Origin of the sequence: Campylobacter sp. JMF_04 NA10 (assembly GCF_027737655.1) — a bacterium.
GTDB lineage: Bacteria > Campylobacterota > Campylobacteria > Campylobacterales > Campylobacteraceae > Campylobacter_B.
Genome location: NZ_JAOVTZ010000001.1, coordinates 57,672 through 288,357, shown reverse-complemented (window position 1 = coordinate 288,357; position 230,686 = coordinate 57,672). Strand labels below are relative to the sequence as shown.

Here is a 230,686-nt window from a genome sequence, read left to right as displayed (position 1 = left end):
TCAAAATTCAATCCCAAGGCGGTATGAGCGCGCGTCAGGCTTATGGATTTTTCGAGAAATATTCCGCTCAGCCCGTGCTTGATAGCGCGATGAAAAAAATCGCTAGCGCGCCAAATCCTAGCGAGGACGAGGCTGCAAATATCGTAAAACGCTCATGCGAGGGCTTCATCGGCGATGAAATGGCGCGAAATATGAGCGCGATGATAAGGGGCTGTCTAGATAGGGTCTCGCCTATGCACTCGCGCGCTGTGTGGGGCGTGCTAGGTGCGATAGTATGGGTGTTAGGCGCGCTTGGGGCGTGTGGATTTATGGCGGGGGCGTTTGGTAAAAGCGCGCTAGTGGGGATTTTGGGCGCGTTGTGTGTTTTCGCTCTGGCTGCGGGCGTGTGTGGTGCGGTGCTGTGGGGGCTAAGTAGCGTTTGGACGCTGATAAAACAGCGCGAAATCCCAAGCGGGTATCGCAGAAGTCTGCGAAATCGCCCTGCGTTTGTGAAATTTGCGAAAATTTTGGCTGTTTTTGTGCTAGCAGGGGGCGTGTATGGGGCGCTGGTGGCTAAAAACAGCGTCCCAAAAATCGCACTTGCGGGCAAATTTGAAAATTTAGCTAGCCAGCTGTGCGCGAAATTTGGCTCTGAAAATACTGCGAGCGCGCCCGTGGCGATAAAGGACGAGGGGAATTACAGCGTCGTGATAATCCGCGACGCAAACGATAGCGCAAATATCAGTCAAAAAGAGAAAATCCTTTTTATCCAAAAGGCTGTCGGAGCCAAGCAAGACGGGATTTTCGGGCGCAAAACTCGCCAAAGCGCGCAAAAATTTATCGAGCAGAATTTAACCAGTGTAGATGAAATTTACGAGGCCGTGAAAAAGAAGCAGGATTTAGAATAGTGTGAAATTTGGTTAAATTTGTGAAATTTTAAAATTTGCCTTGAATTTTAACATGTTTTTTAAAAATTCAAGGCTTTAATTTTTTTTGTCTTTTCGTTATTTTATTTTATTATTATTCTTCTTCCTCGATTTCATCAAATTCTCTAATGAATTCTCTGTGTTTTTCTTCTAACAACTCTATATCATATTTTACTTGCCACAATGCTTCGATTGAGGTTCTAGCTTTTGTTATACCTAAATTGTCCGACATTCCTTGCAAATTTTCATCGTTAGTGTTTGTGTCGATTTTGTAAAGGTTTTCTTTGTCATCATACCAAATTACTATATTGCCACCATTACAATCGTAAGTGTAATATACAAAATTATGTTTCTCGGCTGTTCTGCGATAATCTTCAAACAATTCCATAGGGGTTTCAGGCAATTTTTCAACTACACTTGGGTTATTTTCTGTCAGCAATTTTTCCCACAAATCAATAAATTCTTTCAATTTTTCGTGCATTATTGCTCCTTTAGAATAATTTTACTGCGTATTCTATCCCCTCCCCCGTTAAAAAGTGCTGAATTTAGGGAGTAAATTTGAAAAATAAAAAATTTTAAAATTTTGAAATTTAAAAAGATAAAAAAGGCGAAATTTGGCCAAATTTCGCCCTGAATTTAGAATTATTCGATGATATTTGAGTTTTTTAGCACGACAAGGTGTTTTTTGCCGTTAAATTTCAACACCACAGCGGTGCTACTTTCGTCGATTTCTTTGACAAACTCGACGCCGATATCGCTAGGACTTGTGCTCACGCTCTCTTTGATTTCATTTCGCAAAACGCTTTCAAAGGCCGAAATTTTATCGCTTTTAGCCTCCAAACGCTCTTTAAGCTCCGAGCTAAACGAGCTTTGTGGCGCACTGTTTTTCGGCGCAGTATTTTGAGAAGCGCTGTTTTGTGGGACTTCTTCAAAATCTTCTTCTATTTCATCTTGCATTTCATCGTCAAATTTATCGCCACGCGGTTCGTATTCCTCCGCTACTGCTTCCTCTATTTCGTCGCTTTGGGCTAGTTCTTGCCACGATTTTTCGCTCTCTTGGGTGAAGGAGATGTTTTGCGCTACTTCGTCGCTGATTTCATCGTCGAAATTCGCCCGCGCTTCATAGCTATGCTCACCACCTTGCGCGCCTGTATCCTCGCTCTCGCCGCTGTTTTGGCGTTCTAGCACAGATGAGTTGAACTGCTCCCAAGTATCATCTATGCTTTTGCGCCCTTTAAATCCCTTAAATTTGCGCACGAGCACCATTACTGCGCCGATTAGTAGCAAAATGACAATGCTAGGCAGTATCCAGCCAAGGCCAGAATTTGAGCTTGGCTTTTCTTGCTCGACTTCGCTTTGGCTAGGCGAAACGCTCATTTGGCTTTGGTCGAAATTCGGGTTTTTGATATTGATCGAGAGCTTTAATTTCGCGTCTTGCGAAATCGCATTTGCGATTAAATTCGCCCCTGTGGGGAAGTTGATTTCGACATTGTTGCCCTTAGGCGCGATAGTAAATCCGCGCAAAACCTTTTGGTTGGTGCGCATTTCGTTGTATTTCTCTTCGCTACCTAGGTTTTTTAGCACTAGGCTCATCGACTGCCCGTCGATCGTGCGCGTGATATCTGGCTCATACGACGAGTCGAAAGAGAGCACGATATCGACGCTATCGTCGTTGTTGAAAATTTCGTATTGTAATAAATTTGCCCCGAGGGCGAAATTTGCAAGTAAGATTAAAAGTAGTTTTCTCATTTTTTTCTTTCTTTATTCAAATAAATTTGCGATTTGTTTTTGTAGCTCGGCGCCACTAAATTTCGCGCACAAATTCACAATCGCAGTGCCGATTATCGCGCCGTCGGCAAAGGATTTGATTTCTGAAACATTTTCTTTGGTGCGAATTCCAAAGCCAATAGCCACTGGCAAATCGCTCATTTTATGCAGGTCGGCGACCATGTTTTTTAGCCTATCTAGCGGGGTTTGCTTCGTGCCTGTTACGCCGATTGCGCCCACGCCATATATAAATCCGCTCGCCCTGCTTAAAAGGCGCGTGGCTCTATGCTCGCTAGTAACGCTAATTAGCGGGATTAGGGCAAGGTTAAATTTTTGGCACAGAGCAAATACTTCCTCGTTTTCCTCAAATGGCAAATCAGGGATTATAAATCCGCTAATCCCGCACTGCGCGGATTTTTCGATGAATTTTTCCACGCCATAAGCGAAAATCAGGTTGTAATACACCAAAAAAACTAGCGGTTTTTGCGTCTTTACTTCGCCTAAAATTTCAAACACCGTGTCGGTGGTAACGCCATTTTGCACGGCGCTAAAACTAGCGTTAAAAATATCTTTGCCATCGGCGATTGGGTCTGAGTATGGTATGCCGATTTCTAGCAAATCAAGCGCGCCAGCGTCTAAATTTGATAAAAATTCCTTCGTGTGTGCTACGCTTGGGTATCCTGCGACGATGTAGCCGATATTTGGCTTTTTGCCCTTAAATGCGCTTGCTATCTTATCCATAGATTGTTCCTTTTTGATAATTCATTACGGTGTTCATATCCTTATCACCGCGTCCGCTGACATTTACGATTATGGTTTTTTTCTCTTTCAAATTTGGGCAGAGTTTTTCGAGATAGGCTAGGGCGTGCGAGCTCTCAATCGCAGGGATAATGCCCTCTAAACGCGAGCAAAGTTTAAGTGCGTTTATGCACTCATCGTCTGTGACGGCGGCGTATTTGGCGCGAGCGATATCGTGCAAATGCGCGTGCTGTGGGCCCACACCCGGATAATCAAGCCCTGCTGAAATGCTATGGACCGGGTCGATCATGCCGTATTTGTTTTGTAAAACGATAGTTTTCATGCCATGGATTATGCCGGGTTTGCCCTTTGTGATAGTCGCAGCATGATAAGGTGTATCTACGCCAAGACCTGCGGCTTCGACACCGATTAAATTTACGCTCTCATCGTCTAAAAACGCAGTGAAAATTCCAATCGCGTTGCTTCCGCCACCCACGCAGGCGATGACGAAATCAGGCTTTATGCCAAGTTCTGTGGCTTGTGCTTTGGCTTCATCGCCGATAATGCGCTGAAAATCGCGCACCATAGCAGGGTATGGGTGCGGTCCCACAGCCGAGCCGATGACATAAAACACGCTTTCAATCTCATTTACCCATGCTTGAATTGCCGCTGTGGTGGCCTCTTTGAGCGTTTTTAATCCGTCAGAAATGGTGACTAAATTTGCGCCGAGTAGCTTCATACGAAATGCGTTTAACTGCTGTCTAGCGGCATCTGTTTCGCCCATATACACATCGCACTCCAAGCCCAAAAGCGCCGCAGCTGTCGCAGTCGCCACGCCGTGCTGACCTGCGCCGGTTTCTGCTATGACCTTTTTTTTGCCCATTTTTTTGGCGAGCAATGCTTGGGCTAGGGCGTTGTTGATTTTGTGCGCGCCAGTGTGGTTTAGATCCTCGCGTTTGAGATAAATCTCATGCCCGTAATGCTCGCTAAGGCGCGTAGCGTGGTAAAGCGGGCTAGGGCGACCGGCGTAGTTTTTCAGCAAATCTGCTAGCTCGTCTTGGAATTCTTTGGTTTTTGAAATTTTATTGTAAGCTTCCTCTAACTCTTCTAGCGCAAACATCGCAGTTTCTGGGACAAACTGCCCTCCAAATGCGCCAAAATATGCCTTTGCGTTCATAAGCGTCCTTCAAAAATAAAATTTGGCGATTATACAAAATTTAGCGTTAAATAGTGCTTTTATGAATGTTAAATTTTGGAATTTTGGTGTAAAAAAAATGCCCCGATTGCTCGGGGCAGCTGAATTTCAATCAATCAAAGATTATTTGAAATTCATATTTTTGATATCCTCGTCAAGTTTTTTGAGTTTATCAGAAGGATCAATCGCTGTTGGGTAGTTGTGAGATGTGATAACCTCTGGCTCAGGAATCTCGTCTGCGTTTTGGCGTAGAGCGATTGTGATACCGTATGGAGCTAGGGCATTAACAAGTGCTGCTTGACCCTCTCTTGCGATAGTTTGGCATTGGCCTACGATTCTGCTTGCTTCTTGTGGAGCGTGGAATCCGTAGCTGTTCTCGCTAAATCCGAAGTCCCAGCGGATGTGAGCTTTTCTGTGGTAAGCTAGAACATCTTTTAGCGCCTCGCTGATAGCTGCTTTTTGAGCGTCAGCATCTAGACCTGAGAATTGCTCGTGTTTAGCTAGCTCTTCGCGTGCTGTAACGACATCTTGGATAAATGCCATTAGGTTGTTTTCGCATTTTCTAAGCTCGAACGCATAGCGATTTTGGATAAATGAAATTCTATCTTTTAGCTCTTGCTCGCTTTGCATGTGGCAAGTTTTGCAAGCACCAGTGATGTCGGCATAAGGTGTTTGGATAGTGTGATTTGTGATTTTCTTAGCACCTTCGCGTTTGTATGGCATGTGGCAATCGACGCATGTTACACCACTTCTAGCGTGGATACTTGTAGAGTATAGCTCTGCTTCTGGGTGTTGCATTTTTACGATTGGAGCGTCAGTTAGTTTGTGTTTGTAGTCGAATTTGAACTGACCATTTGCAGCTTTCTCATCGTAGTATTCATCGAAATTCTCGATTTTGAAAGGCTCATCTTTTTTCCATTTAGCCCATGGGAAAACTAGTGTAGAGTTCATGCCTGGATAGTATTCGACATGGCATTGCATACAAACATAGTTTCTCATCTCGACTCTTGTGCCTTTGATACCTGATTTAGGATCTGCTTCATAACCGCGCTCAACCATTGCATTTACAAATCCTGGGCGAGTTACGCGCAAACTCATATCATCTGGGTGGTGGCAGTCTGCACAGGCTGAACCTAGTTGAGCGCCGCCGTGAGGATCTTCACCGTGTTTTTTAGTGATCATTTTAACAACATCGAAGTATGGGATAGAGTTCATTTTTGTCCATGCTTCTTTTTTGAATACGCCATTTTCTTTGTCATTGTCGAAATAACCCATTGGTTGGTTAAATGACTCTGGGCGAGTAGCTGGATCGTGTAATTCTTTGTAATCAGGATCGCTCATTATAGCCATGATATGACCGCTGTGACAGTTCATACAATATCCTGGTTGGCCGTTAAATTTAGGCAATCCGTGAGAATTTAGATACTCTTTGTTGTTGCGTTTTGTCTCCATTTGATCTATTTGTGAATAGTAGTGAAGTCTTGGGCGATTGTAATCTACCGCAAATGCATAGCCCTTCCAAAACACGCTAGCAGCTGGGAAGCGGCGAAGTTTTGAGTATGGTAATGAACCAGCCCAATCAGTCTCGAAATTTATGTCTTTCATTTTCAAAGTCATATCAAGATGGCTTGGGAAATTTTTACCCCACTCTTGGATATTTGGAACAGTGTCGTCGTTCTTGGTAAGCATTAGTGGATATTCTCTATCCTCATTTTTTTTACTGTTAATGTCAGCGAAAAGCGCTAGAACGCCAGCACCTGCAAGTGCCGCGATGACAAAAACGGTAGCAAAAAGTTTTTTCATTATGGTACTCCTATTTAAATTTTAATAATTATGGGCGTGTCCGGCTTGTCTATGACAAGATACGCAACTAAGGGCTTCGTTTTGGACATCTGAGCCACCTGCTTGTTTAGCGTGAATCGCTGGTTCAGCATACTCTTTATGGCACTCAATGCAGTTTTGTTGCACGATTGCTTTGCTCTTAGGGCTAGCTGAAAAAGCTACCGGGTTGTCCTTGAAAGTAAAAGCATAGCCATGGTGAAGACCGCTTTCTGCTTTCATTAGCCATTTGCCGACAAAGTCGTGTGGCAAGTGGCAATCACCACAAGTAGCGACATGCTGGTGACCACCTTTTTCCCAGCTCTCATAGACTTGGTTCATGACATGGCATTTTTTACAGGCGATTGGATCTTTGCTAAGATGCACTAGGCCGTCTGCATAGACAAATGTAAAAACACCGAAGCCAAACACTAAGCCTATCAAGGCTGAAAGAATGAGGCCGGCTACAGAAAAAGGCTTTTTCTGTGATGATTTGTTAGTAATCAAAGCACTCCTTTCATTTAAAATTTGTTAAGTTGGTATTTTAGCACGATTTAGTAAAAATTTATTGATTTAAATCAATAAATTTGCTTAAAATGTTACATAATTATAATTTATTACAAATTTTGTTTTATTTGGAATTTTAGTAGGAATTTAAAGATAAATTTTTGCAAATTTATCTTTAAATTTTGAGTTTATTCTTCGTCGCTTTCTAACTGCTCGAAGTCCATTTCTTCGATTTTATCGACCTTTGGTAGAACTAAATTTAAAACCACGCCCACGATTGCTCCAAGGCCAATTCCGCTAAATTTAGCAAAACCAAAATCCAGCACCAACCCGCCGATTGAAACGACCAAGATTAGCGAGATTATGACCATGTTTCGCGGATTTGACAGATCGACTTTGGCTTTGATGAGAGATTCCATGCCCACAGAAGCGATGATTCCAAAGAGCAAAATCATAATTCCGCCGATGACAGGCACCGGGATTGTGGCGATAAATGCGCCTAGTTTGCCCACAAATGCAAGTAAAATCGCAGTTATGGCTGTCCATGTCATAATGGCTGGGTTGAAGGCTTTGGTTAAGCGCACAGCGCCCGTAACTTCGCTATAAGTGGTGTTTGGCGGACCACCAAAACACGCAGCTGCCGTGGTCGCTAAACCATCGCCCAAAAGTGTGCTTTTAAGTCCTGGGTTTTTTAAGAAATTTTCCTTTGTTACATTGCTAATGGTTAAAATATCGCCGATATGCTCGATTGTAGGGGCTATGGCGATTGGAAGCATGTATAAAATCGCGTTTAGATTAAAGCTTGGTGCGCTGAAATTTGGCACGGAAAACCACTTTGCGTTGCTAATGGGCGAGAAATCCACGATCCCAAAGCATAGCGAGGCGATGTATCCTACAAAAATACCAGATAAAATCGGTATTAGCCTGATGATACCCTTGCCAAACATTATTGCGATTATCGTGGCGATTAGCGAGATAAAAGCGATGATAAGCGCAGTGGTTTGCGGGATTGCGTCGATATCCTTTGCCATAGCCATATTCACAGCTGTCGGGCTTAGGATTAGGCCGATTGCGATGATGACAGGACCCACGACGACTGGGGGCAAGAGCTTGTGTATGAAGCCATCGCCCTTGTATCTAACCACAAAGCTAAGTGCGACATAGAGCAAACCTGCCGCCATTAATCCGCCCATTGTCGCACTCACACCCCATTGAGATACACTGAAAGTTATCGGCGTGATAAATGCAAACGAACTAGCCAAAAATATCGGCACGACCTGCTTTCTCGTGCAAAGCTGAAACACAAGCGTTCCGATACCAGCTGTAAATAGCGCGACATTAGTATCAAGTCCTGTCAAAATCGGCACAAGAACTAGCGCGCCAAATGCTACGAATAAAAATTGCACGCCTAAAAGCGAATCTTTTAGCCTAAAATTGTAGCCTTCATACCTCTCTGCCATTTTCCCTCCTTAAATCATCTAAAAATCATCAAAATTCCGATTACGCACATTAAAATCGCGCAAAAAATCTCTAAATATCGCAAATGTGTTTTAAGCAAATTTTTTAAAATCGTTCCGCCAAGCGAATACACGCTAAGTGCGATAATCTCGCTTAGACACATTACGCCGATTAAGCCGAAGTTGTAATAACCCAAAATTTGGTTAGCATTGATAAATTTAGGATAAATCGCGGCGAAAAATATCCATGCTTTGGGATTTGTCGTAGCGATAACAAAGCCTTGCGCGAATAAATTTTTCTCTATTTTTTGCTCTTTTTCTTCGAATTTTCCGTTGCTTCTAAAAAGCGAAATTCCAAGATATAAAATGTAAATTCCGCCCAAAACCTTGATTACAAAAAGTGCGCTTGGGTGCGTTATCAAAAGCCCAGCAATGCCTAAAATGCAAGCAAGTGAAACGAGCGCAATGCCGATAGTTTGGGCTATGAGCGCAGGAAGCGAGCGTGCGTATCCATGCGACATGCCTAAATTTAGCGCATAAATCATATTAATGCCCGGCATTAGCGAAATCGGAAACATTGTAAGAAAAAATAAAATCATAAATTTCTATCCAAAAATTCCATACACAAAGACGACCGCTATGATTAGTGGTAGCACGAAGCGCACATACACTAGCCAAATTTTGGCTAAACCTGCGCCTTGTTTTCCGCCGTTCGTGAGCTCATACGCGGCGTCATCGCCTAGCACCCAGCCCACATAAAGGCTACACATCAAGGCTGTTAGGACAAAGAAAATATTTGCGCTCACGAAGTCAAACGCATCAAATATCGAGCGAGATAGAATTTGCACATCGCCCAAGATATTGCTTGAAAGTATGCAAGGGATATTTCCTAGCACAAAAATGGCTAAAAGCACGATATTTGTGGATTTTATGGTGGTGAGGTTGAATTTTTCCTCGACATAATTTATCAAAACCTGATAAATCGTAAGCGATGTGGTAAGTGCTGCGATGAGCAGTATCGACAAAAACACGACGCCGATTAGATTGCCAAATGGTATATACGAAAACGCGATAGGTAGGGATTCGAACACTAGCCTCGTGCCCTTTGTAGGCTCTAAACCCACAGAAAAGAGCGCAGGGAAAATCATAAATCCCGCAAGTACCGCAATTATCGTGTTTATCACGGCTGTGAGTGTGGCGGTTTGGATTAAATTTTCTTCCTTGTCCAAAAAGCTAGAAAGGGTAATCATAACGCCAAATCCCAAAGATAGGGCGAAAAATACCTGTCCTAGCACATCGATTAGAAGCTTTGGCGTGATTTTGGCAAAATCAATGCTAAGGTAAAATCCCACACCAGCTGTCGCGCTAGGCAGGGTCAAATTCGTAACAATAACCGCGATAAAGCACAAAAAAAGTGCCGGCATGAGAAATTTGACAAATTTTTCGATTCCATCTATTATGCCCTTTTTTAGGATATACCAGTTAATCGCTACGAAAATAAATGTGTAAATTCCAACCCAAAGCGGGTTGTTTTCGATATTTGCGTTGTAGAAATTTTCCGTAAATTTTGGGTCTGTTATCGGGGCAGAGAGATTGAAATTTCCATTGATTATGTTGATAATGTATGTTAGAACCCAGCCGCCAAGCACCATATAATAAGCTAAAATTCCAAACGCGCCAATTAGCCCCATAATGCCTACGATTTTCCATTTTTGCGAGATTTTCTCGCCATTAAGTTTTGGCACACCAAAGGCATCGACTGAATTTCTTAGTGCCCTGCGTCCGATGACATTTTCGACCAAAATCATTGGAATTCCAAGCGCAATCATCGCTACGCAAAATACAAAAACATACGCCCCACCGCCGTTTTCGCCGACTAAATACGGGAAACGCCAGGTGCAGCCAAAGCCGATTGTTGCGCCTGCGACGGTTAGGATATAGGTGAGTTTGTTACTCCAAGTTTGACGCTCCATTAGAACTCTTCTTTTTTAAGTTTTGCTAAAAAGTCCTCGATATCGTATTTGGCGCGGTATGTATCACTCATAAGATGCACGATTATATCGCCTAAATCGACCACGCTCCAATCATCGCCTTCTTCAATCGCCAAAAACTCCTCGCCAGCTGGTTTGAGAGTGGTTTTCATCTCTTCAATCAGCGAGTATGCGTGACGACCAGTAAAGGTCGTGGCGATGACTACAAATTTGGCTATGTATTCTTTCTCGCTCATGTCGATGATTTGGGGATTTTCTGCCTTTTTTTCGCTTAGGATATGAGCGATTTTTTCGGCTCTTTGTCTTACTTCTTGCATTTTTTTCCTTTGTAAAAATTTATCACTTCATCTTTGATTTGCGCTGGAATTTCGCCCTTTAAGCTGGCGCGAAAAGATGAAGATGAGATTTTAACATTAATATCAATTTTTGGCAAATTCGCCCATTTTGTGGGGATACTAGCGCCCTCTCTGGTGGCGATCACGAAGCAAACCAAATCTCGCAACTGCTCGAAATTTTGCCATTTTTCAAGTTCGGCGAGATTGTCTGCGCCGATGATGAGGTAAATTTGGCTGGGGTTAAATTTTTGCTTTAAAAATTTCACGCTTTCAATAGTCGCAACCTTGCGGTTTTGCGAGATTTCGTAATCGCTAATAAGGATATTTTCGCGCTCACCCCAAAGGCTTTGACACCATTTTAGGCGTAGGCTCGGAGGGGCTGTGAATTCGGACTTAAACGGATTTATAAAAGTCGGCATAATCACTAGCAAATCGGCTAAATTTGCGCTTAGGGCCTCTTTAACTATCGCGTCGTGTCCGGCATGAGGCGGATCGAAACTCCCGCCAAAAAGTGCGATTTTCACTATTATCCTTAAAATTTTGCCTTAAAATTTTGGCGCGATTATAGCGTTTTGTGCTTTATAAAGGGGTTAAATTTTAATAAATTTGATTTGAAATTCAATAGGTGGTGTCCCTGGCGAGATTCGAACTCACGGCCTCAAAATTAGGAATTTTGCGCTCTATCCAGCTGAGCTACAAGGACAAAATCGGTGAAATTAATCACCGATTATGTTCATAACATCATCTAGCTTGCGTTGTAAATCTGAATAATCGATTGGCTTAGTCATAAAGTCATACGCGCCTTTATTTAAAGCCTCTCTTTTTGCAGTTTCATCTGTGGTCAAAACTATTACAGGAATATGTGCGATATGCTCCCTAGAATGCAAGTTATCTAAAAATTCTAAGCCGTTCATTACAGGCATAACAATGTCAAGTAGGACTAAATCCACTGGCTCTGCCTCTAATACAGCCAATCCGTCCAAGCCGTTTTTGGCTTGGAGGATTGTGGTAAATTTACCATATTTTTTTATCATAACTTCTAATAGTTTCAAATTTATAAGGTCATCATCAATCATCAAAACTTTTAATTCTTTCATCAACTATCCCTTATATATATTTTTGCGCAAGTTTTTCTAGGCCAGATTTAGTGATATTGTAAGTAACAACTTCGCTAAATGCAGGGTTCTCATCGTTGTCGTTAGAGAACAATACTAGATTTGTATTTGGCGCTTTTTGGTGTAGATTTTCTAGGGCAGCGAAATCGATACCAGCTAGTTTTTTATCTATCAATACCAATTTGTAGCTATCGTTAGTTGCCATAGTAATTAGTTGCTCAAAATTTGCAGCCATATCAACATCTTTGTATTGGTGTTTCAAAATGCTTGCGAAAATTTTGCTTTCCATGACATTTGCTTTACAAATCAAGACATCTTTTGCTTTCACAGCTTGTGCTACTGGCTCATTAACGATAGTTTTCTTAGGAACTTGTTTCATTATCGTTTTAGGCACTTTCACGGTTTTTAGAATAGTTTTTGGAACTTGGCGTTTTACAAGTTTTTTGACTATTTGTTTGACTGTGCCACCAGCAGGAGCCGCGTCAGAGCGTTTGTCGCCGATAAAGTCATTAAGCATATTGGCCAAAATGTCTTTTTTGATCGGTTTTGTACAATACTCATCTAAACCAGCTGCCATAAATTTCTCTCTATCGCCTTTTAGCGCGTTAGCTGTAACGGCTACGATTGGGATATGGCGTAGGTTGTTATCTGCTTCGTATTGTTTGATTTGTTTTGTTGCTTCGATACCGTCCATTACAGGCATTGAAATATCCATAAAAATCAAATCATACTCTTCGCCTGATTTTCTAGCTTCTAGTGCTAACAAGCCGTTTTCTACGATTGTTAAATCCATTTCGAAGCTGTTTAATGTGTGCTTCATAAGTTTTTGGTTAATTTCATTATCCTCTGCGATTAGAATTTTAGCAGCGTATTTGCGATTAACCATAGGAACATTGTCGTCGTTTGGATTGTGCTCAGCAGGAACTTCGACTTCTTCTTCGACTTCAACTTCCTCTTCAACCATAATTGTCTCTTCTTGTTGAACTTCCTCGTAGATTGTAACAGGAACTTCGATGATTTCTTCGATTACTCTTTGTGTAGTAGCTACTGCGGCAGGAGCGACTGTTTCTACCACTGGCTCAACTACTTTTTCTACGACTGGCTCAACTACTTGCTCTACTACTGGTTCTATAACCGCAGCAACTGGCTCGACTACTGGCTCAGGCTCTACGACCGGTTCTACCACAGGAGCGCTAACTTCTACGCTTGGAGCTTCTACTTTGATCTCAGGAGTTTGAATTGCTACTTCTGGCTCGCTGATTTGAGCTTCAATATCTGAAATTTCAATCTCTTGGCTTTCTGGTTCTACAACTGGTGCCACAACTGGTTCTTCGATTGTAATCTCAGGGATTTCTACCTCGACATTTGGTGTTTCAGGGATATCAAGAGTGATATCAGAAACATCGGTTGTAATCTCTGGGATTTCAGGCTCGATGCTTACGCTAGGTTCTACAACTGGCTCTGAGATTGCAGGCTCTGGTGTAGATACGAAGCTTGCTTCGCTAGCTGTGCCTCTGTGTCTGTTTTGTAAAATAGCACGCAATTCATCTGCTGATGAGCTAGATGGTTTTGGCTCTTCTATTTTCGGTTCTTCTATTTTTGGCTCTTCTACGGCTAGTGGAGCTTCTTCCATAATCATCTCTTCTGCAACTATCGGAGTTTCTACGACAGGGCTTTCCTCGACGATTGGCGATTCATCAAGAGTGATATCTGGGATAATTGGTGATTCATCAGCGATAGCAGATAGGCTAGGCTCTTCTACTACTGGCGCTGCCGCTGCTGCCGCTGCTGCTGGTCTAGCTTTTAATGAACCAGATTTTAGAATTTTATCTATTGTTTTGCCTAGTTTTGATAAGTTCACTGGCTCAGATAGAGTGAAAATTCTAGGGTTTGTAATGCTAATACTTTGTAACTCTTTTGGTTTTAGAGTTAGGATTGTAGGTAAAATCGTAGTATTGCTTACATCGCCATAGTTTTTAAATCTAGTAATCAACGCGTCAAAAGAGTTGTTGTTTTGTGCAGAGCGAAGTTGTGCGCTTGAATTAAAGACTGAAATTTTTGCACCTAGATTATTTACATATCTCTTAACGACATCGCTATACATTACATCGTTAGGATCTGCTAGAAGTGCGAAATTTAAGCCGCTGATGTGAGCAAACATTTCTTCTGCGTCTGATTTTTGAGTCTCTTTAAGTGGTAGAGTGAAGAAGAATTTCGTTCCTTTACCAACTGTTGATTTAACTTGTAACTTACCACCCATCATCGCAACATATTTAGATGAAATGGTTAGACCAAGACCGGTTCCGCCGTATTTTCTAGTGATTGTAGAATCAGCTTGCGAGAAGGCGTTAAATACATTTGCTAGTTTATCCTCAGAGATACCGATACCTGTATCTTCGACGCTAAATGTTACGATAGCTTCGCCAGGGTTTTTCTCTTCTTCTCTGACGATATTAACAGCAATGCTACCTTGCTCTGGTGTAAATTTAACGGCATTTGACATAAGGTTGATAAGAACTTCTTTAATCTTAGTAATATCGCCGTATAGGTGATGAACCAATGTAGGGTCAATGTAAAGCAAGATATCGATGTTTTTCTCAGCAGCTTTTGCAGCGTAGATCTCAACAGCACTTTCGAAATCTTGAATTGGGTTGAATAAAATATCCTCAATCTCAACTTTATTGCTTTCGATTTTAGAAACATCAAGAATGTTATTAATAATGGTTAGAAGGTTTTCAGATGATTTTTCGATTGTATCGACATAATCGCGTTTTTCTTCGTCCAAATCTGTGTTTTTGAGCAACTCTGTAAATCCGATAATACCATTAAGCGGAGTTCTAATCTCGTGTGACATATTCGCAAGGAAGATAGATTTCGCTTTGTTGGCATCCTCGGCTTCTGCTTTTTGCAAGGCAATGAAGTCGATCGCGTCCTCGATAAGCGAGTAGGCTTTGTCGATACCGTCAGCTGTGTTGATATCGAATTGCTCGTTGTTGTTAGAAAGCTCACCAACTCTACCAAGAACCCTTCCAAGGTCGTTGATGTTTCTGTTAATGCGTCTAACGACGGCGATTGAGAAACCAACTAGAATAAGTGATAGCAAGAACGCAGCAGCAGCGAAAATCAATGTTTGAAGTTGTTGCGCTGAGTGAGTATCAACACGCTCTTGTAGTGCGTTAGAAGCCATTTTAACAGCTTCATCTAGCATTGCGTATTTTTTAGATTGGATACTAAACCACTCGTTAAATGGAATATCATACTCGCCAGTTGCTAATTGAGTTTCAATCGTTCTCATTGCATTTTGTGCATTTTCGGCGATTTGCTCATTTTCAGGTTTAGCGAAATACTCTTCTAGCTCGTTTTTAATACCGATATCTTCACCAGTAGCAGCATAGTGAGTAGCGATGACTAGGTCAGGCATTTCTGATTGCCATGCGTGCTCTTTCCAGTGATCAATCTCTTCCCTAGGAAGTGGGCTACCTGAGATGATGTATTCGATACTAACATCGCGAACCGCAGCTGTTCCAGAGATCGTGTCATACATGTTTGCAAGAGTAAGCGATAGAGTACCAACATCGGCTGAATACAAGTTTTCGTTGATAGTATCACGGAAGGCAGTCAATTGCTCGTCAAACTTATCATAATACTCCTCGAATAACTCAACGAACACTTTGTCACGATTATCAATGCTCTTTCTAATCTCAGGAAGTCTGCCAATCAAATTTGTAATTTGATCAATCGCAGCAGATTGTGCCTCTGAGTGCTCGATGAAAAGTTGGTGAAGAGCATTGTCTTGTTCGTGTGTTTGAGCGTGATAGTCAAGGAAATCTTGCCATGCTTTATCAGTTTTGGCGCGTTGTGTTTTAAGAACAGAGCCAAGACCGACATTGTTACCGCTACCTAGATACGCCGCTGTGATACCACGCTCTTTGGCAAACTCCTCGTAGAAGTCATACAAAGCAGCTGAGATATCGACTTTATGCTTGAGGTTTTCGTTGATTTTATACAACCTCGCAGCATCATACAAATACCAAGACGCAACGACAAAAATGATTAAAAGTGGAACCCACGCAACCATTTTAAGAGCGCTAGAAGTATTTAGTCTCATAAAACATCCTTCGTATTTTGCAAAATGCAAAAAAGTGAAATTTCAACCTCAAAATAAGCTTTACAAAGAAAAATGAAAACTGTATTTCAAAGATTTAATCTGGGATTTTACTCTAAAAATCTTTAAAGGTAGCTTTGTTTGCCTATTTTATGGGCGGAATTTGAACAATTTTTCAGCAAAATTTTGTCCGATTAAGCTTTTTATTTCATCAAAATTTGCCAAATATATATTTTCGAAACTTCCGTAAAAATCCAAAAGTTTTTTGATTTTGCCTTGCGTAAGCCCCAAATTTAGGAGTTTTGAGCTATTTAAGTCATTTTTGCGTTTTGTTTTTTGATGAAATGAGATCGCAAATCTGTGCGCCTCGTCCCTTAATTTTTGGAAAAATTGTAATTTTTTATCGTTTGGTTGGAGTGCAAAAATTCCACTATTTGTGCAAATTTTATCCTTTGCAGATCCCTTGGCGCGGTGAGCTTTGGCGCCTAATTTTTCCTTTGAAATCGCGATTACATCGACATTTGCTCCCACGCTAGAAATAATCTCGCAAGCTAAATTTAACAAAACTTCGCCGCCATCAATCACCCACAAATCAGGCGCGCCAAGCTCGTCAAATTTAAGCGCACGCGAGGTGAGATATTCCTTCATTTGGTCGTAGTCGTTGTTTGAGCTTAGGTGTTTGTGGCGATAATTTTCTTTGAAAAACTCACCCTCTTTATAGCAGACCATTGCCCCTACTGGCGCACTTCCAAACATGTGTGAGTTATCAAAAATTTCGATATTTACAGGCAAATTTTGCAAGCCAAAATAATCTTTCAATTCCGCTAAAAATCCATAATCATGCGTTTTGAGATATTTTTTTATGTTTATTTGGCAGTTTTGGTAGGCGATTTCGCAAATTTTGCGTTTTTCGCCGATTTTTGGGACGATAATGCTAAAATTTCTGCCATGCCTGCTGGCTAAAATTTCGCTCACAAGCGCCTTATCGTCAAATTCAGCGTAGCAATAAATTTTAGAGCATGCCACGGGCGAACCCCCTGGAAATGCGCTTAAAATGAGCTGTTTGTAGCCGTTTTTTGCGTCGTCATCGTTTGCGTTTTTTAGGTGAGAAATGTGATAGTTCGAGGCTGAAATTTTGCCCTCTCTCACGCTAAAATGCACGGCACAAATCAAATTTGCCTCCCCAGCAATCGCAAATACTTCAAAATCATCTAGCCTTGCTAAATCCACCTCGACTTTGATATTCATTTGCTTTAAAATTTCGATTTTATCGCGCATGCTGGCAGCTTCTTCAAAATTTTCATTTTCGGCAAATTTAAGCATTAGCGAGCTTAGATACGGCACCATTTTTTGCGGATTTTTGAGCGAATTTAACGCCTCTTCAACTATTTTTTTATATTCGCCACTTGAAATTTTGCCCTCGCACGGGGCTTTGCAGCGACCAATCTGCGCAAATAGGCAGGCTTTTTTATCTTTGATACAGTTTTTTTTCTGCACGAGCGGAAATTTCATATAAAGCGTCTCTAAAATTTCCTTTGCGCCGTGAAAATACGGACCAAAATAGCGAATATTCGCCCCTTTTATCACCTTGCGCGTGATTTCAAAGCGCGGAAATTCGTCGTTTAAATTTATATAGATATAAGGGTATGTTTTATCGTCGCGCAAAAGGATATTATACTTGGGTTTAAGCTGTTTGATAAAGGAATTTTCCAAAATCAACGCGTCGCTCTCGCTTGGGGTGATGATGTATTCTAAATGCACAGCTTCGCTTATCATTTTTGCGATTCGAGCGCCAAGGCGCGGGCTTGGAGCGAGAGTGGGAGTGAAGCTAAAATAGCTTTTGACGCGGTTTTTTAGCACCTTTGCCTTGCCCACATAGAGCAATTTCCCGTCTGCGCCGAAATACTGATAAATGCCGGGATTAGCGGGTAGGGATTTGATTTCGTCGATTAGCAATGATAATCTCTCTTATTTCTTCAAAAATTTTATGAATTTTTTCATCTTTGATATTGTTTTTGAATTTGCCATGTGATTTCTCTACCGCGCGCACATCGCTACTACTTGCCTTTTTTTGGGCGAGTTCTTGCTTGCGTTTTTTACTCATTGTTTTGGTAGCAACGAAAATTTTCACATCCATATCAGGGTGAAATTCGCCAAATTTATGCACGCTGGCAAAGATTTTTAATATATCTTTTATCAGTTTTATACTACTATCTCGTTTTAGCTCTTGAAGTCCTGCTGGGTGCTTCACAGCTATCATCAAAATGTCATTTTTGGTGTAGATAAAGGCTATGATTTTTTGCCAGTTTTTGGGCAAAATTTTAATAAAACTCTCTCTGGCACGGAATTTGGCATATAAAGGACTATTTTTCACATGTGCAATGATTTGTTTAATACTTTTAGTTTCCATAAGTTGATTTTAGCATTTTTTATTTTAGGTTTGCTTAGTGGGTGCGGATACAAAGCCGATCCGTTTTATAGCACAGACTCAAATTCGAGCAAGGTAACCAAATAATGGCTAAATTTAGTTATAATCAGTGAAATTTTAATGAAGGGAAAATATGCAAACAGCTGACATTTTAGTTTTGGATTTTGGTTCGCAATACACGCAACTTATCGCGCGTAGGCTTCGCGAACAAGGTGTTTATACAGAGCTCATACCATTTGACGCCTCAATCGAGCAAATTTTGGCGAAAAACCCAAAAGGCTTGATTTTAAGCGGTGGGCCAGCGAGCGTGTATGCGAAGGACGCTTATTTTTGTGATGAGAAAATTTTTGATTTGGGCTTGCCGATACTTGGGATTTGCTATGGTATGCAGCTAATCGCGCAACATTTCGGCGCCTCTGTCGTGCCAGCAGCGAAAAAAGAATTTGGCAAAGCAAGCCTAAAACTACTTCGTTCAAATAAGCTTTTTAACGGCGTCAATGATAATTCGACCGTGTGGATGAGCCACTCGGACAAGGTCGCTAGCCTGCCAGAGGATTTCGAGGTTTTGGCGTGTTCGGACGAGAGCGAGTGGTGTGTGTTTGGCAATGACGCGAAGAAAATTTACGCATTGCAATTCCACCCAGAGGTGCAACACAGCGAGTTTGGAGATCAAATTTTAAAGAATTTTGCAAAAGAGATTTGCGGGTTAAGTAGTACTTGGAATATGGGAAGCTTCGCAAAAGAGCAAATCGCTAAAATAAAAGCAAAAGTAGGCAATGATAAAGTCCTTTGTGCTGTAAGTGGCGGCGTGGATAGCTCTGTTGTGGCTGCGCTTTTAGCTCATGCAGTGCCTGAAAATTTGATCGTAGTTTTTGTAGATAACGGGCTACTTCGCACAAACGAAGCAAGGCAAGTCGAAGAGATGTTTAAACTCAAACTTGGCGTAAATTTAATCAGCGTCGATGCGAGCGAGCTTTTCCTAAGCCGCTTAAAAGGCGTAACTGAGCCAGAGAAAAAACGCAAAATCATCGGCGAGACTTTTATCGAAGTTTTTGATAAGGAAGCCAAAAATTTTGAAAATGTAAAATATCTAGCACAAGGCACACTTTATACCGATGTGATCGAAAGTTCGCCAAGCGGGGCAAGTAAGACGATAAAAAGCCATCACAATGTAGGCGGACTGCCTGAGTGGATGAAATTTGAGCTAATCGAGCCATTGCGTGAAATTTTCAAAGACGAAGTGCGCCAACTTGGGCTTGAACTTGGGCTTTCGCGAGATGTCGTATTCCGCCACCCTTTCCCGGGACCAGGCCTAGCGATTCGCATAATGGGCGAAGTAAATACGCCAAATTTAGAGCTACTTCGCAAAGCTGATGTGATTTTGCGTGAAGAGCTAAAATCGAGCGGTTGGTATGATAAAACTTGGCAGGCATTTTGCGTGTTATTAAATGTCCGAAGTGTCGGTGTCATGGGCGATAACCGCACTTATGAAAATGCAGTTTGTATCCGCGTAGTCGATGCGAGCGACGGCATGACGGCTAGTTTTTCGCGCCTTCCTTACGACCTGCTAGAAAACTGCTCACGCCGCATTATAAACGAAGTAGAAGGCATAAATAGAGTAGTTTATGATATTTCAAGCAAACCACCTGCAACCATCGAGTGGGAATAATTTTTAATTTGACGGGCGTTTTGCCCGTCTTTTTATTTTTTTCGCAAATTTAATCTCAAAATAAACGCCAAATTAAATTTATCCACAAACGCCATTGTAAGGCGAGTGGAGAGTTTTGTTTTATTTTTTAGCATTTTTCGTGCAGTGGCGAAAAACGGCGTTTTGCTTAAAATTTCACACTCGCACTTACTGGCAAATTCGCCTCCATTTTGCACGCAAAACTCCATTTTAGCCATATTTTCGCCAAATCTACTTACATAAAAATTCGCGCATCTTATGCCAAATTTTGTCGTAGCGTCAAAAATGAGTTCGGAATTTTTAAAATTTGCCTTTAAATTTGCGATTAAATTTAATATTTTTGTTTCGGTAAAATACATAAAAACGCCGTTTGCGACAAAAATCGTAGGCAAGCTTTTATCTAAAATTTCTGTCCATTTCATATCAAACAAATCGCCACTAATCAGAGTTTCATTATCATTTTGTGGTAGCAAATTTTGCCTAAATTCGATAACTTCCGCCAAATCAACGCTGTAAAATTTCGCCCCATTTTTGCCGAAACGAAACGCCAAAGTTTCCAAGCCACAGCCCAAATTTACGACATTGCAAACGCCGTGCGTAGCAATGAAATCCTTTATCATAATGTCGGTTTCATAGTATCTTGCAGCAGAAGCCAAAGACTCGTATTCGGACGAAATTTTTAGGAATTTTTGCGGGATTTTATCTTCAAATTTCATCGCAGTTTCATCGTAAAAATACTGCTTGAAATTTTTACTTGCATGAATTCTTGCAATCAACGGAATAAATAGCGTATTTGCGATTTTATTTTGCATAAATATCCTTTTTACGGGATTTTTTAATTTTCAATAACGATATATTTTATCAAAAAATGCTTAAATTTCTCAGTCCAATGTGTTTTTGTAGGCTTTTAGCGTCAGGGCGGTGATTACAAGCACGATTAGGCAAAGCGGGGCAAGGTTTGGCAAAACATCGGCAAATTGCGCGTTTTTTAGCATTATCGCGCGACAAATTCGCAAAAAATATGTCAGTGGGAAACACTGTCCCAAAAACTGTGCCCAGCTTGGCATGCCTAAAAATGGGAACATAAACCCACTCAATAGCATTGATGGAAGCATTACGAAAACCGACATTTGCAGGGCTTGGGTCTGGTTTTTGGCGATTGTCGATATCAAAAATCCTAATGCTAAATTGCAAACAATGAAAATAAACGAACAGAAAAAAAGCAGTGCCAAAGAGCCTAAAATAGGCACTTCAAAGAGAAATTTCGCCATTATGATTATGAGAGAGGTTTGCACAATGCCAATGAAAACAAACGGCGTGATTTTGCCAATCATCACTTCGAGCGGGGTTACTGGCATGGAGAGCAGATTTTCCATCGTGCCTAGCTCGCGCTCCCTCGTCAGCGATAGTGCCGTCATCATAACGCCGGTAAAAATCAAAACCATGCCGATTAGCCCAGGGATTATGTTGTATCTCGTAAATCCCTCTGGGTTGAAATTTCGGTGAAGCAGAATTTCAAATGGCGGATTTTTGGTGCGCAGATGAGCCATATTTCCTTTAAATTCTTTATTTATCACGCTTTGGCTGACCCCAGAAATCGCGCTTATAGCCGACGATACAGCCACTGGATCGCTAGCGTCTGCTTGAAGCAAAATTTTAGGATTTTCAGCGCGGATTATACCCTTGGTAAAATTTTCGCCTATATTTAGCACGAACAAAACTTTTCCCTGTTTTAGGAGCTTTTCGCCGGTTTTATCATCTGAGATTTCGGCGACTATCCTAAAATAGCCCGAATTTTCAAGCCCACTTACAATGCTTCTGCTAAGCGGCGAATTGTCCCTGCAATTAAGCGCCATGGGCAGGTTTTTGGGGTCCATATTTATGGCGTAACCAAACATCAAAAGCCAAATTATCGGGATCGCCACGACCATGCCAAATGTAGTTTTATCGCGTCTTAGCTGGATTAGCTCTTTTTTGACGAGGGCTTTTATGCGCGCTAGCCTCATTTAAGCGCCTTTTTTAGGTAATACACAAAGGCATCTTCTAGCAAAACCTCGCTTTTTTGCCACGAAAGTTCGTGCTTAAATTTATAGGTTTGCAGGATTTTTTCTAGGCTTTGCTCATCTTCGCCACAAATTCGCAAACTCTCTCCAAACATCGCTGTGGTGGTGATTTCGTCCATGTTTTGCAAAATTTGCGCCAAATTTGCCAAATTTATTCCGCCAAGTATAAACGAAAAAAGCCCAGTTTGCCTAGCGACGCTTTTTGGCGTGCCTTTGACGACGATTTTGCCATTTGCGATATAGACCAACTCATCGCAACGCTCAGCCTCGTCCATATAGTGCGTGCTCAAGCGTGGTAATTCCCTCGTCCCTGAGCCTGCCAAGCTCGTCCCAAAACTCGCGCCTAGCCTTTGGATCGACGCCTGCTGTGGGCTCATCAAGCAACAAAATTTCAGGCTTGTGCAGTATGCAAGCACTAAGCGCAAGTCTTTGTTTCCAACCGCCAGAAAGTCCCCTGCTTAGCTGATTTTGTCTATCTATAAGGCCTAAGTTTGCAAGTGTTTCGTCGATGATTGTTTTCGAATTTGGGATTTGATAAATTTGGGCTACAAATTCTAAATTTTCCCTTATCGTCAAATCTTCCCAAAAGCTGAATTTTTGGGTCATGTAGCCGACTTTTTTGCGGATTTTATCGCTTTGGGTCAAAACATTGTATCCTAAAACCTGACCTTTTGCGCTATCTGGGGTCAAAAGTCCGCAAATTAGCCTGATTGTCGTGGTTTTGCCACTGCCGTTGGGGCCTAAAAATCCGTAAATTTTGCCACGCGGGACTTGAAGCGAGATATTTTTTATGACCTCTTTGCCTCCGAAACTTTTTCTTAGCTCGCTAACATCGATTGCAAATTCGCTCATTTTATTCTCACGCTAACGCCCAAACCCGGCTTAAATTCGGTGTTTGGTGCAAAGGTCGCTTCGAGCATAAAGACCATTTTTTCTCTGCTTGCGACGCTGTAAATCACGGGCGGAGTAAATTCGGCGCTTGGCGAGATATACGAGATCACAGCTGGTTTTTCGCCCTCGCAGCCGTCGCACGAAACTCCGATTTCATCGCCGATTTTGAGCTTTGCAAGGATTTTTTGTGGCACAAAAAATCTGACTTTGATATTTTGCGGTTCTAAAATCGATAAAACCGGGCTATTTGCGCCGACAAATTCGCCTTTTTTGAAATAAATATCGTAAATTTGACCGCTGTGTTGCGAGACGGCTGTGTTTTTGGCAAAGATTAATTTTGTTTTTTCTAAATTTTGCTCGGCAATGGCGATATTTGTTTTTGCGATTTCGATTTCATCGTCCCTTGCGCCAAGGTTAGCTGTTTGTAACACTGCCTCGAATTCCGCGACTTTGGCTTTTGCGGTGTCGAAATTCGCAGATTTTTGGTCGAATTCGGATTTGCTTATGGTGTTTGATTTGAAAAGTTTTTGCGCTCTAAAAAACTCTTTTTGTGCGTTTTCGAGTGCGATTTTAGCGGAATTTAACTGCGCATTTAGGGCAAAGATTTCGCTTTGTCTTTTGCCTTTGATTAAATTTTCGTAGTTTGATTTTGCCTTATTTACTTCGTTTTGGGCGATTTTTAGATCCGCTTCGCCAAGAGCCTTATCTACGCAAAAAAGTTTATCTTCTGGCGAAATTTCTTGCCCTTTTTGCACATAAATTTCATCTAAAATCCCAGAATTATACGGCGAAATATAGGTAAATTCAGCCTCTATGTAGCCATTTAGTAGCTCTTGCGAGTTTGCAAACGAAAAAAGGAAAATTAGCAAAAAGAAATTTTTCATAAAATACCCAAAAATTGAAATCTGGCGATTATATCAAAAGAAAAATAAAATTTATATAGGTTTTAAGCCAAACACTTTAAGGATTAAAAATTATGTGGATAAAAAAGTGGTGTCCTGCGTTGGATTCGAACCAACGGCCCCCTCATTAAAAGTGAGATGCTCTACCGACTGAGCTAGCAAGACACGGATTGTAAAGTAAGTGGCGCGATGGATGGGGCTCGAACCCACGACCTCCGCCGTGACAGGGCGGCATTCTAACCAGCTGAACTACCATCGCACAAGTGGTGGTCGCTATAAGACTCGAACTTATGACATCCACCTTGTAAGGGTGGCGCTCTACCAACTGAGCTAAGCGACCATTTATTAAAAATGAAGTGTGATTATATATCGATTGATATTAAATTTCGCTTAAATTGGAGAAAAAAATCGAATTTTTTGCTATACTCACGCAAAGCTAAATTTAATAAGAAAGAGTTATGAGAAATTTTATACTGATTTTATTTTTTTCATTGCGATTGTTTGGGTATTCGCACGCAGATATTACAAATTCTGTCGCGTATGTCGCCACAAACGAGGGCGTCAAACCCGAAATTTTATACACAATCGTAAAAATCGAAAGCGATTTTAACCCCTTTGCGATTTCATTTCTCACAAATAAAGCAAACGCCGATTATTTCGCCACCCTAAGCAGTCCAAATGCGCGAATTCGCACGAGCAATTACAGCTTAAATCGCTCCAAATGGGTCGTGGCAATCCACCCTATAAACGAAGCCTACGCAATCCAAATCGCAAAAGAACTCTACGAAGACGGCTTTCCTATCGATGTGGGACTTGGTCAGCTAAATGCCGTAAATTTCGACAAAAGCGAGATTGATTATATCTTCAACCCCGTTTATAATCTCACAAAATGCGCCAAAATCCTGCGCAAATGCTGGAACGCCAAAAACAAAAACATAAAAGACACAATCGAGTGCTATAATTACGGCATGCGCAAACGCTACTCCAACCCCTACTACAAGCGATTTTACGAGCATTACGAGAAGATGTTTGGCAAGCCGTATTAAGATTAATTATTAATTAAATTTGGTTAAAATAGCCGAAATTTAAACAAAGGATAGAAAATGATTTTAATCGCAGGACCTTGCGTCATCGAAAGCAAAGAGCTAATTTTCGCGGTGGCTGAGAAGCTTCGCAAATTTCACGAAATGGACGGGATCGATTTTTATTTTAAAAGCAGTTTTGATAAGGCAAACCGCACGAGTATTGCAAGCTTCCGCGGTCCGGGCTTAAAAAAAGGTTGCGAGATACTAGCCGAAGTAAAAGAAAAATTTGGCTTTAAAATTTTAACAGATATTCACGAGAGCACCCAAGCTGCGCCTGTGGCGGAGGTCGCTGATGCGTTGCAAATCCCGGCGTTTTTGTGCCGCCAGACTGATTTGCTCGTAGCCGCTGCTAAAACAAAAGCGGTAGTAAATATCAAAAAGGGGCAGTTTCTCGCACCGCAGGCGATGAATCACAGCGTGAAAAAAGTCCTTGAAACGCGTGGCGTAAAAAGCTCAGGTTACGCAGCCGCCAAAGAAAACGGCGTGTGGCTGTGCGAGAGAGGAAGCACCTTTGGATACGGAAATCTCGTCGTAGATATGCGAAGTTTCCCGATAATGCGCGAGTTCGCGCCCGTGATTTTCGACGCGACACACAGCGTGCAAATGCCAAGCGCAAATGGTGCGACAAGTGGCGGAGACGCGAGATTTGTGCCATATCTAGCGCGCGCAGCTGCTAGCGTGGGAGTCGATGGGTTTTTCTACGAAACACACCTAAATCCGTGCGAAGCACTTTGTGATGGTCCGAATATGCTAAATTTGGACGAATTAGAAAAAAATATAAATGAAATTTTGGCGATTAAAAGGGCTTTGAATTTTGAAATTTAAAGGGGTTGTAATGCCTAAAACAATTTATATATTTTATATACTTTTTGCGATTTTTTTGAGTGGTTGTGGTGCAAAAGGCGCGAAATTTGAGCATTTTGTCGAACCGCAAAATAATAATGCCATAGTTTATGTTTATAGACAAACAAGTGCCATGGGGGCGTTGGTGCGCACTACGGCTTACTATGATAATGGAGATGGTGCGAAAGAAATCGGCACGATAAGCAATGGGGCGTATGCAAAAGTCGAAATTCCTGCAAATATACAAACGAAAATTTATGTTGGTATCCCCGAGTGGGGCGAAACAATCGTGGCAAAAGTAGGAGAGACTTTATGTTTCAAATATGGTTTAAAAGAAAATGGCACTGTTTTCAATGGATATACCTATGCGCCGATTTACACGGCGTTTCTTTATAGGGTAGATTTACAAACTTGCAAAAAAGAGATTGTAGAGACGCAACTACACAGCAAATAGCTAAATTTCGGCAAATTTCGCCTTTAAATTTGCCGAAATTTTTAATTTTATTTAGAGTAAAAGCAAAATTTAGCAAAAAAATAGTATAATTCACACTTTTGAGCTTTTCGTCTAGCGGCCCAGGACGCTACATTCTCAGTGTAGAAACGCGCGGTTCAAATCCCGCAAGGCTCGCCATTTGCGCTAAATAATCCCTCTTCGCCCAATGTGTAAATTTTATCCGCCACGGCACCTATAAATTTCTCATCATGGCTCACGATAATCTCGCTAATATCGAGGTTTTTTAGTATTTTTGCGACGCGCGATTGCATAGCAAAATCAAGCCCGGTCGTGGGCTCATCGAGCAAAACTATCTCAGGCTCGCACACGATCACCCCGGCAAGTGCTACGAGTTTTTTCTCGCCGCCACTTAGATGATACGGCACGGCGTCCCTTAAATGCGAGATTCCAAAGCGTTGCAAAATCTCATCAACTTGGATTTTTATCTCATTTTCGCTTAAAATTTTTCGCGGTTTTATGTGGTGATTGTGTGGCGTGGTGAAAATTTCGCTAGAATTTTCGCTGGAATTTTGCTCTAAATTTTTGCCCGAATTTTTACGGAAAAATTTTAAAATTTTAGCCTTTTTTGCGCCCCCGTTTTGCCCCTTTTTTATCGCTTCGTTTCGCGCCCTAAGCCCAAATGCGACATCGTCAAAGACATTGGCGCAGATAAATTGCTCGTCGGAATTTTGAAACAAAAATCCGATATTTTGGCGAAATTTCGCAAATTCTTTGACGCTAGAAATTTTTTCGTGAAAAATCTCGATTTCCCCGCCACTAGGCGCTCTTAACCCGCACAAAATCTCCAAAAGCGTGGTTTTTCCGCGACCATTTTCGCCCAAGATTACGATTTTTTCCTTGTGCGCGACATCTAAATTCAGCCCCACAAAAAGGCTTCTCTCGCCCATTTTCGCGCTTAAATTTCTAAGTTTTACCGAACAGCTCAAATCATCTCTCCAAGCCTTGCAAAAAGGCAAATTAATACAAAAAATAAAAATCCAATGTCAAACGCGCCAAATTTCTCTTTGGCGAAGAAAAATTTCCCGCTAAATCCGCGCGTAATCAGGGCGTTTTGCAGATTTTCTGCCCGCCCTAACGCCCCCAAAATCAGTAGCGCGACGCAGTTTGCGTAGGTTTTGTAGCTGAAAATCGAGCTTTTCGCCCTAAATCCACGCACCAAAAGCACGGTTTTTTGGCGATCTAACTCCGCGCGCAAAAATGCGATAAATTTCACACAAAAATAAAAAATCGATGAAATTTTATCCCCAAGCCCTAAATTTCGCACCCCGCGTGCCAAAAAATACTCGTCCCTCTTCCAAAAAATCAAAATTGCAAAAAGCATAATCAAATTTGCTCTAAAAAACACAAGCAGTGCAAAGTGCGAATTTTGCGCTATTAGCGCGCTTAGTATCATAAAAAATACAAAAATATTTAAAATCGCAAGTTTTCTAAAAATCTCTTTAAAATCGGCAAAATTTAGCACCAAAAGAGCCAAAACTGGCAAAAAATAGCTAAGATAAATTTTGCCCCCAAGTGCGACAAAAAAGCTATAAATCACAAAGCAAAGTAGGCTAATTGCGGCGTTTTGGCAGGGGTTAAAAGTTTTGATTTTTGATCCTTATTTGCGTTTTTTTATGGCGTAGAGTGCGCCAAAAATCGCGAAAATTATAGCCAAACTAAGCGCAAAATTTAATAAATTTTGGTTTGATGAATTTTTTGGTTCAAGCGAATTTTGCAAAATTTCGCTCGAATTTTGATCTAAATTTTGGCTTTGCAAATTTTGCGAATTTCCACCTAAATTTTCTACTTTAAAATTTATTTTTTTCGCATGACCTGCGCCGCCGTAAATTTCGATTTCGTATTCCCCAGCGCCCAAATTTAGGCTTAAAACGCCAGTTTTATCGGTTTTTGCTTCCAGTAATACTGCGCCGTTTTGGCTGATTTTTACATCGCAGTTTTGGCAGGGCGAATTGCCGTAAAAAAAGCTTTTTATACGCACATTTTCCCCGTCTTGGCTAGCAAAAGCTTTGAGCGAGTGAGCCGGGGCAGTATTTGCCAAAACAAGCGCAAACAGCGCAAAAATGAGCCTTTTCATAGCAAAATTTCCTTTTTTACCCGCACGATAAATTTCAGCGCAAACAGCGCGATAATCCCCTCCAAAACCGCCAAAACTGCCGATTCTAGCGAGATTAGCGTGATGATTGTGTAAAATTCCTTGCCACTAGCAAAAAGGATTAAATCCAAAAGTAGCGTCGAGATGAGTATCGGCACCGCTCCTGCTAGGAAAAACGCCGTCGTGGCGGGCATTTTAGCATTTTTCCACGCACGCACAAACACTGCGCCCAAAACGGCTGGAAAGCCGATGATTGCGGTATTTACGCCCAAAATCGTAATCCCGCCAAATCCAAAGAAAACCCCTTGAAGCATGAGCCCCACAAATATCGCTAAAATCGCGTCAGCACCCAATACTGCGCCGATTAATCCGCCCAAAATCAAATGCACGGAGCTTGCGCCCACTGGCAAATGGATAAATGAAGCGATGAAAAAAATCGCGCTCATACACGCTACTTGCGGGATTTTCTCCACTTTTAAGCGGTATGCGAGATACGCCACCACGGGCGCACTTATCGCCCAGCCTGAGATTAAAATTTCGCTTGATAAAACGCCTTCGCTAATGTGCATTTAATGTCCTAAATTTCGTAATTTTAAATGAAATTTCGCTCAAATTTGAGCTAAATTTATAGGTAAAATTTGCGCCAAATTTCTCGCTTAAATTCATACTAAATTTCGCTCCGATTTTCCTGTCAAATTTCACGCGCAAAGCCCTATTTTTCGTAATCTTTGGTCTGCACCCAAAGCACCGCGCCAAGCTCGACGCCGTATTCCTTGCCCTCGTGCGTGATTTTTTCGTCATCATCTATTAACGCCGCAAAGCCCCAATGCCCAGATAGGGGCATCGTAAAGCAAAATTCTCCGTTTGCATTAGTCTTTACAACCTGCGTGATATGGTCCTCGCTTGGGGCTTTCAGGGCGGATTTGTTGTAGTGCTCGACCTCGACTTCTACGCCCTTAGCTGGGGCATTTTTGTATAATACTGTCCCGCAAAATGAGTTGCCCGCATATAGTCCAAATGGGCGCGTAAGTGGCACGATTTCGGCTTTTAGCCCCACTGGCTCGTCCCAGCCCTCGCCGTATCCGTAAGCGTCGATTATGGTTTTTGTCTGGTGGCGGATAAATTTTTCTTCGGCTGGTTCGAAATATGGCTTAGGATCGAAGTAAAACTGATAAATTCCTGGTTCTTTGACCTCAAATTCGGCTGTGAAATAAGCGTTTTCGCCATCTTTTTGCGCTTTTAAATTTTGTAAAAACGGCTTTTTCTCGCCATTTATCCAAATTTCAGCCACATTTGGAATTTCTAAATTCATGCGATTTTGCTCGAAAGGGTGAGTGAATTCATAAACTAAATTTAGCTTGTTTTTGGCTTCGTCTTCGATAGTATCACTATCTGCCAAAATCACGCCAAAGTGCGCAAATGACGCTGTTGCGGCGCAGGTTAGAAGGGATAAAATTTTAAATTTCATATTCGCTCCTTGTGAAAAATTTCGGTTTCGTAATATTACAGAATTTAGCTTAAAATAACACTAAAAATTTTTAGATATTATAAAATTCCGCTTAAATTTGAGCTCTTTATATTTTTAAAGTAAAATTTCGCTAAAATCCAAAAATTTTTATTTCACGGAGAAAGATATGATAAATTTACGACTAATCGAAACAAATTTTGACGAATTTAATAAAAAACTAATCGCCAAAAAAGTCCCCTCAGACACTCTAAAAAGCCTACTTGACGCTTATAATGAGTTAAAAGAAAAAAAGACAAATTTGGAAAATTTGCAAGCCGTGCAAAACGCCAAAAGTAAAGAAATGGGCGTAATCGCGCGAAATGGTGGCGACGCCAAAGCCCTAAAAGCCGAGCTTGACGCAAACAAAGCAAAAATCGCAGAACTCGGCGCAGTGGTTGTCGAGTGCGAAGAAAAGCTAAATAGTGTGGCAGCCGTCGTGCCAAATATCATCGATGATGATGTCCCATTTGGTGCAGATGAAAACGAAAATGTCTGCGTAAAAACCGTGCTAGAACCAAGGCAATTTGACTTTACGCCAAAAGAGCATTTTGAACTTGGCGAGAGCCTTGGTTGGCTAGATTTCGCTCGTGGCGTGAAGCTTAGCGGTAGCCGTTTTACCGCACTTCGTGGGCTTGGTGCGAAGCTAAATATGGCGCTGATAAATTATATGATTGATTTTAACAATAGCCGTGGTTTTGAGCTTGTAAATATGCCATTTTTGGTGCGTGATGAGATACTTTACGGCACGGGACAGCTACCCAAATTTAAAGACGATCTTTACAAGGTCGATGATGACGAGCTAAATCTCTATCTCATACCAACTAGCGAAGTTACGGCGACGAATTTATTCAACGATGAGATTATCGAAAGCGCGAATTTACCGATAAAGCTTACGAGTTATAGCCATTGCTTCCGCAAAGAAGCGGGTTCGGCAGGTCGAGATACTAGGGGCATGATTCGTCAGCACCAGTTCGAAAAGGTCGAGCTTGTGGCGATTACACGCCCAGAAGATAGCGCAAAAATGCTAGATGAAATGGTCTCTTGCGCTAGTGATTTACTAGCTTCTTTGGGCTTACCGCACCGCCATATGGTGCTTTGTAGCGGAGATTTAGGATTTAGTGCAGCCAAGACAATCGATCTTGAAGTCTGGCTTCCTGGACAAAATAAATATAGAGAGATTAGCTCGATTTCAAATTGTCGTGATTTTCAAGCTAGACGCGCGAAAATCCGCTATAAAGATGAAAATAAGAAAAATGCGTTAGTGCATACGCTAAATGGCTCATCTTTGGCAGTAGGACGCACACTAATAGCCGTTATGGAAAACTACCAACGCGCCGACGGAAGTATCGAAATCCCAAAAGTTTTAGAAAAATATATGTAGGTTTTGGCTTTTTCGCAATGACACATAATCTGTCACCCTGAAATACTGCGCCGAAATCTTATCGTCATTGTAAGCGAAGCAAAATTTACTTTATTTTGTCATTGCGAGCGAGTATAACGAGCGAAGCAATCCAGGGAAATTCAAAAAAAATTTTAATTTACAGAAAAATTTATCGTAATTTTAAATTCATAAAATTTTTGAAATTCTCCCTAAATTTTACTGGATTGCCACGCGAGCAAAGCTCGTTCGCAATGACACGGAATTTGCGTTTTGGTAATTCTTACTCGTAGATTGCTTCGATTTTCTTACGAAAATCTCGCAATGACAGATTAAACAAATTTCACGCTCGTAAATTCTCGCAATGACAAATCAGACAAATTTTCAGAAAAATAAATCAAACAAATTTAACCACCCAAATAACAAAAATAAAAAATCCGCTAAACCCCTTGATTATTCACATTTTTAAAGGTTAAATTTATATTTATTTTAAGCGATTTAGTAATAAAATAGAGAAAATTTTTACACATAAAATGATGGAGGTCATATTATGAAAAAAGAAAAGGTATTTAGCAGGGCGTTATCTGCTATGTTGATTTTGTTTGGAGTTAGCGTTGGCGCGTTTGCAGACGATGATGCGTATGCGGATTATGACGATACTCATCATATCAAGATAGTACCAGCTTTCGAAAGAGCAAATGAGATTCCAAATAGTGGCGAAATTCCTTCTGATTCTCGCGGGGCTCATTTAGGAGATATTACATACGGTGGAACGGCGACGGGGACTAATCTATGGGGAGGTCTTGCTCCTACAAATCCAAATGGTTCGCAAAATAAGTGGTATGATGAAAACGGAAAGAAACAATTAGTAAATTTTAGCGATGTGGATTTTATAAATATTTATGATCAAAGTAGTGCGCTTAAAGAGAGATTTGGTGGAAGTGGCACCTATGTATATGGCGATATGGTAACAGCTGGTAAGCCTATCATTAACCCTATGCCACTTATTGGAGATGGTACCCTCGGTAAGGCGCCTAATAGCTGGCAAGCCGGTTTTATCAACAACGGTGGCATAAGTGGAACTAAAAATAGTGCTGCTGATATGGTTAAGCTTCCAAAGGGTGTGACGAAAGATGATATTGTCTTTGCGAGACTTTATTGGTATGGTCACTTGTTTAATGATAACAAAAAACTAAATGACTCTTATGGTTCTGAGAACTGCACGCAAGCTGAGTTAGATGAGGTCGCGAAGCTAAAAAGAGAGGGCAAATTAGACCAAAGGGCTAGTTGTAAAAGATTGCCTAAGGTTCTCAAAATAGATGAGATTAAAGGCTATCAAGATGTAAAGGTAAAGATTGCTGGTTCTACTTATGATGTTAGTAGAGAAATTTGCAATGGATACTTTGCCTATAATTCATCTAGGGGTGGTTTAGATGGTAATAATCAAAGATATGCTATGATGTATAACTGCTCTGCTGATATCACTGATAAAATTAAGGCAAATTTTACAGATTATGATGAGACTATAAATGTAGCAGTTGGTAACATCAATGCTAGCTCCGTAGATCCAAGAAAAGGCGATGGCGTAAGCAATCAAGTATATAGACCAGCCAATGCTGCTATGGCAGGGAATTTAGATGGTGGTTGGTTGAATATAGATGCTAAGCTTCTTCCATTTGGTGGCTGGCAATTGGTAGTGGTGTATGATAAGAGTATGAGATCGCAACAAAAACTTCTTGCTGATCCTAGTAAGGTAGGTGCTAGCAATAGAGATGATGCAAAAAAATATTTGGATACATATTTTAAACCAAAAAATATTACTTTATATGATGGTCTAACATCGCTAGAACCAGATACTTCTGGAAATAAAAATATTACAGCTAATTATGCTTTGACTGGATTTTTTACTCCAAAAAGTGGTGAGATCCAAGGCAAACTGATAATGGGAGCTTTGGGTGCAAATGGTGGTTTGAGTCCAAACCAAGGTGAGGGTATTTTTATCGCAGAAAATATGGAAAATGTCACTAGGCTAGATACCAACACCTATAATAGCCCAAATTTCTTTAATGGTTCAAAGACTTGGCTGACAGTAAATAGCGATGGAAAATATGTGCTTAATGGCGCAAGTGGTTATCATCAAGGTTTTGACTTAGATGAATTTGATATTTCAGATAGGCTTCGAAAGGAACAAAATAAAATGGCGGTAAGAATAGTAGCCGCTCCAAACCCTGGCGGAACTACAAACCGTTCTATGGTTTCGTTTATGGGTGTTTCAATCGATATGTATGTCCCTAAACTATGCTATGTTCAGAGATTTTATGATACGAGCGGTTGGATGGGATTTTATGATTTGGCGACTGGTGAGAAAAAAACTACCCCAGATAGCAATATCCCTACCGTGCAACGCGTAGTAGCTGGTGAGACGCTGTATTATCGAACAGAGATCCGCAACTATGACGCCAACGGCGAAGATGCATATGATCTAGAAGTCCAGCTAAACAAAGGTGCTTATAATACCTACCAACCAAATTCATCTGGTGTAGATAATACTACGCTAGAATCTGAGAAAATAAGTGAAGCAAACTATGTATATATCGCCGATAATCTACCTGGTGCATATTCTACTCAAAAAGATAGAGCCAACAATACAAACTCGCTAGCTAGCTATAATGGCAAGACTTTGATGAAGCTTGTAAATAATACTCCAAGATTTTATCTAGGAAGCAATGCTGGATCTAGCGGAAGTGATAACCCTAATGGAGGCGGTAGGCTAAATATCGGACAATCTGCATATATGGAATTTAACGCTACCGTCGGCAATACCTTTGCGTATAATCCTATGAGTTATAGAGCTACTTATAAGATGAGACTTGCTAATTCGACAGAGCTTATTACTCTGCCAGAGGCTGAGCTTTCGATGTGCGAGGGTGAAACTACCCAAGATGTAGAAATTGCGTTTTTAAATGGTCTTAAAATCGTAAATCAAAATTTTGAAGATTTAAAAGATACAGATAAGACAAATAAACAAGATGACAGACTATATACCCAAGTGGCTGAGTTGCCGTTTAAGGTAAATATGGTATTTAGACCTGATATTAATGATTTGTTCCCATGCCCTACTGAGAATTTGGATGATAAAACAGGCGATTGCTCTGATTGGAATAAAAAGAATTCTCGCGTAGATTTGTGCGATGCGTTTAGTAATATTTTTCATCGTGTAGGCGAACATTGCGTACCTATAAATACAAAAGAGTTGCCAAATGGTAGAATGGGAATCGACTATCCTAATGCTGATGGTAGCTTGAAAAAATTTGACCTAGAAGGTCCGATTTTCTTATCTGCAATTAGAGCTAGCGACAAGGGTGGTTGCTACTATATCGACAACAAAACAAAGCTTCCGTTTAAATTCAACGGTGTGCGAGGAGTCGATCACAATACGAAATTCCAAGAGAAACAAACAGATGAGAAACTAATCGTTCCTATCGATGAGGTGGAGATAGAAGACGCCTTTAAGGGCGTAACATTTATGTTTAGTTACTATCCAAGAGGACTAGAAAATTTCGTTGCGACTAGACCGATAAATTTGGAAAATTTAGCTCTTGACATAATGGTACTGTTTTGTATGATTATAATGCTACTAGTGGCGAGTTTGTCGCTATCGAAAATGTAACACAGTATTATATCAGATTGCAAACAGAGCGTTTATATGAAAAATATATAAACAAAAAAATGGATTTGCCACAATCTGTAACTAATCTACTTGAACGATATGGGGTAAGTAGATATAAAATCGAGCTAGAAGTGTCTAAAAAACACGAATTAGAGGTTGCATGGTTAAATGATACATCGGGCAATGATGAATTTAAAGATGAAAGAGAAGCCTTTAATGCGGATTTGGCTAAGATTTTAGAAGAGATCAAAACCGCTCAGTCGTATTTCGGAACAGAGATGTCAGCTGACGGGTCTTTCCATATTTGTGATAGTGATAACTTCGTAGTCAGACCTGCGTATTTTGAAGCAGATATGAGTGCTACCGATAAATATGCAAAATTGGTAAATCCTGCCGCTACCGGTGATATTACTGAGAAATTAGATGAAAGAAATAGCAATGATTTGCGTGTAGGTGGCGACTATAAATCAAATATAGATGTGCTAAGTAAGGTATTTTATGCAAAGAGCTATAAAGGCAATTCAGTGCCGAACTATTATGGTATTTTAGGTGGAGATCTAAGCAAACTTAGATTTAGCCAAAGAGATAGTTATACAAATGCTTCTTTGGATGTAGATAAAGATACTGCGTATTTGGCATATAGAGAAACTGCGACTTATCTAAAACCATTTATTTCTGGTGCTTGCCGTGAAAATATATCTGGACAATCTTATTATATAGAAAAGGACTTAGCAGATCAAGACGGACTTAAATCGACAGTTGGAACTTGTGCAAATGTGCCTGTGCCTTATGCTGGATTAGTATATAAATATGGCGAAGGTAAATATGAGTTGGATAGCAATGCTATATCTAAACTCTCAAAAGGCGATCCTAAAAAAGCTGAATTTGGTAAAGTGCTCAAAATCGAAAACTGCTTAATAAATGGCAAGGATTTTGATGCAAAATATGATAGGGTTTGGGATAAAGACGCTATAAGTATGATAGCTGATTTTAGTGTGAAAAATATCAATGTTACAGATGGTGCAGCCAAACTCAAAAGATATAATGCAAATGAACTTAGAGCACAAGGTCTTTTGGAGGCGAATAAAAAAGATAAACGCCCAGCTGCTTTATATACTTCGACATTGTATGCCGATAAAAATAAAGATAATCCAAAGGGCGAAATTTTTAACTACTATAATGTCGGCGATGTAATGGTAAATATCTATGACAACTCATGGACAGATGATTATGCAGATCAAACCTTTGATTCTAGGGAACAACCTGCACCTAAGAGCCAGGATATGCAAGATAAGTATTGGGGAACAAAATGTGTAATCAACTCTACCAGCAATGTCCATGATGATAGGGGTAGAATCGGTTGTGATGTCGGTATAAAACAAGCTAGTGACAAAGATGCGGAAAGAGCATTGGGACTAGTGCTTAGATATCAACCAAAAAAAATTGGAATTTCTATGACCAGTTTGGATAACGGAACATACGGATTGTCTTGGCTTGGTGAAGATACTGATGGCGACGGTATTCCTGATGCTACTACTGCTTATGATGCAAATGCTTCGCGTTTTAGTAGTTATGACAACAATATAACCGGTGCTACAACCGCTGCTTTTACATATTTTAACTCTGTTGATATAGAGAATAATTTGTTTATTGATGTGCTTGGAGATGGTACAAATTATGTTAATCCAGCTAATAATAAAGCGGTAACAAATCAGCTAGATCAATTAGCTATGTTGAAATTCAATGCTGTTGCTTATTTAGATGATAGCGTTTATAAGGATATAGTGGCTACATTGTATGATGGAAGAATGGCGACAAATTCTAATGGTACTTCACAACAAGTTTGTGGATTTGCAAGTGATATGGATGTGGATGTGACATTTGGTTACGATTGTGCTAGTGCTACTGGTGCTAACGACGGTCGTTGTGCAACTGGGGTTACTGCTAGTACGATTACAAACGAATCAAATTATATTCCGTATCCTGATTTAGCAACAATGTCATTTAGAATTCCTCGTGGAACCTCCTTCCTTACTACCGGTGAGTGTGTTGCTAGTGCGAATTATGATAGTAGATGTTATAAGTATAATGTCAAACAAATAACTGCTACTGGTGTTAGAGAAGAGATGACTAGTGGTGTTGATCAATGGCAGCTTCCTATACCTTTAAATCAAGCTATTAGTTATTATACCGATGCGAGTTTGAATAGTGGATTTGTCCATAGGTTAGATACAGATAGTCAAATGAATCCTAAAATAGCAAATTTTGCCTTGATGGCTCGTGGATTTAAAGAGGGTAAAACTCCAAATGCAACCGTTTATTTTAACTTTGACAGAATGCAAAAAAATCCTAGTTTGCCGGTTTTAATTTACGCTAGTGATTTTGGTTTTTCTCGTGTGGCTCTTGATGGAGGAAATGGAAAAATTCAACCGGCGAAATTCGATAAAGATTTAAAAATTATCCCTTATACAGTGTCTGAAATTGCAGGCTCAAAAGTGGAAATGGGTTCAGGAGTTGAATTATTTAATGAAAACTTTGATGAATATATAACAAGGATTGCAAAAGGCGTAGATAAAGCGACTGTTATAAATAGTGTAAATAGCACTAACGATGCGACATATAGCGATGGAACATCATATACAAATTTCGCTGACAATATCGGAACATACGCATATTTTGTCTATGGTAAATCTTACGATGTAAGCGATGGTGAAAATGTATATGAAGGTGTAACTGGCGCACCTATATCAATTCCTATCAACGAATATCTATATTGTGGTAAAACCAATTTAAATGATTGTTTTGTTATGCCTGCACCAAGAACTGGTTTAGAATATCTTGTCCCTGCGGCAAATGTTTTTGGAATCCTTAATCCTAGTGAGCTCATTAATACTAATAAAAGTAATGGTTGGGTTATAAATACTCTCGCAACAGGTACAAATATTGCCAATAGATTTGTTTCTAGATACACATCTACAAATGCTGGTGTAAGAGTGGCTACGGCGGCTGATCCAAATGATGGAGCTGGTTTTGCAAATGGAGTTCAGACTATTACTATAAATTCTGGAAATCGCGCAGCTTCTACTATCAGGATACTTACAAATCCTTGGCTTATCCATACCCCTGCACATGATAGAACTAGGGTGTATGAGGAAGATAGAGTAGGAAGAAATGATTACGCTTCTTCTTATGCAGCTTCTGGTGTGCCTCAATATTATAATCCTATTGAGGTGAGATTTAACCCTGCTGGTTCTTGGATGGGTGAAGGTACTATCAAAGGTAAGGCAGATGATGTCGGTAACTTTGTAGGAGAAAGCGATGCAAGTGCTTCAACTGGTGGCACAAATGAAAGTGCGGGAAGAACCTACCGCAATAGGCGTATCAGTTGGTAACTTTCACGCCAGTTAAAATTTAAAGCCTAGCCTTGGTGCTAGGCTTTTTTAAATTTAATCAAATTTAAAAAAATAGTAAAATTTAAATTAGGAAGACATTTGAAAAATATACGAAATTTCAGCATTATTGCCCATATAGACCACGGCAAAAGTACCCTTGCAGACAGACTAATCAGCGAGTGTAAGGCGGTCGAAGATCGTCAAATGAGCTCGCAAATCATGGATACTATGGATATCGAAAAAGAGCGCGGTATCACTATCAAGGCCCAATCCGTGCGCCTAGAATACGAGCTTGGTGGCGAAAAATATGTCCTAAATCTCATCGACACCCCAGGCCATGTGGATTTTAGCTATGAAGTGAGCAGAAGTCTGGCTAGCTGCGAGGGCGCGATACTCGTCGTCGATGCCAGCCAGGGCGTGCAGGCTCAAACTATCGCAAATGTCTATATCGCCCTAGAAAACAATCTCGAAATCATACCTGTGCTAAACAAAATCGACCTTCCATCAGCAGATCCTGCGCGCGTCAAGGACGAGATTGAGCATATAATCGGACTTGATTGCTCGGAAGCAATCGAAGTAAGCGCGAAGACTGGGCAGGGCATAAAAGAGCTATTAGAGGCGATTATTACGAAAATCCCAGCCCCTAAAACCGATGAAAACAAGCCATTAAAAGCACTTATTTATGATAGCTGGTTTGATAACTATCTTGGCGCACTCGCCCTTGTGCGCATTTATGACGGAGTGGTCAAAAAAGGTGATGAGGTCTATGTCATGGGCACTGGCGGTCGCCATGAGGTGCTAGGGCTTATGTATCCAAACCCTCTTGCGCCGATTAAAACAAACGCCGTGCGAAGTGGCGAGGTCGGTATCGTAGTAATGGGGCTAAAAAATGTCAGCGATGTGCAAGTCGGCGATACGATTACGCTCTATCGCAACCAAGCCTCCCAGCCAATTGGTGGCTTTGAAAAGGCAAAGCCTTTTGTGTTTGCTGGAATTTACCCCGTAGAGACCGATAAATTCGAAGAGCTCCGCGACGCGCTAGATAAGCTCAGCCTAAATGATAGCTCACTTAGCTACGAGCCTGAGACCTCGCTTGCGCTTGGATTTGGCTTTCGTGTGGGGTTTTTGGGCTTGCTTCACATGGAGGTTGTCAAAGAGCGTTTGGAGCGCGAGTTTAACCTCGATCTAATCGCTACTGCGCCGACTGTTACTTATGAGGTCTATCTCACAGACGGCTCTATCAAGCGAATCCACAGCCCTAGCGAACTGCCTGAGCCAAACTATATAGATCATATCGAAGAGCCTTATGTGCGCGCTACAATCATTACGCCGAGTGAATTTTTGGGGAATTTAATCACGCTTTTAAATTCTCGCCGTGGCGTGCAGACCAAAATGGACTATATCACGCCAGAGCGTGTTTTGCTCGAATACGATGTGCCGACAAATGAGATTATTATGGATTTTTACGACAAGCTCAAATCCTGCACCAAAGGCTATGCGAGTTTCGATTACGAGCCTAGCGATTATAGGCGTGGAAATTTGGTCAAACTCGATATTCGTGTGGCTGGTGAGGCTGTCGATGCGCTCTCAATCATCGTGCCGGTAGAAAAGGCGCAGTCTAAGGGCAGGGATCTGGTAAAGGCGATGAAGGAAATCGTCCCGCGCCAGCTTTTTGAGGTGGCGATTCAGGCTAGTATCGGCAACAAAATCATCGCCCGCGAAAATGTCCGCGCCATGGGCAAAAATGTAACCGCTAAGTGCTACGGCGGCGATATCACGCGCAAGCGCAAGTTGCTCGAAAAGCAAAAAGAGGGCAAAAAGCGCATGAAGGCTATCGGCAAGGTGAATTTGCCTAGCGAGGCGTTTTTAAGCGTTTTGAAGATTGATTAAAATTTGGCTGTTTGAGGAATACTGCCCCGGATTTCTCGTGTGATTTTTGTCGCAGGAATTTTGGGAAATTTGTCTGTTTTGTCACTGCAAGAATTTGCAAACGGAAATTTGTTTAATCTGTCATTGCGAGCTTTCGCAGAAAGCGAAGCAATCCAGAAAAATTTCCAAAGAATTTCTAAATTTATAAATTTAAAATTTCGATAAATTTTTCTGAGAATTAAAATTTATTTGAATTTCCCTGGATTGCTTCGCTTCGCTCGCAATGACAGTAAATTTAGCGTTTGGTAATTTTGTTTCGTAGATTGCTTCGGCGCTACCACGCCTCGCAATGACAATAGCGAGCAAAATTTGTCTAATTTGTCATTGCGAGAATTTTGCGTCAGCAAAATTCGTGGCAATCTACGAATAAGAATTATAAAAAATGCGAATTTCGTGTCATTGCGAGATTTTCGCAAGAAAATCGAAGCAATCCAGTAAAATTTAGAGTGAGTTTTTTAAAATTCCATAAAATATAAATTCCGATAAATTTTTCTGCGAATTAAAATTTATTTGAATTTCCCTGGATTGCAATGCTGGGCTCGCAATGACAGCAAATTCGGCGTTCGGTAATTTTAAAGTCGTAGATTGCCACGCCGTGCAAGCACGGCTCGCAATGACAAATTAAAAGTCAATGAAAATCCCATGGATTAGCATGTTAGCTGCGTTTGCTTGCAAATGACAAATCAGGGAAATTTATAAGCCCAAATTTGGGCTTATAAAGTAGAATTTAGCTTAAAAATTGCTAAGGAAATCGTCTAGCAGAAGATATTTTTTATCAATACTGCCTTTGTAAAATTTCTCGAAAGTATCGGTGTATGCGTGTTGGAAAAACTCCGCCTTTGTTAGCTCAATAATCGCGTTATTTACGAAATTTATAAGCTCTGCGTTGCCTTTTTGCGCGCCCACACAGATATAATCTATCTCGCCTACGCTTTTGACGCCAGTTTCTAAGCTAGGATTATTCATCACAACTGCGGCGGCTGTGATATTTGTGTGCATGTAGCCATCGACTTCGTTTGATAGCATTTTTTCCGCGCACTCTACGCCATGTTCGCAGTAAGAAACATCAAAACTGTATTTTTGTGCATTTGTTTTGAGCCAATCATCGCTTGTGGTACCCTTTTGGACTATGATTTTTTTGCCTTTTAAATCAGATAGTTTTGTAACCCCGTCAGCTTTTCTGGTGACTACGACTTGCACATCTGCTAGGTATGGCACTGAAAAATCCACTTCCTTAGCGCGCGCTGGTGTGGCAGAAAAGTTGCCGACCACTAGGTCTAAATCGCCGTTTTTAAGCATAGGAAGTCTGTCTTTTGCCTCGATGACTACTAAGTCGATTGAGCCGTCGCTTCCTACTAGCTTTGTGCCGATTTCTTTGGCCAAAGATACCTCGAACCCCTCACTCTCGCCGTTTGCTTGCGAGCTAAATGGAGGCAGGTTTTCTCGCACACCGATTTTAACCTTTTTGCTTGATTGAATTTCTTGCAAAGAGGCACCAAATGCACATGCACAGCCAAGTGATAAAAGTAAAAACTTTTTCATTATATACTCCTATAAATGAAATTTTAGTTTTTTTTTAAAAAGATATTAGGAGTAATTTTACCGTGAAATTTTAAAATAAAATTTAAATTTCACGGCAAATGTAGTAAATTTCAATAATATTAGTATGAATTTTAACCAAAAAGGCTATTTACGCTCTCGTCGTGATATACGCGACGGATAACCTCGCCAAATAGCGATGTTACCGAGATGACTTTGATTTTATCGCACTCTTGGCGCAACGGAATCGTATCTGTGACGATTAGCTCATCTAGCGCGCCCTCATTTAGCCTCTCATAAGCTGGTCCGCTTAAAACCGCGTGTGTGCAAAACGCCATAACACTAGTCGCGCCCCTTTCCTTAAACGCAGCGGCGGCTTTGACGATAGTGCCGGCTGTATCGATCATATCGTCGATTAAAATCACATCTTTGCCATTTACATCGCCGATGATATTCATAACTTCGCTTTTGTTGGCTTCTTCGCGTCTTTTATCTACAATAACCATATCCAAATTTAACTTTTTAGCAAAGGATCTTGCGCGCGCCACACCGCCGACATCTGGGCTAGCGATGATAGGGTTTTTTAAATTTTTGTTTTTGAAATAGTCCAAAAACGCCAAAGAGCCATATAGATTATCTACCGGAATATCGAAAAATCCCTGAATTTGCCCAGCGTGTAGATCCATTGTCACCACTCTATCAATGCCCGCTGTTTGCATCATATTTGCGACGAGTTTGGCGCTGATTGGCACTCTTGGGGCTGCCTTGCGGTCCTGTCTAGCGTATCCGAAATACGGCACCACGGCTGTGATTGATCTAGCGCTTGATCTTTTTAGCGCGTCGCTTAGGATTAAAAGCTCCATTAAATTTGAGTTAGCCGGAGCGCAGGTCGGTTGTATGACAAAAACATCCTTACCGCGCACACTTTCGCCGATTTGCACACTAATCTCGCCGTCGCTAAATGTTTTGATAGAACACTCGCTAAGTGGCAGGGATAGGTATTTTGAGATTTTTTTTGCGAAGTCAGGATTGGCGCTTCCTGATACGATTTTATAGCCACGCATATTTTGCCTTTGTGATAAGATGAGCTCTAATTTTACACCAAAGCTGATAAATTTAAGCTAATTTTCTACGATTTTACTCGGTTCGCCGAAAAGATTTGCAAGCTCGGTTTTTAAAATTTCTTCCTTGCTCACAGCCTCGCTTGCAAGCTTGGCAAGCTCGTTTTTAGTTTTTTGCATATCAGGTTTAGTTACTTCGGCGCTGATTTCGTAATTGCTCAAATTTGTCTGATTTAGCAAATTTGGCTTGGGTAAATCCTTTGGCGGGGTTGTTAAATTCGGCTTTGGCTCCGCCTCGCGAAGTGGGGCGTTTTGGGTGATTGAAATTTTAGCATTTTCGCCAAAAGTCATTTTCAAAACGCTATTTATCGCCCTTGACGCGGCGCGCAAATACTCTTTGTCCTCGTTTTTGGCGCGCGAAATCAGATACAAAGTGGAGTTTTCAAATTTGACAAATTCAATGCAATTATCAAATTTCTCGCCCAGCTCGTAGCTTCTATCGTATAAATTTGAGAGAAATTTATCATACGCCGAATTCGCATTTAGCGTATCTGTGCCTGTTTTTTGCGCTACTTTTTGCTCTAAATCATTTAGTTTTTGGCTAGTGCTGTTTTGCGCAGGGGCTGGATTTTGCGCTGAATTTTGCGTTAAATTTGGCGCATTTCGCGGTGCGCTGAAATTTGCATTTGCCTGCGCGCTTTTTGGCGTAGCAAAATTTGGCGCAGTGCCCAAATTCGCCCCGCTTGCACCGCTATCACCAATGGATTTTGAAATTTCGATTAACTCGTCGATTTCTTGCAAATTCACAGCTTCCATCATCAAAAATATCATCATCAAAAGCGAGTAAGTATTATCCGAACTCACGCCTAGCATGCTTTTTGCGCCGGCTAAAATTCGGAAAAATCGCTCATAAATTAGCATACTAAATTTGGTATCATTTCGCAAAAATTTCTCTTTTAAATTTGCAATCATCTCGTCGATTATGGTCTCGGCGTTGTAGTTTTCGATCTCTTTGACGATTTCGATAGCGCCCACGCGGTCTTGGCGCAAAACGATTTCTAAAATTTCATTGATTTTGGCGGGATCTAGGAGCCCTAGCATATCGGCTACTGCGGTTTGCGTGACATTTTCTTCGCTATAAATTATGGCTTGATCTAAAAGCGTGAGAGTATCCCTGAGCGAGCCAGAACCGCTTCTAGCTAGGATTTTGAGCGCGCCGTTTTCGTAAGAAATACCCTCGTTTTGCAAAATCGCTTCAAGGTGCGAAATAATCGCTAGTTGGGCGATTGGTTTGAAACGGAAGTGTTGCGTGCGCGAAAGCACGGTCGCTGGTAGTTTGAGCGGGTCTGTGGTAGCTAGGATAAATTTCACATACGCAGGCGGTTCTTCAAGCGTCTTTAAAAGGGCGTTTGAAGCCTCTTTGGTAAGCATATGAACCTCGTCTATGATAAAAATTTTAAATCTCGCACTAGCCGGGGAGTATTTGGTCTGTTCGATTAGCTCCCTGATATCGTCGATTTTGCGGTGGCTTGCGGCGTCCATTTCGATGATATCGATATGGCGACCCTCGTTTGCCATGATACAGTTATCGCAACTCTCGCAAGGTTTCGAAGTGGGTCCGTGATCGCAAAGCAGGGCTTTGGCGAAAATACGCGCGGTCGAGGTCTTGCCAGAGCCTCTAAGTCCGCTAAAAAGATACGCATGTCCTAGTCTTGCGCCATCAAGTGCGTGCGCTAGGGAGCTTGCGATTGCGTTTTGTCCGATTAGGGCGTCGAAGTTTTTGGGTCTGTATTTTAGTGCGAGTGCTTGCAAAATTTCTCCTTGATTTAAAACCTTTAATGATACAAAAAAAACTATAAATTTAAAATTTATCGCTATATTACGCCAAATTTTTCAAAAAAGGATCAAAATGAAATCAATTTTTGTCGCAATCTTTGCACTTTTAATCGCAGGGTGTTCGAGCAATACGCCTGTTTTGGGGCTTAGTCCATATATTTCTGGTGTTGCACCAGCTCCAAAAACCAAAAGCGTTGGCGAGCTAAATATCAAAGACTCTCGCCAAAATACCCTAATCATCGGCACAATCAACGATAATAGCGGAAATTTAATCGACGAGGTTTTGCTTAAAACAGATTTGAGTTCGTGGTTTGAAAATGCCCTTAAAATCGAGCTTGGCGCGCGTGGCGTAGCCATAGGCGCAGGTGGGGCTAACATAAGCGTGGATATCAAAACCCTAAATGCCGCAATCGATGGGTATTCTAAACAAAATATGAGCGCAAAAGCCGAAGTTTTCATCACTATCGTAAATGGCACTAGAACTATTACAAAACGCGTCGCCCAAGATCAAAGCGAGTTTGCAGCCCTTCGCAATGCCCGCACAATGGAGCCTTTCGTCGAAAGTATGCTAAGAGATATAATCAAAAAATCAGCCGATCAAATCGTCTCTTCGCTCTAAATTTTAAATGCGTTGCATTAATTGTGGCGCATTTTCCCTGCGCCTTTTTTGCGCCTCTTGTGCGCGCACCCTCTCGCAAAACCGCCTAAACGCGCGTGTGGTGGAGGATTTCGTGGTATTTTATTATTACGGATACTCGGAGGTTAAAAATTTAATCCTCTCCAAGCACCATTTGCACGGAAGTGCGGTTTTGTCGCGCTTGGCTAAATTTAGCCTAGCGAAATTTCCAAATGAATTTAAGGCTTTTTTAGATGAGAATTTGCCAAATTTGACGCGCGAAATCCCAAATTTCAAATTTCAAGCTGTCCCGCTAGATGATGATATCAGTTCAGGATTTTCACATACTGCCGTGCTTGCTCGTGCGCTAAAATCGCGCGAAATAACGCCAGCTTATGGCGTGATTAAAGCCCAAAACAAGGTCAAATACGCAGGTCAATCCTTGGAATTTCGCCTAAAACATAGGCGCGATTATAAAATTACAAAAGAGCCAAAATTTCCCGTGATTTTAGTCGATGATATCGTTACAACCGGGCTTAGTATGTTGGAGGCTAGGGAGGTTTTAAAAAAGGCTGGATTTAGAGTGGTTTTTGGCATAGTTTTGGCAAATGCACAAATTTAAGCAAATTTACGCGAATTTTAGGTTACTCAAAAGGTTTTTTTGCTAAAATCAAAAGTTTAAATTTGCAATAAGGAAAGATATGCAAGAAAGTATTTTTGACACACAAGAAATCATAGACATAGATGTTGAAGAATCAATAAAAACAAGCTATTTAGACTATTCGATGAGCGTTATCATAGGTCGCGCCTTGCCTGATGCCAGAGACGGCTTGAAGCCTGTGCATAGGCGAATTTTATACGCTATGAACGACCTTGGAGTTAGCTCTCGCCAACCATATAAAAAATCAGCGCGTATTGTAGGCGATGTCATTGGTAAATACCACCCACACGGCGATACAGCGGTGTATGATGCGTTAGTGCGCATGGCTCAAAGCTTTTCTATGAGAATTCCAACCGTCGATGGTCAGGGAAACTTCGGCTCGATTGACGGAGATGGCGCAGCTGCTATGCGTTATACAGAGGCTAGAATGACGCCACTAGCCGAAGAGCTTTTGAAAGATTTAGACAAAGAGACGGTTGATTTCATACCAAACTACGATGAGAGCCTAAGTGAGCCTGATGTGCTTCCTGCGCGCGTGCCAAATTTGCTTTTAAACGGATCGAGCGGTATCGCTGTGGGTATGGCGACAAATATCCCGCCACACAGCCTTGATGAGCTTGTAGATGGGCTTTTGCTTTTAATCGACAATAAAAACGCTAGCCTTGAAGAGGTCATGCAATACATCAAAGGTCCAGATTTCCCAACTGGCGGACTTATTTTTGGTAAAAAGGGCATAATTGATGCTTATCGCACTGGGCGTGGCAGGGTCAAACTCAGGGCCAAAACGCATATCGAAAAAAAGGCCAACAAAGATGTCATCGTCATCGACGAGCTTCCATATCAGACAAACAAAGCCCGCCTTATCGAGCAGATCGCGGATTTGGTCAAAGATAAGCAAATCGATGGTATTAGCGAAGTGCGCGATGAGAGCGATTTCGAGGGAATTCGCGTCGTAATCGAGCTCAAACGCGACGCTATGAGCGATATCGTGCTAAATAATCTTTTCAAACAAACCACTATGGAGGGCACTTTTGGCGTAATTATGCTCGCAATTGACGGCAAAGAGCCAAAGGTATTCTCGCTAATCGAGCTACTTAAACTTTTCTTAAATCACAGAAAAACCGTTGTTATTAGACGCACGATTTTTGAGCTTCAAAAGGCACGCGCTAGGGCGCACATTTTAGAAGGCCTTAAAATCGCGCTTGATAATATTGACGAAGTGATCGAAATCATTAGAAATTCAGCCGACACTGCGATAGCCAGGGAAAATTTAATGGCTAAATTCGGCCTAAGCGAACTTCAATCAAACGCGATTTTGGATATGAGGCTAAGCAAGCTAACTGGCTTAGAGCGCGAAAAAATCGAAAACGAGCTAAAAGAGCTTTTGGTCGAAATTTCACGCCTTGAAAATATCCTAAAATCTGAAAATTTAATCGAGCAAATTATCAAAGATGAGCTCTTAGAAATCAAAGATAAATTTAAATGCCCGCGCATTACAGAAATCGTCGATGACTACGATGATATCGATATCGAGGACCTCATACCAAACGAAAATATGGTCGTAACTATTACGCACCGCGGATATATAAAACGCGTGCCAAGCAAGACTTATGAGAAGCAAAAAAGAGGTGGCAAGGGCAGGGTAGCCGTGACTACATACGATGATGATTTCATCGAAAATTTCTTCACTAGCAACACCCACGATACGCTTATGTTTGTGACTGATCGCGGACAGCTTTACTGGCTCAAAGTCTATAAAATCCCAGAGGGCTCACGCACAGCCAAAGGCAAGGCGATTGTAAATTTAATCAAACTTGTAGGCGATGAAAAAATCATGGCGATAATCCCGACTACCGATTTTTCAGATAGCAAATCGCTAGTATTTTTCACCAAAAATGGTATCGTAAAACGCACAAATTTAAGCGCGTTTTCGAATATCCGCTCACTTGGCGTAAGGGCTATCAGCCTAGACGATGATGACGCGCTAGTAACCGCGCTAATCGTGCCAAATGAGGCAGGCGAGAGCGCACCGATTGAGAGCGATGATGAAAATGGACAAAATTTAGAAATTTCGCAAGAAATCGAAGAAGTTGAGAGTGAAATTTTAGATGAAAACAGCAGCGAAATCAATGAAAATATGATTTTCATCGCTACTAAAAAGGGTATGTGCGTTAAATTTAAACTCGGTAAAGTTCGCCAAATGGGACGCGTAGCCAGAGGCGTGAGAGGGCTTAAATTTAAAGAAGCTGGCGATGAGGTGATTGGAGCGACATTTATTTTAAATGATAATTTAGAAATTTTAAGCGTGAGCCAAAAAGGTATTGGCAAACGCACCACAGCTAGCGAATATCGCCTTACAAACCGCGGTGGCAAGGGCGTAATCTGCATGAAGCTCACAAACCGCACCGGCGATTTGGTGGGCGTAGTAATGGTCGATGAGGAAATGGATCTCATGGCACTAACCACAAGTGGCAAGATGATTCGCACAGATATCCAAAGCATACGCAAGGCCGGACGCAACACAAGTGGCGTCATCGTGGTAAATGTCGAGGGCGATGATGTGGTTAGCATTGCTACTTGTCCGAAAGCAGAAAGCGATGATGAGGGCGAAGTGGGCGAAGAAAATGGTGGCGAGAGCCTAAATTTAGAAAATAGCGAAAATCAAATCATACAAGGAGAGGGTGATGAATAGATATAACATCGCAATCGTTGGCGCAACAGGCGCTGTTGGCGAAGAGATACTTAGAGTTTTGTCTGAGTTAAATTTCCCAGTAGCAGATATTTTGCCACTAGCTAGCGCGCGCTCGGCTGGTGAGGTCGTAGAATTTGAGGGCAAAGAGTATGTGGTAAAAGAGCTTACTGAGACTACTTTTGAAGAAAACGAGATTGATATCGCGTTTTTTAGCGCAGGTGGCAGTATTTCGGCGCATTTCGCACCGCTTGCAGCAGCTAGTGGCGCAGTGGTAATCGACAATACGAGCCATTTTAGAATGCAAGATGATGTCCCTCTCGTGGTGCCTGAGTGCAATCCCGGCGATATCGAGCTATGGGAGCAAACAGGAATCATCGCCAATCCAAATTGCTCAACTATCCAAATGGTGCAAATCCTAAAACCACTAAACGACGCATTTGATATCGAGCGCGTAGATGTGAGCACATACCAAGCCACAAGTGGCGCAGGTAAAGAGGGTATGAGCGAGCTAGTCGAACAGCTCCAAGCGTTTTTTGCCTTTAAGCTCGATGAGTGCGAGCCAAAGGTTTTTGCTCACCAAATCGCAATGAATGTAATCCCTCATATCGATGTTTTCAATGAAAACGGCTTTACCAAAGAAGAGCTAAAAATGGTCAATGAAACACAAAAAATCCTGCACAAAAACTTCCCAGTAGCCGCCACTTGCGTGCGTGTGCCTGTCATGAGAAGCCACAGCGAGGCGATTACAATTAAATTTAAACAAGATTTCACCCTTGAAAAGGTGCGCGAAATTTTAGCAAACGCAAAAAGCGTCGTGCTTTGCGATGATCCAAGCGAGAAAAAATACCCTATGCCAATCGTCGCGACCGATACGAACGAAACTTTCGTAGGTAGGATTCGCCGTGATATTTATGATGATAAAATCTTGCACCTTTGGTGCAGTGCCGATCAAATCCGCGTCGGAGCGGCTACAAATGCCGTTAGAATCGCGCTTGATTGGATTGAACTTCAAGAAAACAAATAAATTTATGGGCGCAAATTTAAGGCGCCCATTTTAAATTTTACAAATTTCACTAAATTTAGCCTATTTAAGGAGCAATGATGATTTTTATCGACGCATGTTTGAAAAAGCCGACACCCTATACGCCTGTGTGGATGATGAGACAAGCTGGGCGTTATTTGCCCCAGTACATGGCGGTGCGAAAAAGCGTGGGCGGATTTTTGGAGCTTTGCAAGGACTTTCGCAAGGCTAGTGAGGTTACGATCCAGCCTGTGGAGATTTTAGGCGTCGATGCGGCGATTTTATTTAGCGATATTTTGGTTGTTCCGCTTGAAATGGGGCTTGATTTGGAATTTGTCGCAGGCGAGGGACCAAAATTTAAAAATCCTTTGAAAAATTTGGAAGATTTAAAGGCTCTAAGCCCCGAAAAAGCCGTGAAAAATCTGCAATATGTCTATGATACGGTCGCGCTAACAAGGCAGAATTTAAGCGATGATAAGGCGCTGATTGGCTTTTGTGGTTCGCCTTGGACGGTGGCGACATATATGATCGAAGGCGGCACGACAAAGACTTATGCGATTTGCAAAAAAATGGCGTATTCTAACCCTGAGCTTTTGCACGAAATTTTGCGAAGCGTAACCGAAGCGACCAAACTTTACCTTGAAAATCAAATCAAAAACGGCGTAAATGCCGTGCAGATTTTCGATAGCTGGGCGAGTGCGTTAGAAGAAAGCGCGTTTTTCGAGTTTAGCTGGAAGTATATTTTAGAAATTTGCGACTATTTAAAGGCGAAATTTCCGCAAATTCCGATTATTGTCTTTCCAAAGGGCATTAGCGGATATTTGGATAAGATTAGCGGTAATTTCGATGTTTTTGGCGTGGATTGGAGCACTCCGATTGATTTGGCTGCGAAAAAACTCGGACAAAAATACACGCTTCAAGGAAATATGGAGCCAACCCGCCTTTATGACAAAAATGCCATAAAACAGGGCGTTTCGCAGATTTTGGAAATTATGAAAAATCGCCCGCACATTTTCAATTTGGGGCATGGAATTTTGCCTGATATTCCTGTGGAAAATGCGAAATATTTCATAAATTTAGTGCATGAAATGAGCGTGGGAAAATGAAATATATTTTCGGTCCTGTGAGTTCTCGCCGTTTTGGGCAGAGCCTTGGGATTGATTTAAGTCCAAATTCGAAGCAATGCAACTTTAACTGCGCGTATTGCGAGTTAAAAGCGAAAAAGCCTATTTCGCAGATGAGCGAGATTTGCGATATTTCGCCCGTGCTTGATGAGCTAAAAACGGCTTTGGCTAAATTTAAAAATACCCAAGTCATCACGCTTACGGCTAATGGCGAACCTAGTCTTCACCCTAAATTTGGCGAACTTGTAAGCGAAATTAAGGCTTTAAAATTGCCCCAAAAACTGCTAGTTTTATCAAATTCAAGCAGAATTTCGCAAAATTACGAAGCGTTTTTGAAATGCGATATTTGCAAATTTTCCCTTGATAGCGTGATTGTTGAGAGTTTTAAAAAAATAGATAATCCGCATGATAGTGTAAATTTGGAAGAAATTATCTCAAATTTGATTAAATTTAGTGCCGAATTCAAGGGCGAATTAGTCATAGAAATTCTCGTCGTATCTGGGCTAAATGATAATGTCAGCGAATTTGAAGCTCTAAATTCGGTGCTTGAAAAAATAAATCCCGCTCGCATTGATTTAGGCACGATTGATCGTCCGCCTGCGTTTAAAAACGCTAAGCCCGTGAGCTACGAGAGGCTAGAATTTTTAAGCAAATTTTTGAAAAATCAAAGCGTAAATATAGTCGCAAAACCAAAATACGATAGCGAAAAGCTCGATTTTAGCGAAGATGAAATTCTCTCTATGCTAGTTCGCCGTCCCCAAAGCCTAAGCGATGTAGAGGCTAAATTTAGCGAACTCTCAAAAGCAAATTTAGCAAATTTGCTAAATTTAGGAAAAATCACCCTAAAAGACGGATTTTATAAAATTTCATAAATTTTGCAAAATACTGCCCTGAAATTTGCTTGTTATTGTCATTACGAGGCGTGAAACGACGAAGCAATCTAGTAAAATTCAAAGCGAAATTTAACGCCAAATTTCGCTATTTTACACTCTCCCACCATCTGTTTTGCGGTAAATTTGACAGGTTGAAAACCTCCCCCACAAGTGGCGTTGCGATAGTGTATTTCGTCCCAGCTTCCTTGCTAGCGCGCACCAATCTTTCCATAGGCTCGCTCCATTTATGATACGCCAAATCAAATTTCGCCCAGTGTATCGGCAAAATCGCGCGCGCACCAAGCACGCTGGCGTTTTTCGCGCTTTGCTCTGGCATGGAGTGGATCTGCGCCCACGCGCGGTTGTAGGCGCCGTTTTCTAGCATGGCGATATCAAAGCGTCCGTATTTTTGCGCGATTTGCGCGAAATGCTCGCCATCTCCGCTATCACCTCCGTAAAAAATCCTAGCCTCATCAGCGATAATCGCATACGAGCCCCACAGCGTGGTATTTCTGTGAAATCTACCGCTAAAATGCCTAGCGCGTTCGAGCGTGAAGCTCACACCATTTACGCTTGCACTCTCTTCTAAATCTAGCTCTGTGATTTTCTCGTCGCTTACGCCCCAGCGAAGCAGGTGGGCGCGCACGCCAAGAGGCACGATATAGCGCTCTGCTTTGGCGTCAATCTCCCTGATAGCGCGCATATCGAGGTGATCGTAGTGATCGTGGCTGATTACCACGCATAGCTTATCTGGCAGGTCCGAAATCCTAGGCGTTATCTCATACGCAAATGGCGCGCCACCCACGAAAATCGGCGAGGCGCGGTAAAATACAGGGTCGGCGATGATATTTAAATCATTTATGCGAAATAGCACACTCGAATGCCCAAACCAGACAAAATCACCGTTTTTGAGGGTGCTAGGCTCGAATTTCACGCTAGGAAGTGCGCGCGAGGGGTTTTTGCCCTTTGGGGTAAAAATCATATCATAAAGCCAGCTTAGCATGCTTGGCATTTCATCGCTGGTCGCTAGCACCGTAGGCTGGGCGTTTTCGAAAGTTTTGCCATTGTATGCTTTGCTGGCGCGGATTTTTGCCATAGAAATCTCATCTGGCACTCCACCAAAAACAGGGTGAAATTTCACGAAGCAAAGCACGAGCGCGCCCAAAAACAAAACCGTAGCAAAAAACCAAAAAATCGATTTTAAAATCATTTTTTCCCTTTGAAATTTTTGGTTTATATTAGCGAAATTTTGAAATTTTGCTTAGACAAATTCTCCAAATTTATTGCCCAATTTTGCAAATTTTAGTAAAATGCGCCCAAAAATAGGAGAAATTTTGATTTACGATGCGGTTATTGTGGGCGCGGGTGCGGCTGGGCTTTTTGCTGCTATAAATTTGCGCGCAAAAAGCGTTTTGATTGTGGAGAAAAACGCCTTAGTGGGGCGTAAGATTTTAGCCAGCGGCGGTGGACGATGCAATATCACAAATGCAAATTTGAGTGCGAAAAATTATTTAGGAGATGAAAATTTTATCTCGCAAATACTGCGCCGACTAAGCGTAGATGAGCTTTTGAGCGTGTTTGCGCCTTTGGAATTTGGCTTAGAAAAAAACGCTCAGTATTTTTGCAAAAACCACTCGCGCGCAGTGTTACAAAAACTACTATCTATGGCACAAAAAAACTGCGAAATTCGCACAAATTGCGAAATTTGCGAAATTTCAAAGAGTGGCGAAATTTTTAATGTGCTTAGCGTCAAAGGCGAGAAATTTTGTGCTAAAAATCTCATAATCGCCACTGGCGGGCCCAGTTTTAGGGCGCTTGGCGCAAGTGATAGTGCGCTAAGCTTTGCGGTGAGTTTTGGCATAAAGTGCGAGAAATTTCGCCCAGCCCTCGTGGGGCTTTGCGTGCAAAAGAGCGAGTTTTGGTTCAAAAATCTAAGTGGAGTAAGCCTGCCCCTGCGCGCAAAGCTCGCAGGGCGCGAGATCGCAGGCGAGGCGCTATTTACGCACAGAGGCATTAGCGGGCCTGCGATTTTAAATGTGTCGCTGTTTTGGAGAAGTGGCAAAATCACTCTAAATTTCGCCCCAAATCACAATATGCAAAGCCTAAAAAAGGCCCTAAATGGCGGGAAAAAACAGCTTTCGAGTTTGCCATTTTTACCAAAACGCTTTGTTTTGGAGTTTTTGCGCTCGCAAAATTTGCAGGATAAAATTTTCTCAAAATACAGCGAAAGTGAGTTGGAAAAAATCGCGCGAATTTTCTCTTACGAGTTTGCGCCTGCTGGCACTTTTGGTTTTGAAAAGGCCGAAATTAGCGCGGGTGGCGTTTGCACGGACGAGCTAGGCGCAGATTGTGAAAGCAAAAAAATCCCCGGGCTGTATTTTGCGGGCGAGTGCATAGACGCATCTGGAATGCTAGGGGGATATAATCTGCATTTTGCCTTTGCTAGCGCTCTTTGCGTGGCACGCGCGATAAATTCTAAACTTAGCGCGCGAAATTTGGCTAAATTTGGCTAAAATTTGCAAATTTGAGAAATTTTAAAATTCGCCAAATTTCGCAAATTTAGCCCAAAATTATCGCTCAATTTTTTCGATTATGATATCGCCTGATTTTAGCCCTTCGAGCGTGGTTTTGGCCTTTTCGTCGTCTTTAAACTCGGCGCAGTAAATCTCCAAATACTCAATCCCTTTGGCGTTGTTTTGATTCATTAGCTCGATTGCTGCGAGTGCTAAATATGGGCGTTTTGCACCAAGTTCGGTAGCGCGAGATAAAATTTCTTTTGCCTTGTCTGTGCGAGTGGAATTTAGCAAAAACTCGCCATAAGTGGTTAAAACCTCGGTGTTTTGGCTATCGCGCGCTAGTATTCTCTCATAAATCGCGTCGGCTTTTTCCTTCGCACCTAGCACATCAAAATTGTGTTGGGATACATAAATTTGGGCGAATTTCATATCGAATTGCGTGCGGTCTTTGGCGTCGATTTTATCGGTGATGATCTCTTTGTTTATGTATTCAAAAACGCTCGCCATGAGCATGGAGTCATTGTATCCTTGCTCGGCTTCGTCCTCGCTGTCAAATTTCAGCGGATACTCGCAGGCGTGTTTGCACAGCGCGTCGGAGTATTCGTAGAGTTTGGCGATGTCGAGGTTGGCACCACCATTAGGATTTTTTTTCATTATAGCGTCGTTTGAATACGCGCTATACGGCTCAGCGCAAAGTGCGCTAAATAGGGCGAAAATCGCGATTAGTATGCGGTTTGTCATTTTCTTATCCTCAAATAAAAAAGTTACTAATTCTAGTGGAAAAATTTAAATAATTACTGAATTTAGGCTAAATTTTTAAATTTCATTTTCAAACGTACTTTTTGGATACAGACCGATTAGTTTTTTTACCATTTTGCCGTTTTTATCATATATAAGCGAGGTTGGCGTGCCAAATATCCCACCAGCGACATTTGATAGGTATTTTACAGAGGCTGGCGCGCTAAGCGTAGGGAATTTTACCCCTTTTTCGCGCGCGGTTTTAAGATCCGTTTCTAGCTCGCCACCACCGCCTAAAACGCCGATTACAAGGGCTTTTTGCGAGGCGTGGATTTCATTTAGGATAGGGGTTTGCGCCCCACATGCCCCACACGAAGCCGTGAAAAAAAACAAAATCACAGGTTTGTCGTTTCCACTCACGCTAAAAGAGCGGGTTTTAGGGTCAAATTTCGTCGCGATACTCTCGCCATTTAGGGCTAAATGGCGTTTTTCGCCATCACATGCACCAAGCATTAAAGCGCACGCTAGCCCTAGCGCAAATTTTAAAATTTTAAATTTCATTTAAAACCTCGATTTTATCTAATTTTCCGTGCCTTAAACGCACGATTTTATCGGCGTATTTGCCTAATTCTTCGTTGTGCGTAACGAGTATGAGGCTCTTTCCTTCGGCGCGCAGTCCCTTAAAAAGCTCCAAAATCACAGCCTCGTTCGCCTCGTCTAGATTGCCCGTAGGCTCATCGCCGATGATGATATCAGGCTCGTTGATTAGGGCGCGCGCGATACAAAGCCGCTGCTGTTCGCCACCACTGAGTTCGCTTGGTCTATGCTCTATCCTGTGCGCTAGGCCGACCCTTTCGAGCGCCATTTTTGCACTTTTTTCATCGACGCAGGAGTGGTAGTATTGATTTAACATGACATTTTCAATGGCGTTTAGGTATGGTATGAGGTGGAATTGCTGAAAAACAAGGCCGATTTTTTTGCGACGAAATTCTAAAATTTGCGCTTCATTTAGCGAGCTAGCATCATCTCCGCCTAGCAAATACTCGCCCTTTGTGGGGCTATCCATCAAAGAGAGGATATTTACAAGCGTGCTTTTGCCACTCCCGCTTGGCCCCATTATGCTCACCCACTCGCCCTTTTTCACTCCAAAGCTAATGTCATCGAGCGCCTTTACATCGCCAAAATATTTACAAATACCATTAAATTTTAAAATTTCCATATTATTCCTTTAATAAATTTGCCAAATTTGGATTTAGCGCCCGTTTTATGGGATAATAACTCGCACTAAGCGCGAAAATCAGCGATAAAATCACCGCCATTACAAGCCCTATAAATCTAAAATCCACTCCGCTAGAAAATAAAATTTGACCCAAAATTATGGCTAAAAAATACCCGATTATCGCGCCAAATACTGCCCCGCTAACGCACAAAAGCAAAATTTCGCCCAAAATTATGTGAAAGATATTGGCCCTGTTTGCGCCGATTGCGCGAAGCAGGGCAAATTCTTTAATGCGAGAGAGTAGGACTTGGCTAAGGCTAGTGTTTATGCAAATCGAGGTTATGGCTAAAATCGTAAAACCACTTAGTAGCATTAAAAGCTTGATTTTATCTAGGATTATGCCTTGTGTTTTGGATACTTTGCCCACGACATTAAAGCTCATTTTCTCATCGCTTAAATTTTGTGAAATTTCGCTAAGACCCTTAAAATCGCTATCTACAATCGCTTCGGCGTAGTTGATTTCGCCTTTGGCATTAAAGATATTTTGTGCCAAATTTAGCGAGATTAAAAGCAAGCCATCTTCCTTGCCTCCGTCAAAAACAATGCCCTTTATGCGGACTTTGTGAGTGAAATTTGCATTTGCGTTGTGCGGAGAAATGCCGATTTCATCGCCTAGCTTCACGCCTAAAATTTTGGCTAAATCCTCGCCGATTAGGGCGTTTTTATCGTCGAAATCCACTCTGATTAGCTCGCCCTCTTTGAGCCCCAAATATGGCATTGTTTTTGCTAAATTTGAAAACTCCACGCCCATTACCACAGCCAAATTTACCCCTAAATTCGCACTTTTAAATAGATAGCTATTGTGCGCTTTGAGATTTGGAATTTTTTCAAATTTCGCTTTTAGCTCATCTTCGCTAATGATAAAATTCTGCGAGGAATTTGGCGAGATTATCAAATTTGCCCCATAAGAGTTTAATTCTCCTGCGACTTTTTTGTCGATATCTGCCCAGATATTCACAAACGCCGCGCAAACTGCCGAGCCAAGGGCGATTGCGATAAAAATCACAAACGAGCGCAAAGAGTTAGCAAAAATGCTTTTTAAGACTATCGTGCGATAAAATTTATTATTTTCTACCATATAAAACCTCCGCTGGTGGCAGTTTGAGCGCGCTACGAAGTGGCAAAATCGAGCCGATTAGACAGATTACAAACCCAAATGCAATGCTTAGTGGCAAAACTAGCAGAGCAAAGCCCAAAAATGAGCCAAAGATTTGCTGTGCGATAATTTGGCTTGCTAAGTATCCCGCGCTCGCCCCTAAAATCGAAGCGAAAAGGCACACGACGAGGGTTTCGGCGATGAATTGCAAATATATAGCCAAACCGCTTGCCCCAAGCGCCTTTAAAAGCCCGATTTCCTTTTTGCGCTTGAAGGTTTCGTTGCTAAGCAAGCTTGCGATGCAAATGCTAGAAATGATGAGCGAGAGGATACTCACCACGCCCATTAGGCCTTGGATTTTTTTGGTGATTCCGCTCTGGGCTTCGCTCACGCTAAGGACTGCTTTGGCGCTTGCGTTTGGGAAATCCTCGGCGATTTGGTATGCTATGGAGCTAACATAGGCTGAGCAATACCAAGTATCGTGCTCTACGGCGTCTAGGCTGTCTAAATTGCGCCTAGCTTTTACCGATAAATCATCTTCTGGGATTGTCATTGCAGATACTTCTGCTTTGGCGATTTGACCCTCGCGGTGAGTGAGCTTTTGCACGAAGGCTAAATTTGCGATGATTTTACCGCTGTATTCCTCCGCGTCGTGCAAAATCCCCACCACGCGCACAGTGTAAATGCCTAGATCAATCTCATCGCCGATTTTTAAACCCAGCTTTTCGCCTGCGATGACTTCATCATTTGCGCCGTCCTTTGCCCACTCGCCCTCCACGCGCCAAAATGGATAAAGGTGCCTTACTCCGACCCTAAAATCAGGCTCATCGCTCACTCCTGCGGGTCTGTCAAAATATGTCCCAACGACCTCGAATTCATCGATTTGCTCGGATAAAAACGGCGCGTAGCTTGTGATATTGTTGCGCCAAAAAATCTCTTTGATTTTGACTAAATCACTTTCGGCCAAAAAATCATCGTTTGCAAGTGGCGCAAAATCGCGCCCTGCAATTTCGATATTTAGGTTGGCTGAACGGGGCAAAACCACGATATTTGCGCCATATCTTCCTAGCTCACTTGCTAGTTTGTCGCCGATTTTAAGAGTGATATTTAGCATGCAAGCAATCAAGCCAACCGATAAAAAAATCGTCAAAAACGCTAAAAATTTCGACTCCTTAGCCCCAAAAATCGAAGCTTTTAAAATTCTAAAAAACATTATTTAAGCTCCTTTAATGTGCCGTTTTCATCGACGAAATTTTGCGGATTTTGAGTAAAAATTTCTTCGTTTTTTTCGTTTTCGAAAAAGTAAATCCTGCCATAATACAAATAGCTAAATTTTGATGAATTTGAAATCCTCGCGCGCGAAACGGGGTCGATGACCTGTTTTTCGACAATTTCGTTAAAATAGCTTGCCCCGCTTAAAATTTCGCTAAGCGCGATTTTCACGCGCTCGCCGTCAAAGTCAAATTTCATAGGGATTGGGTTGCAGCCACCCATTTTGCCGACACTTGGCAAGAAAATTCGCACATTGCACGCTATGCAGATTAGCTCGCCCTTTTTTTTGACATAGCCCATATCTCCGCAAATCGAGCAGGCGTCAAACACCGCAACCGGCGAGAGATGAGTGCTAAATTTATTTAGCAAAAAAAAGCGAATTTTATGCCCGTCGTCGCTGATATAGGCGTATCTGTGAAGGCGCCCATCTTGCAAAGCCTGCGCGTCAAAGACAAACTCGCCATTTACTGGCTCTACGAGCGTGGGTGTATCGATCGTAGGCGGGCGAGAGGCCACTAGCAAATAATAGAGGCTAATAGCGCAAAATAGGGCGCAAAGTGCGAGTGTGCAGAGGAAATCGCGCCAAATTTTAAACCTTGCGCTTTTGTTTATGCGCCAAGCGATGATATTTTCATCTCGCGCTAGTTTTTTGGGGGCTAAATTTAGGTAGAAAAGCCCAATAAATAGGGGGATTGCGCACAAAATCAATATTAAATGTTGGTTGTTGTGGTAGATGATTTTGGCGATTATGCTTAGAAATTCGCTCGAATTTATAAATTTAAGCGAGGCGTAATTTGCGAAGTATCCGCCCTGCCTAATCCCTAGCCCCACAAATCCGAGCTTAGCGATGAATAAGAGGGCGCAGGTTAGGGTAAGGGCGGCAAAATTTGCGCGCGCTCGATTTTTTAAAATTTCGCTATAAAGCAGGTAAAATAAAACCAAGCACGAAAGAGCCAAAATCACCATAAAAAGGTTGAGAATAGCCCCGCTATCAAGGAGTTCGGTGCTAAAAATTTTGAAATTTGCGCTGATTAAAAAATACTCAAAACAGGCGCAAACGCCAAGGGCAAAAATGCAAAATTTGGTTATTTTCGCAAGGCAAAATTTAGCGCAAAAAGGTAGTAAAAATAGCGCAACCAATGCCAAAATATCAAAGAAAATTTTGCCCTCTTGTGCGATTAGACTATGATTTAGCGCGTTAAAACAGGCACCCCCAAACAATGCTCCAAAAAAGGCAAATGCAAAATCTTTTTTGCCAAAGTGCGAGGCGATGATAAATAGTGGCAAAAATGCCAAAACAAAATGGTAAAAAAATATCGACAAAACTGCAACCTAAATGTGAAATTTTAGAGCTGTTTGAAATAAATGCAAATTTAAAATTTAAATTTTGTCTAATTTGTCATTGCGAGAATTTTGCGTTAGCAAAATTCGTGCCAATCTACGAATTTAAAATTCCTTGCGCTAAATTTGCTGTCATTGCGAGCGAGTGTAACGAGCGAAGCAATCCAGTAAAATTTAAAGCAAAATTCAACCTAAATTTAGCATTGAACGATTTTTTGAATTTAACCTGCGCCGTGCTTTTCTCGTAAGGGGGAAGGCGCGCTTGTTTGCTCTGCTTCGCGCGTTGCGCTCGCAAGAAACCTGCTTCGGCTTCCGCCTCGCACCGCTACGCTGGTTTTGGAGACGCTACCCTCCCGCATTTAATTCGCACGCAAAAGCGTTGTTCGCGCCTTTTGCTCCGTGCGAATTTCCCCTGTAAAACCTTAGAAGTGGCTAAATTTAGAAAAACTGCGTTTTTCTAAATTTAGCTGGTTTTATTTTTACGGAAATGCTTCGCATTTCTTTCGCGTTTTGACTAAATTTACAAAATTTTTTCAAACACTTCTAAAATTTCACCCAAAAAGGGTGAAATTTCGTTATTCTTTTGGAGTTCCAGTGTATGCAAATGTGTATTTCACATCAAATGCGCCCCACCATTTGCCAACGCCTGTGGCCTTGTCAGCGTGGCGACCAAAGCCGTTTGCGCCTGGGTTTTCGATATGGAAAATCAACTCATAATTTCCCACGCCATTTTCCATTTTGACATTTGCGCCATAGTGTGGGCCGTCGCTTGCGACCATTGGCATGAAATTTCCCTTTTGGATTTTGCCGTTATCTAGGTTTTTTAGCTCGTAGCCGATTTTTAGGTATGGGATCCACTCGCCCTCGCCAAAGCCGTTTGCGTTGCCCTCGATTGCGTGGATATCAGCCTCTAAGTGAATATCGGCTAGGCTAGGGGCTAGATCAATGCCCTTTGGCTCCATATCGATTGGTTGTAGATACACAGCGGCGATCTCCATGCCGTTCATTTCGACTGGTTCGCCGATAGGTTGCTCGCCAGCGAAGGCGATACTTGAAGCAAGGCTTAAAGCCAAAACTGATGAAAATAATTTTTTCATAAATTCTCCTTTGAAATAGATTTGTTTTTTTGCTTGATTATCAAAATTCCAACTATTAAAGCCACGATTAGCGCAGCTTGCGGGATTAGGCTCTCTTTGTAAGGGTAAAATCCCAGCCATGTAATCGTAGGCAAGCCCTCGATTATGGTTGGTGTAAATACCTTGCCCTCGACTAGTTCCATTATTCCCTTGCCGACAAAGACAATCGACATATAAAAAATAATCGCCGAAGTTATCATAAAAAACGGCTTGATTGCGATACGAAGCGAGAATTTTTTGATTAGGATATAAACCACGAGCAGTGCGATTACGCCTACGACAAATCCCGCACCCACCATACCTAGCGCGCTCGGAGTTTTAGCGTCGATTATGAGCGCTAGATAAAACAGCACCGTCTCGGCTCCCTCGCGATATACCGCCAAAAAGACCATCCACCATAGCATTTTGCCGTCTTTTTCGCTCAGGCTTTGCGAAATCGCGCCACTGATATACGCGCTCCATTTTTTCGAATTTGCATTTGAAAGTAGCCAAAACCCGACATAAAACAGCAATCCCACGGCTACTAGCATGACTGCGCCTTCTAGGATTTCGCGACTTTGACCTGCTTTTGCGGCGCCAAAAATCGCGCTTATGCCCCACGCTGTGGCAAAACTAAGCGCAATTGCGACCGCAAGCGCGCTATAAACGATTTTTAGTTTGCCCTCGTTGCCTGATTTGATAAGTATGGCGATGACGGCAGCCACGATGATTAGGGCCTCCATACCCTCGCGTAAAATAATTATGAGCGAGTATAAAAACAGATCCCATGCGCTAGAATTTTGCGTCAAATTTAGGCTCTCTTCAAGTTGCGCGAAAAGCTCGTTTTGCGCTGCGATAATCTGCTCTTTTGGCGCACCAGAGCTAATTAGGGCTGAAATTTTATTAAAGCTAGCCTCGGTGTCAAGTTTGAGTTGGGAGTTTTTGGCTCCCACGAGGGCTTCCATGCCGCTTTCTTCGTATTCGTCGAAGTAGATATTTCCGCTCTCATCGATTGCCTCATCGGTTTTGCCAGCCTCATACAGAGCCAAAACCTGCGCCATTTTGGATTTTATGTTTGCTACGGTTTGGCTAAAATCTGCATTTTGCGCCACTTCGCTTTCGCTAGTCTCTTGCGCGCTTTGTGGGGCTAGGGCGTAAGTTTGGCTAGGCAAATTTTGCGTGGCGTTAAGAAGCAAATCGTCTAAATCTTTTAGAGATTGGTTAAATTTCGCTTCGCCCGTATTTAGGCTATCGCGCAATAAATTTGAGATAATTCGCTGAATCATTTGGTCGTTTTTGCTAGAAACATATTTTCGCACGACCTCTTCGAATCTAGTGTTGCGATAAATGTCAAATTCAGCCTTGTTTAGAGCCGATTTTAGCGCGGTTTCATCTTTGTTATCAAAGGCAGTTTTTGCATTATTTAGCTCGGTGATGAAATCATTATAAACGCTAAGCCATGGAGAATTTGGGTCGGAATTTGGTGCTTGATTTTCCGAATTTGCACCTGAATTCGCACCCGAATTTGCGCTAGAATTTTGCGTGGTGTTTGGGGCAGAATTTTCGCTTTGATTTGTGCTAGTTTGAGGCTGTTCTTCGCCCTCGTTTTGGTATTGTGCGACTAGTTTATGACCGCTTTCGATGACTGGCAAAATTTCAGTGATTTCGCTATTTAGCTTTGCTATCATAGCCTCGATTTCGCCTCTTGGAGTGCCTGCTTTAAAGGCTTTGCGGATATTTCCAAACTGCTTTTCCATAGCGTAGGATTTTTTCTGTCCTAAATTTATGCGAATTCCAGCTTCTAAATTTTCAAAATGGCTAAAATACGCCTCTTGGGTTAGTTTGCGCGCACTAGCGCTATCGCCGCTATCATACGCGCTCAAAGCCTGCTCAAATTTAGCCTTTATCGCTTGGGCTTCGGCTTGGTAATCTGCGCCAAAAAGCGATGATAAAAACAGAAAAATCAGTAAAAAAGATGATTTTAGGATAAATTTCATAACCTGCCTTTTTGCTAATTGGTTTCAAAATCAGTTTGGGATTATACAGCAAAATACTTAAACTATAATAAAAATGTTTATCAAAAACAAGGCTAAATGATAGCCGAAATTTAGCCAAATTTAGGGCAAAATTTATGCGAATTTGAAATCGAAATTTAGTGAAATTTAAAGGTTAAATTTGAGAAAATTTATTGAAATTTAGGGGATAAATTTAAAAGTAGTCGGCGAACCGACTACTTAGTTTTAGTGAAGTTTCGACCAAATTTTGCTTTTCCAAAGTCCAGCGAAAACTGATAAAATCGCGAAATATAGCATTATGTAAAGTGCTGTTTTTTCGCGCTCATCTTTTTTGCTATCGCCGACTTCTTCGAGGTAGGCGACGACTTGATTTTCAGCTTCTTGTGTCAAGCCAACGCGAGGCATAGATGTGCCTGGGAGTTTCTTTTGTGTATCGTTGATAAACTCGTGCAAATAATCAGGCAACTTCGAGCGAATCATCATTGATAAATCTGGCGGAGTAGAGCCCATGTAGGCTGCGACTTTCTCCATATCGCTTGTGACTTTGCGACCAGCATATTTGACATCGTGGCATCTTTGGCATGAGTCCTCGAAAACCTGCGCATTTTCCATTGTGCTTGGTGCGATTGAGCGTAGATATGCTACGATATCTGCGATTTCTTGGTTTATATCATCGCCAAGTCCGTAAAATGCTGGCATTGGGTGTGGATTTTCATCGCCAAATTTATGATCTAGCTTCATCGCCATTACAGGGTCTTTGATAAGAGCGGCTAGGAATTTTGGTGAGTATAGATATCCTGCACTGCTAAGATCTGGTGGATTTACGCCATAAGCTTCGCTAGCGCTTGTCGCGTCCATTGGAGCGTCCATGCCAAGCTTGCTTACGCCGTGGCATGCCACACAACCTGCGTTCATAAAGGTATCAGCGCCTCTTGTGGCGTCACCTTTGATAATGTCGATTTTGTTGATCTCGTCCCAAAATAGCGTAACTTTGTCTTGTTGGTTTTTCGCGTCTTGAAGCGTTCTTGTCGCACTTGCGATCATACCCTCATCGCCTGAGTTTTGGGCTGTTTCTAGGGCTTTTTGCGTTTTTTCGACATTTGTAGTAGCAAGGGTGATATCCTCGGCTGCAAAGTCATAATTAGCAGGATCGACATGCGGGCTAAGTCTAGTATGAGCAAAAGGCTCAATCATCCAGTATAAAACCGCTACTAAAACAACGAGTATTGCTAATGTTTTTATCTCTTTCATCTTAACCTCTTTTCTTTCTTTCTGCGATTGTTATCAAAGGCAAGACAACTACTATCAATGCGATATAAAGTATCGATAAAATAAAGCCCCAATATGTATTTGGCATGCCAAGCTCTGCGCCGTCTGCTGGGAGTTTGCCAAATAGGCTTAAAAGTATCATATCGATTAGTAATACCCAAAACCAGATAAAATATGCTTTGTTTCTGTGAGCTGGGGCTACGACAGAGCTTCTATCCATCCATGGAACTATCATTAGTGAAACGCCAGCGAACGCAAACGCCATAAGTCCGATATCTGCTGCCTTTAATGGTCCAACATCGAAGAAAAATCCACGCAAAATTTCATATTGCCACAAGAAATACCACTCTGGGTAGATATGGTTTGGCGTTTTGAGGCTGTTTGCAGGGTCGAAATTTATCGGATCCATTGCGAAATTGAATTGAAAGCCAACCAAATAGAAGAAAAATATCATAAAGATTGAAAGATATAAAAAGTCTTTTGATAAAAATCCTGGCCAAAATGGGATAACTTTCGCATTTTTTGTATCGCCGCTTAGGAATTTTTCACTCTCTACCTCAAAATCGATTTCTTCGCCGTCTAGGTTATTGACATGAGGGACGCGAAGCGCATAGAAGTGAAGCGCGATGACAGAGATTACGACTATCGGAAGCAAGCAGACATGAAGCATAAAAAATCTTGTCAAGGTCGGATCGCTTACAGCATAATCACCTCTGATCCACTCGACCACAGCTGGTCCTATGACTGGAATTCCACCGAATAAATTTGTAATAACCATAGCCGCCCAGTAGCTCATTTGTCCCCAAGGAAGCATATATCCGCTAAAAGCTTCGGCTGAAAAAAGTATGAAAAGTAGCATACCGCTGACCCAAATCATCTCTCTGCCTTGCTTATATGAGCGATAGTAAAGTCCCACAAAAGTGTGGATATAAATCACCAAAAACACGACCGAAGCAGCCACTGCGTGGATATGTCGCCATAGCCAGCCATATTCTACCTCTTGCATGATAGTTTTATTTACGCTATCAAACGCCAAAGCAGCGTCTGGTTTGTAATACATTACAAGCATTAAACCGCTTACGAAAAGCACGATAAATAGCGTCATCAAAATAACGCCCATAGCCCATAAAAAGCTGATGTTTTTCGGAATCCAATACTCCGTCATCATAACTTTCATAAATTTATTAACAGCAAGTCTTTGATCTAACCAATCCAAGATGCCTGTTGATTTTCTTACATGCATATCAATCCTCCTACGCTTTGCCCATTAGAGCTTGATATTCAGGGCCCTCTTCGCCAAGGACAAGTTTAGTTCCATCTATTTTAAATGGAGGTATATCCATACCGCGTGGTGGCGGACCAAACACAGCTACGCCGTCAGTGTTGAAAACGCCTCCGTGGCATGCGCAAACGAATTGTTTAGAAGCTGGTTTGTAGCTAGGGATACAGCCCAAATGCGTGCATAGACCGATACAAAGCGTGTATCTAGCGCCACCTACGACGACATCTCGTTCATCGTTTTTGCCCATATCGGCTGTCTTTTTGAGAATAAATATTGGCTTTTTGCGCCACTCTGTCCTGTATAGCTCTCCGTCTTTAATCGGGCTTAAATCCACAGTCGTTACGCCGGCTGCTTTGACGCTAGGAAGCGGATCCCAGCTTTTTTTCATACCGCCTAATGCAAATACGCCACCCACAGCAGCGACCGCACCAAACGCAAGTCCGATAAAGCCTCGTCTATTTTCACTAAAATCAGATTTAACAGACATCTTTACCCTTTCTTTTTGTGAAATAAAAGGGTAATTCTAGCCAAATAAATATTAAATTTAATTGATTTGAGTTAAGAATTTTGGCTTAAAATGCCTATTTAAGGGAATTATTTAATGAAATTTTAAAATTTAGAGTTTGAAATTTTATTTTTACAAACTCTAAATTTCATATAATAAATTTTACAATCTAGCCGATTTTCCCGAGCGAAAATATGCAACAATTGCCAAAATAAACATAGAAGCTGTCATTATATATGCCCAGCTTGGCACAGGGATTTTTTCGCCCGCTGCGTAAGAGTGCATACCTGTGAGATAAAAATTTACTCCAAAATATGTCATTATGACGCTAAAATACGCAAACATCGACGCTACGGCGAAGGCAAATTGTGAATTTAGCTTTGGCATAAATCTAAAATGCACCACGATAGCATAGACAAAAATCGTAATCAAAGCCCAAGTTTCCTTTGGATCCCAGCCCCAATACCTGCCCCAGCTCTCGTTTGCCCACACGCCACCTAGGAAGTTTCCAGCTGTTAGCAAACAAAGCCCAAGAATCATCGACATTTCGTTGATTCTAGTGGCTTCTGTGATATTGCGCGCGATTTCTGGGTTGTTTTTGCCGAAGCAAAACATCAAAAGCGTAAAAATTCCAAGCAACATACAAAGCCCCAAAAATCCGTAGCTTGCGGTGATTACAGAGACATGGATTGTCAGCCAGTGTGATTTAAGGACTGGTTGTAGGTTTGTGATTTGCGGATCCATATCGCTTAAATGCGCCACCATTAGCGTAATTCCTGCCATAATCGCCGTTAGTGCCAAAGAAATCGCAGATTTGCGCGAAAAGAAAATTCCACTAAGTGCTAATGCCCACGCGATATAAATCATCGACTCATACGAATTCGACCACGGCGCATGTCCTGATACATACGCACGAAGTCCAAGTCCGAAAGTATGTATCAAAAACGCCACTACATTTACAAACCAAACTAGATTAAACGCCCATTTTAAGCCCAAATTTGGCTTCATCATACGGATAAAAATAAAGATTAAAAGCAAAAATCCAGCGATTGTATAAATCGAAAAAAGTCGTTTGAAAATATGCGCGTTGTTGTATAAAATTTCATATTTTATCGCACTCTCGCTAGGCGCTAACTCGCCACCATTTTTGATTTGATAATCCTTGATAATGCTTAGCATTTTGTTTGCGCTTTGCCAGTCGTTTTTGTTTTGGGCATAAATCACAGCCGTGGCAAACATCGCGCTCATATCGCGCACCTTATCGCGCTCGCTTTCGCCTAGCATTTCAAGGGTTGCAAACGGCGAAATCCAGGTGCTATCGTTTGACTTTCCGGTAGGGATTATGCGGAAGTATTCGCCCATAATCGCGCCGTAAAACACATTTACTCTCTCATTTACTTTGATGATTTCTTTATCGAGCGTAGAGCGGTTACCAAGGGGTTTGCGGTTGATTTCCTCGCTTAATTTATCAAGCTTATAAAAGCTCTCATTATCCTTCATTTCGAAAAAATCCATCATCGAAGCGTATTTTTGATTTTCGTTAAGGCCTAAAATTTTGCGTAGTTCCTTATCGCCCACGCGTATGATTTTAGCGGTGCGCCAATAATCTTGATTTAGCATAAACGAAAGCAAGGCTTCGTTGTGATTGAGCGTAATCCCGTCCTCGCCCTTGTAGGTTTCGCCGCGGTAAATTTTGTGCAAAATTTCGCGCGAAACTGTATCAAATGGCTCCATACGGCCATTGAAACCTTGCACGACTAATTTACCAAGTTCTTTGCTAAATTCCTTATCAAAATTTGGCAAATTTAGCTTGATTTCATTTAAATTCACACTCTCATTTCCCTCTGCATGGGCTAAATTTGGCGCAACACAGGCGAAAATTACAGCCAAAATTGCCACGCTTTTTGCTAGATGAGTATTTTCGCTGATGAGTTTAGAAAGCTTGAAAAAGCGCGAATTTGGGTTTAAAAAGTTTAAAAACATGCCAAGGCAGAGCAAAAAATATCCCAGATATGTCGGGAATTTGCCCGGGTCGCGATTTACAGATAGCACGGTGCCTCCCTCGTCCCTATCATACGAGCTTTGGAAAAATCTGTATCCGCCGTGATCTAGGACATGGTTCATATAAATATCGTAATCATAGCTGTTTGCGCCGTCTTTGACTGTAACTTCGCTCTTGTATCCTGAGGGCGAGTTTGTGCCTGGGTAGCGATCCATGACGAAATCGCGCAAAGCTAATTTAAACGGCAAATTTACCATTTTTGGCCCCAAAAGCGTGATAAAATTTGCGCCACCGACTTCGTATTGAAGGCCTTTTTCGCCTTGTATTACTAGCACCTCTTTGCTTTCGTTGTTATAGCTAAGATCTGCGATGATTCCGCTCATACCGGCTAAATTTTCCTCGACCTTAACAAATTTTTCCACAGCTGAGCTTAGCAGGCTAACTGGGGCGAAATTTGTCCCCTCAAAGCTATAAAGCGATAAATCATCGATTAGATTATCTTCGTTTTTATTCAGTGCGATTTTTTCGCTAGTGCCCATTTTAGTGGCGTTTATGTCGAAATTCGAGTTTATATAGAATTTATCGGCATCGTTTTTGACATAGATGAAATATTTGGTTTTTGGCATGGTATTAAAGCTAATGCTAACCTCGCCTAGCTCGATACTCTGCCCAGAAAGTAGCGAAAGGGGCTGTTTTTGGGTATCGTTTGAGAACAAAAACTCGATTCTAGCGGGTGCGCTTTGGCTCTCGTCTTTGACCCATTTTAGCTCGCCGTGTGGGATAAATTCTTTAAATTTCAAATTTGCGTTTTTGCCATTTACATCTAAATTTAGATCAAATTTCATTTTTCCCACGCCACTTAGGTAGTTTTTTTCATCGGCTGAGATGAAATTTTTATCCTCGCCTATGCTGATTAACTGCACAAATTCGTCCTTGGTGCTAATTAGCGAGCTTTCCTCTCCCTCTCTAATGTGCAAATTCCCCTCAAATCCAAAATATCTCGTAAGCCCAGCCCCAAGCAAAATAAAAAGAAAGCTTAAATGAAATATAAAGGTCGGAAGCTTTTTGATATCGCCGAGGCGGTAGCGGTAGATATTGTAGGCCAAATTTAGCCCTAAAAGTAGCATTATCAGCCCGAACCACCATGCATTATACACACTCGCCCATGCTACTGGCGTGCCAAATGCAGTCTCCACAAATGTTGCCACCGCGCACGCGATAGCCAGCAGGGCAAGCATAATGCTGGCAGATTCCATGCTAAAAATAGATTTCATATTTTTCCTTGCTAAATGATAAATTTTATTAAGAGCTGGGATTTTATCAAAAAATTCTTAAAAATTCTCATTTTTTGTAATTAAATTCACACACCTTGCCTACGGCTTGATTGCACGGAATTGCCGAGATAGAATTATCTGGCGAGCCGTCGATGATTTTATCTGAATACACTAGATAAATTATGCTCTGGCTTGCTTCGTCAAACATACGCACGACATGGGTTTTTTTAAAGATTAGCGAGGATTTTTTCGCAAATATATCCTCTTTTTTAAGCTCTTCTTTGATTATGATTTTTGGGGCTGTTTGAGAGCATGAAACAGAGGCTTCTGAGCGGTCTTCTTCGACGCCAACAATCTCTTTGGCGCCACCTTTTTTGGCGTATGAGATGAAGCATGTAACCCCGTCGATTTTAGGGTCGCTGACGCTGATAACCTCGATTCTATCGTTTTTGCCAAAAATTCTAAACGAAGTATTTACGCTATCAATCACCTCATAATCCTTAGCAAAAACTGCGCCCAAAATCGCACAAATAAGAAAAAATTTTTTCATTTTGACTCCTTAAATTTGACAAATTTTAACATTTATAATTTAAAATATTGTAATTTTTTTGTTAAGGAATTTTATGATTGAAGATATTTTTAGAGAATACGATATCCGCGGAATCGTGGGCGAGGATCTAAACGAAGAGAGCGTTAAGGCGATTGGTTTTGCCTTTGGTATGCATTTGCGCCATTTAGGCCGTGAGCGTATCAGCGTGGGTTATGATGCGAGGCTAAGCGCGCCAGATATGTTTGAATACCTAGTAAGTGGGCTTAATTACGCTGGGCTTAGGATTTTTGATATTGGCTTGCTTCCTACGCCTGTGGGGTATTTTGGCGTATTTACGCATAAATTTGACGCAAACATTATGATTACAGGCTCGCACAATCCGAAAAATTATAACGGCTTTAAAATCACAATCGGCACGGATAGTTTTTTTGGCGCACAGCTTAAAACACTCGGCCGCCAAGTGGCTGAATTTATGGCTAGTGGCGTGGAAATCCCAACAAATACATTTTGCGAAAAATATAATATTTTGGGCGAGTATTTGGACTATTTCGAAAAAGAATTTGCAAATTTGAAAAATTTCAAAACACCATTTGTGATTGATTGCGCAAACGGCGCAGCAGGTGTTACGGCGTGCAAAATCGTGGAAAGATTGGGCTTAAATGCTAAAATTTTATTTCCAGAACCTGACGGAAATTTCCCAAATCACCACCCAGATCCAAGCGAAGAGAAAAATTTAGTCGATTTAAAAAATGCAATTAGCCAAAACGGGCTAAATTTGGGCTTTGGTTTCGACGGAGACGCCGATAGAATCGCCGTGCTAACAGCGAAGCGAAATATCAAAGGCGACGAGCTAGCCTGCCTTTTATCGCTAAATATGAAAGAGCCGAAAATTTTGGGCGAGGTGAAATGCTCGCAGGTAATGTATGATGAGATAAACCGCCGTGGCAAGAGCTTTATGGGCAAAACAGGTCATAGCAATATCAAAAAGGCTATGAAGGAGCTTGGCATTGATTTGGCTGCTGAGGTGAGCGGGCATATTTATTTTAAGGAGCGATATTTTGGCTTCGATGACGGCGTGTATGCGATGATGAGAGTGCTAGAACTCGTCGCAAAGGGCATTGATTTAGACGCCCAGCTTGACGCACTTCCTGTAATGCACAGCACCGATGAGATTAAATTTAAAACCACAGACACCGCTAAATTTGAGATAATTGAAAAATTTAAAAATTTAGTCAAAAACGGCATTTCTGGGCTTCCAGCCGTGCGCGATATGATAGAAATCGACGGGGTTAGATTGAGGTTTGATGATGGCTGGGCTTTGGTGAGAGCTAGCAATACCACGCCGATAATCGTAACGAGATTTGAGGCTAAAACCCCCGAATTTCGCGATGAAATGCAAAGGGTGATAATGGGCGCATTAGAGGAGATTGCAAAATAATGGAAAAAGAGCTAGTCGAGCAAAATATAAAAGAGCTTCTTGGCGCTAGGGCTGAATTTTTCGCGCTACTAGATGAAAAAGTGCCAAAAATAGAGGGCACAGATGTGTTTGATTTCGCAAACGCAAAAGAGGCAAATTTAAAGGAAATTTACACCAAATTTTACGGCTATGATTACGCTATTCGCAAGCTTTTGCCGTATTTATACAAGGCGTATGGAGTGAGCTTTAATGTCTGAAATTTTGATTGATAAATCAGCGTATTTTCACAATCTTTCGCAAATTTCGCAAAAAGTAGCCAAAGAGCGCATTATGCTCGTGCTTAAAGACAACGCTTATGGGCATGGCATGCGCGAAATCGCGGGTTTGGCGCGTGAGTTTGGTATCAAAAGAGCCGTTACTAGGACGCTAGATGAAGCGCGCGAGATTTCGGAATTTTTCGAGGAAATTTTGATTTTATCGCATATTCCAAACGGAAACGAAAATCCAAATTTTATTTATGCCGTAAATGATATGAGCTATTTCTCTCGCCTAAAACGGGGCGTGAAAGTCCATATCGTGGCTGATACAGCCATGCATAGAAACGGCATTTGCGCACAGGATTTAAGCGAGGCTTTGGCACTTTGCAAAAAACACTCGCTAAATTTGCGCGGATTTTTTACCCATTACCGCGCCAGCGATGAGCTAAGCTCTGATTTTTACGCGCAAAGGCAAAATTTCGTCGAATTTAAAAAAATCGCCAAATTTAAGGCAAATGAGGCTGGATTTAATGAGCTGATTTTCCACTCTTCAAATTCAGCCGCGATCGAGCGCAGAGCGGGGTTTGACGATGAGTTTGTGCGTGTGGGTATGGCGCAGTATGGATACGCTCAGTTTGATGATAGCCTAAATTTGCGCCCTGTGCTTAGTTTGTGGGCTGATTTAATCAGCCAAAGAGTGCTTAAAAAAGGCGAAAGGGTAGGCTATGGCGGGGTGTTTTGCGCGCCGTGCGATATGAAAATCGGCACCTATGATTTAGGCTATGCGGACGGACTTTTGCGATACGCTGGGCTTGGTGATTTGCGATTAGCCAGTGGCGAAAGGCTGCTTGGCAAAATGTCTATGGATAGCTTTTGCGCTGAGTTTGGTGGCGAGCGAGTCTGCGTGATAAATGACGCCAGAGAGTGGGCGAGATTTTTTGGCACGATTGAGTATGATGTGTTAGTTAAACTTCATGAAAAAATATCAAGGAGAGTGGTATGAACGAGTTAGAAAACCAAAATGGCGCCGAACAAATCGGCTATGACGGCGAAAAAGGCGCAAAAGGTGCAGAGCAAAGCCAAACTTACAATGGCTCAGCTAATGTCGAAAAAAAATCATCAAAAGGCTGGCTAAAATGGCTGATTATCGCTGGCATAATTTTGGCTGTGTTTGCGATTTTCGCCGTGCCTGTGTATAACAAACTGACCCTGAAAGACGAAGATGTCAATGCGGCCTGGGCGCAGGTGCAAAACCAATATCAAAGGCGCGCTGATTTGATTCCGAATTTCGTCGAAACCGTCAAAGGATACGCAAGCCATGAAAGAGGCACCTTAGAGGGCGTAATCGAGGCTCGCGCGAAGGCAACGAGCGTGAAAATCGACGCAAACGATATCGCAAATAACCCAGAAGCCTTTACACAGTTTAACAACGCACAAGGCGAGCTAAGCTCGGCTTTATCGCGCTTAATGCTAGTTGTAGAACGATACCCTGAGCTAAAAGCAAACTCAAATTTCACGGATTTGCAAAATCAGTTAGAGGGCACCGAAAACCGCATAGCTGTGGCTCGCAAGGACTATATCGCCGTGGTGCAAGAGTATAATAAGATGATTAGGGTTTTCCCTACAAATATCATCGCCAAACTCGTAGGCAAGGGCGGAGCTAAGCCTGTATTTAACGCAGGCGAAGCCAATCAAAACGCGCCAAAAGTTTCGTTTTAGATGATTGAGCAAATTTACAAAGACGCCATAACGGATAAAATCTCAAAGGCCGAAGATGCGAGCGACGCTGAGATTATCTGCGTGCTAAGTGGCGAGGCTTTGGACTTAGAGCCACTTAGCTGGGGCGTGGCTTGCACGATTGCCTTTGTAGTGGGCACTGCGCTGATGTTTTTCCAGCAAGTAGGCAAAGTAGGCGCGTTTGAGTTGATTGCGATTGTATTTTTGCTCTTTAAATTTCTTTTTTCTAAATTTCCTAAATTTTTAGAATTTTTTATCCCTAAATTCTTTAAATTTAGGCTTACTTACGACTTTGCCGTGAGTAAATTTGAGCTGTTTGGATATGATAAAATCCCAAACGCTGTGATTTTTTGTGTTTGCAAAAACGAAAAAATCGCGCACATAGTTTGCGGCGAAAATATCAGCGCGAAGATTGATGATTCTGAATTTTTGCAGATTGTGCAGGAATTTTGCGCCCAGGCAAAAACTGCGAATTTTGGCGAGGCTGTGAGCGTGGGTATAGATAGGCTTTGTGCGCTAATAATGGCGAAAATCCCCCATGAAATGGGTGATAAAGATGAAATCAAAGAAAAGATTGTGGAAATAAAATGAGAAGAATTTTACTTTTTTTATTTTTGGCATTATCTTTTTCGCAGGCTAAAATTTCAGACTATCTAGCCTCGCCAAACGACACGGCTATTATCGACGAGGCGGGTATTTTGCGCGCCTCTACGGCTGGCGCGCTAAATGAAATTTTGCTTAAATTTGACGAAAATTCCACCAATCAAATCATGGTCGTAACCCTAAAAACGCTCGGGGATTACTCTATCGAAGAGGTCGCGAACGAGCAGGCTAGGGCGCTTGGCATAGGGCAGAAGGGCTATGATAACGGCGTGCTTTTGCTCGTCGCGCCAAACGAGCGCAGGGTGCGTATCGAGGTTGGATATGGCTTGGAGGGAGTGCTGACTGACGGCATCTCAAAACGCATAATCGAGTATAAAATTTTGCCACATTTTAGGGCTGGGGATTATGAGGGCGGAATAGTTTCTGGGGTGCTTACGATCCTCGATTTTATCGAGAGTGGCGACATAAAATTCGCCAAAATCGAGCGCGCTCAGGGCGAGGAAATCGACATAGACTTCATAATCTTTATGCTTTTCTTTTTCTTTGTATTTTTTATGATGATGAGAAACAAATCACGCTCACACGGGGATTATGGCAACACTATCATTTTAGGCGACGGGCTTGATGAAATTTTGCGCGGTGGCTTTGGTGGCTCTGGCGGATTTGGTAGAAATGGCGGATTTGGCGGTGGTTTGGGTGGCTCGCGTGGCGGTTTGGGTGGCTCTGGTGGATTTGGGCGCAGTTCGCGAGGAGGTGGCTTTCGCGGTGGCGGAGGCGGATTTGGCGGTGGCGGTGCCAGTGGCGGGTGGTAAATTTATCTTTTAAAGATATTTTTTACGCTTTTGATAGTATTTACAAAAGTATATAGTAACTTTGGGCTAATGTAGAATAAAATCATAAGAATATCCCTATAAATCGCATTTCCCTGCATTTTGAAAAAATCTGAATTTAAATTTTGCCTAACAAATTTATGTAAATCATAGAGGGTATCAAAATATTTTTTGCTCTTGTGTGCTACGATTAAAAATGCCATATTAAGAGCCGAGTTGCATTTGTAAGCAATTGCTTTGTTTTTTAAATTCGGATAAGCATTTTCTATGCTGGTTGCAAATTTACGGACATTTTTTATCATTACAAGGCTCGAATCTTTAAAAGTATTAGAGATAGAGCTGAGGTTGAATCTATAAAAATATAAATTTTTGTATGTAAAAGCCGTGTTGCTTTGATTAAAGACATCAAAAAAAACAGCTACATCTTCGTAATTTTCGCCCACAGGGAAGCGCAAATTTTGATATATACTTTTATGCACCAAATTTCTCCAAGCGCATTTAGTAAAAAAAGTTTTAACTTTTAAACTTTCGTTAAAAACTTCTTCTGGCGTATAAGAAAAATCATCATTAATAGTTAAATTTTTTTCTTTAATTTTGTCAATATCGCTATTTTGTGAAAATTTATCATATCCACAAATTGCAATTTTTGTCTTATATTTTTCAATTAATAAAAATAGTGTTTGTATTAAATTTTCATCAACCATATCATCGCTATCTACGAAGCTTAGATATTCTCCTTGCATGATATCAAGTCCAGCATTTCTAGCGCTACTTAGGCCACCATTTTCTTTGTGGATTACTATTATTCGATTATCTTGTGTGGCAAATTCATCGCAAATTTCGCCACTTTTGTCTGTGCTTCCGTCATCGATTAAGATAATTTCTAAATTTTTATAAGTTTGGTTTATGATAGAATTTATACACTCTTCAAGATATTTTTCTACATTATAAACAGGAACAATTACTGAGATTAATGGTTGCAAAATTTATCCTTTATAGTTTGATATACACGCTCGCAAGCCTTTGTATCATTGTATCTGTGAAAAAAATCACGCACTTTTTCGCGCTCGTTTTTAAATTTATCGACTCCGCTAGCTAAATTTAGTATCTCGGCAATGACTTCTTGCCAGTTTTTGCATTTAGCCCCAGGTGTAACAGTCTCATAATCGTAATGAAGCTCTCTGGAAGTGGCTATGTATCTCTCATAATCAAATGGAGCAAAAATTAAGGCTCTATTTGTGAGTAAAAAATCAATATAACAACTCGAATAATCAGTGATTAAAATATCGGCCTTACATAAAAGCTGGGCAGCATCGATCATGAGGGCAAATTCGATATTTTCGCAATTTTTAAGAGTGTTTAAAATTTGTTCATTTGGACGATTAAAAGGGTGAATTTTTATGATAAATTTGATATTTTTTTCTTTAAAAATTTTATTAAATTCTACTGCTTTAAAATCGCTAAAAAGATCTATTTCATCACTTCCTGCTTTGCGGAAAGTTGGCATATATAAAACATTGATTTGCGAATTTTTAGGTTTTATGCTTTGCAAAATATCGTTTCTAGCATATCCTGTGATTGCAATATCATCTAGTTTGACATTAAAATAATTAAAATTAAAAGCTGAGAAAAAATGTTTTTTATCCTCTTCGCCACTGGCGCAAATTAGGGAGTTTTTTACCACGGTAAATGGGAAAAAAGTTGTAATTAGCCAGTTTTTTATGCTTTTATGTGTGCTTGGATCGTAGATATCATCGCCGCCTATTTTTTTAAGTGGAACGCCGTGGCAGAGATTTATGATTTTTGTGGCTGTATTTCCCATAAATGCCATATCTACAACATGTGAAGTAATAAAAAATCCAGCTCTTAGCCCAAAATATATCGCCTTTGGTGAGTATGCTTTGTAGCACTCAATGCCCAGATTTTGTAGTTTTTGCAATACTGCGTCGTTTTTTGTAATCCAAATGCTTCTGATTTGTGGGTGGTTTTGGCGTATGTATTCAAAAAAATATCTACTATTATCGCTAAAATTTGCCCCATTTACAGCACCGTAAAGCCAAATTTTTTCACTTTTTGGCGTAATTTTTGCAAATAAATATAAAATCAAATTTATAAATAATTTTACATAAAACATATATTATTTTTCTCCAAAGTTGAATTTATAAATTCTAGCCATTTTCCATAAATTTTTTCTATTTTAAACTCATCTTTTCGTAAATTTGCATTTTGCGTAATTTCATTGTTGCTTTGCATGGCGAATTTTATTTTTTTTGCTAAATTTTCGGCTCTAAAATCATCGCTAATAAATCCATCAAAGCCGTCTTTTATAAGCTCTTTTGCCCCAACCGTAGGCGTTGCGACACGAACGCAGTCGAATCTGATACTTTCAACCAAAACATTTGGCAAACACTCATTTAGCGAGCTTGATACGATGATTTTTGCACGCGAATAATATTCGTCGATATTTTTCACGCTCCCTTTAAATTCGGCGTTTAAATTTAAATTTTTGGCTAAATTTTGCAAATTTTGCATTTCATCGCCGTCGCCTAAAATTTCCACTTTCCAGCCGTTTAAATCAACCAAATTTAAAGCATTTAAAAATATATCACAACCTTTGATTTTGATAAGCCTACCAACGAAAATAATTAAATTTTCCTTTTGTATTTGGCTAAAATTTTGCGCATCTGCAAACACGGGATTATAAATTTTGGTTCTATTTTTGACATACAAATAATGCTTTAAATCATCATTTGTTAGCACGGTTAAGCCGTTTGCGAAAGGATAAAAAAGCCTTTTTAAAATTTGCCATTTTTTACTAAGCAGGGTGTGGTTTGAGTGCTCAGAAATTATTAATGGCGTTTTAAGCCCGAATTTAGCGATGATACTAAGCAAATTTGTGCTATCCATAAAGGAAATCACGCAGTCAAATTTGCTATTTTTTATCAAATTTCGCAGTGCAAAAATTTTGCCAAATCGTTTTTTTAAATTTACAAAAAAACCTTTATTATCGACGCCGTAATCTAAATTTATGATTTTTACCTTTTCGCTTATCTCGTAAAACGGCTCCGTGCTTTCAAATTTAGCCAAACTTACATCGTGAAAATTCGCGAAATATGACGATAGTACCGCCATGACCTTTTCAGCTCCACCGTTTCTAAGGGTTGAGATTACAAATAAAATTTTCATTTTTTTGTCCAAAAAAATATAAATTTTATTAAGCCTTTTAAGCTGTATTTATTAAAAGGATTGCAAAGTGCGGTATTAAGGTATTTTAATGCTTCTTTTTTATTGTTGCGTGAGAACATATCGAACCATTTTAAACGCCAATTTGTTGTTAAAATTTTAAAATTTTCTTTATTTTGCCATTTATAAATTATCTGTTTTTGTCCCTCATACATACGATAAAGTTGTTTGGTTGTATTTTCGCCATGGAGTCTATAACGGGCTAAAATCTCATCAATGAAACCGATTTGGAATTTTTCGGCAATCCTTAACGACATATCATAGTCTTCTATGATCAAATTCTCATCATATTTACCAACTTCACTATAAACATCTTTTTTTATCATAATACTAGCTGCTGGTATAAAATATCTGCTTAATAATTCCTCAAAAATCCAACCACTCGCTGGTTCGCCTACATTTATAATATTTTTTTCATCGCTAAAATCACATACTTTGCCATAACACATACCAAATTCTGAGTTTTTTTCCATAAAATTAACTCTTTTTTCAATGCTATCTGGCAATAAAACATCATCGCTTGCACAAATTGCAAAATATTTTCCATGCGCTAAGTCGATAGCTTGATTTAAAGTAGCGCAAAGGCCTCGATTTTGGCGATGTATAAATGTGAAATTATGTTTTTTTCTAAAATTTTCTATGATATTTGGTGAATTATCTTTTGAACCATCATCGATGATAATCAATTCTATATTTTTATAAGTTTGATTAAGTATCGCCGTTATGGTTTCGCTGATATATTTTTCGTGATTATAGCTTGGTATTACAACGCTGACAAGTGGCATATCTTGCATTTATTTCCTTTTAAATTTATTTTTGAGTTTTATCATAACAAATTCTAGCTCTTCTTCTTTTACTATTTTTAACATAAAAAAATAAGTAATAGAGCCTATGATTGCTGATAAAATAAGGCATAAAATAGCATTTGTTATGAAAAATTTGCAAATACTTATCGATATAACCATAACCAAAACTGCAAAAATAATATTTTTGATATGCCAAATTTGACTTAATGCACCAAAATCATAGTTTTTATGGCAAATGTAGGTATTTATGAAAAAAGATAAAAATGTCGAAATAAACCTACCTATCACAATGGCTTTTAGACTAATTGGAAAAGTTATTAACATTGTTGTAAAAATAATTGGTAATTTAATAAATTCGATTTTTAAAAATAAATCGCTTCTGCCAATTGCATTTAAGATATTTAAATTTAGTGCTGAAAAAGGTGTAAAAATATACGAAAGAGCAAACCAAAAAAGTAGATCAGCTACCATAATCCACTTTTCACCCAAAAAAGTAAGCACGAATTCTTCGGATAAAAAAGCGAAATAAAACATAACAGGCAATATTATAATGGCGTTTATTTTAATTAAACGCTTAAAAATTTCCATTAATTTGCTTTTATCGTCTTGTAAATACGACATCAACGGAAAGGTTACGGTCGTTAGAATATTTACAAAGATTAAAGATACAAGTCCTGGATAGTGCTCGCCTTGTGAAAAATATCCAAGCTCTTTTGTGCTATACATTTTGCCGATATACATATTATAGATTCCATTTACAACAATCGCTATAAGTCCAACACCAATTAGTTTAGAACCATAGGAAAAAAGGCGTTTAAAACTAGCTTTGCTAAAACCGGTTTTTGGAATCCAACCGCTAAAATACCAATACAAAACTACCATTAAAATGCTTCTTATGATTTCTCGCCATACCAAAGCCCAAATTCCAAAACCTTTATACGCTAAAAAAACACCTAAAAGACCAGAAAAAATTATGGAGGTTAAATTTAAAAAAGCTAGGGTTTTGAAGTTTATATTTAACTGAAATTTCGCAATCTGTACGACGCAAAGAGCTTGAAAAATAATGATTAAAAATATAACTCTTTGTATTTGTGTGAGACTATCTATTTCATAAAATTGGCTAATAAAGGGAGCAAGAAAAAATAAAATTATATAAAATCCAGTTCCAACAATAATATTAAATATAAAAACTGTTGAAAAATCATGTTCGTTGCAATCTCTTTTTTGGATTAGAGCTCTAAGAAAACCACCTTCTGTAAAAATATTTGAAATACTGATAAAAACAGACAAAAAGGCCATTGTGCCAAAATCGCTTGGACTTAAAAGCCTAACTAAAATAATAGTTAAAACAAAATTTACAATTTGAACCCCAAATTTTTCTAAGGCGTTCCAAAAAAATCCGATTTTTGTTTTTTGAATTATGTTTTCTTGCAAATTTTATTCCAAATTTAGAGTTGTTTTAATTTCATTAATAATCTTTTGCGAAGCAAATGGGTAATTTATCATAACTTCACTTTTTAAATTTTGAAAATTTAAAATTTCATTATTGTTGCTAAGAATATCATTTATATACAAAATAATATCGTTTGTATTTTTAGCAATAAAATAATAATCAAGTGCGATTTTACCGTATTCGTTAAGTTGGTTAAAAACGAGATTATCAAATGAGACAAAGCAGCCTTTTTTGCCACTATAAAGCCACTCTGAAATAAACGAACCACAATCGTGTATTATGCCATCAGCTTCGTTAAAAATATCCAAATAATCTCCGCCACTAGAAAATTCCATAACGCTTTTTATTTTTTCTAAATACTCATCAATTTGTTTTTTGCTCCAAAAGCCTTGATTTAGTAAATTTGTAAATAAAAGCGGGTGCGGACGAAAGATAAAACGGACATTTGGAAATTTCTGTGGCAATGTTAAAATAAAATCATAATATTCTAAAAAATTCGAAAGTTTTAGAGCATTATTTTTAATCGTGTGGTGTGGCGCAATGAGAATAGTTTTTTTATGATTTTCTATTTTTTTAGGGATAAAACTATCCATTTTAGCATATCCTGTCACTTTCGCGTTTTTGCCTTTTAAAAGTGCAACTTTTTTAAAATCTTTGAATTCAAATTCGTTAGCCAAAAATATGCGCCAACAAAGGCTCATTTCTGGCAGAGAAAAAATATATTGCTCACCATATTTAAAATGCGAAAATGCGTAATTTATATAAATTGGTAAAATATTTTTTGTGCAGATGTAGCGAATTTTATGAAATTCATGCACCATAGCGTCATAAGGATTTGCAAAATAAATTATGTCGAATTTATCGCTATGATCTAAAAATTTGCCCGTTTTTTCGTCCCAGCCATCTAAAACCATTTCTTTGCCATAGTTTTTTATAAAAAACTCTTTTGTGGCGTTGTAGCATTTTTTTAGATTTTCTTCGCCCCTTGCAGTATCTGGCACGATGACAATTTTAGCGTCAAATTTATCATCGTTTTTCATCAGCTCATAAAGTTTTTTTGCACCAAAAGTGCTATCGAAAACGACATACGAAGCAAATCTGATTTTTTTCGAATTTTGTAATTTTAAAATAATATTTTCATGGTGTTTTTGTGTTTTATTTGCAATTTTGAGTTGTTTTTGTTTTCGAAAAAAATCAATTAATAAAACTTTTTTTATGATTTTATTAAATTTCATTATAAATCCACCGAATTCAAAACTTCCACGACCTTTTGAATTTGCTCTTTTTCAAGCACACCGCTCATCGGCAAACTTAAAATTTCAGCGTGAATTTGCTCACTTATCGGATAGCTTTGCTTATTCCACTCTTTGTAAGCCATTTGCTTATGTGGCGGGATTGGATAATGAATCAAAGTCTGAATTTCATGTTTTGCCAAATATTTTTGGAGCTCATCGCGATTTTTAGAGCGAACGGCGAAAATATGCCAAACATGGCTTTTTATCTCTTTTGCATTTGTGCCAAATTTAAACGGCAAGATTAAAATTTCATTTTTTATATTGTTTAAATAAAAATCCGCCACTTCCCTACGAGCCGAAATTTCAGCGTCCAAATATCTAAGCTTCACTCTAAGCATAGCAGCTTGGATTTCATCAAGGCGAGAATTTATGCCTTGGTATAAATTTTCATACTTTTTGTGGCTTCCGTAATTTGCAAGAGCTCTTATGGTGTTTGCTAGGCTTTCGTCATTTGTCGTAACTGCTCCGCCATCTCCAAGTGCGCCTAAATTTTTACCCGGATAAAAGCTAAAACCGCTCGCATCGCCTAAATTTCCGCTTCTTTTCTCGCCAAAATATGCTCCGTGCGACTGAGCTGAGTCTTCGACGACTTTTAGATTATATTTTTTTGCAATGCCTAAAATTTTATCCATTTCGCAAGTTTGTCCATATAAATGAACGGGCAAAATCGCCTTTGTTTTTGGGGTAATTTTTTCTTCGATTTTATTTGGGTTGAGCAAATATGAGTTTAAATTTGGCTCAACCAAAACCGGTTTTAAATTATTCATAGAAATTGCTAAAATTGACGCTATATAGGTATTTGCAGGGACTATGACCTCATCATTTTCGCTCATCACGCCCAGCTCTTTATAGGCTCTAAAAATCAAATTTAGCGCGTCCAGCCCATTTGCTACGCCAATGCAAAATTTGCTTCCGCAAAATTTGGCAAATTCATCTTCAAATGCTTCACACTCACTTCCGTGAATATACCAACCACTATCGATAACTCGCTCACAAGCTTTTAAAAGCTCATTTTTATACTGCGAATTTATCGCCTTTAAATCCAAAAATGGTATCATTTTTCTTCCTTTTTACAATCTTTACAAACTAAACTTTCATCGCATTTTTGCCCACATTTGCAGACATATCCTTTAAAACAAGCTGGATTTCCATACCAAAGCTCTTGTTTGCCGATATTTTTAGTTACCACGCTTCCAGCCCCAACCATAGCGTATTCGCCGATATTTACACCACAAATTATAGTCGAATTTGCACCAATACTTGCGCCTTTTTTTATGGTTGTTTTTGCAAATTCTTTATATTGTTTGCTTCGCGGCAAAAAATCGTTTGTGAAAGTAACATTTGGGCCTATAAAAGCGTCATCTTCGATTCTCACGCCGTCCCAAATTTGAACACCGCTTTTAATCGTCACATTATCGCCGATTTGCACATCGTTTTCCACAAAGACATTGAAATTTATGTTGCAATTTTTGCCGATTTTTGCGCCTTTTAAAACTACGCAAAATTGCCAAATATTTGTATTTTCGCCGATATTTTCGCTTTGGACTTCACTACTTTGGTGTATCATCGCACGACCTTTAAAAACTCATCATAATCTCTTATATAATCGCTCTCATCATAGTGTTCGCTCGCTAGCACCATAATCACACAATTTTCGCTAAAATCTTTCATCTCTCGCCAAATAAAATTATCAATAAAAAGTCCTAAATTTGGCTTATCTAGCCTAAATTCTTTTTTTTCTGTTCCGTCATCTAAAATAAATGTGCAAGCGCCACTTACACAAACGGCGATTTGTTTTAAATTTTTATGAGCATGAAATCCGCGATCTACGCCGTTTTTATTACCATAAATATAATAAACTCTTTTTATATCAAACGGCACATTTTTATTTGCTTCGAGTGCTACCAAAAAGCCCCGCTCATCGCCAAATTCTTTAAATTCTAAAATTTTACAACTACTTAGCATATTTTTTCACATACCATTCTACGGTTTTGATTATACCGCTATCAAAGGTTTCATCAGCCTTCCAACCAAGCTCCCCTTCGATTTTACTAGCGTCAATCGCATAGCGTCTATCGTGCCCTGCTCTATCTTTGACAAACGAAATTTGCTCTTTGTAGCTAACGCTTTTTGGGCAAATTTCATCTAAAATTTCGCAAATTTTATGTGCGATTTGCAAATTTGTTCGCTCGTTTCTGCCACCGATATTATAAGTTTCTCCGCCTTTGCCTTTATGAAAAGCCAAATCAATTCCTTTGCAATGATCAAGCACAAAAAGCCAATCTCTTATATTTTTGCCGTCTCCATAAATCGGAATTTTATTGCCATTTAAAGCATTGCGGATTATTGTCGGGATTAGCTTTTCGTCGTGTTGCTTAAAACCATAATTATTCGAACAATTTGTGATAATCGTATCAAGCCCAAAAGTATGATGATAGCTTCTAACTATCATATCAGAACCCGCTTTTGAAGCAGAATACGGCGAATTTGGAGCGTATGGCGTAGTCTCGCTAAAATACCCGCTCTCACCCAAGCTTCCATAAACTTCATCGGTTGAAATATGGTGAAATCTAGCACCCCTAAATTCGTCTTTATATTTAAACGGCTCATCTAGCCAACACTTTTTAGCCGCGTCAATTAGCGTATGTGTGCCAAGCACATTTGTTTTGACAAAAACGCTAGGATTTTTTATAGAATTATCCACATGGCTTTCGGCTGCAAAATGAATAACGCCACTAAATTTAAACTCGCCAAAAAGCTCGTCAATAAGATTTCTATCGCAAATATCGCCTTTTATAAATTTATATCTTGGATTGTTTTCACATTCACGCAAATTTTCTAAATTTCCGGCATAGGTAAGTAAATCCAAATTTATGATTTTATAATTATCATACTTTTCTAAAAAATACGGCACAAAATTTGAGCCGATAAACCCGGCACAGCCTGTAACTAAGATATTTTTCATTTTTCGCCCACCAAATTTTTTAAATATCTGCCATACTCATTTTTAGAAAGCGATTTTGCGATATTTAAAATTTTTTCTTTATCTATCCAGCCGTTTGCATAGGCGATTTCTTCGAGACAAGCTACTTGCGTGGCTTGGTTATTTTGTATGGTTTGCACAAACGCACTTGCTTGCAAAAGTGTCTCATGAGTGCCCGTATCTAGCCATGCAAAACCACGACCTAGTAGCTCCACGCTGAGTTTTCCGCGTTTTAAATATTCTTGATTAATGCTAGTGATTTCTAGCTCGCCACGATCGCTAGGCTTGACATTTTTAGCGATTTCTACGACATCATTATCATAAAAATAAAGCCCGGTTGCAGCGAAATTTGACTTTGGATTTTGTGGTTTTTCTTCTACGCTTAAAACTTGTTTATTTTCGTCAAATTCAATTACTCCAAAGCGTTCTGGATCTTTCACATGATAGCCAAAAATAGTAGCACCTTCTCTATTTACGGCATTTTTTAGCAAATCGCTAAAACCTTGCCCGTAAAAAATATTATCGCCTAAAACTAGGCAAACTCTATCTTTGCCGATAAATTCTTCGCCGATTATAAATGCTTGTGCAAGACCGTCTGGGCTTGGCTGGACTGCGTAGCTCAAATTTAGCCCCCAATCGCTTCCGTCGCCTAAAAGTTCTTTAAATTTGCCTATGTCTTGCGGAGTTGAAATTACCAAAATATCGCGAATATGAGCAAGCATCAAAACAGAAAGCGGATAATAAATCATCGGTTTATCATAAATCGGCAAAAGCTGTTTGCTAATGCTTCTAGTTATCGGATATAGCCTTGTCCCGCTACCACCGGCTAAAATTATACCTTTCATGTGGCTCCTAAAATTTTTATTCAAGCCGTTTATTATAGCAGTTAAAAGTAAGATATTAATACTGCATAGTTTGGATTTTGGCTATTTGAAATTTTAAATTCACAAATCAATTCCTAAATTTTGCAAAGTTTTTATAAACATTTTCAATTTCATTAAAAATTTATAGAAATTTTATTAATACACTCGATAATTTGTTTAAGTATCTATTTAATCATCTTGCCTAAAATACCAAAATTTAAGCCACTACTCTTCTTATGAAAGGTATTTGTTTTAGCAAATACACTATCGCTAATGAAATAATATAGGTTGTTATTATCCCTATCGTGCGCCATTGCAATGAATATCTGTCAATACCAAAAATAGATGCTTCATAATGCACAATTATCATGTGGCATAAATATACTCCATAGCTGCAATTTGCAATATTTGCTAGTATTTTAGTTATTCTTGCGTTATTTTGCAACTTTTCTAAATTCATATTTTTAACAAAGAGAAAAATTGCAGAAGTCAAGAAAAACACATGAAACTGAAAATATCCCCAAGTTATTGTTATTACTTTCCCTGCTTCCTTTGATTGAAAATATGTAAAAGAATATCTATAAATAATTGCAAATATAGCCAAAGCATAAATAATATATCTTAGTTTTTTACTTATATTTGATACAGCAAGAAGATAGCCAAGTATTGCATATATAACTACCCCCCCCATTTGTAATGAAAATGAATTATTCCAATTGATACCAATCAATTTTAATAAATTTGGAATCAAAGCGTTAAAAATAAAAAATATTCCAACCGCATACCATAAAATAGATTGATATTTGGCATCGGTAGTCAAGTGTGTTAAAATAGGTATAGTCAAATAAAGACCCAATATCCACCAAATAAAATAATATATCGGCATTTCTTTATTTATAAAGACCATATTGATAAATTCGACAATACTGACATTTTCTAACGAGATAGCTTTGAGTATAAAAATTCTCCAAATAAATGCTATGCATATCCAAAATATAGCAGGATATAATACTTTTGTAAAACGCTTTTTGAAAAAGGTCTTTGTGTCATATTTTGAAATATATCCTAACAAATTTGCACCGCTAATCATTAAAAATAATGGAACCGCAAAGAAAAATACAGTTTCAACGACTAAGCTTTGAGCCCAAGAATTTTCTGTGTGATATTTATGGACTATTCCATTACAGTGAAGCGCTATAACCGATATCATTGCGATTATATTTAAAACATCAAGATACAAAATTCTTTTACTTGTCATTTTATCACCCTCCCTAAAACACCAAAAAATTTAAATAACCCACTGCAACCCCAATAAATGGTATTATAAACGCTTCTAAAAAATCCTAGTTTTAGGTAGTTTCTGTAAAAATTGTATTGTGCTTTTATAAGTTTTGCTTTTTTGCCAGTTACGGAATTTACCAAAACCCTATAACTTGCCAAAACCTTTTGATTTCCATAAGCAACTTTTTCAAATTGCATAATATCGAGCCAATACGCATAATCATCTCTAATGCTTTTTAGCTCTTCTTTTAAATAAACTTTTCCGAATTTCTTGCTATCGTAAAGCCCTGTTAAGCAGCCTATATAACACATTCTTTGCATATCTTTTAGTGTTGATTTTTCTCTTGCGATTAATGGTCTTAGGATTTCATTTGAATTTTCATCTATGCGTCTGTATGAGCCATAGACCAAAACTACATTTTTTTCCTTCATAAATTTAAGTTGTTCTTCTAAAAAATTATTATCCCATAAATCATCGGCATCCAAAAGTGCTATATATCTACCTTCGGCATTTCGTATGCCATTATTTCTAGCGTTTGCTGAACCGCCATTTGGCTGTTTGATTAGCTTAATCCTATTATCTTTTTGTGCAAATTCTTCGATAATATCGACCGAATTATCCTTTGAACCATCATCGACTATTATCATCTCCCACTCTTTGTATGTTTGAGCCAAGACCGATTTTATCGTTTCACCTATATATTTGCTTCCGTTATAGCATGGAGTAATTATAGAAACTAAATTTTCTTGCATTTTTTACCTTTACAAAATCTCATCAGCTACTTTTAGAGCAGCCATTATCGTATCGTCCATATCGAAGTATCTATACATACCAAGTCTGCCACCGAAAATCACTTTGTTTTGGGTATCGGCTAGGGCTTTGTATTTTTGATACAACTCGCTATTTTTAGTGTCATTTACAGCATAATATGGCTCATCGCCCCTGCTCCATGTTTTTGGATATTCGCGCGTGATGATTGTTTTTGGCTGGACGCCAAATTCAAAATGCTTGTGCTCGATAATGCGTGTAAATGGCGTTTTATCGTCAGTATAATTAATAACTGCGTTGCCTTGATAGTTTTTGCACTCCAAAACTTCGCTTTCAAATTTCAGGCTTCTATATTCTAATTCACCGAATTTATAATCAAAAAATTCGTCTATCATGCCTGTAAATACAACTTTATCAGCCAAATTTAATAGGCTATCTTTTTCGTCAAAAAAGTCGGTATTTAATCTAATTTCAGCTCCTTCAAACATTTTTTCGACCATTTTTGTATAACCGCCTATCGGAATGCCCTGATAGCGGTCATTGAAGTAGTTGTTATCAAAAGTAAATCGCACAGGAAGGCGTTTGATGATAGAAGTCGGTAGCTCGGTGCATTTTCGCCCCCATTGCTTTTGTGTGTAGCCTTTTATCAAAATTTCGTAAATGTCCTTGCCGATGAGCGAAATGGCTTGTTCTTCTAAATTTTTTGGCTCATTTCCATTTAAAGCCATCTTCATTGCTTTTGCTTGGGCTTCTATGCGGTTTTTGGCGTCATCTGGCGTGATAACATCGCTCCAAATTTGATGAAAAGTATTCATATTAAATGGCAGATTATAAAGTTTGCCATTAAAATTCGCAATCGGCGAATTTATGTAGTTGTTAAATTCTGCAAATTCCTGCACGAAATTCCAAATTTCTTTTTCGCCCGTGTGAAAAATGTGAGCGCCATATTTATGGACATTTATGCCGTGAGTTTCTTCTGTGTAGATATTTCCTGCGATATGATTTCGCTTATCTATGACAAGGCATTTTTTGCCTTTTTTAACCGCTTTGCTAACTATGGTTGCATTAAAAAGCCCTGCACCGACGAATAGAAAGTCATATTTAATTTCAGCCATTTTTTAAACCTTTGAATTTAAAATTTTTGTGTTTTAAAATTAACATATCAAATTCCTAAAAATTTACAGATACCAACTTCTTTCATCTTTTTAAGCTCGTTAATATTTCGCTGTAAATGTTCGTTGCTCCAATTATCTGTTTTATTGTTTTTTAAATCGTTAAATAAAATTTGACCTATTTCTTCGAAACTAGCATTAAAGAATTTTTTGAGATTTTCAGATTCTTTAAATTCTATGCCCATAACAAAAATATTTTCTTGCTTTACTCTATCTTGCAATAAATTTTTAACTTGATTTATAACAGTAGTTTTTTGGCAAATTGGATATTCACTATCATAATTTGTCATTTTATTATCATAATCGATTAAAATCAAAATAAAACTATATTCGTTTAATCTAGGCAAATCTACATTGCGTCCAATTTTTTCTTTTAGCTTTCCGATATATCCATTAAATGGCTTTAAACACCGAATTTGAGCACATTCATTTTCAAAACATTGCACCATATCTTTATATGCATTATCTTCAGGAAAAATATATAAATGTTCTTTTTTTCTATTCAAGCCACTCATAAATTAGTCCAAATCATACTCTTCCGACAATACTATATCGTTTGGAATTTGCGCTACTTGAGTCGGAGATAAATGAGTAGAGCGTTTAAGCCAAAAAGAATTTTCTCTCGAAAATCTGTTAATAGCTGTATCATTATGAGAACTGATGAGAATTTGAGCCTTTGTCTTTTTAAAATTCGTAATTAAACCAGAAATCATATTATACATCTCATTTCTGCTAACATAATTATTTGGTTCATCCCAAATATATAGTGCATTTGGAAATTTTGCAATCGAAGCAATTAATACCGCATAAGTGAAATAAATTTTTTCACCAGAAGATAGTTTATCTAATCTAATTGCAAGATTTTTTTCTGTATCGCTAAATTGTATCCAACACTCTTTCGTGGGTTCTCCATTAAATCTTATCATCCCAAAGTCCGCAAATACATTTTCCAAAGCTTCTTTTATATTATTATAAGTTTCTGGCATATCTACATAAAGTTGTCTAGCCCAACTTGCTATATTACTACAATCTCGTTTTAATAATTTACTCTCTTCACTAACTTTATATTCGAAAAACTCAGGAGATGGAAATATAATAATCATATTACTTAGCCATTGTCTAAATTTATCTATATATTTATCATCTCCATACTCATCTGTTACAATAAGCGGCAAACAAGCCCAATGCCAATCTATAATAAACTCAGCCTTATGATTGCTTTCTTTTGTTGTTTGACCTTCTTTTCTTGATACTAATTTCTTATCATCAAGTCTTATATATTCTTCTAAAATTCTTGCTCTATCGAATTTTGTGAAGTCTATTATTATACGATATTCCATTTCTTTGCTATCTATATCGGTAATAATCGAAAATTCAACTGGCTCTTTTGTATTACGACAATCTATTTTTTTAATTATGTTATCTAATAGTACCTCGCCATTTGCGATTTCTCTAAAAATTGACAAGACATCAAAAATTGAGCTTTTACCCGTGCCATTTTTACCGATTAATATGGCTGAATTCTTATTTGTTAAATCTAATGTGAAATTTTGAAAACATCTGAAATTTTGTATATATAGTTTTTTTAGCATTGATTACCTTTCAAAATTTTAACCTCTATGAAAATTAGAATTATCTCATAAAATTATAAAAATTTATTTAAATTCTCATTTATTATAAATGCTTTTTTAGCATAGTTTCTTAAAAGTTCAACTCCGATAAAGCATAATGTCATAGTGTTCGGTAATTTTATTTCCTTAAATTAAATAATTCTAAATATTTGTTTTCTAATTTTTTTGTTTCTTTTTTGATTTCGTATCCATATTTTTCAAAAATTTCTATACTCATATCATCTCTTTTATATTCTAAATTTTTATAAATTTCATTTTCCCAAGTATTTTTATCGTAATTGTTTAAAAGTATTAGTTTGTCATTAATACTGCAAATTTTTGGAACAGCTTGACTTGGAGCAAAACATTTTAAACCATTAGCCTGTGCTTCTACTAATACAACTGGTAATCCCTCATAATGTGATGTTAATAAAAAAACATCAAAACAATTTAAAATTTCATTGATATTTGGCGTATTTCCAAGCAAAATAACCGATTTTTCTATTTTTTTATCTCTTATTATATTTTCAATCTTATTTCTTAGAATACCGTCACCGCATATTATCAAAAACGCGTTACTATTTTTTTTATAAAATTCTTCAAAAACTTCTAAACAAAAATCATAATTTTTGATTTCTTGAAAACCAGCCACTATACCAAATACGATTTTGTTTTCAACATTAAATTTTTTTCTATATAAATTGCGTTTTTCTATATCAAATTTGAATTTATTATATTCTATTGAATTATTTATAATTGTAATATTTTTATTTTTACCAAATAAAAATTCACCAGCGTTTTGCGAACAAGCCCACAAATCGGTAGCTATAAAATTAAAAAATAATCTAGCAAATTTAACAATTAAAATCTTTATTTTAGATTTTATATAACTACTGTGACTGTGTGCTATTCTTATTTTAATACCACAAAATTTTGCTATTAACAGTGGTATTAGACTCACAATAAATTCATGCGAATGTATTATATCTGGCTTTTCTTTTTGTATAATTTTGTAAATAGATTTCATATATGCAAAAATATGTGTGTATTTTTTTATAATATAAAATTTCCCACCCAAATTTTCTATTTCTTCTTTATAGTTTTCATTTTTTTTATTTAAATCGCTAACAAATACAAACTCAAATTTACTTTTATCTATATTTCTATAATAATTCATTAAAAAAGAAGCAACTCCGCTTCCCTTATTCATTCTGCCTATTTGCATAATTTTAATCATATGGATTACCTTTTTTAAATTTTAAATTATTTAGTGAAAGCAATAAAATCATCATCAAAATAATTTTATTGGTAAAAAATACTTCTCCTTTAATTTCTAAAATGAGCATGTAAAAAATAATTATTAAATTGAATACTTTGGAATCCCGAGTATTATTGCTTCTGAAAATAAAAATTTGAGATGACAATATAAAAAAGCAATAAAAAATACCGCCATAGTATATTTCTCTTAAATAGCCAGAATCAGTGTGCATGTAATAACTTCCGTCACTATTTGTATATAAACCATCGCCAAATAATATAAGTTTTTCATCTAAATCAACATCAAAGTAACTAAATAATACCGATAAAGATCTGCCTGTCTGCGAATCTGCGTCGAGATCAAAACTAGCATTATAAATTTTACTCCATAATTCAGGCATAAAAACATATGTAGCAAATGCAAAAAATATAGTTAAAAATATAATTTTATACAATTGCTTGTCCATAAAAAATTTTTTTTTGCATAAGAACATATACAACAAAGCTAATATAAAGCCAATAAACACTGTTCTGCCAACAAAAAAAATGCTAATCGATAACAACATCAGTAATAAGCCAGAAAATCTTTTTGTTTTTATATATAGCTTAAAATACAACAAAATTGCCAAGCCATAGCCACATGATAATCCAAAAAACATTTCAGTAGATAGCGATAAACCGCGCAATCCTTCATAGTATTCCGGATTTGCTTGCTCCATGGCATTATCGGCTTGAAAAATTTGTATAAAATTTAAAACATTTTGATTTGCATAAGCCATCATTATAATAATGGACTGCATAAGAAATATAAATACAATATAAGTCTCAATTAAATTTTCTCTATCAAAATAATTATAAAATACAACAAAAAACAGTATTGTTGTGATTAAAGATATATTTAGACCAAAAAATTTATTAAAATAGGTAAAATCGTATTGAGAATGTATGATAGTAGGTAAAATGGAAACAAAATGCACAAAAAATATAACCAACAATAGCTTAACTGTAAAAGTATTGGATATAACTTTCTTAAAATTTTTTATGCATATGTTTATATTTAGTATAAATAGAAAAATTAAAAATAGTAATGCCAATACTGTGCTGTTGTATAAAACCGGCAATCTAAAAGCAAAAATCATACAAAATAGGACAGTAACTATTAATATTTTCACTATACCCTGCCTTGTATATTTTTTAGTATTGCATATATATTTATATTGAAAAAGTTAAAAGTAAAAACAATTTTTTTCAACAAATTTAATCCAGAATTATTCCAAATATATTTTAGCTTATTTGCTTTTGGACAAATATCTTTAATGTACTTTTTATACTCTCCTCCACTTACGGCGATAGCTCTATACAGCAATCCCATATAGTGATATTCTAAAAATTTTTCACAAATATCATTTTTCGTAAAGAATTCCAAAATTTCTAAATTAAAGGCTTTAAGTTCTTTTATCTTTTTTTCTGAAATTGTATTATAGGTTATAGACTTTTCATTTATTTTACTATAATGCACAAATGCTCTATCAAAATACACTATTTTGCCATGGCAGTAATAAAACATTTGTATGTGAAGAAAAAAATCTTCTGCATTAGAAAAAGTTGGAAATTTTATTTTTTCATATACTTTTTTTTTGCAAAATTTAGACCATATACTTACATATTTATTTTTTAGAACAAAACAATCTTTCAAATAAGTTTCATAATTATCAAAAGTTAGATTTTGCTTTACATAAATTTGTTTATTTGAATAATTTTCATAAAAATCACACACTACAATATCAGCATCATATTCTTTCGCTTTTTTATATAAAGAACTTACCATATCAAGTTCAACCCAATCGTCGCTATCGATATGTAAAATATATTCGCCAGTCGCACTTTCAAAGCCTGTTTTCCTAGCCTGACCTAAACCTTCGTTTTGTGGTTTGTTTATGATTTTTATACCATCTTTTCTATTTGGATATTTTTCTATTACGCTTTGTAAAACTTGCATACTATTATCAGGTGTGCAATCATTTACAAAAATATACTCAATACTGTCGAAATCTTGCTCAAATAGTGTTGTAGCGCATTTAACGATATATTTTTCGACATTATAAATTGGAACTATTATACTAACTGCGTAATTTTTCATAAAAACTCCTATGTTTTTGAGCTAATATTTTACAAGTAATTAAATTAGAAAATATAAACAAAGAAACAGAATATGCGCTAAATAATGAAAAGCCTATGATAATGGTTGGAGTCAGTATATATACTACATATCCATTGCTTTTTTTGTATAAAATAAAAAAATATATTATTAGTAACACGGAATTTACAATCCCAAATTCTAACAAGAAAGTAATAAAAATATTATGAGCGAATATATCTGCATAAAATTCAAAATTTCCTAAACCAATACCAAAAACTTTTTTATAAATAGGCATATTTGCATAAATATCTAATGCGTTATTTATTATTATAAATTTATAATTTAAACTTCCGTCAAAATCTACAAAAGAATATCCATTTTGAAATATAATAATAAAAAATGATATAGCAAATATAAATATTGAAATGCATATAAAAAAATTTATTTTGAAAAACTTTTTATTTATAATAAAAATAAACGAGATAAAAAACAAAAACAATGCCAAAATGTAGGCCAGATTAATCGGCAAAGCATTTATGCTAAAAAATGTAATAAATAAGATTAAAAAGAGCAATGTCGAATAGTTAATTTTTATTTGTTGTTTCATATTTTTCTATCCATGACAGTAATTGACTACAAGATTTCCCATTGTTAATAAAACCGTATTTTTTTTTAAAGTTTTCAATTTGAGAAATATATACATTTTCTTGAAAGTTTTCAATATTCTTTAACATCTCGCTATTGTTTTCAGCCAAATCAAATGGCAATTCATTAATATTTATATAAAAATCTCTGTCGTTTTTGGTGTAATCTTGTAAATCTGTACAAAATAAAAACACGGGACGATTTAAAAGAAAATAGTCAAAAACTATGCTTGAATAATCACTTATTACAATCTCGCTAGCACAAAGTAATTCTTGGCTATCCATATAAAAACTTGCATTGATTACATTTTTTGGAATATCTAAATTATTCATATAACGCACTAAATTTGGGTGGAGCCTAACCATTATAACCCAATCACCACCAAATTTTTTTTCAATAGCTTTTTGTAAATAAACATAGTCTAATAGGTATGGATCTAAGCTATTTGTTTTTCTAAAAGTTGGAGCATACAGTAAAATTTTTGTATTTTCATCTATACCATAAAAATCGTAAATTTTCTTTTTTGCATTTTTTATTTTTGCTTTATCAAAAAATATATCTGTTCTTGGGGTTCCAAATTCTGCTACTTCTCCATCATACCAAAAACTATTTTGGAAAATTTTGGTTTTAAATTTGCAACCACTTAAAATCAAATCGATATTCGCTGAATCTAATTTAGCTTTTTTTATGTAGCTTTCTGGCAAACTAGTTGCATCTTTTTCTATCATTTTAAGAGCAAAAAGTCCGTGCCAAGTTTGAATGTAAATTTGTTCTTTTTTCTTTCTTGGATAAAATACTTTTCTAATATTATCTATCCAAATTTTAGCACTCGCTAATTCTTTAAGTGCGCTAAACGATATATAATTAACAATTCTAATATTTTTTGGAAACAAAGATTTATCTATATTCTTATTTTTGTCTATCAACCACACTAACTCATAATTTAATTTATTTTCTATAATATACTCGGCTATATATTTTGGATTATCACCGTATCCAGAACCATCGAAATTTGAGAAAACGATTTTGTTGTTTTTCACCTTTTTCTGTGGAAGTAAATTAAAAATTTTTGGTAATAAATTCATAAGTAATCTTCGTTTCAACCTTGAAAATAAAGTTCCGTCTTTAAAATATTTTATAAATTTATTCATTTGCATCTTATTCATTTTAATTTTTCTCAATAAAAATATATTTTTTTATAGAAATTATTCTATACCCAAACACAACCATTTCCGTCACCAAAACCATAAAAGTTACAGAGTATAGAGTAATTTTACCAAAAATAGCTAAAATTACCAAACCTATTACATGTATAATCGAACCATAAATCACGCTCAAATTTGCGTATTTAGCATATCCAAGAGCTCCTAAAAACGGATAACCAAGCAAAATGCTAGGCACGACAAATATGGCTACTATCAAAAATATATTAAATACTTTTATAGATTCTGCTCCAATTTTGTTTGTAAATAGCAAATTAAAAATTTCGGTCCCTATGAAATATAAAATACAAATTCCGATTATGTTAAAAATAGTGGCAAATTTAAAAATTTTTTTAAATAACGCTATGTTTCTTTCCTTTGCAATGTATGGATATAACACTTGTGTTAATGGATAATAAAAAGCTTGTAATGCTTTGTATAGTTGCTCGGCAACAGCATAATACCCCACAATCGTATTTGTCGTAAAAATACCCAAAACAAAAGCATTTGCGGAAGTATATAAACTAACTGAAAGTCTCGATAAAAAGAAAGAAAAACTCTCTTTAAAATATCCCCAAAGAGTTGCAAAATTTTGAAATTTAAAATTTTGCCCAAAATCTATGTGAATTATTTTTAAAGCGATTAACGAGCCGATAATTAACCCAAGTCCATTAAATAACGGCACTAAGAGATAATCACTATTTTGTTTAACAAAAACAAAAATACAAATCGTAAAAAGTAGTTGAGCCGTAACTTTTACGATTGTGATATACTTCATTTTTTCGATACCTTGAAAGTACCACACAGGAAACAGCGCCTGCCCTACAATCCATAAAAATGATAAATAATAAACGCTTTTATCGCCTGAAAATTTTGGCACAAAAAACACCAAAATAGTTAAAATAGCTAAAAACAGAAAAATCAAAGCTATTTTTATACTCATTACTGAGCTGTAAATTTCAGTTAGTTTTTCTTTGCTTTCACGGTTTATAGAAATATCTCTTGTTGCGGAAAGATTAAACCCCCAATCCACAAAAATATTTAAAAATACTATAAAAGATTGAGCAAACATAACCAAGCCATAAGTTTCTATATTTAGCACTCTTACCAAATATGGCAGAGTTAATAGTGGCAACACATAGCTAAAAATTTGAAGCACTGTTAGCGAAGCAAAATTTCCAATAAGCCTTTTTTTGTGGCTTTGATTTATAGCTTGATTACTCATAATTTACGCTAAATTCGCCTTTTTCCTAGCCTTGATTTCGCTTTTTAGCAAAACCCAAAACACACCCAAAACGCCACCTAGAAATGTAGCAATCGCTACGATTAAAAGTTTTTTAGGTTTTACGGGAGCTTTGTTTGTTACGATTAAATCGTCTTTTATGACAACATTACTTAGATTTAGCGGACTTTGAGTGGCTTTTAGCATCTCTATGTTGTTTTTAAATTCAGTAATTTTTGAGTTAAGATCGCTTGATTTGGCGACTAGTTCATTTTTTTCACTTTGGGCTATCGCTATTTTTACAAATTCATCATCATGCAAATCATACTCAATTTGGCGTTTGGTAGTGATAGTAGTGGCGTATTGTTCTCTTAAATCTGCAAGTCGTTCTTTTAGAGTGATTAGCGAATTATTGCCAACAGAACCAGTTTTTAACTCTTCCTCTGCGTTTTTTATCTCATTTTCTAAATTTGGAATTACGATTTCTACTAAATTTTTATAATCTTCTTGTCGTTTAGGGATTACGACACTTTTGAGATTTGCGATTTCTTTGTCTTTATTTGGTAATAAAACAGTTTCGTATTGTTTGATTTGATCTGTCAAATTTGCGATGTCGTTTTCTACTTTGGCGATATTATTTTTTATATTTTGTCGTTGCAACTCGATTTCACTTTTGTAAATATCTTGTTCTTCCTTCACTATTTTGTTTATCAAAGCGATAGCTTCGTCGTTGCTTTTACCCATAACTTCGATGTCAAAAAAGTCGTTTAGGTTGTTTTTTGTGCCACTTATTTTAGCTGAGATTACTTTTTCTACAAATGCACTCTCTTTTGGCTGACCTTTAAGAGCGTCGATATATTTGCTTTGAATTTTATTTATTATCATATCGGCTTCAACTAAAAGCTCTTTTTTATTTTCTTCTAAATTTTTGTAGTAAGGTACTGAAATTCTAGCCTTTGCGCTATACCACGGCGTGGCGATTATGGTGTATAAAACGCCCAAAGCAAAAAACGCTAATACAAACATAGCAATGCTAAATTTACCTTTCCAAATTTTGCCTAGTAACTCGAAAATATCGATTTCATCGTTTTGCGAATTCGCAGAATTCATTAAATTTTCGCTCATTTTGTTTCCTTGTCTTTTAAGTCTTTTTTTATCTGTGTTGTCGAAATCTCCGGCGTTCGTTTTAGATAGACCACTTCGCAGCCTTCGTCTTTTAAAAAGTCAAATTTGCCTTCCCAGTCATCGCCGATGACGAAAGTATCGACATGGTATAAATGCACATCTTCCTTTTTTTGCTCCCATGAATTTTCTGGGATCACAAGATCCACATAGCGAATCGCTTCAAGCAAATGTTTGCGTTTTTCGTATGAAAAATAGCATTTTTTTTGCTTTGAATTCCAGTTAAACTCATCGGTAGAAAGTGCCACGATAAGGTAATCGCCAAGTGCTTTTGCACGACGAAGCAAATTTATATGCCCGTAATGAAGCATATCAAATGTGCCATAAGTTATAACGCGTTTTACAGTCTTCAAAATTTTTATCCTCAAACTCAAAATTTTGCCCTAAAATGGGCTTTGAATTTCGTTTTTTCTTTTCGAAAATTTAATCATTTCAAAATCTTAAAAATTTTGATTTTATCAAAATTAAACTAAAATTTGGCTATAATGTCGCAAATTTATTTTTGGAAAATTTAATTATGAAAAAATTTTATGCTATGGCTATACTTTTAGCGGCTGATGTTTTGTGTATTTTGATATCATTTTTCATAGCTGTGAGCGTGAGAAATCTCATAGAATTTGATTTTGTGGGCAATACACCACAGCATTATACCACCTATCTTGGCTCATTTTTTATATATGTTTTGATTATCGGCACATTAGCGTATCGCAAAATTTACACCAAACGCTATGATTTTTGGCATGAAAGTTATATTGTGTTTTCATCGTGTATGTTTGCGCTGGTGATGATTTTTTTCTTGCTTGCGATTAACAAAAATGTCTCGCACTCGCGATTTGTGATATTTTTGGCGTTTGGATTGTGCGCGGTTTTGATACCGATGTGCAAATTTTTTCTTAAAAAATACCTTTACCGTGTGGGAATTTGGCAAAAAAACGCTAGGGTTATCAATGGCGATAAAGAATTCCGCCGCGAAATCTTTAAAAACCACTATTTGGGCTATAAATTTACCCGTGGCGATGACTACGAGACCGTTTTTATCGCAAATAAAAATTTAAAGAGTATTGACGAGCTAAACAGGTTGGTCGAAGAAAATGTCATCAAAAACCGCGAGGTGATTTTCACTCCTGCTCTGCAAGGATATGATTTCGCTGGTGGGGAAATTTTCAGCCTTTTTAACTCTCGCACGAATTTATTTATGCTGGAAAATTCGCTGTTAAAACCGATGAATTATTTTATGAAGGGTTTGGTTGATTATATTGTCGTGCTTTTGGCTTTACCATTTTTGGTTGTGGCTTTTTTTGTGATTTTTGTTTTAATGAAAATCGAAGAACCAAAGGGAAAAATTTTATTTTCGCAACCACGAGCAGGCAGAAATAACAGACCTTTTAATTGCTTTAAATTTCGCTCTATGAAAGAAAACGGCGATGAAATTTTACGAGATTATTTGCAAAAAAACCCAGATGAAGTCGAATTTTTCGATAAATACCATAAATACAAAAACGATCCACGCATTACAAAAATCGGAAATTTCATGCGTAAAACTTCGCTTGATGAGCTTCCGCAACTCATAAATGTCCTAAAAGGTGATATGAGTATCGTAGGCCCTCGCCCGTTTGTGGTCGGAGAGCGAGAAAACGGCGGAATAAGCCAAGCTGATATGAAAATTTTACTCCATGTAAAACCCGGCGTCACGGGACTAGCACAGGTTATGGGTAGAGGCGATACTGATTTTAAAATTAGAGCAAAAATGGACATTTGGTATGTCAAAAACTGGACACTTTATGTCGATTTTGTAATTATTTTAAAAACTATAAAAGCAGTTTTATTCCGTGAGGGCGCAAGCTAAAATTTGGAATTTCAAAATTCCAAATTTCCCCCAAATTTGATATAATCCCCTTTAAATTTCACATTTTACAAGGACGCACATGAAAGCAATCGTAACAGTAGTCGGCAAGGACAAGGTCGGCATCGTAGCTGGCGTAGCCACCAAGCTAGCCGCACTTGGGCTTAATATCGACGATATCACGCAAACCGTTTTGGACGAGTTTTTCACAATGATGGCTGTGGTCAGCAGCGATGATAAAAAGGACTTCACGGCCCTTCGCAGCGAGCTTGAAGAGTTTGGCGCTAGCCTAAATGTCAAAATCAATATCCAAAGTTCGGCGATTTTTGACGCCATGCACAATATCTAAGGCGCGAAAATGAATATCAAGCAAGTAACCGAAACAATTTCTATGATAGAAGAGCAAAATTTCGATATCCGCACCATTACAATGGGCATTTCGCTTCTTGATTGTATCGACGCAAACCCCGAAAAAGCCTGCGAGAAAATTTACGCTAAAATCACAAAAAAAGCCAAAAATTTAGTCGCTGTTGGCGATGAAATTTCAGCCGAGCTTGGTATCCCAATCGTCAATAAACGCATCTGCGTAACGCCGATTTCGCTCATCGGTGCGGCCACGGATTTAGATGATTACACGATTTTTGCGCGCACGCTAGACGAGGCCGCGCACGCTGTGGGTGTGAATTTCATCGGCGGATTTAGCGCACTTGTGCAAAAAGGCTACCAAAAGGGCGATGAAATCCTAATCCGCTCAATCCCGCGCGCCCTAGCTGGAACCGAGCGCGTCTGCGCTAGTGTAAATGTAGGCTCGACCAAAACCGGCATAAACATGTCCGCTGTGCGCGATATGGGCGAAATCATCAAACAAACCGCGAATTTAAGCAAATTTGGCTGCGCTAAGCTCGTAGTTTTCGCAAACGCCGTCGAGGACAATCCCTTTATGGCGGGCGCATTTCACGGAGTAGGCGAGGCTGATGTGGTTATAAATGTCGGCGTATCGGGTCCTGGCGTGGTCAAACGCGCCTTAGAAAAGGTGCGCGGAGAGAGCTTTGATATACTCGCTGAAACCGTCAAAAAAACCGCCTTTAAAATCACCCGCATAGGCCAGCTTGTGGGCTCAATGGCTAGCGAGAGGCTGGGCGTGAAATTTGGCATTGTGGATTTATCGCTCGCGCCGACGCCTGCTGTGGGGGATTCTGTGGCGAGAGTGCTCGAAGAAATGGGCTTGGAGCGTGTGGGCGCGCACGGCACGACGGCTGCGCTTGCGCTTTTAAACGACGCGGTCAAAAAAGGTGGCGTCATGGCGTGCAACCAAGTAGGAGGCCTGTCTGGGGCGTTTATACCGGTCTCTGAGGACGAGGGCATGATAGAGGCGGTCAAGGCTGGTGCGCTAAATTTGGAAAAATTAGAGGCGATGACGGCGATTTGCTCCGTGGGGCTCGATATGATTGCAATTCCGTCCGATACGCCCGCAGCTACGATTTCAGCGATGATAGCCGATGAGGCCGCAATCGGCGTGATAAACCAAAAAACCACCGCCGTGCGCATTATCCCGCTAGGCCAAAAGGGCGATATGATCGAGTTTGGCGGATTGCTAGGCTCTGCGCCAGTGATGAGTGTAAATTCGGCTTCATCTGCTGAATTTATCGCCAGAGGTGGGCAAATACCTGCGCCGATTCATAGTTTTAGGAATTAAAATTTTAAATTTTAGTTTTGGCTTAAATTTGCAAATTCTCGCAGTGGCGTAAAATTTGCCATTGTGAGAATTTTGTGTTAGCAAAATTTGAGGCAATTAACGACTTTAAAATTTTCGACCTTCAAAATTGAGTTAAATTGCATTTGGGGCTTGCGAATTTTGCTCGCAAGCCCTTTTTTATTTGCGCTAAAATTTGGGTAAATTCGCGTGAAATTTATGCAAAATTTGTGCTAAATTTAGCCCAAATTTAGAGTTTTTTCATTTTCGCTATTTCATCACGCAATGCAGCGGCTTTTTCGAATTCCAGCGCAGCAGCGGCTTCTAGCATTTGCTTTCTTAGCTCTTTTATGATTTTGGCTCTCTCGGCGGCTGGCATTTTTTCTAGTTTTTTCGCTTTGGTTAAAATTTCAGCCCCATCATCAATTTTTAGGCTTTCTTCTATGTTGCGACTTGCCGAGTGTGGCGTTATGCCGTGAGTGCGGTTGTATTCATCTTGGAATTTGCGTCTAGCCGTGGTTATGTCGATAGCACTTTGCATTGAGCGGGTGATTTTTTTGCAAAACATCACAACTTGCCCGTTTATATTTCTAGCAGCCCGTCCCATAGTCTGAATAAGGCTAGTTTCCGAGCGCAAAAATCCCTCTTTATCGGCATCAAAAATCGCAATCAAACTAACTTCCGGCAAATCCAAGCCCTCACGCAATAAATTTATACCGATTAGCATATCAAATTCGCCTGATCTTAGCCCTCTGATTAGCTCATTTCGCTCTATCGCGTCGATGTCTGAGTGCATATATTTGACCTTGATACCGAGTTCAAGGTAGTATTTGCTAAGCTCTTCTGCCATTTTTTTTGTTAGCACGGTTACCAAAATTCGCTCGTTCCTAGCGATAACCTTTTTTGCCATATCGTGCAGGATTTCGACTTGATTGTCGCTATCTTTTATGAGAATTTCGGGGTCTAAAAGCCCTGTCGGACGCAAAATTTGCTCCACAACCTTTCCGCCGCTTAAATTCACTTCGTATTCATTTGGCGTGGCTGAAACGAATAAAAATTTGCCCTTTTTGCTGATAAATTCATCAAACATCAAAGGGCGGTTATCAAGCGCACTAGGCAGACGAAAGCCGTATTCTACGAGCGTTTCTTTGCGACTTCGATCGCCTGCGAACATACCGCGAAACTGCGGCAAGCTCACATGGCTTTCATCGACGATGATTAGGTAGTCTTGCCCCTTGCTCTCGTAGTAATCAAACAGCGAATACGGCGTTTCTCCGGCGTTTTGCCCTGTTAAGTAGCGCGCGTAGTTTTCGATTCCTTTGCAAATGCCTGTTGCACTCATCATTTCAAGGTCAAATTCGACCCGCTGTTTTAGACGCTGGGCTTCGACGAGCCTGTTTTCATTTTCAAAAAATTTTAATCTCTCACCAAGCTCTTCTTCAATGCCTTTAATCGCCGTTTTTAGGCGGTTTTCGCCGACGATAAACTGACTTGTAGGATAAAGAATAAATTTAGCCACGCTTTTTGTTTTTTTATTTTCCAAAACATCGAAATGATACATCGCTTCAAGCTCGTCGCCAAAAAATTCTAGTCTTATGGCTTCGTCGTTAAAATACGCCGGATAAATATCAATCGTATCGCCGTTAGCGCGGAAATCGCCACGATCAAAAAAATTGTCGTTGCGTTTATATCCCATATCGACGAGTTTGCGAAGTAAAAATTTGCTAGAAAAACTCTGACCAAGCTCCAAATGAAGCACCATGCCTTTGTATTCTGACGGGTCGCCCAAACCATAGTTTGCCGAAACCGAAGCTATCGTAATGACATCGTCAAAACTAAGCAAACTAGCCGTGGCTGAAAGGCGAAGGCGCTCTAACTCGTCATTTATGGAGCTATCTTTTTCGATAAAAAGGTCTTGGCGTGGAATGTAGGCTTCTGGTTGATAATAATCATAATAGCTGATAAAATACTCGACATGATTTTGCGGAAAAAAGCCCTTAAATTCGCTATAAAGTTGTGCTGCAAGGGATTTGTTGTGTGTCATTATGAGAGTTGGAATTTGCAAATTTGCGATGATATTTGCCATAGTAAAGGTTTTTCCGCTTCCGGTAACTCCGAGTAGTGTTTGATATTTTTCACCATTTTTTATGCCTTGCACGATTTTATCTATCGCGTTTTTTTGATCGTCGCTAGGCGTAAATTTTGATGATATTTTAAAATTTTGCAAATTTTTCCTTTATTTTAAAGCTAAATTTGGTTAGAATAAAAACTTTGAATTATATCTAAAAAAAGGACAAATATGGAATCAATCTTTGACGAAGAAAAAAAAGTCGAGAGTTTGGGTCAAAAGGTCGAGGAGCTTATCAGAAGATACAGCGAGGCTAGGGAAGAAAACGCGAGATTGCGCGCAGAGCTAGTTAGTATCAAGGCGCAAAATGAGGCGATTAGTATGCAGCTTGGCACGCTAGAAGAGGACGCCGAGTATCGCAAACTAAGTGACGAGGAGCTTAGCAAAAAACTAGATGAAATTTTTGCAAAAGATGAATTTGACAACTAAAAATGAGAGAAATTTCAGTTAAATTTACAAGCAAATCTTTGAGTAAAGAGTATTCTATCAGCCTAGAAGATGAGTTTGCGCTCAGTTTCGAGCGGGACTGGCGCGAGATCGCAAGAGATGGTTTGCATGTAGATGTGGGCGAGCTTTTGAAGGCATATATTCAAAAGAGTTATGAAAATTATATGTTTTCTAGCAAAATAGAGGCTATTTCAAAAAACATCGATGAAGGAGTGAAAAGATGAGTAAAGGCGGAGCAGGCGGTAGCGGACTAGGTAGTCTGATTTTAATCATAGTTGTGATTTTTTTCGGCGTTAAGGTTGTGTGGCCGAAAATCACTGGACTAACAGATGGACCGATAGCTGCGGCAGCGGTTAGTGATTTAGATCGTACATTTAAGGATATGCGATCTGATTATCAAGCACAAGGTAGATTGAGATTGCTTAGCAATATGACTAGCGTGCGTCAATTTAGTGACGATATGTTGAATTCGACAGTTGAATTAAACAAACCAATACCATTTGGAGTTGGTGTAAAATCAAAAAAGAGTATGGTATTTTGCGCTGATATTACGGTTCATGACGGTGGTGTTAGAGGGTATTATTTGACCCTAACTCCTACAAATAGGAAAAATGAGCGTTGTAAAAAATTCCATGCATTGCAAACATTTAAAAAATTACAAAATATGAACTATCCTATTGGAAAATAAGAGGCTGATTTAAAAAATCAGCCCTCCAAGTCCAAATTTAATCATCAACGAAAAAATAATCAAAACCCCAAGCCCAGCGAAAAATCCAGCCAAAATATCATCGCTCATCACGCCCAGACCGCCCTTGATATCGCGATCGGCGCGCCCTATGATAGATGGCTTCCATATATCAAAAACCCTAAATAGCACAAGGGATAAAATCATCGCAAGCCACGAAAGCCCGCTAGCTTCAAAGCCAGAAATAATTTGCGCAAAATCTATCCCATACACCTCGCCTACGCTAGCACCGATGCTCATAGCGATCCACACGCCCACGACCTCGTCGATTACGATTTCGCTATTATCGTGCGAACTGACCTGTTTTTCGTATTCGTCAATGATTTTTAGCGAGATTACAAAAACCAGAGCAGCGCACAAAAACAGCGTCGTTCCCCCTGCAAGTGCCAAAATCACAAGCCCCACAATCCAGCCTGCCAAGCTCCCCCAAGTCCCAGGCGCAGGTCGCAAAAGCCCACTTCCAAAAAATGTAACAAATAACTTATTCAAATTTTCTCCTTTTAAATTTCAAATTTCAAGTTTTTAGCGCGCTGGTTTGATACAGCCTCATTAACTCTTCGTAAAATTCACTCTCGCTTCTAGGCTCGATAAGCCCGTCGTTAGGGAACAAATCATCGTAAAGGGCTTGCAAATCGGCGAAGCGATTAGGGAAAAGCTCGGCCAAAATCATCGCCGAAATCTCCTTTCGCATGAAAAGCGCAGGCGGCAAAATCCCAGCATAGAGCATGGCTTTGAGGTTACGCGTGTGATAATGCACATGGTGGTGCGAGCCGTGAGGGCAGTTTTTCACGCTGGAAAGGACCTTGCATTTGTTGCAATACACATACTCTGGCATGAGCCAAATTTCGAAATTTTCGTAATCGCAAAAATCCAGCACAGAGTGCATATCGCCGTGGTCGAAGTAGCCTGCCACATGCTTGTGTTTTTGCCCAAAGACGACCTTATTTATGCCTAGATTGTGCGCTATGGCGCATTCAAGCGTAGGGTCGGAGTGGTTATTTAGCGCGCTAAAATCGTTTAAATCTATGAGCAAAATCCGCCCTTTTACAAGGAAATTTTCGCACAAAAACTCCAAGGTTTTTTTGCGCAAATTTGCGCTAAATGCGTCGCTTCTGCTCGAACCTACCAAAAAAATCACCACAAAATCAGCCTTGTCTATCATCAGGCGAAGTAACCTTTCATGCACCCTGTGCAAGGGATCTGCCATGGTGAAAAAGGCTGAAATTTTGGGGTTTTTGAAGCTTGATTTTCGCGCGAAAAATTCCGCAAACTCATCACCAATTATATGCGAATTTAGGCTAAGCTCACCCTTAATCGCCTCATTTCCTGGGCGTTTGTTTTCAAAAACGGAGTTTTGTTTTTCGTCGTCTGTGATTTTTTGCGATGAAATAATTTTTAATTTTCCGCAAATTTCGCCTTCGCAGATCAAATTTACTTCCGTGCCAGCTCTAAATTTCCCCGCTACAAAGGCGAAATTTTTGCCGTTTTTTAGCCTTTCTTCGCCCCCAAATGCCCCAAATTTCAAAAGGTGCAGGGCGCAAAGCTCGCTTTTTGAGATTTCAATGCTATTTTTTTCGCGTGATACCATATTTTTTTCTCTTTTCCCAAAGCGATTTTCGCGAAATCCCCAAAATCGAGGCGAGTTCAGAGTCGAAATACTCGCCCTGATGTGCTAAAATCGCAAATTTCAAATACTCTTCCAGGCTTAAAATTTTGTTTTTCGCGCAGTATGGAGAGAGTAAAATTTCATTTGAGTTTTCGCTAAATTCCATAGAGCAAACCTCCAAAACTAGCCGTTTTTCGGCAAAATTTGATAAAATTTGCGCTCTTTTGGCAGGCGATGTTTTATCAAATTTTTGCACGAATAAAATTTCGTTTTTTATTTTTAAGTTTTCGCAATTCTCGCCACTAGCGATTATGATTTTTACGCCAAAATTTTGGGCGATTTGATGGGCGCATAAAAGGCGCGAAATTTCATCATAACCCTTTAAAAAAAGCGGAAATTTGAGCTTTTGCGCGTTTATTTTTGGCGTGTCGTAAATTTCTTTTAGTGCGCGCAAGAGTTCGTCATTTTGCTCTTTTTCACGCAAAATTTGCTTAAAATACGCGTAGTGATCGAGCTTTTTGATGAGATCTTCTATCATAAACGGCTTTAAAATATAATCTGTCGCGCCCGCATTTATGGGCGCTGTAACCGTGTCGTTGCTGATGTATGAAACTAGCATTATCACGATTGCGTTTTTGTGGCGCGCAATCACACTTAGCAAATCGCCACTTCCCCACGATGATGAGAGTAAAACAGCGTCGAACTCCCCAGCGTTCAGGGCTAGTGGCAGGGTGGAAACCACGGTGCATTGGTGGTTTAGCGCGCTTAGTTTTAGGCTAAGTGAGTTTGCCAGATAGCTTTCCTTTTCAGCGATTAAGATTTTCAAAACTAATCCTTGATAAGCAGTTTTTTCCAGTCAAAATACTTTAAATTCACACTTGCAATCACCGCAATGCCCTCGCTTCGGCCCACAAAGCCTAGTTTTTCAGTGGTGGTGGCTTTGACATTTACCTTGCGCGTGGCTAAAATTTCGCACAAAGCTTTTCGCATTTGCTCTTTGTATGGGCTTAGTTTGGGCTTTTGCGCCATTATGGTAATGTCTGCATTTACGATTTCAAAGCCATAGTGGTGAATTTTATCTGTTACTTTTCGTAACAAAATTTTTGAATCAATTCCTTTGTAAGCCTCGTCTGTATCAGGGAAAAGCTCGCCAATATCGCCAATCCCAGCTGCCCCGCACATTGCATCAATTAACGCGTGAATCGCCACATCTCCATCGCTGTGAGCGATGAGCGAATACTCGCAAGGTATATTTACGCCACAAAGTGTGATAAACGAGCCAGCTTCTAGCGCATGCACATCAAAGCCGTTTCCGCAAAATATCTCCGAACAAACGCTAGGAAAATCAAAATTTTCTAAATCGCAAATCCGCGTGATTTTTCTAGCCGAAATTTCGCCCTTTACAAAGCCAAGGCTCCCGCCTACGCTCTTTATGGCTAAGCTATCGTCTGTGAAAATTTGCTCGCTTTGCAAGGCTTTTTTTAACAAATTTGTGCGCGAGAGTTGCGGGGTTTGGATTAGTTTGATTTCATCGCGCGCTATCTCGCACTCGCCCAAATACGCCGTGTCATTTACGCCTAAATATGGGCTTACACAGTCAAATTTGCCTAAATTTTCAAGTAGCGAGTTTATGAGATTTTGAGAAATACTTGCCCGCGCCACATCGCTTACTAAAACAAACTCGCTTTGCACCATTTCAAGGGCATTTTTAAGCGAAATTTGGCGCATATCGCCACCGGCTATAAACTCGAATTCATCGCAAAAAGCGCGCATGTATTTTAAATCTTGCGGATTAGCTACGATTATGATTTTTACGAAATTTGCCTTTTTTGCGAGATCTTTGGCGACATGTAGCCACAGCGGATCATCACCTATGCGAAGCCACTGCTTTTTTACGGGGCTAGCAAAGCGCGTAGAATCCCCAGCGGCGAGTAAAACGAGTGATATTTCAGACATTTGATTTCCTAAAATTTTAAAAATGTTACGAAATTATACATATTAAATTTAAAAAATAGTGAAATTTTGGCTAAATTTTGCAAATTTTGCCAAGCGGTGTTACGAATTTAAACACACAAAAAAAGATTTAAATTTTGCTTTTTTGTAGTAAAATTCTACAAAATTTCACAAATTTTCGCATGAAAGGTCAAAAATGCAAACCCCAAATTTAAAAGACTGCGCAACCCCAACTCAACTTTTTTACGCTAAAAATGGCGTTATCACCCCACAAATGGAGGCTGTCGCAAAAACAGAGTGTTTGGAAGCCGAATTTATCAGAGCGCAAATCGCACAGGGAAAACTCATAATCCCAGCCAACATAAACCACAAAAACCTAGTTCCTATGGGCATTGGCAGGGCGCTGAAATGCAAAATCAACGCAAATATCGGCTCTTCTAGCCTCAGCAGTGGCATAGATGAAGAGATTGAAAAATTGCGCCTTTCGATAAAATACGGCGCAGACACCGTCATGGATCTAAGCACTGGCGGGGATTTAGACGAAATTCGCCGTGCGATTATCGCAAACTCAACCGTTCCGATTGGCACGGTGCCGATTTATCAAATTATCCACGACATTAAAGATTTAGATAACCTAACGCCACAAATTATGCTTGATTGTATCGAAAAACAAGCTAAGCAAGGCGTTGATTATTTTACTATTCATGCAGGATTTTTGCTTAAATTTATGCCACTTGTTGCCAAACGCAAAATGGGAATCGTAAGCCGTGGCGGTTCATTAATGGCTAGTTGGATGATGAAACACCACAAAGAAAATCCGTTTTATGAAAATTTTGACGCTATTTGCGATATTTGCGCTAAATGCGATGTCGCACTATCTCTCGGCGATAGTTTGCGACCGGGTTGTTTGTATGATGCCACAGATGAAGCCCAAATGAGCGAACTAGCCGAGCTTGGAAAACTAGCAACAAGAGCGAACGCAAAAAATGTTCAAGTTATGATAGAAGGTCCGGGACATGTGCCGTTTAATCAGATTGAATTTAATATGAAAGAAGAGCAGCGCCTTTGTAACGACGCTCCGTTTTACATACTTGGACCACTTCCCACAGACATCGGCGCAGGGTATGATCATATCACAAGTGCGATTGGCGGGACGATGGCAGCCTTTCACGGTGCTAGTATGCTTTGCTATGTTACGCCAAAAGAGCATTTGGGTTTGCCAAACGCAAAAGATGTTAGAGACGGCATAATCGCTCATAAAATCGCAGCCCACGCCGCAGATGTCGCACTTGGCAAAAAAGGAGCTATCGAGCGAGATCACGCTATGAGCGACGCTAGGTATAAATTTGACTGGAACAAGCAGTTTGAACTCGCACTTGATCCTGAGCGAGCGCGCGAATATCACGACGAGAGCCTGCCTGATGAGGGCTTCAAAAATGCGGAGTTTTGCTCGATGTGTGGGCCGAAATTTTGCGCGTATAAAATTTCGCGCCAAATTGCAGAGCAAAATTGCGAACACTTCCCAAAAGATGAGCGATGAATAAAACCGCTTTAATCACGGGAGCTAGTAGCGGTTTGGGGCGCGAGTTTGCGTGGATTTGTGCCGAAAACGGATATGATTTGGTTATCACAGCGCGAAATACTGACGCGCTAAACGCCTTAAAAAACGAGCTTGAAGCTAAATTTGGCGTGAGAGTTTTTATCTTTGGGGCGGATTTATCGCAAAATACTAGCGCGGATAAAATTTGCGAATTTGTCCGCGAAAACTCCCTGAAAATCGACATTTTGATAAATAACGCAGGTTTTGGAGATCACGGCGAATTTGCTAAAAGCGATCTGAAAAAACAACTCGAAATGGTGCAGGTAAATATCGCTAGTTTGCTAAATTTAACGCACTATTTCGCAAATTTGATGATTGAGCGAGGTGGCGGAAAAATCCTAAATATCGCCTCTGCTGCCGCGCTCACAGCGGGTCCAAAAATGAGCGTGTATTACGCAAGCAAGGCATTTGTGCGAAATTTCAGCGTAGCCCTAGGCGAAGAGCTTCGCGCGCAAAATATCAGCGTAACGGCGTTTTGTCCGGGTCCTGTGGCTACAAATTTTGGCGAGCGAGCCGGCGTAAAAAACGCTAAAATTTTTGCGCGAAGCGACGATGCAAATGCTGTGGCAAGGCGAGGGTTTGAGGCGATGATGAGTGGCAAAACGCTAGTGTATGACGGCAGGTTTATGCTTCTAGCGAACCTTTTGACCCGCATTTTCCCGCTTAAATTTTGCGCCAAAGTTACAGGCTTTTTAAACGGCTAAATTTAAAAAAAATTTCAAACTTTTTAAATATAATGCGCCTTTTATCAAATTTCAAAGAAAGAGGAAAAATGAGTAAAGATGAAATTTTAAACGCGCTTCGAGGCGTGATTTATCCGGGGTTTTCAAAATCTATCGTTGATTTTGGCTTTGTAAAAAGCGTGAGTGAGGGCGAAAATCCTGTGATAGATATCGAAATTCCAAGCCAAAAAAGCGAAATTTCAATGCAGATTAAGGCTGAAATTTTAAATTTAATCCCAACTGCGCAAATTTCGATTAAAACACCAAAACTAGCCCCAGAACAGAGCAATTCGCGCTCTGGCAAAAATATCGCCCCACAAATCAAACATTTTGTGATGATTAGTTCGGGCAAAGGTGGCGTTGGCAAATCCACAACTACCCTAAATTTGGCGATTTCGCTAGCCAAACTTGGTAAAAAAGTAGGCGTGTTAGACGCTGATATTTATGGTCCAAACATGCCACGCATGCTAGGCGAGGAAAACACCCAAGCTAGCGTAATCGGACAGAGATTAAAGCCAATCGAAAGCCACGGAATCGAAATGATGAGTATGGGCGTGCTAATCGAAGCAGGTCAGGGGCTAATGTGGCGTGGGGCAATGATAATGAAGGCGATCGAACAGCTTCTAAAAGATGTCGCGTGGAGTGATTTAGATGTGCTTTTCATAGATATGCCACCTGGAACTGGCGATGCGCAAATCACACTTGCCCAAAGCGTGCCAGTAACAGCTGGTGTGTGCGTAACCACGCCTCAAACCGTAGCACTTGATGATGGCGCTAGGGGGCTTGATATGTTTGAGAAGCTCCATATCCCAGTGGCTGGAATTATTGAGAATATGAGCGGATTTATCTGCCCTGATAATGGCAAAGAATACGATATTTTCGGCCGTGGCGGTGCGCAAAAGCTAGCTAGTGCTTACAATACCAAAGTTATCGGCGAAATCCCAATCGAAATCGCAATCCGCGAGGGCGGCGATAATGGCAAGCCAATTAGCTTTTATGCGCCAGATTCTGTAAGTGCGAAACGCTACGAGCAGGCTGCGCGCGCGCTGTGGGAAAAAATCGAAGAGGTCGATAGGGAAAATTTAGCTGATAATTCAGCGATTCAACCACAGGCTTAAATTTCAAATTTCACCTACCAAACGGCGAATTTTTGCCGTTTGGTATATAAATTTTATATATCACAAATCGTTATTTTATATTTGACTTTAAATCGTTTTTATTGATACAATCTCGCAAAAATCCAAATTTAAGAAAATATATGAAATTTAACGATATTAAAATTTTATTAGCTGGAATTTGCGCATTTATCGTGGCTATCGGCACGGCGCGATTTGCTTTTACAGCACTTTTGCCACCAATGCTAGGTGATTTTTTAAGCGTAGAACGGGCTGGAATTCTAGCCTTTGCAAACTACACTGGATACTTCGTTGGCTCCTTTGCCACGGTCTTTGTGCGCGGGAGAGAGTTTAAAATTTTGCTTTTTAAACTAGCACTTTTTCTAAGCATTTTTACGACAATTATTTTAGCATTTAGCGAAAATTACTACCTTTGGTTTGGTGCGAGAGTGGCCGCAGGAGTGGGTTCGGCGCTGGTTATGGGCGCGGGTTCGTCATTTGTCTTTGACCTGCTATCTCACAACAAACAGGCCATGGCGTTTTATTTTGGCGCGGCTGGTATTTCTATCGTGCTAACCTCGCTTGTGGGAAATTTAGCTCTTGTGTTTTTTCACTGGAAAATCGCGTGGGTTTTTTTGATAGTTTTTTCGCTTCCTTTAAGCATTTTCGCGCTAAATACACTCACGCCTAGGCGTGGTAAAAACGCCAAATTTTTGGTCGCAAAAAGCGAAAAATTGCCAAATTTGCTAATTTTGAAAATTTTAATCTTCGCATATTTTTTGGAGGGCATGGGATTTGTGGTGCAGGCTAGCTTTTTGCCTGATATCATAAACCGCGTAAAAGGGCTAGAAAATATGGGCACTTATGCGTGGTATTTGGTGGGCGTTTTCGCGATGTTTGGGCCCTTTGTCTGGGTGAATTTGGGGCGGAGATTTGGCGGGGTAGAGATGATGATAGCCTCGCTTTTGCTACAAATTTTAGGGATTTTAATCCCAGTGTTTAGCCAAAATTTAATCTTAAATTTATTAAGTGGTGCTATATATGGAAACACGATGATGGGGCTAACTGCGCTATTTATGAGCTATGGGGCGAGCCTAGCGCCCAAATCATCAGCGCCGATTATGAGTGCGCTAACGGCTGCGTATGCCATAGGAACGATAATCGCGCCGCTGTATTGTGCTAAAATCTTTAACATCTATCAAAGCTACGATAGGGCGCTAGTTTTAACCGCGATTTTTGTGGGACTTAGCGCACTTAGTCTAGGTGCGATAAAATTTTTAAAAAAGGAGCAAAAATGCCACTTATCAATGTCAAAATGACTATCGAGGACGGCGGTTTGAGCGTGGAGCAAAAGGGGGATTTAGTCCGCGAGCTAACAGACGCTTTTGTGAAAGTCGTCGGTCGTGGCGAGAAAACCTGCGTCGTCATCATAGATGAGCTTAGCACCGATAACTACGCAATCGGCGGCGAGACGATAACAAATATCCGCAAAAAGCAAAATTCTTAAATTTGATAAAATTTCTTAAATTTGGAGATAAAAATGGATTCAAATTTATTAAAAGTTTTTGTCGCAGTCGCTGGTGAGCGAAGCGTAACACTGGGCGCAAAAAAGCTAAAACAGGCTCAATCAAACATCACAGCTCGTATCAAACAGCTAGAAAACGATCTTGGCTTTAAGCTTTTTCACAGAGTTCCGCAAGGCGTTTTGCTTACCAAAGAGGGCGAAATGCTCTATCCTAGGGCGTGTGAGATTGTAAGCAAAATCGAGCGGCTAAACAAGGAGATTAAAAAATCCAAAGAATTAAGCCTGCGCGTAGTCTCCACAGAAGCAAATGCTGCGGTGCGCGTGGTGCCGTTTTTGCTAAGGCTTTATAATGACTTTAAGGGTGCTTCGTTGGAGCTTACCACAAATACGACTGCTGGGTGCCTTAAATGGCTACTTGATTACAAGGCTGATATTGCCTTTGTAAGCGGAATAGTAGAGCATAAAGATTTAATGACGCTAAATATTTTCGATGAGACAATGGTCATCGCAAGTCCAAAGCAAACGAGCGAAAATGCGGTGTTTTTGGCATATCGTAAGGGGTGCGCTTATAATGATTTTGCGATGAAATATCTGCAATCTCGCAAAATAGAGGCTAAAATTTTCGAATTTGCTAGTTATGAGACGATTTTAGGCTGTGTGGAGGCTGGGATCGGGCAGACGATACTGCCACTGAGCATAATCGAAAAGCTTGGATACGATAAAAAGCTAAATTTGAAAATTCTTTCCAAAAAACAGGCAAATATCCCAACTACAATGATTTGCAGGAAGGATAATGTCCCAAATATCGAGCAGTATCTACGAGATATGAAATTATAAATTTATTCCAAAAATAGGAGCATAAATATGGAAGAAATCAAACTCGGAACTTTCACACAAGAAAATTTAAAAGAAGAAGTTGGTAGCGAAGAAATCGTTAATTTGCCACAAAAATCTAAAAAAATCACATTAAAAGATATTGATTTTTCTGACCGCAATAGCCTTCTTGGAACTGGCGAAAAAGTAGCCAAGCCTTGTAGTTTTGGAGCAAGAGAAGGGCTTGCTGAAAGGGCAAAAAATGTTTTTGGGCTTTTTTATGCAGTTGCTAATTTAGGAGATGAAAAGAGTCCCGCATTAGTGCATGATCAAGCTTTATCGGAAGCTTTGGGTATTAAAATTATGAATACACCACTTGATGAATTAGATGAAGAAATTGCAGAAAATTTGATTAATGAAATTCGTTGGCCCTATGAAACAATATCTAAAATTCGCATAAAATTGGCAACAGAAGAACTACACTATATAGAAATAACTAATAACACAAAACTAGATACAAGCAAACACCCGTTATATGCTAAACTGCAAGTAGCGATTGATGAACTAAATAGAAGGGGTGTGGTGTTTAAAGTAAGTAATGGCGAAATGATTGAACTTGAAAAAAAGGAACGAGAAATTTTAGGGGAAGATTATTCCAAATACAGGCATAGCATAAAAATATAAGGTTTGTTAAATGGCACAAGAAAAATTATCACAAGAAGAAATAAAAAAAACTGCAAGAAGCTTATAAACCAACAGAATAATATCAAAATAATCTTTCCCTCAAACACTACCTTGCTAAATTTTGCTTGAAATTTAGCAAGGCAAATTCTCTCCTTTATTATCAAATTAAGCTTTATTTTGATAAAATCGCGCCTTTTAAATTACAAAAAGGAAATCTATGCAAATCCCAGAAAAGGTCGTTCCGCGCGATAAAATCATCGTTCGCACAGGGCTAGTTGGAATTCTTACAAATGTGATTTTGGCGCTGTTTAAGGGGGCGATTGGGTTTTTCACAAACTCCATTGCTATCGTAATTGACGCCATAAACAATCTAAGCGATGTGCTAAGCTCGGTCATTACGATTGTGGGGCTTAAACTTGCTGGCAAAAAACCAGACAAAGAGCACCCTTATGGGCATGGCAGAATCGAGTATCTCACGGCTCTAAGTATCGGCGTGATTATCCTATATGCGGGGTTTGCGGCGCTTATTAGCTGTGTGCGCAAGATTTTTGCTCCACTCACGCCAGATTACGACGGCGTTTCGCTATTTTTGATCGCAGTTGCGGTCGTGGTAAAAATCGTGCTTGGCTCATATACCCAAAAAATGGGTGTTAGGGCGAATTCTGACTCGCTAATCGCAAGTGGGATTGACGCGAAATTTGACGCGCTAGTGTCGTTTTCGACGCTAGTGGCAGCGTTTATTTTTATATTTTTCGGCGTGGCTTTGGAGGCGTATTTGGGCGTGATTATTTCGCTATTGCTTATCAAAACAGCTGCCGAAATTTTAAAAGACACTATCAATAAAATTTTAGGAAGCCCCCTAAATATCGAGATTGCAAAGCAAATTTATACCGAAATCAAGAAAATCGACGGCGTGCTTGGCGCGTATGATTTGATGTTTCACGACTATGGCCCTGATAAAATGCTGGGCTCCGTGCATATCGAAGTTAGCGAGGATATGAGCGCGGCTAGCATAGATACACTCACGCGAAAAATTCAGAGTGAAATTTTTGCCAAATTTAGCGTTGTTATCGATACTGTGGGCATTTATGCGCTAAATTTAAAAGATGAGAAAACCGCTAAAATTTATAGTGAAATTCAAAAAATAGTTTTTAGCGATGAAAAAATTTTGCAAATGCACGGATTTCACGCAAATTCGATCGAAAAAATCATCAGTTTTGATGTGATTATTGATTTTGACGCGATTAACCGCGAGCAAATCCACCAAAATATCATCAAAGAAGTCAGCGCGAAATTTAGCGATTATGAAATTTTAATCGCCCTTGATAGCGATTATAGCGCCTAAATTTTGGCTAAATTTAGCCTTTTTTTGTATAATCGCAAAATTTTAAATTCCAAGGATCAAAAATGATAGAAATCAAAGATTTAGTAATGCGTTTTGGCAAACAGCTGCTGTTCGAAAATGTAAATTTGACGCTTTTAAAAGGCCATAGATACGGACTAATCGGCGCAAACGGCGCAGGTAAATCGACGCTACTTAAAATTTTAAGTGGCGAAGTCGAGCATAGTAGTGGCGAAATACTCGTCGAAAACGGCCGCAAAATAGGCGTGCTCGGGCAAAATCAATTTGCGTTTGAGGAATTTTTGGTAAAAGACGCAGTTTTGTATGGCAACAAACGCCTTTACGACGCCGTCAAAGAAAAAGAAAAACTCTATGAAAGCCCTGAATTTACGGACGAAATCAACGACCGCTTGGCTGAGCTTGAAATCATCTGCGCCGAAGAGGATCCAAACTACGAGTATGAGACGAGAATCGAGAAAATTTTAAGTTCGCTGGGATTTAGCGAAGATGAATTTGGCAAAAAAATGAGCGAAATCGAGGCTAGCGACAAGGTCAAAATCCTCCTAGCCCAGGTGCTGTTTCCTAAGCCCGATATTTTGTTTTTAGACGAGCCGACAAACAACCTTGATATCGACGCGATTGCGTGGTTGGAGTTCGAGCTAAACCGCCACGAGGGCACTATGGTGGTCATCAGCCACGATAGACACTTCCTAAACCGCGTCTGCACGGACATTTTGGATGTGGATTTCAAAAAAGTGCGCGAATTTAGCGGGAATTACGATGATTGGTTTATCGCGGCAAATTTGATAAAAAAACAGGCTGAATTTGAGCGCGACAAAAAGGTCAAAGAAAAGGCGGAACTCGAAAAATTTATCGCCCGTTTTAGCGCAAACGCCAGCAAGGCCAAACAAGCCACTTCAAGGCAAAAATTGCTCGATAAAATCGATATTAGCGAGATTGCGACATCTTCTCGCAGGGAGCCAAGCATACTTTTTAAACTAGGGCGCGAGATTGGAAATGAGATTTTAGAGCTTAGCGAGATTGATAAGAGTTTCGGCGAGATTAAAATTTTGCAAAATTTCAATTTAAAGCTTTTAAAGGGCGATAAAATCGCCGTTATCGGGCGAAACGGCGTGGGTAAATCGACGCTGTGCAAGATCATCGTGGGCGAAATGGCGCCAGATAAGGGCAAGGTGCATGTGGGCGCGACTATCGAGCAAGGATACTTCGCGCAGGATACGAGCTCGGCGGTGAGTGGCGAAGCGAAGCTGTATGATTATCTCAGAGATGAGAAAAACAAGGATTTAGACGAAATTCGCAAGTGCCTTGGGCGAATGCTTTTTAGTGGAGCCGAGCAAGAAAAAAGCGTGGGCGCGCTAAGCGGCGGCGAAAAGCACCGCGTAATGCTAAGCAAACTAATGCTAACTAAGCCAAATTTTTTGGTGCTTGATGAGCCAAATAACCACCTTGATTTGGAGGCGATTATCGCTCTTGGTGAAGCGCTTTATAACTTCGCTGGGTGCGTGATTTGCGTGAGCCACGACCGCGAACTAATCGACGCTTTTGCGAACCGTATTTTGCACCTTAAAGGAAATGGCGAGATTGTGGATTTTCGCGGGACTTACGAAGAATACAGAGCGAGCCTGGGGGAAGAGTGATGATAAAAGTGCGTGTAAATGGGCGTGAGTGTGAGTTTGACGCTGATATGAGCGTGGAAGAATTTCTGCGCTTACAAGGGTTTGATTTGCGCTATATCGCCGTGGAAGCCGACGGAGAGATTTTATCAAAAACGCTTTGGAAAAGTTCGCAAATCTCAAATTTTAAAATTTACGAAATAGTCGAATTTGTCGGTGGCGGGTGAAATGCTGAATTTAAAAAACGAGAGCGAATTTAGGGCTGAAATTTTCGCGCGAAATCCGCGTGGCGTGAGCGAGATTTTATCACGCGCCAGGGTTTGCATACTAGGGGCTGGCGGACTTGGCTCAAATGTCGCTATAATGCTTACTAGGGCTGGTGTGGGCGAGTTTTTTATCATAGATTTTGACATTGTTGAAGCTTCGAATTTAAATCGCCAGCACTACGCCTTAAAGCATTTGGGAAGCCCTAAAATAGAAGCTTTAAAAGAGCAAATTTTGGGTATTAACCCTTATGCGAAAGTGCAAATTTGTGGCGAAAAAATCACGAGCGAAAATGTGCGTGAAATTTTACGGGACGAAAAAATCATCTGCGAGTGCTTCGACGGAGCCGAAAATAAGGCGATGATAGCGAATTTATCGGCTGAGTATAAAGATAAAATTTTTGTTTGCGCTTCGGGTATGGCTGGTCTTGGGGGAGCAAATTCTATCCAAACTCGCAAATTTGGGGCGAATTTATATATCTGTGGCGATAGCACAAGCGGTGCAGGGCTTGAAAATGGGCTAATTTCTGCGCGAGTAATGCTATGCGCCGCCCACCAAGCAAACGCTGTGGTAAATTTAATATTGAACCGAGCCTAATTTTATGGCTATATTTCGTTAATTTTCGCCTTTTGCCAAAAATCTTAAAATTAATTCAGATTTTCTTTGTATAATCTCACAAATCACAAAATTTAAAGGAAATTTCAAATGGATAAATTAGTTTTGGGTGGCAAGGAATTTTCGTCTCGCTTTATAATGGGTTCTGGTAAATTCGACCATGAGATGATAGAAGCCTGTGTAAATAATGCTGGGTGTGAGATCGTAACACTCGCACTTCGTAGAGTAAGCGAGAGCAAAGATAGAAATATTTTAAATTTCATACCAAAAAGCGTTACGCTTTTGCCAAATACAAGTGGCGCCAGAAACGCAGAAGAAGCCGTGCGTATCGCAAAACTCGCCCGTGAGCTAGGCTGTGGGGACTTCGTCAAAATCGAGATTATCACAGATAGCAAATTTTTATTCCCCGATAATTACGAAACCATTAAAGCGACCGAAATTCTAGCAAATGACGGATTTATCGTGCTTCCGTATATGCATGCTGATTTAAATGTGGCTCGTAGCCTAAAAAACGCAGGAGCAGCCGCCATAATGCCGCTTGGTGCGCCCATTGGCTCAAATCGTGGGCTTATGATGAGAGATATGATTGAAATTTTAGTCGGCGAAGTGGATTTACCAATCATAGTCGATGCAGGTATCGGTCGCCCAAGCCAAGCGTGTGAAGCCATGGAAATGGGCTGTGCCGCCGTCATGGTAAATACCGCAATCGCCACTTCTAGCGATTTAGTCCAAATGGCAAAAGCCTTTGCAAATGCGATAAATGCAGGGCGAGACGCCTATAATGCCAAATTTGGTGCAGTGCGAAATACTGCCGCGGCAAGTTCACCGCTAACAGGCTTTTTAAGGGACTAAAATGGAAAAAATAGACCACATGAAATACCTAGCACACATGCAAGAAATCGATGATGGCTTAATGCAAAAAGTGCTAAATTTAAGGCAGAATTACGACCCGAACGCTTATAATGAGGCCGATGTTTTAAGGGCGATAGAGAAAAAAAATAGAAATTTAGACGATTTTGGCGCACTTTTAAGCGTGGTCGGGGCTAAATTTTTAGAAGAGTTAGCAAGGGCGAGTATGAGCGAGACAAGGGCGAAATTTGGCAATAATATCTCGCTTTTTACGCCGATTTATATTTCAAATTATTGCGACAATAACTGCGTGTATTGCGGATTTAGCAAAAAAAATAGCATAAAAAGAGCCAAACTTAGCGATGATGAGCTAATAGCCGAATACGAAGCGATAAAAAAGAGCGGACTTGAAGAGCTTTTGGTGCTAACAGGCGAGAGCAGGGTTGATAGCGATGTGAGCTATATCGCTCATGCGTGTGAAATCGCCAAAAAATATTTCAAGGTCGTAGGCGTGGAAATTTATCCACTAAATTCCGATGAATACGCTATCTTGCATAACTCAGGCGTGGATTTTGTAACCGTTTTCCAAGAGACATACAACACAGAAAAATACGCAAAACTGCATTTAGAAGGCAATAAGCGAATTTTCCCGTATCGCTTCAATGCCCAAGAAAGGGCGATAATGGGCGGTATGCGTGGAGTGGGCTTTGCGGCACTTTTAGGTCTTGATGATTTTCGCAAAGACGCCTTTGCTACGGGCACACACGCGTATTTGTTGCAACAAAAATACCCGTACGCCGAGATTGCCTTTTCGGTCCCAAGACTGCGACCGATAATAAATAATAATAAAATCAACCCGCGAGATGTCCATGAAAAGGAGCTTTTGCAGGTGATTACAGCATATCGCCTACTAATCCCTAGTGCGAATATTACGATTTCGACGCGCGAAAGGGCTGGTTTTAGAGATGAAGCGATTAAAATCGCCACAAATAAAATTTCAGCAGGAGTTAGCGTCGGTATCGGCGGACACAGCCAAAAAAAGGGCGATGAGCAGTTTGAGATAGATGACGGACGAAGCGTGGCTGAGGTTTGTGCTGCGATTAGGGGTGCGGGGTTAGCGCCACTGATGAGTGAGTATATTTATCTGTAAATTTGCGAAATTTGGAGCGAAAAAGTGAAAATCACGGCGATTTCAAATTTGGAGCTTTGTGGTAGCAAAGAGGCGTTAAAAGAGAAAATTTCACGCCTTTGCGAAGCCGGGATTAGCGAAATAATCTTGCGTGAGAAAAATTTGAGTGTGAGCGAATACTGCGCGCTTTTTTGCGAAGTTTTGCAAATTTGCAACCATTTTGGCGTTCGCCTTTTTTTGCATAATTTTTTGGATTTAGCTTTTAAAATGGAGCATAAATTTGTTTGGCTTCCGTTGGGTGTGTTGCAAAATTTCAGGCAAAATTCCACGCGAAATTTAAGCGAATTTGAAAAAATTGTAGTTTCAGCTCACAGCACAGATGAAGCTAAATTAGCCCTAAATTTGGGTGCAAATGCACTTTGTTTAAGCCATATTTTTCAAACAGATTGCAAAGCAAATTTAGAGCCAAAGGGGCTAGATTTGATTCGCAATGTGCGTGAATTTTGGGGTGGCGAAATTTACGCCCTTGGCGGGATAAATTCTGCAAATTTCCGCTTGGTGCTAGAAGCAGGAGCTGACAATATCGCCATTATGAGCTCTGCAATGCAAACGCAAAACGAAGCAAAATTTATCGTAAATTTTAAAATTTAGTTTTGTAGTGTACTAGTATGAAAGAATTATTTAGAATATATTTGGATAAATTTTCTAATGCTAGCAAAACTATTCATTCAAACGAATACGGGGAATTACCAATACCATTTGCTTTAAGCATAGTTCAATATGATGGTGATAATGGATTTTACCTATTTTATTTAGATGAATTTGGAAATGAGCAAACAGATACTTATCACGATAATTTAGAACAAGCCTTTAATCAAGCTGAATTCGAATTTGGTATTAAAAAATCTGATTGGATTAACGCTAAAAATAAGAATATAGGTTAATTAAATGATTAAAAATGATAGAATTTGATTATAAAAAATTTGGCGGGCAGGGATGTTCGCCCTACGAAACTATGTGAATAAACACTAATCGCATAGGAAGGGAAATTTATGAAGTATAAATTTATTGGCGGTAGCGAAAGCAACTGGGAATTTTTCCCCGATATGAGCCGAGAATTTTATAATAAATTCATGGAAAACAGAGATGATGACAATGCCTTTTTGGATATTATCTTAAAAACAAAAAATATCACCAAAGCAGATATTTTAGAGTATTTTGCATTTACGGTGCTTTCTTGGACTTCAAATTTTGCTAGAACAGAAACCGACGAGATGATGATTAAAACACCCAAATTAGATAAGCTAATGGATAAATTCTCCACAAATTCCCCCGCTCCAACCTACATAAGCGAATATATAGGTGTCATCGGAGAGCTATTTTTAGGCGGTCTGATAGACTTTGGCACGATTTGTGATATGAAAGATTTCAAAAAAATAGAGTATGATACGAATCTATCGCACTATGGCACTTCAAAATACGAGGCATGGGTCTATTTTAGGGATAATTTCTTTTATAAAAATGCCTTTAATCGCCATTATATCGACGATGATGACAATGCGATAGTCAAGTATTTTGACGATACAAGTTGGATTGAGCCACAAAATTGGAGCCAGTATAATGTCTGGGTATGCCGAACACCAAAAGGCGTGGAGTATTACGAGAAAATTTTATCTCCTAAAATTTACGCTAAATATAAAGATGTCGAGATTAATATCGACGAAGCTTCGTAGGGTGGGTATCCTTGCCCACCAAAATTTACAAACAAATTCTAAAAAATAAGATTTAACTAAAATTCGGAATTTCGCTAAATTTAAAAAATCGTTCAATGCCAAATTTAGGTTGAATTTTGTATTTAAATTTCTCTGGATTGCTTCGCTTTCTGCGAAAGCTCGCAATGACAGATTAGAGTAAATTTCGCATTGACGCAAATCAAGCTCTAAATAATAAAATTTATCGCAAAAATAAGCAACAATCAAGTTTTTTTAGAATAAAATTACAGGTTTTGTAATCTAAGTATAAATAAATTTGAGGGAAAAAATGTCGGCAGTTATTTCAAATTTTATTTTCACCCTTGCTTTGGGATTTTACGCGCTTACTTGCTTGCAGTGGTTTTCGTATCGCCCGGGGCGCGTTTTGCACCATTTCACCAAGCCTATGTGGCATTTGTATTTTTTCATAATCCCAGTTTTGGCTCAAATCGCGGCCATGTTTTGCCCGTTTTATTACGCAGCCTTGGGCGTGGTAACGGCTAGTTATATCGCTGTTTTGGCGCTTTGGCACAGAGGGCTGGATAAAAAGCTAGTTTTTACTGATCGTATAAAAAGAGCATTTGCTTATATAGCCTCATTTGCGGTGATTGTGGGGATTGCGGAAATTTTGATTGATATTAAATTTTCAACCGATATTAAAATTCCAGCCGTTATCGCGCTATTTGTGGGATTGTTTTTTCATTTCAGATACGAAAAAACGCTTTTTAACCGCTTCAAAGCTAGCGCGCTAGCCAAGCTAGGCACGATGAATAACCTAATCATCGTCCAAATCACGGCAAGTTACGGCAAGACGAGTATCAAAAACTTCCTTTATGATATCCTTAGCCCGCACTTTGTCTGCTACAAGACCCCGCGCTCGGTAAATACGCTAGCCGGGATTGTAAAGGACATAAACGATGATTTGCCAAAAAACACTCAGGTCTATATCGCAGAAGCAGGTGCGAGGCTGCCTGGCGATATTGCCGAAATCACCGAGTTTTTGCGCCCGCAAATCGTAGTTGTAGGCGAGATTGGCGCGCAACATTTGGAGTATTTCAAAAGCGTAGAAAATATCCGCGCTACCAAGCTTGAAGCGCTAAATTCACTGCGTCTAAAACACGCATTTGTGCATTCTAGCACGCTTTGCCATAACAGCGCCACGATTAGCACCTATGATATCGGCACAAAGGTGATTAGCTCGACACTAGACGGGATTAAATTTAGCCTTAAAATCAATGACGAAAATTTCAGACTCTCTGCGCCAGTGCTGGGCGAGTTTAACGCGCAAAATCTCAGCGCATGTGTCATGGTAGCGAGGTTTTTGGGCGTAAATGATGTCTATATCCACAACGCAGTCGAAAAGGTGCATAGCGTCGAACATCGTCTCCAAAAAATCGAAAACGGCGGCAAAATCATCATTGATGACGCATTTAACGGCAATCTAGCCGGTATGCTAGCTAGCTACGAGCTATGCAAAACTTACAAAGGAAATAAAGTCATCGTAACGCCCGGAATCGTCGAATCGACCAAGGAAGATAATGAAATTTTAGCCAAAAAAATCGATGAGGTTTTTGATCTCGTGATAATAACTGGAGAGTTAAATTTAAAAACGCTCAAAGACAATATAAATCCTGGCAAAGTTTATGTGCTAAAAGATAAATCGAAAATGGTTGAAATTTTGGCTAAATATACCAAAGCAGGGGATTTGGTGCTGTTTTCTAACGACGCGCCAAATTTCATATAAATTTTAAATTTTGATTTTTTAAAAATTTGCGAATTTTAAAAATTCGCAAATTTGAAAGAATTCTCACAGACCGCCAAAGAGCGCTTCGAGATTTTTTAATCCCTCTTCGTTTGATACTTTTTCGCTTGATGCGCCTGTTTCGATTAGCTCGATTTCATAACCGCTTAGCATTGAGGCTAGACGGATATTTAGGCCGTTTTTGCCGATAGCTTTGGATTTTTGGTCAGGGTTGATATAGACGATTGCTTTGTTTTCATCTGTGATTTTGACCGAATTTACAATCGCAGGCGCCATTGCGCGCGAGATTAAAATTTCAGGCGAGGCGGAGTATTCAAACGCATCTATGCTCTCTCCGCCAGCTTTTTTGTCCTCTTCGCTTAAATTTTTGCTCAAAAACTTACTCACGGCGTCGATTCTAGTGCCACCTTTGCCCACGGTTGCGCCCACTGGATCGATATTTGGCGAAACTGAGCTAAGGGCTATTTTCGTGCGTTTGCCAGGAATCCTAGCGCATGCTTGGATTATGACGCTTCCGTCTTTGATTTCAGGGACTTCCGTGCGCAAAATCGCCTCCAAAAACTTCGGACTTGTGCGCGAAAGTTCTAATTTTATGCCTTGATTTTTGTCGATATAGGCGTTTTTGATGACGGCTTGGACGACATCGCCCACCTTGAAACTCTCGCCTTTTATGCGGTTTTTTTGTGGCATGTAGGCTTTGATATCATCTATTTCGACAAATGTCGTTTCGCTAGCGTCGATTTTGGTGACGGTGCCGTGGGCTAGGGTGCCGATTTTGTTTTTATAGCTTTCGAAAATTTTCTCTTCGAGTAGGCGTTGGATATGGTAATTCAGCTCTTTTGCCAAAACCTGCGAAGCTGTGCGGCCGAGATTTTCGATATTTATATCATAGCTTAGCTCATCGCCAATCTCAGCGTCCCCGTGCTTTTTAGCTTCGCTAATTGCGATGAAATTATCCTGTCCTGCGCGCTCGTCATTATCGGCTACGACTTGGACTTTTTGGTAGAGTTTGACCTTTTTTGTAACGGGATCTACCTCACTGTCGTAGATAAACTGCTCGCCAAATAGCCTTTTTGCGGTTTGGATAAAGGCTGTTTTGACCCGCGCGCCCACATCTGATGGATCAAGTCCCTTTTCGTTTGCGATAGACTCGATTATGTCTGTGATTTTTTCCATAACTTTCCTTTTCTTACACTGCTAAATTTTGGGATTTTTAAAATTTTCGAGTTCGGTATTATATTAAATTTAGACTTTATTTTTATTTAAACGAATTATTATATTAATTTTGCTAAACTCATCAGTTTAAAATTTGAAATACGAAAGGATGAAGCAATGCAAGTAAAACTCGCTAGAACTAGCCTAGAAGCGAAGCCAAAGAGTGCAAAAGTCGAAGATTTGGAAGCTCAAATCGCAAAAAGTGGTCAAAAAATTTTCTATTTAGATAGAGAAAATTCGCATAAAGATATCATTGCGTTGATAGAATTTTTTGAAAAAAAGGGATTTTCGGTCTATCAAAGAAGCGTGTATTATGGCCTAAATGAAAACGAATATATGTATGAGGTGCATATAGTTTGAAAAAATTTCTCTACATACAAACCCTCGGTTGTGCGATGAATGTGCGTGATAGCGAGCACATCATCGCCGAACTAAAAAACCAAAATTATGAACTCACAAACGATATTAACATTGCTGATTTAATCCTTATAAACACCTGTTCCGTGCGTGAAAAGCCCGTGCATAAGCTTTTTAGCGAGATTGGCGCATTTGACAAAGTCCGCAAGGCTGGCTCAAAAATCGGAGTTTGCGGCTGCACTGCTAGCCACTTGGGCGCTGAAATTTTCAGGCGTGCTCCGTTCGTGGATTTCGTGCTTGGTGCTAGAAATGTATCTAAAATTTCGCAAGCTGTGCAAACGCCAAAATTTATTAGCACCGATATAAACTACGATGAGAGCGAGTTTGCCTTTGGCGAATTTCGGGGCAGTCCTTACAAATCATACATAAATATTATGATTGGTTGCGACAAAAAATGCTCGTATTGTATCGTGCCACAAACCAGAGGCGACGAGCTCTCAATTCCAGCAAAAATCATACTTGATGAGGCGCGCAGAAGTGCTGCGCGCGGGGCAAAAGAGATATTTTTGCTCGGTCAAAATGTAAATAACTATGGCAAAAGATTTTCTAACGCGCACGAAAAAATCGATTTTAGCGACCTTTTAGTAAGGCTAAGCGAGATTGAGGGGATCGAGAGGATTCGCTTTACTAGCCCGCACCCGCTTCACATGGACGATAAATTTTTAGAAGTTTTTAGCTCAAATTCTAAAATTTGCAAATCCATGCACATGCCACTACAAAGCGGTTCGACTAAGGTTTTGCGCGATATGAGAAGAGGATATAGCAAGGAGTGGTTCCTTGACCGCGCGCTAAAACTGCGAGATTTATGCCCAGATGTGAGCATTAGCACCGATATCATTGTAGCTTATCCGACGGAGAGTGAGGCGGATTTCGCCGATACGATTGATGTGCTAAAACAGGTGAAATTCGAGCAGGTTTTTAGCTTTAAATTTAGCCCGCGTCCGCATACGCCAGCGCAGAATTTAGCGCTAATCGACGATAAAGTCGCAAGTGCGCGCCTTAGCTATTTGCAGGGTTTGCATAATGAAATTTTAGATGAGATTATGAGCGCGCAGGTAGGTAGAGGGCACGAGGTGTATTTCGAGGAACTGCGCGAAAACAATCAAGTAGCTGGCAGAAGTTTTTCGAATTTTTTGGTTTGCGTAAATGGCAGCGAGGAACTGCTTGGGCGCACACTAAATGTAAAAATCGAAAAAGCCGCTAGAATGGCACTTTATGGAAAAGTTACCCTTTAAAAAACGCATTTTCTTTTTTTGTGTAGAATATATTGGGACTTTTTTGATACGCTTGATTTATCTTACTTGTAGGGTTAAATTTAGCGATACAAAATTATCAGATGAAACTTGCGTGGTGGTGTTTTGGCATGGCAGACTTGCAATGATGCCTTTTGCCTATCTTCGCTACTGGAAGCGGTATTATGGCGAAAAAAGAAAGGTAAAGGTCATCATCTCGGACCACAAAGACGGCGAGATTATCACGAGAGTGATTTCGCATTTTGGTATCGGCGCGATTAGAGGATCGAGCTCCAAAGGCGCAGTTAGGGCGCTGATGAACGCATTTAGCGAAATCAAAAACGGCGTAGATGTCATCATCACCCCAGATGGTCCCAGAGGTCCAAGACACAGCGTCGCAGACGGAGCTGTCACAATCGCGCAGAAAAAAAATCTCAAAATTTACGCGCTAAACTACGAAGCGAGCCGTTTTTGGGAGTTTAGAAGCTGGGATAAAATGGTCTTGCCAAAGCCCTTTTCGCGTATAAATTACAGCCTAAGCGAGCCACTAGATATCGCTGGGCTGGGGTTAGAAGAGGCGAAAGAGAAAATAGCAAATTTGCTTTTTGCTCAGGCCGAAAAAGATAAAAATTTCGATTTTTAGTTTTGCATAAACGATTTTTGGTATAATTAGCATTTTTTAGGAGAAAAAATGGGACTTTTCAAGGCTAAATCTTTTCTAAGCGTAGTGCAAAATGATAGCGAGTGCGAATTTGTTTTTAGAAAACTTGGATTTAGTAAAAAAATCGTAGATGAAAAGACGCTCAAATTTAGCGTCGATAGTGCAACTGATTTTGCGGCGCAAATGGCGGAATTTAGGCAAGGGATTGCCAAAAGTTTGCACGCAAATATACTAATCGACGATCCAGCTCAAAGGGTGATTTTTTCTAGCGAGCCTAAAAGGGCGGACGAGTGCTTTTATCAAAGCGTCGATAGCGATTTTATCGTGGAATTCCCGCGTAGTGCGACAACGGGGAGCGACGAGAAATTCGGCGCGAGCTTCAACTCCTATGAAAGCCTTTTTAAGGTGCTTTATTTTTTATACAAAAATCAGCATGAAATCGATAGTGTCGCGATGTTTGTGCTCAAATTTAACGACCGCGTGGCGTTTTTGGTGGCAAATAAAAAACGCGCCCTCTATGCCGATATGATTCTCATAGATGACGAAATAAAGGGCATGATGAGCGATAGCGACGAGTTGTTTTATGAGATTTTAAATTTCCAAATTGATAATTTTTACCAGTCAAAAAACAGCGAGTTTTTGACAAATGTTTTCATTTACTCAGACGGCACGCTCAGCAATGAGATCGGTTATGTGATTTTTACGCGGATTCATATCAAAACAAATCTTATCAATCTAAATTTCGCCGATTTTATCAACAAAATCGCTATGGTCGAGGCCAGAAATTAGCCCTTCACACTCTGCTAAAATTTCACTTCTAGCGAAAATATAGGGGCGAATTAGTGGCGGGATTTTTAAAATTCGGCATTTTTCTTTGAATTTTTTATCCATTTTTGTTTTCTCAAATGGTGCGACGAAATAGAATTTTTCGTTTTTGCAAACGCAAATTTTGCCCGAAAGGACGCAGTCTGTTTTTTGGATTTCTTTTCGTTGATTTTGGCTTAAAACTACGCCTAAAATTTTACACGCTTTATCGATTAAATTTAGGCTTTTTTGCGAATTTTCAAGCACAAAAAATTTATCTTTTTGATAGATAAATTCGCCCATTAAATTTGCTTTGTCGATTGATAAAAACTCAAAACTTTTGGCTAAATTTAAAGCGTATTTTTCTACAAATTTATCGCTAAATTCAGCCCTTACGGCGTTCCTTGCAAATTTGGTATTTTCGTTTGAAATGTCGTTAAAAAATTTGATTTTATTTTCGCTTAAAAAGTCCAAAATTTGCGTTTTGCCGACATTGTAAAAAGGTCGCACGATAGCGTAATTTGTGCGATTTTCGATTTTTTCAAAGCCTAGCAGGTTTGCTAGACCTGCGCCTCGTCCAAGTTGCATTAAAAACCATTCAAATTTATCGTTTAGTTGGTGTGCCGTGATAAGTGTGTCGTATCCGAATTTAGCGCAAATTTCATCAAAAAAATCGTAGCGAATTTTGCGCGCAGTATTTTCGAAATCGCCTGAATTTTCTAAATTTAGCGGAGCAGTTTTGACAAACAAATTCACGCCAAATTTATCGCAAAGCTCTTTTGCGGAAATTTCTTCTAAATCGCTATTTTCGCGGGTTTTGTAATTCACAAAAGCGCAGTCAAATTTAACGCCCAAATTTAAAAGCGTGTAAAAAAGCGCCGTGCTGTCGCTCCCATGCGAAAAGGCAAGTAAATTTTTCCTACCCCGCAAAAAGTCCAAAATCTCATGGTCTATATTTAAAATTTGCATTTTTATTTAGCTTGTTTTGTAATTTTCCCTATGAGTTTCCCACCCACGAATTCGCTAATCTCGCACTCATATAGCCGTCCGATTTGCAAATTTTGTATCTCGCTTTCGTTGATTAAAATCTCGCCGTCGATGTCTTTATCCCAAAGAGCAAGTTTTGCGCCGTAAAAAAACTCGCCCTCTGAGCTAATGCCTGTGATTTCTACGCTTTGTGTGGTGCCAACAAGCCCGGCGAAACTCTCACAAATCGCTTTATCCACGATTTTTTCGATTTTATTTAGCCGTTTTGTGATAACGCGAGTTGGAATTTGCTCCATTTCGCAACTTGCTGTGTCTTCTTCTTTGGAGTAGGCAAAGGCTGAAATTCTATCAAATTTAAACTCGTTTAAAAACTCGCAAAGCTCGTTAAATTCGCTCTCGCTCTCGCCCGGGTGTCCGATTATCACGCCGGTTCGCAAAAACGAATTTGGAGCAGAGCGCATTAAATTTAGCAAATTTAAAATTTCATTTTTAGCATTTCCACGCTTCATAACTTTTAGCATTTTGTCATTTATGTGCTGGATTGGCATATCGAAATAATTCACAAAAACGCTTGAATTTATGATAGTTTTAATCAAATTTTCGCTCGTCGTGGTCGGATAAAGATAAAGAATTCGCGCAAATTTCACGCCCTCAATTTTTTCAATGCGATTTATAAGCGCGATTAGCCCGTCTTTTTCGCCCCTATCTCGCCCATAACTGCTCGTATCTTGCGCGATAAAGCTAAAATCATAAAATCCCCGTGCGACCAAATCCCTGACTTCGGCTTCGATGTCGTCTAAACTGCGACTTTTCAAACGCCCTTTGAAGCTTGGAATCGCGCAAAAACTGCATTTTTGGTTGCACCCTTCGGCGATTTTAATGTAAGCGTGAAAATTTGAGCCAGTGATTACCCTTTTTTGCGTGGTTTGCAAGTAAGTGCTAGGCGAAAATAGATTTTGTTTTTTGAGTATCATCTCGTCTATTTTATCGTAGTCGCCGACACCGCTGAAAATATCGACTTCGGGAAGCTCACGCATAAGCTCGTCTTTGTAACGCTCCATTAAACAGCCAGTTACCACTAAAACGCCGTTTTTTTTCTTAAATTCGGCGAGTTCTAGGATTGTGCGGATACTCTCTTGCTTCGCCGAAGCGATAAATCCACAGGTATTTACTATCATAACATCGGCGCTTTGGGGTTCGGAGACGATTTCGTAGTTTTGCAACCTACCAAGCATAATCTCGCTATCGACGAGATTTTTATTGCACCCAAGTGAGACTAAATAAAGTTTTGGCATTTTTACAACCAAATATTATCGATTAGGCGAGTTTTGCCAACTTTTGCAGCGACAAGGATAATGGTGTTTTTAGGCTCGATTTGGTCTAAAATTTCGAAATTTCTATTTACAAATGCGATATAATCGACCTCTAATGGCTCTAAAATCGAAAGCATTTTATCCTTTAAAATGCTCGTGCTAATCTCGCCTTTGGCGATTAGATTGCTAGCGTTTAAGAGAGAGCGCGAAATTTTAAGCGCTAGCATTTTTTCCTCTTCGTCCAAATACGCATTGCGCGAGCTTAAAGCCAGCCCGTCGCTCTCTCTGACGATTTCGCATGGCACGATATTAATATCCATTAAAAAGCTTTTTACCATATTTTGCACGATAAAAAGTTGTTGAGCGTCTTTTTTGCCCATATAGACATTGTTTGGACGAATAATATTAAAAAATTTATTCAGCACCATACACACGCCGTCGAAATGACCTGGTCGAGTCTTGCCCTCCAAAATTTCAGATGTCGGGCGCACCGCTATGATTGTTGGTTCATTATCGGTGTAAATTTCGCTAACTTCTGGGATAAACATAGCGTTGATATCTAAATTTTCGCAAATTTTAATATCTGCTTCTTCGTTTTTTGGATATTTTTCGTAATCCTCACCCGGTAAAAACTGCGTAGGATTTACGAAGGTCGATACGATTACGATGTCGTTTTCGTTTCTTGCTTGTTTGATTAGGCTTATGTGTCCAGCGTGTAAAGCACCCATTGTAGGGACAAATCCCACATTACCACAGGCATTGGCACGAAATGCTCGTAACTCTTCTACTGTTCGAATAATTTGCATATTTACTTCCAAATTTTAAAATTTAAAGGGCGATTATAACTCAAAAAAATTAAAATTTAACTCTGGGTTAAAAGGGTTAAAAGCTTTAAGCTGTTATAATCTCGCAAAAAATTTAAAGGCAAAACTTGGATAATTACGAATATAGCGAACTTTTGAAAAACCTTGACATAAAAATCAATAATATTAGCTCGATTATCAAACCAGATGAAATTAGCGCGCGCTTAGAAGAAATTTCAAAAATCGAAGCGGACGAGAAATTTTGGAGCGATGTGAAGCTAGCAACTCAAATCGGACGCGAAAAGACCAAAATCAGCTCGGTTTTGGCGAAATTTAAAAAGGCAAATTCTGCGCTTGATGATGCGCGTGAAATTTACGAATTAGCCCTTAGCGAAAATGATGATGATACGATAAATGACCTTTTCGAGGGCGCAGGCGAGCTAGAAGAGGAAATTTCAAATTTAGAGTTAGCGATGATGCTCGGTGGCGATGACGATGACAAAAACGCGATTATCACTATCCACCCAGGAGCTGGTGGGACAGAGAGTTGCGACTGGGCGGGCATGCTGTATCGTATGTATAGCAGGTTTTGCGAGAGAGAGGGCTTTAAGGTAGAGGTTTTGGACTTCCAAGAGGGCGATGAAGCGGGGATTAAAGATGTAAGCTTTATCGTGCGTGGCGAAAACGCCTATGGGTATTTAAAGGCCGAAAACGGAATCCACCGCCTAGTGCGAACTAGCCCATTTGATAGTGCAGGGCGTAGGCACACGAGCTTTTCAAGCGTCATGGTAAGCCCTGAGCTAAACGATGATATTGAGATAAATATCGAGGATAAGGATATCAAAATCGATGTTTTTCGCGCTAGCGGCGCAGGTGGTCAGCATATCAACAAAACAGAAAGCGCTGTTCGCATAACTCACTTAGCCACTGGGATTGTGGTGAATTGTCAAAACGATAGAAGCCAACACAAAAATAAAGAAACGGCAATGAAGGTGCTAAAATCGCGACTTTACGAGCTTGAACTTATGAAAAAACGAGAAGCAAGCGATAGTATCGAAAAAAGCGATATTGGCTGGGGACATCAGATCCGCTCTTATGTGCTTTTCCCGTATCAGCAGGTCAAGGACAACCGCTCAGGCGAGGCGTTTAGCCAGACTGATGCGATACTTGATGGCGATATAAAAAAGCTAATCGAGGGCGTTTTAATTTCGCAAGCAAACAAACAATAAATTTCATTAGAAAGGATTAATATGAGTGAAGAGGGAATTCTTCTAGCATTAGGTTATACTTCAAGCGAGGCGGTGATAGCGCAACTTCGCGGTATTTTGTCAAAATGTGATTTCACAGACACAGAGTTGGAGCACATCGTTACACTAAACGATAAGCTTAAAATTTATGATGCTTACATCGCTATGTCAAATACAAATCCGTATTTTAAAATCAAAAACGAGGCCGCTACAAAAGAGCGCAAAGAGGCTGTTGTAGATATGATCAAGGCTTGGTCGGATAAATTTAATATAGCCTTAGAAAAAGTGCCGAACAAAGACACTTACTATATCTTGGGCAGATAAGGATAGCTTATGAAAAATTTAATCGCTGTGATGATTGCAGGATTATTTTTAGCAGGTTGTGTCAGCAATGCACCAAAAAGCGCAGTAAGCGCGCCAAAGGCTGGAAAATACAGCTATAACGAGATCCAAGACGGAATCCGCCCTATGAATTTGCAAGGTAATGCTGTTCAAAGCGATGCTTGTAAGCAAGGAAATGGTCCGTTGTGTTTTAGTTTTGCTGAATCAATGTATGCCAAAGGCGATTTCGCCTCAGCTGCAAATGCCTACAACATGGCATGCACTGGCACGCAGAATTTCCCAGCTTGCATGAAATTAGCTGATATGTTTGAGCGCGGTCAAGGCGTCGAAAAAAATATTTTTAATGCGATTGATCTTTACCGTGTAACTTGTTATTATGGATACAAAAACGCTTGCGCAAATATGAGACGCTTGGGTTATAACGGCTAAATTTGGCCAAATTTGGGGCGAAATTTTAAAATTTATCAAATTTCGCCCTAGCTTTCAAATTTAAATTTCATAAACAAAAAATTTAATCACGCAAATGTAAAATTCGCTCCGATTTCATAAAGGAGATACAAAATGAAAATTTTAAAATTCGCAATTCTTGGCGCGATTGTCGGTCTGTTTTTCACAGGCTGTGCGCATACGAGAGCCTCAGGTAGCGTGGTGTATGATAGCGGAAGTCCGTATTATAGGGGGTATTACGAGAGCGATTATTACTACGATAGGGTATATCGCCGTCGCCCAGTGATTTATGATAGACGCCCAGTTATCGTGGATAGGCGTCCTGTCGTGGTAGATAGACGCCCAGTCGTGGTTCGGGATAATCGCCACGGACATATAAATACTCGCCCGCACACTCGCCCAGCCATCTCTTCGCGCCCGCACACTCACCGCCTAAGTAATAAATCAATCCGCAACGAGCGCGAAATCCGCAAAATTCATGCTAACAACGGCGAGCGCGAAATGACCTTGCGTCGGGCTAGAAGGGAAGCGGAAGTTATCAAAGCAAGCTCTCGTTACAAAGAAATCAAAAGGCGCGAACGCGAGGCTAGGGGGTTTGATAATGACAACGGCGAACGCCACAGAAGCGCGCACAGAGATATAAAACGCAGAACAAGATAGATGAAATTTGGCTAAATTCATTGAAATTTAGCCAAATTTGGCTGTTAAATTTAGCCAAATTCTCACGAAATTTTAAATTTTAAAATTCCCTATTTGCATTTGAAAGCATTAATTTTATGCGGTTTTCCTGATTTACCGCACTTGCGCCCGGGTCGTAGTCGATCGCGGCGATGTTGGCGTCTGGGTAGTTTTGCTTGATTTTGCGTATCATACCGCGCGCGATGATATGATTTGGCAGACAGCCAAATGGTTGGGCGCAGACGACATTTTGCACGCCTTGCTTCATAAACTCGACCATTTCAGCTGTGAGTAGCCAGCCCTCGCCCATTTTCACGCCGTGGCTGATGTATCCCTCAGCGGCTGCGCGCACCTCTTTAAATGGCGTTGGCGGACGAAATCCGTGTTTTTTCATAGCGCGGATTAATTTTTTTTGGCAAAATTCTAAAATTTTAGCGACCCCAAGGCTGCCCCAATACGCCGCGCCACCCTTGCCATAGAGCTTTTTGTCATACACAGCATCATAAATGCAAGTCAGCACGAAATCCATTAGTCCGGTATTTACTGGCTCTGCGTTTTCTTTGATGAGGTAGGCGTTTAGGCCGTTGTTGCCGATAGGGGAGTATTTCAGATAGATTTCGCCCACGATACCAACTCTGATTTTTGGCTCGCTAGAACGCTCTATTTTGGCGAAATTTTGCAAGATATGGCCAAAATTTTTATTTAGTTTGAAAAATGACTTTTGATTTGTCAAATTTGCGATAAATTCGACCATTTTTTCGTAAATTTCGTTTGTTTGGTTAGGAATTTTTTCGTATGGTTTGCACTGATTGTATAAATTCATCATCAAATCGCCGTAAAAAATCGCCACAAACAGCTTGATTAGCGCCATTTTGCTCAGCGCAAATCCATTTTCATCTAGCGAGCCAAAATTTAGCGAGATCACCGGCACATAGCCAAAACCGCTCTCATTTAGGGCTTTGCGAAGCAAATTTATATAGTTGCTCGCCCTGCACCCGCCACCTGTTTGGCTTATGAGAAGTGCGACCTTGTGCGTGTCAAATTCGCCACTTTTTAGCGCGTCGATAAACTGCCCGATTACGAGCAGGGCAGGGTAGCACATATCGTTATGGACATTTCGCAAGCCCTCCTCGACGATGTTTGCGCGGTTGTCCCGTAAAAGCACGCTTTTATACCCCTCATCAGCCAAAACGCTTTTCATAAAGCGAAAATGCGGATCGATCATCGTAGGGATTAAAATCGTGTGAGTGCTTTTCATATCTTTTGTAAATTTCGCAAACATCATTAGCCTTTTTGTATAAATTGAGCTTTTTCGCGCTCTAACATTGTCGCTTTTAGCGAGCGTAGGCGGATTTTGACTGCGCCTAGATTTGTAACTTCGTCGATTTTAAGCTGAGTGTAAATTTTGCCATTTGCGCGTAGCAGGTCGCGCACTTCATCGCCTGTAATCGCGTCTATCCCGCACCCAAAGCTTACTAATTGCACGAGTTGCATTTTAGGATATTTGCAGATAAATCTAGCCGCGCTATACAGCCTGGCGTGGTATGTCCATTGATTTAGCGATTTGGTTTGAACCTGCATTAGTGGCAGGCTATCCTCGCTTAGCACGATAAATCCGAGAGAATTTAAGTAGCGATCAATCCCGTGATTTACGCTTTTGTCGATATGATATGGTCTGCCAGCAAGCACGATAGCGCTTAAATTTTGTTCGCGGATTAAATTTAGCGTTTCTTCGCCTTTGATTAAAACCGTGTTTTTGTAGTTTTCTAGCTCTTTTTTGCCCTGAAATACGGCGTTTTTGATGACATCAAGCTTAAATTTAAACCCTAAATTTGCTAGCTCTTTTCGCATAGTTTTGGCAAAAAATTCAGGCGAATTTAAATCTAGGTGCGGGTATAAAAATGCCCGCTCGTCCAGCGCGCTGACATTTGCCTTGATTAGCTCTGGATAGTATGCCACCACAGGGCAGTTGTAGCAGTTTTCGCTGATATTTTCGTCTAGGTTGTAGCTCATGCACGGATAAAATATAAAATCGACATTTTGCGCTAGCAGGTCGTAGATGTGGCCATGCACGCTTTTGGCTGGGTAGCAGACCGTATCGCTTGGTATGCTTTGATTGGCTAAAAACAGCGTCTCTTTGCGCGGTTTGCGCGATAGAGCGACGCTCATACCTAAATTTTCAAAAAACGCACTCCAAAACGGGATCATCTCATACATATTCAAAACAAGCGGAATTCCGACCTTTGGTGCGCCGTCTTTTGGGAGTTTTTTGTATTTTTTCAAAAGCTCGTTTTTAAACTCGAACAAATTCGTAATATCGTTTCTGATAGCCTTACCTGCGCCTCTTTCGCATTTATTTCCGGTGATAAATTTCGAATTTTCAAAATGCGTGATTGTAAGCGGGCATTTGTTTGTGCAAAGCTTGCAGGTATCAAATTCGCTTTTGTGCGTGAAAAGTGCTAGTTTTTCGCTCGTGATTAAATTTGAGCTCTCTGGCGCGTTATCGCGCGCAAAAAGCGCAGCCCCATACGCGCCCATAAGCTCGCTAATATCGAGCCTGATGACATTTTTGCCAAGCTCTTTTTCAAAGGCTCTTAGCACAGCATTGTTTAAAAATGTCCCGCCCTGAACCACGATATTTTGCCCTAAATCGTCAGAATTTCGCACACGAATTACCTTGTAAATTGCGTTTTTAATCACGCTAATTGCAAGTCCTGCGCTGATATCTTCCACGCTCGCGCCGTCTTTTTGGGCCTGTTTGACAGATGAGTTCATAAAGACCGTGCAACGGCTACCAAGCTTGGCTGGGTGCGAGGCGAAAAGCCCCATTTTGGCGAAATTTTTGATTTCATGGCCTAGTGAATTCGAAAATGTTTGCAAAAACGACCCGCACCCTGAACTGCACGCCTCATTTAGCACGATAGAATCGATATTGCCGTCTTTTATCGAAAAGCATTTGATATCTTGTCCGCCGATATCGATGATGAAATCGACCTTGGGGTTGAAGTGGCGCGCCGCGCTGTAATGCGCGATGGTCTCAACTATGCCGTAATCAAAGCCAAATGCGGTTTTGATCAGCTCCTCGCCATACCCCGTAACGCCTGAGCTTTTGATTTTTATGCGAGATCCACAAAGAGCGTAAATTTCGCTTAGTTTTTCTTGCAAGATATTTATCGGATCGCCCTTGTTTGATGAGTAAAATTTGTATAAAAGCTCGTAATTTTCGCCGATTAAAACGACCTTAATCGTCGTGCTGCCGCAATCCACGCCCAAATACGCGCTTCCAGAGTATGAGGCGATGTCGGCTTTGGGGACGCTCGCTTTTTCGTGGCGAGCGATAAATTCGTCAAATTCGGCCTGCGAGCCAAACAGAGGTTCTTCTGATTCTAAAAGCTCTTTGTTTGGGCTTTTTTGCAAAAGTTCTATGATTTTGTCCAAATTTAGCGCGGTGCCTGTTTTTTTGGCATAAATCGCTGAGCCATACGCCACGAAAAACGGCCCGATATCAGGGAAGGTGGCGTTTTCGTCGCTTAAATTTAGCGCCTCTTTGAAGCGTTTTTGCAAACCTTTTAAGAAAAATAGTGGTCCGCCTAGAAACAAAATATTGCCCTTAACCTCGCGCCCTTGGGCAAGTCCGGCGATTGTCTGCTCGACTACGGCTGCGTAAATGCTCGCACTTATGTCTTCTTTGCGCACGCCTTGATTTAAAAGAGGCTGAATATCGCTTTTGGCAAAAACCCCGCACCGAGAGGCGATAGGGTAAATTTTGCTAGCATTGAAACTCAGTCTGTCAAGCTCGGAAATGTCTAAATTTAGCAAATTTGTCATTTGATCGATAAACGCGCCAGTTCCGCCCGCGCACGAGCCGTTCATACGCTCCTCGACCCCGCCTGTGAGAAAAATAATTTTCGCGTCCTCACCACCTAGTTCGATGACGATATCGGTTTTAGGAAACATCTGCCTAACTCCTAGCGAAGTGGCATAAACCTCTTGGACAAAGGGAATTTCGCAGTTTTTGGCGATACCCATACCGGCTGAACCTGCTATGGAAAGGCTGAAATTTTCGTTTGGATATCTTTTTTGGATTTCTAAAATTCGCTGTAAAACTAGCTCTTTTGGTTTGGCTAAATGTCTTTGGTAAGTTTTTTCTAAAATTTCATTATTTTCATTTAAAATTACTGTTTTTACGGTCGTAGAACCAACATCAATGCCTAGATATATCATAATTCATCACTCTTGAAAATTTTATTGAAATTTTACAAAATTTATTAAAAAAATAAGCTATGTAAAATTTAAATTTCGTGATTTTATACATTGTTTTTAAACGAAAATAAAATAATGATAGATTTTATCTCATTAGCGAGATAAAATCCTATTTCGCGCAAATTTGCGCTGAATTTTGGGCTAAAATTATTTTCTAAGCTCTTTAATTTTAGCAGCTTTACCTTGTCTGTTGCGTAGATAAAATAGTTTTGATCTGCGGACACGACCACGGCGTAATACTTCGATATTTTCGATACTTTCGCTGTAAATTGGGAAAATTCTCTCTACACCAACGCTGTTAGCACCGATTTTGCGAATGATAAATGTCTCGCTTACGCCCTCGCCGCGTCTAGCGATACATACGCCCTCGAAATTTTGAACACGGCTTTTGTCGCCTTCTTTGATTCTGATAGCGACTTTTAGTGTATCGCCAGCACGAAAATCAGGCACAACTTTGTTTGCAATTTGAGCATCTTCAAATGCTTGAATATACTTGTTTTTCATAAAATGTCCTTTATTTTTTGGCGATTTTTCGGTACATATCCACCCGAAAGTACCTAGTTTTCATTAGCGCCATTTGATTTTTTAAACTGTGCATTTTAGCGTGATTACCCTTTAAAAACTCTGAAATTATAGATAAATTTTTAAAAATATCAGGTTTTGTGAAAGATGGCGCCTCTAAAAGCCCATCTTCGAAGCTCTCTTCATCAAGCGAGGCAGTATTTCCCAAAACACCAGCTAAATTTCGGCTTATAGCGTCGCTCATACACAGCGCGCCAAGCTCGCCACCAGTTAAGACAAAGTCCCCTATGCAAAAAACCTCGCTGACATACTCTTCGATTATGCGCTCGTCGATTCCTTCGTATCTGCCACAAATAAAGCAAATTTCGCTCTGCCCAGCTAGGCGTTTTGCGTCGTTTTGGGTAAATTTTTTACCTACTGGGGTTAGGTAGATGATTTTTGCGTTTGGGGAAGTTTTTTTAAACTCATCAAGCGTCCTAGCTAGGGGTTCGGTGCCGATTAAAAGACCTGCGCCTCCGCCTATCATATAATCATCGACCTTTTTGTATTTGTTGGTGGTAAATTCTCTGGGATTTAAAAAATTTAGCTCGATAATGCCCTTATCAACGGCTCGTTTTAAAATCGAGTCGCCAAAATATGGCTGGATTAAATTTGGAAAAAGGCTTACGAAGGTAAATTTCATGAATTTTCTAAAATCGCCTTAGCGTTTTTGGTCAAAATTTTGCGCTCATCAAGTGAAATTTGAACTACAAAATTATCTAGGTATGGCACAAAAAATGTGCTAGCAAGCCCCAAATTTACCAGCTCGCTCGCTGTTTTTACCTCGAAAAGATACGCGCTGCCACTCTCCATTATGTCGCTGACCTCGCCCAAAATTTCGCCATCTTCGCAAACGCTAAGCCCCAAAATATCAAAATAGAAAAATTCGCCTTTTTTTAGCGGACAATTTTTTCTGGTGTTTTCGATAGTTTGATAAAGGGTTTGATTTACTAAATTTTGGGCTAGTTCAATGCTCTCAAAACCCACGAATTTCACAGTGGAATTTGATTGTAAAAATGCAGAAATTTCCAAAACGGTGCCATCTTGTAAGTAAAATTTGGCACCTTTTTTGAATTGTTTTGGGAAATCGCTTTTATCGTGAAGTCGCAATGCGCCTTTTAGGCCGACTGTTTTGCCGAGCTTAGCGACTTCGAGCAGGTTTTCAGGCATCTTTGGCTTTAACCGTGATTTTGTAGTTACTCGGATCCTTGGCCTTATAGCCCATGATGACCGTTTTTATGGCGTTAATCATTTTGCCGTCTTTGCCGATAAGTTTGCCAGTATCGGCCTTATCAGCGTAGATGATAATCTCTGTGAAATTATCGCCAGATTTTAGCTCGGTAGAAATCGAGTCTGGGTGATCTACGATTAGCTTTGCGTATTCTTTTATAAAGTTTTCAACCATGATTATTTGCTTGTGATTTGAGCAACTCTATCGCTTAGTTTAGCGCCTACGCTTTTCCAGTAAGCTAGTCTTTCGCTATCTACTTTGATATTGTTTTCGTCTTTTAGAGGGTTATAATAACCGATAGTCTCGATAAAACCGCCGTCGCGTCTTTTTCTGCTATCTGTTACAACTATACGATAAAAAGGTTTTTTCTTTCTACCTAATCTTGTTAGTCTAACAACTGTTGCCATTTTTTCTCCTTGAAATTTTTAAAGTTTTAGAACTTGTAAATACCCAAAATTTGGGCATTGATAAGCTCTAAAACCGAGAATTATCTCGGTTTTTGCACAATCGAGGCTAGCCCTTGCATACCGCCTTTTGACGAGAATTTTTTAGCAAGTTTTGCCGCGTTTGTGAATTGTTTCAAAAATCTATTGACCTCGACTTGCGACAAACCTGCGCCTTGGGCAAGTCTGCGTTTGCGAGAGTTGTTCAATAAATCTGGATTTTCGCGCTCTTTTGGCGTCATAGAATCAATCATTGCTTTGATATGTCTAATCTCTTTTGAATTTTCCAAGTCGATATCTTGGATTTTGTTTGCCATGCCAGAAAGTCCAGGAATCATACCGATTAAATTTTTCATATTTCCTAGCTTTTTGACACTTTCGAGCTGTGAAATAAAGTCGTTGAAATTAAATTCGCCTTTTTTGATTTTTTTGTTTAATTTTTTTGCCTCTTTTTCGTCGAAAACAGCCGCTGTTTTCTCGACCAATGTCGCTAAATCGCCCTCTCCCATGATACGGCTAGTGATACGATCTGGTATGAAACCCTCTAAATCAGCGACCTTTTCACCTGTTCCGATAAATCTAAGTGGAATTCCTAGCTGATGTGCGATTCCAAGGGCAATTCCGCCTTTTGTATCGGCGTCAAATTTGCTCAAAATCACACCGCTGATTTCAAGCACTTCGTTAAATTTAGCCGCTGTTTTCACGCCGTCTTGACCGCTCATCGCATCAGCGACATAGAAAATTTCATGCGGGTTAATTTCTTTTTTGATATTTGAAATTTGCTCCATTAACGCTTCGTCGATTGCGAGGCGTCCAGCAGTATCGACTAAAAGCACATCATATAATCCAGCTTTTGCCTTTGCAAGGGCCTCTTTTGCGACTTTGATAGGGTTTGTTTCGTTATCTAGGGCAAATAAATCAATCTCGTTTGCTTCGCAAAGTTGTTTTAGTTGCTCGACGGCTGCTAGGCGTTGCAAGTCGCAAGCCGCGATTAGCACCTTCTTTTTTCTAAGTTTTAAGAAATTTGCGAGTTTTACTGTCGTGGTTGATTTACCACTACCTTGAAGACCTGCCATAAGCACGATTGTAGGGTTCGTATCAGCAAAAACAAAGCCCTGATTGCTACCTTTTGGCGCTGTTAAAATCATGGTTAGGTTGTTTTTGATTGAATCTAAAAATTGCTTTTGACCGATTCCGTTGATTTTGACATCGGCTTCTACTAATGCTATGAAATCTTTGGTTACTTTGTGATGAACATCTGCCTTCAAAAGTGCCTTTTTGAGGGTGTCAAGCGCATTTTTGAGCGCTTTTTCATCATCGATTGTTTTTAGCTTATTAACCGCATTTTTAAATGATTCACTGATTATCTCAAACACTATCGTTCCCTTATAAAATTATTAAACCTACGATATTACCAAAATTTAACTTAAATAGCTGTTAATATTGCATATTTTTTGGTATATCAAAGCCGAATTCGTTAAATTCGCCCTTTAATGGGGCGATAAATTTAAGCCCTAAAATTTCGGTTTGGTATGAGTGCAAAAACATACGCTTTGATTTGCTTTTGGCGTATTTTTCATCGCCGATTATGCCGTGAGCGAGGCTAGCTAAATGCACCCTGATTTGGTGCGTTCGACCAGTTTCGATTGTGATTTTGACAAAGGATTTTTTACCGCTTACCATGAGTGGAAAAACATTTGTAATCGCCTCTTTGCCGTTTGGCGAAATTTTCGAAATCGCGCCGGATTTGCCCTTGATTGTGAGGATTGGGTCGGTGATTTTGATCTCTTCGCTGACTATGCCATTTACGAGCGCGAGGTATGTTTTTTTCACGCGCATGGCTTTGAATTCATTTATCGCTTTTTGGCGGAATTCTTCGTTCTTAGCTAGCATTATCACGCCACTTGTCCCCTTATCAAGGCGATTTAAGAGAGTTGCGTGATAAATTTTTTCTAAATTTTCGCACTCTAAAAACGCAGGTTTATCCACGGCAATGATGTTTTCGTCCTCGTAAATCAGCTTTGGTTTTTCCATTTTTGCGACGCTAAAAATGGTTTTTTCGCTCATCATTTCGCGCGCGACGCTAAGCTTTTTGCCGTGTGCGCTCACAAGCCCAGCGTCTATTAGCGCCTTGGCTTCGTTGTTTGAAATTTTTTCTTGGATTGCTAGAAGTTTATAGGCTTTTTCTTGCATTGATTTCGTCCTTTATGATTTTTATAATGCGTTCTAAATCGCAAATTTGCAAAATTTCGCTCTTTTGGGGCGGATTTTTTAGCGCGTCACCAAGCTCGCTAGCTTTGCAAATTTTGATATTTTTTACTAGATTATACAGCGCGTTTTGGTTGTGAAAATACCTGCCGCTGATGATTTTAGCGCCAAAGTGTGCTGGCTCGATTGGATTGTGTCCGCCGATATTTGGCACGAAACTGCCACCAAGGATTACAATATCGCTAATGGCGTAGAAATTTATCAGCTCGCCGATTGTATCAAGCAAAATAAAATCGCTTTTGAAATTTTTGTTTTCGCTAAATTTTTCAAAACTCAAATTTAGCTCATCTGCCCAAATTTTCGCGATTTTGGCGCAGTGCTCAAAACGGGCAGGGTGGCGTGGAGCAAGGATAAATTTGAAATTTTTGTTATTTTGCGCGAAATTTTTAAGTCCTGCTAAAATCAGCTCCTCTTCGCCCTCGTGCGTGCTAGCAATCGTGATAGTGGTGCGGTTTTGAAATTTTGGCAAAATTTTGCTTGGAGAGCTAGAATTTGCGCTTTTGATATTTCCAGCTACGATTATGTTTTTTGCGCCAAGCTCCATTAGGCGGGCTTTATCGCGCTCGCTTTGGGCTAAGACCAAATCAATATTTTCAAAAATTTTATTGTAGTAAAATTTAAAGCGCAGATAGTTTTTGTAGCTTTTATCTGAAATTCTGGCGTTTAAAAGCACGACAAAAGAGCCGTTTTTTTTCGCGCTTCGCACCAAATTTAGCCACAACTCCGCCTCGAAAATCACGGTAACTTTTGCCTTTTCTAGCCAAAATGGAAGCAGATTTTCAAATGGCAAAAAACGCGAGTTTTGCGTGATTTGCTTCGCTGCTGCAAAGCCCGTGTCCGTGGTCGTGGTAAGGGCTAGGCTATCGAAATTTGAGATTAGGTTTTTAAGCGCATTTACCTCGCCAAGACTGCAAGCGTGAAAATGCACATCACAGGGGTTGAATTTCGGATTTTTAAATAGCAAAAACCTAGCAGAAAGGCTTTTGTGATATTTTTTTTTGAGGGCTAGCACCGCCAAAAACGGCAGTGCAAGTAGCCAGATAAGAAAAGAAAAAAGTGTATAAATCACTCTGCTTCTTTGTATAAAATTCTGCCACAATATGGGCAGGTTACGATATCGTCGCTTTTGATAACTGCGCTATAAACTCTGTCATTTAATCGCATGAAACAGCCATAGCAGGCTTGTTTGCGCACTGGAACGACTGCTGTGTTACTAGCCCATTTGCGGATTTTTTCGTAGAAGGATACGGTTTTTGGATCCATTGATTTGATTAGTTTTTCGCGAACTGAATAAATTTTTGATCTGCTTTCCTCGACCTCGCCCATTTGGGTGCTAACCTCTGCTTTGATCTCTTCGAGTTCGGCTTCAAATGCGCTTTTTTGCGTCTCTAAATCAGCGATTAGGGCTTTTTTGGTTTCGACATGTTTTTCTAATCTATCGATTTGCTCGTTTGCAGCACTTAACTGCTCTTTGGTGATATCGACCTCGACGCTAAGGGCTTTGATCTCTTTTTCTGTTTTTAGCGAGGCTGATTTTTTCGCGCTACTTTTTGATTTAGCGTTTAGTTCTGCGATTTGAGCGTTTGTGAGTGAAATTTGCTCACTTAGCTCCTCGATTTCAGTGTTTAGCACATCAATTTCGTTTTTGGCTTTGTCGATTTGATTAACTTTCGAATTTAGTCTTGCTTGGGCTGCTTCGATTTTTGGCTTGAAGCTGTCTAGTTCTTTGTCGTGTTCGCACAGCTCGACTAACTGATTTAGGTATTTGTTCATGATTTTCCTTTTAGTAATATTTAAATGGATTTTTTTGTTCGTTTATTATAACTTTTATTTTATCTTTTGGCAAGTGTGGAGCGAGGCAAGCCCCAAAGTGGCGCTCACTTTCAAAGTGATTGATATCTATCAAACAGACCTTGTTTTCTAAATTTTGTATCGCACTATGATATTTGATATCACCTGTGATGAAGCAATCCACGCCCAAATTTTCATTTAGCTCGCTTCCGCTTCCTGTGCAAAGCGCGATCGTTTTGATATGCGCTTTGGCATTTACGGCTCTGATTATAGGCATGTTAAATTTGGCTTTTATGTCGCTTACAAGCTCATAAAAGCTCATATCCACGCGCATGAATTCCAAAAATTCTCTGCTTTCATAAATTTCATAGCCCAAAATTTCACGCGCGACATATTTATTTAGCAGATGTTTGTCGAAATTCGTGTGCATGGCAATGACGCTGATGTTTTTTTGGATTAGTTGATAAATCAAATTTGAGGGATAAATTAGCGGATTTAGCGATTTTAATCCCTTAAAAATCAGCGGGTGATGAACGATGAGAAGTGAGCCTGGCCAGGCTTTTTCCACTAATTCGCTTGTAACATCTAGGCTTAGATAAACTTCGCCTATCTCGCTTCCCATCTCGCCTAGTAAAATTCCGCTATTATCCCAGCTTTCGCTATCTTCGAAAGGTGCTAGAGTATTTAGAATTTCATAAATTTCGCCAAGCTTCACGAATTTTCCTTAGCTAAATTTTGCAAGTATTTATCCGGATCTGCGTAGCATAGAGCGCAGTTTTTCGCCATATCACGGATTTTTAGGATATAGTCTTGTCTTTGGGTTACGCTGATTGCGCCTCGGGCGTCAAGGACATTGAAGGTATGTGCTGCTAGCATGCAGTAATCATACGCTGGTAGAGCCAGCCCCTGCGCTAGGATAGATTTGCACTCGGCTGAGGCGTTTTCAAACTGCGCAAAAAGCCTATTTGCGTCTGCGACTTCGAAATTGTATTTAGAAAACTCAAATTCGCTTCTTTTATGCACATCGCCATAAGTTACATTTTCGTCCCATGCTATATCATAGACATTGTCCTTGTTTTGTAGATACATGGCAAGTCTTTCGAGCCCATAAGTGATCTCGCCACTGATTAGCTCGCAAGGGATTCCGCCTACTTGTTGGAAATATGTGAATTGCGTAACTTCCATGCCATCTAGCCAAACTTCCCAGCCTAGCCCCCAAGCACCAAGAGTCGGGCTTTCCCAGTTATCCTCGATGAAGCGAATATCGTGTTCTTTGAGATTTAGCCCCAAACGCTCCAAGCTTTTTAGATACAGTTTTTGGATATTATCTGGGCTTGGTTTTAAAATCACTTGAAATTGATAATATGCGCCAAGGCGGTTTGGGTTTTCGCCATAACGCCCGTCAGTTGGGCGGCGGCTCGGTGCTACATAGGCTACATTCCAAGGTTTATCGCCAATAGCGCGCAAAAATGTAGCTTGATGGTATGTGCCAGCTCCACTTGGCATGTCATAAGGCTGGACAAGTAAGCAGCCTTGCTCGTGCCAGTAGTTTTGAAGTGTTAAGATGATTTGTGAAAATGTCATAGCTTTCCTTTATAAAATTATTTCGATATTTTGTGAATCTTTTTGTAATGCTTCTGCCTGCTGCGCTCTGTTTGCAAGCAGTTTTGCAGCCAAGCTCTCATCGCTTAGGGCTAGGATTTGCACAGCTAAAAATGCTGCGTTTTTCGCCCCTGCCTTGCCGATAGCTAGGGTCGCCACTGGGATACCGCCAGGCATTTGCACTGTGGCATATAGCGCGTCCATGCCCCCTAGCGCGCTTCCACCAAGTGGGATTCCAAGCACAGGTTTGGTTGTGTTTGCTGCCACAGCTCCTGCTAGGTGAGCTGCCATGCCAGCAGCGCAGATAAAGACCTGCGCGCCCTTTTTTTCGGCGTTTGCGACATACTCGGCGGTGCGTTTTGGTGAGCGGTGAGCGGAGCTGATTATCATTTCATAAGCCACGCCAAATTCTTTTAGGATTTTCGCGCACTCATTTACGACTTCATAATCGCTTTTCGAACCCATTATTATCGATACAAATTTCACTTTATTTCCTTTCTTAAAAAGCTAAATTCTGGCAAATTTGCAGGAAGTTTGATTTCGTTTAAATTCCCGCTGTGAATTTCGCCAAATTCTTTATTATTTCTGGCAATTAAACGGCTAAATTTGATAAATTTTTTGCCCCCGTTTTCAAAAATTTCGCCAAATTCGTTTTGACACGCTGAAATTTGCGCTCCGTATGGCGCGAAAATTTCATAAATTTCGCCTAGCGCGATTTTATCTTTGACGCTGATAAACTCGCCGTCATTTGAAATAGCGCAGACTTGGTGCGTGCCTTCCTCGATACTTGTGTTTAAATTTTGCGTATCGTCGCGCTCGTAAGGGCGTTTGATAAGGTATCCGTCGCTAAAACCGCGATTTTTCAGCGTCGCTAGCTCGCTTTCGTAAATTTCAGGCTCAAATTTACCGCTGGCTGCGTCATCAATCGCGCGTCTGTAAGCGTTCGTGGCGCATGCGACATAATATTCGCTTTTGGTGCGACCCTCGATTTTGAAGCTATCAATCGCGCCTGTTTGGAGGATTTTTTCGGCGTGGCTAGCTAGTTTGAGATCTTTGGCGTTCATTATGTAAGTGCCCTCGTTTTCGCACTCTTGCAGGCGAAATAGGGCGTTACCTTCGCTATTTTTGGCGTAAATTTCGTATTTGAAACGGCAATCGTTCGCGCAACTGCCTCTGTTGCTAAATCGCCCGCTTTGAACCGCGCTGATTAGGCAACGCCCGCTGTAAGCAAAGCACATCGAGCCATGCACGAAAATTTCGATTTCTAAATTTGGCAAATGCTCTTTGATTAGCACAGCATCTTTTAGCGTCATTTCGCGCGCCGCTACTATGCGCGTAGCCCCTAGCTCGCTCCAAACCTGCGCGTCAAGCCAGTTTAGGACATTTGCTTGGGTCGAGATATGTAGCGGAATATCTGGGGCGAATTTTTTTGCCAAACGCGCTACGCCAAGGGTCGCGACCAAAATCCCATCTACGCGCAAATTTTGCAAGTATTCAAGGTGGCGCGAGAGAGTGTCGATTTGGACATTTGTGGGAAATCCATTTACCGTGGCATAGATTTTTTTGCCCATTTTATGGGTAAAACAGACGCCCTCTTCAAAACTAGTTTTATCAAATTCCTTTGCACTTCTTTGGCGAAGCGAAAACGCCCCCGTGCTCGCATATACAGCGTCTGCGCCGTAAGATAGGGCGATTTTTAGTTTAGTTAAATTTCCTGCTGGACTTAGAAGTTCTGGTTTTTTCAAAAATAATCCTATAAAATTTTTTAAAGCGTGATTTTACTACAATTTAGCAAAAAAATATTTTAAGGAAGCAAAATGAAGGTCGATTTACACAACCACACAACCCTTTGCAACCACGCTAGCGGAAGCGTTTGCGAGTATGTGCAAAGAGCGTGCGAGCTGGGGTTTGATATCTATGGATTTGCTGATCATGCGCCGATGAATTTCGATGAAAAGTATCGTATGAGTTTTTCGCAGATGAGCGAATATGAGCGTATGATAAATGAAGCAAGGTCGAAATTTGGGGATAAAATCGAAATTTTAACTGGCTATGAAGTGGATTTTATGCGAAATCGCGCGCTTATTGATGAGCGAGTTTTATCGCGCAAATGTGATTACTTAATCGGTTCGGTGCATTTTTTGGATAATTGGGGCTTTGATAATGAGGAATTTATCGTGCAGTGGAGCGAGCGCGATATAGACGATATTTACGCTGAGTATTTCGCGCTGATTTGCGCTCTGTGTGATAGCGGTAAATTTGACATTTTGGGGCATTTTGATTTGATTAAAATTTTTAAATTTATGCCTAAAAAAGATATTAGAATTTTGGCTAGCAAGGCGATAAAGGCTGTGAAAAAAAGTGGAATTGTTTTGGAGTTAAATGCTGCTGGACTTCGCAAAATGGTAGGCGAGATTTACCCAAGCGACGCGCTTTTAGCTGAGTTTGCGAGCGAGGGTGTGGATATTAGCTTTGGGTGCGATGCGCACGCTGTGGCACAAGTGGGCTTTGGATACGATGAGCTGACGCGCAAGGCTAGGGCGTTTGGCTGGGATAGAGTGGCCTTGTATCGCTCGCGGGATAAAGAGCTAGTGAAATTTTAAAATTTTAAAATTTAAAAAATTTAAATTTAGCCAAATTTAGTGTTTTTTTAGCAAATCTTGCAGGCTCTCTTGGACATTTTTTCCGTTTAAAATCTTATTAACTTCGCTTGAAATCGGCGTGTAAATTTGGCGCTCGTTTGCGATTTTTTCGATTGCGCGTGCAGTATATACACCTTCTGCTACTTCGCCAAGCTCTGTTAAAATTTGCTCCAAGCTTTTATTTTGCGCTAGACCAAGCCCTACTCGGTAGTTGCGCGAAAGCTCACTAGATGCGGTTAAAAACAGATCCCCTACTCCGCTAAGACCCAAAAATGTGTCGTCCTGCGCGCCAAAAAACTTGCCAAATCGTGCGATTTCGACGATTCCGCGCGCGATGAGGCTGGCTCTGGCGTTGTTGCCTAGCCCCAACCCGTCGCAAATCCCGCTGGCTATGGCGATGACATTTTTATACGCGCCACAGATTTCTGCGCCGATGACATCGGTGCTGGCGTAGGTTTTCATGTATGGTGGGAAAAGCTCTGCGATTTGCTGCGCTAGGGCGAGGTTTGCAGAGCTTACCACGAGGGCGCAAGGCAGTTTGCGCGTAACTTCGCTCGCAAATGAGGGGCCTGAGAGGTAGGCGAGGTTTTGCGCGCTCGTGTGGCGCTCGAAAATCTCGTTTAAAAACCTGCCGCTGCTGGCCTCGATGCCCTTTGAGGCGACTAGGATTTTTTGGTTTTTGTTTGTGAAATTATGGGCCAAAAACTCCGCCGTGTGCTGAGCGGCGATGACAAATACTAGCATTTCGCAATCCAAGGCTTCTTCGATACTGACGAAATTTGGCAAATTTCGCTTCGTGCGTGAAGTGATAACGCACTCGTTTTTTTCGCTCAAAGCGTCACATAACGCACTTCCCCATTTACCTGCACCGATGATTGCTATTTTCATAAATTCACTTCCAAATTTAAAATAAACATGCGAATTTACCCAAAATTTGATAAAAAAATAATCAAAATTTGGATTTTTTGTGAAAAATAAAGATTTAGATTAATATTTATATTTGTGTGATAATTAAAGCTAAATTTTCCAAATTTTGGTGTTTAAATTTAGTATTTTTACTATCGATAAAAAATTTGTAAATTCTTTTATTATAGTTGTTGCTGTTTGAGTGGCGCTTATATCGATATTTGGCTCAAAACTATCTTTTTTGGTGTCAATAAAAATATAAATTTTGCTTTTGAAAAAACTTACTATGATAGGAGAATTAAAAATTTGCCTTAATTGTGTAAGTCGCTGCATAAAAGCGGGACTTAGAATATACATTGCATTTTGCACATCATTTGAATATACATCAAAGAATTTATTAAATTCTGTATCGTCCATAGTGATTTTATCGCTTACAAAACCATAATCTTGCAATTTATATTTTTTTGTTGTTATAAAAGTCGTGAATTTAACTTTTTTGTTAAATTCAGCATAAAAAAATACGCCAAAAGTAGAAAAATTTATACTATTATGCACCATTATATCGGATAGTTCAAATTCTATATTATCGACTTTCCCGCTGATTTTATCATCGCCACCCGAAATTTCTTTCGTGCCAAAAATTAGACTATTTCTTATAAATTTTAAATTGATATTTCCTTTGGTTTCATACTCATACCCTTCTTTTAAAAACATAGGCTTTAAATATTTTAATTTAAATGCTTTTTTGTATTCTGCTATCTTATCGTTTTTTGCTAGGTTAAAAAACGCCAAATACGACACAAACATAGCAAATAAAGTAAGATATATCGCAGTAATATATGGAAAATCTACTTTGGTATATTGTGCTAACCCAAAAAATAATATATAAGGTAAAAATAAAAAAAACATTTCCTTCATTATTATAAATTTTCTTTCATCTCTTAGATATATATAAGTAAGAAATATTGCAAAAACTATGACAGAAATAACATCTATTGTAGGATTTATAGCAACGGTAATGTCAAATTTTTGATTTTGCTTATAAGCTAAGTTAAAAAATCCAAGCACAAGCTGATTATAAGAAATAAGTATAATAGGGATTAACAATGTATATAAAAAATATTTTATTTTTAATTTATGAATTTCTTTTAAAATTTTTATTCTTAAATTTTCTAGTTCGTTAATATCCAAATTTTCTCACTTTGGTTTCAATTTAAAAAATTTCACGCTTTTAAGAGTGGTGTATTTATCGTGCGTGAGCGAAAAAGCGTGAAATTTTTAATTTAATCCGTTTAAGTCTGGGAATTTAGAGTTTCGCCTTCAAAAGCTCATTTACTTTTGCCGGATTAAACGCTCCCTTGCCTTCCTTCATCACCTGACCTACAAAAAAGCCAAAAAGCTTATCTTTTCCGCTTTTGTATTCTGCGACTTTGTCGGCGTTTGCGCTTAAAACTGCGTCTATGATAGCGATTATCGCGCCGTCATCGCTAACTTGTTTTAAGCCAAGTTTTTCGATTACGCTATCGACGCTTTCATCATTTTCCATTAAGAAATCCAGCACCTCTTTTGCTGCTTTTTGGCTGATTGTGCCGTCTTCAATGCGGGTTAAAAGCTCGTTCATTTTCGCGCTATCAACAGGGCTATTTTCGATAGTTACGCCGTTTTTAAGGCGGCCGTTTAGTTCGACATTTAGCCATGTTACGCATAGTTTTGGCTCGCGCCCTGCGTTAATCAAATCCTCGAAATACTTCGCATTTTCATAGGTTGAGATGATGACTTCCGCGTCTTTTGGTTTGATACCAAGCTTTTCGACATAGCGAACTTTTTTCTCATCGGGCAGTTCAGGGATATTTTGCCCCTCTTTCATCATCTCATCATCGACTATCACAGTTAGCAAGTCAGGATCAGGGAAATAGCGATATTCTGCGCTATCTTCCTTGCTTCTCATTGATTTGGTTACAAATTTATTCGTATCAAAAAGTCTAGTTTCTTGATAAACTAGCTCGTCGTATTTTCCGTCTTCCCAAGCTGAAATTTGACGCTGGACTTCATATTCTATGGCTTTTTGGATAAATTTAAATGAATTTAGATTTTTGATTTCAACGCGAGTGTAGAGCTTGTCATCGCCCTTTGGACGAATTGAGACATTTACATCGCAGCGGAAAGAGCCCTCTTGCATATTTGCGTCGCTGATATTTAAAAAGCGCAAAATCGAGTGCAGTTTTTTCAGGTAAGCCACAGCTTCATCGCTACTTCGCATATCAGGCTCACTTACGATTTCAAGTAGCGGTGTGCCAGTGCGGTTTAGATCGACTAGGCTTCTGCCGTTTTCGTGGCTGTTTTTACCCGCGTCCTCTTCTAGGTGTGCTCGCGTGATACCTATGCGCTTTTGCGCTCCGTCGATATTGATAAAAAGCTCGCCGTTTTCGACGATAGGGATTGTAAATTGTGAAATTTGATACGCTTTTGGCAAATCAGGGTAGAAATAGTTTTTTCTATCGAAAATCGACTTGCGATTTATGGTCGCATTGACCGCGGTGCCAAAGCTTATGGCCTTTATGACAGCTGCTTTATTTAGCACAGGAAGTGCGCCTGGCAGGGCTAGGCAAGTAGGGCAAACATGGGTGTTTGCTCTGTCTCCGAAGCTAGTGGCGCATGAGCAAAAAATTTTGGTTTTTGTATTTAATTGACAATGAACTTCAAGTCCGATTATGGTTTCAAACATAAATTTTACCTTTAAAACAAAATTCTGTGATTTTACTACTAATTAAATTTGAAATCGGTTAAATTTTGAAATTTCAGCCCAAAATTTGGCAAAATTTGAGGCTAAATTTTACTTTTTGTTTTCTAATTGCTCTTTTAGATCGAGCAAATCGACTAAAAGGCAGGTGATGATGACACACACGACCCCGGGAGCTGTGCAGATTAGCAGGAATTTAAGACCTAAAAAATAAAATGCAGGATATGAAAAAAAGATAAACGCACCGACGAAAATCAGTCCGAACGATGCGCCTACCAAAAAGTATAAAAAATTGCGTTTAAAATTAATGCTCATCAACTACTACGGCACCAGCTAGATAAACATAGCTAAGAACCATAAAAATGAAAGTTTGCAAAATCGCCATAAAGGTTAGTAGCGCATAAGGCACCATAGGCACGAGCGCAGGGAATAGCGTAAGCATAACCAAAAGGAACATATCATCGCCCTTGATATTTCCGAAAAGACGGAAAGATAACGACACAACGCGCGCGAAGTGTGAGATAAGCTCGACGATAAACATAAATGGCGCAAGAGCCTTTACTGGACCCATGAAGTGCTTGAAATACCCCACGACGCCGTGCTCTCTAATACCCTCGAAATGGTAATAAAACCACACGCAAAGTGTCAAAGAAAGTGTCAAATTTAGGCTAGAAGTAGGGGATTCAAAACCAGGAATTAGACCGATAATATTGCTTAAAAATACAACCAAACCAAGAGTTGCTACAAGTGGGAGATATTTTTTGGCTCTTTCTTCGCTACCCATTGTGTCCTTGCCGATAGATAAAACACCGCCGACATAAGCCTCAGCGATATTTTGCATACCGTGTGGGACGAGTTGAAGTGAGCGAGTAGAAAAAATCGCAATAGCTATAATGATAGCAACTACTAAAAAGAAATAAAATAGATAAATAAAAGTGTGGTCGTAAGTAAATAAACTACCAGCGAACAAGAATATGTCTTTTAACATAAATTACCTTTTGGGATTAAAATTTTGCGCATATTTTACCTTTTTAATCGTTAAATTTGGTTTAAAATTTGAGCGAATTTAAGCAATTTGTTGCGCATTTTGCACTTCTTCTTCCATAATCGCGATATGCTTTGCGTGCTTGATTTTAGCGTCATCTTTGAAGGTTGCTCTGACCTTATCCATGCCGGTGTAGAACTCCTTCATCAAAATCACGCAAAGGTATTTTCCAAACTGCGTCGTAGTGATTTTACCGCCTTCTACGCGGATTGCGTTTGAAAGCCTAAGTAGCGAGATTTCGCGCCCTAGCTCTTTGCGTAAATTTATGCCGTTTGCGCTTTGGAATTTTGCCATGTCAATCTCGCCGTTAAAAAGCTCGGTCAAAAATATATATTTTGCCCTCTCGCTATCGCTAAAATCGCATGTGGCAATCACTGTGCTTTTGCCCTCTTTGATACGAGCTGAATAATCGCTTAGGTTGAAAGCGTTTATCAAAAGTCTGCCCTCCAAAAAGCTAAACGCACCGCTTCCAATGCCCAAATATTCGTGGTTTGCGCCCACATACTCATCGGCGATATTTGAGCTTTCCCTCGCAAACGCCCATGAGTTGTTTTTGTGCCACGAGCTAAATTCATCGCAGATTATTTTGTAAAATTCCTCTTCGTTATCCACGCTACTTATGCCTAAATTTCGCGCGATTTGATCGCGCATTAGAGGCGATTTCATCAGCGGATACATGGTGATTTGCTCTGGATTTACGGATTTTGCCATAGCGATGTCGTGGAGTAAATTCTCTTTTGTTTGAAATGGGAAATTAAAAATCAAATCAAGGCTTAAAATCGGCAACACTCCAACCGCCTTGCTTAGTTTTTCGCGCAAAACCTCGCCACTGCCGAATTTCTCATATCTCGCAGCCTTGCGTAAAATTTCATCATCGAAGCTTTGCACGCCCACGCTTAATCTGTCTATTAGCCCACGAAACCTTGCTAGCGAGGCAGGGTCGATGTGGTTAGGGTCGCTTTCGCATGAAATTTCCTCGATATTAAAAAGCGATTTTGCAAGCTCCAATGTGCGTAAAAGTTCGTTTTCGTCGATTAAGGTTGTGCCACCTCCGACATAGAGTGTTTTGAAATCATATCCTGCCTCTTTTGTGCGACGCATTTCTGTTCTAAGTGCGCTAAAATAGGCTTTGCAGGCGTCTTTGTCGTAGGCGTATTTGTGAAAAGAGCAATACGGACAAAATGTGTGGCAAAACGGCACATGCATGTAGAGCATGTAGTTTTTCGCTGGATCTGGGATTTTCTCTATATTTTGATCAGAAATATCGATTTTAAGGGAATTATAAAGTGAATTTTGCATTGTTTTACTAGCATATTTTTTGGCAAAATTTTGGATAAAATTTGTGATTATTTGCATAAAGCTTAAACCTTCTTTAAAATAAAAAATTAACTTTTAAATTTAGCGAAATTTATCTTAAAATTCATATAAATCGCAGAAAAATCGTGTATAAAAGCGTCGGAACTGCGATTGTAATCAGCGAATTTCTAAATTTAGCGTGCGCCAAAAACGAGAGCGCCAGACAAAACACAAGCCCGCAAATAGTGGCGAAAAATGTGGTATTTTCGCCATTTTCGCTAAATTTTGGAATCATAGTTTTTAGCGCATAAATCATAAGCACTATCATAATCACAAGCCCAGAGTTTTTTTGCAGATACACGAGCGTGGGGTTTTTGCTCTTTTTTTTAAAGAGCCAAAACGGCAAAAATCTAGTTAGCACGGTAGCTATGCTAGCCATTGCGATATATGCGAAAATCTCCATTACTAGGGCCTTTCGAAAAATTTGCGAAATGCTAAAAGCGCAAAAATCGCGCAAAGCAAAGTGCCAAAAAGATAGTATTTCACAGGGAATACAAACAGCCCCGCAAACGCGCAAATAAGGCTAAAAATCAAAATTTTATGCTGTGGGTTTGATTTAAACATTTCGTAACTTAGCATCGCAAAAAGTGCCACAAGGCTAAATTCAACCCCGCTAAAATCGACATTTAAACTAGCTCCAAGGATTGATCCAATCGCCACACCGCTAATCCAATACGAGTGGTTAAAAACAGCCGTGAGATTATAAATCAGCCCCAGCTCGCGCGCTCTTTGCTCGCTAATGCCATTTTTGCGCTCATCATCGCTTAAAAAAACGCGAGTTTTAAGCAGAGCAAATGTCTCATCAGTAAGCGCATAAATGGGATAAATTTTGCGTGGGATTGCGCGCAGTTCGTCGATGAGCGACATTGTGTAGAAAAAATGGCGAAAATTTAGCAAAAACGAGATGATAAAGGTATCTATCAGCGAGGCGCCAGTTACGATAAACGCCACCAGCACGAACTCCACGCTCCCTGCATAGACTAGCAGGCTAGTTATCATCATCACCCAAAACTCCAATCCCTGCGAAATGCCGTAAATTCCAAACGCGATTCCAAGCGGAATATAACCTAACATAACCGGTATTGTGGATTTGAAAATTTCGAATTTGCTCATAAGACGAGGTAAAATTTCGCCCAAAAAGGGCGAAATTTAAATTTTAAGATTCAATGTAGGTTTTGAGTTTGCGACCGATTTTTGGGTGTTTTAGCTTTTTGATCGCAGAACTCTCTATTTGGCGCACACGCTCTCTGGTGATATTTAGCTCCTTGCCGATTTCTTCGAGCGTGCGGTCGCTCTCATCGTCTAATAACCCAAATCTCATGCGAATCACCGTGCGCTCGCGATCGTTTAACTGCTCTAAAATATCGTCGATTTGCTCTTTTAAATCTGATTTTAGGATTTGCTCGATTGGCGAGATTGAGTTTTTATCCTCGACAAAATCGCCGAATTTGCCGTCGTCTTCGTTGCCGATTGGCGCTTCTAGGCTGATTGGCTCTTTTGTGATTTTGATGACTTGCTTGACCTTATCCACGCTAAGTCCCACTTCCTCGGCGATGACATTGATGTCTGGTTCTTTGCCACCTTCTTGGATATATTTGCGTGTGATTTTGTTTATGCGATTAATTGTTTCAATCATGTGGATTGGGATACGGATTGTGCGGGCTTGATCGGCGATTGCGCGCGATATGGCTTGGCGTATCCACCATGTGGCGTATGTGGAAAATTTGTATCCTCTGCGATATTCGAATTTATCCACAGCCTTCATAAGTCCGATATTTCCCTCTTGGATTAGATCCAAAAACGGTAATCCGCGGTTTGTGTAGCGTTTGGCGATACTCACAACTAGGCGCAAATTTGACTTAGCCATGCGCGCTTTTGCGTTGTCGCTTATGCGTTTGCCACGCTTGATTTGCTCTAAAATTTCTTTTAATCTCTCAGGCTCTAAGTTGAAGCTTTTTTTGCTTGCCTCTTTTGTCAAAAACAGTTTTTTGATATCCACATAAGTCGATACCATGGTTGCTTCTGGCACACGGGCGATGATATCTTCTTTGCTTAGTTTTGTTATGTCTTTTAGGATTTTTTCGTGGTTTTCGCGAAGCTCTTGGCTAAACATTGGAAGCTTGTATTCTAGGCGTTTTAGCTCTTTGTCAAACCCTGCGTCGCTTTTAAGGGCGGTTTCCATTGATTTTACGATTTCGGTAATTAGCTTGCTAGTTGGACCCAAATCCATAAGTTTTTCTTTTAAAATTTTCTTTTTAAATGCCAAATTTAGCTTAGATAGTGTGTCGTTGCTATCTTTGATTTGTTCGGCGTTTTTTTCGGCAAATCTCATCCACTCTCTTTTGGCTTTGTCTAGGGCTTTGAAGCTTTCGATGACTTTTAGAGTGCGTTTGTCGTTTTTCTTAGGGGCTTTTTTGACCTCTTTTTCCTCATCTTCGCCCTCACTCTCATCATCGCTAAAATCATCGTCGATTTCCTCGTCCTCAGCTCCCTCTTCGTCGCTATCATCAAAGCTTTTAAAAAGCTCTTTTACGCGGCGTTCGCGGTTGATTAAAGGCTCTTTGTAATCCAAAATAAAGTCGATTAGGTATGGCACAGAGCAAAACGCATCGATGATGATATCCTCGCCAAGCTCGATTTTTTTGCTGATTTCTATTTCGCCGTCTTTGGTCAGAAGCGGGATTTGTCCCATTTCGCGCAGATACATACGCACTGGGCTATCAGAGCGCGACCACTCCAAAAGCTCGACATCATTTGAGATATCAAAATCATCGTCCCAGCCCTCGTCAAGTAGTCTTTTTTGGGTAGCTTCTTTTAATTTTGCGTCCTCGATATTTCGGATTTTTGAAATTTCAGCAGCCGAAATAAGCTCCACATCGTATTTTTTGATAAGAGTTTCGATTTTTTTTACGACAGCTGTCTTTGGAGCTATATCGAAAAATTTAATCAATCTTTCAAAGGTTATGTAGCTTTTTTGGTTTTCTTCAAAAAATTGTTCAAGCGTAGAGTTAAGTTCTTTTGCTGATACTGCCATCAAATCTCCTTGTCTGCAAAAATAACCTTTAATTATACCCAAATTTTATAAAGTAAAACTTAAATTTATAAAAAATTCCCAAATTTAGGGCAAAATTTCAAAATTTAAAATTTGGCTGAATTTTTAAAATTTTGCAAAATTCATACGCTGTTTTTTGGCTAAATTGATTTAAATTTAATCTAAGTTTTGCTAAAATCAAAAGTTTATTTTAAAACTGAAAAGGTGAAAATTATGGCAAAAGTATGGAAGTTTGCAGACAATATCGACACGGACATAATCATCGCGGCTAGATATTTGAATACATCTGATGCAGATGTGCTTGCAAAGCACATTATGGAGGACGCTGACAAGGATTTTTATAACAAAATTTCGCAAGGCGACATCATCGTAGCTGGTAAAAATTTTGGTTGCGGCAGCAGTAGAGAGCACGCTCCAATGGCGCTAAAAGCGGCAGGTATTTCGTGCGTAATCGCGAAAAATTTCGCTAGGATTTTTTATCGCAACAGCTTCAATATGGGGCTTTTGATTTTAGAGTGCGACCAAACTGATGAAATTGGCGAAGGCGATGAGCTAAAAATCGATTTGGATAAGGGAATAATCCAAAATTTGACCCAAAATACGCAGTATAAATTCGGCGCAATTCCACCATTTATGCAAAAACTGCTAAATGCAGGTGGCGCGATAAATTATGCGAAATCTCAAATGAAATAATTAAGGAAATTTATGAAAACTTATAATGTTTGTGTCATAAAAGGCGATGGAATCGGCCCTGAAATCGTAGAAGAAGCGGTTAAGGTTTTAGATAGTGTGAGCCATAAATTTGGCTTTGAGTTAAATTTCGACTACCATTTAATGGGCGGTTGCGCTGTCGATATTTTCGGCGTTCCGCTCCCTGATGAGACACTAAATGCCGCCAAAGCAAGCGACGCTGTGCTTTTTGGTGCGATTGGCGGGGCTAAATGGGACAATTTAGCGCGACATTTACGCCCTGAAAGCGGACTTTTAAAACTTAGAAAAGAGCTTGGTGCGTTTGCAAACCTGCGCCCGGCAATCATTTTTGATGAATTAATCAACGCTTCTACTCTCAAACCAGAGACCGTCAGAGGCGTGGATATCTTGGTCGTGCGCGAGCTAACGGGCGGAATTTACTTTGGACAACCACGCGAAAAACACGAAAAAAGCGCATTTAACACTATGGTTTATAGCTACGAAGAGATCGAGCGAGTATCGAAAATCGCCTTTGAAGCGGCGATGAAACGGGGCAAAAAAATCACCCTAGTCGATAAGGCAAATGTGCTAGAAACAAGTCAGCTTTGGCGCGAAGTAGTTGCAGAGGTGGCAAAATCATACCCAGAAGTTGCGGTCGAGCAAATGTATGTCGATAACGCTGCAATGCAACTCGTGCGCGATCCTAAGCAGTTCGATGTGCTACTAACCGAGAATTTATTCGGCGATATTTTAAGCGATGAGGCGAGTATGATTTGTGGCTCGATTGGACTTTTGCCAAGTGCTAGTATCGGTGGCAAGGTAGGAATCTATGAGCCGATTCACGGCTCTGCGCCCGATATCGCAGGTCAAGGAATCGCAAATCCGATCGCAACCATAATGAGTGCTGCGATGATGCTACGATACGCATTTAATGAGGCCGAAGCGGCGCAGTGTATCGAAAACGCCGTGAAATCGGTCTTGCGAGATGGATACCGCACCAAAGATATAGCGAAATTTGACGCCAAAGAAATCTGCTCTACTAGCGAAATTGGCTCTATTATCAGCGATTATACGCATAAATTTTAATCTGGGCGCAAAATGGGCGAAGCGATAGAAGAAATCCTAAAAATGGAGCGCGAGGGCGATTTTTACGGCGCTCTGGCACTTGCTCGCACGCTCTTGCGCGTAGATCCAAACGACAGCGACGCTAGGGTGGCATTTGCCAGAGTGAGATTAAATCACAGGATAAAAAGCGGTGTAAATATGCAAATGAGCGAGATTTTCCTAAGTCCTGGCGGGCATAAAAATCGTGAGCTTAAAAGGTGGCTAATAAATGGATTATGAGAACGAATTTAACGATATCATTAACGCTGTAAAAAGCGAAATCAAAGCGCAAAAACAGGTGCAAAATTCACAAAATTCTACCAGCGCGGTGAGTTTTGCTGAGTTTATCGAGCACTCAAACGATGAATTGAGCGCTGATTTAAACAGCGACGAGATTGCGCAAAATTTGGGCGATGATGATAGCTTGAATTTTAGCGAGATGAATTTTAATACTCCTAAAAACAAGGCTAGCGCAAACAGCGATGAGGTGGCGTTTTTAAGCGCGGTTAGGGAGCGGATATTGGTGCTTTTTGAGGGGCTAAATTCCTTCGATAGCACAGATATCGAGGCTAGGGTCGAGCTGAATTTGAAATTTATGGAATTTTTACTTGCGAGTATCGAAAACAGACTTGAAAATTTATCAAAATAGCGATTTTATCGCTATTTTCGACCTTCTTAAAAAACATACAAAAAGAGCGTATTTCGTCGGCGGTTTCGTGCGCGATTTTTTCTTGGGGCGCGAAAGTGGCGACATTGACATCGAAGTTTATGATATAAATCCGCAAAAATTTAGCGAAATTATGGGCGAGCTTGGCGCACTTGGGACTGGAAAGCAGTTTTTCGTCTATAAATTTCACAATTTCGACATTGCTTTGCCTCGCACCGAAAACAAGGTCGGAGTGGGGCACAAAGCCTTTGAAGTCGCCCTTGCAAATGATGAAAAAATCGGTGCTAGGCGCAGGGATTTTACGATAAATTCGATGATGATAAATATTTTTAGTGGCGAGGTGCTGGATTTTTACGGCGGGTTAAATGATTTAAGGGCCCGAATTTTGCGCGTTGTCGATGAAAAAAGCTTCGTCGAAGATAGCCTAAGAGTGTATCGTGGGGTGCAGTTTGCGGCGCGGTTTGGCTTCGATATCGAGCCAAAAAGTTTGGAATTAATGCGCCAAATCGATACTTCTGATTTGAGTGTGGAGCGGATTTGCGCTGAGCTAATCAAGCTTTTTAGGGCTAAATTTCAGGGTTTGGGACTTAAAATTTTATACGATTTGGGGCTGTTTGAGAAAATTTTTGGCGTGCAAATTTCGCGGGAGCGGTGCGCAAAAATCGCAAATTTTATCGATAATGGGCGGAAAGTTATAAAAAATGAGGCATTTTTTTTATATGCAGTTTTAAATTTGCTAAATTTAGACAAAAAACAAACTTTGGAAAATTTAAAGCTAAATTCGCATTTTAAGCGCATTTTAATCGAGCCTTTTTACAAAAAAATCGACGATGAAAAACTAATGCAAATCGCCTTGCAAATACCGATAAATTCGTGGCTTGGAGCGTATAATAAAACTCGTATAAATCGCGCTAAAAAACTTGGAATTTATGAGAAAAAATTTGCTTCAAAAGTAGGAAGCGAAGCCGTCATAAATGACGGATTTAAGGGCAAAGAAATCGCAAATGAAATCAAACGCCGCCAAAGAGATGAAATAAAAAAATATTTGGCAAGTTTTAATTTGTAAATTTTATAAATTTAGGTTAAGTAAGGTATGGAAAATGATAAATTTGATAAAACAAAAATATGTGCAATTACTCACTATATATTAGCTTGGAAAGGTTTTAAATGAAAACAAAATACTTATTAAGCGTAGTTTTATGCTTATCTACCCCTATATTGGCAATGGCAGAAAATGCTTCTATAAATAACCCATTAGAAGCCAAAGTAGTAAGTTATAAGCATGAAAAAGACTATGATGTCGAATTTGTGCAAACCAATCTACCCGCACTAAATAAAGAGTTAGAAAATTTATTTTGTGATTACGCTTTTGGCAACGAAAGCGATATGGAAGACTGTCAGAAGCAAGATATTCGTCAGTCGATTGCATACGATTACAAATATAAAGATAACTATCGCTATTATTTCAGTCAAAATTACAAATATTTTAGTAAAAACAACAAACAATATTTCCAAATTTGCGTTATGGAAGATGGAAATATGGTTGATTATTGCAAAATTTATGATATTACCAATCCAAAAAAAGCGGTTTTATTAGACCGAGAAAATATACCAATTATTGAAGGTATGGGAATTGATTCAAGATATTTTAATCACGGTGATGACAAATACTTTTTATCTTGTCTTAAAGGTTACGGAATTAATGATTGCGCTTTATATGATGTTAAAAATTCACAAAAACCTATTTTGCTAGGAAGCAATTTAACCGCTTATTTTTTAAATGAAGAACAAATCAATAAAATTGTAAGCTATTATTTGGCTTATGGAAATTATTTTAATTATGAACCGCCATTATCATGCAAAGAAGCGATTGCAAAATACGGCATTAGAGTAAATACAGGCAAAGACCGCTTTCCGGAAGAGGTTAAAAAACAATGCTCACCAGAAATAATTAAAGAGATAGATGAAATAGATAGACATGCCCCTATATATGCAATAACTCTTTCCAAAAATGTCAAAACAGCCAAATTTCCTTATACAATTAAAATTCTAACTTGGGAAACATGGCGTGGGCGTTGGGGACATGTTGATGTGCCAGATGAAAAAACGCTAGGAGAACTTATTCCGCAAGATTTGTGGGAAATATTTATGATGGAAAGATAAAAAAGTATTGTAGAGTGATATCCTTGCCGCCATAATGATTAATTATATGAGCGCAAATTCGCTTCAAAAGTAGGAAGCGAAGCTGTTATAAATGACGGATTTAAGGGCAAGAAATCGCAAATGAAATCTAGCGCTGTCAAAAAGATGAGATAAGAGAATTTTTAAAGGCAAAATTTGGTTAAATTTTGCGCTAAATTCAAAGAAAATTCCCGCAAAAAAGCGTAAATTTAGAGAGTTTTTAGTAAAATCATCGGTTTGAATTAATAAGGAAGGCTTGATGTTTAATATCGTTTTAGTAAATCCCGAAATCCACACAAACACAGGCTCGATTGGGCGCATGTGCGTGAATTGTGGCAGTAGATTGCACCTAATCAAACCACTTGGTTTTGTCATTGATGATAAGCATTTGCGCAGAGCGGGCCTTGATTACTGGGCGAATTTGGATTTGAGAGTTTGGGAGAGCTGGGACGAATTTTACGCAGCAAACGAGGCGCACAAAGAGCGATTTTTCTTCGCTACGACCAAGACAAACAAGCTGTATTACGAGGCTAAATTTCAAAAAAATGATTTTATATTTTTTGGCGCAGAGGGGCATGGTCTGCCACTTGATATAATGAGAATAAATCGTGAAAATTGTATAACAATTCCAATGACTGCGCTTGGGCGAAGTCTAAATTTGGCCACGAGCGTGGGCATTATCACATACGAGGCGATTCGCCAAAATTTGGGCGAATTTGATTTTAGGAGCGAGATTTGCGAATTTTAGCCCTTCTTTTCGTTGCACTCGCACTCTTTGGCGCGGAGCTGAAAATCGCCACTTACAATGTCGAAAATCTCTTTGACGGCGAAAACAACGGCAACGAATACGAGGATTTCCGCCTAGAATCAGGCAAATGGAACAAGACAAAATATAAAGAAAAATTAAATAAAATTGCGAGCGAAATTTTAGAGATAAACGCCGATATAATCGCACTTCAAGAGATTGAAAACGAAGGCGTTTTAAAGGCTCTCGCCAACAAAACGCAGTATAAATTTTATAAATTTTCAAACCCCAAATCAGCCCCAGCTGGCGTGGCTGTGCTATCAAAAATCCCGATAATTTCGAGCGAGTATTACCGTATGAGTAGCGTCAAAACTCGTGATATATTAAGAGCGGATTTTGAGTTTGAGGGGGCGAGATTTAGCGTGTATGCCCTGCACATGCTTTCTGCACGCAATTCTATCGGGGATAGAAAAAAGAGTTTTGATTTTTTAGCAAGTGTCATAAAAAACAAAAAAAACAGCGTGATTTTGGGCGATTTTAATACCGGCATTGGCAAAAATTCGCTTTTAAACGAAATTTTGGGCGAGGGCAAATTTGTCGATTTGTGGAGCGATAATGTCTGCTTCGCAAATAAACTAATCGCGTGCAAATCCCACGATAGCGGGGCTTTGCTAGATCATATTTTACTTAGCGATGATTTTTTTGGCAAGGCAAAATTTGGCTACAAAAAAGGCTCGTTTAAGGCCGAAAGCGTGGCACAAAGCTCCGATCATATCGCGCTTAGCTTTGTTTTAAGCAGTGAAAAAATTTCGCCAAACAAACCCAAAAATTTAGCCGTGCAAAACCCAAATTTAGAGTTAAAAGAGGCGCAAATTTCTGAAATTTACGGCGATGTAAATTCTGCCCCATTTATCCTAAAAAACGCAGTCGTAACCTACACCAACAAGCACGGAAGCGCGATTTCGCAAGGTAGCAAGGGCGTGTTTGTGTATGGGCTAAGTGGCGTTAGCGTGGGCGATAAGCTAGATCTTGCCGTGCAAAAAGCTAAAATTTATAGGAAAAAATTCGAACTTAGCGAGGCAAAAATCCTCAAAAACCACGGAAATATCGGCAGTATCGAAAAATACACGCTAAAAGAGATTAACTATCACACAATCTCTCCAGGCGATGTCGTAGCGCAAATCTGGGGCGATGTGACGGACGGGCAAATCGTGGTAAATGGGCGAAAATATAAAATTTATTCCAAAAAAGGCAAAATCAAAAATCAAAAAAATGCAAAATTTAACAATGCGTATTTTACGATTTATGATGAGCAAAAGGAGTTTATAGTTCAATGATACATCTGCTTATGATGACCGCATTTGTGCTGTTTATGGCGTTTTTGGTCATCGGGTTTAACAAACAAATGATAGAAAAAAATAATAAACGAAATCAAGAAAAGGAAGAAAAAAATGAAATTACTTATTGAAATTGGAGTCGAAGAACTCCCAGCAATCCCGTTTTTGAAGGAATACAAAAACATTGCGCCAAAATGGAGTGCGGTTTTGGAAAAATACCGATTGCAAAGCGAATTTAGCTTCGAATTTACCCCTCGCAGATTTGTCATCTGCCACGAAAATTTCGCTAGCACACAAAGCGACAGCCTCATCGTGCAAACTGGCGCGCCAAAATCAGTTGCCCTAAAAGACGGCGCATGGAGTAAGGCCGCGCTAAGCTTTGCTAGCAAATGTGGAATTAGTGAAAACGAACTCAAATTTAAAGAAATTGACGGCAAAGAGGTGCTGTATTTTGAGAGCGTGCAAAAAGGCGAGCCTAGCAAAAGCGTGCTAGGTGCGATGATTGAGGAGTTTTTGGGTAGTTTAAATTTCGGTAGAGCTATGCGCTGGGGCGAGGGCAAATTCGAGTTTATCCGCCCGCTTCGAAGTGTGGCTTGCTTGCTAGGAAATGAGAGCGTGGAGTTTGAAATTTATGGCGTAAAAAGCGAGCTAGCGTTTTTCCCACACAGAAGCTTTGGTTATGAAAAAGTGAAATTTACTAGCGCAGAGGAATATTTCTCGCTTTTGGAAAAACACGGCGTGATTTTAAGCGCACAAAAACGCAAAGAAAAAATCCTGGCCGAATTTAAAGAAATCGAGAGCGCAAATGGCGTTACAATCGAAATCGACGAGGATTTGCTAAGCGAGGTTGTCGCCATTACCGAGCACCCAACCGCGCTACTTGGCAGTTTCGAGGCTGAGTTTTTGGCAGTGCCAAAAGAGGTAATCATCACTTCGATGAAAGAAAATCAACGCTATTTTCCAGTTTTCAAAAATGGCAAGCTAAGCAATCATTTCGTCGTCGCAAGCAATGCAATCACCGATGATAACAGTCTAATCGTGCGCGGAAACGAGAAAGTTTTGCGCGCAAGATTAAGCGATGCGATGTTTTTTTGGCAAAGCGATCTAAAATCAGGGCTAAATCCAGAAAAACTAAAAAGCGTTTCGTATCTAAGCGGGCTTGGCTCGATTTATGATAAGCAAGTCCGCGAAATCTCTGTTGCAAAAGAGATTGCTAAATTTTGGGATAAAGAGCTTAGGGCTGAGTTTGGCGGGGATTATACTAGCGCGCTAGAAGAGGCGATAATGCTTAGCAAGGCGGATTTGGTTAGCACTATGGTGGGCGAATTTAGCGAGCTTCAAGGCATTATGGGAAGCTACTACGCCGCGCATGCGGGCAAAAACGAGCTAATCTCGCGCGCGATTTATGAGCAATACCTGCCAAATTCCGAGGACAGCGAGCTTCCTACTGGCGTGTTTTCGTCGCTCGTGGGGGTTGCTACGAAATTTGAAAGTCTAGCAGGTCTATTTAGCATAAATAAAATTCCAAGTGGTAACAAAGATCCTTACGCACTGCGCCGCGCGGCCGCTGGAATTATCAAAATCGTGCAAAATTTGGGGCTAAATTTGGATTTGGGGGCGCTAGTTAAAAATGTAGCGGTGCAATATTCTGGGCTTGATAGCGATAAATTATTGGATTTTATCAAAGATAGACTTTATGCTATTTACGATGTCAATCCATCTATTATAAAAGCGTGCTTAAACAGCGGCGAAGATGATATAAAGGCTCTTGGTAGCGCGATTATGGCACTTGATAAAATTTCAAAAGATGAGAAATTTAAGGATAATTTCGACACCTTCAAACGCCTATCAAATATCATAAAAGATGAAAAAATCGGTGCTGTCGATGAAACGCTTTTTCAAAACGAAGCTGAGGGCGAGCTAAATTCGGCGTTTAATGCAATTAGCGTGAGCCAAAACGAGCCTGAGGCTTACCTAAATGCGCTTTTTGGATTGAAAGATAAAATCGATATGTTTTTTGAAAAAGTTATGATAAATGTCGATGACGAGGCTATCAGGGCAAATCGTATCGCAAATGTAGGTCAAATCTACAATGCGTTCAAAAAAATCGCAGATATCAAAGAAATCAGTTTTTAAGGAGAGAGTATGAAGAAGCTAATTTTAGCGTTTTTTGCTATGTTTTTTCTAATCGGTTGTGGTGGCGGTAGTGTCGATGATACGGTAAAGGGCTTTTTGGAAGCAGGGTATGCTGGCGATACAAAAACAGCCGCAAGCCTTATTTATCTTAGCAAAGAAGATATGCAAGATGAAAGTGTCAAGCCTGCATTAGAGGGCAAAGTGGGTATGTTGGTAGGTGAGGCTATGGAGGTAGCCAAAAAACATAACGGTCTAAAATCGATTGAAATCGTAGATAAAAATCTCGGCGAGGATGTCGGCACGGTGAAAGTGCGGATAGTTTTTAAAGATGGCAAAACGATAGATGATATGATGAAAGTGCGCAAAAATCACAAAGGCGAGTGGAAGGTGAATATTTTCTAAATTTTAAGGAGTAGCGATGAAAAGGTTATTTTCAGCGATTATAATGTTAGTTTTTGTGGGTTGTGGCGAAGGTCCTGAGGAAGTGGTGAAAAGCTATGTCGATTCGGTAGGGTGCAAAGGAGATATTGAAAAAGGCGCGAGCCTAGTGTATCTAAGCGAAAGCCAAATGAAAGATGAAGCCACAAAGCGCAAGGTAGAGAGCAAGCTAGACTCGATGTCAGGCACCACCACAAGAGACGCTATGAGGCGCGGAGGGTGCAAAACAATCGAAATCACCGATAAAAATATCGGCAAAGACGCTGGCAGAATGAAGGTCAAAATCACCTTTGGCGACGGCACTACCGAAGAACTTGACGCCAGGGTGCGCAAAAATCATCAAGGCGATTGGAAGGTAGTATGGCGATAGTTTATGAAATTTAAAATTTCGCTTTTTATTTTTTTGGGATTTGCGCTTTTTTTGGCGGTGCAAATCCCGCAAATCCGCCAAAATTTACCGCAATTTTTTCAAGACAAAAATTTAAAATTTAAAACCCTAAATTTGCAAAATTTAACAAATTTGCCAAATTTAGCACCCGGCGATCTGGTTTTTCGCCTAGGCGATGAGTTTGATAGCACGCTAATCGCGCAAATGAGCGAGTGGAAGTATTCGCATGTGGGGGTAGTGATAGATACTGCGCCGATACAAATCCTGCACGCAATCAGCGACAAGCGATACGCTCAAAACGGCGTCGTGATAAGCTCGCTAGATGAGTTTGTCTCTCGTGCGCGTAAATTTGGCGTAGCAAGGATAAATTTTTTAAGCGCACAAGAGAAGCGAAATTTGATAAATTCGCTAAATTTACGCGTGGGCGAGGAGTTTGTTTTGGCAAAATCGACTGAGCCAAATTTATACTGCACCACGCTAATTGAGCATGAAATCGCGCAAATTTATCCAAATTTCACCCCCGCTTACACCTATATTGACGCGCCGTTTTTTCGTGGCGAGTATCTATTTCCGCGCGCACTTGCTGAATTTAATGGCACCGAAATGATTTACGAGAGCGAGTGAAAATTCGCCATGAATTTTGCTGCAAAATTTAGCAAGTGAAATTTTGCTGTGAAATTTAGTGAGAAAATTCGGGCATAAAAAAAGCTTGCCAAATTTGGCAAGCTTTGTGTGTCCGACGAGAATTTATAAAACCTTAGTAATCTAACTCTGGTTTTGGAGTAGCATCTGTTCTAGCTGGCAATACTGGGTATTTTAGAGCTGCATCAGGTAGTTTTCCGCTTAGAGCGTTGAAGAAAGTAACGATTTTGTTTGCTTCATCATCGCTGATTTCGATACCAAGTTGAACGCTACCCATTGCTTTAACAGCGTCTTTTAGTGACCAGATTGCGCCATTGTGGAAATATGGAGCTGTATCAACAATATTTCTTAGAACTGGTGCTTTAACCATACCGTTAGCATCGCCTTTGAAATCGCCAACATTAGCGAATTCGTATTTGCCTGCTACTTCGAACGGTTGCATTGTGCCGCCTAGGTTGATTCCGTTGTGGCAAGATACACAACCTTTATCGATAAATGTTTTTAGACCCTCTTTTTCGGCGTCAGTTAGGGCTTTTGAGTCGCCGTTTAAGAACTCATCATATCTTGATGGAGTTACAAGTGTTCTTTCGAAAATTCCCACTGTTGTAGCGAATAGATCGAAAGTGATTTTTGTATCTTTGCCATAAGCATCTTGGAATTCTTTAACATAGCCAGGGATTGAGTTAAGTAGTTTTTCTACGCTCTCAGGAGTTGCAGCCATTTCAGGAGCAGCTGTTGCTGGACCTGCTGCTTGCTCAGCTAGGTGAGCTGCACGACCATCCCAGAATTGCGCTGAGTTGAACACTGAGTTTAGTGTTGTAGGCGCATTGATATGGTGTGGGTTTGGAGTCCATTTGTGACCTGTTGAAGCTGGAACGCCGTCAGTTCCGCCGATTGCTAGGTTGTGGCAGGTATTACAGCTGATGATTCCACTTCTTGAAATTCTTGGGTCAAAATATAATTTTTTACCAAGTTCAACTCTTTTGTCGGTTGTTGGGAAATCTTTTGCATCTGGTGCTGCACTCTCTGCAAGTTTTGCGATTTCAGCAGCAGTTTTAGGTAGTGCTTGTAGGCCGCTATCTTTTGCAAGTTTTGCCAAATCGTCAGCTGCGAATACTGAGCTAGCAACAACTACTGAACTAAGTAATAAAAACTTAACTTTCATTTTCCTCTCCTTTAAAAAAATGTAAATGGATTTTAAAATTTATTAAATAAAAAGTTACTTAAAAATTTAAGCGAAATAATAAAAATTCTTAAAAAAAAAAAAGATATAATTTATCGCAAAAAGATGCTAGAACATAAAAAAATTACAAAATTTTATTAATTTAAGTTTTTTTTAAATTTAAAGCCGAATTTCTTCGATTTCTTGATAAATCACCCGAAATTTATCATCGATTTTAAAATCTTCGTGAAAATGGCCAAAATACCACTTTTTGAACTCTATTTTGTCGTAAAAATCCTGCAAAATTTTCGAATTTATATCATCGATTTTCGCAGCCATTGATAGTTTTATCACGCGCGGTATGACAAATCTGGGGCAGGTGTGCGTGATGATGATATCGACATTAAAGCCGTGTTTTGCGAGGTTTGCGTTCGCTTCGCAGATATCGGCCTGGCTTATCATTTCGCCCTCCCACCACGAAAAGCCAAGCTCTCGCCTATCTTGGTCGATACTAAGCGCGCCACCCATGGTGAAAATTTTGCGCCCTGCGATCTCATAGACTTGCCCCCTCATTAAATGATACACGCTCTGGCTGATTTTATGCACTTTGCCGCCAGCAAATTCGCTGATTTCATAGGCGTTTAATCGGTCGAAATTTTCATGGTTGCCGTCGATGAAAAGCGTGGTAAATTTGCGCTCATTGAAGTATTTTAGCCACTGCTCCTCGCGTGCGTCGCTTTGAAACATATTCCAAACAAAGCCAAAATCCCCAGCGATGATTAAAAAATCATCTTTGCAAAGCGCGCTTTCGAATTTCTCAAACTTCTTAAATCGCGCCATTTCGCCGCTAAACCCGCGCCAGCCGCCGTGTGTATCGCCTGTGATAAAAATTCTATTCATTGCCCGCCTTTTTAAATTTTTGTTTGATTTTTGCTTTTGCGATATTTATTTTATGTGCAAAATCCAAAATTTATGGAATTTTCATTATTTTTCAAATTTTGTATTTACCAAAATACTGACCCAAAAAACGATTACAACTATAAAATTGAAATTTTTGTATTTTATCGGAAACGAAATAAAGCTCAAAGGAAAATTTGGTGGTGTCCCGTGCAGGCTTCGAACCTGCGGCCCTCTGATTAAGAGTCAGATGCTCTACCAACTGAGCTAACGAGACACGAACTTGTATTTTATTCATATATATATAAAAAATAGGTTAAATTTGGCAGAATTTTTGAAAATTTGATTAAATTTAAACGATTTGTTGTTTAGTGTGAAATTTCATAGATAAATTTAATGAATTTTAGGCTCCCTTAGCGAGAGCCTAAATTTGAGAAATTATTTTTTTGTTTGAGTTTTGCTTGCTTTTGCGCTTTTTTTGTAAGGGCGGTCAGAAACGATTGGTTTGCCATCAGCGTATTTTTTCTCGATTTTTGCAAACTCGTAATTTGCGCCTACATTTTTAGCTGAGCGGACATTGCCCATTGTTAGGTATTTATAAAGAACATTTTTTAGGTTTTTAGTGTGTTCTGTGTTGCGTGGAGAATCGTTTAAAATATCCTCGTAAGCGTAAATTCTCTCATAATAATCGTTTGTTAGTTGATCATCGATTGTGATGCGACCGCTATCGATTGTTACGCCAGCATATAAGCCTGTTTGCTCGCCTGGGGTTGCAATCCATGCTGAAATATCAGGTAAATCAGTAGCGCGACCAGCTTTCGCACCGTGTCCGCCAAATGCTGCACCAGCGCTTACTTCTAGTGTATCAGCACCTGTGAATACATCTTGGTAAGATTTAGTTGTGTGGAAAAGTAGCACAACATCGCTTGTTTCGTATCCTGCTTGGATGCCTACGCCAAAGCCTTTGTATTTGATGAAAATCGGAGCACTCCATGTGCCATCAGCATTTTTTACGCTAAAAATTCCATCGCCGTATTGGATAGAAGCGCCAGCTGCTAGGCGTTTGACATCTGTTAGGATCGCTACTGCTTTTGCGCCTTGTAGATATTTTTGATCTACATGGAAACCGCTAGATGCGCCAAATGATCTCATAACATTAGTCGCTGCGATGACTTCTTGATTTGCTACGACATCAGCGTGCAAAAAACTAGAAACTACAAATGAAGCAATTAATAAAAATTTTTTCATATGTTTAATCCTTTTAAAATAGAAATTTAGTTATTATAACAGCAATTTCATTTTTTTTAGCTAATTTTTAACAAAAAATTGATGAAAAATAACAAATTTTTGGGAAAATAATGAAAATTTTGGCGATTTTAGCATTATGCGCGGTTAAAATTTTTGCTTTATCGATAGTAAATGGTGAAGCAATTGTTTTGAAATTTAACAAAAACACGAGTGAAATTTTAGCAAATGGCAAAAAAATTCCCCTCGTAAATTCACTGGGTAGTGATGAAAAAATTGCAATCATCGCTGCAAATTACAGAGCCAAAAACGATATCAAACTCAAAATCACCCAAGATGGCAAAACCACAACCGAGATTATAAATTTAATCAAAGGCGATTACAAAAGCGAGGCATTTTCTGTCGCTCCGTCTAAGGTAAAACCGCCAAAAGAGGCCAAAGCTCGTATAGAGCGCGAACTAGCCGAAGCAAACAAAATTTACGCTAAAACTACGCCAAAAATTTTATTACAAAAACCTTTTTTATTACCTTCAAATGCTAAAATTACATCTGCATTTGGCAATGCGCGCACCTTTAATGGCGAGCTGAAAAGCTACCACTCAGGCACGGATTATCGCGCTGCTATGGGCACAGATGTGCATAGTGTGGGCGAGGGCGTGGTCGTGATAGCAAAGGACAGATATTACGCTGGTGGCTCTGTGGTGATAGACCATGGTGCTGGCGTGTATTCGCAGTATTATCATTTAAGTAAAATTTTGGTAAAAGTAGGTGATAAAATAGGCGGTGGCGATAAGCTAGGGCTAAGCGGTGCTAGCGGGCGCGTGAGTGGGCCACATTTGCACTTTGGGATTGCTATAAATGGTGTGAGTGTGAATCCTTTGGATTTTATAAATAAATTTAATAAAGTGGTGTTTGAAAATGAGTGAAAACAAAAAATTAACCCCAAAAGAGTTGATAAAAGAGTTAATCGAAGGTAGCGAATATACGCTCAAAGACTCGGTAAAAGGGCGCGTGCGCATAGTAGGGCGAGATAAAAAAATCATAAATTTCCTCCCAAGACAATTTGGCGTAGAGAGCCTCAATGACAAAATGAGCCTAAGCCCAGAACAAATCGAAAAAATCAAGGCAAATTTCTTATCTATTTTGCGCGAGGGAGCCAAATCAGCCGCGAGTGCTGGAATCACTGGCGAGGCTAGCATGGAGCAGGATTTGCAAAGCGCTACAAAAAAATCGGTCAAAAGTAAGCCGAAATTTAACCTAGCGTCCAAAAATAAAACCTTGCAAGAAATTTACGAGGGCTCGAAAACAGCTGCCGCTAAGTCGCAGAGCAAAAGCGCGCAGTATTTCACGCCAGTAGCCGTGCGCAAGAAAAACACAAAAATCCCGTGCAAGGTGAGAATTTCGTTTTTGCGCAAAAGTTGCAGTGACGAAAAATTAGGAATCCTAGCTAGGGTGAAAATTCCGCTTTTAATGGAAAATTTCGGACTAAACGATGTCATAAACTCATCTGAACACGCGCAAATGGCGAAAAAAATGGTTCGCACAATCGCGAATTTGTATGTCGCCAAAGATTTGCGTGGCGTGCGCATAGAAGGCCCTGTGTGCCTATCTATGGGCTTTAAAAGCCAAATGGCAGATATCAGCAACCACGCTTTTGTTTTCAAACTCATCGAGGATACTTTGGTAAATAACCGCGTCATCACGGACGATAACGCTAGCGTCGTCAAAGAGATAAAAATGTATAAACAAGACGAATTTGACGGCGTTTTGGTCGATATTTTAAAGACAGATAGATAATCGCTTCAAAATTTAATCGCTTAAATTTAAGCGATTAAATTTTTCACCACTCCCCAAAGAAGTTTTGCAGCATAAAACACCAAAATCGCCGTAGAAATGTAAGCAAATGCCCTAGCTACGCTATCTGGCAGGCGCGCTCTGTTTTTATAGATCACAAGCGGAAAAAGCGTAATCCACGATAAAATCGCTACAAAAAGCCCCAGCAGTGAGAGAGCGAAATTTTCGCTACTCACGCTAGCAGAGACACTGAGCCAAAACATAATCACATAAGGATTTAGCAAATTTAGAAAAAAACCTTTTGAGTAAATTTTGGCGTGAGAGCCAAGCTCGACGCTTTTGATTTCAGGTGTGTTGCGCGCACTTTTGTAAATTCCATACGCAATGTATAGCAAAAAACACGCCCCAAACGCCGAAATAATCGCAAATACAAGCGGAATTTTGGCAAGTTGCGAAATCCCAAATGCGCTAAGGGCGAGATAAGCCATATCCGCACTCATCGCGCCAAGCCCCAAACAAAGGGCTTTTGTGTAGCTTTGCAGCGCATAAGACATAATCAAAACATTAATCGGACCGATTGGCACACTCACACCAAAGCCCATTAAAATGCCGTTTATAAAGGCGTTCATCAATTTCCTTTAAATTTTTAGTGTGAAATTAAAATTTAAAATTCAAAATCGCCAGTGCTACCTTTGGACATGCTCTCAAACACGGCCTTGACATACTTATCGCGCGTTTGGCAGTCTAGGATTTTTTCGCACTGACTACAACTTTGCAAGCCATTTTGCGCTTGGCAATCTTGCAAAATGGCTAAATTTTTGTCTAAAATTTGCTCGAAAATATCGCGTTCTTGGTTATTTTCTGACATTATTTTTCGCTTTGATAAATTTCGTGCATTTTTGAAATTTCATATTTCGAGCCGAAAAAACACGGTGTGGTTTGGTGAATTTTTGAAATTTCAAGCTCTAAAAGTGAATTGTTTTTTCCGTCGCTAGTAGCACCGCCAGCACGCTCGTAGATATAGGCAAACGGCAACACTTCAAACGCCATGCGAAGCTTGCCTGCTGGGTGATCGCTCGTGGCAGGGTAGCTAAATAGTCCGCCGCCTTTTAGCAAAATTTGGTGCAGGTCACTGACCATGGCACCTGAGTATCGGAGGCGATAACCTTCGTCAAATAGCGTTCTTACGAGCACTCTGTGCGTATCGCTCCAACCTTTTTGCGTCGCTCCCGTGGCGTTTAGTTTGCCTTTTTCGTTTAAAATTAGCTCTTTTGCGAAGGCAAATTTGCCCTCCCTGCCAAGCCTGTATAGCTTCGGAGTATCGCCTAAACATACGCAAAGCTCGATTCTAGGGCCATAGACGCTATACACTGCCCCGCGCAATGAGCTTGGTGAAATTTCGCCCTCATAAATCGCAAAAATCGAGCCCACGGCGAAATTTACATCCACTAGGCTAGATCCGTCGAGCGGATCGTAAGCTACTATAAATTTGCCGTTTTCATTAATGCTTAGCATTTCCTCTTTTTCTTCGCTAATTAGCGCCTTTACGCACTCTACGCCGCGAAATTCGCGCTCGATTATCATATCGCTTAGCACATCGAGTTTAAGCTGTGTGTCGCCGGTGGAATTTTGCGTGCTAGCGTAGCCAAAATCAGCGTATTTTAGCTCTTCGCTGATTAAAACGGCGATTTTTTCTATTGTTTTTACGATTTCTTGCATACTCTCTCCTTTTTAAACTTTTTTAGCATTATCAAGTATCCATTTTGCGATACTTTGCGCGTCGTTTATGTCGAAATTTACGGGGCAAAATTTATCCATTTGCGCTTTTGGCAAATTTGTCGCAATGGCCTGCGAAAACGGCAAATACGCCTCGTCGATTTTGTCCCTAAATAGGCTGATTCGTGGCAAGGGCAGTGTTTTTAGACCCTCCACAATCAAAATATCAAAATCACCAAATCCAGCGATAATCTCGTCTAAATTTCGCATTTGTTTCAAAAAATATGTCGTGCGCGTAGGGCTTACGACCGCTACATCTGCGCCAACCGCGCTAAATTTCGCGCTATCCTTGCCCTCGGTGTCAAATTTGGCCTTGTCTTTGGGGTCGTGTTTGACGATAGCAACCTTTAAATTTTGCTCGATAAAAATTTGCGCTACCTTGCAAATTAGCGTTGTTTTGCCGGTGTTTGACGGACCTGAAAACGCAATGGCTAGTCTTTTCATCTCTCTCCCTTAAAAAACCTTGATTGTATCAAATTTAGCCTTTTAAAAAGCAAAATTTGATAATATACGCCAAAATTTAAAGGAAGAAAAATGCAAAATTTAACTATTTTAAAATTTGCGCACACTCTGATTTTAGGGCTGTTTGCGCTAGGAATTTGCTCGTGCGCTAACAAAGAAAAAGTCCCTCACGACCCGGTCAAAAACGAGTTTATGGCATATACGCAAAAATTCGAAAGCGTCAAAGAGGGCGATAGATATCTGGGCGTGGCGACATATCTAAACCCCACAATGCCTGAGATTCGCAACGAAAGAGAAGATGAGTTTTTTTTACTAACCTCGTATCCAAAAGAGATTGAGATCAAAAATGTGCGCGTAAATGGAAGCGACGAAAATGTCAGCGTGGAGCTAATCGCCGATGAGAGCGAACTAGCTAGCAAAGAGGTTTTTAAAATCGCGTGGTCGAATCGCTACAAAATCAGCGCGCCAAAAACGCAAAAAGATGATCTCGTGCTTAGCTTTACGACCTCAAACGACCTAAATGCGAGCGTGAAATTTCGCAAGGTCTCAAAGTCGATGTATTGGCACCCTAAGCTCAAACTCGATGATTAGAGCGGGCGCAAATTTTGCTAGAAATAAAATTTGTGATAAAATTTCAGAAATTCAAATTTGAAGGATAAAAAATGAAATGGCGTGGCGGAAATAAAAGCTCAAATATCGACGATATGAGGGCTAGTAGCGGTGGTGGCGGAGGCGGAGTAAATCTCGCGCTTTTGATTCCTGTGGTGAAATTTTTGGTAAAAACGAAATTTGGCAGAATCGTCCTAGCTCTCGGCGTTGTGGCGGCGTTTATGGGTTATAATCCGCTAAATTTGCTAAATTTCACCTCTACTGGCGGTGGAGCTGCGGCTAGTAAATTTGAAAACAACGAAGCAGCGCAGGAAGCCAAGGATTTCGTCTCTACCGTTTTGCGCCAAACCGAAGATGTTTGGGGTGCGATTTTTGCGAAATACGGCGCGAAATACTCTGAGCCAAGACTGCTTTTATTTCACGGCGCGACAAGAAGCGGGTGCGGGTATGCTAGCTCGCAAGTTGGGCCATTTTATTGCCCGGCTGATACTAGGATTTATTTGGATACGGATTTTTTCTCTGATTTGGCGAAAAAACACCACGCGGCGGGCGATTTCGCGCAAGGCTATGTCATCGCGCACGAAGTGGGACACCATGTGCAAAACCTGCTAGGAATTTTATCTAACGCCGATAAATTAAAGGCTAGAACAAACGAAGCTGGGGCAAACGCGATTCAGGTTAGAGTGGAGCTTCAAGCCGATTGTTTGGCGGGTATTTGGGGACATTATCAATACAAAATTTTAGAAGATGGCGACTTGGAAGAGGCGCTAAATGCCGCTACGATGATAGGCGATGATACCTTGCAAAAAAAGGCTCGTGGGTATGTGGTGCCGGATTCTTTCACGCATGGAAGTGGCGCACAAAGAAAAGAGTGGTTTTACAAAGGCTTTAAAAGCGGTTCGCTAGAAGCGTGCAAAAGCGGATTGGAAAGTTAGTGAATTTGGCGAAATTTTAAATTTCGCCAAATTTTGAATTTTAATAAATTCGCTAAATTTGGTTAAATTTAGCGAATTTTATCACTCTTGCTTGGGATTAAGAGCTTATCTAGCTCCTCACGCACGCTTACCTTTGAATTTGGGTTTAAAATATGCGAATAAATCACATAATTTGCCAAAACCTTCTTGCCATAATCCCTGCTCTCAGCAAATGTTACTAGCTCCATACTCAAAAATGGCTCGTATTTGCCCATATTAAACAAATCTGCGCGTTTTAGAAGCTTGCTCGTAAATTCTAGTCCGCCATTGTATGCGTATGCGATAAAAACGGGGCTAAGTAGCTTGGTTTCGAGTGTATCGATGTGGATATTGGCGAATTTATAGGCGATTTTTGGATCAAACATCATATCTTGATCCCAACCCTCGATACTAACCTGCTTTTTGGCGATATCGTTTGCCACAAATGGCATAAACTGCATCATACCAAGCGCATACGATGTTGAAACCGCGCTTGGGATAAAGCGTGATTCTTGGCGGCCAAGGGCTAAAATCAGCGCTTGGCGGTGCAAATCAGTAGTGCCAATATGCTCCATAAATGGCGTTAGATAGTAGTTATCGCGCCCGCCATTAGCTTTATTCATTATATACGCCCATTCGCCAAGGCTCTCTTTTGTATCGAATTTCTTCGCAAACTCCAAAAGCTCTGCTTTGCCCATTTTATCGGCTTTGGCCTTGGTGCGAACCCAGTTAAATGGGTTTTTGATATCATAGTTTGAAATTTTATCGCGCGCTGGGGTTGGATTTATGATATTTAGGCTTTTATCGCCCAAAATTTCCTTTGCGTAGAGCGAATAGAGGCTATAATAGTTGCTTTTGGCAAGCTCGCGCAAGATATTTTCGTCTTTACTTAGCAAATAGACCCAAAATTTCGCATTGTGCGAGTTATGCACGCTCTCTATCGTAGCTGCTGCGCGCCTAAAATACGCCAAAGCCTGCGCCTCATCGCCATAAGTTAGAGCATTTACGCCGAGCAAAAACGCGATTTCTTTATCCACTTTTTGCGGATTAATTCCTAGCATGGATTGGCGCAAATTTGGATATTTGCGCTTGATTACAGCATCTTCAAGCACGCTTTTAAAGCCAGAGAGTTGCGCCATATCTGTGATAAAAGCGGGGCTTGCGTTTATGTTTAGCAAGCTCTCATCGCCCTTGAATTGATAATATGAAAAATAATTTTGCGCATGACCGCTCTCTTTAAAATACTGCGCCGGCGAGCCTGAATTAAAGCCTTTTAACAAATTTATCGCACTCATCGCGCCCAAATTTCCGCTATTTTCAAATTTGCTAATTAACGCCGAGCGAGTTTTGGGGCTTAGCTTTGCCACAAATGCTGGATAACTTCTAGCCTTTTGGCAGGTTAAATTCGCGTCTAGTATATTTGCGCTCGTTACACCTGCGCACTTATCTGGCTTTGGCAGAGCCTTAAACGCGCCTAAAATTTTATCAAGTTCCTTTTTTATCTTGCCACGATAGCGGTAAATTCCAGCCTTTCTAAGGGCTTTTAGCTCGTTTTTATCATATTTGGTCTCAGTGGCTAGGCGGTAAATGTAATAATCTTTCGCCAAAGATTTTGGCTCGTTTTTTATCTCTTCGTAGCTTTTGACATTTGCTGTGGCAAAACTCGCGCAAAGTGCCACCGCTAGGCTAAATTTAAATAAAATTTTCAAAAAACACTCCTTTGTAAGGCATAAATTATCGCATTATCAATCACGCTAAGGCCGATTAAAATCACAAGCGGGGCGAAATCAAACCCGCCAAGCGTGGTTGGGATATACCTGCGCACGAGCTTGAAAGCCGGGGTTGTAAGCTTATAAATCGCTTGGACAAATTTGTTAAACGGATTTGGGCGTATGAAGCTAAGCACGCAGGCGACAAACACAAGCAAAATGTAGGCTTGTATGGCGTAGTGCAAAGTGATTAAAACGCCGTAAATTAGGCTATTTGCTAGCATTTAGGATTTCCTTGATTGATGATTTTATGAGTGGGTAAAGCTCACCAAGCTCTGGTCCGTGAGGCGCGCCTGTAAGAAGCAATCTAAGTGGCATAAAAAACGCCTTGCCTTTGAGAGCAGTTTTTTCCATAAGAATTGTTTTTAACTCGTTAAATTCGGCTGGAATTTGGGTTAAATTTAAAATTTCATTTCGCAAAATTTCAGCGTTTTGGCTAAATTCGCTTGGAATTTCTTTTTGGCTAAAAATTGCGCTAATTTTCGCTTTGATTTCTGGGATTAGGCTGGATTCTTGGGTGTAAAATTTCACTAACTCTACCTTGCTCTCATCTACGCCAAAAAGCTCGCAAATGCGCTGTGCGCTTGCTCTTTTGATGTGTTCTCGGTTGATAAATGCAAGCTTGTCGATGTCAAATTTAGCAGGTGCTTTTGAAATTTTAGCGATATCGAAAAACTCCACCGCCTCTTCGATACTAAAAACCTCGCACGGGGTTTTATTTCCAAGCAAAACCAAATAATTCGCAATCGCCTCAGGCAAAAATCCAGTTTCTAGCATCCATTTTACGCTACTTGCGTCGTCGCGTTTGGACATTTTCTTGCCATCAGGCCCCAAAATAATCGGCAAATGCGCGTATGAAATCTCGTCTGTATATCCCAAACACTCCCTAATCCAGTTTTGTTTCGGGGTGTTACTGACATGATCCTCGCCCCTGATTACGAAGGTAACACCCTCTAACATATCATCAGTGGCGCAAGCGAAATTATATGTCGGAGTTTTATCGGCGCGCATAATGACGAAACTATCTATATTTTCGGGCTCGAAGCTAATCTCGCCTTTGATAGCGTCTGTGAATTTCAAAACTCTGGTTGGTTTTTTAAGCCTAATTGTAAATGGCTTTGGATTGTCTATGACCTCAGCGTCACTTAAATGTTCGCAAGTCCCGTCGTAGCGATACGCTACGCCTTTTTCTTTGGCTTTTTCTTTTTTGGCGGCAAGTTCTTCTTCGCTACAAAAACAGCAAAACGCCTTGCCCTCTTGCAGAAGCTTGGCGGCGAATTCTTGGTGAAATTTTAAATTTTTGCTTTGATAATATAGCGTTTGCCATTTGATACCAAAAAGGGATAAAATTTCCATTATATCTTTGTCTTTGCCCTCGATATTGCGGGCAGTATCGGTATCCTCGATACGCAAAATAAATCCACTTTTATCTTGAAGCGAGCGGATATAGTTAAAAATCGCGGCGCGTAAGTTTCCAATGTGCATATCGCCTGTGGGTGATGGCGCAAATCTATACATAAATTTTCCTTTTCTTTATTAAATTTCAAAATTTGCCATTATACTTTTTTCTACCTAATAAAAAGCAAAAAGTAAGCAAAATTAGGTTATTATCTATCCTTTTATTTCCCAAAGGAGGCTTTTAATGAGCTTTATTCAAGAATTCAAAGAATTCGCAATGAAAGGCAATGTCATCGATATGGCAGTGGGTGTGGTCATCGGTGGAGCCTTTGGCAAGATCGTAACTTCGCTAGTAAGCGATGTCATTATGCCAATCGTCGGAGTTATCACAGGTGGTATGAATTTTACCGATTTAAAAATCGTTTTAAAAGAGGCTGTGGGCGAAACACCAGCCGTGACGATAAATTACGGCTCGTTTATCCAAACAGCGGTTGATTTTATCATTATCGCATTTTGTATTTTTTGCGCTATTAAGGCGATTAACAAGCTTAAAAAAGAAAAACCAGCCGAGCCTGAGGCCCCAGCTGAGCCTAGCGAAGATATCAAACTTCTAAGCGAAATCAGGGATTTGTTAAAAAAATAATATGGAAATTTTGAAATTTATCCATTTTTTTATGGGGCTTGATGAGGCCAAAATCGAGCGATTAGCGCAGATTAGTAGCAAAAAGGCTTTTAAAAAGGGAGAAATTTTATTTTATGAGGGCGATACAAGCTCTCATTTAATCATCTTGCTTAAAGGCACAATCGAGATTTATAAAACAGCTCCTAGTGGCAAGGAGATCTATATCCACGAAATCCGCCCGATGTCTTTCGTGGCTGAGGCTGTAAATTTCGAAAATATCCCCTATCCAGCCAGCGCGCGCTTTGCTAGCGGTGGCGAGGTTTTAAAAATAGATTATGAAAAATTTGTCGAAGAATTTTTGAGTGAGCCTGAGATTTGCATTAGCATTATAAAATCAATTTCGGCGAAGTTAAGGGCGCTAGAATTTGCGTTTGAAAACAGCGTCGTGCTACCTAGCGAGGCAAAAATATCAAAGTTTATCATCGAAAATTTTGATATTTTTACCAGCTCAAAACACATTAAAATCGCCAAAATTTTAAATATCACCCCCGAGACATTTTCTCGCACGATTACGAAATTTAAAAAATCTGGCGCGCTTTTGGTCGATAAAGACGGCGAAATTTCGGGCTTTGATAGAGAAAAATTAGAAAAATTTATCTGATTTGGAGTAAGAGTGAAAATCCCATATATTTTTCCGATTATAGCCACGACGCTCTTTGTTTTTTTGAATTTATACATTTACAAATCAATCTCAGCTAGGTTTGAAATTTATGATAAATTCAAAAAAATAAAGCCGTTTTTGATAGTTTTTTGCCTATTTTTGGTGATTTTCGAGGGTATGTTTTTTACTAGAAGCGTTTTTGTCGGCGCACTAAAAGATGAAATTTTATACAAAATTTGCGTCGTTTGCGTGGCTAGTAGCTTTTCGCTTTTCTTTTTGTGCCTAGCCTATGATATTTTAAATGTGAGTGCAAAATTTGCCAAATTTAGCGAGAGTAGGCGCAAATTTATTAAAATTTGCGTAGATGTAACCTTCGTAATAATGGCGTTTAGCTACCTTTTTAAGGGCTTTTACAACGCGCTTAAAACTCCGAAAATCAACGAGGTCGATATCAAAATCAAAAATCTAAGCCAGGATCTGAATTTGGCAGTGGTGAGCGACATACACTTGGGCGAGTTTTTGAAAAAAGATTTTTTGCAGACTATCGTAGCGCAGATAAACGCTACCAGCCACGACGGCGTGTGTATCGTGGGCGATATGTTTGATTTGCGTTCTCACGAGCTAGGCGATATTTTGGAGCCTTTGCGCGAACTAAAAAAGCCTGTGTTTTTCGTGACAGGAAATCACGAGTATTACAGAGGCGCGAAGGGCTTAATCGAAGCTTTGGAGCGCGAGGGCGTGAGGGTTTTGCAAAACGAGAGCGTGGAGTTTATGGGGATAAATCTGCTTGGCACGCACGATTTAAGCGGTGTGAGATTTAATGAATTAGAGCCGAATTTCAGGGCAGCCCTAAAAATGGCAGATCCAAATAAACCTAAAATTTTGCTCGCTCATCAGCCAAAATTTATAAATTTACATGTAAAAGATGAGGTGGATTTGTGTATTTGCGGGCACACGCACGGCGGGCAAATTTTCCCATTTAGCCTGCTTGTAGCACTCGATCAAAAATATGTCCATGGGCTATATAATGACGGAGCGAAGCAAATTTATGTGAGCAGTGGGGCTGGATTTTGGGGGCCTCCGATGAGGATTTTTGCCGACGCAGAAATCGCGCTACTAAGACTAAGGAGAGAGTGATGAAAAAGCTAATTTCACGCTGTTTTGGGGCTGTGGCTGGGGTAAAATTTCCGCGCCCTGTGCAGAAGTTTATAAATCAAAAATATATCGACGCTTTTGAGATTGATATGAGCGAGTTTAAAAGTGCTGGTGATTATGATAGCCTAAATGCGCTATTTACGAGGCGTTTAGTGAGGGAGCGTGAAATTTGCGCAGAGCCTAGCGCGTTTTTGAGCCCGAGCGATGGAGTGATTTTTGAGTGTGGGCGCACGAGTGATTTTAGCGCGTTTAGCATAAAGGGGCATAAATACGATATTTGGGAGCTTTTGGGGCTTAAATCTTGGGCTGGGGATTTGCAAAAGCAAAATTCAGAAATTTTTATTAGTTTGCTAAATTTAGATGATATGAAAACTTCCAGAGATTTTAAAATGTCGGCGGATTTGACATACGCAAACATCTATCTAAGCCCAAAAGACTATCATCATTATCACGCTCCATGCGATCTTAGCGTCATTGGTGCGCTATATATCCCGGGCGAGCTTCACAGCGTGGCAAAAAAATATCTGCTAAAAGTGCCAAATCTTTATGCCAAAAACGAGCGCGTGGTACTGCTGTGCAAAATGAGCAATGGCGGGCTTTTGTGGCTGGTTTTTGTAGGGGCGCTAAATGTAGGCAAGATGAAATTTGACTTCGATGAGAGGATTCAAACTAATGCTAAGGCTAACGATAAGGCTAGGGAAATTTTGAACTTTGATTATAATAAATTCGATTATGGCGAGGGCGTGAGCTTTAAAAAGGGCGAACATATCGGAAATTTCGAGCTTGGCTCTACGATAGTGATGATTGCCGAAAAGGAATTTTTAGAGTTTGAAATTTCGCAAGGGCAGAGAGTAAAATTTGCGCAAAAAATCGCTAGCTTAAAATAATTTAAAGCTAGCTTAATTTAATTTTAGCTATACTTAAATCTATTTTAAATCAAAGGATTTAATATGAAAAACGCATTTACTATGATTGAGTTGATTTTTGTTATCGTTGTGCTCGGCATTTTAGCAGGTGTTGCTGTGCCTAGACTAGCTATGACCAGAGATGACGCTACGGTCGCAAAAATGAGAGGCGATTTGGCTTCGATTAGAAGTGGAATTTCGCTAAAAAGAGGCGAAGAGCAATTAAAAGGCAAGAGTGCATGGCCTGATTTAAACAGCAGTGGCTCTGATATGTTTGGTAATGTTTTGCAAAATGACCTAACTGCAAGCACTGGCAAAAACGGCTGGAAAGTTAAAACACGAAATAAAACTTATGAAGCGTGTGTAGCTGGCAACTGCGTTGATTTTACATATTATCAAACAGCAGACGCTACTCACAAGGCTGGCACATTTGATTGTGACCACTCAAAACCAACTTGCCAAACATTAGCAGAATAAGCTTGTATTACTATGAAATCGCGGTTTTAGGGGCAAGACTAAAACCGCTTACCTATTTTTCAAATTCACAAATTTCACCATACCAAATAGTCCAAATTTCCGTAAAAAACGCCCAAAAACGCGGTGTAGTTTTGCGCGAAGTGCCAAAACCCGAGTTTTGCACGAAAGAAATCAGCGAAATTTTGCCCCTAAATTTCACGCCGTTTCAGGTGGAATTAGCGCAGTTTATTTCGCATTTTTATATCTGCGAAATCGGCGTGGCGTTTGGGGTTTTTGAGCCAAATTCGAGCATAAATTGCGCGCCTTGCGAAAAGCCAAATTTCACAAAAACGCCAAATTTGACCCCAGAGCAGACAAAAGCTCTAAATTTTGCCAAACAAAACGCCGTTTCGCTGATTTTTGGCGATACGGGAAGTGGCAAAAGCGAGGTTTATATCTCGCTCATAGCAGAAATTTTAAACTCTGGCAAACAAGCGCTATTTTTAATGCCAGAAATCTCGCTCACACCGCAAATGACGAAGCGCTTGCAAGGGTATTTCGGCGAGGCTCTTGGCGTGTGGCACTCCAAAATTACCCCCGCTAAAAAACGCCAAATTTTAGCCGATTTTTTCGCAGGCAAAATTCGCCTTATCGCAGGCGCGCGCTCGGCGCTGTTTTTGCCGTTTCATAACCTTGGCGCGATTATCGTCGATGAGGAGCACGATGATAGCTACAAATCAGCCTCCACTCCACGCATAAATGCCCGAGATCTCGCGATTTTTGCCGCGCACAAATGTGGCGTTAAAACCGTGCTTGGCTCAGCCACGCCCTCTCTTACGAGCTTTGCGAAACAGCCAAATTTCAGGCTCAAAGGCACCTATCACGCCACGCACAAACGCTACATTTACGACGAGAGCGAAACAGCTCTCACGCCCAAAATAAAAAAAGAAATCAGCGCAAGTCTAGGCGCAAATCGCCAAGTGGTGGTATTTTTGCCCACACGCGCAAATTTCAAATATATGGTTTGCAAGAGTTGTGGCGAGATTATCAAATGCCCGTTTTGCTCGGTGGGTATGAGCTATCACGAAAAGGAAAAGGCGCTAAAATGCCATTATTGCGGATACAGCGCGTTTTACAAACAGCCTTGCGCTAAATGTGGCAAAAGTGTAAGCGAGGCCAAAAAAATGGGCACGAGCGAGCTTTTAAAGGAGCTAAAAGCAAATTTCCCTGAGGCAAAAATCGCTAAATTTGACCGCGATGAGATTACGACCCAAAGAAAGCTAGAAACTCTACTAAACGATTTTAACGCCCATAAAATCGACATTTTGGTAGGCACGCAAATGCTTAGCAAGGGGCATGATTACCATGGTGTGGATTTGGCGGTGATTATGGGGATTGATGAGCATTTGAATTACCCTGATTTTAGGGCGCGTGAAAAGACCCTAGCCCTTGGCATGCAAGTAGCAGGCAGAGCCGGTAGAAAGGGCGAAGGCAGGGTCGTGATACAGACTCTGCAAAGGGTGTTTTTTGAGGATTTTTTGCAGGATTATGACGCGTTTTTAGAAGAAGAAAGCGAGGATCGAGATCCGCTGTATCCGCCATACACTAGGCTTTTGCGTGTTTTAATCTCGCATAAAAACGAGGCAGAGGCGGCTAAAATTTGCGCTAGCGGGCTTGAAATTTTGCACGGCGCGCTAAAAGCCAGAAAACTAGCCAATTTGCAAATCATAGGGCACGGCAAGGCTGGAATTGCGCTGATTGCGGGCAAATTTCGCTACGAAATACTGCTTCGAGCTAGCACGCACACGCCACTTTTAAAGGCTGGCGCACTTTTAGCGCATTTGCCCGTTGAGATTGATATGGATCCGATTAATTTTTCTTAAATTTCATCTGTGCGCACAATCAGGCTTTTTGGAAGATTAAATTTAGCGATGATTTCGCACTCTTTTTCGCGCATTTGCCCGTTATCAATTTCGTGATCAAAACCCAAAATATGCAAAAGTCCGTGTGTGAATAAAAGCGCGATTTCATCGTTATTTGAGTGTGAAAATTCTAACGCTTTTTGCTCTACTAAATCCAAATTTATCACAACAGAGCCTATCGGGGCAGTATTCGCACCACCTGGCACAATTTCGAGCGGAAAACTAAGCACATCGGTGGTTTTATCTACCCCACGCGCGCTTTTGTTGATTTCGCGCATTTCCTCGCTTCGCACGAAGACTAGCTCGACCGCGCCTGCGCTAAGCGTAGTTAAAATTTCGTCCAAAATTTTTGGGTAATTTTCTTCACAAAGTATCAATTTCAAGCCCTTTAAATCAAAATTTGCCTATAATTCTACCAAAAAAGGATTAAATTTGAAAAAAGCTTTATGTATCATCAGTGGCGGTATGGATAGCACGACCTGTGCGTATATCGCCAAAAATAGGGGCTACGAGGTAGTTGCGCTGCATTTTGATTACGGACAGAGAACGGAGGCGAAGGAGCGGGAGAGTTTCTTGCGAATTTGTGATGATTTGGGCGTTACGAGGCGATACACGCTGGATGCTAGATTTATCGCGCAAATCGGCGCAAACTCGCTTACAGATACGAGCCTTAGTGTGCGAAAGGGCGCAAATATCGACAAAAACGAGATCCCAAACACCTATGTGCCGTTTCGAAACGGCGTGTTTTTGAGTATCGCGGGCGCGCTTGCCGAGCGTGAGGGGTGTGAGGCGATTTTCATCGGCGTGGTGCAGGAGGATAGTAGCGGATATCCTGATTGCACGGCGGAATTTATCGCAAAAATGCAAAGCGCGATAAATGCGGGCACTTCGCCGAATTTTAGCGTGGAGATTAAAACGCCTTTGGTGCATTTAAACAAGGGCGAGATTGTGGCGCGTGCGCTTGAAAATGGCGTAAATTTGGGGCTTACTTGGAGCTGTTACACAAACTCGCACAAGGCTTGTGGCGTGTGCGATAGCTGTCGATTACGCCTAAATGGCTTTGCAAAAGCCGGCGTAAAAGATCCAATCGAGTATGAAATCGAAATTTAAAATTCCTTACGCTAAATTCGCTGTCATTGCGAGCAAAGCAAAGCAATCCAGTAAAATTTAGAGCAAAATTCTACTTAAATTTAGGATTGAACGATTTTTAAAATTTAAATTTCACTCAAATGCGGAGTTTAAATTTAAACTTGGGATAATTTGCAAATTTTGCGGTGCAATGAAGTCGTGGTTGCGGTATTTTTCGAGCCCAGCCCTAGCTATCATCGCAGCATTATCCGAGCAAAATTTCAGTGGCGCAAATAAAAGTTCGCACTCGTGCGCGTCGCATAAATTTGCCAAATTTTGCCTCAAATGCGTATTCGCACTAGCCCCACCCACGACGCCAAAACGCCTAAATTTGCGCTCATCAAAGACCCGCGAGAGTTTATCCATGATATGCTCGCAAGCACTTTTTTGAAAGGCGTAGGCGATATCGCACTTATCTTGCCCCGCTAGTTCGCCATTTTGCGATAGTTTTTCGATTTGCACTCGAACGGCATTTTTAAGGCCTGAGAAGCTGTATTGTAGGCGTTTATCGCCCTTTAAAGGCACTGGAAAGCTAAATTTTGGCTTGCCATTTTTGGCTAAATTTTCGATTATCGCGCCGCCTGGATAGCCAAGTCCTAGCATTTTGGCGCATTTGTCAAATGTCTCGCCAAAGCTATCATCGCTAGTGCTTGCAAGCACGCTGATTACGCCCTGGGCGTCAATATCAAGAATCATCGTATGCCCGCCACTTACTAACAAAACCCCAAGCGGAAACTCTGCTTCTTTGTCCAAAAATAGCGAATAAATATGCCCAATTAGGTGATTTACGCCAATTAGTGGCAAATTTAGCGCAAGGCTAAGAGTTTTTGCCATATTCACACCCCCTATCAAACTCACACTAAGGCCCGGTGCGTGCGTTACGGCGACGGCTTTAAGAGAGCCAAAAAAGGGCTTTGCGCGCTCTAAAATGTTAGGAAGGGCTTGCGTATGAAGCCTAGCAGCTAGTTCTGGCACGACACCGCCGTATTTGGAGTGTTCGAGTTCTTGGGAGATTTTTTCGTAAAACTCTAATGCGAAATTCGAGCTGTTTAGCACAGCAATCGAGCTGTCATCACAGCTACTTTCAATGGCTAAAATCATTATTTTCCTTTAAATTTTTTCTAAATTTAGCATTTTTGGGCTAAGTTTTGGGTAAAAATAAAACAGACTAATTAAATCTTTAAAATTTTAATAATTTTTACCATTTATAAATAAATTTTGATTATAATCAAAGGTTGTAAAATTTAACACAAAGGAAAAAAATGATAAATGTTTATGATGTAGTTGTCATCGGTGGCGGTCCTTGCGGAATCGCGGCCGTGGTCGAGGCCAAAAGAAAAGGCGTAGCCAAGGTGCTTTTGCTAGAAAAAGGCGATAATCACTCTCAAACAATCAGACAATTTTACAAAGACAAAAAACGCGTAGATAAAGAATACAAGGGCATGGATAGCGAAACAAAGGGCACGATTAGCTTCGAGACTGGCACGAAAGAGAGCGTGTTGGATTATTTCGATAGCTTGCTAGATCACGGCGATATCGATATTTACTTCAACAGCGAGGTCGAAAAGGTCGAGAAAAAGGACGATGGGCTATTTTGCATAACCACAGCCTCAGCTGGATTTGTGGCGCGCAATGTCATCATCTCAATCGGTCGTATGGGCAAACCAAACAAACCAAGCTACAAAATCCCGCCATCAATTACACAAAAAGTAAATTTCAATCTCGATAAATGTAGCGTCAATGAGAAAGTCCTAGTCGTGGGCGGTGGCAACTCAGCCGCCGAATACGCACTCTCGCTATGCAAAACAAACACCGTTACCCTATGCTACCGCAAAGAGAGTTTTACAAGGTTAAATGAAATCAACGAAGAAGATATCAAAAAAGAGGCTAGAAATGGCGACATTATCCTGCGCCTTGGCCTTGATATCGAAGCGCTAGAAAACGAAAGTGGCAAGGTGCTAGTGAAATTCACAAACGGTATGGAGTTAGTTTATGATCGCATAATCTATGCAATCGGTGGCACGAGCCCTGTGGATTTCCTTAAAAAATGTGGCGTAGAATTCGACGAAAACGGCGTGCCAAGCGTCGATGAGAGGTGTGAAACAGCCACAAAAGGGCTTTTTGTGGGTGGAGATTTGATCACCAGAAACGGCGGTTCGATCGTCGTAGCCTTCAACCACGCTCACACAATCGTAGAAAATCTGCATTTATGAGACTTTTCCAGCTAAAAAGTGGGTATCGCTACACCAGCGATACCATTTTTTTATGGAATTTTATCTGCGAAAACTGGCTTAACTCTCGCGCCACAAAATCTCTTAAAATTTTAGATGTTGGGGCAGGGTGCGGGATTTTGGGGCTGATGTTGAAGCGGGATTTTCCAAATTTAGATTTAAGCTTGCTTGAAATCCAAGAGCAAAATTTAGAAATTTTGCGTAAAAATTGCGAGCAAAATTCATTGCAAGCGCAAATTTTGCACGAAAATTTCGCAAATTTTAAAAGCGAGCAAAGATTTGATTTAATCGTTTCAAATCCGCCATTTTACAGGGAAAAAATCCTAACTAGCCAAAATTCGCACATCGCGCTAAGCAAAAGCGCCACAAGCCTAAGCCTTAGCGATTTCGTGCGTGTTAGCAACACTCATTTAAAGCCAAAAGGCGCGCTGATTTTTTGCTACGAGGCTGGCAAAATCGCGCAAATTTGCGAAATTTTGCAAAACTATAAGCTAAATTTGACAAAGCTTGCTTTCATCTATCCCAACGAAAACAAGCCCGCCAAACTCGCACTTTTTTTGGCGCAAAAAAGTTCGCACTCGCTTTGTGAAATTTGTGCGCCGATTTATACATTTCTTAATGGTGAAAAAAGTAAAATAACGGCTAAAATTTATGAAAAAGCCAATTTAGAAAGTGTCGATATTGAGTGAGTTTGACTATACCTTCGATAGTAGCGCCTGCGAAAGCTGCGGCGGCAAGTGTTGCACGGGCGAGAGCGGATATATTTGGATAAATGACGCAGAAATCGAGAAACTCAGCGAATTTATGGGGATAGATAAGGCAAATTTTATCCGCGTATTTTTGCAGCGAGTTGGGAATAAATTTAGCATAAAAGAAAAACCATACCTTGACGGTATGGCGTGTGTGTTTTTCGACGAAAAGCACCGAAACTGCGGGATTTATGAATACAGACCAAATCAATGTAGAACCTTTCCATTTTGGGAATATTTCAAAGAGCATAAAGATGAATTGGAGAAAGAATGTATTGGGGTAAAATTTTAACCGCTTTTTTGGCTCTTGGCACCCTAAATTTGGGCGCTAGCGAAACCAAAAGCGACGCGATAAAAGATATGAATAAAAGCTCGGTTATCACAAATACTGCGCCGGTACCCGAGAAAAACGCTAGCGAAAATGTAGCGCAAAAGGCCACCACACCGCAAAAGTTAAAAGAGGCGATGAAGGCTTACGATGAGGCTGAGCTAAATTTCGATCTGCTAACTGCGCTCGAACTAGCCAATAAAGACCCGCAAAGCGCAATGAAGCTTTACGAAAAAGCCTTTTTAAAGACAAATTCGCAGGTGTATTTGCTAGAAGCCTTAAAGCTTGCGTTTTTCTTAAAAGATAGCAAAGCAACGGCGCGCTACCTAGCTTTGGGCGATAAAATTTTGGCTGATGATAGCGAGTATTTGCGCGTAAAAGTGGGGTATTATATGGGGCAGGGCGAAATACTCAAAGCCAACACTACCGCGCTTCATTTAGCAAATTTAGAGGTAAATTCGAGAAATTACTCGATTTTGGGCGCGACATATTATGCTATGGATAATTTCGCCCTAGCCAAGCAGTATTTCGAAAAGGCCTACGAGCTGGAAAAATCAGAGGAAAATTTAATCCGCCTTAGCGATGTGCTTTTAAATAGGCTTGATAGTAGCGACGCTGCGGTGCGTATCATGGAGACACATAGGCGAATTTACGGGTGCGCTAGTGGTATGGTGTGCGAGGTTTTGGCTGATGTGTATCGCATGCAAAAAAAATACTTTGAGGTCGCCAAACTCGATGAGGCGCTGTATGAGAGCAAAAAAAATACAAAATTCCTAGACGATATGATTGGGATTTATTATTATATGAAGGAATTTGATAAAATCATCGAAATTTTGCAAAAATACGATTATAAAAAAGATCTCATAATGGACGCTTACGCCCAGAAAAAGGACTTCGCCACAGCTATGAGATTAGCGCGCGAGGAGTTTTCGAAAACCGAAAATTACGATTATTTGGCGAACGAGGCGATTTATCTGTATGAATCTTTTGGCGATAAAAAAACAGCTGCTCAAATTAACGAAGTCGTGGCGAAATTTGAAAACATAGCTAGCAAACTAAAAGATCCGGTGCATTTGAATTACTACGGATATATTTTAATCGATCATGATTTAGATATCAAAAAGGGCATTGATTATGTCGAGCGCGCCCTAAAAGACGAGCCAAATTCAGTTTATTACATAGACTCGCTAGCATGGGGGTTTTATAAACTTGGCGAGTGCGAAAAAGCCAAAGAGTGGATGGACAAGATAAAAGACGATGAGTTTTACACTAGCGATGAGGGCAAGGGGCATGTGAGCGCGATAGAGAGATGCGTGATAGATAAAAATATCCAAAAAATAGGCGAAATCGCAGGCGGAATAAAGGCGCAAAAATGATTTTAGATGAAATTTTAGAAAAAACGCGCGAGGATTTGGCTAGGCGCAAAGAAAAATTTAGCTTTGATATGCTTGGTCGCACGCTAAGTGCCAACCCCATGATACCGCGCGACGCGAAAAACGCGCTAAAAAGCACCCCGGATAATCCGCTTCGCATAATCGCAGAGGTGAAAAAAGCAAGCCCTAGCAAGGGCGTCATCAGAGAGGATTTCGATCCGCTTAAAATCGCTATGGAGTATGAAAAATCAGGCGCGAGTGCGTTTTCTATTTTGACTGAGCCACACTATTTTAAGGGCGATATTAGCTACATTTCGCAAATCAGGCGTTACACAAACACGCCGATTTTGCGCAAAGATTTTATAATCGATGAGTATCAAATCCTAGAAGCGCTCGTGTATGGGGCGGATTTTGTGCTATTAATCGCAAAAGCTTTGGAGCAAAAAGAGCTTAAAAGACTTTTGGAATTTGCTAGGCATTTGGGGCTTGAAGCGCTTTTTGAAATTCACGATAAAGATGATTTGAAAAAGGCGATTTTCGCAGGGGCTGATATAATCGGCATAAATCACCGAAATTTGCAGACTTTCGAGGTTGATTTGAGCTTATCGGCAAATTTAATCCCGCTTATCCCAAATGGCAAAATCATCGTGGCTGAAAGTGGGCTAGGCTCGCACGAACAGCTACTCGAATTAAGCGCGCGCGGGGTCGATGCGTTTTTAATCGGCGAGAGTTTTATGCGCCAAGATGATGTCGGTGCGGCGCTAAAAGCCGTAAAATATGGCACAAAGGAGATATAATGGAATATATTTGTGCTCCGTGGAGAAGTGATTATTTTACCGAAAAACGCAGCGGTTGCCCATTTTGCGCAACCGCAAAGGCAAAAAATGGAGAAAAGTGTGTAGGCGTGGTATTTCGCGCTAAATTTTGCTTCGGGCTTATGAATTTATATCCATACAATCCCGGGGCTTTTATGGTGATTCCTTACGAGCACACCGATAATATCGAGAATTTACCGCTAGAAGCGTGGTTAGAGATGAGCGAATATGTCCAAAAGGGCGTGCGAGTGCTAAAAGGCTGTCTTGGCGCAAAGGGGGTGAATATCGGTATGAATCTAGGCTCCGCCGCTGGGGCTGGGATAGCCGAGCATGTGCATTATCATCTAGTTCCGCGCTGGGAGAGAGATACGAATTTCATCACTACAATCGCAAATGTGCGTGTAAATGGCGTCAGCTTTGCTCCGCTTTATGAAAAGATAAAAGCTGGATTTGAAAATTTGAATAAGGATTAAAAATGGTTAGCGTAGAACAAGCTATACAAGATATGAAAAATGGCAAGATGATTGTCATGGTCGATGATGTTGATCGCGAAAATGAGGGCGATTTGATTTTTCCTGCGACTTTTACGAGCGCGGAGAAGGTAAATTTCGCTATCACACACGCTCGTGGCGTGGTTTGCGTCGCACTGGACGAGGAAATCGCCAAAAGGCTAGATTTGCCCCTAATGGTCGATAAAAACACCTCTTCTCACGAGACGGCATTTACTATCACAATCGACGCAAAAGACGCAACCACGGGCGTTAGCGCGTATGAGCGAAATATGACAATCGAGCTTATGGCGCGCCCAAACTCCACCCCAAGCGACTTCGTGCGCCCTGGCCACATAAATCCGCTCATCGCCAAAAAAGGCGGAGTGCTCGTGCGCACAGGCCACACTGAGGGCTCTGTGGATTTGTGCAAGCTCGCTGGAATCGCGCCAAGTGCGGTGATTTGCGAGATCGTAAATGAAGACGGCACAATGGCAAGACGCGATGATTTGGAGAAATTCTGCGAAAAATTTGGCATAAATATGATTTCAATCGCCCAAATCGTCGAATACAGATTAAAACACGAAACTTTGGTTAAATTTGGCGAATTTAGCGAGGGTAAAATTTGCGGTAAGCCTTGCAGAGTTTGCGAAATCACAGACCACGATGACAACGCTCACAAAGTCTTTATTTTCGGCGAAATTGGCGAAATTTGCAATGTAAAATTTCATAAAATTTCAAGTGATTTAGAGTTTATGCAAGATGAAAATTACGATGATTTTATGCAAAATTTAGAAATTTTAAGCACGAGTGGTGGCGTGATTGTGGCGCTAAATTCGGCTTCACACAAGGGCGATTTCAAAAGCTATGGTATCGGGGCGCAGATTTTAGCGCATTTGGGGATCAAAAAAATCAAAATTCTGTCAAATTCCAGCCCGAAGGAATACGCTGGACTTAGTGGATTTGGGATAGATATAGTTTGATAGCGCATATCGATTTAGACTGCTTTTTCGTATCTGTCGCAAGGCTGATAAATCCCGCTCTTAGCGGAGTTCCTGTCGCAGTTATCGGCGGAAATAATGAGGAAATTTTCGCTAATAAAGATGAGGGCTTTGGGGCGAAATTTCACTTTGATGAGAGAGCGGAAAATTTTAAAATTCAAGCCCAAAAAGAGCAAAATTTGCAAAATTTCGGCGATGAGCAAAAAAGGCTAAAATCCTTGCAAAAAGGTGTGGTTTTAAGCGCTAGTTACGAGGCTAGAAAATTTGGCGTGCATTCAGCGCAACCCCTAAAAATGGCGCTTCTAGCCTGTCCAGAGCTAGTGCTGGACGCGGCAAAGCATGGCGTGTATGGCAAGATTTCAAACCAAATTTACAAATTTTTGCTAAATTTCACGCCAGAAATCGAAAAATTTAGCGTTGATGAGTTTTTTTTGGATTTGCGTGGCACGAAATACAACGAAAACGCGCGCGAGTTTGCGCTATTTTTGCAAAGCGAAATCAAGGCGAAATTCGGGCTTCCTAGCAGCGTGGGGCTAAGCGAGGCGAAATTTATCGCCAAGCTCGCCACTGATTTAGCCAAGCCTTTTGGGGTGCGTGAAATACCCATCTCGCGCCTTAAAACCGAGCTTAGAGATGTCGAAATTTCAAAATTCCCAGGTGTGGGAAAATCTATGCAAAAAACGCTCGCAAAATACGGAATTAAAAGTATTGGCGACGCGTGGGGACATAGAGAAATTTTCGAAAAAATGGGCAAAAACGGCGAGCAAATTTTCGCTCAAATCAGTGGCGATACGAGCGAGCGGGTGCAGGTTAGCAGGGAGCGCAAAAGTATCGGTCTTGGGCGCAGTTTCGAGCCGTGTTTCGATAGGGACGAGATCAAAAGGCGCATTAAAATCCTCTCTCGCCACCTAGCTAGCGAGGTTTTAGAGGGTGGGCTAAACCCGCTGACATACGAGGTCAAAATCCGCTACAAATCGCGCGATGAGAGCTCTAAAAGGCTTAGCCAGCATAGACCTTTTAGCCTAGATTTGCTCGATGAGACGGCGCTTTTGCTTTTCGAGGCTATTGATGTGCATAGGGGCGATGCGATAATTCATGTGTCGCTAAATTTATCAAATTTTGGCGCAAATAGCGCAGAGTGCGCGACGCTGCTTTTCGATGAAATCGATAAAAAACGCCAAAGTTTAGATAAATCAATGAATCAAATTTGGTCAAAATTTGGTGTAGAAAAAATTAAAAAAGCTAGTGAAATTTAAGGAGAAAACATGAAAGTAGGGGAACTTTATTCGGTTATGTGTATAATTTTCGCGACGAATTTTAAGGGCGCGATAAGCAAGGAAAATTTCGAAAAACTTGCTAGCAAATGGATTATAATCAACGAAAATCCAGAAAACAAAAAGGGCCAAGAGCTTTGGGCGAGGGTTAAAGATAGCGATTATGAGGCCATTTGCGCTGATTTTGAAAATCTCAAAGAGGCCTTTGATATGAGCTATTTCAAGCTAATAAGTGCGAGTGAAGTAAGCGTTTTTTATGAAAAATGTCGCTTCAAAAAGCCATTTGCGGATTTGCCAGATACACACGCTGCAAACATGCTAGGGCTGTTGGCGATGATTTTCAAGCAAGATATAAACGAAAAATCGCACAATATTTTGGGCGAGTATTTGACGAATTTTATCATGCCAAGCCTGCGTGGGCTAGCTGGACATTTGCAAATCAATGCTAAAAGCGATTATTACAAGGCGTTTGGGTATTTTTTGGCGGATTTTTGCGTGGTTGTGAAAAATAGCTTGGGGCTTAAAATTTAGCCAAATTTACAAATTTAATTAGGGGCGAGAGTTGGAATTTTGGAACCACATTTACGAAAAATTTGACCCAGTTGCGTTTAGCATCGCTGGTTTTAGCGTGCATTGGTATGGCATAATGTATGTTTTGGCCCTGCTAATCGCACTCTTTATGGCCAAATGGATTGCTAAGCGCGACGGGCTGAAATTTAGCAGTGCGGTGCTGGATAATTATTTCATCTGGGTCGAAATCGGCGTGATTTTGGGCGCTAGGCTCGGATATATCGCGATTTATTCAGGCGAGGCGCTGTGGTATTTCACTCACCCGTGGCAAATTTTCAACCCTTTTTATAATGGCGAATTTATCGGAATTCGCGGTATGAGTTACCACGGGGCGGTGGTTGGATTTATCATCGCCACAATAGCGTTTTGCCGTCGCCACGCCCAAAACCAGTGGGCGCTACTCGATCTTGTCGCGCTTAGCGTGCCGCTTGGGTATTTTTTCGGGCGGATTGGGAATTTTTTAAACCAAGAGCTAATCGGGCGCGCAACTGATGTGAGCTGGGGGATTTTTGTAGATGGTGTGCTTCGCCACCCTAGCCAAATTTACGAGGGTTTGCTCGAAGGAATTTTGATTTTTGTGATTTTGTTTTTTAGTAGGAAATTTAAGAAATTCGACGGCGAACTGATTTGCAACTATGCTATTTTATACACATTTATGCGCTTTGTGAGCGAATTTTTCAGAGAACCAGACGCTGGGATTGGGTTTGTAATCGCTGGATTTTCAATGGGGCAAATTTTATCGCTCGTTATGTTTTTGGCGGGTGTTATATTAAAAATTTCTTTGAAATTTCAACTAATAGGGCGTAATTAACTTTACTTAAAGTTAAAAAATACTATAATGTCCTGTTAAAGTTAAATTTACAAATTGTTAGTAATTTAACTAACTAATTTTCTATAAGGAGAGCTCATGAGCGAGCAAATCGAAGGCTTCTTAGGTATCCGCACGGATCGCACAAAAAGCCGTATGCCAGCGCGCCTAGACTTAATCCAAAGTATCAGTGGTGGAATTTTGGGTCTATTTATGTGGGTGCATATGATGTTTGTTTCTACTGTATTGTTCGGTGGAGACTTTTTTACCAAAGTTGTTGAATTCTTAGAATTAAGATTTTTGAGCGACAGCCCTTCTATGAGCTATATTACATCTTTCTTAGCTCTTGCTGTATTTATCATTTTCTTTATTCACGCTGCGCTAGGTATGAGAAAAATGCCAATCAATTTCCGCCAATGGCAATCATATCGTGCTCACATGAAACGCTTCAAACACGAAGATACTTCACTTTGGTGGGTTCAAGCAATCACTGGCTTTATTATGTTCTTCTTGGGTGCTGCACACCTTATTTTCATCATCACAAACTCTGATAAAATTTCAGGTGATATGTCAGGTGCTCGTGTAGTAAGCCATTTTATGTGGTTGTTCTACCTAGTATTGCTTTTCGCTGTTGAACTTCACGGTAGCATTGGTTTATACAGACTATGCGTTAAATGGGGTATTTTCGAAGGTCCTGATGCAAAAGAAAGTCGTAAAAAACTTAAAAAATTAAAATGGATTGTTTCAGCTTTCTTCTTAATTTTAGGTCTTTTATCTTTGGCTGCATTTATCAAAATCGGTGTAAATTTATAAAATAGGGAATTGAAATATGAATGTTAAATATTATGATGCATTAGTTATCGGTGGTGGGCTTGCAGGCCTACGCGCTGCGGTAGCTGCTGGCGAAAAAGGGCTTAGCACAGTAGTTTTAAGCCTTATTCCTGTTAAACGCTCGCACTCAGCAGCAGCACAAGGTGGTATGCAAGCAAGTCTTGGTAATTCTAAAATGAGTGAAGGCGATAATGAAGATGTGCATTTCGCTGATACCGTAAAAGGTAGCGACTGGGGTTGCGATCAAGATGTAGCTAGAATGTTTGCTCAAACAGCTCCAAAAGCTATTCGTGAGCTAGCTGCGTGGGGCGTTCCATGGACTCGTATCACAAAAGGTAAAAGAAGCGCGATTATCAACGCTCAAAAAACAACAATCGAAGAAAAAGAAGAAGTTCATGGTCTAATTCACAGCCGTGATTTTGGTGGAACAAAAAAATGGAGAACTTGCTACACAGCTGACGCTACTGGTCACACTATGCTTTTTGCTGTTGCAAACGAGGCATTAAAACACAATGTCGATATCCACGATAGAAAAGAAGCAATCGCTCTAATCCACGAAAACAACCGCTGTTATGGCGCGATTGTTCGCGATTTAGTAACTGGCGAGCTTACAGCTTATGTTGCAAAAGGCACACTAATCGCAACTGGTGGTTACGGTCGTGTATATCGCCACACTACAAACGCTGTTGTTTGTGAGGGAACTGGTGCTGCTATCGCACTAGAAACAGGCGTAGCTCAATTAGGAAATATGGAAGCAGTTCAATTCCACCCAACTCCAATCGTTCCAAGTGGTATCTTGCTAACTGAGGGTTGCCGTGGTGATGGTGGTATCTTGCGTGATGTCGATGGATATCGCTTTATGCCTGATTATGAACCAGAGAAAAAAGAACTAGCTAGCCGCGATGTTGTTTCACGCCGTATTATGGAGCACATCAGAAATGGTAAAGGTGTTCCTAGCCCTTATGGATACCATGTTTGGCTTGATATTTCTATCTTGGGTCGCGAGCATATTGAGAAAAACCTTCGCGATGTTCAAGAAATTTGCCAAATTTTCAACGGTATCGATCCAGCTGATACAGAGACTTATACAGATGAAAATGGTCGCAAAAGAGGCAAAGGTTGGGCTCCAATCCTTCCAATGCAACACTACTCAATGGGTGGAATCAAAACAAAAGCAACAGGCGAAAGCCCAACACTAGCAGGTCTATTCTCAGCTGGTGAGGCTGCATGCTGGGATATGCACGGATTCAACCGCTTGGGTGGAAACTCAGTTTCTGAGACAGTTGTCGCTGGTATGATTGTAGGTGATTACTTCGCAGATTTCTGCGCAAGCCACGAAATCGATATCAAAACAACTTCAATTGAAAAATTTGTAAATAAATCACAAGCTTACCTACAAAGCCTACTTGATAAAGACGGCAAATACAATGTATTTGAGATCAAAAACAAAATGAAAGATATCATGTGGGAACATGTTGCGATTTTCCGCACAGGCGAGGGCTTGGCAAAAGCTGTAAAAGAGCTAGAAGAGCTTTACAAAGAATCAACAAATGTTAAAATTTCAAACAAAGAGCTATTTGGAAACCCAGAGCTAGAAGAGGCTTATCGTGTTCCTATGATGCTTAAACTTGCACTTTGCGTTGCAAAAGGCGCACTAGATCGCACAGAGAGCCGTGGCGCTCACTACCGCGAAGACTTCACAAAACGCGATGACGCAAACTGGCTAAAACGCACACTAGCGACTTGGAAAGACGGCGATACATTGCCAACTCTAACTTACGAGCCACTAGATATTATGAAAATGGAAATCCCACCAGCGTTCCGTGGTTATGGCGCTAAGGGTAACATTATCGAGCACCCAGATAGTGCTAAACGCCAAAAAGAAGTTGATGACATTAGAGCAAAAATGGAATCAGAGGGCAGAGGACGCTATGAAATCCAAGAAGCACTAATGCATTATGAGTTGCAACCAAAATATAAAGCACCAAATGAAAGAGCAGGTATAGGATATGAGTAGAAAAATCACAATTAAAGCGTTTAAATTTAATCCGCTAAGCAAGGTTTCTAAACCTCACTTTGCGACTTATGAGCTTGAAGAAACAGATGGTATGACACTATTTATCGCACTTAATGTCATCCGCGAAAAATTTGACCCAGAGCTAAGCTTCGACTTCGTATGTCGTGCTGGTATCTGCGGTAGCTGCGGTATGTTAGTCAATGGTAAGCCAGCACTTGCTTGTCGCACACTAACAAAAGACTATCCAGAGGGCGTTATCGAGCTTATGCCACTTCCTGTATTCAAACTACTAAAAGATTTGAGCGTAGATACAGGTAACTGGATGAACGCGATGAGTAAGAGAGTCGAGAGCTGGATCCACACTGACCATGTAACTGACATCTCTAAATTAGAGGAAAAAGTCGAACCAGAAGTAGCACAAGAGGTTTTCGAGCTAGATCGTTGTATCGAGTGCGGTATCTGTGTGGCAGCATGCGGAACTGCGATTATGAGAGAGGATTTTATCGGTGCTGTTGGTATCAACCGCGTAGCTAGATTTAAAATCGACGCTCTTGATAACAGAACAGACGATGATTTCTACGAGTTAATCGGCGATGATGACGGTGTGTTTGGTTGTATGAGTTTGCTAGGTTGCGAAGACAACTGCCCTAAACACCTTCCATTACAATCTCGCATTGCTTATATGCGTAGAAAACTTGCTGCAAAAGGCAAATAATCCTATGACGCTTGCAAAATTTTTGCAGGCGTCTTTCTACTTTTATAAAATTTTGAAATTTTATTGCAAAACTTATCAAATTTCTAACCATTTCAACCCAAAAAAGGTAGTTTATGAATAATTTTATGAGTAAAATTTGGGGTTCAAAGAGGCTTTTTATCGATGAGAGCCTAACTCGCACTATGCCTAGCGATATCGCTGCGCTTATGTTATGCACAAATTCGCAAAATTTCGAAAAATTTAAATCGTTGCAAAGTTTTAGAGAAATTTTAAAAGAGCTTGGCGAAGAGATTGGAATCTATGCGATTCAGTCCCTGCAAATCGGCGCAATTAATGCGATTTGCAAACTTAAAATTTCCAAATTAAGCGTTTTGATGATGGTTGAAAATTTAAGCAAAGAGGGAATTATTAGCAAAAGCGAGTATGATGAAATTTCAAAATTTTTGCTTCAACTTCAAAGCGATTTGAGTGAAAATGAAACCCTAAATTCGCCCGCAAATTTCGCATTTTACGGCAAATTAGAGAGTTTGGATATTATTAGCGATGAGCTAAAAGCACTTTTGAGCGCCAAAAGCGAAGATGAACTTGCAAATTTGGTTTCAGGCGCGGATACTGGCGCGCGTGCGGACGCAAATTTAGGCGCAAATTTGGGCGAGTATTTGAATACTAGCGCGAGCGAAAATGCGAGCGAAAATTCAGATACAAATCCAGGTGCAGGTTTTCTCGTTTGCGCGAGCGAATTTGAAAATTCACTCTTTGCGCGCACAAATACCGCCAAATTAAACGCCAAAGATGCAAATTTCACACTCTCGGTTACTGGCGTAATCAACGCTGGGAAATCCAGCATGCTAAATCGCCTTTTGGGATTTGATATTTTAGGGACTTCAAATATCCCTGAAACGGCGAATTTAACGCTTCTTAAAGGTAGCGATAAGCCTTATGCTAAGGTCAAATTCTACGATGATGAGGAGCTTGAAATTTTGGGTTTTGCGCAGGAATTTCGCTCGAAATTTCAAAACCAAAGCGAAGCCATAATCGAGCCAGAAAAACTGCAAGAATTCACCTCTGCCAAGTATGAAATTTCAAAATTTATCAAATTTATCGAACTTGGTATAAAAAGCGATTTTCTAAGCGATAAAATCACCGTTGTCGATACCCCAGGTCTGGACGATAGCGTGGTTTTGCGCGAGGAGCTGACGAAAAACTTTATGTTTTCAAGCGACGCGATAATCCACCTAATGAACGCCTCTCAAAGCTCGACCAAAAAGGATATGAGCTTTATCGCTAGCACCCTAAAAAGCTCGAAAAACAACTCGCTCATTGTGGTTTTAACCCACGCTGATTTGCTTAGCCAGACCGAGCTAATCGATGCGCTAAGATACGCTAGGGCTAGTATTTGCGAGGAGCTTGGGGCGTTTGGGTTCGATGAGGGGCTGATAGAAAATGTGAGTTATTTTTGCATAGATAGCCACAGCGGACGGGGTATTGGCGAGCTGAAATCTCATCTTTTCGAGCGATTTTTCGGCGAAAATTCAGCCAAAGCAGATGAAATTTTATCTTCATACAAAAAAGAGTTATCGCTGATTTGCGAGGCGTATTTGGCTGATTTGCAGGAGCAAAACGCCGATTTTAGCGCGAATAAAAGCGAGCTAGCCCAAAAATGTGAGAATATAAACGCCGAAATTAGCGCGCTAAATGCAAATTTGGCTAAGCTAAAAAACGATTTAACTGGCGCGATTAGCAAGCTTAGCTACGATGATAGCACGCTTTTTGCGCCGCTAAAATCAGCGATTTTGACGATTAAAGACAGGGTTTTAACCGACATAAATTACTCGAAAAAAAATAAAAAGCAGATCGATTTTTCGCGGCTAGAAGTCATCGCAAACTCTGGCGTTAAAGATGTCATCACGGACATTTTCCGCTCGTTTTCGCAAAAGATTTCGCGCGATATTTCTGATATCAAAGAGCTTTTAGGAAGCGATTTTAGCGAGGTAAATTCGCTTAAATTTGACACGAAAAAATACATGGACGAAAATTTCGCCCAGCCAAATTTCGCTAAATTTAACGAAAGCCTGCGTGAAATCGTGCGCAAAAACAGCGATTTTGGCGCATTATCGGCGAGTTTTGACGCGCTATTTAGCGAGTTTTTCGCTAAGCTAAATTTAAAATCTAGCTTCGAAAACATCGCCAAAACCTGCACTGCGGAGTTTAAAGAAAATGTCCTAGCCCTTTTTGCTAGCAAAAAATCTAGCCTAGATTTGCGCCAAAGTGAGCTTGAAAGCGCGCTTAAAGCAGGCGATGAAAACGCCGAGCAAATCGCCAAAAACGCGCGATTGGTGCGAGAAAAAATAAATTTGGTAAATGGATTAATTAAAAGGATCGAGCAATGCTAAGGGAATTTATCAGCGAGTATAGGGCGAAATTTTTACCCAGCACGAAGCAGGGATTTTGGGGCGATATGAGCAGGGCTGTGGGCGAGCTAAAAGACCCGAGTCTGCACCCTAGCGCGCATTTAAGCAAGGTTTTAGATGAAATTTTGCTCGTCGAGTCTGAGCCTCTTAAAATCGCGGTTGTGGGGCAGTTTAGCAGTGGTAAATCGACATTTTTAAACACCTTGCTTTCTAGCGAAGTTTTGCCAACTGGCGTCGTGCCAGTTACTGCCAAGGCTACTCATATCAAATATGCCCCTTATGAAATGATGAGCGTAGCGTATAAAAACGGCTACACCCAAACCTTAGAAAGCTCGCAAATTTCGGATTTCGTCGATCAAAGGCGGGAGCTAAAAGATATCAAAAATATAAATATGTTTTTGCCACACGAGCTTTTGAAAAAGATAAATTTCATCGACACCCCAGGGCTAAATTCGCGCTCGAACGCCGACACTAGGGAAACTTTGGAGATTTTCGACGAGGTTTTTGGTGTGCTTTGGATCTCACTTATCGACAACGCCGCTAGAAAGAGCGAAACAGCTCAAATTTCGCTTTTGCCAAAATTTTTAAGCAAAAACTCCATTGCTATTTTAAGCCAAAAAGATAGGCTTGGCGCCGAAGAAATCGAGCGTGTGCATAATTACGCTAAAACGATTTTTGGTGCGAATTTCGCCTCTATCGTGCCAATCTCATCAAAGCTAGAAAAAGCTGGTGATAGCCAAAACAGCGGGTTTAGTGAGGTTAGAAAGTTTTTAGACGAGCTTGATAAAAACCGCATTAGCTTTGCCAAATCTAGGCTAAATTTCATACTTGCCGAGCTTAAAAACGAGCGGGCAGGGTATTTGGAAATACATAAAATTTTAGAAAAAATTATCGCTTCAAACAAAGATAAAATCGCCGAATTTTGCGCTAGTGAGCGCGAAATTTACAAAGAGGAATTTAGCAAAATTTACGCTTCGATTAAAGAGACCTCGAAATTTATCGCTCAAACCATGCAAGAAGCCCTAAGCTCGAAGCAAAACGAGTATTTTGTGAGCGCGACGCAGACGAAAAAGAGCTTTTTTGGCACGCAAACCTCGAAGGGATACGAAAAAGTAGCCTACGAGGCGCCGTATTTCAACACTGACGCCGCGCTTTCGAAGCTGATTTACAACGACGATAGGCTAAATGTGATTTTTCGCCGTTTCAAAGGCGAGCTAGTCAAAACGCAAAACGCCATGAGCGAGGCGATAGAGCGCATTTATGCGGGGTTTGAGAGGGAAATTTTGCTATTTAAAGGTAGGTTTGAAAACTACGAGCGCCAAAGCGATTTAGCCTCTATCATAGAGGCTTCAAACATCGCTAAAATCGCAAGCGAAGTCTATGGGCTGTTTTTAAAAGACGGCGAGAGGGCTGTTTTTCAAATATGCCAAAAAATCGCGCTGTTTTTCGAGCAAATTATGATAAAAATCGCCTCAAACTACACAAACGCCGTGACCCTAAGCGCAAATTTCATAGCAAACAAAATCGCGAAATCAATCAGCGATTACGAGGAAGAACCGGGACTTTATCAGCTTTTTTATCCATCTTATGAGGATTTTGAAAAGGCGGTTTTAGGGGGACTTCATTACTATGAGTTCGAAAATGACTTCGTAGGGTCTAGCTCGTTTGTGGATAAAATTTACTCAGATTTTAGCGCGCAGATTGCGCAAATTTTCGAGGAAAATTTAGCCAAAATCGCGGATTTTAAAGCCACGCAAGAAAATGCGCTTGCGATTTTTAGCGCACTTGAAAATTTGCAAAGCCAAAATTAGTCTAAATTTCTAAATTTAGACTAATTTCGCAAACTCACTTCCTAGTTTTTCTCGCCAATTATCGGCGATTTTTTCGCCCTCTTTGGCGTATTTTAAAATCACGCCCTCACATTTTTGCAAAAATTTAAAGAGCTTTTCCTCCCAAATTTCGGGGCTTTGATTATTTTTGTGCATGGTTTGGATAAAGACTAATTCCTTGCTAAGATTTGCGATTTCATCGAGTGCTTCGTCCCTTTGGCTCTCGTCTTTTAGCTCTAAATTTTGCAAAGCTAAAATTTCTCCGTCAAGTATGTCGCAAAAGCTCAGATATTTGGCGTTATTTGGCACTTCTTCTATCATATCGGCGCGCGAGGCTGCGCGCATTACCTGCGAATAAACGATAAAACCTACTATCAAAAAAACCGCCAAAATCAGCGTTATATTAACCATTTTTCCTCCTTTTTAAGCTATCAAATCCCACTATCGCAAGCCCTAGCCAAATGAGCGAAAAGCTGAAAATTTTGTAAAAACTAAGCTCCTCACCGTATAAAAACACAGCGATTAGCATGCTCATCGAGGGGCTAAGATACTGCATAAATCCGATTGTCGAAAGCGGCAAATACGCAGTAGAAATCGCGAAGGTAATTAGTGGCAAAACCGTGATAACTCCGCTAAATGCGAGCAGTGCGCCGGTGCTGTGTGCCCCAAATGCGCTAGTGCCCGAATACGCACAAAAGCCCAAATACGCGCACGCAAGCGGGAGCATGAGCGTGGTCTCGCAAAACAGCCCCTCGAAGCTAGGCACGGCGATTTTTTTGCGAATTAATCCATAAAATGCGAAACTTGTCGGCAAAATCAGCGATACAAATGGCAGTCTGCCAAGTGCGTAAATTTGCACGCAGATCGCCAAAAATGCCAAAAATAGCGAAACCCTCCCTGCTAGGCTTAGCCGTTCTTTTAGAAAAATTGCGCCCAAAAGCACCGATAATAGGGGGTTTATGAAATATCCTAGGCTCGTGGATAAAATATCGCCCAAATTTACCGCCCAGATAAAAATGCCCCAATTTATGCTAATCAAACAGCCTGTGCAAAGAAGCGCCAATGCCTTTTTGCGATCTGATAACAAAAGCGAGATATTTTTTAGCTTTTTTGTAAAAAACAAAAATAAAAAAAGCAAAACAAAGGACCAAAAAATTCTGTGCGCTAAAATTTGCGTAGCATCTACATCTTGGATAAATTTGAAATAAATCGGAAAAACACCCCACATAAAAAAGGTCAAAAACGCGATTATTAGCCCTTTTGTGCGGTCGTCTTTCATAAAATTCCTTAAATTTGTGATTGATTTAAAAGGCTTGCATTTTAAAATTTAATTGATTAATAACTGCTTATTTTTGGCGTGAAATTTAGGAGTAAATTTATATTTTTGAAATGAAATTTAGTCATATTTAGGTATAATGGCAAAATTTTTAAAACCAAAAAAGGAGAATTTATGAGTTGGGATAGATCGTCTTGGAAAAATTTCAATATCTTACAGCAGCCCACATACCCTGATATGGGCGCAGTCGAGGCCGTCAAAGAAAGGCTCTATAACTTCCCGCCGCTAGTTTTTGCTGGCGAGGTCAGATCTTTAAAAAGCGATCTTGCCAGAGCTACAAGGGGCGAGGCGTTTTTGCTTCAAGGTGGGGATTGCGCTGAGAGTTTTGCAAATTTTAGCGCAAACAATATCCGCGATATGTTTAAGGTAATGCTTCAAATGGCGATTGTAATGACCTTCGCCGCTGGCAAGCCTATCGTAAAGGTCGGACGCCTAGCAGGTCAGTTTGCCAAACCTCGCAGCAGTGATTACGAAGAGGTCGGCGGTGTGAAGCTTCCTAGCTATCGTGGCGATATCATAAATGGCTTTGAGTTTAACGAAGCTGCGCGCGTGCCAAATCCAGAGCGTATGATCGAGGCATATCATCAAAGTGCAGCTACGATGAACCTTTTGCGTGCGTTTTCACGCGGTGGTCTAGCCAATCTGCACGAGGTGCATAAGTGGAATTTGGGCTTTTTGAAAAGGGCTGAGTTGCAGGCGAAATTCAACGCTCTAAGCGATTCTATTTCAAATGCGCTGAAATTTATGGACGCATGCGGCATAAATACACAAAGCGCACCAACGCTAAATGAGACGAAATTTTACACTTCGCACGAGGCGCTTTTGCTAAATTACGAAGAGTGTTTGACGCGTATAGACAGCACGAGCGGGGATTGGTATGACTGCTCGGCGCACATGGTTTGGATAGGCGAGCGTACTAGGGGAGTCGGTGATGCACATGTGCATTTTATGAGCGGTATCAAAAACCCTATCGGCGTAAAAATCGGACCAAACGCTAGTGCAGAGGATATTTTGCGCTTAGCTGACGCGCTAAATCCAGAAAACGAGGCTGGCAGGCTAAATATCATCATCCGTATGGGCGCAGATAAAATCGGCGATAGACTGCCAAAAATACTGCGCGAGCTAAAAAGCGAGGGCAGGGAAATTTTATACAGTATCGATCCTATGCACGGAAACACCGTCAAAGCGGGCAATTACAAAACGCGCGAGTTCGATATGATTTTAAAAGAGGTTCAAAGCTTCTTTGAAATCCACAAGGCCGAGGGGACGAAAGCTGGCGGAATCCACCTAGAAATGACAGGCCAAGATGTCACAGAATGCACAGGCGGGGCGTTTAATGTAACCGAAGAGACGCTAAAAGAGCGCTACGAAACCCAGTGCGATCCGCGCCTAAACGCTGATCAAGCGCTCGAACTTGCCTTTGTAATCGCTGATAATTTAAAGGCAGTGGATTAAAATTTTAAAATTTAAATTTTGCCTATAAGCCAAATTTGCCATTTTTGGTGAATTTGGCTTTTTTTATTTCATTGTCCCTAGAATTTTCATAAATAAATTTAGTAAGTATTGATAAGATTGGTTGCAGAGGAGGGATTTGAACCCCCGACCTTCGGGTTATGAGCCCGACGAGCTACCACTGCTCTACCCTGCGATACAAAAATGATTTAAAGAAGTGTGGATGGGGTAGGAGGATTCGAACCTCCGCATGATTGGACCAAAACCAATTGCCTTACCGCTTGGCGATACCCCAATGCAAAAGAACTAGTATTATACAGAAAAATAAATCAAAAGTCAAGAAAAATCGCGAAATTTAGTGAAATTTGTGGCGGAATTTTAATTTGCACGATAAATTTGAGCTGTTTTTGCTAAATTTAAGCTATAAAAATGTATAATTAAATTTCTTTTTGATTGTGCGCTCGTAGCTCAGCTGGATAGAGCATTTGATTGCGGTTCAAAAGGTCAGGGATTCGAATTCCTTCGGGCGCACCACTTCTAACTCAGATTTTTTCATATTTTCTATTTAATTTTTGATTTTTATTTATTGTTGCAAAATACTGCGCCGATAAGTTAATTATTGTCATTGCGCTTCGCAAGCCGGGGATACTGCCTCGATACGCGAACCATTGTCATTGCGAGGAGCGAAGCGACGAAGCAATCTACGAATATAAAATTTCGGCGCAGTATTCCACGCCCCCGAAGCACGCGCTTACCATGCCCTCGAAGCACGCACTTATGAAACCCGCAGAAGTGCCGCGCCACGCACAGTCCAGTCATATCAGGCACACACACCACACGCGCGCAGAAGCTCCCACGAAACCCACGCACCGCACTCCGACCGCGCCCACCAAGCGCACGAAACCCCCGCACCACACGCACGAAAACCCCACGCACCCCACAAACTAACGAAGCCCGCGAAAAACCACATGCCACACTCCCATACGATCCTCACCAAATCCCGCTCAAACCGCGCCTTTTAAGCCATTTTTGCGCCATTTATTTGCAAAATTTACGCCTCCACGCCAAGCTCACCACGCTACGAACCGCCTCGTGCGCCATTAGCCGATTTTTCGACTTCGCGCCAGACCTGCCAGCCGCCTCCTACACCGCCCAGACCATATATAGCGCGATTTGCGCCATGCGAAGCGCAAACCTCTCCCCACAAACCATAAATCTACTCCTCTCATACCCGCGCCAAGCCCTAAATTTGGCGAAATTCTCAGGTCAAATCGCCCAAAATCCGTTTTCGCTCATTCGCAAGCCACCCACGCTTTCAAAGCCCAAATTTTGCTTTTCCAAATCCCAAATCAAACTCCTTTTAGAGCGCGCCACAGGCGAGTTAGCCACATTTTTATACATAGCGTTTTTCACAGGAGCTAGAAGTGGCGAGATTTTGGCGCTTTGTAGGGAGGATTTCGACTTCAAGTCCGATAAAATCACCATTTGCAAGAACCTGACCCGCTTCGAGCTCACCACTCCCAAAAGTGGCCGCGCACGCACGATAAATTTGTTAAAACCGCTCAAAGAGCATATTTTAGGGCTAAATTTGCCCAATGGGGCGATATTTAGTAGCGATTATTTTGCTATACACTATAAATTTAAAAAATTGTTAAAATCACTAAATCTCCCACTCTGCGGGCTTCACAGCACCAGACACAGCTTTTGTTCGCACCTTTTGGGCACGAAAGTCCCAGCCCCGCTCATCGCCAGCACGCTAGGACACGCGAATCTAGATATGATAAACCGCATTTACGGCCATTTTTTAGAAAACAAATCCGACCTACGCAACCTAAACCGCGCAATGAGACTATGAAATAAAAAATTTTTCCTTGTGCAAAATAGCGCAAAAATGGGCTTTTTTTATAAAATTTTAAATTTTTTTCAAATTTTTTGCAAAAATAATTGAATTTTTTAATTTTTTTTGCTATAATCCACGCAAGTTTTACATATATGTATGTAAAATGAAATCTATTTACAAGGAGGAAACCATGAGAAAAGGTTTCACTATGATCGAGTTGATCTTCGTTATCGTTATTTTAGGTATTTTGGCAGCTATCGCTATCCCAAGATTGGCAGCTACTCGTGATGATGCTGAGGTTAGCAAAGCAGCTACAAATTTAACAACATTAATCAGTGACTTGGGTGCATACTATACATCACAAGCACAATTTGCTAGCTCATTTGCTGGTATGTCAAATGTTCAGTTGAAAAATCCAAAAACTGGAAAAGTTGATTCAGCTGGCAAACTAACTGGCACTGTTGAAGGAGTTATCGCAGCTGCTGGTAAAGAGTGCATCAAGGTTGCACTAACAGATTATGATGCAGCTACAAACAAGCCAGCTGTTCTAACAGTTACTGAAGGTGATAATAAAGATGTAGCAGTTTGCAAAAAAGTTCTTGACACTGGTTCAATTCAAAAAATCCTAAAAGGACAATTTGAATATCAAAAAATCAAAATTGCTGCTACAAGCACAAAAGCAGCTGAGTACGAGACAGCAAAATCAGGTGCTGGCGAAGTTGCTATCAGCGGTGTAGGCGTAGTATTCTAATCTAAGCTTTGCTTAGCTAATACTCTTAGGCTCGGGGCTTCGGCTTCGAGCCTTTTTTTATGGACGAAAATTTATTTTATTATAGTGAGAAAAATTTTCAAATTTTGCATTTAAGTGTCATTGCGAGCACAAAAAAGCGCGGGGACGCTTTTTCGGCGAAGCAATCACCAAAGCCAAAATTAAGAGTAGGGTAAATGACAAAGAATTCAATAGAATTTTAAAATTACGCCATTTACGCGGTTGATAATTTGGGCTTTGTAGATTGCTTCGTCGCGCTATGCGCTCCTCGCAATGACACTTAAAAAGTAAAATTTCAGACGCAGTATTTAGAAGTTGCGAAGCGCTTCGCGCTCCTCGCAATGACAGATTGGGCAAAATTTCGACGCAGTATTTAGAAGTTGCGAAGCGAAATTATCAAAATTATAAGCCAAAAAATGGTAAAATAACGCATAATTTAACTATTTTGCATTATGTAAATTAGCAAATTTCAGCAATAAATAAATTCGAGGTTTTATGATTTATCTATCAATAGTTTTATTAATAATATCAGCTTTTTTGGCTAAATTTTTGCTTGGCAAAAAGTCCTTAGTGGCGTATTGTGCATTAGTTTTTTTATATCTATTTTTCCTTGCGTTTGACTATGCTCTTGTATATTTTACTGGCAACACTCTCACGCCATTTTCGTTTAATATGTTTTTCATCAGTATCGTGGGTGCGCCGATTTTGACCTTTATAAACTACATTTTAATCGCTGTTTTGGCTATTTTGGCGATTATTTTATTTTTGGTAATTTTTTGTCGCAAAATTTTCCCAAGATTAAAAAAATCCAAAATTTTAGCCTCTTTGTGCTTTGTTTTCGCTCTTGCGGCACTATGCGTAAATCCCCTTACAATCGCGCTTACAAACCTGTATTTTCAAATGTATCCGCCTGTATGGTCGCTCAAAAAAGATATCTACCCATATATCGAAATTCCGCGCGCGCACAGTATCGCCAAGCGCCCAAATATCGTCTATATATTTTTAGAGAGCTTTAACGATGCCTACACTAAGGATGAAATTTTCCCAACTTTGACGCCAAATTTTAAGGCTTTACAAAATTCTATGATTTTTGATGATGTAGGGCGCACTCCTGGGGCGCAAATCACAATCGAGGGGCTATTTAGCTCGTTTTGCGGAGTGCCGTATCTGTTTAACTTCAAATTTACTGATAAAAATAACTTTGCAAAAAATATAAAATGCGCAAGTGGAATTTTGCAAGATCTTGGCTATCGCTCGTATTTTATCAAAGGTGCGGATTTGGAGTTTCAAAATACCGATAAATTCCTAGACGCTATGGAATTTGATGAGCGAAACGGCAGAGCGGAGCTAGCCAAACGAGGAGCAAAAAACTACAACGAGTGGGGCGTAGATGATGATGAAATGTTAGAGTTCGCCTGGGAGGATTTCTTGCGATTATCGCGTGAGAATAGTCCGTTTTTGCAGGCGATTTTGACGATTTCTACGCATACGCCAAATGGATTTGTGGCAAAGTCTTGCGAGAATTTAGAGGGTAATTTTAAAGAAAATTTCTACGATAAAAGCGGAAGTGATGAGGAGATTACGATGTTAAGGGCGGTTGCTTGCACGGATGAACTAGTCGGCACGCTCATCCGCAAAATCCGTGCTAGCGAGTTTAGCGATAATACCATAGTCGTGCTCCAAAGCGACCACCCAGCTCCTGCGATCGAACAAAGTGCGAAAATCCACAACCTCGTTAAAAGCTCAGAAAAGCTGTATTTTGTGATAAATGACCCTAAAATTGAGCGCAATATCCATATCGCGCGTCAAACCTCGACAATCGATACATTTACCACAGTGCTTGATTATATCGGGGTTTTGGACGCTATGCAACTTGGACGAAGTGCGCTTTCGCGCAATTCGCTTCTTACTCGTATGCCAAGTCCATACTATGTCAAGGCGGCGCGCCTTGCTCCACATATCGATTACGATGAAATAGAAAAAGCGAATTAAAAAAGGTGCAAAAGTGACATATATTTCTGTATTTTGTTTTATTGTTTCTTTGTTTTTGGCAAAATTTTTGCATAAAAAATGGCTTTTGGGCGTTGCGTGTGCATTGTGTTTTGTTTATATATTATTTTTAGTTTTTGATACCATTTTGCTAATTTATCTTGGTAAGCATTTTGGATTTTATGTGGTGGTATTTATAAAAACTTCGATTATCGGGGCTCCGATTTCTACATTTGCAAGAGAGTTGATTATTTTAAGTTGTGTTGTTATAGGTATTGTTTTATTTTGCGTTATCTTGTATCAAAAGATTTCTCCAAATTTAAGTAAAAATTTTAAATTAGCTTTTTTATTTATATTATTTTTAATAATAGCATTTTTGACAAATCCGCTTTATATAAATGCAAAGGAATTTTATGAAATTTATAATCCGCCTGTTGCTAAATTTAAAAAAATAACCTATCCATATCTTAAAGTTCCGCACTCAAAAGCACCAAAAATTCGAAAAAATATCGTTTATATTTACTTAGAAAGTTATAACCGAGATTATCTAAATTCGCAGGTTTTTCCAAATTTAACGCCGTATTTATCAAATTTAGACAATAAAATCGACTTTACAAATATCACGCAGGTTGTGGATACTGAATTTACGCTAAAAGGGCTATTTGGTTCGCATTGCGGGATAAATTATACCTATGTTTTTGGTAAAGATAAAACAGATAAAAATTTTTCTGAAAATATAAAATGCGGTAGTGAAATTTTGAAAGAACAAGGCTATTATCTATATTTTATGAAGGGTGCGGATTTAGAATTTCAAGATACGAGAAATTTTTTAAAACACCGAAAATATGATGAAATGAAAGGTAAAACCGAGCTATTGCAAGATGGCGAAAAAAGTCTAAACGCTTGGGGCGTAAATGATGATGATATGCTTGAAGTTGCGTGGAACGATTTTGTGCGTTTGTCAAAAGAAAAAGATAATTTTTTGCAAACGCTTTTGACGATTTCTACACATGCACCTGATGGCTTTTTGTCAAAGACTTGTGAAAATTTGCCTTTTGTTAGTCAAGATGGTATGCTTAGGGCTGTTCAATGCACAGATTATCTTGTAGGTAAATTTATAGATAAAATTCGATTGTCTGAATTTAGTAAAAATACTATCATAATTTTGCAAAACGATCATCCGTTGCCTTACAGCAATAGTGGCTCCGTCGAAACAAATCCGAAAAATTCAAAAAATATTTTTATGATACTTGACGATAGTATAAACGGCACCATAACTATCGATAAAAAGGGAACTTCATTTGATAGTTTTACAACTGTGTTGGGATACTTGGGTATTTTAGATGAAATGAATTTTGGTAGAAATTTATTAAAAGTTGATAGTATGCCATTTGAAAATAATGATGAAATTTATCAAAAAGCTTCTAGAATTTTAACAGAAATTTCGTATGACGAGATAGAAAATAAAATTTCGCATTAATGTATCTTTTATCGCTTATCATAGTCCAAATCGTCGGTAGATAAAATGGCTGTGTTGTAGATAGTAGTGATATTTGGCACGGAAATTAAGCTTGGTTTTTTTAGGACATTTCGCCCCAAATTCATCTCATCGACTAGCCCCATATAGCCTAAAACCGTGGTAAATGTATCAAGAGATGAGCCTTGCGCCTCCACGCTTTGGACACCCTCTAAATCATCATCTAAAATAGTAAAAAACAGCTTGGAGTCCTCTAAAATACCACTACTTAAATCACTTACTAAAAGATATGGCATTAAATGATCGCTTTGAAGGACTATGATTGTGTTTTTGCTGTATTTTGAAGCGCGAATTCTATCTATAAATTTGCCGACCAAATAATCCGTGCAATGCGCGGCTTTTAGCATTTTTTCGTTATATGGGAAAGGCAAATTTTCGCATGTTTTAGAGATAAATCCACTTGGTGCGTGCATGCCGATATTTAGGATAACTTGTATAAATTTGTCTTTGTTTTGTGATAAATGCTCAAAATCACGCCACGCGAACTCAAACATCTCATCATCATCTATGCCCCACTCGTTCGCACTTTTTGCGCCTTGGCTTTTGAAATCACTTGCGCCTTTGCTTTCATCGTAATTTCTGCTTTGCAAAAATTCATCGGTGCGTTGATAGCTTATTTCATCGGATTTCATAAAAAATGTGTGATAGCCATAATTTTGTAAAATTTGGGTAGCGCATAAAATTTTTTTAGGAAATTTTGTATTTTTGTCTTTTGAGATGATTTTATCGCCATTTTTAACCGGAGTAAAAAACCCAAACGGTAAAGCACATTGTGAGGCAAAAAGACCTTCGATTGTAACGGTTGCGCCTTGTGGAATTTGGTTTATATTAGTAAATTCTAGTCGATTTGTGAGAGAATTTATGTGTGGGGTAAGGGTGTCGAATTTGGTAGTAAAATCCCTGCTAAAACTCTCCAAATATATATAAACTATATTTTTGGTTTTGAAATTTTGATTTATTTTTGGTTTTACGATATATTTTTGCAGATTAGCACGGGCGACTTTGTGATATTTAGGATTTAAGATTTGAAAAATTTGCACAGCAGATGTTGTGAGTGGGTTGAAAACAAGGGCTAAAATAAAAGAAAAAATGGCTATAAAGCCAGAAAATTTAAAGAAATTTTGTCTAGTTTTTATTCTTTTCCATAGTGCGATACAAAACAAAATAGTGCAGATAAGGACTAAAAAAACAAGCAAAGCCTCACGCCAAAAACTAAGCAATGGAGCACCTTTTAGGCTGATTGCTAGAATATTTATGAGTCCTAAATTTAGAAAATTTCCACTATAAAAATAAATCGTATAATTAAAAAGAGTGATAACTAAAAAACAAAATGTTAAAAATATGCAAAAAGTTTTAAGTTTATTTGATTTTATAAAAAATAATGATATCAGAAATATAAGAAAAAAAATTAAAGAAATCATTAAAACCTTTGCCTAAAAATTCGTCAATTTTACCCAAATTTTTAAAATTTTAGCTAAAATTGCGAAATGAAAAATTTAAAGATATTTTTGGACGAATTTAAAATTTTTATCAAATCCTGGCGCAAGATTTACGACCCGCACCTCATGCACTACGCCTCGTCGCTTAGTTTTCACACGATTTTGGCATTGCTTCCTGTGCTCATGGTATCTTTGAGCGTATTTATGCAGCTGCCTAGTTTCCACGATTATTACGCCAAAATCAAGGCATTTATCTTCTCAAACCTGCTTCCAGCCAACCAAGAAAGCCTGATTCCGTATTTGGAAGAGTTTATGGCAAACGGCCTAAGCCTTGGTGCGTTAGGATTTTTGGCGGTGCTTGTAACTTCGATTTTGTTTTTTGATGATTTTGAGGAGATTATCGCGCAGATTTCGCACTCGCCAAAGCGCGGATTTTTCAAAGGCCTTAGTACATACTGGACGCTGATGACGCTGGCTCCCGTGGGGCTTGGCGCGTCGTTTTTCATCAGCTCAGAACTTCAAAATTTACTCGATAAAACCGAATTTTCTAGGTGGATAAATTTGCTCTCGGTTTTGCCATTTGTTATCATTTGGGCTATTTTTGCTATCACTTACGCTACGGCGATAAACCGCGAAATTCGCCCCAAAGCCGTGCTTATATCCTCTCTTGTAGCCTCCACATTATGGTGGATTTCTAAGATTATTTTCGCGCAGTATGTGTTTTATAACAAAACCTATCTTAGCATTTATGGCTCGTTTTCGGTGGCGTTATTTTTCTTTTTGTGGATTTACATAAGCTGGATTTTTTATCTAAATGGAGTGAAATTTTGCGTTTATTTGGATAATTGCTTTAAAAATTTAAAGCGCAATTAAATTTCATAAAAAACACATTTTAATCTTTTTTGAGTTATAATCTTTGTTTTAGTTTAGAAAAAAGGAAATAAAATGGAGCAACAAAGCAAATTTTTAAATAGAGAGTTGAGTTGGCTTCGCTTTAATTCGCGCGTTTTAACTCAGTGTCAAAAGCAAATTCCACCGATTGAAAAATTGAAATTTGTAGCGATTTATAGCACAAATTTAGATGAGTTTTATATGATTCGTGTGGCTGGGCTTAAACAGCTTTTCACAGCTGGCGTAACAGCTAGTGGCGATGATGAGATGACGCCATTGGAGCAGTTGCGCGAGATCCGCTCATATCTCAAACACGAGCAAAACGAGCTAGAAGCGCACTATATCGCTATCAAAGAGGAGCTTAGCAAAAACGGCCTTTTTATCAAAAACTACGACGAGCTAACCCCAGATCTCAAAAATAGCGCAGATGAGTTTTTTTTCAGCCAAATTATGCCAGTAATTATTCCGATTGCAGTCGATGCGACGCACCCGTTTCCGCACCTAAACAACCTTAGTTTTTCGATTGCGGTTAAGCTTTGCGACGCAAACGCACCTGAGGCGATACATTTTGGTATGATTAGGATTCCTCGTGTGCTTCCTCGCTTCGTGCAGGTCGCCAAAAACACCTACGTGACGATTGATTCAATCGTAAATCGCCACGCTGAGGAGATTTTCCCGGGCTATAAGCTAATTAGTTCGGCTGCGTTTAGGGTTACAAGAAACGCTGATATCGTAATCGAAGAAGAGGAAGCAGATGATTTTATGATGATACTCGAAGCTGGTCTTAAACTGCGCCGTAAAGGGGCTTTCGTGCGACTTCAAATAGCCAAAAACGCAGACCCTGATTTGCTAAATTTCTTAAACGAACATCTTAAAATTTTCTACAAAGACATTTTCGAGTGCTCGATCCCGCTCACACTTGACGGGCTTTGGGAGATAGCTGGCAACAAGGATTTTTCCTATCTAGCCCACCCGCAATATCTGCCAAAAACACTGCCTCCCTTTAATGAAAACACCTCAGTAATGAGTGCAATGGAAAAAGATGATATTTTGATTTTTCACCCTTATGAGAGCTTCGATCCAGTCCAAAAACTCATAAAAGAAGCTAGCAAAGACCCCAAAGTCATCTCAATCCGTATGACGCTATACCGCGTGGAGAAAAATTCTCCAATCGTCCAAAGTCTAATCGAGGCTGCAAGCGATGGCAAACAAGTAACCGTAATGGTCGAGCTAAAAGCTAGGTTTGATGAGGAAAACAACCTGCACTGGGCAAAGGCGCTAGAAGACGCTGGCGCGCATGTGATTTATGGAATCGCAGGTTTTAAGGTCCATGCTAAGGTTACTCAAATCATCAAAAAAGAAGACGGCAAGCTTAAATTTTATATCCACCTAGGCACGGGCAATTACAACGGAAGCAGTGCGAAAATCTACACTGATGTGAGCTTTTTTACTTGCGGGGATACTTTTGATAAGGATACGACAAATTTTTTCCACATACTCTCAGGTTATAACAAAAACCGCAAACTAGGCAATCTCTCAATGTCGCCAATGCAGATAAAAGAGAGAATTTTAAAGATGATCAAGGTCGAAGAGAGCAAGGGAAGTGACGGCAGAATCATCGCTAAAATGAACGCCCTCGTCGATAGCGATATGATAAAGGCGCTTTACAAAGCGAGCCAAGCTGGGGTTAAGATCGATCTCATAATCCGTGGAATTTGCTGTTTGCGCCCAGGTGTGGCGGGACTTAGCGAAAATATCAAAGTCCGCTCAATCATCGGCAAATACCTAGAACACGCTAGAATTTTTTATTTCAAACACGCAGAACCATGCCTATATATCGCAAGCGCGGATTGGATGCCACGAAATTTGGAGCGCAGATTGGAGCTTATGACGCCGATTTATAGCGAGGCTTTGCAAAATAAATTAAAAGAAATTTTGAAATTACAGCTTAGCGATACCCAGCTTGCTTACGAGCTTGGAAGCGACGGCGAATATAGCGCAATTAGCGTGGCAAACGAAGCAGAGCGCATTAATAACCACGAGTATTTGGAAATTTTCTTTAACAAAATTTATAAATCTGCACGCAAACACGATGACGGCGCGATTTTAGCGACGAAACTTTTAAAAGAGAGTTAAATTTATCTGGGCTAAATTTATACGCTAAATTTAGCCCAAATTTAGCCAAATTTTCAAATTTACAGCCTAATACTTATCGTTTTGTAATTGTCTTTGTTTCTAAAAGTTAGCAAATTTTGCAAAATTCCAAACAAAATCATAAATGTGATAAAACTACTTCCCCCGTAGCTAAAAAACGGCAGCGGCACGCCCACGACAGGGGCAAATCCGATGACCATGGAGATATTAACCCCAGCGTAGATAAAAATCAGCGTCGCCAGAGCCGAGGTAAAAACCCGTATGAGATAATCGCTGCCAAAGTCGTAATTTAGGCTAAGCAGGTGCATGATTAAAAGCGCGTAAAAGCCGATGAGCGCGAGTGCGCCGACAAATCCGAAGCGCTCGACCATATAGGCAAAGATAAAATCGCTCGTGGCAATTGGCAAAAATTTAAAGTGAGTTTGGGTGGCTTCTTCTAAATTTTTGCCGTAAATTCCGCCATTTCCGATAGCGATGACGGCTTGTTTGACCTGATAGTTGTGCTCTTCGCTCAAAAAATCCGTAATGCGCTTTTTTTGGTAATCGTGCAGGTTGTTATAAAGCACGGGCGAGCTGACGCTAAAAGCTAGCACTAGCGCAATCCAAATTTTTTTATTCACGCCGATAATAAAAAGCGTTGCAAACCCCATTAAAAAAAGAATTAGCGCGGTTCCGAGGTCTGGTTCTTTGGCGATTAGCGCAAATGGCAAAAGTATATAAAAGCTAAATTTAGCGAAATCCTTCACGCCATAACCCTCGGGCGGTGGCGGGTTTTTGTGGATTAGATACATTAGCATTAGCATGCACGCTGGCTTCATAATCTCGCTTGGTTGCAGGGTAAAATGCACGAACGGCAGCTCCAACCAACGCTTCGCGCCAAGCTTGCTAATGCCGAAAAATTCCACGCTCAAAAGTAGGGCGATATTTACCCAGTAAAACAGCGGAATCAAATACAAAAATTTGCGAATCGGAAACAAAAAAAAGACCATAAAAACAACAAAACCAACCCCAAAATAAACAAGCTGTTTATTGCCAAGTGTGGTGTTTGCCTCGCTGATTAAAAGGTATGAAAAAATAATAATCGGCAAAATCAGCAAAGGTTGAATATAATCAAAATATGATAAAATCTTTTTGTCAAATTTCAAAGTAAGTCCTAATAAATTTTGGGCGATAATAACAAAAAAAGGTATAAATTTGGATAATTTTACAGCAGATTGCGTGGCGAGAATTGATGTTTTTTTAAGCGAAAATTTGGGCATTTCGCGCAATCAAATTTCGAATTTAATCAAATCAGGCAATGTTTTTATAAACCAAAAAATCATAACCAAATCATCGCAAAAGCTAAATTTGGGAGATGAAATTTGCGTAAATTACCCTGCGCCTACTCATAGCGATGAGGCGAAATTTAGCTTTGAGGGCGAGATTGAAATTTTATACGAAGATGACGATTTGCTAGTGCTAAATAAGCCCGCTGGCGTGGTCGTTCATCCAGCCCCAAGTGTCAAAGAAGCCACGATTGTAGAGTGGCTACGCCAAAAAGGATTTATGCTCTCTACGATAAATGGTCAAATCCGCGCAGGTATTGTTCATCGCCTAGATAAGGGCACTAGCGGGGCTTTGGTCGTGGCCAAAAACAACGCCACTCACCAAGCCCTAAGCGCGCAATTAAGCGATAAAAGCATGGGGCGAATTTACCTAGCTTTAACAGATTTGCCCCTAAAAGAGCCATGCCTGATAGATCGCCCGATTGATCGCAACCCAAATAACCGCCTAAAAAAGGCGATAATTCCGGGCGGACGCGAGGCAAAAAGCGCGTTTTATACGATTTTTAGCGATGATTGGGGGCAGGCGAAATTTAGCCAGAGCGGCAGCGATAAATTTGGCAAAATCAACCTAATCGCAGCCAAGCTTTTTACTGGGCGCACGCACCAAATCCGCGTGCATTTGGGCTCGATTAATCGCCATATTATCGGCGATTATTTATACGGATTTAAGAGCGAAAAAGATAAAATAGCAAGAATTTTACTTCACGCTTATGTGCTGTATTTCACGCACCCACGAAGTGGCGAGCGTATGCAGATTACGGCGCCTTTGCCGGTGGAGTTTGAGAATTTGATACAAAATCACGATAAAAAGGATGAAATTTATGAAAAAATTTTACCAAGTAGCATTTTGCGCGAGTTTAGCGATACTAGCGGCTGGTTGCTCCTCTCATAGTGTGCCGGGCGGAAATGACGCAAGCTTGCCACGCGTCGAGGGAATTAAAAGTATCTCTGGCACGAACGAAATCGGCTTAGAGTGGCCAAATTACGGCTCATATCCTAATCTTTTAGGATTTGTGGTTTATCGCGCTGATATGGGCGGCGGTGAAGCGAAAAAAATCGCAACCCTAGCCGATCCATACACTACGCACTTTGCCGATACTCGCTTGGAGCCAAACACATCATATAAATACACCGTGCGCGCTTATGGCATAAATGGCGTGGGCGAAAGCTCGCCTGCTGCGATTGTAAGCACGACAAAGACGATTGATTCTGTGCCGTTTGCGCAGGCTTACGCACTGCCAGATCGCGTGAAAATCATCTGGCGTCCGCACCCTGATTTGCGCGTGGCAAGCTACACTATCGAGCGCAGGGTAAAAGGCGCTGATTCGTGGAGTGGCGTCAAAGATATCGCAGGCAGACTTAGCGCAGAGTATATCGACTATGTAAATTACACCGCAGGATACGAATACCGCATAATCGCAAAATCGCAAACAGGCATGCTCTCGCTTCCAAGCGCGCCAATCCAAGTAAGTCAAATGGCGGAATAAATTGCCAAATTTTATTGCAAAAAGCGTAGAACTACCGCGCCTTCCATTTAGCAAGGAGGGCGTGGAGCTTTTGGAGTCTGCTAGCGATGAGAGTTGCACTCTCGTGCGCACAAGGTGCTTTGATAGCGAATTTTTCGTCACTCTCAAATACGCCAAAGACAAAGTCGTAGTCAAAGGCGAAAAAACCACCAAACCAGCTAAAATCGGTATTTTGCAACGCGCACTTGAAATTTACGAGAGAGAATTCGCAAGTGGTGTGATTTTTAGCGCATTTGCCTTTAAAAGCAAATCCCTAACCCAAAAAACTCCGCTCGTGCTAGATGAAGATGAAATGCTAAATTTGCTCAAAACCACGAAATTTAGCCAAATTTTCGTCGAAATCGGCTTTGGTTCGGGCAGACATCTGCTATATCAGGCTCGCACAAATCCGCAAACGCTGGTAATTGGAATCGAAATTTACAAGCCTAGTATCGAGCAGGTCGCAAAACTAGCGATTAAAGAGGGTTTGGAAAATGTCGCTTTGATAAACACTGACGCGCGAATTTTGCTCTCATTAATGCCAGCAAATTTGCTCTCTCGCATATTTTTGCACTTTCCTGTTCCTTGGGACGATGCCCCGCACCGCAGAGTCATTAGCGATGAGTTTGTCCATCAATGCGTGCGAACTCTCAAAAAAGGGGCGAAATTTGAGCTTCGCACAGATAGCGATATGTATTTTGAATATGCGCTGGATAAATTTGGCGTAGCGCAAAGTGCAGGGCGTGTCGCGATAGAGCACTTTAAAAACAGAGATTTAAGCGTTAGCTCGAAATACGAAGATCGCTGGCGCAAAATGGATAAAAATATCTTTGATTTGATTTTTACTAATAGCGATGAAAACGGCGAAGAACCAGCGAAATTTGATATGAATTTCTCAAATTTTAACCCGCAAAAAATAGAGGCAAATTTCAAAAATTTAACTATCAAAGGCGAGGGCTATTTCGTGCATTTTGAGAGAATTTATAAATTTGATGATAGCGATGAGGTTTTGATTTTGACCTCGTTTGGGGCGTTTGACTTCCCGCAACAATGCTTTATTCGCATCGGGGCAAAGACGGAGTATTTTTTAAAAACTCCGCTAGCTACAAGCGAAAATTACAAAGCACACAAAAAAATAATGGAGATTTTTGAGTTATGGCAGGCATAGGAGCTGATAATAACATAATCACCGCCGAGGGGCTTACACTGGGATATGATAGCGGTGAGGTCATAAAAAATGCTAGCTTTGGCATAGGCGCAAGGGATTTTGTCGTAATCACCGGCAAAAGTGGAAGTGGCAAAAGCACGCTATTAAAGTCATTTTACGGCGATATGGATATCAAAAGTGGCGAACTTAATGTTTGTCTGTGCGATTTAAACGGCATTAGTCGCAGTGATTTGCGCACACTGCGCCAAAGAATCGGCATAATTTTCCAAGATTATAGATTGATTAATGAATGGACGATCGAGCGAAATATCATGCTACCGCTGATGATTATGGGTTATAACGAGCAAGTTTGCCAAGATCAGGCCAAAAAACTGCTCCGCCATATCGAGCTTGGACACAAAATGGGCAAATACCCGCTAGAACTAAGCGGTGGCGAACAGCAACGCGTCGCCCTAGCGCGCGCTATGGCGCACAATCCACGCTTGCTACTTTGCGACGAGCCTACTGGAAACTTGGACGATTATTCAAGCGATATTATTTGGAATTTATTGCGCTCAGCATGCGAGGCGTGGAACGCTTGCGTGGTCATCGTAACGCACAAAATGCCTAGCACTTTGCGTTTTGCGCATAGACATTTCGAGATAAAGGACTCCCATGTCACTGAGATCGATTAAAACGCATTTTGGGGTTATTTTTTCGCTTGTGGCGCTTTTGTTTTCAGTGCAGTTTGGAATTTTTGTAAATAATTTAGCCAAAAGTTACGAAAAATCTATCCAAAACGAATACAACATCGTCCTTGTCTCAAAAAAGGCGCTAAGCTTAGAGGAAGTGCAAGATAAGGTCAGCGATATCAGCCAAATCATCGAAATTCCAGCTGATAATATCACAGATAGATTAAAGGGTAAAATTTCAGAAGCAGCCTTTGGCGAGCTTAGCAAAAATTTGCCTAAATTTTACAGCATTAAGCTCGAAAACTTCCCAGACAGCGCGCGTTTAGAGGACATAGAGAGCGCGCTAAAAAGCATGGGTTCGCTTAGCAGGGTTGAAATTTTCAAAAAAACCCACGATGATATTTTTAAAATTTTGCTTTTGATTAAAAGTTTGGTTTATGGATTTGCGCTTTTAATCGTGGTTTTGGGTCTCATGCTAATTCACCGCCAAATGCGAATTTGGGTCTATGAGCATAAAGAGCGAATCGAGATTATGGAGCTATTCGGCGCTAGTTTTATGATAAAAAGTGGCAGGCTATACCGCATGGCACTAGCCGATAGCGTGCTAGCTACGCTAATTGTCGTGGCGTTTTATTTCGCGCTTCCAAACTGGCCGATTTTCATGCAAACCGTGAGTCAAATCACAAATTTAAGTGAGACGATTGTTTTGCCGTATGAACCGCTCTTTTTGTTTGGTATCGCTGTGGGGCTGACATTTATCGCAGTTACATTTGTAATGCTAGAAGTAAGTGGTAAAAAATCACAATGAAGCGTTTGATGATACTGTGCGCGCTTGCGTTTTTCGCATACGGCGCACCGACTACGAAGGAAAAAATCGCCCAAAGCAACAAAGAGCTGAAAACTTCCAAGCAAGAGGAGATGAGGCTGTCTAAAAAAATCGATGAAATTGCTGATTTAATCGTGCAAGAACAAAACGATTTTAAAAAGCGTGAAAACGAGATAAAAGAGCTTAGCCAAAATATCGAGGAGCTAAAAGAAAAATACGCAAACGAAGAGCAAGAGCTAGAAAATCTCAAAAAACAAAACGCAACCTTGCTTAGCGTGCAAAGCGAGCTAGAAAATAAAATCGTCCAAATCATCTCCCAAGAGCTCTCATTTGATCTCATCAGCGACACAAATTCCAGCGTTACGCCTGATTCTATCGTGGCTAGCGAGGTTTTGGGCGGATTAGAGAGCGTGATGAATAGCGAGCTAAATAAGCTAATGAAGGATTATGAAAATAATAAAAATTTCATTGACGAACAAAACAAAAAAATCGCTCAAATCAACGAAAATATGGAAAGTTATAGCCAAAAAAAGTTAAATTTGAGTGAAAAGCAAAACGCGCAAAAAGAAAAAGTAGCTAGCCTGCAAAAAAACAAAGATAGCTATATCGCCCAACTAGAAAAGCTAAACGCCGAGCAAGACGCGATTGCCAAGACCTTGGCTGAGCTTAAAATCATTGATGATAAAGAAGAGCGCGAAAAAGCTGAAAAAGCGGAAAAGGAACGCATAGCTAAACTAGAAGCGCAAAAGAAAAAAGAAAAAGAAGCCAAACAAAAAGAGCTTGAAGCCAAGAAAAAAGAGTATGAAAAGCAAAAAGCCGCCGCCAAAAAAGCTGGCAAAGAAGCTCCGCCTGCGCCTAAATTTGAGCCAGAGCCTGAATCAGAGCCTAGCGAGCCAGCCGATGAGAGAGTTAGCAAAATCAACACCAAGGTCAAACAATACGGATCTAGCTACCAATCCTCTCGCGTGAAAAAATACACTGGCGCGAAAACCTCTGCACCGCTTGACGGGGCGTATGTGAAGCGTAAATTTGGCAATTACAGCGACCCTGTGTATAATATCAAGCTTTTTAACGAAAATATCGTGCTAGGCTCTAAAAGTGGCGACACGCAGGTAAAAGCAGTGCTAGCTGGCAAGGTCGTATTTGCCAAAGAAACAGCCGTGCTAGATAAGGTCGTCATCATCGAGCATGCGGGCGGAATCCACACGATTTATGCGCATTTAAATCAGATCCCAAACACTGTGCGCGTGGGCTCTTCGGTCAAAAAGGGCTACACAATCGGCAGAATTAGCTCGGATCTAACCTTTGAAGTAACGCAACAAAACTACCACATAAACCCACTGGATTTGATTTCGCTTAAATAGATTTTCTTGCAATGTCTAAATTTGGCATTGCAAGAATTTTATAAAAAATCGAAGCTGTAACAAAAAATAAAGCTGTGTTAAAATTTTTTATTAAAAATTAAATTTCTTATACTTATCCGCCATTTTTTACAAAATCAAAATATCTTTTTGCATCTTCTTTTGCCTGTTTTTCTGCGTCGTAATCTATATTTCCACAATTATCAAATTTTATTGGTTTTGGATATATTTGTATCTCTCTGCCAAAATAGTATTGTTTTTTATACATTTCAATATTATCACCAGTTTTAATATGATTAAGCATGATAATATGTTGATGTCTATCGTAAAAAAAATCATAGTCTAATAATATGCTTGTGTATCTTTTTTTAAATATTATTGGCTTACTAAAACCAGCAGTGTTAGTAATTTCGTCAATAATTAAATAATCTTTCGGATTTACTTTTTGTAATTTCATATTTTTAACAATATCATCAATTCTCTTACCTTTTTTAAATTCTTTATAAAACGCTTCATACCAATTCTCTAATGTAATATTTTCAATTTCATAATATCCTATTTCATCTTTATAGCAACCTTGACTATCTTGTTCGCAGATTAGTTTGTTATATAGTATTTCTTCTTTTAAATTTTCATCTAAAAATTGCCAAATTGCTTTGTGTATATCCGAGATATTTAAATTTCTTAAATATTTTTTTTCACTCAAACAATAACCTTGTTGGTATTTTCTATAATCTTCTTTGCTTACTATTTCAAAGCCGTATTTTTTAGAATAATTTGGCACAGTTCTAATAAAACCAAGACATAAAATAATCGTTATAATTGCAACAAACCAACTTATTTTTTTAAATTTGGTATCGAACAATTTTTTAAATAAATTTTTCACTTTTATTTCCTTTTATAAAAATTTCCTTGCAAATTCAAATTCGGTCAGTATCGTTTAGTCACGATACGAAATTCTGTTTTTAAATTTATGATTTTGTAAATTTCGTTGTCATTGCGAGATGATGAAGTCATCGAAGCAATCCAGAGAAATTCCGATAAATTTTAATCCACAAATGAATTTTGTTGAATTTTAAATTCTCTCTAAATTTTACTGGATCGCCACGCTCGTTGCACTCGCTCGCAATGACAGCAAATTTGCAAAATTTAAATTTTAAAGTTGTAGATTGCCACGAATTTTGCTAACGCAAAATTCTCGCAATGACAAACCCGGCGTAAATTTTGCCTAATAATTTGTCATTGCGAGGAGCGAAGCGACGAAGCAATCTACGAGTAAGAAATTTAAAATTTCTAAATTTGCAAAAATTTCGGCGCAGTGTTTAAAGGGCTAAATTTGCCACATACTCTTTAAATAAATTTCCCCGTTGGGCGTAGCTTTTGAACTGATCTAGGCTAGCGCAGGCTGGGCTTAGAAGCGCAACTTCGCCCGCACCAGAGAAATTTTCATCTATTTTGGCGACTGCGTTTTTCAAAAATTCGCACCTAATGCACGGAATTTTAAATTTTTCGCATAAATTTACGAGTTTATCGGTGTTCGAGCCAATCGCATAAATTTGCAAATCATACGGCGCAAAACTCACAAAGAGTGGCTCCAAATCCACGCCCTTATCATCGCCGCCCAAGATTAGGTGGATTTTTTTGTCCTTGTAGCGTTTAAGGGCTTGCGCGCAAGCATCGATATTTGTGGCTTTTGTGTCATTTACCCACATGCGATTTTTTACATCAAAAAATTCTTCTAGTTTGTTTGCCTCGATTACAAATTCGTTCAAAACCTCCACACTAGCGCGATCTGTGAGGATTTTTTCGATACAAAGGGCTAAGATAGCGTCTAACAAAAACGGCGTTTTAAATGAAATTTTTTCAATCTCAATCTCAAATTTAGCTGCCAAATCATTTTCATCTTCGTAGCAAATCACCCTTGCGCGCGAGTTTTTCACAGCCTCGCTACTGGCATACACGGCTGGGATTAATGCGACTGAACCCTCGCTCATAGCTAGAAGTGGCGAGAGTTTGACGCGCTCGTATTCGGCGAAACTGCCATGCCAGCTAAGATGATCTGGGGTGATTGGCAAAAGCGCGTAAATTCCGGGGTGCGCTGTGCGTGTGTAGTGAATCGTAAATGAGCTAGTCTCTAATATCCAAATTTTGGCATTTTTATCCAAAAGCGCGAGTGGCGTGCCCACATTGCCACCCATAACTGCGCCACGATTTGCTAGGAGGTGCTGTGTCATCTGCGTGGTCGTGGTTTTGCCATTTGTCCCGCTAATCCAAATTTTAAAAGGCGCAGTATTTGCGAAATAATCATACTCGCTGATTAAATTCCTAGCGGATTTTATTAGATTATGCTCTTTGGGAAATCCTGGGCTTGGGATTTCTAGTTCGCTTTTTGTGGGGTCAAAAAGGCAAGGGGCCAAAAGCGCGTTGCCAAATTCGTCAAATTTGACCTCGTCAGCTTTGAAATTATCATCGTAAATGTCCCAACCACCGCTTTTTGCTAATGCTTTTGTAGTGGTGCCGTGTCCAAAGAGTGATTTTTTCATTTTTTTTCCTTATCTTAATTTTATCGAAGTTAGCGCGATTAAATTTGCCATTAGCGCGATTATCCAAAAGCGAATTATGATTTTGTTTTCGCTCCAACCTTTCAGCTCGAAATGGTGATGAATAGGCGCCATAAGGAAAATTCGCCTTTTAAACATTTTAAAGCTTCCTACCTGCAAAATCACGCTTAGTGTCTCCATTACAAAGACAAATCCGATTATAATTAGCAAAAATTCATTTTTTGTCACAATCGCGCAATATCCTAAAAACGCCCCTACGCTCAGACTTCCGCTATCGCCCATGAAAACTTCGGCTGGGTAGCAGTTAAACCACAAAAACCCAAAAAGTGCGCCGATAAGGGCTGCGATGATGATACTTAGCTCGCCCACACCTGCGATTTTTGGCAAAAACAGGTATTGCGCATAAATCGCGTGTCCGCACAAATAGGCAAAAATACCAAGGCTAGCTAGTGAAAACACCGAGGGAATCGTGGCTAGCCCGTCAAGGCCGTCGGTTAAATTTACAGCGTTTGAGCTCGCGCTGAAAACTATCATCCAAAATACAATGGCGAAAAATTCTAAATTTATTATGTGGTTTTTCACGAAGGGCAAATACAGCTCGCCACCAAGCGGACTGAAAATATATAGCGTAAATGAAATTCCCAAAGCTAGGGCGTTTTGGAGTAAAAGTTTGGTTTGCGGGCTAAGTCCTGCGTGGTTAGAGGCACCCAAAATTTTAGACAAATCGTCCTTAAATCCTATCGCGCAAAACCCAGCTAGCGTGATTAAACCGCAGATTGTGAAAATGCTAAATTTCACGCACAAAGCACTCGCCACAATCGCCGAGAAAACAAAGACAAGTCCGCCCATTGTGGGGGTTTTGGACTTTTTTTGGTGTGTTTGCGGGGCTAGGTCGTAGATAGGCTGGGAGGCGTTTTTGGCTCTGGCCCAAGATATGAATCGTGGCATTAGATACACGCTTAAAATAAAAGCTATGAAAAACGCGATTCCAGCGCGTGCTGTGGTGTATTGAAAGAAATTTATATTTGTGATTTGGTAGATATAATATAACAAAATTTGCCTTTTAAATTTTATTTTAAAACCGATTATTTTAATACTTTCTTTGTAAAATTTAGCTTTTAAATTTTAAATTTTGTGATATTTGCTAAAAAAAAGTATAATGCGAAATTTCAATGTCCGCATTGAATTTAGGAGAAAAATATGAAACAAAAAACAATCCTTGTCATAACTGACGGCATTGGTTGCAACCAAAGTAGCGAATTTAACGCCTTTGCCACAGCCAAAAAGCCGACTTACGATATGCTTTTCGCCTCTGTGCCAAACACGCTACTTCGCACATCTGGGCTTGCGGTGGGCTTGCCTGAGGGACAAATGGGAAACTCTGAGGTCGGGCACATGACGATTGGAAGCGGTCGCGTGCTGTATCAAAATCTAGTCAAAATTGATAAAATGATCGAAAACGACACTCTAAAAACTGCGCCTGAAATCGTAAATTTGCTAAAAATTTGCCCTAGGGTGCATGTCATAGGGCTATACAGCGACGGTGGCGTGCATTCGCATTTGCGCCATTTTGGCGCAGTTTGCCAGATAGCAAAAGACGCTGGCGCGCAGGTTTTTGCCCACGCTATCACTGACGGACGCGATGTAAGTCCCACAAGCGGGGCAGGGTTTTTGGAAGCTTTGGAGGCGAAATTTAGCGTAGGAAGCGTTTGCGGGCGGTTTTATGCTATGGATAGGGACAACCGCTGGGAAAGGGTGCAAAAGGCCTATACTGCGCTAATGGGCGAGGGCGAGAAGCAAAAAATCTCCCCAAGCGAGTATGCTCGCAAAAGCTATGAGAAGGGCATTACGGACGAATTTATCGAGCCAGCGATTTTTGGAGAATTTGACGGGATTAAAGAAAATGACGGAATTATTTTTGTAAATTTCCGAAATGATAGGGCGCGTGAGATTTGCCAAGCTTTGAGTATGGAGGATTTCACGGGCTTTGAGCGTAAATTTTGCGTGCGAAATTTAATCACCATGACAGAATACGACGCGAAATTTCCATTTCCGATCATTGTCAAAAAGGACATTTTGCAAAATACTCTTGCCGAGGTTATTGCGGATGCGGGACTTAGACAGCTCCACACCGCCGAGACCGAAAAATACGCTCATGTTACATTTTTTTTCAACGGCGGCAGCGAAGAGTGCGTGAAGAACGAAACCCGCATTTTAATCGACAGCCCAAAGGTCGCAACCTACGATTTATGCCCAGCTATGAGCGCTCACGCTGTGTGCGAGGCTGTGATAAAGGGCATTGAAGGGGGCGAAGATTTTATCGTGGTAAATTTCGCTAACGGCGATATGGTCGGCCACACGGGCAACTTCGACGCTGCGGTTAAGGCAGTCGAGGCGGTAGATGAGTGTCTGGGTAAAATTTACGCTAAGGCAAAGGAATTTGATTACGCTTATGTGCAAATTTCAGATCACGGCAACTGCGAGCAAATGCGAGGGGCACAGGGCGAATTGCTTACTAATCACACCACTTTTGATGTGTTTTGCTTCGTAAGCGCGCAGGGCGTGAGTGAGTTAAAGAGGGATTTTGGGCTTAGCAATGTCGCACCAACTATCTTAAAGCTAATGGGGCTTGAAATTCCAGCGCAAATGGACGAGGCGCTGTTTTAAGATTGTAAAAGGGTAAAAATGCAAAATTTGATTGATAGCTTCATATCTGGCTTGGAGGCGAAATTTTGGGATATTCATATACCTTATGAAAACTGGGGCAATTTTTTAGGCTATGATATGAGCAACATATTTGCTGTAATCGTGATTTTTGCATTTTTATACATAATCTGGCGCTGAAATTTTTCAAATAAAGAGCGAAAATGCTTTATTTACGATAACCCGCTATAATGCGCAAATTTTTCAAAAAAGGATAAAAAATGAAATTTAGTGGAAAAAATGTCTTAATCACA

Annotated in this window: 229 protein-coding genes, 9 tRNA genes and 1 pseudogene (2 of these 239 only partly in view); 111 read left to right on the top strand and 128 right to left on the bottom strand. The window is 40.2% G+C overall.

The window, feature by feature from the left end:
* Positions 1–887: the 3' end of a hypothetical protein gene (locus OFO12_RS01480; RefSeq protein ID WP_270869216.1), read on the top strand. 1,021 nt of this gene lie to the left of the window's left edge; 887 of the gene's 1,908 nt are visible here — the last part of the coding sequence; its start codon lies beyond the left edge, outside the window; it ends in the stop codon at positions 885–887.
* Positions 888–999: 112 nt separating this feature from the next.
* On the opposite strand, the gene OFO12_RS01475 is transcribed toward OFO12_RS01480, so the two are convergent.
* The 16 genes from OFO12_RS01475 to OFO12_RS01400 form a co-directional block, all read right to left on the bottom strand.
* Entirely contained in the window at positions 1,000–1,386 is a 387-nt protein-coding gene (locus OFO12_RS01475) for a hypothetical protein (protein WP_270869215.1), read from the bottom strand.
* A 161-nt stretch (positions 1,387–1,547) separates the two neighbouring features.
* Positions 1,548–2,654, bottom strand: coding sequence for a hypothetical protein (locus OFO12_RS01470; protein ID WP_270869214.1), 1,107 nt, complete (start codon positions 2,652–2,654; stop codon positions 1,548–1,550).
* A gap of 12 nt (positions 2,655–2,666) precedes the next feature.
* A complete protein-coding gene (trpA, locus tag OFO12_RS01465) occupies positions 2,667–3,413 on the bottom strand; it encodes a tryptophan synthase subunit alpha (protein WP_270859681.1) in 747 nt (248 codons plus the stop codon).
* On the bottom strand, positions 3,406–4,587 hold the full coding sequence (trpB, locus tag OFO12_RS01460) for a tryptophan synthase subunit beta (protein ID WP_270859680.1): 1,182 nt from the start codon (positions 4,585–4,587) through the stop codon (positions 3,406–3,408). The genes trpA and trpB overlap by 8 nt, the downstream gene beginning before the upstream one ends.
* A gap of 141 nt (positions 4,588–4,728) precedes the next feature.
* Entirely contained in the window at positions 4,729–6,408 is a 1,680-nt protein-coding gene (locus tag OFO12_RS01455) for an ammonia-forming cytochrome c nitrite reductase subunit c552 (RefSeq protein ID WP_270869213.1), read from the bottom strand.
* Positions 6,409–6,429: 21 nt separating this feature from the next.
* Positions 6,430–6,867: a cytochrome c nitrite reductase small subunit gene (nrfH, locus tag OFO12_RS01450; RefSeq protein WP_270869212.1), complete on the bottom strand. Its 438-nt coding sequence runs from the start codon at positions 6,865–6,867 to the stop codon at positions 6,430–6,432.
* A gap of 251 nt (positions 6,868–7,118) precedes the next feature.
* Positions 7,119–8,390 (bottom strand): uracil-xanthine permease family protein, encoded by a 1,272-nt coding sequence (locus tag OFO12_RS01445; protein ID WP_270859677.1) that lies wholly within the window; start codon positions 8,388–8,390, stop codon positions 7,119–7,121.
* 14 nt (positions 8,391–8,404) lie between these two features.
* Positions 8,405–8,986, bottom strand: coding sequence for a LysE family translocator (locus OFO12_RS01440; RefSeq protein ID WP_270869211.1), 582 nt, complete (start codon positions 8,984–8,986; stop codon positions 8,405–8,407).
* A gap of 6 nt (positions 8,987–8,992) precedes the next feature.
* Entirely contained in the window at positions 8,993–10,360 is a 1,368-nt protein-coding gene (locus OFO12_RS01435) for a sodium-dependent transporter (protein ID WP_270869210.1), read from the bottom strand.
* On the bottom strand, positions 10,360–10,695 hold the full coding sequence (gene rsfS, locus OFO12_RS01430) for a ribosome silencing factor (RefSeq protein ID WP_270859674.1): 336 nt from the start codon (positions 10,693–10,695) through the stop codon (positions 10,360–10,362). The genes OFO12_RS01435 and rsfS overlap by 1 nt, the downstream gene beginning before the upstream one ends.
* Entirely contained in the window at positions 10,683–11,237 is a 555-nt protein-coding gene (gene nadD / locus OFO12_RS01425) for a nicotinate (nicotinamide) nucleotide adenylyltransferase (protein ID WP_270869209.1), read from the bottom strand. The genes rsfS and nadD overlap by 13 nt, the downstream gene beginning before the upstream one ends.
* A gap of 102 nt (positions 11,238–11,339) precedes the next feature.
* Positions 11,340–11,416: transfer RNA gene (locus OFO12_RS01420), tRNA-Arg, on the bottom strand.
* A gap of 13 nt (positions 11,417–11,429) precedes the next feature.
* Positions 11,430–11,810 (bottom strand): response regulator, encoded by a 381-nt coding sequence (locus tag OFO12_RS01415; RefSeq protein ID WP_270859672.1) that lies wholly within the window; start codon positions 11,808–11,810, stop codon positions 11,430–11,432.
* A 10-nt stretch (positions 11,811–11,820) separates the two neighbouring features.
* Positions 11,821–15,936 (bottom strand): ATP-binding protein, encoded by a 4,116-nt coding sequence (locus OFO12_RS01410; protein ID WP_270869208.1) that lies wholly within the window; start codon positions 15,934–15,936, stop codon positions 11,821–11,823.
* A gap of 147 nt (positions 15,937–16,083) precedes the next feature.
* Positions 16,084–17,889, bottom strand: a complete 1,806-nt coding sequence (gene uvrC, locus OFO12_RS01405; RefSeq protein ID WP_270869207.1) for an excinuclease ABC subunit UvrC — start codon at positions 17,887–17,889, stop codon at positions 16,084–16,086.
* A complete protein-coding gene (locus tag OFO12_RS01400) occupies positions 17,855–18,343 on the bottom strand; it encodes a hypothetical protein (RefSeq protein WP_270869206.1) in 489 nt (162 codons plus the stop codon). Before OFO12_RS01400 ends, uvrC begins: the two co-directional genes overlap by 35 nt.
* Positions 18,344–18,494: 151 nt before the next feature.
* Between OFO12_RS01400 and guaA the strand changes: the two genes are divergently transcribed.
* Entirely contained in the window at positions 18,495–20,030 is a 1,536-nt protein-coding gene (guaA, locus tag OFO12_RS01395) for a glutamine-hydrolyzing GMP synthase (RefSeq protein WP_270869205.1), read from the top strand.
* A gap of 32 nt (positions 20,031–20,062) precedes the next feature.
* On the opposite strand, the gene OFO12_RS01390 is transcribed toward guaA, so the two are convergent.
* From OFO12_RS01390 to OFO12_RS01355, 8 genes are all read right to left on the bottom strand, one after another.
* On the bottom strand, positions 20,063–20,860 hold the full coding sequence (locus OFO12_RS01390; protein ID WP_270869204.1) for a class I SAM-dependent methyltransferase: 798 nt from the start codon (positions 20,858–20,860) through the stop codon (positions 20,063–20,065).
* A gap of 69 nt (positions 20,861–20,929) precedes the next feature.
* Positions 20,930–22,054: an ABC transporter permease gene (locus tag OFO12_RS01385; RefSeq protein ID WP_270869203.1), complete on the bottom strand. Its 1,125-nt coding sequence runs from the start codon at positions 22,052–22,054 to the stop codon at positions 20,930–20,932.
* Complete coding sequence (locus OFO12_RS01380; protein WP_270869202.1) at positions 22,051–22,401, bottom strand: hypothetical protein; 351 nt, start codon at positions 22,399–22,401, stop codon at positions 22,051–22,053. Before OFO12_RS01380 ends, OFO12_RS01385 begins: the two co-directional genes overlap by 4 nt.
* A complete protein-coding gene (locus tag OFO12_RS01375) occupies positions 22,373–22,963 on the bottom strand; it encodes an ABC transporter ATP-binding protein (RefSeq protein ID WP_270869201.1) in 591 nt (196 codons plus the stop codon). The genes OFO12_RS01380 and OFO12_RS01375 overlap by 29 nt, the downstream gene beginning before the upstream one ends.
* The gene (locus tag OFO12_RS01370) at positions 22,960–23,886 is read right to left on the bottom strand and encodes an HlyD family secretion protein (protein ID WP_270869200.1); all 927 of its coding nucleotides are present in this window, start codon (positions 23,884–23,886) and stop codon (positions 22,960–22,962) included. The genes OFO12_RS01375 and OFO12_RS01370 overlap by 4 nt, the downstream gene beginning before the upstream one ends.
* A 107-nt stretch (positions 23,887–23,993) precedes the next feature.
* A tRNA-Lys gene (locus tag OFO12_RS01365) sits at positions 23,994–24,069 on the bottom strand.
* Between the two features lie 17 nt (positions 24,070–24,086).
* A tRNA-Asp gene (locus tag OFO12_RS01360) sits at positions 24,087–24,163 on the bottom strand.
* Between the two features lie 5 nt (positions 24,164–24,168).
* Positions 24,169–24,244 (bottom strand) — tRNA-Val (locus OFO12_RS01355).
* Between the two features lie 118 nt (positions 24,245–24,362).
* On the opposite strand from OFO12_RS01355, the gene OFO12_RS01350 reads away from it, so the two are divergent.
* From OFO12_RS01350 to OFO12_RS01335, 4 genes are all read left to right on the top strand, one after another.
* Complete coding sequence (locus OFO12_RS01350; RefSeq protein WP_270862130.1) at positions 24,363–24,950, top strand: transglycosylase SLT domain-containing protein; 588 nt, start codon at positions 24,363–24,365, stop codon at positions 24,948–24,950.
* Between the two features lie 57 nt (positions 24,951–25,007).
* Positions 25,008–25,814: a 3-deoxy-8-phosphooctulonate synthase gene (gene kdsA, locus OFO12_RS01345; protein ID WP_270869199.1), complete on the top strand. Its 807-nt coding sequence runs from the start codon at positions 25,008–25,010 to the stop codon at positions 25,812–25,814.
* A gap of 10 nt (positions 25,815–25,824) precedes the next feature.
* Positions 25,825–26,286 carry a hypothetical protein gene (locus OFO12_RS01340; protein WP_270869198.1) on the top strand — a complete coding sequence of 154 codons (462 nt, stop codon included), beginning with the start codon at positions 25,825–25,827 and terminating at the stop codon, positions 26,284–26,286.
* 100 nt (positions 26,287–26,386) lie between these two features.
* Positions 26,387–26,463, top strand: a tRNA-Glu gene (locus OFO12_RS01335).
* Here OFO12_RS01335 and OFO12_RS01330 read toward each other — a convergent pair.
* From OFO12_RS01330 to OFO12_RS01305, 6 genes are read right to left on the bottom strand one after another with little or no spacing between them, the layout of a single operon-like run.
* Positions 26,442–27,272 (bottom strand): energy-coupling factor ABC transporter ATP-binding protein, encoded by an 831-nt coding sequence (locus OFO12_RS01330; RefSeq protein WP_270869197.1) that lies wholly within the window; start codon positions 27,270–27,272, stop codon positions 26,442–26,444. The genes OFO12_RS01335 and OFO12_RS01330 overlap by 22 nt on opposite strands.
* Positions 27,269–27,901 carry an energy-coupling factor transporter transmembrane component T gene (locus OFO12_RS01325; protein WP_270869398.1) on the bottom strand — a complete coding sequence of 211 codons (633 nt, stop codon included), beginning with the start codon at positions 27,899–27,901 and terminating at the stop codon, positions 27,269–27,271. Before OFO12_RS01325 ends, OFO12_RS01330 begins: the two co-directional genes overlap by 4 nt.
* Positions 27,902–27,943: 42 nt before the next feature.
* The gene (locus OFO12_RS01320; protein ID WP_270869196.1) at positions 27,944–28,420 is read right to left on the bottom strand and encodes a hypothetical protein; all 477 of its coding nucleotides are present in this window, start codon (positions 28,418–28,420) and stop codon (positions 27,944–27,946) included.
* Positions 28,417–29,007: a cobalt transporter CbiM gene (cbiM, locus tag OFO12_RS01315; protein WP_270869195.1), complete on the bottom strand. Its 591-nt coding sequence runs from the start codon at positions 29,005–29,007 to the stop codon at positions 28,417–28,419. Before cbiM ends, OFO12_RS01320 begins: the two co-directional genes overlap by 4 nt.
* Positions 28,997–29,140 carry a hypothetical protein gene (locus tag OFO12_RS01310; protein WP_270862124.1) on the bottom strand — a complete coding sequence of 48 codons (144 nt, stop codon included), beginning with the start codon at positions 29,138–29,140 and terminating at the stop codon, positions 28,997–28,999. Before OFO12_RS01310 ends, cbiM begins: the two co-directional genes overlap by 11 nt.
* 10 nt (positions 29,141–29,150) lie before the next feature.
* Positions 29,151–29,906, bottom strand: a complete 756-nt coding sequence (locus tag OFO12_RS01305) for a DUF4198 domain-containing protein (RefSeq protein WP_270862123.1) — start codon at positions 29,904–29,906, stop codon at positions 29,151–29,153.
* Between the two features lie 166 nt (positions 29,907–30,072).
* Between OFO12_RS01305 and serS the strand changes: the two genes are divergently transcribed.
* The 4 genes from serS (at position 30,073) to lepA (ending at position 40,275) form a co-directional block, all read left to right on the top strand.
* Entirely contained in the window at positions 30,073–31,326 is a 1,254-nt protein-coding gene (gene serS, locus OFO12_RS01300) for a serine--tRNA ligase (RefSeq protein WP_270869194.1), read from the top strand.
* Between the two features lie 547 nt (positions 31,327–31,873).
* Positions 31,874–34,993: a hypothetical protein gene (locus OFO12_RS01295; RefSeq protein ID WP_270869193.1), complete on the top strand. Its 3,120-nt coding sequence runs from the start codon at positions 31,874–31,876 to the stop codon at positions 34,991–34,993.
* Positions 34,942–38,385, top strand: coding sequence for a hypothetical protein (locus OFO12_RS01290; RefSeq protein ID WP_270869192.1), 3,444 nt, complete (start codon positions 34,942–34,944; stop codon positions 38,383–38,385). Before OFO12_RS01295 ends, OFO12_RS01290 begins: the two co-directional genes overlap by 52 nt.
* Before the next feature lie 99 nt (positions 38,386–38,484).
* Complete coding sequence (gene lepA, locus OFO12_RS01285; RefSeq protein ID WP_270869191.1) at positions 38,485–40,275, top strand: translation elongation factor 4; 1,791 nt, start codon at positions 38,485–38,487, stop codon at positions 40,273–40,275.
* A 771-nt stretch (positions 40,276–41,046) separates the two neighbouring features.
* Here the strand turns inward: lepA and OFO12_RS01280 are convergent.
* The 3 genes from OFO12_RS01280 to OFO12_RS01270 form a co-directional block, all read right to left on the bottom strand.
* Positions 41,047–41,856 (bottom strand): transporter substrate-binding domain-containing protein, encoded by an 810-nt coding sequence (locus OFO12_RS01280; RefSeq protein WP_270869190.1) that lies wholly within the window; start codon positions 41,854–41,856, stop codon positions 41,047–41,049.
* 131 nt (positions 41,857–41,987) lie between these two features.
* Positions 41,988–42,917: a ribose-phosphate pyrophosphokinase gene (locus OFO12_RS01275; protein ID WP_270859651.1), complete on the bottom strand. Its 930-nt coding sequence runs from the start codon at positions 42,915–42,917 to the stop codon at positions 41,988–41,990.
* A 57-nt stretch (positions 42,918–42,974) separates the two neighbouring features.
* Positions 42,975–44,729, bottom strand: a complete 1,755-nt coding sequence (locus OFO12_RS01270; RefSeq protein ID WP_270869397.1) for a DNA polymerase III subunit gamma/tau — start codon at positions 44,727–44,729, stop codon at positions 42,975–42,977.
* 94 nt (positions 44,730–44,823) lie between these two features.
* On the opposite strand from OFO12_RS01270, the gene OFO12_RS01265 reads away from it, so the two are divergent.
* The 6 genes from OFO12_RS01265 to OFO12_RS01240 all read left to right on the top strand — a co-directional run bounded on the left by OFO12_RS01265 (position 44,824) and on the right by OFO12_RS01240 (position 51,736).
* Entirely contained in the window at positions 44,824–45,369 is a 546-nt protein-coding gene (locus OFO12_RS01265) for a YajG family lipoprotein (RefSeq protein WP_270869189.1), read from the top strand.
* Between the two features lie 7 nt (positions 45,370–45,376).
* The gene (locus OFO12_RS01260) at positions 45,377–45,988 is read left to right on the top strand and encodes a ComF family protein (protein ID WP_270869188.1); all 612 of its coding nucleotides are present in this window, start codon (positions 45,377–45,379) and stop codon (positions 45,986–45,988) included.
* 79 nt (positions 45,989–46,067) lie between these two features.
* Positions 46,068–48,719 carry a DNA gyrase subunit A gene (gyrA, locus tag OFO12_RS01255; protein ID WP_270868799.1) on the top strand — a complete coding sequence of 884 codons (2,652 nt, stop codon included), beginning with the start codon at positions 46,068–46,070 and terminating at the stop codon, positions 48,717–48,719.
* Positions 48,712–49,743 carry an aspartate-semialdehyde dehydrogenase gene (locus OFO12_RS01250; RefSeq protein WP_270862114.1) on the top strand — a complete coding sequence of 344 codons (1,032 nt, stop codon included), beginning with the start codon at positions 48,712–48,714 and terminating at the stop codon, positions 49,741–49,743. Before gyrA ends, OFO12_RS01250 begins: the two co-directional genes overlap by 8 nt.
* A gap of 77 nt (positions 49,744–49,820) precedes the next feature.
* The gene (gene hemE, locus OFO12_RS01245; protein WP_270869187.1) at positions 49,821–50,846 is read left to right on the top strand and encodes a uroporphyrinogen decarboxylase; all 1,026 of its coding nucleotides are present in this window, start codon (positions 49,821–49,823) and stop codon (positions 50,844–50,846) included.
* Positions 50,843–51,736 carry a radical SAM protein gene (locus OFO12_RS01240; RefSeq protein ID WP_270869186.1) on the top strand — a complete coding sequence of 298 codons (894 nt, stop codon included), beginning with the start codon at positions 50,843–50,845 and terminating at the stop codon, positions 51,734–51,736. The genes hemE and OFO12_RS01240 overlap by 4 nt, the downstream gene beginning before the upstream one ends.
* Positions 51,737–51,842: 106 nt before the next feature.
* On the opposite strand, the gene OFO12_RS01235 is transcribed toward OFO12_RS01240, so the two are convergent.
* Positions 51,843–52,946, bottom strand: a complete 1,104-nt coding sequence (locus OFO12_RS01235; protein ID WP_270869185.1) for an MBL fold metallo-hydrolase — start codon at positions 52,944–52,946, stop codon at positions 51,843–51,845.
* Positions 52,947–53,070: 124 nt separating this feature from the next.
* Here OFO12_RS01235 and OFO12_RS01230 point away from each other — a divergent pair, with 124 nt between their 5' ends.
* Complete coding sequence (locus tag OFO12_RS01230) at positions 53,071–54,249, top strand: NAD(P)/FAD-dependent oxidoreductase (protein ID WP_270869184.1); 1,179 nt, start codon at positions 53,071–53,073, stop codon at positions 54,247–54,249.
* 57 nt (positions 54,250–54,306) lie between these two features.
* Here the strand turns inward: OFO12_RS01230 and OFO12_RS01225 are convergent, their stop codons facing one another.
* The 14 genes from OFO12_RS01225 to OFO12_RS01160 form a co-directional block, all read right to left on the bottom strand.
* Positions 54,307–54,993, bottom strand: a complete 687-nt coding sequence (locus OFO12_RS01225; RefSeq protein ID WP_270869183.1) for a tetratricopeptide repeat protein — start codon at positions 54,991–54,993, stop codon at positions 54,307–54,309.
* A gap of 75 nt (positions 54,994–55,068) precedes the next feature.
* Positions 55,069–55,551 carry a TlpA family protein disulfide reductase gene (locus OFO12_RS01220; RefSeq protein WP_270869182.1) on the bottom strand — a complete coding sequence of 161 codons (483 nt, stop codon included), beginning with the start codon at positions 55,549–55,551 and terminating at the stop codon, positions 55,069–55,071.
* Entirely contained in the window at positions 55,541–56,209 is a 669-nt protein-coding gene (locus OFO12_RS01215) for an ABC transporter ATP-binding protein (protein WP_270869181.1), read from the bottom strand. The genes OFO12_RS01220 and OFO12_RS01215 overlap by 11 nt, the downstream gene beginning before the upstream one ends.
* A 1-nt stretch (position 56,210) precedes the next feature.
* Positions 56,211–57,347 carry an ABC transporter permease gene (locus tag OFO12_RS01210; RefSeq protein ID WP_270869180.1) on the bottom strand — a complete coding sequence of 379 codons (1,137 nt, stop codon included), beginning with the start codon at positions 57,345–57,347 and terminating at the stop codon, positions 56,211–56,213.
* Positions 57,334–58,578: an ABC transporter permease gene (locus tag OFO12_RS01205; RefSeq protein ID WP_270869179.1), complete on the bottom strand. Its 1,245-nt coding sequence runs from the start codon at positions 58,576–58,578 to the stop codon at positions 57,334–57,336. Before OFO12_RS01205 ends, OFO12_RS01210 begins: the two co-directional genes overlap by 14 nt.
* Entirely contained in the window at positions 58,578–59,960 is a 1,383-nt protein-coding gene (locus OFO12_RS01200; protein WP_270869178.1) for a Fe-S-containing protein, read from the bottom strand. Before OFO12_RS01200 ends, OFO12_RS01205 begins: the two co-directional genes overlap by 1 nt.
* Before the next feature lie 239 nt (positions 59,961–60,199).
* Positions 60,200–60,337, bottom strand: coding sequence for a hypothetical protein (locus tag OFO12_RS01195; protein ID WP_270869177.1), 138 nt, complete (start codon positions 60,335–60,337; stop codon positions 60,200–60,202).
* 216 nt (positions 60,338–60,553) lie between these two features.
* Entirely contained in the window at positions 60,554–61,075 is a 522-nt protein-coding gene (locus OFO12_RS01190; RefSeq protein WP_270859954.1) for an iron transporter, read from the bottom strand.
* Positions 61,072–63,090, bottom strand: coding sequence for an FTR1 family iron permease (locus OFO12_RS01185; RefSeq protein ID WP_270869176.1), 2,019 nt, complete (start codon positions 63,088–63,090; stop codon positions 61,072–61,074). Before OFO12_RS01185 ends, OFO12_RS01190 begins: the two co-directional genes overlap by 4 nt.
* 243 nt (positions 63,091–63,333) lie before the next feature.
* The gene (locus tag OFO12_RS01180; RefSeq protein WP_270869175.1) at positions 63,334–64,359 is read right to left on the bottom strand and encodes a c-type cytochrome; all 1,026 of its coding nucleotides are present in this window, start codon (positions 64,357–64,359) and stop codon (positions 63,334–63,336) included.
* A gap of 1 nt (position 64,360) precedes the next feature.
* Positions 64,361–65,620, bottom strand: a complete 1,260-nt coding sequence (locus tag OFO12_RS01175; RefSeq protein ID WP_270865175.1) for a cytochrome b — start codon at positions 65,618–65,620, stop codon at positions 64,361–64,363.
* Positions 65,621–65,630: 10 nt separating this feature from the next.
* Positions 65,631–66,146 carry a ubiquinol-cytochrome c reductase iron-sulfur subunit gene (gene petA, locus OFO12_RS01170; protein WP_270859958.1) on the bottom strand — a complete coding sequence of 172 codons (516 nt, stop codon included), beginning with the start codon at positions 66,144–66,146 and terminating at the stop codon, positions 65,631–65,633.
* 180 nt (positions 66,147–66,326) lie between these two features.
* On the bottom strand, positions 66,327–69,440 hold the full coding sequence (gene ccsA, locus OFO12_RS01165; RefSeq protein ID WP_270869174.1) for a cytochrome c biogenesis protein: 3,114 nt from the start codon (positions 69,438–69,440) through the stop codon (positions 66,327–66,329).
* A 67-nt stretch (positions 69,441–69,507) separates the two neighbouring features.
* Positions 69,508–69,990: a CreA family protein gene (locus OFO12_RS01160; RefSeq protein WP_270869173.1), complete on the bottom strand. Its 483-nt coding sequence runs from the start codon at positions 69,988–69,990 to the stop codon at positions 69,508–69,510.
* Between the two features lie 73 nt (positions 69,991–70,063).
* Here OFO12_RS01160 and OFO12_RS01155 point away from each other — a divergent pair, with 73 nt between their 5' ends.
* From OFO12_RS01155 to OFO12_RS01130, 6 genes are read left to right on the top strand one after another with little or no spacing between them, the layout of a single operon-like run.
* Positions 70,064–71,428 carry a phosphomannomutase/phosphoglucomutase gene (locus OFO12_RS01155; RefSeq protein ID WP_270869172.1) on the top strand — a complete coding sequence of 455 codons (1,365 nt, stop codon included), beginning with the start codon at positions 70,064–70,066 and terminating at the stop codon, positions 71,426–71,428.
* The gene (gene cmeU, locus OFO12_RS01150) at positions 71,428–71,664 is read left to right on the top strand and encodes a CmeU family protein (RefSeq protein ID WP_270862096.1); all 237 of its coding nucleotides are present in this window, start codon (positions 71,428–71,430) and stop codon (positions 71,662–71,664) included. The genes OFO12_RS01155 and cmeU overlap by 1 nt, the downstream gene beginning before the upstream one ends.
* A complete protein-coding gene (locus tag OFO12_RS01145) occupies positions 71,657–72,667 on the top strand; it encodes an alanine racemase (protein WP_270869171.1) in 1,011 nt (336 codons plus the stop codon). Before cmeU ends, OFO12_RS01145 begins: the two co-directional genes overlap by 8 nt.
* A complete protein-coding gene (locus OFO12_RS01140) occupies positions 72,664–73,383 on the top strand; it encodes a LemA family protein (protein ID WP_270865169.1) in 720 nt (239 codons plus the stop codon). The genes OFO12_RS01145 and OFO12_RS01140 overlap by 4 nt, the downstream gene beginning before the upstream one ends.
* A complete protein-coding gene (locus OFO12_RS01135) occupies positions 73,384–73,992 on the top strand; it encodes a hypothetical protein (protein ID WP_270869170.1) in 609 nt (202 codons plus the stop codon).
* Positions 73,989–74,816 carry a TPM domain-containing protein gene (locus OFO12_RS01130; RefSeq protein ID WP_270869169.1) on the top strand — a complete coding sequence of 276 codons (828 nt, stop codon included), beginning with the start codon at positions 73,989–73,991 and terminating at the stop codon, positions 74,814–74,816. Before OFO12_RS01135 ends, OFO12_RS01130 begins: the two co-directional genes overlap by 4 nt.
* Before the next feature lie 2 nt (positions 74,817–74,818).
* Here the strand turns inward: OFO12_RS01130 and OFO12_RS01125 are convergent, their stop codons facing one another.
* The 24 genes from OFO12_RS01125 to tagD form a co-directional block, all read right to left on the bottom strand.
* Positions 74,819–75,817, bottom strand: a complete 999-nt coding sequence (locus tag OFO12_RS01125; RefSeq protein ID WP_270869168.1) for a glycosyltransferase family 2 protein — start codon at positions 75,815–75,817, stop codon at positions 74,819–74,821.
* Positions 75,805–76,968 carry a CDP-glycerol glycerophosphotransferase family protein gene (locus OFO12_RS01120; RefSeq protein ID WP_270869167.1) on the bottom strand — a complete coding sequence of 388 codons (1,164 nt, stop codon included), beginning with the start codon at positions 76,966–76,968 and terminating at the stop codon, positions 75,805–75,807. The genes OFO12_RS01125 and OFO12_RS01120 overlap by 13 nt, the downstream gene beginning before the upstream one ends.
* Positions 76,956–78,020 (bottom strand): glycosyltransferase, encoded by a 1,065-nt coding sequence (locus tag OFO12_RS01115; RefSeq protein WP_270869166.1) that lies wholly within the window; start codon positions 78,018–78,020, stop codon positions 76,956–76,958. The genes OFO12_RS01120 and OFO12_RS01115 overlap by 13 nt, the downstream gene beginning before the upstream one ends.
* Entirely contained in the window at positions 78,017–78,871 is an 855-nt protein-coding gene (locus OFO12_RS01110) for a glycosyltransferase family 2 protein (RefSeq protein ID WP_270869165.1), read from the bottom strand. The genes OFO12_RS01115 and OFO12_RS01110 overlap by 4 nt, the downstream gene beginning before the upstream one ends.
* Positions 78,872–80,317 carry a lipopolysaccharide biosynthesis protein gene (locus OFO12_RS01105; RefSeq protein ID WP_270869164.1) on the bottom strand — a complete coding sequence of 482 codons (1,446 nt, stop codon included), beginning with the start codon at positions 80,315–80,317 and terminating at the stop codon, positions 78,872–78,874.
* 3 nt (positions 80,318–80,320) lie between these two features.
* Positions 80,321–81,571, bottom strand: coding sequence for a hypothetical protein (locus OFO12_RS01100; protein ID WP_270869163.1), 1,251 nt, complete (start codon positions 81,569–81,571; stop codon positions 80,321–80,323).
* Positions 81,571–82,689: a DegT/DnrJ/EryC1/StrS family aminotransferase gene (locus tag OFO12_RS01095; protein ID WP_270869162.1), complete on the bottom strand. Its 1,119-nt coding sequence runs from the start codon at positions 82,687–82,689 to the stop codon at positions 81,571–81,573. Before OFO12_RS01095 ends, OFO12_RS01100 begins: the two co-directional genes overlap by 1 nt.
* Positions 82,686–83,198, bottom strand: a complete 513-nt coding sequence (locus tag OFO12_RS01090) for an acyltransferase (RefSeq protein WP_270869161.1) — start codon at positions 83,196–83,198, stop codon at positions 82,686–82,688. The genes OFO12_RS01095 and OFO12_RS01090 overlap by 4 nt, the downstream gene beginning before the upstream one ends.
* Positions 83,195–83,596 carry a sugar 3,4-ketoisomerase gene (locus OFO12_RS01085; protein WP_270866096.1) on the bottom strand — a complete coding sequence of 134 codons (402 nt, stop codon included), beginning with the start codon at positions 83,594–83,596 and terminating at the stop codon, positions 83,195–83,197. Before OFO12_RS01085 ends, OFO12_RS01090 begins: the two co-directional genes overlap by 4 nt.
* Positions 83,586–84,596, bottom strand: coding sequence for a dTDP-glucose 4,6-dehydratase (rfbB, locus tag OFO12_RS01080; protein WP_270869160.1), 1,011 nt, complete (start codon positions 84,594–84,596; stop codon positions 83,586–83,588). The genes OFO12_RS01085 and rfbB overlap by 11 nt, the downstream gene beginning before the upstream one ends.
* A complete protein-coding gene (gene rfbA / locus OFO12_RS01075; RefSeq protein WP_270862081.1) occupies positions 84,593–85,459 on the bottom strand; it encodes a glucose-1-phosphate thymidylyltransferase RfbA in 867 nt (288 codons plus the stop codon). Before rfbA ends, rfbB begins: the two co-directional genes overlap by 4 nt.
* Positions 85,460–85,694: 235 nt before the next feature.
* The gene (locus OFO12_RS01070; RefSeq protein WP_270869159.1) at positions 85,695–86,735 is read right to left on the bottom strand and encodes an acyltransferase; all 1,041 of its coding nucleotides are present in this window, start codon (positions 86,733–86,735) and stop codon (positions 85,695–85,697) included.
* The gene (locus tag OFO12_RS01065) at positions 86,732–87,511 is read right to left on the bottom strand and encodes a glycosyltransferase family 2 protein (RefSeq protein WP_270869158.1); all 780 of its coding nucleotides are present in this window, start codon (positions 87,509–87,511) and stop codon (positions 86,732–86,734) included. The genes OFO12_RS01070 and OFO12_RS01065 overlap by 4 nt, the downstream gene beginning before the upstream one ends.
* Positions 87,512–87,520: 9 nt before the next feature.
* Positions 87,521–88,642 carry a UDP-galactopyranose mutase gene (gene glf, locus OFO12_RS01060; protein ID WP_270869157.1) on the bottom strand — a complete coding sequence of 374 codons (1,122 nt, stop codon included), beginning with the start codon at positions 88,640–88,642 and terminating at the stop codon, positions 87,521–87,523.
* 47 nt (positions 88,643–88,689) lie between these two features.
* On the bottom strand, positions 88,690–89,214 hold the full coding sequence (locus tag OFO12_RS01055) for a hypothetical protein (RefSeq protein WP_270869156.1): 525 nt from the start codon (positions 89,212–89,214) through the stop codon (positions 88,690–88,692).
* A gap of 3 nt (positions 89,215–89,217) precedes the next feature.
* Complete coding sequence (locus tag OFO12_RS01050) at positions 89,218–90,291, bottom strand: AAA family ATPase (RefSeq protein ID WP_270869155.1); 1,074 nt, start codon at positions 90,289–90,291, stop codon at positions 89,218–89,220.
* A gap of 157 nt (positions 90,292–90,448) precedes the next feature.
* The gene (locus tag OFO12_RS01045) at positions 90,449–91,546 is read right to left on the bottom strand and encodes a glycosyltransferase (protein ID WP_270869154.1); all 1,098 of its coding nucleotides are present in this window, start codon (positions 91,544–91,546) and stop codon (positions 90,449–90,451) included.
* The gene (locus OFO12_RS01040) at positions 91,539–92,738 is read right to left on the bottom strand and encodes a hypothetical protein (RefSeq protein WP_270869153.1); all 1,200 of its coding nucleotides are present in this window, start codon (positions 92,736–92,738) and stop codon (positions 91,539–91,541) included. The genes OFO12_RS01045 and OFO12_RS01040 overlap by 8 nt, the downstream gene beginning before the upstream one ends.
* Positions 92,738–93,706: a glycosyltransferase family 2 protein gene (locus OFO12_RS01035; RefSeq protein ID WP_270869152.1), complete on the bottom strand. Its 969-nt coding sequence runs from the start codon at positions 93,704–93,706 to the stop codon at positions 92,738–92,740. The genes OFO12_RS01040 and OFO12_RS01035 overlap by 1 nt, the downstream gene beginning before the upstream one ends.
* Complete coding sequence (locus OFO12_RS01030) at positions 93,687–94,313, bottom strand: hypothetical protein (RefSeq protein ID WP_270869151.1); 627 nt, start codon at positions 94,311–94,313, stop codon at positions 93,687–93,689. The genes OFO12_RS01035 and OFO12_RS01030 overlap by 20 nt, the downstream gene beginning before the upstream one ends.
* Positions 94,291–95,517, bottom strand: coding sequence for a CDP-glycerol glycerophosphotransferase family protein (locus OFO12_RS01025; RefSeq protein ID WP_270869150.1), 1,227 nt, complete (start codon positions 95,515–95,517; stop codon positions 94,291–94,293). Before OFO12_RS01025 ends, OFO12_RS01030 begins: the two co-directional genes overlap by 23 nt.
* Position 95,518: 1 nt before the next feature.
* Positions 95,519–96,778, bottom strand: coding sequence for an oligosaccharide flippase family protein (locus OFO12_RS01020; RefSeq protein WP_270869149.1), 1,260 nt, complete (start codon positions 96,776–96,778; stop codon positions 95,519–95,521).
* Between the two features lie 3 nt (positions 96,779–96,781).
* On the bottom strand, positions 96,782–97,900 hold the full coding sequence (locus OFO12_RS01015; RefSeq protein ID WP_270869148.1) for a Wzz/FepE/Etk N-terminal domain-containing protein: 1,119 nt from the start codon (positions 97,898–97,900) through the stop codon (positions 96,782–96,784).
* Positions 97,897–98,310 carry a glycerol-3-phosphate cytidylyltransferase gene (gene tagD / locus OFO12_RS01010; RefSeq protein WP_270869147.1) on the bottom strand — a complete coding sequence of 138 codons (414 nt, stop codon included), beginning with the start codon at positions 98,308–98,310 and terminating at the stop codon, positions 97,897–97,899. The genes OFO12_RS01015 and tagD overlap by 4 nt, the downstream gene beginning before the upstream one ends.
* Before the next feature lie 164 nt (positions 98,311–98,474).
* On the opposite strand from tagD, the gene OFO12_RS01005 reads away from it, so the two are divergent.
* From OFO12_RS01005 to OFO12_RS00995, 3 genes are all read left to right on the top strand, one after another.
* The gene (locus OFO12_RS01005; protein ID WP_270869146.1) at positions 98,475–99,803 is read left to right on the top strand and encodes a sugar transferase; all 1,329 of its coding nucleotides are present in this window, start codon (positions 98,475–98,477) and stop codon (positions 99,801–99,803) included.
* A 79-nt stretch (positions 99,804–99,882) separates the two neighbouring features.
* Positions 99,883–100,149 carry an ACT domain-containing protein gene (locus tag OFO12_RS01000; RefSeq protein ID WP_270858301.1) on the top strand — a complete coding sequence of 89 codons (267 nt, stop codon included), beginning with the start codon at positions 99,883–99,885 and terminating at the stop codon, positions 100,147–100,149.
* A gap of 9 nt (positions 100,150–100,158) precedes the next feature.
* Positions 100,159–101,496, top strand: coding sequence for a PFL family protein (locus OFO12_RS00995; protein WP_270869145.1), 1,338 nt, complete (start codon positions 100,159–100,161; stop codon positions 101,494–101,496).
* 247 nt (positions 101,497–101,743) lie between these two features.
* On the opposite strand, the gene uvrB is transcribed toward OFO12_RS00995, so the two are convergent.
* Positions 101,744–103,720 (bottom strand): excinuclease ABC subunit UvrB, encoded by a 1,977-nt coding sequence (uvrB, locus tag OFO12_RS00990; RefSeq protein ID WP_270869144.1) that lies wholly within the window; start codon positions 103,718–103,720, stop codon positions 101,744–101,746.
* Between the two features lie 72 nt (positions 103,721–103,792).
* On the opposite strand from uvrB, the gene OFO12_RS00985 reads away from it, so the two are divergent.
* The 3 genes from OFO12_RS00985 to OFO12_RS00975 are packed head-to-tail and all read left to right on the top strand — an operon-like array spanning position 103,793 to position 104,756.
* Positions 103,793–104,050, top strand: a complete 258-nt coding sequence (locus OFO12_RS00985) for a hypothetical protein (RefSeq protein WP_270858296.1) — start codon at positions 103,793–103,795, stop codon at positions 104,048–104,050.
* A gap of 2 nt (positions 104,051–104,052) precedes the next feature.
* Entirely contained in the window at positions 104,053–104,292 is a 240-nt protein-coding gene (locus tag OFO12_RS00980) for a hypothetical protein (protein WP_270866722.1), read from the top strand.
* Positions 104,289–104,756 carry a hypothetical protein gene (locus tag OFO12_RS00975; RefSeq protein ID WP_270869143.1) on the top strand — a complete coding sequence of 156 codons (468 nt, stop codon included), beginning with the start codon at positions 104,289–104,291 and terminating at the stop codon, positions 104,754–104,756. The genes OFO12_RS00980 and OFO12_RS00975 overlap by 4 nt, the downstream gene beginning before the upstream one ends.
* Before the next feature lie 9 nt (positions 104,757–104,765).
* On the opposite strand, the gene OFO12_RS00970 is transcribed toward OFO12_RS00975, so the two are convergent.
* Genes OFO12_RS00970 through OFO12_RS00955 form a run of 4 tightly spaced genes read right to left on the bottom strand, consistent with a single transcriptional unit; the run spans position 104,766 to position 108,375 of the window.
* On the bottom strand, positions 104,766–105,302 hold the full coding sequence (locus OFO12_RS00970) for a phosphatidylglycerophosphatase A family protein (protein WP_270869142.1): 537 nt from the start codon (positions 105,300–105,302) through the stop codon (positions 104,766–104,768).
* A 25-nt stretch (positions 105,303–105,327) separates the two neighbouring features.
* On the bottom strand, positions 105,328–106,401 hold the full coding sequence (locus OFO12_RS00965) for a sulfate adenylyltransferase (RefSeq protein WP_270869141.1): 1,074 nt from the start codon (positions 106,399–106,401) through the stop codon (positions 105,328–105,330).
* Complete coding sequence (locus tag OFO12_RS00960; RefSeq protein WP_270869140.1) at positions 106,379–107,245, bottom strand: hypothetical protein; 867 nt, start codon at positions 107,243–107,245, stop codon at positions 106,379–106,381. Before OFO12_RS00960 ends, OFO12_RS00965 begins: the two co-directional genes overlap by 23 nt.
* Before the next feature lie 2 nt (positions 107,246–107,247).
* Entirely contained in the window at positions 107,248–108,375 is a 1,128-nt protein-coding gene (locus OFO12_RS00955; protein ID WP_270869139.1) for a bifunctional 2-C-methyl-D-erythritol 4-phosphate cytidylyltransferase/2-C-methyl-D-erythritol 2,4-cyclodiphosphate synthase, read from the bottom strand.
* Between the two features lie 193 nt (positions 108,376–108,568).
* On the opposite strand from OFO12_RS00955, the gene thiC reads away from it, so the two are divergent.
* The 17 genes from thiC (at position 108,569) to OFO12_RS00870 (ending at position 124,159) form a co-directional block, all read left to right on the top strand.
* Complete coding sequence (thiC, locus tag OFO12_RS00950) at positions 108,569–109,912, top strand: phosphomethylpyrimidine synthase ThiC (RefSeq protein WP_270869138.1); 1,344 nt, start codon at positions 108,569–108,571, stop codon at positions 109,910–109,912.
* Positions 109,909–110,676: an SDR family NAD(P)-dependent oxidoreductase gene (locus OFO12_RS00945; RefSeq protein ID WP_270869137.1), complete on the top strand. Its 768-nt coding sequence runs from the start codon at positions 109,909–109,911 to the stop codon at positions 110,674–110,676. Before thiC ends, OFO12_RS00945 begins: the two co-directional genes overlap by 4 nt.
* Positions 110,677–110,744: 68 nt before the next feature.
* Positions 110,745–111,812, top strand: coding sequence for an Mrp/NBP35 family ATP-binding protein (locus OFO12_RS00940; protein ID WP_270866730.1), 1,068 nt, complete (start codon positions 110,745–110,747; stop codon positions 111,810–111,812).
* Positions 111,813–111,952: 140 nt separating this feature from the next.
* A complete protein-coding gene (locus tag OFO12_RS00935) occupies positions 111,953–113,128 on the top strand; it encodes a YbfB/YjiJ family MFS transporter (protein ID WP_270869136.1) in 1,176 nt (391 codons plus the stop codon).
* The gene (locus tag OFO12_RS00930; protein ID WP_270869135.1) at positions 113,104–113,316 is read left to right on the top strand and encodes a tautomerase family protein; all 213 of its coding nucleotides are present in this window, start codon (positions 113,104–113,106) and stop codon (positions 113,314–113,316) included. Before OFO12_RS00935 ends, OFO12_RS00930 begins: the two co-directional genes overlap by 25 nt.
* 33 nt (positions 113,317–113,349) lie before the next feature.
* Entirely contained in the window at positions 113,350–114,171 is an 822-nt protein-coding gene (locus tag OFO12_RS00925) for a LysR family transcriptional regulator (protein ID WP_270865206.1), read from the top strand.
* 27 nt (positions 114,172–114,198) lie between these two features.
* A complete protein-coding gene (locus OFO12_RS00920; protein ID WP_270869134.1) occupies positions 114,199–114,831 on the top strand; it encodes a hypothetical protein in 633 nt (210 codons plus the stop codon).
* Between the two features lie 217 nt (positions 114,832–115,048).
* On the top strand, positions 115,049–116,176 hold the full coding sequence (locus OFO12_RS00915) for a cation diffusion facilitator family transporter (protein ID WP_270869133.1): 1,128 nt from the start codon (positions 115,049–115,051) through the stop codon (positions 116,174–116,176).
* A gap of 62 nt (positions 116,177–116,238) precedes the next feature.
* A complete protein-coding gene (locus OFO12_RS00910) occupies positions 116,239–117,831 on the top strand; it encodes an ABC-F family ATP-binding cassette domain-containing protein (RefSeq protein ID WP_270862055.1) in 1,593 nt (530 codons plus the stop codon).
* The gene (gene thiS, locus OFO12_RS00905; RefSeq protein WP_270865201.1) at positions 117,831–118,034 is read left to right on the top strand and encodes a sulfur carrier protein ThiS; all 204 of its coding nucleotides are present in this window, start codon (positions 117,831–117,833) and stop codon (positions 118,032–118,034) included. Before OFO12_RS00910 ends, thiS begins: the two co-directional genes overlap by 1 nt.
* 1 nt (position 118,035) lies before the next feature.
* Complete coding sequence (thiF, locus tag OFO12_RS00900; protein ID WP_270869132.1) at positions 118,036–118,668, top strand: sulfur carrier protein ThiS adenylyltransferase ThiF; 633 nt, start codon at positions 118,036–118,038, stop codon at positions 118,666–118,668.
* Positions 118,669–118,776: 108 nt separating this feature from the next.
* Positions 118,777–119,538, top strand: coding sequence for a thiazole synthase (locus tag OFO12_RS00895; protein ID WP_270869131.1), 762 nt, complete (start codon positions 118,777–118,779; stop codon positions 119,536–119,538).
* A 1-nt stretch (position 119,539) separates the two neighbouring features.
* Entirely contained in the window at positions 119,540–120,685 is a 1,146-nt protein-coding gene (thiH, locus tag OFO12_RS00890; protein ID WP_270869130.1) for a 2-iminoacetate synthase ThiH, read from the top strand.
* Positions 120,686–120,709: 24 nt separating this feature from the next.
* Positions 120,710–121,315 (top strand): thiamine phosphate synthase, encoded by a 606-nt coding sequence (locus OFO12_RS00885; protein ID WP_270869129.1) that lies wholly within the window; start codon positions 120,710–120,712, stop codon positions 121,313–121,315.
* Positions 121,316–121,332: 17 nt separating this feature from the next.
* On the top strand, positions 121,333–121,608 hold the full coding sequence (locus OFO12_RS00880) for a hypothetical protein (protein ID WP_270869128.1): 276 nt from the start codon (positions 121,333–121,335) through the stop codon (positions 121,606–121,608).
* Positions 121,609–121,716: 108 nt separating this feature from the next.
* Positions 121,717–122,397: a hypothetical protein gene (locus tag OFO12_RS00875; RefSeq protein ID WP_270869127.1), complete on the top strand. Its 681-nt coding sequence runs from the start codon at positions 121,717–121,719 to the stop codon at positions 122,395–122,397.
* 307 nt (positions 122,398–122,704) lie between these two features.
* Entirely contained in the window at positions 122,705–124,159 is a 1,455-nt protein-coding gene (locus tag OFO12_RS00870) for a Mur ligase family protein (protein ID WP_270869126.1), read from the top strand.
* A gap of 63 nt (positions 124,160–124,222) precedes the next feature.
* Here the strand turns inward: OFO12_RS00870 and nusA are convergent, their stop codons facing one another.
* Positions 124,223–125,353: a transcription termination factor NusA gene (nusA, locus tag OFO12_RS00865; RefSeq protein ID WP_270862047.1), complete on the bottom strand. Its 1,131-nt coding sequence runs from the start codon at positions 125,351–125,353 to the stop codon at positions 124,223–124,225.
* A 156-nt stretch (positions 125,354–125,509) separates the two neighbouring features.
* On the opposite strand from nusA, the gene OFO12_RS00860 reads away from it, so the two are divergent.
* The 4 genes from OFO12_RS00860 to OFO12_RS00845 are packed head-to-tail and all read left to right on the top strand — an operon-like array spanning position 125,510 to position 128,491.
* The gene (locus OFO12_RS00860) at positions 125,510–125,752 is read left to right on the top strand and encodes an HP0268 family nuclease (protein ID WP_270858271.1); all 243 of its coding nucleotides are present in this window, start codon (positions 125,510–125,512) and stop codon (positions 125,750–125,752) included.
* Positions 125,749–127,044: a tRNA (N6-isopentenyl adenosine(37)-C2)-methylthiotransferase MiaB gene (miaB, locus tag OFO12_RS00855; protein WP_270869125.1), complete on the top strand. Its 1,296-nt coding sequence runs from the start codon at positions 125,749–125,751 to the stop codon at positions 127,042–127,044. The genes OFO12_RS00860 and miaB overlap by 4 nt, the downstream gene beginning before the upstream one ends.
* Positions 127,025–127,684: a lysophospholipid acyltransferase family protein gene (locus OFO12_RS00850; protein ID WP_270869124.1), complete on the top strand. Its 660-nt coding sequence runs from the start codon at positions 127,025–127,027 to the stop codon at positions 127,682–127,684. The genes miaB and OFO12_RS00850 overlap by 20 nt, the downstream gene beginning before the upstream one ends.
* A gap of 48 nt (positions 127,685–127,732) precedes the next feature.
* Entirely contained in the window at positions 127,733–128,491 is a 759-nt protein-coding gene (locus OFO12_RS00845) for a hypothetical protein (protein WP_270869123.1), read from the top strand.
* Here the strand turns inward: OFO12_RS00845 and tilS are convergent.
* Genes tilS through panC form a run of 3 tightly spaced genes read right to left on the bottom strand, consistent with a single transcriptional unit; the run spans position 128,438 to position 131,612 of the window.
* Positions 128,438–129,475, bottom strand: coding sequence for a tRNA lysidine(34) synthetase TilS (gene tilS / locus OFO12_RS00840; RefSeq protein WP_270869122.1), 1,038 nt, complete (start codon positions 129,473–129,475; stop codon positions 128,438–128,440). The genes OFO12_RS00845 and tilS overlap by 54 nt on opposite strands.
* A gap of 2 nt (positions 129,476–129,477) precedes the next feature.
* Positions 129,478–130,788 carry a 30S ribosomal protein S12 methylthiotransferase RimO gene (gene rimO / locus OFO12_RS00835; protein ID WP_270869121.1) on the bottom strand — a complete coding sequence of 437 codons (1,311 nt, stop codon included), beginning with the start codon at positions 130,786–130,788 and terminating at the stop codon, positions 129,478–129,480.
* A gap of 2 nt (positions 130,789–130,790) precedes the next feature.
* Positions 130,791–131,612, bottom strand: coding sequence for a pantoate--beta-alanine ligase (gene panC, locus OFO12_RS00830; protein ID WP_270865086.1), 822 nt, complete (start codon positions 131,610–131,612; stop codon positions 130,791–130,793).
* Between the two features lie 125 nt (positions 131,613–131,737).
* Here panC and prfB point away from each other — a divergent pair, with 125 nt between their 5' ends.
* The 4 genes from prfB (at position 131,738) to OFO12_RS00810 (ending at position 134,305) form a co-directional block, all read left to right on the top strand.
* Positions 131,738–132,838 (top strand): peptide chain release factor 2, encoded by a 1,101-nt coding sequence (gene prfB, locus OFO12_RS00825; protein WP_270868762.1) that lies wholly within the window; start codon positions 131,738–131,740, stop codon positions 132,836–132,838.
* Between the two features lie 21 nt (positions 132,839–132,859).
* Positions 132,860–133,180 (top strand): type II secretion system protein, encoded by a 321-nt coding sequence (locus OFO12_RS00820; RefSeq protein ID WP_270858261.1) that lies wholly within the window; start codon positions 132,860–132,862, stop codon positions 133,178–133,180.
* 9 nt (positions 133,181–133,189) lie between these two features.
* Positions 133,190–133,627, top strand: a complete 438-nt coding sequence (locus OFO12_RS00815) for a hypothetical protein (RefSeq protein WP_270862039.1) — start codon at positions 133,190–133,192, stop codon at positions 133,625–133,627.
* 132 nt (positions 133,628–133,759) lie between these two features.
* Positions 133,760–134,305 (top strand): hypothetical protein, encoded by a 546-nt coding sequence (locus OFO12_RS00810; protein ID WP_270869120.1) that lies wholly within the window; start codon positions 133,760–133,762, stop codon positions 134,303–134,305.
* Between the two features lie 79 nt (positions 134,306–134,384).
* On the opposite strand, the gene OFO12_RS00805 is transcribed toward OFO12_RS00810, so the two are convergent.
* The 15 genes from OFO12_RS00805 to OFO12_RS00735 form a co-directional block, all read right to left on the bottom strand.
* Complete coding sequence (locus OFO12_RS00805; RefSeq protein WP_270869119.1) at positions 134,385–135,605, bottom strand: 2-hydroxyacyl-CoA dehydratase; 1,221 nt, start codon at positions 135,603–135,605, stop codon at positions 134,385–134,387.
* 2 nt (positions 135,606–135,607) lie between these two features.
* Positions 135,608–138,547: an acyl-CoA dehydratase activase gene (locus tag OFO12_RS00800; protein WP_270869118.1), complete on the bottom strand. Its 2,940-nt coding sequence runs from the start codon at positions 138,545–138,547 to the stop codon at positions 135,608–135,610.
* A gap of 186 nt (positions 138,548–138,733) precedes the next feature.
* Positions 138,734–139,090 (bottom strand): 50S ribosomal protein L19, encoded by a 357-nt coding sequence (rplS, locus tag OFO12_RS00795; RefSeq protein WP_270858256.1) that lies wholly within the window; start codon positions 139,088–139,090, stop codon positions 138,734–138,736.
* A 10-nt stretch (positions 139,091–139,100) separates the two neighbouring features.
* Positions 139,101–139,790 carry a tRNA (guanosine(37)-N1)-methyltransferase TrmD gene (trmD, locus tag OFO12_RS00790; RefSeq protein ID WP_270865974.1) on the bottom strand — a complete coding sequence of 230 codons (690 nt, stop codon included), beginning with the start codon at positions 139,788–139,790 and terminating at the stop codon, positions 139,101–139,103.
* Positions 139,787–140,317 carry a ribosome maturation factor RimM gene (rimM, locus tag OFO12_RS00785; RefSeq protein WP_270869117.1) on the bottom strand — a complete coding sequence of 177 codons (531 nt, stop codon included), beginning with the start codon at positions 140,315–140,317 and terminating at the stop codon, positions 139,787–139,789. The genes trmD and rimM overlap by 4 nt, the downstream gene beginning before the upstream one ends.
* The gene (locus OFO12_RS00780; RefSeq protein WP_270858253.1) at positions 140,310–140,552 is read right to left on the bottom strand and encodes a KH domain-containing protein; all 243 of its coding nucleotides are present in this window, start codon (positions 140,550–140,552) and stop codon (positions 140,310–140,312) included. Before OFO12_RS00780 ends, rimM begins: the two co-directional genes overlap by 8 nt.
* A 2-nt stretch (positions 140,553–140,554) precedes the next feature.
* On the bottom strand, positions 140,555–140,785 hold the full coding sequence (rpsP, locus tag OFO12_RS00775) for a 30S ribosomal protein S16 (protein ID WP_270869116.1): 231 nt from the start codon (positions 140,783–140,785) through the stop codon (positions 140,555–140,557).
* Positions 140,786–140,865: 80 nt separating this feature from the next.
* A complete protein-coding gene (ffh, locus tag OFO12_RS00770; protein ID WP_270865094.1) occupies positions 140,866–142,197 on the bottom strand; it encodes a signal recognition particle protein in 1,332 nt (443 codons plus the stop codon).
* 61 nt (positions 142,198–142,258) lie between these two features.
* The gene (locus OFO12_RS00765) at positions 142,259–143,014 is read right to left on the bottom strand and encodes an RluA family pseudouridine synthase (RefSeq protein ID WP_270862033.1); all 756 of its coding nucleotides are present in this window, start codon (positions 143,012–143,014) and stop codon (positions 142,259–142,261) included.
* Complete coding sequence (waaA, locus tag OFO12_RS00760) at positions 142,995–144,155, bottom strand: lipid IV(A) 3-deoxy-D-manno-octulosonic acid transferase (RefSeq protein ID WP_442868083.1); 1,161 nt, start codon at positions 144,153–144,155, stop codon at positions 142,995–142,997. The genes OFO12_RS00765 and waaA overlap by 20 nt, the downstream gene beginning before the upstream one ends.
* On the bottom strand, positions 144,155–144,862 hold the full coding sequence (locus tag OFO12_RS00755) for a zinc ribbon domain-containing protein (RefSeq protein ID WP_270869114.1): 708 nt from the start codon (positions 144,860–144,862) through the stop codon (positions 144,155–144,157). Before OFO12_RS00755 ends, waaA begins: the two co-directional genes overlap by 1 nt.
* A 10-nt stretch (positions 144,863–144,872) precedes the next feature.
* Positions 144,873–145,595: a Nif3-like dinuclear metal center hexameric protein gene (locus OFO12_RS00750; RefSeq protein WP_270869113.1), complete on the bottom strand. Its 723-nt coding sequence runs from the start codon at positions 145,593–145,595 to the stop codon at positions 144,873–144,875.
* The gene (gene glyQ, locus OFO12_RS00745) at positions 145,592–146,464 is read right to left on the bottom strand and encodes a glycine--tRNA ligase subunit alpha (RefSeq protein ID WP_270869112.1); all 873 of its coding nucleotides are present in this window, start codon (positions 146,462–146,464) and stop codon (positions 145,592–145,594) included. The genes OFO12_RS00750 and glyQ overlap by 4 nt, the downstream gene beginning before the upstream one ends.
* A 9-nt stretch (positions 146,465–146,473) precedes the next feature.
* Positions 146,474–146,968 carry a 5-(carboxyamino)imidazole ribonucleotide mutase gene (gene purE / locus OFO12_RS00740; protein WP_270869111.1) on the bottom strand — a complete coding sequence of 165 codons (495 nt, stop codon included), beginning with the start codon at positions 146,966–146,968 and terminating at the stop codon, positions 146,474–146,476.
* On the bottom strand, positions 146,965–148,227 hold the full coding sequence (locus tag OFO12_RS00735; protein ID WP_270869110.1) for a peptidase U32 family protein: 1,263 nt from the start codon (positions 148,225–148,227) through the stop codon (positions 146,965–146,967). Before OFO12_RS00735 ends, purE begins: the two co-directional genes overlap by 4 nt.
* Positions 148,228–148,299: 72 nt before the next feature.
* On the opposite strand from OFO12_RS00735, the gene OFO12_RS00730 reads away from it, so the two are divergent.
* On the top strand, positions 148,300–149,085 hold the full coding sequence (locus OFO12_RS00730) for a histidinol-phosphatase (protein ID WP_270869109.1): 786 nt from the start codon (positions 148,300–148,302) through the stop codon (positions 149,083–149,085).
* A gap of 36 nt (positions 149,086–149,121) precedes the next feature.
* On the opposite strand, the gene OFO12_RS00725 is transcribed toward OFO12_RS00730, so the two are convergent.
* The 9 genes from OFO12_RS00725 to rpoD all read right to left on the bottom strand — a co-directional run bounded on the left by OFO12_RS00725 (position 149,122) and on the right by rpoD (position 158,205).
* Entirely contained in the window at positions 149,122–150,012 is an 891-nt protein-coding gene (locus tag OFO12_RS00725) for an NAD(P)H-dependent glycerol-3-phosphate dehydrogenase (RefSeq protein WP_270869108.1), read from the bottom strand.
* 129 nt (positions 150,013–150,141) lie between these two features.
* The gene (locus OFO12_RS00720) at positions 150,142–151,221 is read right to left on the bottom strand and encodes a DUF3137 domain-containing protein (RefSeq protein ID WP_270869107.1); all 1,080 of its coding nucleotides are present in this window, start codon (positions 151,219–151,221) and stop codon (positions 150,142–150,144) included.
* Between the two features lie 115 nt (positions 151,222–151,336).
* Positions 151,337–152,755: an Asp-tRNA(Asn)/Glu-tRNA(Gln) amidotransferase subunit GatB gene (gene gatB, locus OFO12_RS00715; protein ID WP_270869106.1), complete on the bottom strand. Its 1,419-nt coding sequence runs from the start codon at positions 152,753–152,755 to the stop codon at positions 151,337–151,339.
* A gap of 108 nt (positions 152,756–152,863) precedes the next feature.
* Positions 152,864–153,049, bottom strand: a complete 186-nt coding sequence (locus OFO12_RS00710) for a hypothetical protein (RefSeq protein WP_270858237.1) — start codon at positions 153,047–153,049, stop codon at positions 152,864–152,866.
* Between the two features lie 25 nt (positions 153,050–153,074).
* On the bottom strand, positions 153,075–153,758 hold the full coding sequence (locus OFO12_RS00705; RefSeq protein WP_270858236.1) for a F0F1 ATP synthase subunit A: 684 nt from the start codon (positions 153,756–153,758) through the stop codon (positions 153,075–153,077).
* 78 nt (positions 153,759–153,836) lie between these two features.
* Positions 153,837–155,171 (bottom strand): coproporphyrinogen III oxidase family protein, encoded by a 1,335-nt coding sequence (locus OFO12_RS00700; RefSeq protein WP_270869105.1) that lies wholly within the window; start codon positions 155,169–155,171, stop codon positions 153,837–153,839.
* 64 nt (positions 155,172–155,235) lie between these two features.
* Positions 155,236–155,574 carry an AzlD domain-containing protein gene (locus OFO12_RS00695; protein ID WP_270865110.1) on the bottom strand — a complete coding sequence of 113 codons (339 nt, stop codon included), beginning with the start codon at positions 155,572–155,574 and terminating at the stop codon, positions 155,236–155,238.
* A 2-nt stretch (positions 155,575–155,576) separates the two neighbouring features.
* Complete coding sequence (locus tag OFO12_RS00690) at positions 155,577–156,284, bottom strand: AzlC family ABC transporter permease (protein ID WP_270869104.1); 708 nt, start codon at positions 156,282–156,284, stop codon at positions 155,577–155,579.
* A gap of 43 nt (positions 156,285–156,327) precedes the next feature.
* A complete protein-coding gene (rpoD, locus tag OFO12_RS00685) occupies positions 156,328–158,205 on the bottom strand; it encodes an RNA polymerase sigma factor RpoD (RefSeq protein WP_270865111.1) in 1,878 nt (625 codons plus the stop codon).
* Between the two features lie 231 nt (positions 158,206–158,436).
* Here rpoD and OFO12_RS00680 point away from each other — a divergent pair, with 231 nt between their 5' ends.
* The 13 genes from OFO12_RS00680 to OFO12_RS00620 all read left to right on the top strand — a co-directional run bounded on the left by OFO12_RS00680 (position 158,437) and on the right by OFO12_RS00620 (position 168,533).
* Entirely contained in the window at positions 158,437–158,916 is a 480-nt protein-coding gene (locus tag OFO12_RS00680) for a 3-isopropylmalate dehydratase small subunit (RefSeq protein WP_270868740.1), read from the top strand.
* Between the two features lie 12 nt (positions 158,917–158,928).
* Positions 158,929–159,999, top strand: a complete 1,071-nt coding sequence (leuB, locus tag OFO12_RS00675) for a 3-isopropylmalate dehydrogenase (RefSeq protein WP_270869103.1) — start codon at positions 158,929–158,931, stop codon at positions 159,997–159,999.
* A 12-nt stretch (positions 160,000–160,011) separates the two neighbouring features.
* Positions 160,012–160,257: a hypothetical protein gene (locus tag OFO12_RS00670; protein ID WP_270858229.1), complete on the top strand. Its 246-nt coding sequence runs from the start codon at positions 160,012–160,014 to the stop codon at positions 160,255–160,257.
* Positions 160,247–160,666 carry a CiaD-like domain-containing protein gene (locus OFO12_RS00665; protein ID WP_270869102.1) on the top strand — a complete coding sequence of 140 codons (420 nt, stop codon included), beginning with the start codon at positions 160,247–160,249 and terminating at the stop codon, positions 160,664–160,666. Before OFO12_RS00670 ends, OFO12_RS00665 begins: the two co-directional genes overlap by 11 nt.
* Positions 160,647–161,750 (top strand): CCA tRNA nucleotidyltransferase, encoded by a 1,104-nt coding sequence (locus tag OFO12_RS00660; RefSeq protein WP_270869101.1) that lies wholly within the window; start codon positions 160,647–160,649, stop codon positions 161,748–161,750. Before OFO12_RS00665 ends, OFO12_RS00660 begins: the two co-directional genes overlap by 20 nt.
* A gap of 101 nt (positions 161,751–161,851) precedes the next feature.
* Positions 161,852–162,847, top strand: coding sequence for a hypothetical protein (locus OFO12_RS00655; RefSeq protein WP_270869100.1), 996 nt, complete (start codon positions 161,852–161,854; stop codon positions 162,845–162,847).
* Positions 162,848–163,124: 277 nt separating this feature from the next.
* Positions 163,125–163,613 carry a tRNA (cytidine(34)-2'-O)-methyltransferase gene (locus tag OFO12_RS00650; RefSeq protein WP_270869099.1) on the top strand — a complete coding sequence of 163 codons (489 nt, stop codon included), beginning with the start codon at positions 163,125–163,127 and terminating at the stop codon, positions 163,611–163,613.
* Positions 163,601–164,947 (top strand): endonuclease/exonuclease/phosphatase family protein, encoded by a 1,347-nt coding sequence (locus tag OFO12_RS00645; RefSeq protein ID WP_270869098.1) that lies wholly within the window; start codon positions 163,601–163,603, stop codon positions 164,945–164,947. The genes OFO12_RS00650 and OFO12_RS00645 overlap by 13 nt, the downstream gene beginning before the upstream one ends.
* On the top strand, positions 164,944–165,078 hold the full coding sequence (locus OFO12_RS00640; protein ID WP_270858223.1) for a hypothetical protein: 135 nt from the start codon (positions 164,944–164,946) through the stop codon (positions 165,076–165,078). The genes OFO12_RS00645 and OFO12_RS00640 overlap by 4 nt, the downstream gene beginning before the upstream one ends.
* Entirely contained in the window at positions 165,062–167,083 is a 2,022-nt protein-coding gene (glyS, locus tag OFO12_RS00635) for a glycine--tRNA ligase subunit beta (RefSeq protein ID WP_270869097.1), read from the top strand. Before OFO12_RS00640 ends, glyS begins: the two co-directional genes overlap by 17 nt.
* Before the next feature lie 9 nt (positions 167,084–167,092).
* On the top strand, positions 167,093–167,485 hold the full coding sequence (locus OFO12_RS00630) for a DUF4878 domain-containing protein (protein ID WP_270869096.1): 393 nt from the start codon (positions 167,093–167,095) through the stop codon (positions 167,483–167,485).
* 16 nt (positions 167,486–167,501) lie between these two features.
* A complete protein-coding gene (locus tag OFO12_RS00625; RefSeq protein WP_270868732.1) occupies positions 167,502–167,891 on the top strand; it encodes a DUF4878 domain-containing protein in 390 nt (129 codons plus the stop codon).
* 3 nt (positions 167,892–167,894) lie between these two features.
* On the top strand, positions 167,895–168,533 hold the full coding sequence (locus OFO12_RS00620; protein ID WP_270869095.1) for a YiiX/YebB-like N1pC/P60 family cysteine hydrolase: 639 nt from the start codon (positions 167,895–167,897) through the stop codon (positions 168,531–168,533).
* A gap of 133 nt (positions 168,534–168,666) precedes the next feature.
* Here the strand turns inward: OFO12_RS00620 and OFO12_RS00615 are convergent, their stop codons facing one another.
* The 4 genes from OFO12_RS00615 to OFO12_RS00600 form a co-directional block, all read right to left on the bottom strand.
* The gene (locus OFO12_RS00615; RefSeq protein WP_270858218.1) at positions 168,667–169,716 is read right to left on the bottom strand and encodes a cytochrome-c peroxidase; all 1,050 of its coding nucleotides are present in this window, start codon (positions 169,714–169,716) and stop codon (positions 168,667–168,669) included.
* A 177-nt stretch (positions 169,717–169,893) separates the two neighbouring features.
* A complete protein-coding gene (locus tag OFO12_RS00610; protein ID WP_270869094.1) occupies positions 169,894–170,613 on the bottom strand; it encodes a metallophosphoesterase family protein in 720 nt (239 codons plus the stop codon).
* 198 nt (positions 170,614–170,811) lie between these two features.
* Positions 170,812–170,887 (bottom strand) — tRNA-Lys (locus OFO12_RS00605).
* A gap of 161 nt (positions 170,888–171,048) precedes the next feature.
* A complete protein-coding gene (locus tag OFO12_RS00600; RefSeq protein WP_270869093.1) occupies positions 171,049–171,858 on the bottom strand; it encodes a lipid-binding SYLF domain-containing protein in 810 nt (269 codons plus the stop codon).
* A 110-nt stretch (positions 171,859–171,968) separates the two neighbouring features.
* Between OFO12_RS00600 and OFO12_RS00595 the strand changes: the two genes are divergently transcribed.
* The gene (locus OFO12_RS00595) at positions 171,969–172,781 is read left to right on the top strand and encodes a M23 family metallopeptidase (protein WP_270865123.1); all 813 of its coding nucleotides are present in this window, start codon (positions 171,969–171,971) and stop codon (positions 172,779–172,781) included.
* Positions 172,774–173,652, top strand: a complete 879-nt coding sequence (locus tag OFO12_RS00590; protein WP_270869092.1) for a hypothetical protein — start codon at positions 172,774–172,776, stop codon at positions 173,650–173,652. Before OFO12_RS00595 ends, OFO12_RS00590 begins: the two co-directional genes overlap by 8 nt.
* Positions 173,653–173,678: 26 nt before the next feature.
* On the opposite strand, the gene OFO12_RS00585 is transcribed toward OFO12_RS00590, so the two are convergent.
* The 4 genes from OFO12_RS00585 to mobB are packed head-to-tail and all read right to left on the bottom strand — an operon-like array spanning position 173,679 to position 175,869.
* Positions 173,679–174,278, bottom strand: coding sequence for a LysE family translocator (locus OFO12_RS00585; RefSeq protein WP_270869091.1), 600 nt, complete (start codon positions 174,276–174,278; stop codon positions 173,679–173,681).
* Positions 174,279–174,313: 35 nt separating this feature from the next.
* Entirely contained in the window at positions 174,314–174,517 is a 204-nt protein-coding gene (locus OFO12_RS00580) for a hypothetical protein (RefSeq protein WP_270858212.1), read from the bottom strand.
* Positions 174,517–175,368 carry a class 1 fructose-bisphosphatase gene (locus OFO12_RS00575; protein ID WP_270869090.1) on the bottom strand — a complete coding sequence of 284 codons (852 nt, stop codon included), beginning with the start codon at positions 175,366–175,368 and terminating at the stop codon, positions 174,517–174,519. Before OFO12_RS00575 ends, OFO12_RS00580 begins: the two co-directional genes overlap by 1 nt.
* 12 nt (positions 175,369–175,380) lie before the next feature.
* Positions 175,381–175,869, bottom strand: a complete 489-nt coding sequence (gene mobB / locus OFO12_RS00570; protein WP_270858210.1) for a molybdopterin-guanine dinucleotide biosynthesis protein B — start codon at positions 175,867–175,869, stop codon at positions 175,381–175,383.
* 90 nt (positions 175,870–175,959) lie between these two features.
* On the opposite strand from mobB, the gene OFO12_RS00565 reads away from it, so the two are divergent.
* Together OFO12_RS00565 and ypfJ are read left to right on the top strand one after the other, a co-directional pair.
* Entirely contained in the window at positions 175,960–176,478 is a 519-nt protein-coding gene (locus tag OFO12_RS00565) for a hypothetical protein (protein ID WP_270869089.1), read from the top strand.
* 71 nt (positions 176,479–176,549) lie between these two features.
* On the top strand, positions 176,550–177,431 hold the full coding sequence (gene ypfJ / locus OFO12_RS00560) for a KPN_02809 family neutral zinc metallopeptidase (RefSeq protein WP_270869088.1): 882 nt from the start codon (positions 176,550–176,552) through the stop codon (positions 177,429–177,431).
* A gap of 68 nt (positions 177,432–177,499) precedes the next feature.
* Here the strand turns inward: ypfJ and OFO12_RS00555 are convergent, their stop codons facing one another.
* Genes OFO12_RS00555 through gltX form a run of 3 tightly spaced genes read right to left on the bottom strand, consistent with a single transcriptional unit; the run spans position 177,500 to position 180,736 of the window.
* Positions 177,500–179,158: a transglycosylase SLT domain-containing protein gene (locus OFO12_RS00555; protein ID WP_270869087.1), complete on the bottom strand. Its 1,659-nt coding sequence runs from the start codon at positions 179,156–179,158 to the stop codon at positions 177,500–177,502.
* Positions 179,155–179,442 (bottom strand): YggT family protein, encoded by a 288-nt coding sequence (locus OFO12_RS00550; protein WP_270858206.1) that lies wholly within the window; start codon positions 179,440–179,442, stop codon positions 179,155–179,157. Before OFO12_RS00550 ends, OFO12_RS00555 begins: the two co-directional genes overlap by 4 nt.
* Positions 179,429–180,736: a glutamate--tRNA ligase gene (gltX, locus tag OFO12_RS00545; protein ID WP_270869086.1), complete on the bottom strand. Its 1,308-nt coding sequence runs from the start codon at positions 180,734–180,736 to the stop codon at positions 179,429–179,431. The genes OFO12_RS00550 and gltX overlap by 14 nt, the downstream gene beginning before the upstream one ends.
* A 124-nt stretch (positions 180,737–180,860) precedes the next feature.
* Here gltX and mscL point away from each other — a divergent pair, with 124 nt between their 5' ends.
* From mscL to OFO12_RS00515, 6 genes are all read left to right on the top strand, one after another.
* Positions 180,861–181,259, top strand: coding sequence for a large-conductance mechanosensitive channel protein MscL (gene mscL, locus OFO12_RS00540; RefSeq protein ID WP_270869085.1), 399 nt, complete (start codon positions 180,861–180,863; stop codon positions 181,257–181,259).
* A gap of 1 nt (position 181,260) precedes the next feature.
* Positions 181,261–181,899: a Crp/Fnr family transcriptional regulator gene (locus OFO12_RS00535; protein WP_270869084.1), complete on the top strand. Its 639-nt coding sequence runs from the start codon at positions 181,261–181,263 to the stop codon at positions 181,897–181,899.
* 12 nt (positions 181,900–181,911) lie between these two features.
* Positions 181,912–183,036, top strand: a complete 1,125-nt coding sequence (locus tag OFO12_RS00530) for a metallophosphoesterase (RefSeq protein ID WP_270869083.1) — start codon at positions 181,912–181,914, stop codon at positions 183,034–183,036.
* On the top strand, positions 183,036–183,941 hold the full coding sequence (gene asd / locus OFO12_RS00525; protein ID WP_270869082.1) for an archaetidylserine decarboxylase: 906 nt from the start codon (positions 183,036–183,038) through the stop codon (positions 183,939–183,941). Before OFO12_RS00530 ends, asd begins: the two co-directional genes overlap by 1 nt.
* Before the next feature lie 63 nt (positions 183,942–184,004).
* Entirely contained in the window at positions 184,005–184,436 is a 432-nt protein-coding gene (locus tag OFO12_RS00520; RefSeq protein WP_270869081.1) for a type II secretion system protein, read from the top strand.
* The gene (locus OFO12_RS00515; protein WP_442868082.1) at positions 184,424–186,298 is read left to right on the top strand and encodes a primosomal protein N'; all 1,875 of its coding nucleotides are present in this window, start codon (positions 184,424–184,426) and stop codon (positions 186,296–186,298) included. The genes OFO12_RS00520 and OFO12_RS00515 overlap by 13 nt, the downstream gene beginning before the upstream one ends.
* On the opposite strand, the gene ybeY is transcribed toward OFO12_RS00515, so the two are convergent.
* Positions 186,295–186,714, bottom strand: coding sequence for an rRNA maturation RNase YbeY (ybeY, locus tag OFO12_RS00510; protein ID WP_270869079.1), 420 nt, complete (start codon positions 186,712–186,714; stop codon positions 186,295–186,297). The genes OFO12_RS00515 and ybeY overlap by 4 nt on opposite strands.
* 55 nt (positions 186,715–186,769) lie before the next feature.
* On the opposite strand from ybeY, the gene queC reads away from it, so the two are divergent.
* A complete protein-coding gene (gene queC / locus OFO12_RS00505) occupies positions 186,770–187,447 on the top strand; it encodes a 7-cyano-7-deazaguanine synthase QueC (RefSeq protein WP_270869078.1) in 678 nt (225 codons plus the stop codon).
* Positions 187,448–187,558: 111 nt separating this feature from the next.
* Here queC and tsaD read toward each other — a convergent pair whose 3' ends face one another.
* Complete coding sequence (gene tsaD / locus OFO12_RS00500) at positions 187,559–188,566, bottom strand: tRNA (adenosine(37)-N6)-threonylcarbamoyltransferase complex transferase subunit TsaD (protein ID WP_270869077.1); 1,008 nt, start codon at positions 188,564–188,566, stop codon at positions 187,559–187,561.
* Between the two features lie 161 nt (positions 188,567–188,727).
* Between tsaD and OFO12_RS00495 the strand changes: the two genes are divergently transcribed.
* The 15 genes and pseudogenes from OFO12_RS00495 to OFO12_RS00425 all read left to right on the top strand — a co-directional run bounded on the left by OFO12_RS00495 (position 188,728) and on the right by OFO12_RS00425 (position 204,887).
* Positions 188,728–189,678, top strand: coding sequence for an NAD(P)-binding domain-containing protein (locus tag OFO12_RS00495; RefSeq protein WP_270869076.1), 951 nt, complete (start codon positions 188,728–188,730; stop codon positions 189,676–189,678).
* On the top strand, positions 189,675–190,385 hold the full coding sequence (locus tag OFO12_RS00490; RefSeq protein WP_270869075.1) for a tRNA1(Val) (adenine(37)-N6)-methyltransferase: 711 nt from the start codon (positions 189,675–189,677) through the stop codon (positions 190,383–190,385). The genes OFO12_RS00495 and OFO12_RS00490 overlap by 4 nt, the downstream gene beginning before the upstream one ends.
* Complete coding sequence (locus OFO12_RS00485) at positions 190,375–190,737, top strand: YkgJ family cysteine cluster protein (protein WP_442868081.1); 363 nt, start codon at positions 190,375–190,377, stop codon at positions 190,735–190,737. The genes OFO12_RS00490 and OFO12_RS00485 overlap by 11 nt, the downstream gene beginning before the upstream one ends.
* Positions 190,716–192,149, top strand: a complete 1,434-nt coding sequence (locus OFO12_RS00480; protein ID WP_270869074.1) for a tetratricopeptide repeat protein — start codon at positions 190,716–190,718, stop codon at positions 192,147–192,149. Before OFO12_RS00485 ends, OFO12_RS00480 begins: the two co-directional genes overlap by 22 nt.
* On the top strand, positions 192,146–192,943 hold the full coding sequence (trpC, locus tag OFO12_RS00475) for an indole-3-glycerol phosphate synthase TrpC (RefSeq protein WP_270869073.1): 798 nt from the start codon (positions 192,146–192,148) through the stop codon (positions 192,941–192,943). The genes OFO12_RS00480 and trpC overlap by 4 nt, the downstream gene beginning before the upstream one ends.
* The gene (locus OFO12_RS00470; protein WP_270869072.1) at positions 192,943–193,434 is read left to right on the top strand and encodes an HIT family protein; all 492 of its coding nucleotides are present in this window, start codon (positions 192,943–192,945) and stop codon (positions 193,432–193,434) included. Before trpC ends, OFO12_RS00470 begins: the two co-directional genes overlap by 1 nt.
* 2 nt (positions 193,435–193,436) lie before the next feature.
* Positions 193,437–194,432 carry a bifunctional 3,4-dihydroxy-2-butanone 4-phosphate synthase/GTP cyclohydrolase II gene (locus tag OFO12_RS00465; RefSeq protein ID WP_270869071.1) on the top strand — a complete coding sequence of 332 codons (996 nt, stop codon included), beginning with the start codon at positions 193,437–193,439 and terminating at the stop codon, positions 194,430–194,432.
* Positions 194,429–195,706, top strand: coding sequence for a DNA polymerase Y family protein (locus OFO12_RS00460; protein ID WP_270869070.1), 1,278 nt, complete (start codon positions 194,429–194,431; stop codon positions 195,704–195,706). The genes OFO12_RS00465 and OFO12_RS00460 overlap by 4 nt, the downstream gene beginning before the upstream one ends.
* Before the next feature lie 9 nt (positions 195,707–195,715).
* Positions 195,716–196,255, top strand: a complete 540-nt coding sequence (locus tag OFO12_RS00455; RefSeq protein WP_270869069.1) for a hypothetical protein — start codon at positions 195,716–195,718, stop codon at positions 196,253–196,255.
* 31 nt (positions 196,256–196,286) lie between these two features.
* Positions 196,287–197,105 carry a prolipoprotein diacylglyceryl transferase gene (gene lgt / locus OFO12_RS00450; protein ID WP_270865149.1) on the top strand — a complete coding sequence of 273 codons (819 nt, stop codon included), beginning with the start codon at positions 196,287–196,289 and terminating at the stop codon, positions 197,103–197,105.
* Between the two features lie 96 nt (positions 197,106–197,201).
* Positions 197,202–197,903: pseudogene (locus tag OFO12_RS00445) on the top strand (fumarate reductase cytochrome b subunit); the annotation flags it as partial.
* 28 nt (positions 197,904–197,931) lie between these two features.
* On the top strand, positions 197,932–199,950 hold the full coding sequence (locus tag OFO12_RS00440; protein ID WP_270858185.1) for a fumarate reductase flavoprotein subunit: 2,019 nt from the start codon (positions 197,932–197,934) through the stop codon (positions 199,948–199,950).
* Positions 199,943–200,665 (top strand): fumarate reductase iron-sulfur subunit, encoded by a 723-nt coding sequence (locus OFO12_RS00435; RefSeq protein WP_270858184.1) that lies wholly within the window; start codon positions 199,943–199,945, stop codon positions 200,663–200,665. The genes OFO12_RS00440 and OFO12_RS00435 overlap by 8 nt, the downstream gene beginning before the upstream one ends.
* A gap of 113 nt (positions 200,666–200,778) precedes the next feature.
* On the top strand, positions 200,779–203,058 hold the full coding sequence (locus OFO12_RS00430) for a dynamin family protein (protein WP_270869068.1): 2,280 nt from the start codon (positions 200,779–200,781) through the stop codon (positions 203,056–203,058).
* Complete coding sequence (locus OFO12_RS00425; protein WP_270869067.1) at positions 203,052–204,887, top strand: dynamin family protein; 1,836 nt, start codon at positions 203,052–203,054, stop codon at positions 204,885–204,887. The genes OFO12_RS00430 and OFO12_RS00425 overlap by 7 nt, the downstream gene beginning before the upstream one ends.
* 15 nt (positions 204,888–204,902) lie before the next feature.
* Here OFO12_RS00425 and OFO12_RS00420 read toward each other — a convergent pair whose 3' ends face one another.
* A complete protein-coding gene (locus OFO12_RS00420; RefSeq protein WP_270861974.1) occupies positions 204,903–205,316 on the bottom strand; it encodes a hypothetical protein in 414 nt (137 codons plus the stop codon).
* Positions 205,309–206,184, bottom strand: a complete 876-nt coding sequence (gene rarD, locus OFO12_RS00415) for an EamA family transporter RarD (RefSeq protein ID WP_270861973.1) — start codon at positions 206,182–206,184, stop codon at positions 205,309–205,311. Before rarD ends, OFO12_RS00420 begins: the two co-directional genes overlap by 8 nt.
* 171 nt (positions 206,185–206,355) lie before the next feature.
* Here rarD and OFO12_RS00410 point away from each other — a divergent pair, with 171 nt between their 5' ends.
* Complete coding sequence (locus tag OFO12_RS00410; protein ID WP_270869066.1) at positions 206,356–207,696, top strand: class II 3-deoxy-7-phosphoheptulonate synthase; 1,341 nt, start codon at positions 206,356–206,358, stop codon at positions 207,694–207,696.
* Positions 207,697–207,814: 118 nt separating this feature from the next.
* Here OFO12_RS00410 and OFO12_RS00405 read toward each other — a convergent pair.
* Together OFO12_RS00405 and OFO12_RS00400 are read right to left on the bottom strand one after the other, a co-directional pair.
* Positions 207,815–207,889, bottom strand: a tRNA-Met gene (locus OFO12_RS00405).
* Between the two features lie 24 nt (positions 207,890–207,913).
* A tRNA-Gln gene (locus tag OFO12_RS00400) sits at positions 207,914–207,988 on the bottom strand.
* Positions 207,989–208,150: 162 nt separating this feature from the next.
* Between OFO12_RS00400 and OFO12_RS00395 the strand changes: the two genes are divergently transcribed.
* Positions 208,151–208,227: transfer RNA gene (locus OFO12_RS00395), tRNA-Arg, on the top strand.
* A 286-nt stretch (positions 208,228–208,513) separates the two neighbouring features.
* Here OFO12_RS00395 and OFO12_RS00390 read toward each other — a convergent pair.
* Positions 208,514–208,690, bottom strand: a complete 177-nt coding sequence (locus tag OFO12_RS00390) for a hypothetical protein (protein WP_270869065.1) — start codon at positions 208,688–208,690, stop codon at positions 208,514–208,516.
* A 45-nt stretch (positions 208,691–208,735) separates the two neighbouring features.
* Here OFO12_RS00390 and OFO12_RS00385 point away from each other — a divergent pair, with 45 nt between their 5' ends.
* From OFO12_RS00385 to OFO12_RS00370, 4 genes are all read left to right on the top strand, one after another.
* Positions 208,736–209,548, top strand: a complete 813-nt coding sequence (locus tag OFO12_RS00385) for a tyrosine-type recombinase/integrase (RefSeq protein ID WP_270869064.1) — start codon at positions 208,736–208,738, stop codon at positions 209,546–209,548.
* Positions 209,549–209,723: 175 nt separating this feature from the next.
* Positions 209,724–210,284 carry a type II secretion system protein gene (locus tag OFO12_RS00380; protein ID WP_270869063.1) on the top strand — a complete coding sequence of 187 codons (561 nt, stop codon included), beginning with the start codon at positions 209,724–209,726 and terminating at the stop codon, positions 210,282–210,284.
* Between the two features lie 513 nt (positions 210,285–210,797).
* Positions 210,798–212,294 carry a sulfatase-like hydrolase/transferase gene (locus tag OFO12_RS00375; RefSeq protein ID WP_270869062.1) on the top strand — a complete coding sequence of 499 codons (1,497 nt, stop codon included), beginning with the start codon at positions 210,798–210,800 and terminating at the stop codon, positions 212,292–212,294.
* Positions 212,295–212,307: 13 nt separating this feature from the next.
* Positions 212,308–213,771, top strand: a complete 1,464-nt coding sequence (locus OFO12_RS00370) for a sulfatase-like hydrolase/transferase (RefSeq protein WP_270869061.1) — start codon at positions 212,308–212,310, stop codon at positions 213,769–213,771.
* Between the two features lie 8 nt (positions 213,772–213,779).
* Here OFO12_RS00370 and OFO12_RS00365 read toward each other — a convergent pair whose 3' ends face one another.
* A complete protein-coding gene (locus tag OFO12_RS00365) occupies positions 213,780–215,048 on the bottom strand; it encodes a sulfatase-like hydrolase/transferase (protein ID WP_270869060.1) in 1,269 nt (422 codons plus the stop codon).
* 267 nt (positions 215,049–215,315) lie between these two features.
* On the opposite strand from OFO12_RS00365, the gene OFO12_RS00360 reads away from it, so the two are divergent.
* The gene (locus OFO12_RS00360) at positions 215,316–216,140 is read left to right on the top strand and encodes a YihY family inner membrane protein (protein WP_270861963.1); all 825 of its coding nucleotides are present in this window, start codon (positions 215,316–215,318) and stop codon (positions 216,138–216,140) included.
* Positions 216,141–216,212: 72 nt separating this feature from the next.
* Complete coding sequence (locus OFO12_RS00355; RefSeq protein WP_270869059.1) at positions 216,213–218,294, top strand: RNA degradosome polyphosphate kinase; 2,082 nt, start codon at positions 216,213–216,215, stop codon at positions 218,292–218,294.
* Positions 218,295–218,353: 59 nt separating this feature from the next.
* On the opposite strand, the gene OFO12_RS00350 is transcribed toward OFO12_RS00355, so the two are convergent.
* Positions 218,354–219,457: an FtsW/RodA/SpoVE family cell cycle protein gene (locus OFO12_RS00350; RefSeq protein ID WP_270861961.1), complete on the bottom strand. Its 1,104-nt coding sequence runs from the start codon at positions 219,455–219,457 to the stop codon at positions 218,354–218,356.
* A gap of 49 nt (positions 219,458–219,506) precedes the next feature.
* On the opposite strand from OFO12_RS00350, the gene OFO12_RS00345 reads away from it, so the two are divergent.
* The 6 genes from OFO12_RS00345 to OFO12_RS00320 are packed head-to-tail and all read left to right on the top strand — an operon-like array spanning position 219,507 to position 225,171.
* Entirely contained in the window at positions 219,507–220,529 is a 1,023-nt protein-coding gene (locus tag OFO12_RS00345; RefSeq protein ID WP_270869058.1) for an RluA family pseudouridine synthase, read from the top strand.
* Entirely contained in the window at positions 220,459–221,124 is a 666-nt protein-coding gene (locus OFO12_RS00340) for a hypothetical protein (protein WP_270859344.1), read from the top strand. Before OFO12_RS00345 ends, OFO12_RS00340 begins: the two co-directional genes overlap by 71 nt.
* 1 nt (position 221,125) lies before the next feature.
* Entirely contained in the window at positions 221,126–222,310 is a 1,185-nt protein-coding gene (gene trmB, locus OFO12_RS00335; RefSeq protein ID WP_270869057.1) for a tRNA (guanosine(46)-N7)-methyltransferase TrmB, read from the top strand.
* A complete protein-coding gene (locus OFO12_RS00330) occupies positions 222,298–222,984 on the top strand; it encodes a cell division ATP-binding protein FtsE (RefSeq protein WP_270859346.1) in 687 nt (228 codons plus the stop codon). The genes trmB and OFO12_RS00330 overlap by 13 nt, the downstream gene beginning before the upstream one ends.
* Positions 222,965–223,789: a cell division protein FtsX gene (locus OFO12_RS00325; protein WP_270869056.1), complete on the top strand. Its 825-nt coding sequence runs from the start codon at positions 222,965–222,967 to the stop codon at positions 223,787–223,789. The genes OFO12_RS00330 and OFO12_RS00325 overlap by 20 nt, the downstream gene beginning before the upstream one ends.
* Positions 223,786–225,171: a murein hydrolase activator EnvC family protein gene (locus OFO12_RS00320; protein ID WP_270869055.1), complete on the top strand. Its 1,386-nt coding sequence runs from the start codon at positions 223,786–223,788 to the stop codon at positions 225,169–225,171. The genes OFO12_RS00325 and OFO12_RS00320 overlap by 4 nt, the downstream gene beginning before the upstream one ends.
* A 112-nt stretch (positions 225,172–225,283) precedes the next feature.
* Here OFO12_RS00320 and OFO12_RS00315 read toward each other — a convergent pair whose 3' ends face one another.
* From OFO12_RS00315 to mraY, 3 genes are all read right to left on the bottom strand, one after another.
* The gene (locus tag OFO12_RS00315) at positions 225,284–226,054 is read right to left on the bottom strand and encodes a hypothetical protein (RefSeq protein WP_270869054.1); all 771 of its coding nucleotides are present in this window, start codon (positions 226,052–226,054) and stop codon (positions 225,284–225,286) included.
* A 436-nt stretch (positions 226,055–226,490) separates the two neighbouring features.
* Positions 226,491–227,711: a UDP-N-acetylmuramoyl-L-alanine--D-glutamate ligase gene (murD, locus tag OFO12_RS00310; RefSeq protein ID WP_270869053.1), complete on the bottom strand. Its 1,221-nt coding sequence runs from the start codon at positions 227,709–227,711 to the stop codon at positions 226,491–226,493.
* A gap of 9 nt (positions 227,712–227,720) precedes the next feature.
* Positions 227,721–228,782: a phospho-N-acetylmuramoyl-pentapeptide-transferase gene (mraY, locus tag OFO12_RS00305; protein ID WP_270868090.1), complete on the bottom strand. Its 1,062-nt coding sequence runs from the start codon at positions 228,780–228,782 to the stop codon at positions 227,721–227,723.
* A gap of 147 nt (positions 228,783–228,929) precedes the next feature.
* Here mraY and gpmI point away from each other — a divergent pair, with 147 nt between their 5' ends.
* The 3 genes from gpmI to fabG all read left to right on the top strand — a co-directional run.
* Positions 228,930–230,396 (top strand): 2,3-bisphosphoglycerate-independent phosphoglycerate mutase, encoded by a 1,467-nt coding sequence (gpmI, locus tag OFO12_RS00300; RefSeq protein ID WP_270869052.1) that lies wholly within the window; start codon positions 228,930–228,932, stop codon positions 230,394–230,396.
* Between the two features lie 18 nt (positions 230,397–230,414).
* Positions 230,415–230,573 (top strand): hypothetical protein, encoded by a 159-nt coding sequence (locus tag OFO12_RS00295; RefSeq protein ID WP_270869051.1) that lies wholly within the window; start codon positions 230,415–230,417, stop codon positions 230,571–230,573.
* Between the two features lie 80 nt (positions 230,574–230,653).
* Positions 230,654–230,686, top strand: partial view of a 3-oxoacyl-ACP reductase FabG gene (fabG, locus tag OFO12_RS00290; protein WP_270869050.1) — the 5' end (the start) only. Its footprint extends 711 nt past the window's final position; only the first 33 of its 744 coding nucleotides appear in the window; its start codon is at positions 230,654–230,656; the stop codon falls past the right edge of the window.

Coding starts and splice junctions, on each gene's coding strand:
- OFO12_RS01475 (WP_270869215.1), bottom strand. CDS start 1,386: ATGCACGAAAAATTGAAAGAATTTATTGATTTGTGGGAAAAATTGCTG.
- OFO12_RS01470 (WP_270869214.1), bottom strand. CDS start 2,654: ATGAGAAAACTACTTTTAATCTTACTTGCAAATTTCGCCCTCGGGGCA.
- trpA (WP_270859681.1), bottom strand. CDS start 3,413: ATGGATAAGATAGCAAGCGCATTTAAGGGCAAAAAGCCAAATATCGGC.
- trpB (WP_270859680.1), bottom strand. CDS start 4,587: ATGAACGCAAAGGCATATTTTGGCGCATTTGGAGGGCAGTTTGTCCCA.
- OFO12_RS01455 (WP_270869213.1), bottom strand. CDS start 6,408: ATGAAAAAACTTTTTGCTACCGTTTTTGTCATCGCGGCACTTGCAGGT.
- OFO12_RS01445 (WP_270859677.1), bottom strand. CDS start 8,390: ATGGCAGAGAGGTATGAAGGCTACAATTTTAGGCTAAAAGATTCGCTT.
- OFO12_RS01440 (WP_270869211.1), bottom strand. CDS start 8,986: ATGATTTTATTTTTTCTTACAATGTTTCCGATTTCGCTAATGCCGGGC.
- OFO12_RS01435 (WP_270869210.1), bottom strand. CDS start 10,360: ATGGAGCGTCAAACTTGGAGTAACAAACTCACCTATATCCTAACCGTC.
- rsfS (WP_270859674.1), bottom strand. CDS start 10,695: ATGCAAGAAGTAAGACAAAGAGCCGAAAAAATCGCTCATATCCTAAGC.
- OFO12_RS01415 (WP_270859672.1), bottom strand. CDS start 11,810: ATGAAAGAATTAAAAGTTTTGATGATTGATGATGACCTTATAAATTTG.
- OFO12_RS01410 (WP_270869208.1), bottom strand. CDS start 15,936: ATGAGACTAAATACTTCTAGCGCTCTTAAAATGGTTGCGTGGGTTCCA.
- OFO12_RS01400 (WP_270869206.1), bottom strand. CDS start 18,343: ATGGAAACTAAAAGTATTAAACAAATCATTGCACATGTGAAAAATAGT.
- guaA (WP_270869205.1), top strand. CDS start 18,495: ATGCAAACAGCTGACATTTTAGTTTTGGATTTTGGTTCGCAATACACG.
- OFO12_RS01390 (WP_270869204.1), bottom strand. CDS start 20,860: ATGCAAAATAAAATCGCAAATACGCTATTTATTCCGTTGATTGCAAGA.
- OFO12_RS01385 (WP_270869203.1), bottom strand. CDS start 22,054: ATGAGGCTAGCGCGCATAAAAGCCCTCGTCAAAAAAGAGCTAATCCAG.
- OFO12_RS01375 (WP_270869201.1), bottom strand. CDS start 22,963: ATGAGCGAATTTGCAATCGATGTTAGCGAGCTAAGAAAAAGTTTCGGA.
- OFO12_RS01370 (WP_270869200.1), bottom strand. CDS start 23,886: ATGAAAAATTTCTTTTTGCTAATTTTCCTTTTTTCGTTTGCAAACTCG.
- OFO12_RS01350 (WP_270862130.1), top strand. CDS start 24,363: ATGAGAAATTTTATACTGATTTTATTTTTTTCATTGCGATTGTTTGGG.
- kdsA (WP_270869199.1), top strand. CDS start 25,008: ATGATTTTAATCGCAGGACCTTGCGTCATCGAAAGCAAAGAGCTAATT.
- OFO12_RS01340 (WP_270869198.1), top strand. CDS start 25,825: ATGCCTAAAACAATTTATATATTTTATATACTTTTTGCGATTTTTTTG.
- OFO12_RS01320 (WP_270869196.1), bottom strand. CDS start 28,420: ATGAAAAGGCTCATTTTTGCGCTGTTTGCGCTTGTTTTGGCAAATACT.
- cbiM (WP_270869195.1), bottom strand. CDS start 29,007: ATGCACATTAGCGAAGGCGTTTTATCAAGCGAAATTTTAATCTCAGGC.
- OFO12_RS01305 (WP_270862123.1), bottom strand. CDS start 29,906: ATGAAATTTAAAATTTTATCCCTTCTAACCTGCGCCGCAACAGCGTCA.
- serS (WP_270869194.1), top strand. CDS start 30,073: ATGATAAATTTACGACTAATCGAAACAAATTTTGACGAATTTAATAAA.
- OFO12_RS01295 (WP_270869193.1), top strand. CDS start 31,874: ATGAAAAAAGAAAAGGTATTTAGCAGGGCGTTATCTGCTATGTTGATT.
- OFO12_RS01280 (WP_270869190.1), bottom strand. CDS start 41,856: ATGAAAAAGTTTTTACTTTTATCACTTGGCTGTGCATGTGCATTTGGT.
- OFO12_RS01275 (WP_270859651.1), bottom strand. CDS start 42,917: ATGCGTGGCTATAAAATCGTATCAGGAAGCGCCAATCCTGACTTCGCA.
- OFO12_RS01265 (WP_270869189.1), top strand. CDS start 44,824: ATGAAATCAATTTTTGTCGCAATCTTTGCACTTTTAATCGCAGGGTGT.
- OFO12_RS01260 (WP_270869188.1), top strand. CDS start 45,377: ATGCGTTGCATTAATTGTGGCGCATTTTCCCTGCGCCTTTTTTGCGCC.
- gyrA (WP_270868799.1), top strand. CDS start 46,068: ATGCAAGAAAGTATTTTTGACACACAAGAAATCATAGACATAGATGTT.
- OFO12_RS01250 (WP_270862114.1), top strand. CDS start 48,712: ATGAATAGATATAACATCGCAATCGTTGGCGCAACAGGCGCTGTTGGC.
- hemE (WP_270869187.1), top strand. CDS start 49,821: ATGATTTTTATCGACGCATGTTTGAAAAAGCCGACACCCTATACGCCT.
- OFO12_RS01240 (WP_270869186.1), top strand. CDS start 50,843: ATGAAATATATTTTCGGTCCTGTGAGTTCTCGCCGTTTTGGGCAGAGC.
- OFO12_RS01235 (WP_270869185.1), bottom strand. CDS start 52,946: ATGATTTTAAAATCGATTTTTTGGTTTTTTGCTACGGTTTTGTTTTTG.
- OFO12_RS01225 (WP_270869183.1), bottom strand. CDS start 54,993: ATGACAAACCGCATACTAATCGCGATTTTCGCCCTATTTAGCGCACTT.
- OFO12_RS01220 (WP_270869182.1), bottom strand. CDS start 55,551: ATGAAATTTAAAATTTTAAAATTTGCGCTAGGGCTAGCGTGCGCTTTA.
- OFO12_RS01215 (WP_270869181.1), bottom strand. CDS start 56,209: ATGGAAATTTTAAAATTTAATGGTATTTGTAAATATTTTGGCGATGTA.
- OFO12_RS01210 (WP_270869180.1), bottom strand. CDS start 57,347: ATGGTAGAAAATAATAAATTTTATCGCACGATAGTCTTAAAAAGCATT.
- OFO12_RS01205 (WP_270869179.1), bottom strand. CDS start 58,578: ATGTTTTTTAGAATTTTAAAAGCTTCGATTTTTGGGGCTAAGGAGTCG.
- OFO12_RS01195 (WP_270869177.1), bottom strand. CDS start 60,337: ATGCGGGAGGGTAGCGTCTCCAAAACCAGCGTAGCGGTGCGAGGCGGA.
- OFO12_RS01190 (WP_270859954.1), bottom strand. CDS start 61,075: ATGAAAAAATTATTTTCATCAGTTTTGGCTTTAAGCCTTGCTTCAAGT.
- OFO12_RS01185 (WP_270869176.1), bottom strand. CDS start 63,090: ATGAAATTTATCCTAAAATCATCTTTTTTACTGATTTTTCTGTTTTTA.
- OFO12_RS01180 (WP_270869175.1), bottom strand. CDS start 64,359: ATGAAAGAGATAAAAACATTAGCAATACTCGTTGTTTTAGTAGCGGTT.
- OFO12_RS01175 (WP_270865175.1), bottom strand. CDS start 65,620: ATGCATGTAAGAAAATCAACAGGCATCTTGGATTGGTTAGATCAAAGA.
- petA (WP_270859958.1), bottom strand. CDS start 66,146: ATGTCTGTTAAATCTGATTTTAGTGAAAATAGACGAGGCTTTATCGGA.
- ccsA (WP_270869174.1), bottom strand. CDS start 69,440: ATGAAATCTATTTTTAGCATGGAATCTGCCAGCATTATGCTTGCCCTG.
- OFO12_RS01160 (WP_270869173.1), bottom strand. CDS start 69,990: ATGAAAAAATTTTTTCTTATTTGTGCGATTTTGGGCGCAGTTTTTGCT.
- OFO12_RS01155 (WP_270869172.1), top strand. CDS start 70,064: ATGATTGAAGATATTTTTAGAGAATACGATATCCGCGGAATCGTGGGC.
- cmeU (WP_270862096.1), top strand. CDS start 71,428: ATGGAAAAAGAGCTAGTCGAGCAAAATATAAAAGAGCTTCTTGGCGCT.
- OFO12_RS01145 (WP_270869171.1), top strand. CDS start 71,657: ATGTCTGAAATTTTGATTGATAAATCAGCGTATTTTCACAATCTTTCG.
- OFO12_RS01140 (WP_270865169.1), top strand. CDS start 72,664: ATGAACGAGTTAGAAAACCAAAATGGCGCCGAACAAATCGGCTATGAC.
- OFO12_RS01135 (WP_270869170.1), top strand. CDS start 73,384: ATGATTGAGCAAATTTACAAAGACGCCATAACGGATAAAATCTCAAAG.
- OFO12_RS01130 (WP_270869169.1), top strand. CDS start 73,989: ATGAGAAGAATTTTACTTTTTTTATTTTTGGCATTATCTTTTTCGCAG.
- OFO12_RS01120 (WP_270869167.1), bottom strand. CDS start 76,968: ATGTTTTATGTAAAATTATTTATAAATTTGATTTTATATTTATTTGCA.
- OFO12_RS01115 (WP_270869166.1), bottom strand. CDS start 78,020: ATGAAAATTTTATTTGTAATCTCAACCCTTAGAAACGGTGGAGCTGAA.
- OFO12_RS01110 (WP_270869165.1), bottom strand. CDS start 78,871: ATGCAAGATATGCCACTTGTCAGCGTTGTAATACCAAGCTATAATCAC.
- OFO12_RS01100 (WP_270869163.1), bottom strand. CDS start 81,571: ATGAAATTTAATAAAATCATAAAAAAAGTTTTATTAATTGATTTTTTT.
- OFO12_RS01095 (WP_270869162.1), bottom strand. CDS start 82,689: ATGATACCATTTTTGGATTTAAAGGCGATAAATTCGCAGTATAAAAAT.
- OFO12_RS01090 (WP_270869161.1), bottom strand. CDS start 83,198: ATGATACACCAAAGTAGTGAAGTCCAAAGCGAAAATATCGGCGAAAAT.
- OFO12_RS01085 (WP_270866096.1), bottom strand. CDS start 83,596: ATGCTAAGTAGTTGTAAAATTTTAGAATTTAAAGAATTTGGCGATGAG.
- rfbB (WP_270869160.1), bottom strand. CDS start 84,596: ATGAAAAATATCTTAGTTACAGGCTGTGCCGGGTTTATCGGCTCAAAT.
- rfbA (WP_270862081.1), bottom strand. CDS start 85,459: ATGAAAGGTATAATTTTAGCCGGTGGTAGCGGGACAAGGCTATATCCG.
- OFO12_RS01070 (WP_270869159.1), bottom strand. CDS start 86,735: ATGACAAGTAAAAGAATTTTGTATCTTGATGTTTTAAATATAATCGCA.
- OFO12_RS01065 (WP_270869158.1), bottom strand. CDS start 87,511: ATGCAAGAAAATTTAGTTTCTATAATTACTCCATGCTATAACGGAAGC.
- glf (WP_270869157.1), bottom strand. CDS start 88,642: ATGGCTGAAATTAAATATGACTTTCTATTCGTCGGTGCAGGGCTTTTT.
- OFO12_RS01055 (WP_270869156.1), bottom strand. CDS start 89,214: ATGAGTGGCTTGAATAGAAAAAAAGAACATTTATATATTTTTCCTGAA.
- OFO12_RS01050 (WP_270869155.1), bottom strand. CDS start 90,291: ATGCTAAAAAAACTATATATACAAAATTTCAGATGTTTTCAAAATTTC.
- OFO12_RS01045 (WP_270869154.1), bottom strand. CDS start 91,546: ATGATTAAAATTATGCAAATAGGCAGAATGAATAAGGGAAGCGGAGTT.
- OFO12_RS01035 (WP_270869152.1), bottom strand. CDS start 93,706: ATGAAAAATTACGCAGTTAGTATAATAGTTCCAATTTATAATGTCGAA.
- OFO12_RS01030 (WP_270869151.1), bottom strand. CDS start 94,313: ATGAAACAACAAATAAAAATTAACTATTCGACATTGCTCTTTTTAATC.
- OFO12_RS01025 (WP_270869150.1), bottom strand. CDS start 95,517: ATGAATAAGATGCAAATGAATAAATTTATAAAATATTTTAAAGACGGA.
- OFO12_RS01020 (WP_270869149.1), bottom strand. CDS start 96,778: ATGAGTAATCAAGCTATAAATCAAAGCCACAAAAAAAGGCTTATTGGA.
- OFO12_RS01015 (WP_270869148.1), bottom strand. CDS start 97,900: ATGAGCGAAAATTTAATGAATTCTGCGAATTCGCAAAACGATGAAATC.
- OFO12_RS01005 (WP_270869146.1), top strand. CDS start 98,475: ATGAAAAAATTTTATGCTATGGCTATACTTTTAGCGGCTGATGTTTTG.
- OFO12_RS01000 (WP_270858301.1), top strand. CDS start 99,883: ATGAAAGCAATCGTAACAGTAGTCGGCAAGGACAAGGTCGGCATCGTA.
- OFO12_RS00995 (WP_270869145.1), top strand. CDS start 100,159: ATGAATATCAAGCAAGTAACCGAAACAATTTCTATGATAGAAGAGCAA.
- OFO12_RS00985 (WP_270858296.1), top strand. CDS start 103,793: ATGGAATCAATCTTTGACGAAGAAAAAAAAGTCGAGAGTTTGGGTCAA.
- OFO12_RS00980 (WP_270866722.1), top strand. CDS start 104,053: ATGAGAGAAATTTCAGTTAAATTTACAAGCAAATCTTTGAGTAAAGAG.
- OFO12_RS00975 (WP_270869143.1), top strand. CDS start 104,289: ATGAGTAAAGGCGGAGCAGGCGGTAGCGGACTAGGTAGTCTGATTTTA.
- OFO12_RS00965 (WP_270869141.1), bottom strand. CDS start 106,401: ATGGTATCACGCGAAAAAAATAGCATTGAAATCTCAAAAAGCGAGCTT.
- OFO12_RS00955 (WP_270869139.1), bottom strand. CDS start 108,375: ATGTCTGAAATATCACTCGTTTTACTCGCCGCTGGGGATTCTACGCGC.
- thiC (WP_270869138.1), top strand. CDS start 108,569: ATGCAAACCCCAAATTTAAAAGACTGCGCAACCCCAACTCAACTTTTT.
- OFO12_RS00945 (WP_270869137.1), top strand. CDS start 109,909: ATGAATAAAACCGCTTTAATCACGGGAGCTAGTAGCGGTTTGGGGCGC.
- OFO12_RS00940 (WP_270866730.1), top strand. CDS start 110,745: ATGAGTAAAGATGAAATTTTAAACGCGCTTCGAGGCGTGATTTATCCG.
- OFO12_RS00935 (WP_270869136.1), top strand. CDS start 111,953: ATGAAATTTAACGATATTAAAATTTTATTAGCTGGAATTTGCGCATTT.
- OFO12_RS00930 (WP_270869135.1), top strand. CDS start 113,104: ATGCCACTTATCAATGTCAAAATGACTATCGAGGACGGCGGTTTGAGC.
- OFO12_RS00925 (WP_270865206.1), top strand. CDS start 113,350: ATGGATTCAAATTTATTAAAAGTTTTTGTCGCAGTCGCTGGTGAGCGA.
- OFO12_RS00920 (WP_270869134.1), top strand. CDS start 114,199: ATGGAAGAAATCAAACTCGGAACTTTCACACAAGAAAATTTAAAAGAA.
- OFO12_RS00915 (WP_270869133.1), top strand. CDS start 115,049: ATGCAAATCCCAGAAAAGGTCGTTCCGCGCGATAAAATCATCGTTCGC.
- OFO12_RS00910 (WP_270862055.1), top strand. CDS start 116,239: ATGATAGAAATCAAAGATTTAGTAATGCGTTTTGGCAAACAGCTGCTG.
- thiS (WP_270865201.1), top strand. CDS start 117,831: ATGATAAAAGTGCGTGTAAATGGGCGTGAGTGTGAGTTTGACGCTGAT.
- thiF (WP_270869132.1), top strand. CDS start 118,036: ATGCTGAATTTAAAAAACGAGAGCGAATTTAGGGCTGAAATTTTCGCG.
- OFO12_RS00895 (WP_270869131.1), top strand. CDS start 118,777: ATGGATAAATTAGTTTTGGGTGGCAAGGAATTTTCGTCTCGCTTTATA.
- thiH (WP_270869130.1), top strand. CDS start 119,540: ATGGAAAAAATAGACCACATGAAATACCTAGCACACATGCAAGAAATC.
- OFO12_RS00880 (WP_270869128.1), top strand. CDS start 121,333: ATGAAAGAATTATTTAGAATATATTTGGATAAATTTTCTAATGCTAGC.
- OFO12_RS00875 (WP_270869127.1), top strand. CDS start 121,717: ATGAAGTATAAATTTATTGGCGGTAGCGAAAGCAACTGGGAATTTTTC.
- OFO12_RS00870 (WP_270869126.1), top strand. CDS start 122,705: ATGTCGGCAGTTATTTCAAATTTTATTTTCACCCTTGCTTTGGGATTT.
- nusA (WP_270862047.1), bottom strand. CDS start 125,353: ATGGAAAAAATCACAGACATAATCGAGTCTATCGCAAACGAAAAGGGA.
- OFO12_RS00860 (WP_270858271.1), top strand. CDS start 125,510: ATGCAAGTAAAACTCGCTAGAACTAGCCTAGAAGCGAAGCCAAAGAGT.
- OFO12_RS00850 (WP_270869124.1), top strand. CDS start 127,025: ATGGAAAAGTTACCCTTTAAAAAACGCATTTTCTTTTTTTGTGTAGAA.
- OFO12_RS00845 (WP_270869123.1), top strand. CDS start 127,733: ATGGGACTTTTCAAGGCTAAATCTTTTCTAAGCGTAGTGCAAAATGAT.
- tilS (WP_270869122.1), bottom strand. CDS start 129,475: ATGCAAATTTTAAATATAGACCATGAGATTTTGGACTTTTTGCGGGGT.
- rimO (WP_270869121.1), bottom strand. CDS start 130,788: ATGCCAAAACTTTATTTAGTCTCACTTGGGTGCAATAAAAATCTCGTC.
- panC (WP_270865086.1), bottom strand. CDS start 131,612: ATGCAAATTATTCGAACAGTAGAAGAGTTACGAGCATTTCGTGCCAAT.
- OFO12_RS00820 (WP_270858261.1), top strand. CDS start 132,860: ATGAGTGAAGAGGGAATTCTTCTAGCATTAGGTTATACTTCAAGCGAG.
- OFO12_RS00815 (WP_270862039.1), top strand. CDS start 133,190: ATGAAAAATTTAATCGCTGTGATGATTGCAGGATTATTTTTAGCAGGT.
- OFO12_RS00810 (WP_270869120.1), top strand. CDS start 133,760: ATGAAAATTTTAAAATTCGCAATTCTTGGCGCGATTGTCGGTCTGTTT.
- OFO12_RS00805 (WP_270869119.1), bottom strand. CDS start 135,605: ATGTTTGCGAAATTTACAAAAGATATGAAAAGCACTCACACGATTTTA.
- OFO12_RS00800 (WP_270869118.1), bottom strand. CDS start 138,547: ATGATATATCTAGGCATTGATGTTGGTTCTACGACCGTAAAAACAGTA.
- rplS (WP_270858256.1), bottom strand. CDS start 139,090: ATGAAAAACAAGTATATTCAAGCATTTGAAGATGCTCAAATTGCAAAC.
- trmD (WP_270865974.1), bottom strand. CDS start 139,790: ATGAAATTTACCTTCGTAAGCCTTTTTCCAAATTTAATCCAGCCATAT.
- rimM (WP_270869117.1), bottom strand. CDS start 140,317: ATGCCTGAAAACCTGCTCGAAGTCGCTAAGCTCGGCAAAACAGTCGGC.
- OFO12_RS00780 (WP_270858253.1), bottom strand. CDS start 140,552: ATGGTTGAAAACTTTATAAAAGAATACGCAAAGCTAATCGTAGATCAC.
- rpsP (WP_270869116.1), bottom strand. CDS start 140,785: ATGGCAACAGTTGTTAGACTAACAAGATTAGGTAGAAAGAAAAAACCT.
- OFO12_RS00765 (WP_270862033.1), bottom strand. CDS start 143,014: ATGCAAGAAAAAGCCTATAAACTTCTAGCAATCCAAGAAAAAATTTCA.
- OFO12_RS00755 (WP_270869114.1), bottom strand. CDS start 144,862: ATGAACAAATACCTAAATCAGTTAGTCGAGCTGTGCGAACACGACAAA.
- glyQ (WP_270869112.1), bottom strand. CDS start 146,464: ATGACATTTTCACAAATCATCTTAACACTTCAAAACTACTGGCACGAG.
- OFO12_RS00730 (WP_270869109.1), top strand. CDS start 148,300: ATGAAGGTCGATTTACACAACCACACAACCCTTTGCAACCACGCTAGC.
- OFO12_RS00725 (WP_270869108.1), bottom strand. CDS start 150,012: ATGAAAATAGCAATCATCGGTGCAGGTAAATGGGGAAGTGCGTTATGT.
- gatB (WP_270869106.1), bottom strand. CDS start 152,755: ATGTTTGAAACCATAATCGGACTTGAAGTTCATTGTCAATTAAATACA.
- OFO12_RS00705 (WP_270858236.1), bottom strand. CDS start 153,758: ATGTTAAAAGACATATTCTTGTTCGCTGGTAGTTTATTTACTTACGAC.
- OFO12_RS00700 (WP_270869105.1), bottom strand. CDS start 155,171: ATGCAAATAATCACAAATTTTATCCAAAATTTTGCCAAAAAATATGCT.
- OFO12_RS00695 (WP_270865110.1), bottom strand. CDS start 155,574: ATGGAGATTTTCGCATATATCGCAATGGCTAGCATAGCTACCGTGCTA.
- OFO12_RS00690 (WP_270869104.1), bottom strand. CDS start 156,284: ATGAGCAAATTCGAAATTTTCAAATCCACAATACCGGTTATGTTAGGT.
- rpoD (WP_270865111.1), bottom strand. CDS start 158,205: ATGGCAGTATCAGCAAAAGAACTTAACTCTACGCTTGAACAATTTTTT.
- OFO12_RS00680 (WP_270868740.1), top strand. CDS start 158,437: ATGGCAAAAGTATGGAAGTTTGCAGACAATATCGACACGGACATAATC.
- leuB (WP_270869103.1), top strand. CDS start 158,929: ATGAAAACTTATAATGTTTGTGTCATAAAAGGCGATGGAATCGGCCCT.
- OFO12_RS00670 (WP_270858229.1), top strand. CDS start 160,012: ATGGGCGAAGCGATAGAAGAAATCCTAAAAATGGAGCGCGAGGGCGAT.
- OFO12_RS00665 (WP_270869102.1), top strand. CDS start 160,247: ATGGATTATGAGAACGAATTTAACGATATCATTAACGCTGTAAAAAGC.
- OFO12_RS00655 (WP_270869100.1), top strand. CDS start 161,852: ATGAAAACAAAATACTTATTAAGCGTAGTTTTATGCTTATCTACCCCT.
- OFO12_RS00650 (WP_270869099.1), top strand. CDS start 163,125: ATGTTTAATATCGTTTTAGTAAATCCCGAAATCCACACAAACACAGGC.
- OFO12_RS00640 (WP_270858223.1), top strand. CDS start 164,944: ATGATACATCTGCTTATGATGACCGCATTTGTGCTGTTTATGGCGTTT.
- glyS (WP_270869097.1), top strand. CDS start 165,062: ATGAAATTACTTATTGAAATTGGAGTCGAAGAACTCCCAGCAATCCCG.
- OFO12_RS00630 (WP_270869096.1), top strand. CDS start 167,093: ATGAAGAAGCTAATTTTAGCGTTTTTTGCTATGTTTTTTCTAATCGGT.
- OFO12_RS00625 (WP_270868732.1), top strand. CDS start 167,502: ATGAAAAGGTTATTTTCAGCGATTATAATGTTAGTTTTTGTGGGTTGT.
- OFO12_RS00620 (WP_270869095.1), top strand. CDS start 167,895: ATGAAATTTAAAATTTCGCTTTTTATTTTTTTGGGATTTGCGCTTTTT.
- OFO12_RS00615 (WP_270858218.1), bottom strand. CDS start 169,716: ATGAAAGTTAAGTTTTTATTACTTAGTTCAGTAGTTGTTGCTAGCTCA.
- OFO12_RS00610 (WP_270869094.1), bottom strand. CDS start 170,613: ATGAATAGAATTTTTATCACAGGCGATACACACGGCGGCTGGCGCGGG.
- OFO12_RS00600 (WP_270869093.1), bottom strand. CDS start 171,858: ATGAAAAAATTTTTATTAATTGCTTCATTTGTAGTTTCTAGTTTTTTG.
- OFO12_RS00595 (WP_270865123.1), top strand. CDS start 171,969: ATGAAAATTTTGGCGATTTTAGCATTATGCGCGGTTAAAATTTTTGCT.
- OFO12_RS00590 (WP_270869092.1), top strand. CDS start 172,774: ATGAGTGAAAACAAAAAATTAACCCCAAAAGAGTTGATAAAAGAGTTA.
- OFO12_RS00585 (WP_270869091.1), bottom strand. CDS start 174,278: ATGAACGCCTTTATAAACGGCATTTTAATGGGCTTTGGTGTGAGTGTG.
- OFO12_RS00580 (WP_270858212.1), bottom strand. CDS start 174,517: ATGTCAGAAAATAACCAAGAACGCGATATTTTCGAGCAAATTTTAGAC.
- OFO12_RS00575 (WP_270869090.1), bottom strand. CDS start 175,368: ATGCAAGAAATCGTAAAAACAATAGAAAAAATCGCCGTTTTAATCAGC.
- mobB (WP_270858210.1), bottom strand. CDS start 175,869: ATGAAAAGACTAGCCATTGCGTTTTCAGGTCCGTCAAACACCGGCAAA.
- OFO12_RS00565 (WP_270869089.1), top strand. CDS start 175,960: ATGCAAAATTTAACTATTTTAAAATTTGCGCACACTCTGATTTTAGGG.
- ypfJ (WP_270869088.1), top strand. CDS start 176,550: ATGAAATGGCGTGGCGGAAATAAAAGCTCAAATATCGACGATATGAGG.
- OFO12_RS00550 (WP_270858206.1), bottom strand. CDS start 179,442: ATGCTAGCAAATAGCCTAATTTACGGCGTTTTAATCACTTTGCACTAC.
- gltX (WP_270869086.1), bottom strand. CDS start 180,736: ATGTATAGATTTGCGCCATCACCCACAGGCGATATGCACATTGGAAAC.
- mscL (WP_270869085.1), top strand. CDS start 180,861: ATGAGCTTTATTCAAGAATTCAAAGAATTCGCAATGAAAGGCAATGTC.
- OFO12_RS00535 (WP_270869084.1), top strand. CDS start 181,261: ATGGAAATTTTGAAATTTATCCATTTTTTTATGGGGCTTGATGAGGCC.
- asd (WP_270869082.1), top strand. CDS start 183,036: ATGAAAAAGCTAATTTCACGCTGTTTTGGGGCTGTGGCTGGGGTAAAA.
- OFO12_RS00520 (WP_270869081.1), top strand. CDS start 184,005: ATGAAAAACGCATTTACTATGATTGAGTTGATTTTTGTTATCGTTGTG.
- tsaD (WP_270869077.1), bottom strand. CDS start 188,566: ATGATTTTAGCCATTGAAAGTAGCTGTGATGACAGCTCGATTGCTGTG.
- OFO12_RS00495 (WP_270869076.1), top strand. CDS start 188,728: ATGATAAATGTTTATGATGTAGTTGTCATCGGTGGCGGTCCTTGCGGA.
- OFO12_RS00490 (WP_270869075.1), top strand. CDS start 189,675: ATGAGACTTTTCCAGCTAAAAAGTGGGTATCGCTACACCAGCGATACC.
- OFO12_RS00480 (WP_270869074.1), top strand. CDS start 190,716: ATGTATTGGGGTAAAATTTTAACCGCTTTTTTGGCTCTTGGCACCCTA.
- trpC (WP_270869073.1), top strand. CDS start 192,146: ATGATTTTAGATGAAATTTTAGAAAAAACGCGCGAGGATTTGGCTAGG.
- OFO12_RS00470 (WP_270869072.1), top strand. CDS start 192,943: ATGGAATATATTTGTGCTCCGTGGAGAAGTGATTATTTTACCGAAAAA.
- OFO12_RS00465 (WP_270869071.1), top strand. CDS start 193,437: ATGGTTAGCGTAGAACAAGCTATACAAGATATGAAAAATGGCAAGATG.
- OFO12_RS00455 (WP_270869069.1), top strand. CDS start 195,716: ATGAAAGTAGGGGAACTTTATTCGGTTATGTGTATAATTTTCGCGACG.
- OFO12_RS00440 (WP_270858185.1), top strand. CDS start 197,932: ATGAATGTTAAATATTATGATGCATTAGTTATCGGTGGTGGGCTTGCA.
- OFO12_RS00435 (WP_270858184.1), top strand. CDS start 199,943: ATGAGTAGAAAAATCACAATTAAAGCGTTTAAATTTAATCCGCTAAGC.
- OFO12_RS00430 (WP_270869068.1), top strand. CDS start 200,779: ATGAATAATTTTATGAGTAAAATTTGGGGTTCAAAGAGGCTTTTTATC.
- OFO12_RS00425 (WP_270869067.1), top strand. CDS start 203,052: ATGCTAAGGGAATTTATCAGCGAGTATAGGGCGAAATTTTTACCCAGC.
- OFO12_RS00420 (WP_270861974.1), bottom strand. CDS start 205,316: ATGGTTAATATAACGCTGATTTTGGCGGTTTTTTTGATAGTAGGTTTT.
- rarD (WP_270861973.1), bottom strand. CDS start 206,184: ATGAAAGACGACCGCACAAAAGGGCTAATAATCGCGTTTTTGACCTTT.
- OFO12_RS00410 (WP_270869066.1), top strand. CDS start 206,356: ATGAGTTGGGATAGATCGTCTTGGAAAAATTTCAATATCTTACAGCAG.
- OFO12_RS00380 (WP_270869063.1), top strand. CDS start 209,724: ATGAGAAAAGGTTTCACTATGATCGAGTTGATCTTCGTTATCGTTATT.
- OFO12_RS00375 (WP_270869062.1), top strand. CDS start 210,798: ATGATTTATCTATCAATAGTTTTATTAATAATATCAGCTTTTTTGGCT.
- OFO12_RS00360 (WP_270861963.1), top strand. CDS start 215,316: ATGAAAAATTTAAAGATATTTTTGGACGAATTTAAAATTTTTATCAAA.
- OFO12_RS00355 (WP_270869059.1), top strand. CDS start 216,213: ATGGAGCAACAAAGCAAATTTTTAAATAGAGAGTTGAGTTGGCTTCGC.
- OFO12_RS00340 (WP_270859344.1), top strand. CDS start 220,459: ATGAAAAAATTTTACCAAGTAGCATTTTGCGCGAGTTTAGCGATACTA.
- OFO12_RS00330 (WP_270859346.1), top strand. CDS start 222,298: ATGGCAGGCATAGGAGCTGATAATAACATAATCACCGCCGAGGGGCTT.
- OFO12_RS00325 (WP_270869056.1), top strand. CDS start 222,965: ATGTCACTGAGATCGATTAAAACGCATTTTGGGGTTATTTTTTCGCTT.
- OFO12_RS00320 (WP_270869055.1), top strand. CDS start 223,786: ATGAAGCGTTTGATGATACTGTGCGCGCTTGCGTTTTTCGCATACGGC.
- murD (WP_270869053.1), bottom strand. CDS start 227,711: ATGAAAAAATCACTCTTTGGACACGGCACCACTACAAAAGCATTAGCA.
- gpmI (WP_270869052.1), top strand. CDS start 228,930: ATGAAACAAAAAACAATCCTTGTCATAACTGACGGCATTGGTTGCAAC.
- OFO12_RS00295 (WP_270869051.1), top strand. CDS start 230,415: ATGCAAAATTTGATTGATAGCTTCATATCTGGCTTGGAGGCGAAATTT.